Source organism: Leuconostoc rapi (assembly GCF_016908715.1).
In the GTDB taxonomy this organism is placed as follows: domain Bacteria; phylum Bacillota; class Bacilli; order Lactobacillales; family Lactobacillaceae; genus Leuconostoc; species Leuconostoc rapi.
Map to the genome: position 1 here is coordinate 1 of NZ_JAFBEK010000002.1, position 230,686 is coordinate 230,686.

Genomic DNA, 230,686 nt, shown 5'->3' on the forward strand with positions numbered 1-230,686 from the left:
GCTCTATCACGCCGAAAGTAGTTGCCGGATCGCTGGCTGCGAGGATAGGAAGATGCGGTGCCATACATAGGGAGTACTCTGAGAGGGGTACTTTTGAGGGCAAGAAAGAAAGAAGCAGTAGAGGGAACGGAAGAATCGGGAGAGGTGTCCGAGTCTGGCCGAAGGAGCATGGTTGGAAACCATGTAAGCAAGGAATTGCTTCAAGGGTTCGAATCCCTTTCTCTCCATAGGGACGCTTAGCTCAGCTGGGAGAGCACCTGCCTTACAAGCAGGGGGTCACAGGTTCGATCCCTGTAGCGTCCATTGGCGAAAGTCAAGACCGGCACGTCGGGATAAAGCGCTGCCGACTTAGCTCAGTTGGTAGAGCACCGCTCTTGTAAAGCGGGGGTCGAAGGTTCGAGTCCTTTAGTCGGCATGATTCTGCGGAAGTAGTTCAGTGGTAGAACATCACCTTGCCATGGTGGGGGTCGCGGGTTCGAATCCCGTCTTCCGCTTGTATGCCGGCGTGGCGGAATAGGCAGACGCACAGGACTTAAAATCCTGCGATAGAGATATCGTACCGGTTCGATCCCGGTCGCCGGCATATATGCACCTATAGCGCAATTGGATAGAGCGTCTGACTACGAATCAGGAGGTTGCAGGTTCGACTCCTGCTAGGTGCATAGAGGTTGAAGGAATTCAAACTCTTTTTTTAAGTCAAAGGGCAGAGGCTCTGAAAGCACATATCGGGACGTAGCTCAGCTTGGTAGAGCACCTGGTTTGGGACCAGGGGGTCGCAGGTTCGAATCCTGTCGTCCCGATTGGCAGCAGTTTGCCAAAGACGATCGCGGTGTAGCTCAGCTGGCTAGAGCGTCCGGTTCATACCCGGGAGGTCGAGGGTTCGATCCCCCCTGCCGCGATAGGCTCACTAAAGGACCTTTAGCTCAGTTGGTTAGAGCAGACGGCTCATAACCGTCCGGTCGTTGGTTCGAGTCCAACAAGGTCCATGCACGGTAGAGCTGTGTGAGACAGATGATGGAGAATTACCCAAGTCTGGCTGAAGGGAACGGTCTTGAAAACCGTCAGGTCGAGAAATCGGCGCGTGGGTTCGAATCCCACATTCTCCTTAGGTAAGTCTCAAGCAGAGAGTTATCGGAATAATATAATCGCGGGATGGAGCAGTCTGGTAGCTCGTCGGGCCCATAACCCGAAGGTCGTAGGTTCAAATCCTGCTCCCGCAATTGGTCGCATGGTCTAGCTGGTTAGGACGCCTGCCTGTCACGCAGGAGATCGCGGGTTCGAGCCCCGCTGTGACCGTAGTATGAGAGTACTAAGATGGCGCTGTAGCTCAGTTGGTAGAGCATACGATTGAAGCTCGTAGTGTCGGCGGTTCGACTCCGTCCAGCGCCATAGATACAGCGATGTATCGTAGTAGGGGTCGTCTGCGAATGTAGTTCAATGGTAGAATTCCAGCCTTCCAAGCTGGCTATGCGGGTTCGATTCCCGTCATTCGCTTTTTTATATGCAGCGGGTGGTATAGGCAGCGCGATATAAAAGATAGGGGCCTGTAGCTCAGTTGGTTAGAGCACTGTGTTGATAACGCAGGGGTCACAGGTTCGAGTCCTGTCAGGCCCATGAGTTAAGAGGTAAGACGTGTCTAGTGACGTCGTCTTCCCTCTTTTTTTGTCCAGATAAGATTGTTTTTTTATCAAATACCATGATGATATGAAATTAATTATGCAAAACTTGCGTTTTGAGCTACTTTTAGATACAATTAATTTATTAACTTACCATAAGTAGAACATTTAAGAAAATTGTTGGTTGATGTAAAGCAATGGTTCGAAACTCCAGTAAGTCACACGTTAGTGGGTAATGCCACTCGGTTATCACCGTTATCAGACAAAGAGTGTTATGTTGTAATTGGCATAAAAACTGGGTGGTACCACGGAAGCACGATTTCGTCCCTTGTCCTTTTTGGATGGGATTGAATCGTGCTTTTATTTTAAAGAATAATTATATTGAGGAGAAAAGATATGCTAGATATAAAATATTTACGTAAAAATACGGATGAGGCCATTAGACGATTGCAAGATCGCGGCGTAGCTTCTGAAAAATTAACAGAGCTACTTAGTTTGGATGAAGCCCGTCGGGCTGCGATTCGAACTGTTGAAAATTTAAAGGCTGATCGTAACATTGCGTCCGATAAAATTGCATATGCTAAACGCAATAAGGAGGATGCAAGTGAAGCCATCGCGGCAATGCAAGCAGTTAGTTCAGAAATTAAAGCATTGGATAGCAAACAAGTTGAATTAGATGAACAGGTGCAAGATTTGGCGGCTCATCTACCTAATTTAGCGGCACCAGAAGTACCAGTAGGTCCAGATGAGTCAGCAAATATTGAGCAACGTGTATGGGAACCAGCAGAATATCAAAATAGACCACATGCTTTATTAGAAAGTCCAAAATGGTTGAAGGCGCATTTTGATGTGGGGGAGGCTTTAGGAATATTAGATTTTGAACGCGGTGCTAAAGTTTCTGGCGCACGTTTCTTATATTATGTCGGTGATGGCGCACGACTAGAACGTGCGGTATATAACTTTATGTTGGATGAACATCGCCAAGAGGGTTATACAGAAATGATTACACCAATTGTAGTTAATGATTCTGCTATGTTTGGTACGGGACAATATCCTAAATTCCAAGATGATGCTTATCGTGTAGAGGGGTTGGACCAAACTTATATTCCGACGGCAGAAGTACCCTTAACAAATTATTATGCCGGTGAAACAATACCTGCTCAAGATTTACCAATTAAGTTTACAGCATTATCTCCTTCTTTTCGCAAGGAGGCTGGATCAGCGGGTAAAGATACACGCGGCTTAATTCGTTTGCACCAATTTAACAAGGTTGAGATGGTTAAATTTACAAAACCAGAACAATCATATAATGAATTAGAAAAAATGACAGTTAATGCTGAAAATATTTTGCAGAAATTAGGGTTGCCTTATCACGTTATCATGTTGTCAACAGGAGATATGGGATTTTCAGCGGCTAAAACATATGATTTAGAGGTTTGGATGCCACAACAAAATATGTATCGTGAAATTTCTTCGGTATCAAATACTGAAGATTTTCAAGCACGTCGGATGCATATTACTTTCCGTGATGATAGCGGTAAATTACAATTGGTGCATACCTTAAACGGATCTGGTTTAGCGGTTGGGCGTACAGTGGCAGCAATTCTAGAAAATTATCAAAATGAAGATGGGACAGTAACTATTCCAGATGTGCTACGTCCTTATCTAGGCGGGCAAGAAAAGTTAATCGCAACACCACATCATTAATAGCAAAGACCTGTATTTATCAGGTTTTTTTGTTATAATTGAAAGTAGACTATTGTGCGCGATAACACACAAATTTATATTTCAGAGGAGAAGCACACAATAAAATAAGCTTGTGTGTTAAAAACAATGGCAAATCCAATACGTAAATTAGTTGATAACTCAAAAAAACAACTAAAAAAATTAAATCATATTGCTGAGCAAGTAGAAAGCTATGCCGACCAAATGTCTGCAATGTCTGATGAGGCTTTGCAAGCAAAGACGCCACAGTTCAAGCAAACTATTGCTGATGCATTAGCGGATGTTAAAGACAAAGATAAACAAAACAAAATATTAGCAAAGACCTTAGATGATATTTTACCTGAGGCTTTTGCTGTAGCACGTGAAGGCGCGAAAAGAGTTCTTGGTTTATATCCGTTCCATGTACAGATTATGGGATCAGCAGCCTTACATGACGGTAACTTGGCTGAAATGCGTACAGGAGAAGGAAAAACATTAACGGCTACTATGACAGTTTATCTCAATGCACTGTCAGGTCGTGGTGTGCATGTTGTCACTGTTAACGATTATTTATCAGCTCGTGATGCTGAGCAGATGGGTCAGTTATATCATTGGCTTGGTTTATCAGTTGGTGTCAATGTTGGTGATGCACCTGCAGAAGAAAAGCGTGCGGCTTATGATGCAGATATTACCTATTCAACAAATTTCAATATTGGTTTTGATTACTTGCGTGATAACATGGTTCGCCGAGCAGACGAACGTGTCATGCAACGTGGCTTGAATTTTGCCTTGATTGATGAAGCTGACTCTATTTTAATTGATACTGCTCGTACACCATTGATTATTTCTGGTCCAGGATCAGGTGTGTCACAACTTTATGGACGTGCTGATCGATTTGTCAAAACGTTACAGTTTGATGAAGATTATAAAATTGATGAAGAAGCTAAAACAACAATGCTAACAAATGAAGGCATTCATAAAGGTGAAATTTTTTTCAATTTGGATAATTTATATGATGCGGGTGATACAGCGTTAACCCATCACATTGATCAAGCATTACGTGCGAATTTTAACTATATTAATGATAAAGATTATGTTGTGCAAAATGGGGAAGTCAAGTTAATTGATCAAGCCACGGGCCGTATTTCTGAAGGAACACGTTTATCAGATGGTTTACACCAAGCAATTGAAGCCAAAGAAAATGTTGAGATTCAAGAAGAAAATAAATCGATGGCCCAAATTACATATCAGAACTTATTCCGTATGTATAAAAAGCTTTCTGGTATGACAGGGACTGCCAAAACAGAAGAAGAAGAATTACGTGAAATTTACAACATGGAGGTTGTCACGATTCCGACAAATCGCCCAATTAAACGTGTTGACTATGCTGATTTGTTGTATCCATCTGTTCGGGCAAAATATAATGCTGTTGTTAATTTAATAAAGGAGTTGCATTCTAATGGGCAACCAATTTTAATTGGTACTGGATCCGTAGAATCTTCTGAATTATTATCAAAAATTTTAATGGCACAAAATGTCCCTCATAACGTTTTAAATGCTAAAAACAACGCAAAAGAAGCAGAAATTATTGCAAATGCAGGTCAACGTGGTGCAGTTACTGTAGCAACAAATATGGCGGGACGTGGGACTGATATTAAACTTGGTCCAGGCGTTGCTGATTTAGGTGGTTTAGCGGTTATTGCAACTGAACGTCATGAATCACGACGAATAGATAACCAATTACGCGGTCGTGCAGGGCGTCAAGGTGATGCTGGATTTTCTCAGTTCTTCTTGTCACTTGAAGATGATTTGATGATTCGTTTTGGTGCGGATCGTATTCGTGCTGTTTGGGAACGTATGAATCTTGATGAAGAAGAGACTGTTATCAAAAATCGTATGATTACGCGTTCAGTAGAATCCGCTCAAAAACGTGTAGAAGGTAATAACTATGACACACGTAAAAATGTTTTGCAATATGATGATGTTGTTCGTGAACAACGTGAATTAATTTATCATCAGCGTGATATTGTTATCGATGAGGCTGATTCTTTAGAATGGGTTTTGATGCCAATGGTGGAACGCACGATTAACCGTGTGGTTGATGCGCAAACGACCAGTAAAAAGTCTTCAGAATGGCATTTGGAACAAGTGATTACCTTTGCTAATAATGCCTTGGTTCATGAAGGGGATATCACAACTTCACAATTACAAGAGTTATCACGCGATCAAATTAAATCAAAGCTATTTGATCTTGCTAAGATAAACTATAAAGCTAAAAAAGGGCAATTATTTGATCCTGAGCAAATGCTTGAATTTGAAAAAGTTGTCATTTTACGTGCAGTAGATCAACGCTGGACAGACCACATTGATTCATTGGATCGTCTGCGTCAAGGTGTCGGGTTACGTGGTTATGGACAATTAAATCCACTCATAGAATATCAAAATGAAGCATTTGAAAACTTTAATAAGATGATTATTGATGTTGAATATGATGCAACACGTACGTTTATGAAAGCTGAAATTCGTCAGAATTTAAAAGCGTAGATAAATGATATTGACTACTGGTTAGCTTTGTATCTGCAAAGTAGCGAGTAATTGACGACCTGAATCTATCTAATAATCGTTTTTATTTTGAAGGGATACAGTAATAATGGAAATTATCGATGCTAAGCATGCTTTAGCGGAAATTAAAGAAAATATCACGCGCTTTCGTGGCACGCTAGATTTAGAAGCGCTAACAGAAGAGATTGCTGATTTTGAGAATCGTATGACTGAACCTGGTTTTTGGGACGACAATGTAAAGGCGCAAAAAGTAATTGAAGAAAACAACGTGTTAAAAAATCGTCGTGATTCATTTTTGAATTTAACAAACCAGGCTGAAGAGATTGATGTTTTAATTGAAATGCTTTCTGAAGATCCTGATGACGTTGATATGTTGACAGAATTAGAAGAAGATGTTGCTAAAATTCAAAAAGATGTTGAAGCTTATAATTTAGAACAACTGTTAACAGAACCATATGATGCCAACAATGCTATTTTAGAAGTACATCCAGGTTCAGGTGGCACAGAGTCAACGGATTGGGGTGCTAATTTATATCGTATGTACACACGTTGGGCACAACAACATGGTTTTCAAGTGGATGTTTTGGATTACCATGCTGGCGATGAAGCTGGGATTGATAGTGCAACAATTAAAATTGCAGGACACAATGCATTTGGCTTTTTACGGAGTGAAAAAGGTGTGCATCGCTTTGTTCGTATTTCACCTTTCGATTCAGCTGGGCGTCGCCACACAAGTTTTGTGAGTGTGGATGTCATGCCAGAATTAGATGATACTATTGAAGTTGAGGTGCGCGATGATGATATTAAAATGGACGTTTTTCGCTCGGGTGGTGCTGGTGGACAAAACGTCAACAAAGTATCAACAGGGGTGCGATTAACTCATGAGCCCACAGGCATTGTAGTATCATCGACCGTGGAAAGAACACAGTATGGCAACCGCGATTATGCGATGCGCTTGTTAAAGGGCAAGTTATATCAACTTGAACTCGAAAAGCAAGAGGCAGAACGTGCGGCATTAACAGGTGAAAAGTTAGAAAATGGCTGGGGTTCGCAGATTAGATCGTATGTTTTGCATCCTTACCAAATGGTCAAAGATCATCGTACTAATTACGAAACTAACCAACCACAACAAGTATTAGATGGTGATTTAGATCCATTTATCAATGCGTTCTTGCAATGGCAATTAAGCCTTAAAAACCCTAATTAAAAATAAAGGTCGAAACAATTGTTTCGGCTTTTTGAATTGACAAACAAATTAGTTTCTAATGTAGATGTAATGCGTTATAATATAAGTCAACATTAGACATTAACTGCGTAAAAAACGGAGGGCAAAATATGGATACCAATTATACACCTAGTGCACAAAATGTCTTAGTTTTGGCACAAGAACAAGCAAAATATTTTAAACATCAAGCGGTAGGTACAGAGCATTTATTACTTGCATTGGCGATTGAAAAAGAGGGGATTGCTAGTAAGATACTGGGCCAGTTTAACGTTACAGATGATGATATTCGTGAAGAAATTGAACATTTTACAGGATATGGTATGACAACGCGCTATGACAAAAATAGTTACTTGCCTTATTCACCAAAAGCAGCGGATATTCTACGTCAATCTAGTGAAGAGTCGCGTGCACTTGCGCAACCCAAAATTGGGACAGAACACATGCTATTGGCCTTATTACAAGATGAAAGTATTTTGTCATCACGTATTTTGTTGGCGTTAGATGCGAATTTGCAAGAAATGCGTCGTGCCATCTTACGTAAACTTGGTGTGACCGATGTGCGTAAACAAATGAAACAACGTGATAAACAACAAGCCCAAGGCACACCGACCTTAGATGGCCTGGCACGCGATTTGACACAACTTGCCAAAGATGACAAGATGGATCCCATTATAGGACGTTCTAAAGAAGTTCGCCGTGTGGTACAAATTTTATCTCGCCGAACTAAAAATAATCCTGTGCTAATCGGCGAACCAGGTGTCGGAAAGACGGCAATTGCTGAGGGACTAGCGCAACGTATTGTCAAAGATGAAGTGCCCGAAACACTCAAAAATAAAAGATTAATGGCTCTAGATATGGGTTCGCTTGTAGCGGGAACGAAATATCGTGGCGAATTTGAAGACCGTTTAAAAAAAGTGATTGAAGAAATTTATAATGATGGCAACGTTATTTTATTCATCGATGAATTGCATACGTTAATTGGTGCGGGTGGTGCAGAGGGAGCAATTGATGCATCTAATATTTTGAAACCAGCCTTAGCTCGCGGTGAATTACAAACGCTGGGAGCGACAACGTTTGATGAATATCAAAAATATGTGGAAGCAGATGCTGCGTTGGAACGCCGTTTTGCACCAGTAACTGTTAATGAACCGTCTTCAAAAGATGCCGTTGCCATTTTGACAGGCATTCGACCAAAATTTGAAGCACATCACCAGGTTCAAATTGATGATGACGCTGTGGAAGCTGCGGTTAAATTGTCATCACGTTACATCACGGACCGCTTTTTACCAGATAAGGCAATTGATTTAATGGATGAAGCAGGTGCCAAGGTTCGCATTGATGCTGTGGACAAGCTAACACCTTTGAGTAAGAATCAACGCCGATTAGCTGAGGTGATTGAGGCCAAAGATGTTGCTATCACAGATTTGAACTTTGAAACGGCTGCTGAGTTGCGCAAAGAAGAAATGAAGTTGAGAACTAAAGTTAATAAATTGGCTGCTAAAGCCGCTCAGGCACAAGAAAATCAACGACCACAATATGATTTACATGTGACGTCAGAAGACATTGCCGAAGTGATTTCACAGCAAACAGGGGTACCATTGACCCAACTTGAAAAGAATGAACAACACAGGTTAGTCAACTTAGAGTCAGTATTAGGAAAACGCGTTATTGGACAAAAACCAGCAATCTCAGCCGTGGCAAGAGCTATTCGTCGTGCACGTTCTGGTCTGAAAGACCCTAGTAGACCAATTGGCGCGTTCATGTTTTTGGGTCCTACTGGCGTTGGAAAAACAGAACTAGCCAAAGCATTAGCAGAAGCGATGTTTGGTAGTGAAGATAATATGATTCGAATTGATATGTCAGAATATCAAGAGAGGTGGTCATCATCACGTTTAGTTGGTTCAGCACCTGGATATGTTGGTTATGATGAAGGCGGACAGTTAACTGAACAAGTTAGAAACCATCCGTATTCAGTTATTTTATTAGATGAAGCAGAAAAGGCACATCAAGATATATTTAATTTGATGCTACAAGTCTTTGATGACGGCTTTCTGACAGATTCCAAAGGGCGTAAAATTGATTTTCGAAATACAATTATCATCATGACATCTAATCTAGGAGCAACAAGGTTAAGGGATGAAAAATCCATGGGATTTGGTGCAATTGACCTTAAGAATAATAATGAAGCAGTAGCAGAAAAAATTCGTGAAACATTGAAGGATACATTTCGACCAGAATTCATTAATCGCTTAGATGAGACGGTTGTTTTTGATGCATTGACTAAGGAAGAACTACATCAAATCGTGAAATTAATGAGTCGTTCGGTCTTACAACGTGTTGCGGAGCAAGGAATTTCTGTCAAAATCACACCAGCTGCTATTGATGTTGTTGCGAGTGCTGGATTTGATCCCGAATATGGCGCACGTCCAATACGACGAGCATTGCAGACTAAGGTTGAAGACGCACTGAGTGAGGCACTACTCAGCGGGCAAATCACCACAGAGAGTGCTGTTACAATTGGCGCTAAAAATGGTGAGATCAAAATTAATATTAAACCAATCGAAAAAGCACCTACTAAGGCATAAAAACGCTCATAATCAGTAGTTTATGAGCGTTTTTTCAATTAAGGTTGCAACTAACCATCCGATATAAAGAAATGGCACAAAGGGTAACCGTTTTGCCTGCTTAATGCCAAGGTAGACAAGTCCGAATATAGAGGCAATAAGTAAAGATAAGGCAAATAAGTGTGTCGTAGAAATCAAAGTTAGCACGAGTAAGACAGGAATATCCCCTGCTCCCAATGCCTGTCGATAGTACACCAACAATATACTAATCGTGAGTACCATACAAGTCATCAGCAATTTGGGTTCTCCCCAATTCTGGATAAATAAATATAGAAACCAAGGTATTAATATATCTGAGTGAATACGTTCATTGTGCCAATCCTCAAGTGCTAGAAAAAATAACAGATAGGCTGTAATCCAAACGATCGTATTTGAAAATAAACAACTACCAATGAATGCACCTAAAAATTCAAAAATGGCATAGTGTAAACCGAATTTTTTCTGGCAATAACGACAATGACCACGAGTCAATATTGTTGCAAACACAGGTATTAAGTCATACCATTTTAAGCGATGACCACAGTGCCAACAAAATGACTGTTTGATAAAGACATTAATCCCATGATTGATACGGTCTGCCAAACACATGATACTTGATACTAAAACGGCATTTAAAATTAAAATCAGTAAATTTTCCATAAAGCATCATACGGTTAGCGAGAACAAAACTCATAAAAAATATAATCACAGTACAAACTATTGACATTACGGCTCAATCTGTTATTATATTGAACGTGCTTTTAAGTAATCTGTTCTGTGATAACATCACAACGTGCTGAACGGCGCTGCAAAGGCAATTGTCAGCAGATTTCACGTGAGCATTTTTGTTTAATGACGGAAATGACACACCTGGAACTGTGTAGAATAATAAAAATTTTAAGGAGAGCGTAGAATGCCTACAATTAACCAATTAGTTCGTAAGCCTCGTAAGTCACAAGTGACTAAGTCAAAGTCACCTGCGTTGAACTTCGGCTATAACTCAATGAAGAAGAAAGCAACAAACAATGTTGCACCACAAAAGCGTGGGGTTGCTACACGTGTCGGAACAATGACACCAAAGAAGCCTAACTCAGCTTTACGTAAGTATGCTCGTGTACGTCTTTCAAACTTGTATGAAGTGACTGCTTATATTCCAGGTATTGGACATAATTTGCAAGAACACTCAGTTGTTTTGATTCGCGGTGGCCGTGTTAAGGATTTACCTGGTGTACGTTACCATGTTATCCGTGGTGCATTGGATACAGCTGGTGTTGATGGTCGTATGACATCACGTTCAAAGTATGGCACAAAGGCGCCAAAAAAGTAAGAAGGAGACTGACTAATGCCACGTAAAGGTTATACTAAGCGTCAGGAAGTTTTGCCTGACCCAATTTACAATTCAAAGCTCGTTTCACGTTTGATCAACAAGTTGATGCTTGATGGAAAGCGCGGAACTGCTTCAACAATCTTGTATGATGCTTTTGATCATATCAAGGAAGCTACTGGTAATGAGCCATTGGAAGTTTTCGAACAAGCCATGGAAAACATCATGCCCGTATTGGAAGTTAAGGCTCGCCGTGTTGGTGGTTCTAACTACCAGGTGCCAATCGAAGTGCGCCCTGACCGTCGTACAACATTGGGACTACGTTGGTTGGTGAACTACTCACGTTTGCGTAACGAACACACAATGGACGAACGTTTGGCAAAAGAAATTATGGATGCAGCTAACGACACAGGCGCATCTGTTAAGAAGCGCGAAGATACGCACAAGATGGCTGAAGCCAACCGTGCATTCGCTCACTATCGTTGGTAAAACCAAAGGTGCAATTTATATTGCACCGATTGTGATATACGTTAAATAATGTTGCTTAGCATTTAATTACGCTTAGCTTCAGTAAGTAGCGTACAATGACAGTAGACGATAAATACTGCCAGTGTTTACCGTCAAAAAGCGAACACAATTCTGTGTCGCTTTTTGTTGCATACAGAACAAAAACCAGGAGATAACTCACAATGGCAAAACGTGAATACCCACTAGAACGTACACGTAACATTGGTATCATGGCCCACATTGATGCGGGTAAGACAACAACTACGGAACGTATCTTGTACTACACAGGTAAAATTCACAAAATTGGTGAAACACATGATGGTGCTTCACAAATGGATTTCATGGAACAAGAAAAGGAACGTGGAATCACGATTCAATCAGCTGCAACAACAGCTGTTTGGCATGGTTTCTTTGACCAATTCGAAAAAACACCATACCGTGTTAACATCATCGACACACCAGGTCACGTGGACTTCACTATTGAAGTCGAACGTGCACTACGTGTTTTGGATGGTGCCGTAGCGGTTTTGGATGGTGCTGCCGGTGTTGAACCACAGACAGAAACTGTTTGGCGTCAAGCAACCACATATGACGTACCACGTATTGTATTCGTCAATAAAATGGATAAAATGGGTGCTGATTTCCAAATGTCAGTGGATTCAATTCACGAACGTTTGCAAGTCAATGCGGAAGCTATTCAATGGCCAATCGGCGCTGAAGATGATTTTGAAGCTGTTATTGACTTGATTACCCAAGAAGCTTATTATCCAGTTGATGACTTGGGCGAAAAGTGGGAACCACGCGATATTCCAGCAGAATTGAAAGATTTGGCAGAAGAAAAGCGTAATACGTTAATTGAAGCTGTTGCTGATGTTGATGATGATTTGATGGAAAAGTACCTTGAAGGCGAAGATATTTCAATTGAAGAATTGAAAGCTGCTATTCGTCGTGCTACTTTGGCATTGCAATTCTACCCAGTACTTGCGGGTTCAGCTTATAAAGATAAGGGTGTTCAAATGATGTTGGATGCCGTTGTTGATTACTTGCCAGGACCATTGGATGTTAAGCCATATATTGCTAACGATCCGAAAACTGGTGAAGAAATTGATTTGATTGCTGATGACGACAAGTCATTTGCTGCCTTGGCATTCAAAATTATGACAGACCCATTCGTTGGTCGTTTGACATTTATGCGTGTATATACGGGTACTTTGAAGTCTGGATCATACGTACAAAATACTTCTTCAGAAACACGTGAACGTGTCGGTCGTTTGTTGCAGATGCACGCCACATCGCGTACTGAAATTGAAGAAGTGTTCTCAGGTGATATTGCTGCAGCCATTGGTTTGAAGAATACAACTACTGGTGATTCATTAACTTCTGTTGATCATCAATTGATTCTTGAGTCAATGGAATTCCCAGAACCAGTTATTGAACTAGCAATTGAACCTAAGACAAAGGCTGATCAAGACAAGTTGTCTAATGCTATCCAAAAGTTAGCTGAAGAAGACCCATCGTTCCGCGCTACAACAAACCCTGAAACAGGTGACACTTTGATTGCCGGTATGGGCGAATTGCAGTTGGATATCATGGTTGATCGTATGCGTCGTGAATTTAACGTTGAAGCAACTGTTGGTGCACCACAAGTTGCTTACCGTGAAGCATTTACAAAAACAGTTCAAGCTCGTGGATTCTTCAAACGCCAATCAGGTGGTAAAGGTCAATATGGAGATGTTTATATTGAATTTTCACCAAATGAAGAGGGTGCAGGATTCGAATTCGATGATGCTATTGTTGGTGGCGTTGTGCCTCGTGAATATATTCCTTCAGTTGAAGCAGGTTTGAAGGATGCTTTGAATGCAGGTCCTTTGGCTGGATTCCCATTGGTTGATTTGAAGGCCAAGTTGTATGATGGTTCATATCATGATGTCGATTCTTCTGAAGCAGCCTTCAAAATTGCTGCCTCATTAGCCTTGAGAGAAGCTGCTAAAACAGCTGGTGCTGTTATTCTTGAACCAATTATGGCTGTTGATATTGTTGCACCTGAAGATAATCTTGGCGATGTGATGGGACATGTTTCAGCACGTCGTGGTATGATTGAAGGTCAGGAATCTCGTGGACCTGTCTTGGCTGTTAAAGCTAAGGTGCCTTTGTCAGAAATGTTTGGATATGCAACAACTTTGCGTTCTGCAACGCAAGGACGTGGTACATTCCAAATGGTTTTCGACCATTATGAAGCTGTTCCTAAGAACATTCAAGAAGAAATTATTAAAAATAGTGGTAAAGAATCTTAATACTAATGATTATGTATCACTATGATATGTTCTAGAGTATGTTAAGATGTTTTATACCATTAATTATGATTAAAAAACTGACCGATGGTCCAGTAAAAACGGCGTCACTCTAAGGAGTGATGCCGTTTTACTTTTAAAGAGTATAGAGAACGATATGAATAAACAACATAGTAAATTTTTAATACCAGGAATTATTGTGGTTGGCATGGTTTTAAGGTTACCGTTTACATCTATGCCACCCATTCTTGATACCATTGCAAAATCTCAGCATATACCGGTTGGACAACTTGGTATATTAACAACAATTCCATTACTTTCCTTTGCTATATTCTCATCTTTTGCACCTCAAACGGCGAAAAAATTTGGCCTTGAGCGAGCTTTCGCTCTTATGTTAATGTTAGTTGTTATTGGTTCTTTGATGAGAGTTATTAATACGCCATTTTTATACTTAGGTACTTTGTTAATTGGTATTGGTATTGCACATATGAACGTCCTGTTGCCAAGTGTTATTCGGACGTATTTTCCCATGAAAATTGGACCAATGACTTCGCTATTTACATTTAGTATGATGTTAGCAACTGCAGTGGGATCAAGTGTTGCAGCACCTATTACAGCGCTGACAAGTTGGCGTGTATTTGTTTTGATTTTGACAATAATATTGTTTATCGCGCTGATTATTTGGCTACCAAATGATCATTTTGTTATAAATCAGGATAAACTATCTGTTGTTGGATCTCATGTAAAATCAAACGCAACTATTTGGCGAAATAAGTATGCATGGTTATTATTATTTTTTTGTGGGATGCAGTCAGCCATGTTTTATGTTTTGATGGCTTGGGGGCCAACAATGGCTATACAGACAGGATTGTCACCGTCTGTCGCAGGGTTATTTTCCGGCATTAATTCTTTAATTGGATTACCCTTTTCTTTGTTTATTCCCACGTTAATTACAAGAATAACTGGTAAACAACGGCAAATGTTAATGGTTAGTTTATCGATAATTGGTATTATTGGTTACTTATTATTATTACACCCAATAGGTTCTTTTGGTTATTGGTTAACTGTTAATTTGTTAATTGGTATGAGCACTGCCAGTTTGTTTCCATACTTACTGACAACATTTAGTTTAAAGACAAGCACACCTAGTCAAACTGCGCAATTATCCGGTATGGTGCAGAGTGGTGGGTACTTAATCGCTGCTCTTGGGCCGGCATTATTTGGTTACGCGTTTTGGTTTTTTAACAGCTGGAAACCACAAATTATCACGATACTGATTTTATTTATATTTATGATCATAACAATCATTATAGTTGAAAGAAAAGACAAAATATTGTAACAAGAAAAGCATGCAACGAATGAAGTTGTGTGCTTTTCTTGTTACAATATATTTATTGATTAAAAGTGAGGATAGGAAAGTGTCTAACGAGCCAACGCCAATTATTGAATTCAAAAATGTCGGATTGTCTTATGATGATAATTCAGTTTTGAAAAACATTGATTTTGAATTAGAAGCAGGTAAATTTTATACGTTGTTAGGGCCTTCAGGGTCTGGTAAAACAACTATTTTGAACCTGATATCAGGACAACTGACAGTGACATATGGTGATATTTTGTTTGAGGGCCAAGTAATCAATCATGTACCTGTTGAAAAGCGCCATATGAATACTGTTTTTCAAGATTATGGGTTATTTCCAAACATGAATGTGTTTGAAAATGTAGCTTTTGGTCCGAGCATTAAAGGTAAAAGCAAAAAAGAAATTAAAGCTAAAGTAACAGAGATGTTAGAGTTGGTTAAACTGGGGGAATATGCTGATCGTGAAATCACTGAATTGTCAGGTGGACAACGACAGCGTGTGGCTATTGCACGTGCTTTGGCAAATGATCCAGAAGTCTTATTGTTGGATGAACCCTTATCTGCGCTCGATTATAAGTTGCGCAAAGAAATGCAATATGAATTACGTGAAATTCAACAACGTCTCGGAATTACGTTTGTGTTTGTGACACATGATCAAGAAGAAGCGCTGGCAATGTCTGATTGGATATTTGTCATGAATGACGGTGTCATTCAACAAAATGGGTCACCAGAAGACATTTATGATGAACCAATTAATCATTTTGTGGCTGATTTTATTGGTGAATCAAATATTTTGGATGGCATCATGACTGCTGATTATCTTGTGCATTTTACCGGGAAAGATTTTGAAAATGTGGATGCCGGTATGCGACCAAATGAACGCGTAGAAGTTGTGTTACGTCCGGAAGATTTGGATTTGACAACGGTTGAAAATGGTAAATTAGTCGTGACTATTGATGATCAATCTTTTCGTGGTGATTATTATGAAATTACCGCAATTGATGATGATGGGAACGAATGGCAGGTACAGGCGACAAATAAATCCAAAGTAGGCGAGCGTGTCGGGTTGACGTTCGATCCAGAAGATATTCATATCATGCGGTTTAATGAATCCGAAAATGATTTTGATGCGCGTTTGGAAAGTTATGAGGACGATGACGATAATGCCAAAAAGTAAGCAGCAAAGGCAACTATTTTATATCATTCCCTACGGTATATGGCTGGTACTCTTTGTTATTGCACCATTAATACTGTTGTTGTTCCAGTCACTTACCACACAAAACGGTCATTTTACATTGCAAAACTATGCGACTTATTTTGCAAGTGGGACTTATTTATTGATGACATTTAACTCAGTTTGGTATGCGTTTTTAATTACGATAATCACTTTAGTCATTAGTTATCCTATGGCCTACTTATTGAATCGGTTGAAACAAAAGCATTTTTGGTTGCTACTTGTCATTTTACCAACGTGGATTAATTTGCTGCTAAAAACTTATGCATTTATAGGATTGCTTTCAAAAACAGGGACGGTTAATAATTTTATTGGTTTAATGGGCATTGCACCACAACAACTATTGTTTTCGAATTGGAGTTTCCTCTTAGTCGCTGCCTATATTGAAATACCGTTCATGATTTTACCGATTTTCAATTCTTTGGCAGAAATCAACCCACGCTTGGCACAAGCAAGTCGTGATTTGGGCGCGAACCAATGGCAAACTCTCAGACGTGTGATACTACCCTTGTCAATGCCTGGTATTAAGGCAGGCATTCAGGCGGTATTTATTCCAAGTCTGTCGTTATTTATGATTACACGTTTGATTGGTGGTAATCGTGTTATTACATTGGGAACAGCAATTGAGGAGCACTTTTTAGTAACCCAAAATTGGCGACTTGGATCAACAATTGGTGTTATTTTAATTGTTGCTATGGTTATCACGATGGTACTAACAAGAGAACGTGCTCGCAAATCTTCAAGGAATCGAGGTTGAATCATGGTTAAAAAAATTAAATGGGCAAATGGTTACTTGTGGCTTGTTTTTATACTTCTCTATTTGCCTATTTTTTTCTTAATTGTCTATTCGTTTAATGCGGGTGATGTCATGCAAGGATGGGAAGGCTTTTCATTTAAGCACTATACCGAATTATTTGCAGACACGCGTATCATAGAGATTGTTGTGAGTACGCTCCTAATTGCACTACTATCGTCGTTAATTGCCAGTATTATTGGTACGGCTGGCGCCTTGTATATTTATAATTTAAAATACGCGCTTGCAAAAAATATTTTTTTATCATTAAATAATATTTTGCTTGTGTCACCAGATGTTATTATTGGCGCGTCATTCCTGATTTTATTCACTGTCATGGGATTTGCCTTAGGTTTTACTTCGGTATTGTTATCGCATATTGCATTTAGCATTCCAATCGTGGTTTTAATGGTGTTGCCTCGGCTACAAGAAATGAATCAATCACTTGTAGCTGCTGCTAAAGATTTAGGTGCAAATAACTGGCAGATGTTATCACGTGTGATTTTACCGGTGATTTCACCTGGTATTTTGGCAGGATTTTTCATGGCATTTACCTATTCGCTTGATGATTTTGCAGTCACTTTTTTTGTGACTGGTAACGGTTTTACGACACTTTCTGTGGAAATATACTCGCGTGCGCGTCAAGGGGTTAGTCTAGAAATTAATGCGCTATCAGCGATGATGTTTATGGTATCACTATTGCTTGTATTGGCTTATTATATTATTTCTACGCGTTCGGGGAAAAATAAAAAACGCGGTACACGTTTGGTTCTACCGGCATCGGAGGGGCTATAATTATGAAAAAATTAGTCATGGGGATGATAGGTATCTGTACAATTGTTCTGATATTATTTGGGACACAACACTACTTGGCGTCCAAAACAGGTACTAACGTATCGTCTAATAAAGTTCTGAATCTTTACAATTGGGGTGATTACATTGACCCTGAGTTACTTAAAAAATTTACCAAAGAAACTGGGTACAAAGTAAGCTATGAAACGTTTGACTCAAATGAAGCAATGTATACAAAAATTAAACAAGGAGGGACATCATATGATTTAACCGTCCCTTCGGACTATATGATACAGAAGATGAAAAGGGAACACTTGTTACTGCCATTGGATCATAGTAAATTAACCGGCCTTAAAAATTATGATACGCGATTCTTGAATCAATCTTTTGATCATAACAACCAGTATTCGCTACCTTATTTTTGGGGCACACTTGGCATTATTTACAATGATCAGTACATTAATGCTAAAGATATTCAGCATTGGGATGACTTGTGGTCGCCTAAATTTAAAAATCAAATCATGCTTATTGATTCAGCCAGAGACGCATTAGCGATTGCATTAATAACGCAAGATAAATCTGTTAATACGAAATCACGTGCAGACTTAGCCGCGGCACAAGCCAAGCTAACAGCATTGATGCCTAATGTTAAAGCCATTATTGCCGATGAAATAAAGATGTATATGGCGCAAAATGAGGCAGCAATTGCAGTAACATATTCAGGTGAAGCATCAGAAGCGTTAAGTCATAATAAACATCTGCATTATGTTGTGCCAAGCGAGGGCTCTAATTTGTGGTTTGACAATGTTGTTATGCCAAAAACTGCAAAGCATCAAGCAGCAGCATATGCCTTTTTAAATTTTATGAGTGACCCAAAAAATGCGGCACAAAATGCTGAATATATTGGCTATGCAACGCCTAATAAAAAGGCAAAAGTGCTATTACCAAAAGCAATACGACAAGATAAACAATTTTATCCCAACGATCAAACAGTCAAACACCTACAAGTTTACGATGATTTAGGACAATTATGGACAGAAAAATATAACGATGCTTTTTTGGAATTTAAAATGTCGCAAAAATAGTTGTCAGGAAAGTTGTTAACAAATCAGCAGAAAAGTGTTGCGCTTTGTTAATATTTCTGTTAATATAAATAAGTACGCTTTTGGAACCGTAGTCACATAAACCTACTGAAAGCCTGGTGTATCAATATTTAGCAATGATGATTAAGGTTGCGACACGCGCGGCCGCGTTGCCATGGGCGCGCAAAATACAAGCAGTGTTGTCGGTTTTTAGTCGGAGTTAGCTGATTTATAAAATCAACGAGGAGGCACGAAATAATGGCACAAAAGAAAATTCGTATCCGTTTGAAGGCATACGAGCACCGTATCTTGGATCAATCAGCAGAAAAAATTGTTGAGACAGCTAAGCGTACGGGCGCAGAAATTGCTGGTCCTATCCCTTTGCCAACTGAACGTACATTGTATACAGTTCTACGTTCACCACATAAGCATAAGGATAGCCGTGAGCAATTTGAAATGCGCACGCATAAGCGTTTGATTGATATTGTGAACCCTACTGACAAAACAGTTGACGCATTGCGTAAACTTGAATTGCCATCAGGCGTTGCGATTGAAATCAAGTTATAATATTTTTCAAACAAATAATTAAGGAGATTAGTCATGACTAAAGGTATCTTAGGCCGCAAAGTCGGTATGACTCAGGTTTTCACTGAAACTGGTGAATTGATCGCCGTAACTGTTGTTGAAGCTACACCAAACGTCGTTTTGCAAGTTAAAAACGCAGAAACAGACGGTTATAGTGCACTACAACTTGGTTACCAAGACAAGCGCGCAGTTCTATCAAATAAACCTGAACAAGGTCACGCTTCTAAAGCAAATACGACCCCTAAGCGCTACGTTCGTGAAATCCGCAATGCGGAAGGCGAATTTAACGCAGGGGATGAAATCAAAGTTGATACATTCGAATCTGGTGAATACGTCGACGTAACGGGTATCACGAAGGGGCATGGCTTCCAAGGTAACATTAAAAAGGATGGTCAGTCTCGTGGACCAATGTCCCACGGTTCTCGTTATCACCGTCGCCCAGGTTCAATGGGTGCTGTTATCAACCGTGTCTTCAAGGGCAAGCTTTTGCCTGGACGTATGGGAAATAACAAGCGTACAATGCAAAATGTTGCTATCGTCCATGTTGACGTTGAAAACAACTTATTGTTATTGAAGGGCAATGTTCCTGGCGCTAACAAGTCACTATTAACGATTAAATCAACCGTTAAAACTAATGCAAAGCATCCTGAAGTTAAAATGGCTGGTGTTTCAACATCAACCGTGACTGAAGAAGCTTAATATAAACTATTAGAAAGGAGAACAATCAATCATGACTAAAGTTGCTGTATTAAAGCAAGATGGTAGTCAAGCTGCGGAACTTGAATTAAATGACGCAGTCTTCGCCATTGAACCAAACAACACTGTTATCACAGATGCAGTTTTGATGCAACGTGCATCAATGCGTCAAGGAACACATGCAGTCAAGAACCGCTCAGCGGTTTCTGGTGGTGGTCGTAAGCCTTGGAAACAAAAAGGTACTGGTCGTGCACGTGCTGGTTCAATTCGTGAACCACAATTCCGTGGTGGTGGTATTGTTTTCGGACCTTCACCTCGTTCATACGCATACCGTATCAACCGTAAGGCATATCAATTGGCATTGAAGTCAGTTTTGTCACAAAAAGTTGCTGAAGGTAAGTTAGTCGTAGTTGATGCTTTGACGTTTGAAGCACCAAAGACGCAAGACTTTAAAAAGGTTTTGACTAGCTTAGCCGCTGACACGAAAACATTAGTAGTTGTTGATGAAGACAACGAAAACGCAATTTTATCAGCACGTAACTTGGCTAATGTCCAAGTTATGACAACAAAGGGTATCAACGTACTTGACGTTGTTAATGCAGATAAACTGGTGATTGTTCAATCATCAATCGAAGAAATCCAAGGAGGTCTTGCCTAATGGATGCACGCGATATTATCCGTCGCCCTATCATCACAGAAGCTTCTATGGCGCAAACAGAACGTAAGCGTTATGTCTTCGAAGTTGATATTCGCGCAACAAAGCCTCAGATTAAAAAAGCTATTGAAGAAATCTTTGACGTTCAAGTTTCAGGTTTGAACACAGCTAACGTACGTGGTAAGAAGAAGCGCCAAGGCCGTTACGTTGGTTACACACGCAAGTTAAAGAAGGCAACTGTAACGTTGTCGAAAGATTCAAAAGATATTAAAATCTTTAACGAAGGTTAAATCTAAATAGGAGGATAAGACATTGGCTATCAAGAAGTATAAGCCAACCTCTAACGGACGTCGTAACATGACGACTTCAGATTTCGCTGAAATCACGAAGTCAACGCCCGAAAAGAGTTTGTTGGCAAAAAAGTCAAAAACTGGAGCACGTAATAACTCTGGTCGTATGACAGTTCGTCACCATGCTGGTGGACACAAACAAGCCTACCGTTTGGTAGACTTCAAGCGTATCAAAGATAACAAGACAGCTACTGTTAAAGCTATCGAATATGACCCAAATCGTACAGCAAACATTGCTTTGCTCGTATACGAAGATGGTATAAAGTCATATATCTTGGCGCCAAAGGGATTGAAGGTTGGCGATAAAGTTCAATCTGGTCCTGATGCCGATATTAAACCCGGCAATGCCTTGCCATTGAGCAGTATCCCTGAAGGTACTTTGATTCATAATATTGAATTGAAGCCTGGTAAAGGTGGACAGTTGGCACGTTCAGCTGGTACCTCAGCACAAATCTTGGGTAAAGATGGTAAGTATATCATCGTTCGCTTAACATCAGGCGAAGTTCGTTTGGTTCTTGCTACAAACCGTGCAACTATCGGTGAAGTTGGTAATGCTGAACATTCATTGATTAATTGGGGTAAGGCTGGTCGTAATCGTTGGCGTGGTAAGCGTCCGCATGTTCGTGGATCAGTTATGAACCCTAATGATCACCCGCACGGTGGTGGTGAAGGTAAAGCACCCGTTGGTCGTCCAAGTCCTATGTCACCATGGGGTAAGAAGACTGCCGGTAAGAAGACTCGCGATAAGAAGAAGGCTTCAACAAAGTTTATCGTTCGCGGTCGTAAGAGTAAGTAAGGGAAAGGAGACAACCAATGGCTCGTAGTTTAAAAAAGGGACCATTTGCGGACCCACACTTGCTTAAGAAGATTGAAGCGCAATCAAATTCTGAGAAAAAATCAGTAATCAAGACTTGGTCGCGTCGTTCAACAATCTTCCCAAGCTTTATCGGTTTCACAATTGCTGTATATGATGGTCGTAAGCACGTTCCGGTTTTTGTGCAAGAAGACATGGTTGGTCACAAGTTGGGAGAATTTGCCCCAACTCGTACATTCAAAGGCCACAAGGCTGATGATAAGAAGACTAGTAAAAAATAAAGGAGGAAATTGAAAAATGGCTGAACAAATTACTTCAGCTCGTGCGACAGCCAAGATTGTACGTGTTGCCCCTCGTAAGGCACGCCTAGTTCTTGACACTATTCGTCGTAAGAGTGTTAACGAAGCATACGCAATTTTGAAGTTCCTACCTAACACTTCTACTGAAGATATTTACAAGGTTTTGAACTCAGCAGTTGCTAATGCTGAAAACAACTTCTCATTAGACCGAGAAGATCTTATCGTGAAGGAAGCCTTTGCTAACGAAGGACCAACGCTTAAGCGTTTCCGTCCTCGTGCCAAGGGTTCTGCTTCACCTATCAACAAGCGTACAAGCCATATCACTATTGTGGTTGCTGAGAAGGAGGCAAAGTAATGGGTCAAAAGATTAACCCTACTGGATTCCGTGTCGGCGTTATTCGCGACTGGGATGCAAAGTGGTTTGCTGATAAGGCTGATTACGCTAACCAACTTCACGAAGACTTACGTATTCGTAAGTACATCGAAAAGAATTTAGCGGACGCCGCAGTTGATCGCATCGAAATTGAACGCAGCACAAAATCACGTGTTGATGTTTCTGTCCATACCGCCAAGCCAGGAATGGTTATTGGTAAGGGTGGGTCTGAAGTTGAAAAGCTTCGGACACAATTAGCTAAGTTGACTGATACTGATGAAAAAGGCCGTTCAAAGCGTGTCTTTATCAATATTGTTGAAATCAAGAAACCTGATTTGTCTGCACATTTGGTTGGACAACAAATTGCTGGTGACTTGGAACGTCGTGTGGCGTTCCGTCGCGCAATGCGTGGTGCAATTCAACGTACAACACGTTCAGGTGCTAAAGGTATTAAAGTTATGGTTTCTGGCCGTTTGAACGGTGCAGATATTGCTCGTATTGAACAATATACTGAAGGAACTGTTCCTTTGCATACTTTACGCGCTGATATCGATTACTCATGGGACGAAGCTATGACAGCTTATGGTAACTTGGGAATCAAAACTTGGATATATCGTGGTGATATTTTACCACAAAAAAAGAACAGTAAGTAAGGAGGGAAGCAAACATGTTAGTACCAAAGCGTGTTAAATTCCGTCGTGTACACCGTGGCCACATGCGTGGTGAAGCAAAAGGTGGAACGACGGTAACGTTCGGTGATTACGGCTTGCAAGCAACAACATCAAGCTGGATTACAAATCGTCAAATTGAAGCTGCCCGTATTGCAATAACACGTTATATGAAACGTGGTGGCAAGGTTTGGATTAAAATCTTCCCTCATAAGTCATATACATCTAAGGGTGTCGGTGTTCGAATGGGTAACGGTAAAGGTGCACCTGAAGGTTGGGTTGAACCAGTGAAACGTGGTAAGGTTATGTTTGAAGTGGCAGGTGTTTCTGAAGCAACTGCTCGTGAAGCATTGCGTTTAGCACAACACAAGTTGCCTGTACGTACAAAGATTATTGCTCGGGAGGCTGAATAATGGCTAAAGCAAGTGAATTGAAAGAATTGTCACTTGCGGATTTGCAAAAGCGCGAAGCCGAATTCAAGGAAGAATTATTCAACCTACGTTTTCAATTGGCTACAGGTCAACTTGAAAACACGGCGCGTATCGCACAAGTTCGTAAGGACATCGCACGAGTTAAGACAGTTATTCGTGCACAAGAATTGGCTAACGCCAACAAATAAGACGAAAGGAAGAAGCTGAAAAATGAGTGAAGAACGTAATGCTCGTAAGGTTTATCAAGGCCGTGTTGTTTCAGATAAGATGGACAAGACAATTACTGTCGCTGTTGATACTTATGTGACGCATGCAGTATATGGTAAGCGAGTTAAGTACACAAAGAAGTTTAAGGCCCATGACGAGAACAATTCTGCAAAGATAAATGATATTGTTCAAATTATGGAAACACGTCCTTTGTCTGCAACTAAGCACTTCCGTTTGGTTAAAATTGTTGAAGAGGCAGTAGTTCTTTAATATTATTTATACCAAATCGTCGTAATTAATTGCTAACTAAGGAGGAAGAACCATGATTCAACAAGAGAGTCGTTTAAAAGTGGCTGACAACTCTGGCGCGCGTGAAATCTTAACGATTAAAGTGCTCGGTGGTTCAGGTCGTAAGTTTGCGGGTGTGGGTGACATGATTGTTGCTACAGTTAAGCAAGCTATCCCTGGTGGTAACGTAAAGAAGGGTGACGTCGTTAAGGCTGTTATCGTTCGTACTGTATCTGACGTTCGACGTACAGACGGTTCATACATCAACTTTGATGAAAATGCTGCTGTTATCGTTAAGGAAGATAAGTCACCAGTTGGTACGCGTATCTTTGGTCCTGTTGCACGTGAATTACGTGACAGCAACTATATGCGTATCGTTTCATTGGCACCAGAAGTGCTCTAAAACTGACAAGGAGGAGCCAAATCATGTTTGTAAAAACAGGTGATAAGGTTCGCGTCATTGCCGGCAAAGATAAGGGAAAAGAAGGCACAATCTCTAAGACTGTTGCTGGAAAAGATCGCGTTGTTGTCGAAGGCGTGAACATCGTTAAGAAGCATCAAAAGCCTTCTAACGAATACCCACAAGGTGGTGTTATCGATATCGAAGCACCAATTCATGTATCAAACGTGCAACTGCTTGACCCTTCAACTAATGAACCAACTAAAGTTGCGTTCAAAATTGAAGATGGTAAGAAAGTTCGCGTATCTAAAAAGTCTGGTAACGTACTAGGCTAATTTCGAAAGGTGAAATCATTTTCATGGCTAACGCATTAAAAGAAAAATATGTTAATGAAGTTCAACCTGCTTTGATCGAAAAGTTTAACTTCAAGTCATCAATGCAAGCCCCAAAGGTCGATAAAATCGTTCTTAATATGGGTGTTGGTGATGCGGTGTCAAACTCAAAGAACTTGGATGAAGCGGTTGAAGAATTGAAGTTGATTTCTGGACAACAACCAGTTATCACAAAAGCAAAGAAATCAATCGCTGGTTTCCGTTTGCGTGAAGGTATGGCAATCGGAACTAAGGTTACATTACGTGGTGAACGAATGTATGAATTCTTAGATAAGTTGATTAATATTTCATTACCTCGTGTACGTGATTTCCGTGGTGTATCATCAAAGGCCTTTGACGGTCGTGGTAACTATACTTTGGGAATTCGTGAACAATTAATCTTCCCTGAAATCGATTTTGATAAAGTCAACCGCGTTCGTGGTTTGGATATTGTTGTTGTTACAACAGCACAAAACGATGAAGAAGGTCGTGAATTGTTGACACTCTTGGGAATGCCATTTACTAAGTAAATCGTATTTTAAAAACGTTTGTCACTCTTAAAAATAAAGGGTGACACGTTTTTAACTATTATTGACTGAAATAGTCTATAATAGTTAAGAGCGTGTCATTTTGTTATGTACCGTTCAAACATAAAAGGAGGATATCGATAGATGTCTATGACTGATCCGATTGCTGATTTGTTAACTCGTATTCGTAACGCCAATTTGGCTCACCGCGAAATTGTTGAGATTCCAGCATCAAAAATTAAAAAAAACATCGCCGAAATTTTGAAATCAGAAGGTTTCATTCGCGATGTTGAATACATTGAGGATAACAAACAAGGAGTTATCCGCGTTTTCCTTAAGTACGGTGAAGACCGTAACCGTGTCATCACAGGAATTAAGCGTATTTCAAAGCCAGGTTTGCGTAAGTACGCTAAATCAGATTCATTACCAAAAGTTTTGAATGGCTTGGGTATTGCTATCATTTCAACGTCAGTTGGTGTTATTACCGACAAGGAAGCACGTTCAAAGCAAATTGGTGGCGAAGTTCTCGCTTACGTTTGGTAATATATCTAAGAAAGGAGACTTACCATGAGCCGTATTGGAAATAAAGTAATTACATTGCCTGCCGATGTTGAAGTATCTCAAGAAGGAACTGTTGTTACTGTTAAGGGTCCTAAGGGTACCTTATCACGTGAAATCACTTCAGAAATTTCAATGTCTGTTGAAGGAACAGAAGTTAGTTTTTCACGCGAAAGTGATGATAACAAGACAAAAGCTTTACATGGTACAACACGTGCAAACGTTGCGAACATGGTCGAAGGTGTTTCTAATGGATTCACTAAGACGCTAAAGCTTGTCGGAGTTGGATACCGTGCTGCAAAGTCAGGATCAAAGTTGACTTTGGCAGTTGGTTATTCACATCCAGTTATTTTTGAAGATCGTGAAGATTTGACAGTTGAAGTATCAGATGCATTGACTATTAAAATTTCAGGTATTTCAAAGCAAAAAGTTGGCGATTTAGCTGCGGAAATTCGTGCCGTGCGTTCACCTGAACCATATAAGGGTAAAGGTATTCGTTACGAAGGCGAAATCGTACGTCGCAAGGAAGGTAAGACTGGTAAGTAAAATAACCTTTAAGGTGTTTTACGATGTATTACAGTCTTTTACCGTAAATAATAAATTTAAAATGGCATTGGCCATCAGAAAAGGAAAGCACAGCTATGATTTCAAAACCAGATAAAAATAAGCTTCGCGTAAAGCGCCATAAGCGCGTGCGCGGTAAGATTTCTGGTACTGCTGCTCGCCCACGTTTGAACGTATTCCGTTCTAATGCAAACATCTACGCGCAATTAATTGATGACGTAGCGGGTGTAACGCTAGCAAGTGCCTCAAGCCATGATGCAGAAGTATCAGGCTCAAAAACAGAACAAGCTACTAAAGTTGGTGAATTGATCGCTACTCGTGGTAAAGCTGCAGGATTGGAAGATGTTATCTTTGATCGTGGTGGCTATTTGTATCATGGTCGTGTTCAAGCATTAGCAGAATCAGCCCGTGAAAACGGCTTGAAGTTCTAAGGGAAGGAGGAATATAAAAATGGTTGAATTCGTTAACCCTAAATCACTTGGTGAATTAGAAGAAAACGTTGTTGCTATTAACCGTGTCACAAAAGTTGTCAAGGGTGGCCGTCGTTTGCGTTTCGCAGCGTTGGTTGTCGTAGGTGACAAGCAAGGGCATGTTGGTTTTGGTACTGGTAAGGCGCAGGAAGTTCCTGAAGCTATCCGTAAAGCTATCGAAGATGCTAAGCGTAAGTTGATCACTGTTCCTACAGTTTCTACAACTATTCCTCACGACGTCCTTGGCGTATGGGGCGGCGGCAAAATTTTGATTAAGCCAGCCGAAGAAGGTTCTGGTGTTGCTGCCGGTGGTGCTGCGCGTTCTGTTATGGAACTAGCTGGCATTGCTGATGTGACTGCAAAGTCACTTGGTTCAGCTACGCCAGTAAACGTCGTTCGCGCAACTTTTGATGCTTTGACGAGCTTAAAGGATGCCGAACAAGTAGCAGCTTTGCGTGGTGTTTCTTTGGAACACTTAGCTGAATAAGGAGCGATAAAATGGCTGATTTAAAAATCACTTTGATTAAGAGTGCGGCTCATCGCTTACCTAAGCAACGCACGATTGTTAAGTCACTTGGACTTGGTCGTGTGTCTAGCTCAGTGGTGAAGCCTAATAACGAAGCTACTCGTGGCGCAATTTTCCATATTGCACACTTAGTAAGCGTTGAAGAAGTAAAGTAATAACTATTAAAATAAGGAGGTACCGAAAGATGAACTTGAACGAATTACAACCTGCAGAAGGTTCACGCAAGTTACGTAACCGTGTAGGTCGCGGTACGTCATCAGGAAACGGTAAAACATCCGGACGTGGTCAAAAGGGTCAGAAGGCTCGTGGTAAAGTGCGTTTGGGATTTGAAGGTGGTCAAATGCCTTTGTATCGTCGTATTCCAAAGCGTGGATTTACTAATATTTCACGTAAGGAATTTGCTGTTGTTAACTTGGAAAAGTTAAACGTTTTCGCAGATGGCACAGAAATCACACCAGCACTTTTGATTGAAAACCGTATTGTTAAAAATCAAAAGTCAGGTATTAAAGTATTGGCTGTTGGTAAGCTTGAGAAAAAGTTAACTGTTAAAGCACATAAGTTTTCAACTACTGCTAAGGCAGCTATTGAACAAGCCGGTGGATCAGCTGAGGTACTTTAATGCTACGCACGTTATTTAATGCAGTACGTGAAAAAGATATTCGCAAAAAGTTAGGATGGACGCTTTTAATTCTGTTTATTTATAGAATTGGAACGCATATTACTGTGCCAGGTGTCAATCCTTCAGCTATGTCGAATATGGCTAACTCTGGATTGATGAGCATTTTAAACATCTTCTCAGGTGGTGGCTTGATGAACTATTCATTGTTTGCAATGGGTGTTTCACCATACGTGACGGCACAAATTGTTGTGCAACTTTTGCAATTAGATATCGTGCCACGCTTTGTTGAATGGAGTAAGCAGGGTGAGGTTGGCCGGCGAAAGTTGAACAACGCCACGCGATGGTTAACACTTGTGCTTGCTTTTGTTCAATCTGTAGGTATTACAGCGGGATTTAACTCACTTTCTGCTTATGGATTAGTCAACCAAACAAACAATGCGATGTCCTTTGTGGTGATCGGGACGGTCATGACAATTGGAACATTCTTTGCAATGTGGTTGGGTGAAATGATTACTGAAAAAGGTCTAGGAAACGGTGTTTCTATGATTATTTTTGCAGGAATTATTGCACAAGCACCAGAAGGCTTATATGAAATTTTCAAAGAAAATATTTTACAAGCTGGATCAAGTGATTTAGTAAACGGTATTGTGTTCATGATTGTGCTTATAATAGCAATGCTATTAGTAATTGCTATTACGACATGGTTTTACGAAGCAACACGCCGGTTACAAATGCAATATACACGATCTGCAACATCATATGGTAGTGAAGCGTACTTACCATTGAAAGTGAACGTTTCTGGTGTTATTCCAGTTATTTTCGCATCATCATTTATTAGCACACCGCAAACGATTATGATGGCATTTCAAGAAAAATATGCGTCAGCTAATTGGTATCAAATATTACAACAAATATTTAGTATGACCACACTACCAGGTGCAATCCTTTATACTGTTTTGATCATTGTCTTCACTTATTTTTATGCTTTTGTACAAGTTAATCCTGAGAAATTATCGGAGAACTTACAAAAGCAAGGGGCCTACATTGTTGGTGTACGTCCAGGTGATGAAACGAAATCATTTGTTTCACAATTACTATTAAACTTGAGCTTTGTCGGTTCAATTTTCTTAGGATTTGTCGCATTGGTTCCGTTGATTGCTTCAAATATTTGGGGACTAAATGAGAAAATAGGTCTTGGAGGCACAAGTTTGCTAATTGCGATTGGTGTTGCTCTTGATTTAATTCGTCAAATTGATGGCTTAATGCAGAAGCGAAATTATATTGGGTTTATTACAAAAAAGCAGTCAGAAACACGGGAGACAACTAATGACTAAAAATTTGATTTTATTAGGTTTGCCGGGTGCTGGTAAAGGCACTCAAGCAGATTTTATTGTTAAGGATTATCCGAATGTGCATATTTCTACAGGAGATATTTTTCGGGCTAACTTGACTGATAATACTGAATTGGGTCAGAAAGCACGTACGTATATGGACGCTGGCAACTTAGTGCCAGACGAAGTTACGAATGCAATGGTTGCTGAACGTTTAAGTCAAGCGGATGTTAAAACTGCTGGATTCATGTTAGATGGATATCCTCGTAATGAAGCACAAGCGGAATTTCTAGATAATTATCTAAAAGAAAATGGTAGCCAAGTTTCTGCAACACTTTATTTTGAAGTTTCTGACTCATTGTTGCGCGAACGCCTTTTGGGACGTGGACGCGAGGATGATACACCTGAAGTTATTGATAACCGATTGGTTGTTAATAAAGCAGCTAACTTGCCGTTGGTAGATTATTACCAAAAAGCTGGTGTACTGCACACAATTAATGGCGGACGTGAACTTACTGAGGTGTATCGTGATGTCAAAAAGGTTTTGGATACTTTATAAAAGTTTCTAAAATTACATTGAGAAGTACTAGTTTTTCTGGTATAATTTGATAGGTTAAGCACTTATCAGCAATGTTGAACATTATTAGCACAGGAGGGTGAGTGCATGGCCAACGATGTCATTGAAATAGAGGGTAAAGTTAAAGAAACTTTACCTAATGCGATGTTCCAAGTAGAACTCGAAAATGGTGCGGTTATTTTAGCGCATGTTTCAGGTAAAATTCGTAAGAATTTTATTCGAATATTGCCAGGTGATCGTGTCACAGTAGAAATGTCACCATACGACTTAACAAAAGGTCGTATTACTTATCGTTTCCGTTAAGAAGTGATTTGGAATAATCAGTTAACCGAATAGGAGGAATAGATTATGAAAGTACGCCCATCAGTTAAAAAGATGTGTGATGCTTGCCGTGTTATCAAGCGGAATGGTCGCACTATGATTATTTGCTCAGCTAACCCTAAGCACAAGCAACGCGCTGGAAAGTAATTTTCAGTGTGTATTACACAAACATAAAAGTGATTGTAAATAGACATAATTGTCATTTTCAAAATATAAATAGGAGGTAAATTGTTATGGCTCGTATAGCAGGTATTGATTTGCCACGTGACAAGCGTATTGTCATTGGCTTAACTTACATCTACGGAATCGGTAATACTACTGCACAAAAAGTATTGGTTGAAGCTGGCGTCTCTGAAGACGTCCGTGTTCGTGATCTTTCAGCAGATCAAGAAGATGCCATCCGTGCAACAGTTGATAAGTTGAACTTACAACTTGAAGGTGACTTACGTCGTAAGGTATCATTAGATATCAAAGGATTGCAAGAAATCGCATCATACCGTGGCATTCGTCATCGTAAGGGGTTGCCAGTTCGTGGACAAAACACGAAAAACAACGCTCGTACACGTAAAGGCCCAGCTAAAGCAATTGCTGGTAAGAGAAAGTAATTTATTATCTTTCTCTGTTGTATCCTAATCGATATGGCACATGATTATCGCAACCATAGTTGCGTAATGTTGGCTAAGCAATTAGCCCGAGAAATTATACGAAAAGTATTGAAAAGGAGGCAAATATTATGGCAGCACGTACAACGCGTAAGCGTCGTGTAAAAAAGAATATTGAAGCCGGTGTGGCTCACATCCATTCAACATTCAACAACACTATCGTCATGATTACTGATGTTCAAGGCAATGCTGTTGCTTGGTCATCAGCTGGTGCATTGGGCTTCAAGGGAAGTCGTAAGTCAACACCATTCGCTGCTCAAATGGCAGCGGAAGCAGCAGCAAAGAGTGCTAAGGAAATGAACATGAGCACTGTTGCGGTAACTGTTAAGGGGCCAGGTTCTGGTCGTGAATCAGCTATCCGTGCTTTGGCTGCAGCTGGCTTGGAAGTAACATCAATTAAAGATGTTACCCCTGTTCCCCACAACGGATCACGCCCACCAAAGCGTCGTCGTGTTTAATTGATTTTCATTGCTCTTGCTTTGAAAGAAGGGGTAAGAATTACAGATGATTGAATTTGAAAAGCCAAATATTCATAACATCGAAGAGGATGACCGCTATGGCAAGTTTGTCGTAGAGCCTCTTGAGCGCGGATACGGTACAACGCTTGGTAACTCATTGCGTCGTATTTTGTTATCATCGCTTCCAGGCGCAGCCGTTAACACGGTTCAAATCGATGGCGTTGTTCACGAGTTTTCAACTGTGGATGGCGTAGTTGAAGATGTCACACAAATTATTTTAAATCTTAAAAAAGTTGTGTTGGCTATTGATTCAGATGATGAGCGTAGCCTTGAAATTGATGTTCAAGGACCTGCTGATGTTACTGCTGCAGATTTGCAGGCAGGTGCCGATGTTGAGATTTTAAATCCGGATTTGCATCTTGCTACTGTAGCAGCAGGTAAGTCACTGCACATGACTGTTACGGCAGTTAAAGGGCGTGGCTACTCATCTGCAGACGAAAATAAACAATTGCGTGATGAAATGCCTATTGGTGTTTTGGCAGTTGACTCTATTTATACGCCTATCGAACGTGTGAACTACCATGTAGAAAATACGCGTGTAGGTTCACGTGATGATTATGATAAACTCACTTTTGATATTTGGACTAATGGTTCAATTAAACCTAGTGATGCTTTAAGCCTTGGTTCAAAAATCTTGGCAGAACATTTGAATTTGTTCATGGACATTTCTCCAGTCGCAGCTGAAGCCAGCGTTATGGTTGAAGCAGAGCCTGTGGCCACTAATGCTTCAGATTCTGCTCCGATTGAGGACTTGGATTTGTCAGTTCGTTCTTATAATTGTCTCAAACGGGCCGGTATCAACACTATTGTGGAGTTGACAGATCGCACTGAAGCCGACATGATGAAGGTGCGTAATCTCGGTCGGAAATCACTTGATGAGATCCAAGAAAAGCTTACCGAAATGGGTATAGGATTTCGCAAGGAAGATTAACACATGTCTTTAAATTACTAAAAAGGAGGATTCACCAATGCCATATCGTAAATTGGGTCGTACATCTTCACAACGTAAAGCAATGTTGCGTGATTTGACCACAGATCTTTTGATCAATGGCCGTATCACTACTACTGAAGCACGCGCTAAAGAAGTTCGTAAGACTACAGATAAGATGATTACATTAGGTAAGCGTGGTGACTTGGCTGCTCGACGTCAAGCTGCTGCCTTTGTTCGTAACGAAGTTGCGGACGTTATCGAAGACGGCGACAACGTGAAGGTACAATCAGCTTTGCAAAAGTTGTTTGACGATGTTACACCACGTTTTGCTGAACGTAATGGTGGTTATACACGAATTCTCAAGACTGTCCAACGTCGTGGCGATGCTGCTCAATTGGTCATCTTGGAACTTGTTGATTAATTATTATTACATGTTATATTAAAAAAACCGTTGCATTTTTCAATGCAACGGTCTTTTTAATGCAATTAAGCATTACGAGTTAATAGCAGTTGGCTCAAGTGCTCAAGTTGTTCTTGGATTTGAGTATTAGGTAATGAAGTGATTAAATCGTTCAACGAATCGCTATACTCAGTAAGCAGTGTTTTTAATTTAGTCATTGCGTTGCTACTCGTAATGAGGTTATGCAATGTGGTAAGCTCTTCATCGGAAATAGCATCACGTTTAAGTAAGAGCGTTTTAATGTCAGTATTCACGCTAGTATCATCTAGTGCAAATAGAATAGGAGCCGTGTATATACCGTTTCTAATATCTTGGCCAATTGGCTTGCCTAATGATAGATTTTCTGTAATTGATTCAAAATCGAGATAATCATCAAGTAATTGAAAGGTGATACCAAGGTTTTCACCAAGATGGCTTACTATGGATAATAAGTCATCGCTATAGTCTGTGCCACTAACCAATCCAAAAGTAGCGCTTAATTTAAACAAGGCAGCAGTTTTGCCTTTGATCTGAGAAAAATAAGCTGAAAAAGTTGTGTTAATGTTATATCGATTTTGCTTTTGAAGTAATTCTCCGAATAGAATTTCTTGTAAGGCTGTTAAGGCAAGTTTATTTGCAGCTGGTTTATCTGCACGTTCTAATAAAGAAAACATGCCTGTTAAGAGGTAGTCACCTGCATAAACGGCTGTATCTTTACCAAACTGGCTTTGAATGCTTTCATGACCACGTCGCAATTTTGATTCATCAATAATATCATCATGAATCAAGGTCGCCAAATGGAGCAATTCCACACTTGCTCCAAGTGAAATAGCGCTCTGATTATAAGACTCACTTGTTAAACGAGAAAATATTAAGGTTAGCGCTGGACGGACAAGCTTACCAGCGTTCAGTTGAGATCGAATAGCATGGTCGATCTCCTCAAAACCAATATGCCAACTAGAAGACATTTCAGTTAAAATACTTTGAAGTGGTTCTGATAGTTCAGGGAAAGTTTCCCATATTTTAGGTAAATTGCGCGTTGACATGTTTAATTTCTCTACTTCTCCCATGTATAAACGATTGCGTATACATGTAATATGTACAAAGTGCGAGAATAATTGACCCCGCACCATTTTATTATAACTTATTTATCTAATTCATCATATACTGACTTTGCTTTACCATACCAAAGGCCACCGAATAACTTTTGCAAGAGTGGTACAACGTAGAAGTCGAGTCCAAAACCACGCCCAGAACCATTCATAACGGCGATGCTTGATAAGATTAAGAACCAATGTGTCAAGTCAAAGCCGTTTACTGCCCAAGCTGCAATGGTTAATATAATACTAACTGCAGCTAATGGCCAGGTCATAAGTCCTATTAAGATACCTGCACCTGTAATGATTTCAAAGAAGCTCATAAGGCCATGTTGCCAGAAGAGGTCATTTAAGCCACCTAATTGTCCTACTGCAGCAAGAATCCAGAAAAGGCCTAAGAAAACGCGTAGTGGTGTTGACCATAACACATTTCCAAGACGAGAAATTGCACCCTTGAAAGGATTACGACCATTTTCAGTACGGAAGAATTCATCCATTAGATAATTGAAAATGGAATACATTGATCGTATTTGAGAATAAAAGAATAAATTAATCCCATGTTTTGCAATACTAGCGAAGAAGCCAGAAAAGTTTAAGCCCATCAAACTTGCAACAGTATAATGAGAGCCAATTGAAACTGCAAAACCATGGTAACTTACAGATTCAGCAAAAGTTTTGGTTTTGCCAAATCCAAGATCAGCTAAGATATTGTTGGCAGCAGCACGAGCAGCACTTTCGGCGCCTTCAACAGTTTGAGGAACTGGGCCTGTTTTTTCGTCAACATAAGATAGTGTATCGCCAGCAACATAAATATCTTTTGCTGGTTCATCATTTTCTAATGTGGCACGCATATAATCATCAGCTTCAATACGACCACCACGTCCATATTTGAATCCCCAATTCGAGATAAATGATTTTGCTTTGACACCAGCAGTCCATATCAATGATTTTGTAGGCAAGGTGGTGTTATCTTTAAAAATAACACCATCTTCATTGACGCCAGTAACCATAGCACCTAGGCGTATATCAACGCCATTATCTGTCATATATTTGAATGCCTTGTCAGCTAGTTTTCTATCTTTTAGCATGTTTAAAATAGAGGGGGAAGCTTCTAATAGTACCAATTTAATTTCAGATTCATCTAATTTGTATGCTTTAGCAAGTACTTGACGTTGCTCAATGAATTCGCCCATCAATTCAGCGCCGGTAAATCCAGAGCCGACGACAGCAATAGTGAGTAATTGTTCACGTTTGGCAGGATCAAGCTCTGCAGCGCCTTGGCCAATAATATTTTCTATATGATTACGAATTTGTAATGATTCTTCCATTGACCATAATTCAAAACCATATTCTTTGACGCCTGGTGTACCAAAATCATTTGATTGACCACCAACTGCTAAAATTAATTTTTCATAATTAATGTCGCCGTGGGTCGTTTTGACAATTTTGGCATCTTTATCAATGCCATTGACTTCGGCAGTTAGTAGTTTGACATTTTTATTTTGATAGAAGAGGTGCTCCAAGTCTTCTTGTACGTGTTTAGGAGTTACACGTTGTGAAGCGACTTCGTGCAGTTCTGTCATGTATGTGAAGTATGAATGCTTGTCAATTAAAATAACATTGTATTCTTTATGTGATTTTAACTTCTTTGACAACGTTTTTGCTGCAAATACACCACCGAAACCAGCGCCAACGATGACAATATTTTTTTCTGCCATGACTATTTTCTTCCTTTTGTGAATTGTCTAATATTCTTGTGAAATATCTATTTAATTATAGACTAATTATCGTTATTTTAAAAGGGTTTATCATAATATTTCTTTGTGAAATTACTATTGAATATAAAGTGGAGGGCCTAAATTAATTATAGGCTAAATGGGGTAACCTGTGATAAAATAAGGACTAATGACTCAAGCAATTAAAATTGACAATTTAAAATATAATTACAACAATGACCAAGTTTTATTTGATGGCTTTAATTTAACAATCGATTCCGGTCAGTGGGTTGCCTTAGTGGGGCATAATGGTTCTGGTAAATCGACGCTGGCAAAATTGATTTTAGGATTGATTGCGGCAAATTCTGGAAACATTGATGTTTTTGGTGAACGACTTACTGTTGATACAGTGCATCATGTTCGTGAACAAATCGGTATGGTTTTCCAAAATCCCGATAATCAATTTGTTGGGGCAACAGTCGCCGATGATGTCGCATTTGGTTTGGAAAATAAGCAGATACCGAGTGTTGAAATGCCACGTATGATTGACGAGGCGCTGTCAATTGTTGGCATGTTGGATTTTAAAGATCGAGAGCCCCACATGTTATCTGGGGGTCAAAAGCAGCGTGTTGCATTAGCTAGTGTATTGGCGCTACAGCCTAAAATCATTATTTTAGATGAAGCCACGGCGATGCTTGATCCTGATGGCCGTGCAACGATTATGCATACACTACAAGATCTTAAAGCGCGATTTGGTCATGACATAACGTTTGTTACGATTACACACGACATGGACGAGGCGATTTTAGCAGACCGTGTGGTTGTGATTAATGATGGTCAGTTGATACTAGACGGTACACCGGCAAATGTCTTTAGTCAATATGATGTCATACACAACAATGGTTTAGAGTTGCCTTTTGCTGGTGAATTAGCGGAAAAATTAGATGCGAAACCTAAAAGTTATTTAGATGAGAGAGAATTAATACAGTGGCTATCACGTTTGAACAAGTAAATTTTAGTTATGGCGCTGGGACGACTCTGGCGCAACGTGTTTTACATGATATCACGGTTGACATGCCAACTGGTAAAGTGACTGCTATTGTAGGACAAACTGGATCAGGAAAATCAACGTTAATTCAACATATTAACGGACTATTAAAACCGACCAGTGGACAGATTAGAATTGATGATTTTGAATTGACGGCCAGCACCAAAGAAAAAGAATTGGTTAACTTAAGGCAAAAGGTTGGCATTGTGTTCCAATTTCCCGAGAATCAATTATTTGCGAACACTGTTTTAGAAGATGTGATGTATGCACCACTTAATTTTGGGGCAACTAAAGACGCCGCAAAATTGGAAGCAGCGCGTGCATTAAATCGGGTAGGTGTATCAGAAGATCTGTGGGGAAAGTCACCTTTTGAACTATCTGGTGGTCAAATGCGCCGTGTAGCTATGGCGGGCACATTGGCGAGTAATCCAAGTGTTGTTGTTATGGATGAACCAGCTGCTGGTTTAGACCCTAAAGGGCAGACTGAGCTGTTGTCTATTGTTTTAGAGTTAAAAAAGCTTGGGAAAACAATTATCTTTATTTCACATCAAATGGATCATGTTGTGGCGGTGGCAGATCAGGTAGTTGTAATGAATGAAGGCCGTGTCGTTGCTAAAGAAACACCACGCCAACTGTTTAATCGAGAGCTTTCTTGGTTTCAAACGATGAAATTAGATTTGCCAAAAGCTGGGCAATTAGCGGAAAAGCTCAAGGACAAAGGGGTGACATTATCACGTCGGCCTCTAGATCTAGGCGAACTAGCTGAATTAATCAATCAGGAGGTAGGTCATGAATAATATTATGATAGGCCGTTTTGTACCTGGTCATTCGTGGGTCCATCGTTTAGACCCACGAACAAAAATGATGATAACGTTTGTTTATATTCTTGTGATGCTTTGGGCTAATAACTGGCAGACTTATGCGTGGGCAACCCTGTTTGTCATCGGTTTAGTTAGATTAACTGGTCAGCCATTTAAACTTTATTGGGATGGGTTAAAGCCTATTTTTTGGTTGATTTTATTTACGGTAATTCTTCAACTACTATTTACACCCGGAACACCTGTGTTATTCAGCATTGGGCCCCTGCGTGTGACAGTGCCCGGAATTCTAAATGCAGTTTATGTTATGGTACGGTTTGTATTAATCATCTTAATGTCAACCATTTTGACGTTAACAACACCACCAACAAGTATTGCTAACGCGCTAGAATCTTTATTGAGTCCGTTGAAAAAAATTGGCGTGCCTGTGGCCGAATTGTCCTTGATGTTGGCGATTGCTTTACGATTTGTACCATTGTTAATGGATGAAACACAAAAGATTATGAATGCTCAAAAATCGCGTGGTATGAGTTTTTCCACGGGTGGGCCGGTCAAACGTGCAAAAGCAATTATTCCGCTCTTAATTCCACTGTTTGTGGGTGCTCTGCAACGTGCGTTAGATTTAGCTAACGCGATGGAAGTGCGCGGGTTTAAGGATGCCGTACAACGAACAAAGTATCGCATTTTGAGCTACCAAAAAATAGATCAAGTTGCATTTTTGGCACTTGGTGGCTTTGTTGTTATTTTTTTAATCATTAAAACAGTGATACATGGTTAATATTTGGCGTACATACGAAGTAAATAATGAAGGGGAGGCACAATGTTTTGTGCCGTATTTTAAAATAATATGCCAAGATATAGGGCGATAGTATCTTATGATGGGTCGGGCTTTTTTGGCTTTCAGGTTCAGACAAAAAATGGTATTGAACGACAACGCACAGTGCAAGGCGAACTCACGAAGGCAGTAAACCAGATGGCCAAAAATCCAACAGAACCTATTAAGGTAGTTGGTGCTTCTCGGACTGATACGGGTGTGCATGCTTTTGGTCAAGTCGTTCACTTTGATTTGCCATTTGATATTAATGAGAGTGGTGTCCGTAAGGGGCTTAATACTTTATTACCAAGAGATATGCTCATTAAGCAAGTGGAGAAAGTTTCACCTGATTTTCATGCACGTTTTAATACACACGCAAAACGCTACATTTATCGTGTATCTACGCAAGATTTTACTGATCCTTTTAAGCGGCAGTATACTGGCCATTTTCAATGGCATTTGGATATTGAGCGTATTAAATCTGCATTACCTGATTTGTTAGGTGAGCATGATTTTGCAAGTTTCGCCGCATCGGGCAATCAAACGGCAACAACAATTCGCACAATAACACGTGCTGATGTGACAATTAAGCCTGATGATCAGGAATTGGTATTTACTTTTGAAGGCAATGCTTTCTTATATAACCAAATTCGTATCATGGTTGGCGTGTTACTAGAAATTGGTAATGGCCGTCGTGATGTACATGATATTTTACGCTTGATTGCGGTTAAAGATCGAGAACAAGCACGTTTCACGGCACCGGCTAGTGGCCTATATTTAGATCAAATTTATTACAATGACTAATAAATTTGATGGCACAATAACGTGATGGTTATCATTAAAATCAACTGACGTGTCATCAAATGAAATCGTCATCAATAAACAACTAGTTAACAATTAAATTCGGGTAAAACCATTGACAAAACGTCATATTTTAGGTAAGATTGTAAACGGTATTGTTTACCTCACGATAAGCCCCGGAAACTTATTGTATTTGCGTGACAAGGAACGGTCACGCCTGTAAACAACTAATCAAAGGAGCGCAAACATGCGTACAACATTTTTAGCAAAACCAGGTGAAATCGAAAAGAAGTGGTATATTATTGATGCCAAAGACGTCGTATTAGGACGTCTTTCAACAGTAGTTGCTTCAATTTTACGTGGAAAGAATAAGCCAACGTTTACACCAAACGTTGACATGGGCGACCATGTTATCATCATCAATGCTAGCGAAGTTAAATTGACTGGTAAGAAAGCTACTGATAAAGTTTATTACCATCATTCAAACCACCCAGGTGGCTTGAAGGCTCGCACAGCTGGAAACTATCGTGAATTCAATCCTGAAAAGTTACTTGAATTATCAATACACGGTATGTTGCCAAAGAACACTTTGGGTCGTAAGCAAGGCTTGAACTTGCACGTGTTTGCCGGATCAGAACATGGTCATGCAGCACAAAAGCCTGAAGCACTAGACATCAACACGTTGATTTAAGAAAGGAGAATCTAAATTATGGCTACAGCAGTACAATATGCCGGCACAGGCCGTCGTAAGAACTCAGTTGCTCGTGTGCGTTTGGTTCCAGGTAATGGCCAAATCACAATGAACGGCAAGTCAATCGAAGAATACATTCCTTTCGCTAACTTGCGTGAAGTTGTTTTGCAACCATTTAACATTACTGAAACATTGGGTAACTACGATGTATTAGTAAACGTTATTGGTGGTGGTTATTCTGGTCAAGCTGGTGCAACACGTCACGGTATCGCCCGTGCGTTGTTGACAGTTGATCCTGATTTCCGTGCAGCATTGAAGGCAGCAGGTTTGTTGACTCGTGACTCACGTATGAAGGAACGTAAGAAGCCAGGTTTGAAGAAGGCTCGTAAGGCTTCACAATTCTCAAAGCGTTAATAGAAACTGCAAAAATGCAATACTATCAATGCCTTTTGGTTTTGTTCAAATCAATAACCAACTAAAAAGTGTTACTCGTTCAATCGAATGGGTAACACTTTTTTAGTTGATCATAAAAACAAACAATCAACAAGTCATCTTATTTTTGTGAGTGGCTTTGAAGCCGTGTTGCTAACAATAAACCAATAACTGGAACAACGATAAACCAACCGCTTGTTCGTACTAATGATTGACCAATTGAAACGTGTTCATTGAAGTGGGTCATTAAAATCGTAGCAACAACAACACTACCAGCCCCAATAACTTGGCGCATCGTTGTGATGAGAGCAGTACCATGACTAACCAAGTCTTTCGGTAAGGCGTTGTTAGCCGCTGTGACAGCAGGCATCATAATAAATGCATTACCACCCTCTAGTAACATCGCGGCCACTAATCCATATATCCAAGCATGCGTACCAGCTATAGCTAATAGACCATAACCTGATATCATCATTACCATGCCGATATAAACTAATTTTTTTAAACCAATTTGGTTTAATAGCCGTCCTGCTCGAGGATTAAGTTGGCTTAAGAATACAGCTGCGGGAACCATTAATAAACCAGACCACAAAGGTTCTAAATGAAATACACGTTGATAGAAGAGGGGCATAAGGACAGTGGCGATGATTAGTCCGGAATAAGAAATGCCTGTTAACAACAAGCCTGGAAGAAAACCTTGGTATTTAAACACAGTTAAATTCAAAAACGGTTGTGCTAATTTTTGTTGACGAACTGTAAATAGGACTAATAACAAGCAACTGATGATAAATATCAGCCACCAGTTGAGACTAAATCCAGTTCTGGGGATGCTTGCAATATCATATAAAAGGCCACCAAATCCAATAAGTGTCACGGCGGATAACCAGTCGAATGATGAATGCTTCAAGGGATGCGTATTTTTAATAATGTGTTGTGCGCTGACAATGATTATCAATAATATGATGAAAAATAAGGCAAAAAGTGCACGCCATGAAACCCACTGTAACACGATACCAGAAATAATAGGACCAACAGCCAGTGCGGACCCCATAACAAGCCCAACGACGCCCATCGTTAAGCCACGCTGTTCTTTAGATGTATTTTCCATGATAACACTTTGAAAAGTGGGAAACAGCGCACCAACAGCTACACCTTCAAGTAATCGGCCGACAATAATACCCCAAAAATGCGGTGATAGCATGGCTATCGCAGTACCAATTAAAAATACGGCGACAATGGTATTCAGTAAAGGCTTTAATTTAATGTTATCAAGCAACCAAGGGCTTAAAGGCATAACGAGAGTCATGGCTACCATAAATCCTGTTGTAAGCCACTGAACGGTGCTGGCATCGACATTGAAGCTTTTCATTAAAATAGGATATGCGGTGGTCATTGTTGACTGACTAATCGACATCGTAAATGAAACGGACAAAAGCACTAATGAAAATGGTGTGAGTTGTCGTAAATTTTTAAACATGATAGGCCTCTTTAAAAGTTATTTATAATAATTCTAAACTAGTTTTATGAAAAATTCAATCTCATTTAGAAAATGAGCGTTAATGAAACAAATTAAAAATACCTATTGATTATAATCAATAGGTATTTTATGAACCATTTATTAAACAAGGTATGAGGCAAAATTTTCACGTTCCATTTTTGATAATTCTAATGTCAATAACGTGCCCGTGTCATCATAGGATTCCGTTAAGAATGTGTGTTGAGAGGATAATTTCGCCTGTAAGGCACCTTTTTCAAAAGGAATGTGCAGTGTAACAGTTTCAACATCATTAAAAATATGCTGCTTAATTAGTTGAATCAGTGCATCCTGTGAATCGGTATCTATTGCTGAAAGTGTAATTGTGTTCTCGCCAGAAATTTCAGGATAAGATAAGCTTGTGCGATCGGCCTTATTATAGATGGTAATCATGGGAACATCACTGACGCCAACTTCGGCTAATGTTTTCTCAGTCGTTGTCATCATCTCTTTATAGTGTTCATCGGAGATGTCAACAACTTGCAAAAGTAAATCAGCGTGTGCGGCCTCCTGCAAAGTCGATTTAAAAGCGGCTACTAGGTTGTGTGGCAATTTGGATACGAATCCGACCGTATCACTGAGTAAAAATTGTTTTTTATCAGGTAAGGTGAGTTGACGAATAGTTGTATTTAAGGTTGCAAATAGCATATCTTTTTCAAAAACCTGCTTTGAATCGTCATTGTCTGCACCGACTCCGAAACGTTCGAGCAAACGATTCATTAATGTTGATTTTCCGGCGTTAGTATAACCAACTAAGGCGACATTGGGCAACTCATTAGTATGGCGTTTTGAGGCACGTGTGGTTTCGCCCTTGGTGAGGTCGGCTAGGTCTTGACGAATGTGAACCATTTGTGCGGTAATTCGACGGCGTGATTCTTCGAGTTTTGTCTCTCCAGCACCACGCGAGGTGAAACCACCGCCACCTGCACCTGTTTGCTGGTCTAAGCTAACAGACATACTTGTACGTAATCGTGGTAATTGATATTGTAGCCGTGCTAATTGAACTTGTAATTTTGCCTCTTTAGTTTGTGCACGTTGTGCAAAGATATCTAAAATGAGGCCTGTACGATCTAAGACAGTTGCTTGTGTTGCTTTTTCTAAATTGCGTATCTGCGAGGGCGATAGTTCATCATTGGCTACAATCATGTCGACATCGTAGGTCTTAACGGCCTCTGCTAATTCTTCTACCTTTCCTTTACCAAAATAAGTGGCTGGATTAGGGCGCTCCAGTTTTTGTGTAAATGTCTCAACGGGTGTTAAACTATTTGCGCGTGTCAAATTGGCCAATTCAGTCATTTCATAAGTAGAATTAGCATTGTTACTGGTTAGCCCAACCAAAAATACTTGGCGAGGGGCGTCAAGGTTTGAATGTTGTTGTGTCATAAAAAATACCTCCAATGAGTCTACGAGACTGGGGGTATTTTACGCGTTAAAGGCAAAATGACGAACCAATCTCAAGATGTGCATACAAAAAAAGTGACATTATTTGTATATGCGGAATCTTAAAATTTGTTCAACAATGTATTGCACTTCCTTTATTTAATCTATCACTAGTTTATCAGTTTTTGAAGATGATGTCCATCAAAAGACTGTCGTGTCATCGTTAAAGTTTAAAATAGTTGCTGTACTTGGTAAGAGTTCAATACGCATTAGCGCACCATTTTTGACAGAATTACTAGCAAAATCATGCCGACCTAGTTTGTCGGCAATACCACGAATCGTTGTGCCGTGTGACACAATAAGAACATTATCACCATCGTGATGACGCGCGCGAATATCATCGAAACCATGAGATACTCTTGTCCACCACTGTTCATCATCTTCGGCAAATTTAAACGGATCTGCTAGGTATATTGTATCCATTGCCTCAGCCATACCAAATTCTGTGATAAAGTCTGAATAAGTATTGAGCGAATTTGGTTTGTAAGCACCTAAGGTTGTTGTAACTACTTCACTGTCAACACCTTCAAATGATCCAAAAAATTGTTCACGAAAATCAGGTAATTCAGTGGGCTCAATACCGGAATTTGCTTGATTATTTTTTAAAATATAGCGCGCAGTATGAACAGATCGTGTCAAATCAGAAGAATAAGCACCATCAAAATGAATATTAGCTAGGCGAGTACCTGCATCAAGACCATGTTGGATACCTTTTGGTGTGAGCGGTGCATCAGACCAACCTTGGAAACGATGTAAAAAATTAAAGTAGGTTTCCCCGTGTCGAACAATATAAAGATTAATAGCCATAATTATAAATGCTTAATGTTACGCTGAGTAACAACGTAAACACAATCCTTCCTAAAAAATTAATTACACTCATTTTAACATGAAACATATAAAAAAACCGCCTAGGCGGTTTTAATTTGTAGAGGCTTTAGGCGCCTCAGGGTCTTGCTTATTTTCATCTTCATCAAAAATGCCATTATTATTACGATCTTGTCGCGGTGTAGGAGAAACTTTAACAGTAAATTGAGAAATATAAGCATTATCATAGTCTAATGCAGTCAGTTCGAAGTTGGCAACTTTCATGGTGTCGCCAGCTCGGAACTCAGGTTCTTCATTTAAAACGTAACCAGTTAGCGTAACAGCGTCATTTTCTTCGAGTTCTTTAACATTTTGATTAAAGTATCTTTCAAAATCATAAAGCGTCATTTTACCAGAGACTTTATAATGATGGTCGCCTAATTTTTCAATATAATCATCTGAAACATCATCTATCTCGTCGCGGACAGTGCCAAAAAGCTCTTCATAAATATCTTTATCTGTAATTAAGCCACTTGTGCCGCCATATTCGTCAACGACAATGGCAATAGGAGAACGTTTAATAATCATTTCATCCATGACATCGTGTAAATCCATATTTTCAGGGACGGCTGGAATGTCTCGCATAATTTTTGATACAGGGTCAGCGCTATTAATACGTGCTTGACGAACTAAATCGTAGTTAAAGACATAACCTAACACCTTATCCTTATCATTATCTGCAATCACAGGGAAACGTGAATAGCGCTCTTGCAGATACAAATTAAGCGCATCAGAAATCGGTGTCTTAACATCAACTGCAGTCATAGAAGTACGATCAATCATGATATCAACGGCAACCTTGTCATTCATTTCAAAGGCACGTTTCATGAATGTCAAATCTTCAGCATCCAATTCTCCAGCAGCGGCCGCATTTTTAGATAGAGATAAAATTTCAGTTTGTGAATAAATATCTTCTTCACCATCTGTTCTAAAACCTAGCAAGTGTGTGATACCATTCGATAGGTGGTCTAGTGCCCAAATCATTGGAAACAGTGTAATGTGGAAAAAACGCACTGGGCGGACGATAAAGAGTAACACCTTTACCGGTGATTCAATTGCAATGTTTTTTGGTACCAAGTCAGTAAATACAGCATGGACAATTGTAAAAATGATCATTGCTGAAACTGAAGCAACGGCACGAGCATATTCAGGTGGTAGTACACCTGAATTAAGAATAATCTTAGCAACAGTCTCTTCACCAATCCAACCTAAAATAAGGCTGGTTAGCGTAATACCAACTTGTGCAGTTGATAGATATTCAGTTAAATGTGTCACCATATGAATGGCATTTGTGATATTTTTTGAGGGCTTTTCGCGATTTTCTTGTAAATCGCGCAACGCACTCAAACGAACCTTAACCAGAGAATATTCTGTTAGTGTAAACAAAATAGCAAGTAAAAGCACCAAAACGATGATAGCAAAGTTAAGGAGCATAGACGGACCAGAATCCAAATTCGTAAACCTCTTTTCTTAGTGTAACTAACCGCTATTATACCAGAAAATAGCGTAAATGCTAAGTTAATTATCAAAAATATAAGCTTTATAAAAAGCGAACGTTACGTGGCTTAAAAATACTAATTATTGTTAAAAGCGAACATGAATTCGTAAGCTTTGATGTGTCATTTATCATCTGTGAATTATAAACTGCAACAAAATAGGTTTTTGGCGAGTTTTATAAATTTTTATTGCTCAACTTCGTTTATTGATGTATGCTGTAAGTACTGGTACTAGGGGATTTTAATTGTTCGTCTCTTTTTTTGTTAAATTTCAAATCAGATTTCTGTTGTAGTGATTGATTTTACGACATTCTATCGAACAATTGTTTGTAAGGACGTATATTGTCCTTGTTTAAATAAAAAAAGCAGGTAGAATTACAAGTAACGATATTTAGTTTAAATAGCTTAAAAATAAATTTATACCAAGGAGTTTATATGGAAAATGTAACAGTATATACTAAGTACAACTGTGTGCAATGCAAAATGACTAAGAAATTCTTAGAGGCGCAAGGTGTACCGTTTAAAGAAATCAATATTGAAGATGATACAAAGTATGTTGAAGAGTTGAAGGCGGATGGATTCCGTCAAACGCCAGTAGTTTCTGTTGTGGGTATGCCAAAGTTCTCTGGCTTTCGTCCAGACGTATTAAAGAAAATCTCAGCTTAAACTTAAAGCAATCAACATCGCGAGGTAATCAACCGATGTTTTTTTGTTTCTTCAGATTATCATCAATCATAGATTAAAGAGGACGGAATTTATGCCATTAAAAGAATTAAATTTAGATCAGGTTACTTATTTTGACTTGAACAACCAAGTGAATATCCCTAAGGATAATCAAATTCAACTTGAAAAAGACCAAGAGGCACTTGATGCTTTCTTAAGAGAAAACGTTTGGCCAAATGTTATGCAATTTGACTCTCTGTCAGAGCGTTTTGATTGGTTATTCCAAAACAATTTTTTGGAGCGTACTTTTATTGAGAAGTATCGTTTTGACTTTATTGAGTCTCTTTATGCTTATTTAGATGAGCAACATTTTAATTTCAAGTCTTTTATGGCAGCATTTAAATTCTATAATCAATATGCGTTGAAAACAAATGATGGGCAACACTATGTGGAAACATATGTCGATCGTGTAGCCATGAACGCATTATTTTATGCTGATGGTCGTGAAGAATTAGCTTTGAGATTGGCTGATGAAATGATTCATCAACGTTATCAACCAGCAACACCTAGCTTTTTGAATGCTGGGCGCGCACGACGTGGTGAATTAGTTTCTTGTTTCATTATTCAAACCTCTGATGATATGAATTCAGTTGGTCGTACCATTAATTCAGCCCTACAGTTATCAAAAATGGGTGGTGGTGTCGGTATCAATGTTTCAAATATTCGTGAAGCAGGCGCACCAGTGATGGCAATTGCCAATTCTGCTGGGGGTATCGTGCCCGTGATGAAGTTATTAGAGGATTCCTTCACATTTTCTTCTCAGGTTGGTGCCCGTCAAGGTGCTGGTGTGGTTTATTTGTCTGTATTTCATCCAGATATCATGGCATTTTTATCAACAAAGAAGGAAAATGCAGACGAAAAGATACGTGTTAAAACACTTTCTCTTGGCTTAACTGTCCCCGATAAATTTTATGAATTGGTCAAGAAAAATGATGTCATGTATTTATTTAGCCCAGTAGATGTTGAAAAGGTTTACGGTAAGGCCTTTAACTACATTGATATTACGGCTGAATATGATAACATGGTTGCCAATGATCAAATTACTAAATATAAAGTTGATGCACGAACGTTAGAAGAAGAAATATCTAAGCTACAACAGGAATCGGGTTACCCATATATCATCAATATCGATGTTGCTAACCGTAGTAATCCAATTTCTGGTAAAATTGTGTCATCTAACCTGTGTTCAGAAATTTTACAAGTCCAGACACCTTCCGACATTGATAATGGTCAGCAGTATACACGGCTAGGTTCAGATGTCAGTTGTAACTTGGGTTCAATTAACATTGTCAATATGATGGCAACAAATGATTTTGGTGAATCAGTTGATACAATGGTCCGTGCTTTAACTTATGTATCCGACACATCAAATTTAGATGTTGTACCATCTATTGCTAAAGGAAACAATGAAAAACATGCAATTGGTTTAGGTGCAATGGGTCTTGCTGCTTATTTTGCTCAAAATAAAATGTACTATGGCGATGAGGAGGCTTTGGATTTCACAACGACTTTCTTTATGACTTTGAATTATTATTCAATTAAAGCATCTGTAGCTATTGCTAAAGAACGCCACGAAAAATTCTTTGAGTTCGACAAGTCAACTTATGCCAACGGGTCATATTTTGATAAGTATTTAGAAACAGATTGGGCACCTAAAACAAATAAAGTCGTTGATGCATTTGCACAACACCACATACCAACCAAACATGATTGGGCTCAACTTCGTGATGATGTTGCAAAATATGGTATGTATAATGCGTATCGCCATGCCATTGCGCCCACTGGTTCTATTTCTTATGTTAATGATACAACTGCAACATTGTTGCCAATTGTCAATAAAATTGAAGAGCGCCAAGAGGGCATGATTGGGAAAGTTTATTATCCAGCACCCGGTTTAAATAATGAAACAATGCCATATTATGTCTCAGCGTACGATACAGATATGCGCAAGGTAATTGATGTGTATGCAGCTGCACAAGAACATATTGACCAAGGGATGGCGCTGACATTATTTATGCGGTCAACATTACCTGAAGGTTTATACGAATGGAAGAATAATCGCACGAATAAAATGACAACACGTGATTTAACAATTTTGCGTCATTATGCCTTTAATAAGGGAATTAAGTCATTGTATTATATTCGAACATTTACAGATGATAACCAAGAATCTGGCGTAAATGAATGTGAGAGTTGCTCAATTTAGTATTAAAAAGCAATCATGGGTGATATCTGATGATTGCTTTGTACATAACATAAAAGAAAGTTGGGTAAAGGGCAGAACAGTTATGACGAGAATCAATATTTTGTATGCATCAACGGAAGGCAATACACAATCTTTCGTTGATAAATTAAAGACAATCGCTGAAAGCAACGGGGATCAACTTGACGCGCGTATGATAGGTGATGAAACTGAATATGCCAATGAAACAGCGCCTTATGTTGCTATCGTACCGACTTATTTGACGGGTGGCACTGGTACAGGATCAGATGTCGTTGAAAACTTTACCAATGCCTTGGGGGAGTACATTGAGTTTGGTCGTAATAGTTACTATCTAAAAGGTGTTATTGGTTCCGGAAATCGTAATTTTAATGTACAATTCAACTTAACTGCGTTAAGATATGCAGATAAGTTTAAAGTACCAATGTTGTTTGCATATGAATTACGAGGTAGTCGATTTGATGCAGAAAAAGCTTATAATATTATGAAACCTTTATTTGGAGGATAATTGTGGAACATTTAAAAGACAACTCATATACAGCAATTAATTGGAATACGATTGAAGATGAACTTGATAAGGCAACTTGGGAAAAGTTGACGCAACAGTTCTGGCTCGATACGCGAATTCCAATTTCAAACGATTTAAAAACTTGGCGTGGAAATATGTCTGATCAAGAACGTCAAACGATGAACTTGGTGTTCGGTGGTTTAACGACGCTAGATACTTTGCAGTCACAAGATGGTATGGCCCAGCTAAAATTAGATGTGGTTAACCAAAAAGAAGAGGCAGTTTTAAATAATATCCAATTTATGGAGTCTGTTCATGCAAAATCTTATTCATCGATTTTTGAAACCCTAAATGAAAAGTCGGAAATCGAAGCCATTTTTAATTGGGCAGATACTAACGAATTTTTACAGTATAAGGCCAATCGTATTAATGATATTTACCGCACGGGAACACCATTGCAGAAAAAAATTGCTTCGGTATTTTTAGAGACATTCTTATTTTATTCTGGATTTTATACACCCCTATATTTTTTGGGGCACAATAAGATGTTAAATGTTGCCGAAATTATTAAACTGATTATCCGCGATGAATCTGTGCATGGGACATACATTGGTTATAAATTCCAAATTGTTTTTAATAAGTTACCTGTAGCAGAACGTGAACACTTACAGAGTTGGATGTATGATCTGCTCTATGAATTATACGAAAATGAAGAAAAGTATACACACGAATTGTATGATGATCTCGGCTGGTCAGAGCAAGTATTAACATTTTTGAGATATAACGCCAATAAAGCATTGATGAATTTGGGTCAAGAACCGATGTTTCCCGATGGTGCAGAAGATGTTAATCCTGTCGTTATGAATGGTATTTCAACATCAACAGCTAACCATGACTTTTTCTCAGGTGTAGGGAATGGTTATTTACTTGGTGCAGTTGAAGCTATGGAAGAAGACGATTATAATATCGGTAATGATTAATTTATACCAAATTAAAAAGTCTAAAGTTATCATTTAAATGGTAACTTTAGACTTTTTAAATTTCATCATGTTTAAATATTGAAATATGTGTTTGTAAAAAGATTGCTAGTTTGGGATAAAGGGATGCTGACAAAATAACCCAAGCATAAGCGAATAACACTGCAGCGACAGTATCGCTTAGGAACTGTGCATTGAAATAAATACGACTCATAATTGTCATTAAACCGATCAATACGCTAAGCCAATTAATAATGATTTGTGTGTACAAGGAATTAATATTTGGGGTAACAAGAATTGCCAGGATAAAAATAATTACAAACAAGCCAAATACATGTGTACTTGGAAAGGCTGAGGAACTGTCCGCAAGTAAATGTCCAACTGGCCTTGAACGATTGATTAACAATCTGATAATTGTCAAAAAAATATCGCCAAGTAATATCGTTGTTACAGTCCAAATTGCTGGCACATGAAGTTTAGCAATAACAAGAATGCCAGCCAAAATTACTGCATATGTAACGTCGACGACGGGATTGCCCAAAAAAGTAGCGATAGCCATGACGACATCACCAAAATTAGTTTGGATATGAGCAAACCAACTATGAACGGTGTTATCAATGGCAATTGGGAATATGACATTAAATTTAATGAGTACACCTAACAGGATAGCAATAATAAAACTAATAATTGCTTGTCGACGTTGTTTATTTTTAACAGATACAATCATGATATACGACTCCAAATACGGATTTTTACCTTACTCTAGTATAATGAAAGACGGCAACATACACAAGACTATTAAGACAGTAAAATATAATTATTTAGAAATAATTTATGTGACAGGGGTTGTCAACTACGCATAAATTTGATATGATAATATAGTTGTTTGAGATATGGGAGTGTAGCGAAGTCTGGCTAAACGCGACGGACTGTAACTCCGTTCCTTCGGGTTCGTAGGTTCGAATCCTACCGCTCCCATAGCCGATTTAATAGTTAACGGCTAAAAAGATTAACTATTGCCCCTTCGCCAAGTGGTAAGGCAGTGGTTTTTGGTACCGCTATGCGCTGGTTCGAATCCAGCAGGGGCAATGCTAAAGGGATTGAAAGATTCCTTTTTTTGTTTGAAAGTAATTAAAAAAGTTACCAGCATGTGCTGGTAACTTTTTTTTAATTACTTGCTCAATGTCTTTTTAGAAATAACTTCTAATGAGTCGTCTAAATCATATACTAAAGGTTGCCCATTAGCAATTTCTAGATTTAAAATATCATCGTCTGAAATATGCTCAAGATGCTTAGCAAGCGCACGCAATGAATTACCATGTGCGGCAATAACAACGTTTTTACCAGCCTTTAACTGGGGAGCAATGTCTGACTCCCAGAAAGGTAAAACACGTTCCAAAGTAATCTTCAGATTTTCACCTAATGGGAGCTCACCTTCAGGAACATCAGCGTAACGACGGTCGAATGCAGGGTATGACTTGCCTTGTACTTCAACAGCTTCTTCGTAACTATCCAACAAGGGTGGTAAAACATCGTATGAACGACGCCAGATGTGGACTTGTTCGTCTCCCCACTTTTCAGCAGCTTCGGCTTTGTTTTGGCCTTGCAAAGCACCATAGTGACGTTCGTTTAAACGCCATGACTTAGCCTCTGGAATAAATAATTGACCTGCTTCTTCTAGTGCTAGATGAAGTGTTGTGATGGCACGTGTCAGAACAGATGTATAGGCTTGGTCGAATTGGATACCTTCGGTAGCCAAAAGTTCACCAGCTTCTTTTGCTTGTGCAATACCTTTATCTGATAACTTTGTGTCAACCCAACCGTTGAACAAATTTAATGCGTTCCATTCACTTTGACCGTGACGGATTAGTACTAACTTAGCCATGTTTGCTAAACTCCTTAGTTTGTGTTTAATTTAACGATTATATTATACCACGAAAAGCGGACACAAAAAAACTCGCCTAAGCGAGTTTTCAAAGTATCAGAACCTAATCTTACAACTTTGTGATGTTAGCAGCTTGCAATCCGCGGTCTGAAGTTTCAACTTCAAATTCAACAGCTTGACCTTCTTCAAGAGTCTTGAAGCCGTCACCTTGAATAGCTGAGAAGTGTGCAAAAACATCTTCTCCGTTTTCACGAGTTACGAAACCGTAACCCTTTTCGCCGTTAAACCACTTTACTGTGCCTTTTTCCATGATATGTTTCTCCTTTGGTGTGCTCCACCAATGATTTTATTTTGTAACTTAAATAATTGGTACTTGAGCGCCTTCCGAGAAAAACAAATCAAAATCAAAAACTTTTATTACAAACCTAGTGTACCATATTGATAAAAATAAGCAAGGAAAACATTTAACAACTATATCAAAGGGTTGAGGTCAAGCGTTTATAACCGGTCGTGTCTTGACAAGTACCGCTATTAACGATAAAATTATAGAGTTGTTAAAAACTACGCAGCTGTGGCGGAATTGGCAGACGCGCAGGATTAAGGATCCTGTGCCCGTTAAGGGCGTGCGGGTTCGACTCCCGCTAGCTGCATAATCACATGTCATGGCGATACATCAGGTTTCATAAACCTTGATGTATCGCCTTTTCTTAAGAAAAACGTTGCACTGTGTTTCTTAGCATTTCACACAAAAGGATACTTTTTACAACCTAGCGAGTAAGCCGTTTTTTATTTGTACAAATAGCACATAAGTAACAGTGATAAGTTCTTGACCTGGGATGAGTTTATCAAATTGAGACATGAAGCACTGCAAGCGTGGTAATTTTTTTGTTGGCCATAATAAATACTCACTAATATCAAAAATGAGATAATACATAAAAAGGGCAATCATACAGCAAGAATAGCCTGTAATATGGTTGAATTGGAGCGTTAGAAAGTAAATTTATACTATGAATAACTAAAAACGCCTCCCACAGCATTAAATAGACACAACATTTAAAATATCTTAATAAATATGGGGATGAAACACCTGCAAATTGGCGTGTACCCCCCAAAGTTAAGTGATTTTCACGCTAACTTTGGGAGTCTGCCTCAGAAACCTATTATATCAGTAGATAATACCTTGATCATTGTGCTGAAATTTTAGTTTAAAAAGAACACTGAAATTGATAAGTATGTAGCGAACAGCAACCATAATAAGTAGGGCACTAATAATAATTTAACGCGGCGCTTGTCCAAAAGGATAATAGCAATAACTAGTAGAAAATTAGAAAACGAGAAAAATACAACGGTCCAAAATATATTTAATACTAATTGAGCATACATGAAAATATACAAGGCTTGACGGTTGTTTGTTACAAAATTTAGATTAGCGCAATAAATACTCAGTAAAATATAAAGTAATCCCCATGCAGGCCCGAAAAGCCGTTTTGGTGGCGCTAGTGGTGGTAAATTTAACCCATTATATATGGTCTATCGACACACCACGAATCCACGACACACGCAACGATGATAATGTGCCCAGAGCTAGAATAATGGCAATAAATAATATGGCTTTGATTGTGACAGAATTTTTTTCATGTTAAACTGCCTTTATTTTCTATCTTAAAGTTTGTTTTTAGTTTATGACAAATTGCAATGTAACAAACATGCCAAATCAAATGGAGATTATTTATTTTGAAAGTGTTTTATATGTCGCTCGGGATAAGGCATTCACGTAATCAATGCCATCGTCTTGTGTATGGCCGCCGTTTGACAGTATGGCGATTGTATAATTAACGTTATCATTTTTTACATGTCCGATGCTATTAACAATCGCATTTTGGTAGTTATCATTAAGCGGTAACCAGCCGTTTTTAAGTTCTACCACGGTGTCATCGCTAACGCCAGTGGATATACCCCAATTTTGATCTTCATTCACATGATTCATTAAGTTAATAATATAATTGCTGTCTGATTGAGATATTATTTTATGGCGATAAAACAGTTCATTTAATAATTTCAACTGATCTGTTGCTGTTGTTTGAGTCAAGCCCCAAGTTTGATTAATGTTAGAATTTTTCATATCTAGTTTTTGGAATAGTTTAGGAAACTGATAAATACCACCGAGTGACACCGTCATTTCAGTAGTGGCGTCATTGTCTGAGTCTTCAATCATTTGTGTTGCTAATATTTTGTCATCGTCGGTTAGTTCACCTAGAGACATTTTATACGTGAGAATAAATACTTTGATGATACTAGCAGTGGGATACTTGTTTTTAGAACCATGGGTAAATTTATATACTTTACCTGTTTTTTTGTCATAAACTGCAATTTGAGCGTTTTTTATATCATCTGTATCTACTTTGGACCATGTACGTTGCAATTGCCGGTTTAAATTGGTGGCTGTTGTTTTATTGTTATGAGTTGTTTGCTGATCGTAATTTGTAGAGGCACCTAGCACAAGTGTAACAACAATAATGACAGTAGCGATGGCTAATTTTTGTTTGTGAGGCATCAGTATTTTTTTAATTTTTCTAATATTCATGAGGACGGGTCATAGTTTCTTGATTTGAGATTGCTATGTTAATCATTTTCACTAAATCAATTAATAAAGGTACCATTAATGTACCACATTCACCATGTTTACGTCAGCTAAATAGCTCTGTAACACATACAGGTTACTTTGTTCTCTTGTTCATTGTTTTTAACTTATAGTTTTATTAAGATATTAAACGCCACAAAAATAAAGTAGCCTAAATACATTTCTGTGATTAGGCTACTTATGACAATAGTACAATAAATTTGTCACTTTTTTAAAGAAAGCATGCAGTGTCTATGAAAATAGGCTTTGGGGATATGCCTCAGTATGGGCGTTTTTTTAAATTCCTGTTTTATTGAGGTAACTTTATATCTTGCTGAACAGTGTCTTCGTCGTCAATAGACGTGTCAGTTGCTTCCTCTAATGTTGGATACATCTTTAGATCGTATAGCATAACACTAGTGTCAGCGTCTCTGTCTGGGTTTAGATTCAGTGATGAGACTTTGATTTCACCAGCTTTGATTTTCACGTCAGAGTAGTCTGCAGTGAAATATTTCGAGGCCGTATCGTCGTCGTTTTCCTTGCCGTAGTATGTTAGCGCTAATTCCGTATTGCCTGACAACTTACCCAATGTCGCCTTAACCAGCTTGAAATTCTTATATTTGTCGCCCAAATTGTCAATTCTGACACGCTCGTCTATCGTCGACAAATTGGTGATGTCAACCGTTTTTGACAATAAACCACTAATTTTAAATTTCAAATTGCCGACCTTATACTTTTTTCCGGCGACATTAGGTAAATCAATTGACTTAGATTTCACAGTGACGCTATCGCCATTCGAGAGCTTCGTCTTCTTGCTTGAATCGTAGACATCGTTGCCTTTGAACGTCAATGAAAACGTTCCAGAACCGTCAACTCCCTTTGATTTAACCTTGAAATCCTTTTCGGATAACGTCACGTTCGATGCTTTTTTTAAACCTTTGACTTTTTTAGTGACTGAAACGGATTTAAAATACGGCGTTGTTGATGTATCAGAAAGCGTCAACTTAACTTTATCACCGTTCTTTAAGTTTGATGAGTCTCTGTCTGTGTCTATTTTCGTAGCTTCCATATGATCAAAAAATTCGTCATATTTCGCGACAGCAGTGTCGCCGAGCAGATCAAGACGATCAGTACCGTCACCCATCGTATTCATAGCCTGAGTATATGTCTTGTCATCGTCGCGGGGTTTTTGAATTTTAGCGAAATCAACACCGGCCTTTTTAGCTTCGACTTTGGCGACTGCCATAGCCAACTTGACGCCTTTCTTTTCAGTTTCCTTGGTGTCAGAGTCATCTATGTACCCTGAGCCATTATACCCGCTAAATTTAACTGGCATGGCCTTGAAATCACGACTAACGCTAGGTTGAAATGCAGCATTTAACCCAATAGCACCAACGACTACGACAGCAGCAACAACGATAATTTTTTTCTTATGATCAATCAGAATCTTTTTAATTTTTATAATATTCATGAGAATGTTCCATATTTTCCTTATTCTGTGATTAGTTTTTTAACTTGTTTAAATTTAGGGTCGCCTTTATATTGTGTATATAATGAGCTCAAACTTTTGGTACCAACGGTTTCAGCACCAGCGTCTTGTTCTGCACCTGATACGCGTGTGCCTTGATTTTTGTAAGTAATGGTATCATCAGAAATTGTGAAGTAACCTTGCTTATAAGTTGTATTATCAATATTGCTAGGGACGTTATTCAACTTCACGATGTTTTTGACACCATCTAATGAAATTGTGATGCCTGAAAAGGTCACATCCGTAATTTTGCCATTATTGACATCGACGTGTGTTGAATCAAATGCATTACTTGTGACATTTGATTTGCCTGATAAAATCGTGTCGACAGTTAGGTCACCATAATCAGATACAAAACCTGAAGGTAGACCTAAGAGTGCCAAGGCTTGTTTATCGATATTAGATAATGCATTAATTGCGCTTGTATCAGTTGTTGATACTTCCTTTTGAAGGGTATATATATTTTCTTCACCAAATTGTTGACCAGAATAAATTCTGTCTTGCGAACTGTCAGATGAGCCACTAAAAGTCACATTTTTTGGAATAAAGTAAAGTGGGGCTAACATGGATGCACCTTCCGTTGGTAAGTGATCAGCGCCTATCTCTGCTTTTAACATGTTATCTTCGATTTTGGCTTTATCAAGATACACTTTTCCTTTTGGTGCAGTTTGTCCAGAACTTGAACGAGACAGTAAACCTGTTCTGCTAAAAACAAAAGTATCGCCGGCTGGGTTTGACCATGTGCCGCTAACGCTTGAAAAATTATTCGCCTTGATTTGCGTTAAATTCATACCAATGTTATTTTTTGTTGCAGTTGAGGATGATGATTTAATGGTTTCACTTGACGTGCTGGTGCTTTTTGATCGGGTTGCCGGCTTTTTTGCTTGTTGTGCCTTTTTACTGCTGTGCTGTGTCGGCATTTGATTTACTGCTGCATAAACTCCTACAACGCCAAAACTTAAGACAACTGCACCAGAGATTAACCATGTTAGTTTTCTGTTCATAATTTTTTCCTTTGTGACGTACTTGTAAAAAAAGCCAGAGACGCGTTAATAATCGTCTTCTTTGGCCTTTTTTTGCAGTATGAGTGTGTTCTTATTATTTACTAATTGTTACGCAAGCCATCGACGATTGTTTGTGCATTCTCTTGAGAATGTTTTCTAACGTTTCTATCATCATAAAACTTTGCAATTTCTGCTAACACTTGTTCTTCGAACTCGGCAACGTGATTAGCTTCAAAAAATGGTAAATAAACTCGCTTTTCGACACCATTTCTTTCGTAAGCAAAAACTGTGATAATACCACTACCGAAAATGCCTACACCAATAAGTGCAAGAACAATACCTACTAATGGAGAACTTGATAGTGCCATAAGACCACCGATTGCAATTATTAATCCTAAAAATATACGGCCAATTTTAAACTCTTTGTTCGAGGAAACGTTTGAAACATTTCCTAAAGGTGATGAATCTTTTGTCATTCCTGCTGGAATCATTCCGAATAAAATCGTGTTTTGCATCTTTATCTTTAAAAAACCATCTGGTGATACGTACATATTTCCTTTGATCCAAGGGGTAACAAGACTTACAGCAAAGTCTTTGTTATTGGAAGTTTGAATTGATTCAACCATTATAAAATCTCCTAAAAGCTTTTTTCGTGATTCATTAATTGCACGTAATTAATGATGACTTACAATATGACATATTTTTAATTTATTATATAAACAAACAACGTTAATCATATCACATTAACACAATATAATGAATATTTTAAATAAAAAATGTGTAAAATATCTCAACGCCTTGTCAAAATTGAAAATAGAGAAAGGTGGTATGACATGAAAACTACAACTGAAAAAATAGCTGAAAAGCTAAAAATGAAGCGATTACAACATGGTATGACTGTTGAAAAATTGAGTGAAATTGCTGATGTTTCAGTCGGGACAATTTCAACACTTGAAAGAAAATTAAAGGTTAATTTATCAATTACAACCTTGTTGAAATTGATGGATGCTTTGAATGTGGAACCTTATGAACTTTTTGGATCAGCCGATCCAAGTATTGACGAATTACTTGAAGATAATCGCGCACTTGAAGAAAAACTTCAAAATATCGCGGACATTGCTAACCCTAAACATGAATAGAATTCTGTAGACAAAAGACTATAGATTTCCGATGTATTCAGTCAAGTCTAGATAGTCTGGATTAACTTAACTGCGCTTGATTAATGTTGATAAGGGACTGTTATTGAGATGATTTTATTGTGTATAAATATTGTCATCAAATAACCTGTCAGTATGTGACAGTGTTTGATTTTCTAGTTCAGGTACTATCTGTTGTGGTAAAATAAAAGCAATGGAGAATAATATGTTACTCTTTAAACGAACTAAAAAAAATAATGAGTCAAAGCTAGATGAAGATACTGTGTCACGTGCGATTTTTGATACAATGCAACAGGAAAATGACCAATTATTAGATGACCTAGAAACATTAAAATTAGACGTGTCAGAACTAACCGAAAAAAATCGACATTTAACGGAGCAGTTGACCCGTAGTAAATACTATCAGTCATTGGTTAAAACGAGTATGGGGTTGGGTGTCTTAATTGCTAGTTTTGCGGTGCTCCACTTACTGGATGAGGCACCAGAATATACGGCAATTTTACTATTAATTGAAGCAGCATTTATTTTTATGATGCTAAGGAGCAGTGATAAATAATGTCTAAAATGCATAAAGAACAGCGCGTCCCTTTCGTCGTGGCTAATTGGAAGATTAATAAATTACAGGCAGACGTGGTTGACTTCCTTAAAAAAGTTGATGGTAAGGTGCCAGATCAAGCGATCGTTGAGACAGGTATTGCAGCGCAAGATTTATTTCTAGCTGATTTGGTTCGTGCAACTGCAGCGTCACCAATTCATGTTGTTGCGGAAAATGTACATTGGGAAGACAGTGGTGCATACACTGGAGAGACTTCCCCAAAAGCATTGCGAGATATTGGCGCAAAATATGTGTTAATTGGTCATTTCGAACGTCGTAAGTTTTTTAATGAGACGGATTCCACTGTAAACCTAAAAGTCACCGCTGCATTGCGTAACGGATTGCGACCAATTATTGATGTTGATGAGGACATGAGCACTTATGCACAGTTTATGGATGCTGAGCCATCAGTTGCCCAAGTCGCTGCGGCACTAGCAGGCGTTTCTGTTGATCAAATTCGTAATGTGACTATTGCTTATGAGCCAACGTGGGCAATTGGTTCTGGCGAAGCAGCAAGCGCTGATCAAGCACAAAAGGCAGCACATCTCATTCGCCAAACTTTAGCCAAATTATATTCTCCTGTTATTGCAGAACAAGTGCGTATTTTATATGGCGGTTCAGTCACACCAGACAATGCGAGAGAAATTATGGCTCAAAGTGACATAGATGGTGTATTGGTTGGAACGGCAGCATTAGATCCTGACAAATTCCTAAAATTAGTAGCGATTGCACATGATCCAAATGTGCCAGAATTTGACGTAGATCACGTTTAAAATAAACAGACTAAATTAAGATAATAGGCTTGCAAAAATGTGTCAAAAGCGTATAATTATTGATAGTAATACTGTGAATAAATACGGCATTTTGCGAAATATTGTCCGCAATACCTTTATATTGAAGCAAACGTTGTCTGCGGAAACAGCGGCGATTGCTTTTTTTGTGCCTAGGCGGCAGCAAAATCAGTTCAAAAAGTAAATTTGTAATTGAACTGTAACAAACAAAACACAGTGATAAACAAGCGAGGTGATAAATGTGGCAGGACATTTAGTAAAGTATGGTAAGCATCGTACTCGTCGTTCGTATGCTAGTATCAAAGAAGTTCTTGATGTACCAAATTTGATTGAAATTCAAACGGCATCATATCAATGGTTTTTAGACGCTGGTATTAAAGAAATGTTTGGCGACATTATGCCAATTGATGATTTCCAAGACACGCTTTCTTTGGAATACGTTGATTATCAGTTAATGGAACCAAAGTACAATATTGATGAGGCGCGTGAACACGATGCCAACTATTCAGCGCCATTACACGTCACTTTGCGTTTGACTAACCACGAAACTGGTGAAATCAAATCGCAAGACGTGTTCTTTGGCGACTTCCCGTTAATGACAGAACAAGGCACGTTTATCATTAACGGTGCGGAACGTGTTATTGTTTCACAGTTGGTGCGTTCTCCTGGTATTTACTATAATCAAGAAAATGATAAAAATGGCCGTCCACGTTATGGGACAACAGTCATTCCAAACCGTGGTGCATGGTTAGAATATGAGACTGATGCTAAGGGCATTGCTAACGTGCGTATTGATCGCACACGTAAGCTATTGATGACTGAATTGGTTCGTGCACTTGGTTTCGGTTCTGATTCCGACATTCTTGACATCTTCTCTGACCAATATGATGCATTAAATATGACATTGGAAAAAGATGTTCATAAAGATATGTCTGATTCACGTGTTGAAGAAGCTTTGAAAGATGTTTATGAAAGACTACGTCCAGGTGAACCAAAGACTGCAGACTCATCACGTGCACTTTTGGTGGCTCGTTTCTTTGATCCAAAACGTTATGATTTAGCTTCTGTTGGTCGTTATAAGATTAATAAAAAATTGTCATTGAAGACACGTTTGCTTAATCAAACATTAGCCGAAACACTGGCTGACCCTGATTCAGGCGAAGTGATTGCTGAAAAAGGCACAATAGTTGATAAAACAGTCATGTCAAAGTTGAGCCCGTTCTTGGAACGTGACGACTTCAAGACGACAACTTACACACCTTCAGGAGATGCAGTGCTTGAAGAGCCTGTCATGCTCCAAAAAATCAAAATAGAATCACCTGAAAATCCAGAAAAGACGTTATTATTGATTGGGAATGGCCACATTGATGAAAACGATCGTACAGTTCGTCCAGCTGATATTTTGGCAGGTATGAATTACTTCTTGAACTTACAAGAAGGTATTGGTAACGTTGACGATATTGATCACTTGGGAAATCGTCGTATTCGTTCAGTTGGTGAGCTGCTACAAAACCAATTCCGTATTGGTTTGACACGTATGGAACGTGTTGTGCGTGAACGTATGTCAATTCAAGACGCAAATACGGTAACGCCCCAACAGTTAATCAACATTCGTCCTGTTGTTGCAGCTGTGAAGGAATTCTTTGGTTCGTCTCAGCTGTCACAGTTTATGGATCAAACAAATCCATTGGGTGAAATGAACCATAAGCGTCGTTTGTCAGCTCTTGGGCCTGGTGGATTGACGCGTGACCGTGCCGGCGTTGAAGTGCGAGATGTGCATTACACACATTATGGTCGAATTGATCCGATTGAAACACCTGAAGGTCCCAACATTGGTTTGATTAACTCACTAGCAACATATGGTCGAATTAACAAATATGGCTTTATTGAAACACCATATCGTCGTGTTGATTGGACAACACACATGGTTACCGATAAAATTGACTACCTAACAGCCGATGAAGAAGATAACTATATTGTGGCGCAAGCAAACTCACCTTTGAATGAAGATGGTAGTTTTGTCAAAGAAACAGTTATGGCACGTTTTGGTGAAGAAAACATCGAAACACCAATCGACCGCATTGATTATATGGACGTTTCGCCCAAACAAGTTGTTTCGGTTGGAACTGCCGCTATTCCTTTCTTAGAAAATGATGATTCGAACCGTGCCCTTATGGGTGCCAACATGCAACGTCAAGCCGTGCCATTGCTTGACCCACATTCGCCATTAGTTGGAACAGGTATTGAATATAAGGCTGCACATGATTCAGGTGTTGCAATGATTTCTCGTGCAGCAGGTGTCGTTGAGTATGTTGATGGTCATGAAATCCGTGTTCGTCGTGAAGATGGTCAATTAGACAACTATGAATTGATGAAGTTCCGTCGTTCTAACGGTGGTAAAAACTATAACCAAAAGCCTATTGTTCACGAAGGTGAATATGTAGCAGCTGATGAAGTTTTGGCTGATGGCCCCTCAATGGAGCAAGGTGAATTGGCTCTGGGTCAAAACCCATTAATTGCCTTTATGACATGGCAAGGTTATAACTTCGAAGATGCGATTGTATTAAACGAACGTTTGGTACGTGAAGATGTCTATACTTCAATTCATATTGAAGAATATGATTCAGAAGCACGAGATACAAAACTTGGGCCGGAAGAAATGACACGTGAAATTCCTAACACTGGTGAAGACCAGTTAAAGGATTTAGATGCTGATGGTATTATTCGCGTTGGTGCTGAGGTGCATGATGGGGATATCTTGGTTGGTAAGGTAACACCTAAGGGTGTCACAGAATTGTCAGCTGAAGAACGTTTGTTGCATGCTATTTTCGGTGAAAAAGCGCGTGAAGTACGAGATACATCATTGCGTGTCCCTCATGGTGGTGGCGGTGTTGTTCAAAACATCCGTATTTATACACCTGAAAATGGGGATGAACTTGCGCCTGGTGTGAACATGATGGTTCGTGTTTATATTGCACAAAAGCGTAAGATTCAGGTCGGAGATAAGATGGCTGGTCGTCATGGTAACAAGGGAACAGTTTCTGTTGTTGTGCCTGAAGAGGATATGCCATATATGCCAGATGGTACGCCAATTGATATCTTGTTGTCACCCATGGGTGTGCCTTCACGTATGAACATTGGTCAAGTACTTGAATTACATCTTGGATTTGCTGCCAAAAAGTTAGGTATTCATGTCGCTTCACCTGTGTTTGATGGCGCTAGTGATGATGAAATTGAGGCTGCTTTACGTGAAGCTGGATTGCCACAAGACGGTAAGTCTGTTGTATATGATGGTCGTACTGGTGAAGCGTTTGATAAACGTGTTGGTGTTGGTGTTATGCACTATATGAAGTTAGCCCACATGGTTGACGATAAAATTCACGCACGTTCAATCGGACCTTACTCACTTGTTACCCAACAACCTTTGGGTGGTAAAGCACAATTTGGTGGTCAGCGTTTCGGTGAAATGGAAGTTTGGGCACTTGAAGCGTATGGTGCTGCTTATACATTGCAAGAAATTTTGACATATAAGTCAGATGATGTTGCAGGTCGTGTAAAGGTTTACGAATCAATCATTAAGGGTGAACCAATTCCTCGTCCTGGCGTGCCCGAATCATTCCGTGTGCTTGTCAAGGAGTTACAGGCACTTGGATTGGATATGCAAGTGTTGGACGGTGCAGGTAGTGAAGTTGAATTACGTCAAATGGACGAAGATGATTCGATTTTACCAGTTGATGCGCTTGAAAAGCTTGTACGTTCAAATCCTGATTTGTTAAACAAAGAAGATGATGAAGTTGCAGCCGCTTTCTCAAAGGTTGAAGCTCAAAATAATACTGAAGACTAAACTTAATATAAGACAAAACGTGTCATGCAGATGCAACACGTTTGTTGTCAGGTGTTTTTGATTATCTTTAATTGAAAACAGCTTATAGCAAACGTGAAGTTATCTGTTATTGGGCGTTGACGTCATAAATAACGAAAGGGAACAGCAAATAGATGGCAATCGATGTTAATAAGTTCGAAAGCATGCAAATCGGTTTGGCTTCTCCTGATAAGATCCGTTCATGGTCTTATGGTGAAGTAAAGAAGCCGGAAACGATTAACTATCGCACACTCAAACCTGAAAAAGATGGTTTGTTTGATGAACGTATTTTTGGACCCACAAAAGATTATGAGTGCGCTTGTGGTAAGTATAAGCGTATTCGATATAAAGGAATTGTTTGTGATCGCTGTGGTGTTGAAGTAACATCATCAAAAGTTCGTAGAGAACGTATGGGGCACATCGAGTTAGCTGCGCCTGTTACACATATTTGGTATTTTAAGGGTATTCCATCACGAATGGGGCTTGTCCTAGATATGTCACCACGTTCACTTGAAGAAATTATTTATTTTGCTTCGTATGTTGTCATTGAACCTGGTGATGCACCTGTCGAAAAAAAGCAGTTAATGACAGAACGTGAATATCGCGAGTTAAAGCGAGAACACGGTGCTAGTTTTAAGGCAGGCATGGGTGCTGAAGCAATTAAAGATTTGCTAGCCAATGTCGACTTAGAAGCTGAAGCAGATCAACTCAAGCGTGAATTACAAGAAGCAACTGGTCAAAAGCGTGTCCGTGCGGTACGCCGTTTAGATATTATAGAGGCTTTTTTCCAATCTGATAATAAACCACAGTGGATGGTAATGGATGTTATTCCAGTTATTCCACCAGACTTACGTCCAATGGTTCAATTGGAAGGTGGGCGCTTTGCCACATCCGATTTAAATGATTTGTACCGTCGTGTCATTAACCGTAATAACCGTTTGAAACGTTTGCTCGATTTGAATGCACCAGGTATTATTGTTCAGAACGAAAAACGTATGTTACAAGAAGCCGTTGATGCGTTGATTGATAACGGTCGTCGCGGTCGTCCAGTGGCTGGCCCCGGAAATCGTCCTTTGAAGTCTCTTTCTCATATGCTGAAGGGTAAGCAGGGGCGTTTCCGTCAAAACTTGTTGGGTAAGCGTGTTGATTATTCAGGCCGTTCAGTTATTGATGTTGGCCCATTCTTAAAGATGAATCAAATGGGATTGCCACGTCCAATGGCAATTGAATTGTTCCGACCATTTATCATGAAGGAACTGACAACCCGTAAGTTAGCTGGAAATGTTAAATCTGCTAAACGTAAGATTGATAAGGCTGATGAAGATGTGATGGATGTCTTAGAAGATGTGATCAAAGAGCATCCAGTTCTTTTGAACAGAGCACCTACGTTACATCGTTTGGGAATTCAAGCTTTTGAACCTGTTTTGGTTTCAGGTAAAGCTATGCGTTTGCATCCATTGGTTACAGAAGCCTATAATGCTGATTTTGATGGTGATCAGATGGCTATTCACGTGCCTTTGTCTGATGAAGCACAAGCAGAAGCGCGTTTGTTAATGCTTGCTGCTGGTCATATTTTGGCACCTAAAGATGGGAAGCCAATTGTTGCGCCATCACAGGACATGGTTATTGGAAACTATTACTTAACGGCTGAAGAAATTGGTCGTGAAGGTGAGGGCATGATTTTCTCATCTGTGGAAGAAGCAAAAATTGCCTTCGCAAGTAAAGTTGTTCATTATCATACACGTATCGGGATACAAACATCTTCATTCCCAGCTGCAAAACCATTTACAGATGAACAACGTTCAAAAATTATGATTACATCAGTCGGTAAGTTGATTTTTAATGAAATCTTACCTGTTGATTTTCCATATATTAATGAACCATCTGAAGATAACTTTAAAGGTATCAATAATGACTTCTTTATTGAGGCTGGCGAAAATATTCATGATTATTTAGCTGATACAACCATTGTAAGTGCCTTTAAAAAAGGATTCTTATCTGATGTTATCGCTGAAGTTTATAAGCGTTATAAAGTAACGGAAACATCATTATTGTTAGATCGTATGAAGGACCTTGGTTATGAAAAATCAACGGAGTCTGGTTTGACGGTTTCAATGAACGATGTAACAGAACTAACTGAAAAGCCTGCTATTTTGGAAGATGCTCACAAGCAAGTCGCAACTGTTACAAAACAGTTCCGTCGTGGTTTGATCACTGATGATGAGCGTTACCAACGTGTTACTGAAATTTGGACAAAAGCAAAAGATGTTATTCAAGATAAACTGATTGATTTATTTGAACCAACAAACCCCATCTTCATGATGCAAGATTCTGGGGCTCGTGGTAACATTTCGAACTTCGTTCAATTAGCAGGTATGCGTGGCTTGATGGCTGGCCCTGGTGGTAAGATCATTGAGTTGCCTGTTACTGCTAACTTCCGTGAAGGCTTGACAGTGATGGAAATGTTTATTTCTACTCACGGAGCCCGTAAGGGTATGTCAGATACGGCCTTGAAAACGGCTAACTCGGGTTACTTGACACGTCGATTAGTTGATGTTGCGCAAGATGTTATTGTGCGTGAATGGAATAACGACTCTGACCGTGGTGTTGCTGTTAAGGCGATTATGGATGGTAACTCAGTTGTTGAACCATTATACGATCGTATCTTAGGTCGTTATGCTATGAAATCTGTCTTTAACCCAGAAACGGGTGAAAAAATTGTTTCGCGTAACGAAATGATTGATGAAGATGTTGCTAAAGCAATTGTTGCGACAGGTATTGAAGAAGTTACTATTCGTTCTGTCTTTACATCGACAACGGAACACGGTGTTTCTGTTCTGGATTATGGTCGTAACTTAGCTACTGGTGAAGAAGTTGAAGTTGGTGAAGCTGTTGGAACTGTTGCGGCGCAATCAATCGGAGAACCTGGTACACAGCTAACAATGCGTAACTTCCATACGGGTGGTGTTGCTGGTGGTAATGATATCACTCAAGGTTTGCCTCGTGTGCAAGAAATTGTTGAAGCACGTATTCCTAAGGGACGTGCTGAAATTTCAGAAGTTACTGGTGTAGTCGTTGCTATCGAAGAAAACCCAGCTGAACGTACGAAGGCTGTTACAATCGAAGGCGAAACAGATACACGTACCTACACTTTGCCATTATCAGCACGCATGCGCTTTGCTGAAGGTGATGCCATTCAACGTGGTGATGCCATTAATGAAGGCCCTATTGATCCAAAGGAATTGCTAGCTGTTACAGATACATTGACAACAGAGTCATACATGTTAACAGAAATCCAAAAAGTTTATCGTTTGCAAGGTATTGAGGTCTCTGATAAGCATATTGAAGTTATGATTCGTCAAATGTTGCGTAAGATTCGTGTGATGGATCCAGGTGAAACTAATCTGCTACCAGGTATGTTGATGGACATTGCTGACTTTAAGCGTGCTAATGAAACAGCATTGTTTGCTGGACAAGTACCAGCGACTGCTCGACCAGTGTTACTTGGTATTACTAAGGCTGCCTTGGAGACAAATTCATTCTTGTCAGCTGCATCATTCCAAGAAACAACACGTGTCTTAACGGACGCAGCTATTCGTGGTAAAAATGATCCGTTGGTAGGTTTGAAAGAAAACGTTATCATTGGTAAAATTATTCCTGCTGGAACTGGTATGGCAGAATATCGTAAAATTAAGAGCAAGGTTGTTGGCGATGTTATTGCACAACCTGACGTTGATAATGTTGCGACACCTGATATTCCAAAATTGGATGATGTTGCAAAAACGTTTGAAGAATAAGTAGGGTGTTAATACAACTGCTTGCCGTTGATTTGTAAATTTATTATTAAGCGTGAGCCTCTCAAAATTTTGTTTAAAGCAAAATTTTGAGAGGCTTTTTACGTTAAATAACAGACAATCTATCATAAAAATGATACTAAAAAAACAGTTCAATCCTGAACTAAAGATGATAAAATGATCGCTAAATAAATTAATTTAACCAGTTATGACAAAAATGATACCAAGTATGCCAAAACTATAGGTATACTTGGTTTTTTGATTTACACTAAGATAGTTGTTCTGCAGAACGCACAAAACTAATACATGGGATACGAATCTCGCGTATAATAGAAATATGAAGAATTTACAATATGAACAAATGAATGGATTATCGTTAGCTTATATCGGTGATGCAATTTACGAACTTGAAGTGCGCCAGCACTTGCTCTCTTTAGGCTTGACGAAAGTTAATGACCTTCAAAAGCGTAGTAAACAGTATGTTTCAGCTAAAGCACATGCTGCACTGTTTGAGTGTATGATGACGGATGATACCCTAACAGAAAGTGAATTTATTTATTTTAAACGTGGTCGAAATGCCAAGTCACACACCAAGGCAAAAAATACAGATGTTGTTACGTATCGTATTTCAACAGGTATTGAGGCATTATTTGGGTTCTTGTATTTATCAGGGCAAACAAAACGGTTAAGCGAATTAATGGATTGGATCTTTTTACAGGTAGAATCAGGGAGAGCAAGCAAATGAAAAATGAACATCAGTCACCTAGTGAAGCGGAATTTATTTACGGTCATTACGCAAGCGTTGAGGCTTTAAAAGGGACACAAGAGATTAATAAAGTGTGGTTACAAACAGGCCTACAAGATAAGATACGTAATTCAGTGACACAACTAGCTAAGAAAAAAGGGTTGGTCATCCAACAGGCACCGAAGTCCAAACTGGATGAACTGACAGACGGTGGTAATCACCAAGGCGTCGTGTTAAGTGTGGCATCCTTTAATTATGCCACGATTGATGACTTATTTGAGAATGCAAAAAAGCATGAGGCTGAACCATTTTTCCTTATTTTGGACGGTATTGAAGATCCACATAATTTGGGTTCTATTTTACGGACGGCTGATGCTGCGGGTGTTCATGGCATTATTATTCCAAAACGTCGTGCGGTACAGTTAACAGCGACAGTTGCTAAAATATCCACAGGTGCCATTGAACATGTACCTGTAACACGTGTAACCAATTTGGTAAACACAGTTAGTGAGTTAAAGGAACGCGGCGTTTGGGTGTTTGGAACGGACATGGCTGGTGAGGATTATCGTCGTTGGGATGCTAAAGGTGCGACTGCGTTAATTATTGGTAATGAGGGGAAAGGCATTTCGCCATTACTTAAGAAAAAAGTAGATAGTATGATAACGATTCCAATGGTGGGGCATGTCCAAAGCTTAAATGCTAGTGTCGCAGCAAGTTTGTTAATTTATCAAGGGTTTAGCTCGCGAAATCCATTATAATTGGCGATTGAAGTGCGCGTTATTTTTGCACTTTGATCACACTTATGGTGGGAGAATAAAAGTGGTAAAAGATAATTTAGTTGCAGCGGTTCGTGCCGCGCAAAAAGGGCATGACTTTGCTTATGATGTTTTAATTAAACATCTTCGAGGTGCAATTTATGATGTGCATCGTCGAAAAATTAGTAGTCGAATTACGGCTGATGATTGGTATTCAGACGGCTTAGAGATTTTGATTAAGTGCGTTAATAAGTATGATACACAACAGCCACGTGCTAAGTTTTCAACTTACTATATTACAGCATTATCCAATCATGCGACAGATTTAGTCCGGTCCTATTATACTGCTAAAGCGGACTTCGAAAAAACAATTGTTTCGGAAAGTAGTGATGAAGCAGGGACATTATTTAATTTAGGAACAGATACTTATAATCCGGAACATCTATGTTTATTGCGTGATATGTTAAGTACAACAGAAGTCGCTAAAACACCAGAATTTAAACAAGCAGTTTTGCAAATTTTAGGGGTTGGTGATCAGAAAATAGGGGACCAAACGAGACGCTTAGAGCAAATGCAATATCGCTTGAAAAAAGCGTTGCAAGTTGCAATTACAGCGTCTTCGTGAAATAATTGAGATAGAAACCGTGTTTCAATCACCTCTCTGTGATATAATATACATGGTATAGAACCATAAACCAAAGGAGAATTATACACATGTCTTTAATTACTGATATTATCGCACGCGAAGTCCTTGACTCACGTGGAAATCCTACGCTTGAAGCTGAAGTTATTACAGAATTAGGTGGTTTCGGTCGCGGTATGGTACCTTCAGGTGCCTCAACTGGTGAGCACGAAGCTGTTGAATTACGTGATGGTGATAAGTCACGTTTTGGCGGTAAGGGAACAACAAAGGCTGTTGCCAATGTTAACGATGCTATCGCTAAGGCTTTGGTTGGCAAATTTGACGTTACTGACCAACGTGCAATTGATCAGGCTATGATCGCACTTGATGGTACAGAAAACAAGGGTAAGTTGGGTGCAAACGCTATTTTGGCCGTTTCTATCGCTGCTGCCCGTGCTGCTGCTGATGAATTAGGTGTGCCATTGTTCTCATACTTAGGCGGTGCAAACTCTTACGTATTGCCTACACCAATGATGAACGTTATCAATGGTGGTGCGCATTCAGCTAACAAGGTTGATTTCCAAGAATTCATGATTATGCCTGTTGGTGCCCCAACAGTTAAGGAAGCTATCCGTTACGGTGCAGAAACTTTCCATGCTTTAAAGAAGTTATTGGAAGCTGACGGTAAAGCAACTTCAGTTGGTGATGAAGGTGGATTTGCACCTGATTTTGCTGATAATGAAGAACCATTGCAATACTTGATCCGTGCCATTGAATCTGCAGGTTACAAGCCTGGTAAAGATATTGCTATTGCTGTCGATGTTGCCTCATCAGAATTATATGATGCTGCCACAAAGACATATAAGTTACGTTGGTCAACTGGTGAAGAATTCACAACACCTGAATTTATCAAGTACCTTGAAGATTTGGCAGATCGTTACCCAATTATCTCAATCGAAGATCCTATTGATGAAAATGAATGGGAAGATTGGGCAACAATCACGGCTGAATTAGGCAAGAAGGTTCAATTAGTTGGTGATGATTTCTTCGTTACTAATACACAATACCTTGAAAAGGGTATCAACATGGGTGCCGCTAACTCAATCTTGATCAAAGTTAACCAAATTGGTACTTTGACAGAAACTTTCGAAGCTATTGAAATGGCTAAGGAAGCTGGCTACACAGCCATTGTGTCACATCGTTCTGGTGAAACAGAAGATACAACAATTTCTGACTTGGTTGTGGCTACCAATGCTGGACAAATCAAGACAGGTTCATTGTCACGTACTGATCGTATTGCAAAGTATAACCAATTAATCCGTATTGAAGAATTGCTAGACACCACTGCTAAGTATAAGGGAATTCATTCATTCTATAACTTGTCAGCTGCTGCACGTGAAACAATTCAAAGCAAGTAATAAGATTTATTTTAAAGTCATACCTTTTGGGATGACTTTTTTAGTACATAAATTTATAAGTATTGTTGTAAAATGAATCTTTGGTGTGGGATCGGGGCTAAAAATGAATATGACAAATATAAAACGTTGCCAGTGGGTAGCTAAATATCAAGATACAGACATAATGGTGAGTTATCATGATCAAGAATGGGGACATCCTTTGCGCGATGATGATCGTCTTTTATTTGAATTACTGACATTGGAAATTTTTCAAGCTGGATTAAGTTGGGAAATATCGTTGAAAAAGCGACCAGGATTGAAGTTAGCGTTTTATGATTTTGACATTGAAAATGTTAGTCATATGACTGAATCAGACGCGCAAAAATTGAAGGAAAATCCTAATATTATTCGCAATAGCTTGAAAATTGCGGCAACCATTTCCAATGCAAACGCAATCAAAAATGTTAAAGATGATTTTGGAAGTTTTTCTAATTATATGTGGCATTTTACTGATAATCAGGTGATTGATCATCAAGTTGTGGCGTATCAAGATGTTGTTTCTCAAAATGAATTATCTCAAATTATTTCAAAAGATATGAAAAAAAGAGGGTTCAAATTTACAGGACCGGTAACAATTTACTCATATTTGCAAGGTATGGGTGTCATTAATGATCATGAAATGACATGCGACTGGAAGTATCATGATTAGTACAATGCTATATTTACAAAATATATAACCTTTCTATATGTTTATCATTAAAAAAATTAACTTCATATGATAAACTGAATATAAATAGATAGTTGAAGTCAATATGGCGAAATTGAAGGGTATTATATTATTAAGTTCTAGTATGGCAGCATTACAAATTATAGATACCAGAACTGATAAAAAAGTTGAAAATGTTCATCGTGAGTTCAATGAAAGTGATATTAATGCGTCAGTATTTACTAGCGAAATCATGCGTCGCGCATTGGAACAAATACACCGTTTTCAACAATTATTGCGGGATTATGCTGTGATAGATGTGCAATTATTTGGAAGTGAAGCGCTGTCACAGGTTAAAAATGCTGTATACTTTGCTGATCAAATTGAAAGCACAACAGGGCTGAGAATTAACTGGTTGAATGGTAATCAAGAAAGTTATTATCGTCAACTAGCTGTTCGGCAATCAGATAAATTACAACAAAATTTGTCTCTTAAAAATAATACGTTTGTGCTTGGTATGAGTTCGAGTCGGATTGATTTAGGTTATTTTGAAAAAAATCGTTTTGAGTTTTCCCAACATTCCGCTATTGGGCCAGTGAGATTAGCACAATCAATTAATGACATGTCAGTTGAAGTCGCACAAGTAACTGAGTTGGCTGAAGAGTTTATTAATAGTAAATTAGCTGATTTTTGGCATATGTTGCCACCGTTTAAGCCAACTGAAACGCTTGTCCTACTAGGTGGGGATGCTGCGCAAAATATATTTTTATCCGAACAAAAACATTGGGAAAGTATCTCAAAAAAACAGATTAAAAATGTCATTAGTAATTTATCAGGTATGAATGATCAAGCCATTATCGATAAATATGCGATTGATTTAAATGATGTTCCTTTCGCATTAACTGAAATGTTGCTGTTAATGAATGTGATGAATGCCATAGCAGTGGATGAGGTTAACATTAGCGATTTAACGATGCTAGATGGTCTATCGATGAAGGACGTTCATGATGAAGACGACATTATTACGGCTGCCCGTGGCATTGCGGACAGATACATGGTTGAAGAACGGCACCGCGAAGTCGTGTTGACGTACGCGCAACAATTATTTGATCGATTGAAAAAAGTGCATCATTTAGATAAACGTGATCGTTTATTGCTTGGAGTCGTCGCCTTAGTGCATGATGTCGGTAGCTTTATTAATTCGCAAAGGCATTACCAATATTCAGAGGAGATTTTATCAGGTATTGATTTTCATGGATTGTCAACAGTAGAGCAGCGTATGATTGCCTCTATAGCGCGTTATCATAGCGCGGAAACCCCTGATAGTGCTTTACGTACAGTACAAGATTTTTCACCGCAACAGCGTTTAAGAATTGCTAAACTTGCAGCGTTACTAAGACTAGCTGATGCCTTAGATGACAGCCGATTACAAAAAATTGATAAATTAACAGTCTCAGTGACGGATAAAAGCATTAAAATTACTGGTCAGTCGGTTGCTGATCTACAGCTAGAAATTTATACGTTTGATCAAAAAGCTGTTTTTTTTGAAGCTGTGTTTGGGTTACCGATTAGCCTAAAGAGAAAAGGAAGAAGGGTGTAATGATTGATTTTAAGCAGTCAAAATATTATGTCAATCGTGAAATTAGTTGGTTAGCCTTTAATGATCGTGTGTTAGAAGAGGCAAGAGATGTTTATAATCCGTTACTGGAGCGCGCTAATTTTTTAGCCATTACGCAAAAAAACATGGACGAATGGTTCATGGTGCGTGTTGCGAGTTTGCAACAACAGGTAATGATAGGACTTGATAAGGCAGATGCATCGGGATTAACACCAAAAAAACAATTAGATCAAGTATCACTTGTCGCAGGTCAACAGATTAAAAATCAGTATCAAGTGTTAACACGTAGTCTATTGCCTGCTTTAAAACGCGAGGGATTTGAATTGTTACGTGCTGCTGATTTGTCCACCACGCAGTATCATTTTTTGAAACAATTTTTTGAGCAAGAACTGCTTCCTGTATTGACACCAATGGCTATTGATTCAACACGTCCGTTTCCTTTTTTAGCTAACGATACATTAAATATTGGTGTCCGGCTTAAAAAAGAAAACGAAAAGTCGGAAAAATATATTGCTGTATTGCAGGTACCAGAGACATCAGGTCGTGTGATTACTCTGCCAGAAGAAAATCAGTATATCCTAATTGAGGACATTGTCCAGCTTTTTTTGGGATCACTGTTTCCAGGATATACCATTAAAGAATCTATGGTATTCCATGTGCTGAGAGATATGGAATTAGATATCGCTGACGATGAGGATACACCCAATATCTTACAAGATGTTCAGTCTAAGTTGCAGGAACGTGAGCGTGGCCGCATTATTCGCGTCATCTTATCACACACCACTAGCAAAGCTTTGATGACAAAGTTGATTAAATTATTGCATGTTGATGAAGAGCGGACCTATCGTGTGAATGGACCGATTGATTTAACTTTTTTAAGTGCTTGGCTCAAGTTAATAACCGCGCCAGAGTTACAATTTCCGTCTTTTACGGGTTATAATGATACCGATTTAGTACCAGATAAGTTGTTTGCTAGTATTCGGCAAAAAGACTATTTACTACACCACCCCTACGACTCTTTTAAGTCAGTTGTATCGTTTATCCAAACAGCAGCTCAAGATGATCAGGTTTTGGCAATTAAAATGACCTTGTATCGTGTTTCTGGGAAATCGCCAATTATTAAAGCACTTGGGGATGCGGCGCGACGTGGTAAACAGGTGACGGTTTTAGTAGAAATTAAAGCGCGCTTCGATGAAGAAAATAATGTCCATTGGGCGCGTGAACTGGAGCAACAGGGTGTTCACGTAGTCTATGGTTTGCGTGGTTTGAAGACACACGCAAAAGTTGTTTTGGTGGTTCGTCGTGAAGATGATGCAATTAGACGCTATGTACACTTGGGGACAGGAAACTATAATGACGTCACAGCTAATTTTTATACGGATTTGGGTCTTTTGACGAGCGATTCTGAATTAGGGGCGGATGTTGCGTCAATCTTTAATATTTTAACGGGTTATTCAGACCCTGGTTACTTTCATCAGTTGCATATGTCACCCGATGGTATTCGTGAATTCATTTACGAACAAATTGATAATGAAATTACCAATGCTAAAGCCGGTCGGCCGGCAGCAATCAAAATGAAGTTTAATTCATTATCAGACGAACAAATGATTCGTCGCTTGTACCAAGCTAGTTACGCTGGTGTGAAGATACAATTGATTATTCGTGGCATTACAATGTTAAAGGTTGATTTGCCAGAGGTGAGTGACACAATAGAAGTACATTCAATTGTTGGTCGTTTTTTGGAGCATAGTCGTATTTATAGCTTTGAAAACGACGGAAACCCAAAAGTTTATTTGTCGTCAGCAGATTTAATGACACGTAATTTAAATCGACGTGTTGAATTGTTATTTCCACTTAAAAATGAACCCATTAGAGATAAGGTGTTGGCAATTTTTCAAACAATGTGGGACGATAATGTTAAAACACGTGTTCTCCAAGCCGATGGTCGTTTTGTTAAGAAAGATCGTCGGGGTGTGGTAGCTTTAAACTCACAAGAGAAGTTTATTAACGATAGTTTATTACAACAAAAAAAGCAGATCAAACGTGAAAGCTTGGAAACAGCAACCCAACAATTTGAACCGCTAAATAATCCATTCTTAAATGAAAAGCAGGGAAACGAATCATGACAGTGATTGCAGTAATCGATTTAGGATCTAATTCAGTACGAATGACAGTTAGCCGTTATCATAGAGACGGTTCTTACGAAGTATTAGCTAGATTTCAAGAAATGGTACGTTTATCAGAAGGTATGGGACCGAATAAAGTGTTACAGCCAGAAGCTATTTCACGTGCAATGATTGTTTTGAATAAATTTAAGCAAGCGCTTTCGGCCTACCAAGTCAATAAATTAGAAGTCTATGCGGTGGCTACGGCTGCTGTTCGTCAAGCAAGCAATCAAGGAGAATTTTTAGCCGCTTTCAAAGAAACTATGGGATTTGATTTGCGAGTGTTAGCTGGTGAAGAGGAAGCACATTTTGATTATGTTGGTGTGATCAACACCTTACCGATCAATGATGCCTTGATTTTAGATACTGGTGGTGCCTCATCAGAAATTATTTTAGTTAGGAATCAACAGGCAGTACATGCGGTGAGTTTACCAGTAGGGGCTGTTAATATTTCTGAAACTTATTTAGGGACAGATAAGATATTAGCTAGTGAGTTATTTGAAGCTATTGTTGCACTCCGCCAACTTTTTGGTGATATTGCATGGTTACACGAGTCGAAAAATATGCCAGTTATTGCTCTTGGTGGGAGTAATCGTACATTAGCTAAAATAAGCCGTAAAAAAGAAAAAATTCAAGATATGGCCGTGCATGGCTATCATCTAAACATTCAAGAAGTGGCATCAATTTATGGGAATATCTTAAAAAAAGATTTGGATGGCCGTAAAAAAATGCCCGGTCTCGCCAAAGAACGAGGCGACATCATTGTCGGCGGGTTATTACCCTTAGTTGAGTTACTTCTGTTTACCGAAGGACAACAAGTTATTTTTTCACAAAGTGGCTTGCGAGAAGGTGTGCTTTTTGAACAAATCTCATCCAATACAGGTCATGATGTTGTCTCGCCAGAGCCAGCAGCGATGACAATGGATGCAGAGGATTTACCATGATAACAGCGCTAATCGTGTCATTTGACCCGAAATAAAAAAAGACAAGCCTTAACGTTAAAGGTTTGTCTTTTTTTATGATCTACCCGGGAGTCGAACCCGGATTTCAAGAACCGGAATCTTGCGTGCGATCCATTACACTAGCAGATCATAACTATTTAATTATAGCTTATTTTACCGGAATTTCAAAGAAAGTTTCTTCACCAATTTCAAAAGTGACTTGGCCGGCTAATACATTTGTGATGTCAGTCTGAAATTCATCTAATCGATCAGCAGATACGGGAATGATTAGATGTACTGCAGTATCATACGTTGTCGTTGTAATTTGGTAATTATGGTTTGAAAGCCAGTAAGTAATCATGTCGGTATTTTTGTAGTCTACTGTAACTGTTATTTTTTGCTGGGTAACACGTAAAACGAAGCCAGCACTGCTGACGCCTTCTGCTACTGTGCCAGCATAAGCACGTATTAAGCCGCCAGCGCCTAATTTAATACCACCAAAATAGCGCGTTACAACGGCAACGACATCATGTAAATTGTTTTTTTGCAATACTTCTAACATGGGAACACCAGCAGTGCCGCTGGGTTCACCATTATCAGAATAACGTTTAATTTGGCTATTGTCACCTAAAACATAAGCAAATACGTGATGTGCTGCTTTGGGGTGTTTTTTACTGATTTCATCAACAAAAGACTGGGCAGATGCCTCAGAATCAATTCGTGACATATTTAAAATGAACCGTGATTTTTTAATTTCTTGCGTCCAAGAAAAATTATGGGGCGCAATTGTGAGATAGTCTGACATATATCGTATTATACAGTATGAAAGTACATTATGGTCGTCAAATTATTCAGCCTAAAATAGCCACATCATCAGAAAAATTCACTATCTCACCAGCCTTTATTGCACACGTTTGCCAACGCTGTGGTCAAAAAAATAATGAAAAATTACCCAACAATCATTTCTATTGCCAAGCGTGTTTATCTTTAGGACGTGTTAGCTCTCATGACGTGTTGTTATCATATCCTGAACCCAATGATTTTACAGGTGAGGTGATATTATCGTGGCAAGGACGTCTCACTAGGCAACAGCAGGATGTCAGTGATGAACTCATTGAAACACTTGCACGACAACGTGAGCATCTTATTTGGGCTGTTACGGGTGCTGGTAAAACAGAAATGTTGTTTCCGGTCATTTATCAAGCATTGAAACAAAAGTTGCGTGTGGCAATTGTGTCACCACGGATTGATGTGATTGTTGAACTTGCGCCACGCCTGCGACAAGCATTTTCACAGACTGATATGGTTGTGTTACATGGCGCGCAAACAGAAGACTACCGTTATACACAGTTAGTATTAGCCACAACGCACCAAATGTTACGTTTTAAATCGGCATTTGATTTATTAATTGTGGATGAGGTCGATAGCTTTCCTTATGCGGGAGATAAAATGTTAGAACATGCTGTTGAGACCGCTCGCAAAAGTCATAGTGCGCTCATTTATCTTAGCGCTACACCAACAAAAGCACTTCAAAAGCGCGTTAAACATCATGAATTAATGGCCTCGTATTTACCATTGCGATTTCATCAACACTTATTACCGACGTTGAACACCAAAATAGTTAGTGATTGGCGAAAAAAATTACCTGCCAAATTTTTAAAACAAATTCGTCAATTAACACAAAACCATGGTCGATTCTTAATTTTTGTGCCCAAAGTAGCGGACTTAAAACCTGTTTTTCAGATGATTGAAAAACATTTTCCAGACATCAATGGTGCTTATGTTCACGCTGCCGATCCCTATCGACAAGAAAAAGTACAAAAAATGAGAGATGAGGCATATCAATATCTTGTCACAACGACGATTTTGGAACGAGGTGTGACATTTCCTGGGATTGATGTCTTAATTTTAGGTGCAGATGAAGCAATATTTAGTGAGAATGCGCTGGTTCAAATTGCTGGTAGAGTTGGCCGTAGTAAGGATCGACCAACTGGTCTTGTTTTGGCTTACATTCAGCATACCACGCTTAAAATAAGAGCAGCGCAGCATCAAATAAAGCAAATGAATCGGCGCGGGAAGCGTTTGGGAGGACAATGATGACCTGTCGTTTATGCCAAGAATTTCTTGATGATCACGCATCATTATTGCAAACGTTTGGATTTATAAAATGGCAAAAAAGGCAAATATGTCAAGTTTGCGAAGCAACATTTTCATTAATTAAAACAGGGTGTTTAGGTTGTGGTCGTAACCAAGATACGCAACAATTGTGTTATGATTGCCAGCGTTGGCAACAACAAGGCAAACAACTACTAAATCATCAAGCGTTATATCAATACAATGATGCGATGCGTCAATTTATGCAGCAGTATAAATTTAATGGTGACTACGCTTTGCGTGCTATTTTTAATCATGAGTTAATCCAAAAAGTACAGACTATAGCTACGGATATGGTTGTGCCTATTCCAGTGAGCCAGCACACGATGTTTACACGCGGATTTAACCAAACTACAGGTTTAATAGCAGGTATTAAGTACCAATCTATCTTGCAAGTCAGGACAACGCAAAAGTCGCACCAGTCTCAATTTAATCGGCAAGAACGTTTGACACGAGAGCAGATTTTTACTGTTAAAGAAGGTGTATCGTTACAAGGTAAACAAATTTTATTGATTGATGATGTCTATACCACAGGAAATACTTTATTTCATGCCGCCGATTTGTTATATGAATTAGGTGCTGAAAATGTGAAAAGTTTATCCTTAGCACGATAAATATGAAAAAATGAAGATTTTTACAGAAAACGCTTACACATGTGGTATAATTAATATAGTAACTCAATGGAGGAATTAATTATGTTAGATTATAATGTACGTGGCGAAAATATCGCAGTGACTGACGCACTCCGAGAATATGTGGAGAAGCGTTTGACAAAGTTAAACCGTTATATCGAGGAAAAATCTCGTGCGAACGTTAACTTGCGCACCTATAAGTCAGATAATTCTGGTAAAGCTGAAGTAACGATCGTATTACCTTATGTTGTGTTACGCGCAGAAGATACAAACCCAGATCTGTATGCAGCCGTAGATGCTGTATCTGAAAAGTTGGAACGTCAGATTCGTAAGTATAAGACGAAAATTAACCGTAAATCACGTGAAACAGGGTTTAAGGGTATTGATTCTAATGATGAAATCCCAGCTGCGGACGTTGATGATGATGCATTACAAATTGTTCGTACAAAGCAAGTTGACTTGAAACCAATGTCACCAGAAGAAGCAGCATTGCAAATGGACTTACTAGAGCATGACTTTTTCATCTTTCAGGATGCTGAAACAAACACTGACTCAGTGATTTACAAGCGTCAAGATGGTAAATATGGTCTGCTTGAAACTGCAGAACGTTAAATTGAAATGAAAAAGCCAAACCCTCGTTTGGCTTTTTATTATGACAAAAATTTGTGTTAAAAGTCATAAAAATTTATAAAGATGCCCCTAAAATTCTCTTTTATCGTTATGCTAGTAAAGTATATCTAGTAGATTAAAGAGGTTTTTTTATGTCAAGTTGGCTGTATTTATTTAAAAATAAACGACAATTAGTCAAGTGGCTAGTTGCAACTGTGCTTCCAATTTTATTTGTGGTGGGTTTTTTAAGTGTGACGAATCACACGTCACAACAAGTTAATCAACTTCGCGTCGCAGTTGTTAATTTGGATAAGGGTGCGCGTTATCGTGATAAACAACGTGATATTGGCGATGATTTTTCACGTACATTACATCAAAATAGATCGTTTAAAGCGATTAACTATGCCACACAAAATCAGGCAGAATCAGCTTTGCGTCACGGTAATGTTAGTGCTGTTGTTATTATGCCAATTAATTTTACCAGTCAGCTAGCGTCTGCTCAAAAATCTGGTAAAAGTGTTAGCATTAAACAGCTGATTGCTAGTGGGCAGAGTCAATTTGCATCTCAGTATATCCAGCGTGAACTAATCAGTACATTAAATCGCGAAAATACACTATTGTCAGTTGGTATAGCTAATAGTTCAGTACTAAAAAAACTGACTAATCAAAGTCAAAGTTTGTCAAAACAAGCCGATGATTTGCAAGTTAACTTGCAGGCTGTGGGTAATGGCATCGATGAACAGACAACGAGTGACCTTCAAGAAAAAACTAATGATGAAGCGACTAAATTAGCCAGTTATTCCGCGCAACTTAATGATGCTGTGAGTGCAGGAGATACAGCTAAAATTCAAGAGATGGCTGTAGCGATTAATGACGTTTCTTACGCAATGCAAACAACTGTTGTCGGTGGGATTAGTAATATTTCAGCAAACCTCAGTCAGACGAAAGCACTGAGTGACCGCACAGGCGTTATTCAATCAAGTGCTAAAGACATCCAAAATGGGCAATCACAAATTGCCTCCCAACTAAAAGATATGCTTGGTGAGCAGGCAGCTAATCAAAATATGTCACCGCTATCACAAATTGTATCCTTTGATACGACAGATATTCAACCGATTAAACAAGGTGGACAAACGATGTTGCCTAATATTTTGGTCATCGGTGTTACCATCTTAGCTATGTTATTTGGTCTGATGCTCCCCTTGAAATCTGCTAAAAAAGAGGCACTTGCGTTAGAACAATGGTGGGGAACTTTTCAAATTGCTGGCGTATTAAATATGTTGGCAATCATGTTGATGGTGCTTGGTACCAAGCTTTTAAATATATCAATAGGCAATTACTGGTCTGTCACTGGTGTTACGTTGGTGGCGTCATTGGCAATGATGAGCATCGTTTGGTATTTAAAACAATTAATGGGTCAAAGTGGCTGGTGGCTTGCACTATCGGTTATGTTGCTACAAGCCATTTTTACGATAACGACAACACCAGAAGCTATGTCGACAGGTATTTTTAAATTTATCCGTAATATTTTGCCACTGACAGCCTTGAATAATGCGATCACACGATTAGTGTTTGGTGGTTATGTGCAACAGGAAGTTATGATATTAATTTTGTGGTTGTTAGTATTTGTCATATTGCTAGTGACATATTATCGCATTCAGCAACGTCACATTTTGACAAACGAACTGAGTGAATCATGAGCTAGATAGCTGATTGATTTTAGAACATATGAGTGATTTGAATATGGCAATGGAAGTATGGCGAAAGTCATACTTTTTTAAAACTAAAAAGGGTGTAAAATAATTGTATGGGCACAAGAACAACAAGTGAAGCAACACGCGAAAAAATTTTATTAGCGGCAACGACGCTTTTTTTGGCGCGTGGTTATGCGCAAACAACGACACGTGAAATTACTAAGGTACTCAATATGACACAACCAGCTTTATACCATTATTTTGGCGATAAAGAGGCACTATTCGTTGAAGTTATTAAACGTGTGGGTCAACAGGTTGCCACTAATATGCAGTTGGTGTTGGCTAAGACATACGATCAACCTATTGCGCAACTTGTTGATATGACACAGGTCATTGTCACTCGCCATCCGCGAGATGTGTTCACATTAATCCATGGCAGTTTTTCAGACCTATCTTCGGTGAGTCAACGTGAGTTAGGAATTGTATTTGGTCGTGATTACGTTATGCCTATTGCACAATTTTTTGATCAGGAAGCGCTTAAATTACGTCATCACATCGACCCAAAAATTGCGAGTTCGTTTTATATTACCAGCTTGGCACCCTTATTTAGTGACTTTCATGCAATTAATAATGAACAAACGATGACTGAACGAATTCAACAATTACTTGATTTGATACTTTATGGTGTCGCGCAACGTTGAGTTTTAGTGTGCTAAATGTTATGCTAGAAGAAGAATTTAACGGAGAATCAGATATGGCTAGTCAAAGAGTATCACTTGCGTGTACAGTTTGTGGATCACGTAACTACACATTAACATTATCAAAAGATCGTACAGAACGCCTTGCAGTTAAAAAGTTTTGTGCGTTTTGTGGCAAGCACACATTGCACCAACAAACAAAGTAAAGGTTGACGAGTATGTTGAAATATTTTAGAAACGTTGCTACTGAAATGAAAAATGTGACTTGGCTGTCACAAGATCAAGCTTCCAAAGAAACAGTTACAGTTATTACTGTTTCTGTTATTTTTGCACTCTTCTTAGGTGGTGTTGATTGGCTTTTGCAAAGCGGGTTTAGTTTTATCATGAATTGATAGCATAACTATAAAAAATATAGTATACTATTATTAACGACAAACAAGGAACTTCTTTAAACAGGGGTTCTTTTTTATATCAAAAAATGAAGGGACGCTTTGCGCTTAATATAATGTCAGAAAATAACGATTTATCACAAGAAAATAACGAGATACCAGTTAATAATACAGACGATATTGAAAAGTCATGGTTCGTTGTTCATACTTATTCTGGTTATGAACATAAAGTCAAGGCTAATCTAGAATCACGTACGCAAACGATGCGAATGACGGAACAAATTTTCCGAATTTTAGTGCCTGAACAAGAAGTGACAACTATTCAAGATGGTGAAGCAAAAACGTCTGTTGAAAACGATTTTCCTGGCTATGTTTTAGTCGAAATGGCAACACCACAAGATTACAACATGACAGATGAAGCCTGGTATGTGGTTCGTAACACGCCGGGCGTTACTGGTTTCTTGGGATCCCATGGTGCCGGATCAAAGCCAAACTCTTTGATGCCAGAAGAGGTTGATCTTCTGATGAAACGCATGGGGATGGCAACACGTGAAGTTGTGACGTTAGCTGTTGAAGCCGGTCAAATTGTCAAAATAATTGCTGGACCTTTTTCAGGTATGGAAGGTACAGTGACAGCTGTGGATTCTGAAAAGCAAACATTAGAAGCAACCGTTGAAGTCTTTGGTCGTGAAACACCAACAGAATTAGATTTTGCAGATGTTGATACTGTTTTGGATGATAAGTAATCAGGTGTTATGTGATTGATAAAAATGTTGCAAAAACATTTTTATTTTTGTATAATTAACAGGTATGTCATCGACATGCGTGGGAGCAGCACTTAAGCTGCGTCTACCACAACACGAGGAGGAAAAAATCGTGGCTAAAAAAGTTACAACAGTTGTTAAATTACAAATTGCCGCTGCTAAAGCAACGCCAGCACCACCAGTTGGTCCAGCGTTGGGACAGGCCGGTATTAATATCGCGCAATTCACAAAAGAATTTAATGCGCGTACTGCAGACCAAGTAGGTTCAATCGTTCCGGTTGAAATCTCTGTATTCGACGATCGTTCATTCGAATTCGTTACAAAGACACCACCTGCTGCTGATCAATTACGTAAGATCGTAGGAAAGGGTTCTGGAGAACCTAACACTAAGAAGGTCGGAAACGTTACTTTGGATCAAATTCGTGCAATTGCTGAAAACAAGATGGATGATTTAAATGCCAACGATGTCACAGCAGCTATGCGTATGATTGAAGGTACAGCACGTTCAATGGGTGTTACTGTTGAAGGTGTTGACTTGACTGTTGAAGGTACAGCAATCAAGGAGGACGCAGAATAATGACTCAAAAACACGGTAAAAAATATACTGCAGCGTTGGCAAAGGTTGAAGCTGAAAAGAACTATGCTTTGAACGATGCAGTCACATTAGTTAAAGAACTTGATTACGCTAACTATGATGCTTCTGTTGAAATTGTTTTCAACTTGAATGTTGACACACGTCAAGCAGACCAACAATTACGTGGGGCTGTTGTGTTACCAAACGGCACAGGTAAGGATAAGAAAGTTATTGTCTTTGCACAAGGCGACAAGGCTAAAGAAGCTGAAGCTGCTGGTGCTGATGTTGTTGGCGCAGCTGATCTAGTTGCACAAATTCAAAGTGGTTGGATGGACTTTGATACAGCTATCGCAACGCCTGACATGATGGCTCAAGTTGGACGTGTTGCTCGTATCTTGGGACCTAAGGGATTGATGCCTAACCCAAAGACTGGCACAGTTACAATGGATGTTACCAAGGCTGTTTCAGATGCTAAGGGTGGTCAAGTAACATACCGTACAGATCGTGACGGTAACGTTGCTGTTCCTGTTGGACGTGTGTCATTTGATGAAGCTAAGTTGGCTGAAAACATCAAAACAATTGCAACAACTGTTTTGAAGTCACGTCCTGCCGCTGTTAAGGGAACATACGTACAACACGTATCAATCTCATCAACTGTTAGCCCATCTGTTACATTGGATGTTAATTCATTGTAATATTTGACGATATCAATTTCATTTGATATACTCATTAAGTAAATTAAATCATTTTGCCTAAGACTCAGGAGGTACTTGTACCTTAATATCCTGCCGAGGAAGTTTAAAAACTTTTCCTGTGTGTCTTTTGGTGCACAGGATTTCTTTTGCAAAATAATATTATGAAAGGAGAATATATATCATGAGTGAAAAAGCTATTGCAGTTAAAGCACAAAAAGTTGAAGAGATTGCTGATCAATTCAAAAGTGCTGCTTCAGCCGTTGTTGTTGATGCACGTGGACTAACTGTTGCGCAATCAACAGACCTACGTCACCAATTACGTCAAGAAGGTGTTGTTCTTGAAGTGATCAAAAACAAAATTTTGACACGTGCCGCTGAAAAAGCTGGTTATGCTGAATTGAACGACGTTTTTGCCGGTCCTTCAGCTGTTGCATTCTCAGCAGATGATGCTATTGCACCATCACGTATTTTGAAGAAGTTTGCTGATGCTAACGATAAGTTAGAAATCAAGGGTGGTGTTGTCGATGGCAACATTGCTAACTTGGAAGACATTAACAAGTACGCATCTTTGCCATCACGCGAAGGTTTGCTTGGTCAATTGATGGCAGAATTCCAATTCTCAATTCGTTCATTTGCATATGCTGTTAAGGCGGTGCAAGAGAAGCTAGAAGAAGATGGTACTGCTGCACCTGTAGAAGAAGCACCTGCAGCTGAATAAGTTGTTAGGTATGCTTAAAAATTAAAATACACATAAAAAATTGGAGGATTTAATCATGGCTTTTGATAAAGACGCGATTATCGCATCATTGAAAGATGCAACTATCTTGGATTTGGCTGACTTGGTTTCAGCAATCGAAGAAGAATTTAATGTTTCAGCCGCAGCTCCTGTAGCCGCAGCTGGTGGTGCCGAAGGCGGAGCAGCTGAAAAGACAGAATTCGACGTAGAATTAACTTCAGCAGGAACTGCTAAAGTTAAGGTTATCAAGGCAGTTCGTGAAGCAACTGGTCTTGGATTGAAGGAAGCTAAAGACTTAGTTGATAACGCACCTTCAATTGTTAAAGAAGGTCTTGACGAAGCAGCAGCTAACGAATTGAAGGCAGCTTTGGAAGAAACAGGCGCAGCAGTAGCAGTGAAGTAATTTTTTCTGGTACGACTGATGAATCAATTTTTATTGCTTGGGCCATTAAAAGCGCATACAATAAATGGTTCGCCATATTAAAAGAGGTACCTCGGTGCTTCTTTTTTTGTACATAAACGTAAGGAGCCATTATGAGTATATCTAACGAAAAAGTTGCTGGGGAAATGTATTTTACAGCTAATCCCAATTCAGAACATCATTATCAAAATTTTGATTTTGAACTCTTAGGTCATTATTTACATTTTAAGACTGATAGTGGTGTTTTTTCAAAATCAACTGTTGATTTTGGTACACGAACAATGCTGACAGCTCTTACTAAAACAACTATTGAACCAGGTAAAGTTCTCGATTTAGGTACTGGTTATGGTCCAGTTGGTATTGCAATTGCTAAAGCATTGCGAAGACAGGTAGACATGTCTGATGTCAATGAACGTGCGTTAGCTTTAGCGCGTCAAAATGCAGATAGTAATGGTGTTGGTGATCAAGTCAAAATTTTCCAGTCAGACATGTATGCCAATATTTCTGATAAATACGCTTTGATTTTAGTCAACCCACCTATTCGAGCAGGTAAAGTTGTTGTTACGACAATGCTGCAAGAAGGGATCAATCACTTAATACCAGGTGGTAAATTGATTGCAGTGTTACAAAAAAAGCAAGGCGCACCTTCAGCGCAAAAGAATCTGTTATCGACATTTGGGAACGTGACAACTATTCATAAAGATAAAGGTTATTATATTTTGGAGAGCATCTATGACCCAAATTCCAACATTTAGTGTAGAACAAATTGATTATTTTATGCAAGTTGCGTTGAACGAAGCTAAATTAGCTGACGAAGCGGGAGAAGTGCCTGTTGGAGCAGTCATTGTTAGAAATAATGAAATTATCGCTCGTGCACACAATCATCGTGAGTCTCACCAATTAGCAACGGCACATGCTGAATTAATAGCGATTGAGTCTGCTAATCACTTACTAAATTCATGGCGCTTAGAAAATACAGCATTATTTGTGACACTTGAACCTTGCATTATGTGTGCTGGTGCAATTATTAACGCGCGAATTCCGGTTGTTTATTTTGGGGCGATGGATAGTAAAGGTGGTGGCACACGTTCACTATATCATTTGTTGGAAGATGATCGCCTGAACCATCAGGTTGAAGTACACTCTGATATTAGAGCTTCAGAAGGTGGGCGCTTATTGCAAGATTTCTTTGGAAACATTCGAAAAAAACGGCAATCTAAAAAATAATAAGCAAAATTTACACTATTATGGTAATGTCGTATTATAATATAAACAGACTTATAAAAAGGACAAAATACATGCAAAATCCAAATGCTTGGCGCAATGACCAAGACTATTTAAATATTGTCGATGATTTATTGCAACATGATGAGGTACAACAACTCGCACAGTATACACAGCATCACTTTTCTAATCGTTTGCGTCATTCTATTTCGGTATCTTATCAGTCTTATCTTATTGCAAAAAAAATTGGAGCAGATGCTACAGCCACAGCTCGTGCAGGATTGCTCCACGATTTATTTTATTATGATTGGCGTGTGACGAAGTTTGAAGAGGGATCACATGCTTATGTTCATCCTCGTATTGCGCTCAAAAACGCACAAAAAATTACACCTATCAATCCAAAAGAAGCAGATATTATTCTAAAACATATGTTTGGTGCAACGATTGCGTTACCCAAATATCGTGAAAGTTGGATTGTGTCAATCGTCGATGATTTTGCAGCGGTTAATGAATACTTAGTTCCAAAGGCCTATTTGACATACTTCAAATGGCATACAAAATGGGTTAAAAAAGTCGCAGAAGTATTTGCGTAAATCTTGAAAATTAGATATAATAGTAAAGCAGGCAAGCATCGGCTCTCGAACTGGGTCAGGACAGGAATGTAGCAGCTCTAAGGTTGTTCGGTGCTGTGCTTGTGTACATATTTGGCCGCGTAGCGGTCTTTTTTTGTAAGTAACGGGCTGAAGGCAATGCCGCTACTCTAGTTAGCAAACGACATAGCAGTTTAATTATTATTGGAGGTGATAACATTGGCATATCAAGCATTATATCGGGTTTATCGGCCGAGAACATTTGATGATATGGTTGGACAAGACGTTATCACCCAGACACTTAAAAATGCCATTGAAACGCACCAAACTGGACATGCGTATTTGTTTTCAGGGCCACGTGGTACGGGAAAAACTTCCGCCGCTAAAATTTTCGCTCGTGAGATTAATGGCATCACACCTGATACTGCAGACTCACAAATACCAGATATTGTTGAATTTGATGCGGCATCTAATAGCCGAGTTGAAGATATGCGAGATATCTTATCTAACGTGGATTACGCACCAATTGAATCGGAATATAAAGTTTACATCATTGATGAAGTACATATGTTATCAAATAGTGCGTTTAACGCATTATTGAAGACATTAGAAGAACCGCCAGCCAATGTGAAATTTATTTTAGCCACGACTGAACCACAAAAGGTGCCAGTGACAATTTTGTCAAGAACTCAGCGTTTTGAGTTCAAGCGGATTGATAATTTAGTTATTCAAGCACAATTAGCTGATATTTTGCGTCAACAAAACATTGCTTATGAAGATGATGCTTTGCGCATTATTGCAAATGTGGCAGAAGGCGGCATGAGAGATGCGCTGTCAATCTTAGACCAAGTCATTGCTTTTGGTACTGACAAGGTGACGATTAACAATGCGTTACAGGTAACAGGGTCAACTACTGCAACACAACTGGTAGCTTATCTTAAGGCAATCAGTGCGGGTGATACACCAACAAGTTTGCAGACACTACATGATATTTTACGTGAAGGGAAAGATGCCCAACGACTAGTGGTGGACATTCTTGGATTATTGCGTGATGTCATGCTCGTTGATGTTGCACCAGATTTAATCAAGTCAACTGTTCCCCTTGCTGAATTAAAAACTTTAGTAAATTCCTTGGCAATACCACGTATTGAAGCCATGATGGTTATTCTAGATGATATTCAAAAACAGTTAATGCAGACAACGCAGAGTGATATTTATTTAGAGTTATTAACCGTTAAATTGAGTATGGTGGGCTCACCAGCCGTTAAACAAACTGATATAACTCAAAAATCATCTTCAAGTCATCCATCTACGAATGCACAGTCGTCAGCTATTCGTGTGTCTAAGACTGAACCGACACCAAGATTACCAGTCGAAGAAAAACCAGTTGTTAGATTAGATTCTGAAGCTGATCAAGTTGTAATCATGCAAAATGAATCTCCCGCAATGGTGCAAGATTCGTCACAGCACAATGATAGCCACACGGATGAGTTATTATTGGTGCGTACGGGACAAGAAGCAGTATTTGCCATCTTAAAAAAAGCCAAAAGAGAGGCATTAAACCATCTTAAAAATACGTGGTCGACGTTAATTAGTCAATTTGATGTGGCGCAACAAGCATTGCTGACCATTGCTGAACCGGTTGCAGCTAGCGATGAAGGGGTCGTGTTAGCCTTTGATTACCCAGCGTTACTTGAACAGGCTTTGTATGATGAAAATCTTCAAAATGAATTGTCAACTGCGTTTTTAGCGCAACATATACCCGTAGAAATGGTATTTATTTCTCAAGATGATTGGCGACAACAGCGTGCAGCATACGTCCAAGAATTGAAATCTGGTGTGACCAGAAGTATGGCACTAACTGATTTGCCACGAGTAAAGCGTCAACAGACAAGTGAAAAACTTGAAAAAGCGACTGATACTCATGTTGCAACCTCAGAAGCACCTGTTGTTGCTGAAGCTAAAAAAATATTCGGCGATGATATTGTGACAGTCATTGACTGATAAAGAAAGGAACGGCCAGTAACGCCACCCATACTATGGAATATCCGGAACCAATTGCAAAATTAATAGATAGCTATACAAAGTTACCAGGTATTGGATCAAAAACAGCGACACGACTAGCATTCTACACCCTGGGTATGAACGAGGATGATGTGGTAGATTTTTCGAAATCACTGCTTTCTGCTAAAAATGACCTGACATTTTGTTCGATATGTGGGAATATTACAGAAAATTCTATGAACCCGTGTGTGATTTGTCAAGATACGTCACGCGATCAATCCACTGTATTTGTTGTTGAGAACTCTCGGGATGTCATGGCAATGGAGAACACTCGAGATTATCATGGTTTGTATCACATTTTAAATGGTGTTATCTCGCCGCTTGCAGGTACTGGTCCCGAAGATATTAATTTGCCTAGCCTAATCAGACGCTTATCCCAGCATCAGGAGATTGATGAAGTTATCGTAGGGACAAATGTTAATGCTGAGGGGGAAGCCACTGCTATGTATCTGGCAAGGCTACTGAAACCTGCGGGTATTAAAGTGACACGATTAGCGCATGGTTTGGCAGTTGGCTCTGATATTGATTATGCCGATCAATTGACACTTATTAAAGCCGTACAAGGACGAACAGAACTATGATATTTGGTAAAAAAAAGCAAAATTTGCGTCGTGAATATGATGAATCGCTTGTATTTCAAATTGATAAAGCAAAAATTGATTGGGATACAGCAAAAAACTCTGAAGAAGCGTTGTTGGACGGACAAATTAATGTTCGGCTTATCCAATCTCAAACAGCGCTAACTAAGGCTAAATTTAATTATCTTTATCGAGAAGCGAGACGTCGGAAAACAGTTGGTCACATGCAAACACATGTTTTAAAAACAGATCGTAATCAATTTTAGTCATCATATTTGGAAAATGTTACAATCAAGTTAGTCATTAAATGACAAGAAAAGGTGACAACAATAATGACGAAGCCATTATTTATTACATTTGAAGGGCCAGAAGGCGCTGGGAAGACCAGCGTTTTAAAGCAATTAGTTGCTGAATTTCAGCAGATATTGGGTGATGATTTAATTTCGACGCGGGAACCGGGCGGTAACCCAATCTCAGAGGCAATACGTGCTATTCTCCAGCCTGAAGAAGACAACGGAATGGATGATAGAACTGAAGCGTTGTTGTACACAGCAGCACGGCGTCAGCACTTGGTGGAAACTGTTTTACCCGCATTGAGAGCCGGTAAAGTCGTTATATCAGACCGTTATGTTGATAGTTCATTAGCTTATCAAGGCGGTGGTCGTGGGTTGGGTATTGATAATATTTGGCAAATCAATCAATTTGCCATTGACGGCTTGCTACCTGATTTAACAATTTATTTTGATGTGCCACCAGAATTAGGTTTGGCACGTGTTAAAGCTAATCGCCAAGAAAAAATTGATCGTTTAGATAAAGAAAGCCTTGCTTTTCATCAAAAAGTGCGAGAAACATATTTAGAACTACAGGTTAAGTTTTCTGATAGAATTAAAATAGTAGATGCAACGCAGTCACTAGACAGCGTAGTGGATACAACACGGCAACTCTTATTAGAACGCATTAAATATCGAGAGGTATAAAATTTATGAAATTAGTGACAGCTATCGTTCAAGATAAAGATACAACAAAATTAAGCAATGCTTTTGTCAAAGCAGATATACGCGCGACACGATTAACAACATCAGGTGGTTTCTTGCGTTCGGGTAACACGACGTTTTTGATCGCCATTGAGGATGAGCGCGTGCAGTCTGTTTTGGATACGATTCAAACGGTATCACAAAAACGCAAGCAATATATGGTACCACCCGTCGGATTAGATGCTGGTGGCGAGCATGGTGGTATTTATCCTGTTGAGGTTGAAGTTGGTGGTGCGACAGTGTATACGCAAAGCATTGAATCATTTCATCAATTCTGATGGTTTCTAATTTTGTCACAATTGCGGAGCGCGTTTATCCTAAACAAGTCGCACATTTTATGACGTTACTTAAAGGTAAACAACTGAGCCATTTATATTTATTTATCGGACCAAGTCAACCCCAAAAGTTGGCTTTTTCGCAGTATTTAGCATGGCAAATTATTGGGGCTAATGAACGAAATGCGATACGATTAGACGAACATGATCATCCTGACGTTAATATCACACAACCTAGTTTACCGAAAAGTGGCGTGGGAACGAATCGTACTTGGAAAGTTGATCAAATTCGTGCTTTGAAACCAGAATTTGTGACAGTTGCTCAGGAAAGTACGCGGAAAGTTTTTATTTTTGATGCAGTGGAATCGTTGCATGCAGAAGCAGGCAATGCATTGTTAAAGTTCATTGAGGAACCGACTGGCCCACAAGTAATTTTCATGTTAGCCGAAAATATCAATGAAGTATTACCGACTATTCGTTCACGTGCGCAAATTGTAAACTTAGCACCCGAAGTGCAGTTAGATGAGATTGTTGATGATGCCATTAATGACACATGGCAAAAAAATACACAATTAATCTTATTTAAATGGTTTGAACTGATGATGCAACGCCGTATTGAAGCTTTTGTTTATGTACAATTACAGGTGATTAGTCAACTAAAAGAAAGTCAACAACAAGTGTTGTTTTTTAATTGGTTACACGAGTTATCGCGCGATACTATTGTTTTTGGTCAAATACCTGATGACTTGTTAAAGTTTCCGACACTTGTTGGTTTATACAAAACGTTGACCCAACATCATACAAAAGCGCGTCTGTTGGCGGCTAGCGATGCTTTATTAACAGATGACAAACTACGACATACGAACTTATCATTACAAACGCGGTTGGAAAAAATTGTGTTGGATGTGACAATTGCGTTAGGAGAATGACCATGCAACAACAAAAAAGCTTTGATAAACTGACCAAAACAGGCACGTTGTTTTTGGTGCCAACGCCAATAGGTAATTTACAAGATATGACGCCGCGTGCGGTAACTGTTTTAAAGCAAGTTGATCTTATTGCTGCAGAAGATACACGGCATACACAACAATTGCTCAATCATTTTGAGATTGATACCAAACAAACGAGTTTTCATGAACATAATTGGCAGGCCAAAATACCAAGCATTCTCACGGCCTTACTTCAAGGCAAAAATGTTGCCCAAGTTAGTGATGCCGGCATGCCGTCTATTTCTGATCCTGGAAAAGAATTGGTAGCAGCGGCCGTAGATCAAAATGTGACCGTCGTACCGATTCCTGGGGCGACAGCTGGTGTGACGGCTTTAATCGCCAGTGGATTAGTCCCACAGCCCTTTTATTTTTATGGATTTTTAAAGCGTAAAAATAACGAACAATTAGCTGAATTACAGCAATTATCGACCGTACGTGACACGATTATTTTTTATGAATCACCACATCGTATTCGAAAGACACTAGCGAACATACAAGAAGTAATGGGAAGTGATCGCAAGGTTGTTTTGGCGCGTGAGTTAACGAAACGTTATGAAGAATTTTTACGTGGTACGACACAGGAATTATTGGCTTGGGCAACAGAAAACGAGGCTCGCGGTGAATTTGTTGTGCTGATTGACGGGTACCATGGTATTGTCAAGGCAGATAATAGTTTAAATGATGATGAAGACTTGTCCGTCCACGATGCTGTTGAAAACCTTATTGGTAAGGGATTAAAACCCAATGCTGCCATTAAGCAAGTTGCTAAAACACGCGCGTTGGACCGACAGGCAGTTTATTCTGATTATCACGGATTGGCATAGTGTATGGTGTGTTGGTCAAATGATTAACATAATGAGGTAAGGGAATGGATCATGCAGACATTTGAAATTAAGCGACATGTTGAATATTATGAAGCTGATACAACAGGAAAACTCACGCTACCTATGATTTTGAATTGGGCGGTTTTAGCATCAAAAAAACAAAGTGATGCGCTTAAAGTTGGACAAGCAACTTACATGGGCCGTGGTTTAGGTTGGGTTATTTTACAATATGAAGTTGATATTAAGCGTCGACCAAATATCAATGAAGAAATTACAATTCGAACATTTGCTGCGAAATATAATCCTTTTTTTGTGAATCGACATTTTGCTTTTTTTGATACACAGGGGCATGAAATTGTTCATGTGAATTCTATTTGGGCAATGATTGATATTGACAACCGACGCATGGCACGATTACCACAAGATATTGTTGATAAGTACCAACCAGAACGTGTTAAACAGGTGCCAAGAATTGCTAAACCTATGCAAATCACCGATGATGATACTGTAGAAGAAAATGCCTATCATGTGAGATATCTTGATATTGATGCGAATAAACATGTCAATAACTCAAAATATTTTGAATGGATGCAAGACGTTGTATCGCCTGAGTATTTAACAACACATGAAGTAACCTATGTTAATTTAAAGTTTGAAAATGAAATTCGCTTAGGACATATGATTCAATCACAAGTTGTTTTAAAGGACAATCTTAGTAAACATCGTATTATGACTGGAGACACAGTCAGTGCAGAAGCAGAATTTAAGTGGCGGGATGTGTCTAATTAGTGTACACTAAAAGTATCAATTCAGAATAAAGAGGCCTGTTATGTCAGTATTAGTATTAGGTGGCGCCGGGTATATCGGCTCGCACATGGTTAAAACACTTGTTGAATCTGGACGTGACGTTGTTGTTGTGGATGCATTGTTCACTGGACATCGTGAAGCTGTCAACCCAGCAGCTAAGTTTTATGAAGTTGATATTCGTGATAAAGCTGCATTATCAGAGGTTTTTGATAAAGAAGCGATTGAACAAGTCGTTCATTTTGCTGCTTTTTCGATTGTGCCAGAATCGGTAGCTAATCCGTTGAAGTATTTTGATAATAATACAAGTGGTATGATTACATTACTTGAAGTTATGAAGGCACATGATGTCAAGCAAATTGTCTTCTCTTCAACAGCTGCAACTTATGGCAATCCAATCAATATTCCAATTAAAGAAACTGACCCACAAAATCCAATCAATCCTTATGGTGAGTCAAAATTGATGATGGAAAAAATCATGGCATGGTCGGATAAGTCGGATGGTGTGAAGTGGGTTGCTCTGCGATACTTTAATGTTGCTGGTGCCGCCGAAGATGGGACCATTGGTGAAGATCACACACCTGAAACGCATTTGGTACCTATTATTTTGCAAGCTGGTCTAGGTCAAAGAGAATACATCGAAATGTTTGGGGATGATTATCAAACCCCAGATGGTTTTAATGTTCGAGACTATGTTCATGTTTTAGATTTGGCTGATGCGCACATTAGGGCGTTAAAGTATTTAGCCGATGGCCATGATTCTAATCAATTTAATCTCGGATCGGCAACTGGCTTCTCAGTTAAAGAGATGGTCGAAGCAGCACGTGAGGCGACTGGCGTCAATATACCATCAAAAATCGGACCACGTCGTGCAGGTGATCCAGATATTTTAATTGCTAATTCTGATAAGGCACGTGATGTGTTGGGATGGCAACCAAAGTATGATAATGTGCAAGATATTATTAAAACAGCATGGCATTGGCATAAAAACCATCCAACAGGTTACAACGATAAATAAATTTAAGTAAAAAACGTTACGACATCATGTTGTAACGTTTTTTGTTAGAAACTGATAAGTTGAATAATAATAATAGTGGGGCATTTACAACATGAGTACTTAGTACGTGATGAGATTAGGTTATGTGTTACATGATACTTTGTCGGGTGAGTTAATCAACAAATTTAAACAAATGTTGCAAGAAATAAAAATACATGGTATACTACATCTTGTTGTGAAAGTGACAAATGGACAGCTAGCTCAGTTGGTAGAGCAACGGACTCTTAATCCGTGGGTCCAGGGTTCGAGCCCCTGGCTGTCCACTATCTTAAAAACCAATACAATTTGTGTTGGTTTTTTATTTTGGCTTAATATCATGCGTTTATGATGATAGTTAATGATCGCGCATCATGGTAAAATAAAAGGAAAAGAGGTTTATTATGAAAATCGCAGTTATTGGTGCAACAGGAAATGCGGGCAGTGCGATTACGGTTGAGGCAGTCAAGCGTGGTCATGAGGTGACCGCTTTTGTTCGCAAAACGGTTGAAATTAAAGATGTTAATACAGTAGTTAAAGATGTCTTTGATTTAACAGTTGATGATATTAAAGATTTTGATGTTGTTGTTAACACATTTGCAAACCACCAAAAACCAGAATTGATTTTAGATGCTGCCACCCACTTAATTCATCTCTTGCGCAATACAAAGGTACGTGGCGTTTTCATGTTAGGCGCCGCTTCACTTGAAAATGTGACGGGCAACCTACTACTTGAAGACTTAAAAGCTATTCCAGGTAGTGATGAATGGATTAATGAACCACAGCATGGTTTTTATGAACTTACATTTTTACGTTGGACAAAGGACGTGGACTGGGTGGGCTTTTCACCGCAAAGTAATTTTGTCGTTGGTGAAGGCACGAAATATGCATTAACGCATGATAAAATTGTACTAGACAGTGAAGGAAATTCGCATGTAACGACAGGGAACATGGCATTAGCTGTACTTGACGAACTTGAAACACCAACCACACATCAAGGTCGCTTATCGGTGGCAGATGCTGTTTAATAATGATAAATAATCGTTCACTGAAATGTCGTTCTAATGGTACAATTATGGTTAGGATACATGGAGGTTAAGGGTTATTTATGAATAAGGGACAGAAAATTATTGGGGCACTCATTTTAATTGGTGTGGTTGGCGCTGTTATTGGCTATTTGCCAATGAATAAAAATCAGCAAAGAAAGGTACAGCAGCCAGTTAAACAGTCTAAGTTAGGGCAAGCAGGCCATCAGTTACCCAAGGGCGCGGAGGCATCAGACTGGCAGTTACTTTTAGTTAACAAACAGCATATGCATAAAAAGGAAATTAATTTTAAAAAAGTCACAGTTGATACAAAACAATTGGATCAACGCATTGAACGGCCGTTAGCTGACTTTCGTGCTGGTGCAAAAAAAGCCGGTTATGCGACGACCCTCGTTTCAGGCTATCGTTCTATCGCGTATCAAACACAAATTTATGATCAATCAATTTCGCAGCATGAGGCAGATGGATTAGGTCAGTCAGAGGCAACTAAATTAACGCAAAGCGTGATTCAGACGCCGGGCTCCTCGGAGCATCAGACTGGGTTAGCAGTTGATTTAGCAGGAAATGATGCGGTGGCTAAGTATCCTGAATTAATGGCTCAGATGGATGAATTTAAATCACAACAATGGTTAATTCAACATGCACCAGATTATGGTTTTGTGTTACGCTATATGCGCGACCAAAAATCTGTGTCACAAACGGGCATAGATTATGAGTCATGGCATTTTCGTTATGTTGGTATCGAAAATGCTAAGTACATGACGAAGCATCATCTCACGCTAGAAGCATATGTTGATGAATTAAAAAAATCAGGTAAAATTTAGAACTGAAAATCAAGGTAATTTTTGATATACTGAGTATGTATTATAATTAATAGAAATTAGGAGAATTGGCATGATTGTATTATCAGGTACTATTGGCGCTGGCAAAACGAGTTTAACCGAAATGTTGGCGGATCATTTAGATTCAAAGGCATTTTATGAAAGTGTCGAGGATAATCCGATTTTGCCTTTGTTTTATGATAATCCTAAAAAATATGGTTTTTTATTGCAGATTTATTTCTTGAACAAACGTTTGTCACAAATAAAAGTTGCACAAGCATCTGGAAAAAATAATATTTTAGATCGTTCAATTTATGAAGATGCGTTACTATTTCAATTAACAGCTGATCTTGATCGTGCCACACAAACAGAAGTTGATATTTATAAGTCACTTGTGGATAATATGATGGCAGATATCGCTGGTGTGGCAGATATTAAGAATCCTGATTTACTCATTCATGTTCGTGTTAGTTTTGAGACAATGCTTGATCGCATTGAAAAGCGTGGTCGTTCATTTGAACAAATTGCTGGCAATCCCGGCTTGTATGATTATTATAAAGAACTTAATAAACGTTATGATGCTTGGTTTGAAGCGTATGACCGATCACCTAAAGTACAAATTGACGGTGACCAATTTGATTTTGTAATGGATGACAGTGCACGAGATCAAGTTCTAAATATGATTGACGCTAAACTGTTAGAAGTTAATGCTTAATAAAAGACGATGAGTGATTAACTCATCGTCTTTTATTAAAATATACATTGGAGGATAGACATGATAAAGTATGGTTTTATTGGCACAGGGAATATGGCACAGGCCATCATTACAGGGTTACTCAACAAGCATGTGCCAGCAAATAATATTGGCGTCACTTCGCCACGCTCAGCTGCCAAGTTAGCTGAAAAATTGGGCGTCGTTGCTTTGTCGACACAAGCACTTATTGATGAAAGTGATATGATCATCTTGGCTTTTTTGCCGAACCAATTAGAAAATGTAACAGCACAATTAGATTTCAAAGATAAACTTGTTGTGTCTGTTTTGGCAGGTGTGACGGTGGCACAATTGACGGCAACGACAGGTACGACACAAGTCGTTCGTACGTTACCTAATGTTAATGTTGCCATTAATCTTGGTGTGACAGCCTTTTCTCAAACGCAATTAACCTCAGAAAATAGTCAGGCCTTTCAAACATTTTCAACCTATCTGGGTGAAGGTGTTGCCCTAGACGAATCACAGTTTTCAGTTTTCTCAGCCATTGCTGGTTCAGGCCCAGCCTATGTGTTTAAATTTATTGATGCATTAGCAAAGGCTGGCGTTGCCAACGGGTTAGAGGCGACACTGGCAACAAAAATTGCGACACAAACTGTATTAGGCTCTGCCGAAACGTTAGCTGAATCATCACAAACAGCAGAAGAATTACAAGATTTGGTTGCCTCTCCAGGTGGGTCTACACGTGCTGGACTAGACGATTTTAGTGACCAAAATTTTGATGATATTGTATTACACGCTATTAAAGCAACCATCGCACATAAGCATTTATAATATAAATCGTTGTTAAAGCAAGCGTATAATTAATCGCTTGCTTTGACAGTAACTAATCTTGCTGGATTGCCTACTGCTGTGGTATGAATTGGGACATCGTTAATAACAACAGCATTAGCACCAACTTTACTGTAGCTGCCAAGTGTAATCGGTCCTAAAATCTGTGCATGAGCACCAATGAAAGTATGGTGCTCAACGTGGGGATGACGAGGGGCCTTTCTTGAACCTATTATACCGCGGGCGCCCAAAGTAACGCCGTGTAAAATAGTGACATCGTCTTCAATTACAGCAGTTTCTCCGATGACAACGCCAATACCGTGGTCTATAAAAACACGACGACCAATGATGGCACCGGGAGAAATGTTAATCCCTGTCCGTTTTGCGGACAAACGTGCCACAACAGCACTTAGTAAAAAGAAATGATGATTGTGTAACCAATGAGATACGCGGTGATAGGCTAACGCATGCAACCCAGGATACGTTAAAATCACACTTATCAAACTACGAGCGGCAGGATCTCTTTTTAGTATCGATTTAGCAGTACCAAACATATTTTTCTCCGTTATGAGTTGAGGTGTTCGAAACCGTTTTCTAAATCTAAAATAAGATCATCGATGTCTTCAACACCGACGGATAATCGAATCAATTCATCTTGAATGCCATTAGCTAGCCGTATTTCGCGAGGAATTGCACCATGGGTCATTTTTGCTGGGATTTCAATAAGGCTTTCTAAAGCACCTAAACTTTCGGCTAAGGTAATCAAATTTAAACTTTCAACAAATTGTTCTGGGTTAAGTCCGGCGCGCAATTCAAATGAAATCATTGCGCCAAAACCAGTCATTTGTTGTTTAACACGTGCAAAATCTGAACTATTGGGATCACCGGGAAAATAAATACGTGCAACTTGTGGTTTGGCATTGAGATAATCAAATATTGCCTGAGCATTTTGCTGGTGGCGTGTCATTCTCAAGGATAACGTTTTTATACCGCGTTGTAATAGCCAGCTTTCTTGTGGTGCTAAAATCGCACCAATCGCATTTTGTAAATAACCGATTTTATCACTCAATTGCGCGCTCTTGGTGACTACAAGACCAGCAATGAGGTCACTGTGGCCACCCAAATATTTTGAAGCACTGTGAACAACAATATCAACCCCTAAGGCAATAGGCCTTTGAATATAAGGTGTTGCAAAGGTGTTATCAACGATGCTTAATAGATGGTGTTGTTGCGCGATTTTGGCAACAGCTTCAATATCGGTAATTCGTAATAGTGGATTTGTGGGTGTTTCCAGATAAATAGCAGCTGTATTCTCTTGAATTGCTGATGTGATTGCGTTAGGGTCACGCGTGTCAACAATTGTAAATGTCATCCCCATACGTTTTAAAACGTTATCGATTAATCGGAAAGTGCCACCATAGACGTCGTCACCGACAATGATATGGTCACCATTTGAAAATAATGCAAATATGGTGCTGATTGCTGCTGAACCTGACGCAAATGCAAAGCCAGCGTGACCATTTTCAAGGTCTGCTATTAATTTTTCAACCGCTTCACGAGTGGGATTACCAGAACGGGAGTATTCGTATTGAGATGCGCCTATTTTATGTTGTTTGAATGTAGATGCCATGTGGATTGGTATGGACACGGCACCAGTTGTTTCATCGATACTAACACCGCCGTGAATAACTTTTGTATTAAATTTCATTTGTTATACCTCATTTCGAATAGATGTGATCGCTCATATAGCGTTCACTGCTGTCAGGAAAAATAGTGACAATGTTGCTGTTTTCAGGTAATGATTCAGCTAATTTTAAACTAGCAGCTAACGCTGCACCGCTGGAACTGCCAATGAAAAGGCCTAATTGTTTAGCTGCTTCACGTACTTGGTAAAAAGCATCATGATCACTGATTGTCATAATTTTCTGGATTGATAAATGATCAAAAAAAGGTGGCATGAATTCAACACCAATGCCTTCGGTGCGATGTGCGTGTGCAGGACCACCGGCTAAAATAGACCCTTCTGGTTCAACAACAATATTTTGAATCTGCTTGTCACGTGCATTTAAATATTTTGCAACACCAGCAAATGTACCACCACTACCAGCACCAGCTACAAACGCTGTTATTTTTTTACCGTTTAGATCTTGAATAATTTCGGGTGCAAGGGTTTGATAGTAGGTATCAGGATTAGCTGAATTAGCAAATTGCATAGGTAAATAGCTGTTTTCGATCTCTTGAGCTAATGCTTTTGCCTTGGTAATTGCACCAGTTATACCTTCGTTTGAGGGCGTATTAATGATTGTAGCGCCTAGTGCTTGCATTAATTGTTGTTTCTCATAGCTAAATTTTTCAGGTACGACAAGTATTGTTTTTAAATGGTGTTGCTGGGCAGCCAATGCTAAGCCGATACCTGTGTTACCGGCGGTGGGTTCAATAATCGTTGTACTAGCGTTAATAAGATGTCGATTAAAACCATCTGCAATGAGAAATTGACCTAAACGATCTTTGATACTACCGCCAGGATTGAACATCTCAAGCTTTGCAAAAATATGACTGTGATTTGGTATGTCTAGTTGTAAATCAATTAAAGGTGTGTGACCGATAAGTTGAGATATCTGTGTAATATACATCAATACGCCTCCTTTAAGGCAAACAAAAAGCGTGTAAATTCTTGAGAATCTACACGCTTTCGACAGTTTAACGTACTTAAAATGCACTTAACTATTTGGTTCAATGAACCAAAAGGCCATGCTTAACAAGCAGTACAACATCGAAAACGTGTTGTACTGCAGCAAGTCATTTGCATTGTTAAGTGCACTGGTGTCATATCGAACTCCTAAACTTTAATTAATATTAGATTACTATACATTTGTTAGTAAGTCAATTGTTGACTTGTTTCATTTTCATGCCCAATCACCAGAACGAAAAACAGGAACCGTTTTACCATCGTGTGTCACACCATCAATCGTCATGTCAGATGAACCAATCATGAAATCAACATGGACATCTGACACGTTCCAACCGTGTTGCGCCAAGTCTTCTGGTTTATCAGTTTTGCCACCAGTGATATTGGAAGCATAGGCTGCACCGATTGCCAAGTGATCAGAAGCATTTTCGTCAAATAGGGTATTGTAAAATAGCACGCCCCCCTGGGCAATAGGCGAGGGATCTGGTACAAGGGAAACTTCACCAAGTGATTTTGAGCCATCGTCGGTAGCAATTAATTTTTCTAAAACGTCTAGACCCTTTGTGGCTGTTGCTTTTACAATCTTACCATCTTCAAAATCTAATGCGATATTCTCAATTAAGTTTCCTTGATAAGATAGTGGTAAAGTTGCTGCGACATGACCATTGATATTGCGATTATCTGGCGCGGTAAATACCTCTTCTGTTGGCATATTTGGAATAAAAATGTTACCAGCTTTATCATGCGAAAAAGCCGCTTCCCAAATATGACCGGTTGCTAGGCCAATAGTAAAATCTGATTTGTCGTTTTTGTAGTGTAATTCTTTGAAATTCTGCCCATTTAGCCAATCGGCTTTTTCTTTAAGGTGTTCGATATGAGTCGTCCAATTTTCAAGTGCATCTGATTTATCATCTACGCGGACATCCTTTAAAATTTCTGCCCATAAACGTTCAACTGCGTCAGTTCCGTGTAAATCGGGAAATACTTTCTCTGCCCATTTTTGACCAGCAGCAGCGACAACTAGCCATGAAATATCATCTTTCATGGTAGCTTCTCTTATACGGCCTAGGGCTTTTTGTTTGGATTTTGTGAACGTATCAAGCCGTGTAGGATCAACATTTGACAAACCATCTGGATCTTGCGATACAAGAGAAATGCGTGATGCGTAATTATCCATCAGTTCATTTGCCTTTGCGACTTCATAGGCGGGAATGTTTTCTAAACGTTCAGCAGGTGTATATGTTAGAAAATCTTCTGTCATCTTTTGATCAGACCATTCTAACACAACTTCTCGGGCACCAGCTTGATAAGCTGCGTGAACAATTTTACGAGCAAAGTATGCCTCATCAACAGCTGCGTATAAAATAATTGTTTGACCAGGTTGAACGTTTACGCCACGTTTGATGATGAGATCCGCATATTTATCTAATTTTGACTCTAATGACATGTTATCTATTATGTTAGATATATTTATAAATCTAACATATTCCTCCATAAAATTTTAATGATGAGTTAATTATCTCATGAAAAGTTAACGTCTTCAAGTTGTCAATCATGTAAATGATTGATTTGTGATATAAGATTAATATAATAAGCGCGCGAATGAGTTATAAATTTTGTATAATGGATATTATGATGAAAAATTCTGTAATCACACAAAAAAACAACACAAAAAAATCGTTATCATTCCTGACTTGGCTTTTGATTATTGGTGGCATTGTCGCTACTGGTATAATATGGCTTTTTGCTAAACCAATTTTACCAGTGGTTGATACGACACCGCCTGGCTTTTCAGTGCAAGGTGTGGCAATTAACCAAACCTCTGGTTATGTTGATTATCATAATTTGACATCGAATGGTATTGATTTTACATACTTGCGCGCGACAACGGGTGCTTCTTTTGCTGACGACGACTATCAATCGAATTACGATCGCGCATCCACAGCTAAACTAAAAGTCGGTAGTATACAAGTTTATGATTCAAGTACCAATGCCGATACACAAGCGCAATATTTTATTGATAAAGTTGGCGATAAAATAGGACAATTGCCGATTGCTATTTATGTCACACAAGATCAAGTGGTCACGCAAGATAGTAAAGAACGTTTAGCAGTGTTAATACAGACATTGACTGCACATTATGATAAAGCAGTTGTCATATATACCACTTCTGATGTACAGAAACAACTCACCTCAACCATTTCACATACAAAATATTGGTTGATTAGTAGTCACGCCAATGATAAAAAGGCGACCAATCAGTTTATTCAGTACAGTGAAGATCATACGATAGGAACGGGTTTGAAAGCAATTAAGATGCCAACTAGTGTCTTTAATGGCACAGAAAAGGAATTTGAGGAAATAAAATGATTAAATTTGGTGTTATTGGAACCAATTGGATTACAAAAATGTTTATTGAAGCAGCATATAAAACTGGCGAATATGAACTCACAAAAATTTATTCTCGTACGGAAGAACGGGGGGAAGCATTTTTAAATACCTTGGTAGTTGATGATGTGGATATTGTGACAACATTGAGTGACTTATACACAGATATTGATGTCGTTTACATTGCTTCGCCTAATGCATTTCATTTTGAACAATCAAAAGTAGCCATTGCAGCGGGTGTGCATGTAATTGTTGAAAAACCAACAACAAGTAACCCAACAGAATTTAGTGAAATTGAACGGGTCTTAGCTTTACATCCTGAAGTGCGCTATTTTGAAGCTGCGCGTCATATACATCAACCTAATTTTAAGCTCATTCAACAAACAATGGGTGAATTTACACAACTACAAGGTGCAACGCTTGTTTATCAAAAATATTCTTCACGTTATGATGCCTATTTGGCAGGTGAAGAACCTAATGTATTGACCCGTACCTATAGTGGTGGTGCGCTATATGATCTTGGCGTTTATCCAATCTATGCCGCCATTGCGCTGTTTGGGGCACCACGTGCTGTACAATATTTACCAACGTTACTTACTAATGGTGCTGATGGCAAAGGTACGGCCAACCTGTTTTATGATGACTTTAATGTCACGTTATTATTTGGTAAAAGTGCTAACTCTTATTTACCAAGTGAAATTTATGGATTAAAAGAAACCCTGTCAATATCAAACATCGCTGAATTAGAGACAGTGACATATTATGATGGTGATGGGCAACAGGATGATATCGGGCAAAAACCTGATGCTAATCCTATGATTCATGAAGCGCAAGACTTTGCGGACGTGATTAACGATCCTATCGGTAACCACATGAGATATAGTCAATGGTTTCAGCTTGCCAAGCAGGTCAACCAAACATTATTTGACTTACGTTCGTCGGCGAATATTGTATTTCCGGCTGATCAGAAAGATTATTAATTGATGACAATTAAAGAAGAATTACAAGATAAGTTTAAGACAAATTTCGAAAATCCTACGCCAATACAAGATGCTGTATGGGAACGATTTGCAAATGGTGAGAGCATTTTTGGTCTAGCACCAACGGGGACAGGGAAGACGCTTGCGTTTATATTACCCTTATTATCACGCATCGATGCACATGCGAAGCGTACACAAGTATTAATTTTAGCACCGAGTCAAGAACTGGCGATGCAAACAACAGCTGTCGCACGCGAATGGGGTGCACTGGTTGGTGTTTCAGTGGCGAGCCTAATCGGTGGCGCTAATGGTCGACGTCAGGCAGATAAGTTAAAAAAAGAAAAACCACATATCGTTATTGGTACACTTGGACGCGTATTAACAATGGTTGAGGGCGGCGTGTTAAAACTAAATACCATTCAAACAGTTGTTTTTGATGAAGCGGATGAGATGCTGACCGATGAACGTCATGAGAGTTTACAAACGTTAGCTGACCAGCTCCCAACAAGTGTACAACTTGGCCTATTTTCTGCTACTTCGGGTGTTGATTTAAAATATGTTTTCGATACGTTTCATCAAGAAGTGCGGCTAATTTCAGTAGGAACAGATGCACCCGCAACAATTAAACACGAATTCCAATATGTTGATCAAAAGGCCAAGTCAAATATACTGATTCAATTAGCGCGACATAACCAGCAAGCCTTAGTTTTTTTCAATACAATTAGTGCTTTGGTGAGTATGCAGGCAACCTTGCAACATGCACATGTTAGTGTCATGAGTATTGGTAGTAATGACAAGCGTCAAGTGCAGCGTGCTGATGCATTACGCCTTTTCAAAAAAGGTGAGGTTGCTTTGTTATTAGTAACCGATGTTGCTGCACGTGGGCTAGATATCGAAGATTTGCCATTAGTTATTAATGCGCAAATACCACAAAGTAAAAAAACTTACGTTCATCGTACAGGCCGCACGGGCCGTATGGGTAAAGCGGGGCAGGTGTTAAATCTTGGGAATGACCATGACATTAGAAATCTGAAACGCGAGCTAGGAGACGACTTTGAATTAAGCAAGGTAGCTAATTTATATGCTGATGAGGTGAAGCAGCATAACAATGTAGAAAAAAATACGGTAAGTGATAGTAATCACTCTCAAAACAATGAAACCGATGTGGCAACTAAAAAAATAAGTGAACGACGTGTTTCAAAACCGCAGACAACAAAAATAGCATCAACACATGTGGCAGATGTTGTTGATAAACCAAAAAAGAAAAAACGTTTGAAATCATCTAAGGACAAAGGAAAGCCCAAATGGGCGACTAAACGTGAAAATAAGTGAGGCTTATTTTAAAATATAATAGTGTGATTTGCAACGATGGCTTTATCAGAAAAAGCAATAATCCCGTTTATTTTTGTCTAGCGGTATTATTGCTTTTTCATTTTTTATCGTGTCAGAAATATGGGAGGACTTTATATTATAAGTTCAAAAGTAATGTTATTCTTGATTACTATAAATATTATTTCGAAATATAAGTATTATTTTTATTTTTTTTCCAAAGGGATGCTAATACGGAACCTGAAATATTATGCCAAACAGAGAACATGACGGCAGCTATTGCTGATGCTGGGTTGAAAAACGAAATTGCCAATGTGGATGCTAGCGCAGAATCTTGCATACCAACTTCAAATGTGATAGCCTTTTGTTGCGGCAGGTCCATTTTCATTAACTTGGAAAATCCATAACCTAGTGTATAGCCTAATAAGTTATGCAAAATAACAACAGGCACCAGAACTAATGTTGAAACCGCTAGTACTGTTTTAGCGTTTGCTGATAAAACGGCTAGAATAATTACTAAGATAGCTATTTGCGATATCAGCGGCATGATATCAATAATTTTTTGTACATGCTGTTTAAAAATTGTGTGTACAATAACGCCTAATAAGATTGGTACGACAACAATTTGGAATGCTGAAAAAAACATCGATTCGAAAGGTACATTAACCCATTTTCCAGCGAGTAATTTCAGTAGTGTTGGCATCATGATGGGTGCTACTAATGTTGAGAGTAGACCAATTGAAACATCTAAAGCGACATCTCCTCCAGATAAAAAAGACATAACATTCGAAGAAGTTCCAGATGGTGCCGAACCAACCAATATGACCCCTACTGCGGCAGGTCCGCTTAGTCCAAACAAATGTACTAAACCAAATGCAATGAGCGGCATAATAATGTAGTGTGCGACTGTACCCAAAATAACTTGTAGAGGGTTACGGGCAACCCGTTTAAAATCGACAGGAGACAAAGTAATACCCATACCAAATAAAACAATCATTAGTAAGATTGAGACTGATGATAGGTGTCCGATTTTTGTTGTAGCTAGGCTGGTACCGGGTCCTGGGACTAAAATAGCAACTACAGCAACTAAGATAACAAATAGTGTAAAAAATTTGGTTAAAAAGTTGGTAATTTCTTTGATGGTTTTCATAATTATCTTCTCTTTCAAAGTGATTATTATTGTATTATGGCGTTTATTTATTAATAAGAGGACAATTAATTATGTATGCCCAAAGCCATTTTGGCATAACGGGTCATTTTAGCTGTTGTCCATGCAGGTTCCCAGACGAGGTTGATGTTAACACGAGTAATTTCCTCTATGGTAATTAACGCATCGGTAATCATTTTATCTAAGATAGTAGTTAATGGGCACCTCATTGTGGTTAATGTTAATTTAACGGTGGCAGTGCCATCATTATCTATTGCCAAACCGTACACTAAACCAAGATTTATAATGTCACAACGTAACTCAGGATCAACGACTTGGGATAATGCAGTTAGCATACGATCTTCTAGATGTTCTGTGGTATTTTCATATTAAAGTGCACCTTATATGATGATCTAGCTTGGGAAAAGTTCAGCAGCGCCTTTTAGTACAGCGCCAGTATTAGCGGAAGTAACCAAAGCTTGGTAGCGAGCCATCCATCCGTTTCGTATTTTAGGGACAAACGGCTTTAAACATGACCGGCGTATTGTTAATTCATCATCAGGAACATGCAAATTAATTGTACGATTAATTAGGTCAATCGTAATATTGTCACCATCTGTAACTAGAGCGATTGGGCCACCATCAGCAGCTTCTGGACTAATATGTCCAACCGAAATACCACGTGAAGCACCGGAAAATCGACCATCAGTCACTAGAGCAACATCTTTACCTAGTCCCATCCCAGTAATAGCTGAAGTAGGTCCTAACATTTCAGGCATTCCAGGTCCTCCCTTCGGCCCTTCATAGCGAATGACTAGAACGTGACCAGCGTGAATTTTACCAGCATCGATAGCCTCTACAGCATCTGTTTCTGAGTCGAAAACAATAGCTTGTCCAGTAAATGTTGTAATAGAAGAATCAACACCACCTGCTTTGATAACAGAACCTTTTGGTGCTAAATTACCATACAGTATAGATAAACCACCTTGTTTAGAGTAGGGATTGACATCAAATTTGCGAATAATATCATCATTTAATATTTTATGTTCAGCAACATTTTCGCGTATTGTTTTGCCTGTGACAGTCATACGATCAGGATTTAGAACATTTCCCATACGAATAAGCTCGTTCATAATTGCGGGAACACCACCAGCTTCATGAACATCCTCCATTGCCCATTTTGATGAAGGGGCAATTTTTGACAAGTAAGGCACTTTTTCAGCAATTTTGTTAATATCAGATTGGTCATATGAAATACCTGCTTCATGAGCGATGGATAATAGATGTAATACGGTATTTGTTGATCCACCCATTGCCATATCAAGTGCCATTGAATCATCTAGGGCTTCTTTTGTGATCAAATCCCTAGGTTTAACGTTTTCACGTACCATACGCATCAATTGTCTAGCGCCTTCTCGAACTAAATCACGACGTTCTTCAGAAATTGCTAAAGCTGTACCATTGTATGGTAGCGCAATACCCATCATCTCCATTAACGTATTCATAGAGTTGGCTGTAAACATGCCAGCACATGAACCACAGGTGGGACATGCATTTTGTTCTAACTGTAAAAATTCTTCTTCAGACATTGAACCAGACTTAAAAGCACCAACGGCTTCAAACATAGAAGATAAGGTTGTTGCTTTACCATGAGCGTCTAATCCAGCCTTCATTGGACCACCAGAGACAAAGATAGAAGGAACGTTACAACGTAACGAGGCCATGATCATACCGGGTGTAATTTTATCGCAATTGGGCATGAAAAAAACGCCGTCAAACCAGTGAGCGGTAATCATAGTTTCAGCTGAATCTGCGATAATTTCACGAGATGGCAGTGAATAACGCATACCGAGATGGCCCATAGCAATGCCGTCGTCAACACCAATAGTATTAAATTCAAAAGGAATACCACCAGCATCTCGGATAGCTTGTTTTGCGACATCAGCTAGTTCACGTAAATGAACATGTCCTGGAACAATTTCTACATAAGAATTGCAGATTGCAATAAAAGGTTTTTTCATGTCCTCTTGACTTGTTACTTGTCCAGTTGCGTATAATAGGGAACGTGCGGGTGCCTGATGAATTCCTAACTTTATATTATCTGATCTTTTTTTGATATCATCGGTACCAATATTGAAAGAAAAGGTGTTAGCCATATTTGTAATCTCTCCTAATTCTAATTTTTAGATAGCTTAATTATATAAAGACTCAGTTAATCGTCAAGCTATTATTCCAATTCTATATTATTATGAGAAAACATATTGAAATATAATAAAAAAATAAAATGTTTGACATTTAAATATTATAGTAATATAATTAATCAATAAATAGTTTGATTGGAAATACACAAACATGAATAATACTTATCAGCCAAATAATCAAAATAATATTCTCGTCCTACTTGTCATTACAAGGTGAGTAGGCATTTTTAGTGGTTGTCTACTCGTAAAAAACGGTAGGCAGTTGGGAAGTATTGTTGTTAACACCCTAACTGGTATAGCAGTTAGGGTGTTTTTTGTATAAATAATTAAGGAGTGACTGTGAAAATGATAGACATTAAAAAATTTATTGATGCTAGAAAACAATTAAAATTATCACAAGTTACCTTATCTGATGGTATTTGCACACAAGCGACGCTATCAAAACTTGAAAATCATCAGCAAATACCTGCTTTTGATATTATGGTGGCCTTGTGTGAGCGGTTGGGTATTACTTTAAATGATATTTTTCCGATAAAAATTAGTAAACGGCAAAACGAGGATTTATTATGTCATGCGGTGACATCACTTGGTTATCAAAATCTGTCAGATTTTGATAAATACATGTATAATTTGGATGGACAACTTTTAGGTATATTCGAAGTTGGAAAATATCAAATCATGCAATATTTTGCAGCTGTGATTTGGCGAAAAGATGATAGGCAAGCAAAACGATTAATTAAACAAATTGATATTGGGAGCTTATCATTAGCGCAGCAGTATGCTTTTTACGCCGTTACATTACACTATTATTATCATTTGGGTAGATTAGATGCAGCACAAGAAATATTTGAGGATCTCAAAAAATACAAACAGATGATTTTGTCTGGGAAGTATTCAATATTTCACGCAATAACAATGTATTTATTGTCACAATATCAGCTGTTAGTTAAAAATTATAGGTATGCAATGACGCTTGCTGCCGAAGCAATTGACCAAGCTGCCAAGAATAACAGTACATATTTTTTGGATAATTTATTTTGGTTAATGATTGAAGCTAATGATACTTGGGAAAGCCAATCGTTTGTGGTTAATGAAATGATTAAAAATGCGCGTGTGATTGCCAAAATGCATGGTAACGAAGAAATTTTAAATAAAATTGAACAACGACAAGGGGTAAAATAGGGATGACAACGTTGAAAATAGCAGATTTACATGTTTCAGTTGCGGAAAAAGAAATTTTAAAAGGTGTTAACTTGACCGTTAACACCGGGGAAATTCATGCGATTATGGGACCAAATGGCACAGGAAAATCGACACTATCACAAACCATTATGGGGCACCCGGCATATCAAGTAACGTCTGGTCATATTTATCTGGACGATCAAGACTTGTCAGAAATGTCAGTCGATCAACGTGCACGCGCTGGATTGTTTTTAGCCATGCAGTATCCGTCAGAAATCCAAGGTGTGACTAATGCTGAATTTATGCGTGCTGCAATTAACGCACGGCGTGCTGAAGATGATCAAATTAATATTATGACCTTTATTCAACAACTAGATGAAAAACGTGAATTCTTGTCAATGACAGAAGAAATGGCGGAACGTTACTTAAATGAAGGGTTTTCTGGTGGTGAAAAAAAACGAAATGAAATTTTACAAATGATGATGATTGCGCCCAAAATTGCTATTTTAGATGAAATCGACTCAGGTTTAGACATCGATGCGCTAAAAGTTGTTTCTAGAGGCGTTAATCATATGCGATCAAGTGATTTTGGCACACTAATGATCACGCATTATCAACGTCTACTAGATTACATTATTCCCGACTTTGTTCATGTGATGATGGACGGTAAAATTGTGAAAACGGGAGGTGCCGAGCTGGCTAAGAAGCTTGAAGCAGAGGGTTACAAAGGGTTACGAGATGAGCTTGGACTAGATATCACTTTGACGGACGAAGACGCTGATAATGCCATTTTGGGGGCACAATATGATCGATAGTAAGAGCATAAACGCTTTACCAATGCCTATTTTTGCTAAGGTGAGATATGGTGCTTGGTCATTAGATGAGATGACACCGGCTTTAGAGTTTACAAATCGTGGGTATTTTAATCAAGAAGAATTGGGTATTAAAGTTAGTGGACAATCAACAACATACAGCAAGTTAACTGATGATCTGATTAGACAAGGTGTTATTTTGATGAGTATGCAAAATGCACAGCAACAACATCAGCAATTGGTAGAGCAGTTAATTGGTAGTGTGATATCGAATAATTCGGACCGCTTGACGGCTCAGAATTTCAATGCTTTTAACACGGGTATTTTTCTCTATATTCCAGATAACACGCAAATCAAGCAGGTGTTGCATCTGACACTCAATCATCTATCGGTGACTGGAAAAGACTTCATTGCTCGGATTTTTGTTTACGTTGGTCAAAATGTAACGGTCGATATTATGCAAAATATACGTAGTGCTGACTTAGAAAAATCTAAAGCGTCAGTAGTGATTGAAGTTTTAGCAGCAACAGGGGCTAAAATAAACTATGCCAATGTTGACGCTTTTTCACAGAAAACAACTGGTTATATTAACAGACAAGCCAATGTCAGCGACCATGCTACGATTGATTGGTCTAATGTATCATTTAACGATGGGAATGTGATTACAAAGTTAGAGAGTCAATTAAATGGTGAGGGGGCAGTATCACATGTTGGCGTGATTGCACTAACACATGCAAAACAGACACAAGGGTTAGTGACGGCGGTTCGTAATACAGGTCGGCATTCTGTGGGACATATTTTTCAACGTGGGGTTATTTTGAATCGTTCCGCCTTGATTTTCAATGGTATAGGACGCATTATTAAGGGTGCAAAGGGGTCTGATGCCCAACAGGAATCACGCGTATTGATGCTATCTCACCACGCACGTGGCGAAGCAAATCCGTTACTTTTAATTGATGAGAATGATGTGACGGCAGGCCATGCGGCTTCGATTGGTCGTGTTGATGAGCAACAAATGTATTATCTAATGAGCCGTGGATTAACCGAAAAAGTGGCAAGAAAATTGATTATTCGTGGTTTTATGGGAGAAGTTTTGGCAAAAATGCCTACAAAGGCAGCACGGCAAGCTGTAATGGATGAGATCGAGAGGAAATTACAATATGAGGGAAATTAAACATGACTTTCCAGTATTGGATCAAGTTGTTAACCAAAAACCTATGATTTATTTAGATAGTGCAGCGACTTCTCAAAAGCCGCAGCAGGTGATTGATGCCATTGCAAATTATTATGAACAAGATAATGCGAATGTGCATCGTGGTATTTATGAACTATCTCAACGTGCGACTCAGCTATATGAGGCGGCTCGTGACAAGGTACAGTATTTTATTCATGCGCATCAACGTGAGGAAATTTTATTTACTCGAGGGACCACTGAATCAATTAATTGGATAGCCAGCACATATGGTGTTGATAATGTTCATCAAGGGGATGAAATTGTTATTTCCTATATGGAACATCATTCAAATATTGTTCCTTGGCAACAGTTGGCCAAGCGTGTTGGCGCAACTTTAAAATATATTGGATTAAACTCGGATGGCACATTAGATATGGCAGATGCTGCAGTTCAAATTACTGATAAGACTAAAATTGTATCAATTGCGCATGCCTCAAATGTTCTGGGCGTTGTTAATCCGATTAAAGCACTGGCCAATTTAGCGCATCGAAAAAATGCTGTAATTGTTGTGGACGGCGCGCAATCTACACCACATATGGCTATTGATGTACAGGCACTATCGGCTGATTTTTTCGCGTTTTCAGGACATAAGATGATGGGCCCGATGGGTATTGGTGTTTTGTATGGTAAAAAATCAATCTTAGAAAATATGAAACCTGTGCAATTTGGTGGAGAAATGATTGAATTTGTCTCCTTGCACGATGCAACTTTTCAACCATTACCTTGGCGTTTTGAAGCAGGCACACCTAACGTAGCTGGCGCAATTGGATTGGGGGCCGCAATTGATTATTTGACAAAAATTGGTATGTCAGAGATAAATCAACAGGAACATGATTTAGTAGCTTATGCATTACCTAGATTAAAAAATATTACGGGTGTGACGATTTATGGTCCACAAAGTATTTCAGAACATACGGCTGTCATTGCCTTTAATGTTGCCGGTATACATGCTCATGATATGGCTACAGCATTGGATCAAGAAGGTATTGAAGTGAGAGCTGGACATCATTGTGCACAACCACTAATGCGTTATTTAGACCAGACGGCTACTGTACGTGTGAGTTTATATATTTATAATACAACTGCAGAAATTGATCGGTTAGTAGCAACAATAAAAAAAATAAAGGACTATTTTCAAAATGGCTTTACATAACTTAGACAATTTATACCGACAAGCCATTATGAGCTATGCCCAAAATCCACATCATTTTCATCCTGTAACAGCAAAAGATCAATATGCTGTCAAAAAATATAACCCAACTTGTGGGGATGTTATTGAAATAGCCATGACAATGAATGATCAAGTGATCGCGGATATCCATTTTGATGGTGATGGTTGTGCTATTTCTAAGGCATCTGCTTCAATAATGACAGATTTAGTTTTGAACAAAACACTGTCTGAAGCACAAAATATAATATCTGAATTTTCTAAAATGGCAATTGGTGACGTGCATGATCAATTATTATTAGGTGAGGCAGAATTATTAGCTGGTGTGACAAAATTTCCAGCACGTATCAAGTGTGCAACGCTAGCGTGGCATACACTTGACGAACTTATGGTAGGCAAAAAATAATAGGGGGCATGGGTGATGGAAGTTGAACGACAAGCAGCGCTTGAGCGTACGAAAGCAGCAATTAACGTTAACAAAGCCAAGGAGTTAGGGTTTCAAGATGATTATCAAGCCGTATTTTCAACAGGAAAAGGATTAAACGAAACAATTATTCGCCAAATATCAGCTAAGAAGAAAGAACCACAATGGATGTTAGACTACCGCTTGCAAGCCTATCAGACCTATTTAGATATGCCAATGCAAACATGGGGACCAGATCTAAGTGCTATTAATTTTGATGATATTTATTATTATAATAAACCAACGAATGATAAATATCGTGATTGGGATGATGTACCTGCTGAACTCAAGGCGACTTTTGAGCGTCTAGGTGTACCAGAAGCTGAGCGTAAATGGTTAGCAGGGTCGTCAGCGCAATATGAGTCCGAGGTTGTTTACCATAGAATGAAAGCGGAATTTGAAAAAACCGGTATTATCTTCACAGACACGGATACCGCAGTTCAAGAATATCCAGAATTAGTTCAAGCGTACTTTGGGTCTTTAGTAAAGCCAACAAACAATAAAATGGCGGCGCTGAATTCAGCAGCGTGGTCGGGTGGCACTTTTATTTATGTGCCGAAGGGTGTTCGCGTGACAACACCTATTCAATCATATTTTAGAATTAATACCGAAAATGAAGGTCAGTTTGAACGTACATTGATTATTGTTGATGAAGGCGCACATGTTGATTATGTTGAGGGGTGCTCGGCACCAATGTATTCAGGTGACGCACTACATGCAGCGGTTGTTGAAGTGATTGTTAAAAAAGATGCTTATTGCCGTTATACAACGATACAAAACTGGTCGAATAATGTTTATTCATTGGAAACAAAACGTGCAGCAGCACATGAAAATGCCACAATGGAATGGGTTGATGGTAATTTTGGTTCAAAAACAACTATGAAGTACCCGTCGGTTTATTTAGAAGGGGAAGGCGCACGGGGGACAATGCTGTCTATTGCAGTTGCAGGTTCAGGAGTCCATTTGGATTCGGGTGCGCAGATGATTCATCATGCGAAAAACACATCATCATCCATTATTTCAAAATCTATTGCTCATGATGGTGGGGTGACAGATTATCGCGGTACAGTTAAATTTGGGCGGGAATCAGATGGTTCATTTGCCCATGTAGAGTGTGACACAATTCTAGTGGATGATCAGTCTTCTGCAGATACCATACCTTATAACACGATATTAAATGGTAATGTGTCAATGGAACATGAGGCTAAAGTATCGCGTGTATCAGAGGAACAACTTTATTATTTGATGACGCGAGGCATTTCAGCCGAAAAGGCGACTGAAATGATTGTTATGGGCTTTATTGAACCATTTACCAAGGAACTACCAATGGAATATGCAGTAGAATTGAATCGTTTAATGAAGTTTGAAATGGTGGGGTCGGTAGGATAATGATGCAATCGGAATTAGAAGATAAAATAATGGCAACCTTAACAAACGTTATTGACCCGGAGTTACGGATTGATATTGTTAATTTGGGTTTGATTAATCACATTGAGATGGCATCAAATGGGGACTTAACCATAAATATGACACTAACTACGATGGGTTGTCCATTAACAGGCGTTTTAGAAGAAATGATTATAAACGCATTAAAAATCATACCAGAAGTCAAGACAACCAAAATTGAACTCGCATGGGAACCAGCTTGGGGCATCGATAGAATGTCGCGATACGCAAAAATGGCATTAGGATTATAAAAAGACTGAATTATATAAAATTGGCATATATTTTAAAAATTGATTGATGTTGTTTTATGAAAACATTATGATTAAATTATTAAATAAAAAGGAAATAATACACATGAGAAATAAAGTGAAAAAAATGACATCAATTAAAAATACAGTCCTTCTCCTTAACCTGCTCAGAAAACCCTAGCAAGTTAAGCTTTTAAAGCTGGTTGTTAGGTGGTTATCTAACGACTGGTGTGATAAAGGATGTGTATTAAATCCCGAACTAGTCTGACAAGACTGGTCCGGGATTTTTAATTTTAGGAGAGAATTATGACAAATCAAATAACTTTTTATGATACAACAATGCGTGATGGTGAACAAACAATCGGCGTTAACTTTTCAATTGAAGAAAAGATTGAAATCGCAAAAGGGCTAGATAATTATGGTGTTGCAGCAATTGAGGCAGGATTTCCTGCAGCTTCTCAAAAAGATTTTGAAGAAGTGAAAAGAATTGCAGAAGTTGTGGAGAAAGCCAAAGTTGTTGGTTTAGCACGTATGGTCAGAAATGATATTAATGCAGTTATTGAGGCAACCAAGGACGCAAAACAGCCAATGATTCATGTGTTCATTGCCACATCACCAATTCATCGCAAATTTAAATTGCACATGACTAAAAAAGAGATATTAGACAAAATTAAATCAGATGTGACTTTCACGAAGCAATATATCCAAGATATTGTGTTCTCACCTGAAGATGCCACACGAACTGAACCTGGATTTTTGGTAGCCAGCGTGCAAACAGCTATTGACACTGGTGCAACAATGATTAACATACCAGACACAGTTGGTTATGATACGCCAGAAGAATACGGTGAAGTCTTTGAAAACTTGCGTCAAAATATTATTGGCTTTGACACAGTTGGTTGGTCCACACATACGCATAATGATTTGGGTATGGCAACAGCCAATGCTTTGGCAGGCATTGAACATGGTGCAACAGAAATTCAGGGCACAATTAATGGCATTGGTGAACGCGCCGGAAATGTTGACATGATTGAAGCGGCAGCAGCCATTCGTGTGCGTCATGAAAAGTTTAATGCGAAAACAGATATTGTTTTATCTCAGTCAAAAGCTATTTCTGACATTGTGGCACGCGCAACCCACATGCCAGTTGCCGCTAATAAACCAATTATGGGACGAAACGCATTTGCACATGAGTCTGGTATTCATCAAGATGGGTATTTAAAAAATCCAGAAACGTATGAAATATTGAAGCCGGAAATGGTTGGTGTTACAGCATCCTTGCCTCTGGGTAAACTGTCAGGGTCACATGCTGTCATGTCAAAATTAAACCACTTAGGATATGATATAACACGTGATGATATGGCAGTCGTTTTCCCGATTTTTAAGTCAATTGCTGAAGAATCTGATTTGATTACAGATGAGCAATTAAAGCAGATTATGCAAATTGTTGCGGGAAAAGAAATGGTGGGAAATCAATCATGACTGCAGTTAAAAAAATAGTCGTGTTGAAAGGTGATTATATTGGTCCGGAAATCATGACAGCAGGGTTAGCAGTATTAGACGCTGCGACAAAAGATACAACATTTTCTTATGAACTAATAGATGCACCGTTTGGCGGAGATGGTATCGACCGTGCCGGAGACCCACTACCACAAGCCACTATTGATATGTTAAAACAAGCTGATGCAGTCCTACTAAGTGCAATTGGTGGGCCGAAATGGGATAATGCGTCACGCCGTCCAGAACAAGGGTTACTAGAAATGAGATCAAGCCTCAACCTGTTTGCTAACATTAGGCCAACAAAGGTCACGCAAGCACAAATTGACCGTTCACCACTGAAACCAGAGTATGTTGAAAATACGGATTTTGTCATCGTTCGGGAGCTAACATCAGGTGCGTATTTTGGCAGGCCACGTAAACTCGAAGCGCATCAAGCCATTGATACGATGTATTACAGTGAAAAAGAAGTGACTCGTATTATGCATAAAGGCTTCAAGATGGCTCAAAAGCGGCGTCAACATGTCACCATTGTTGATAAGTCAAATGTCTTAGCGACATCAAAGTTTTGGCGAAAGATTGCTAATGAAGTTAGCAAAAGTTATCCGGATGTGACAGTTGACTATTACTATGTGGATGCGATGACAATGGCTATTATGTCAAAACCTGCAACATTTGATGTTGTGATTATACCTAATTTGTTTGGGGACATTTTAAGTGATGAAGCAGCACAAATTACAGGCTCAATCGGTCAAATTCCTTCAATGTCCGTTGGTGAAAGCGGTCCAAATTTGTATGAACCAATTCACGGTTCAGCACCTGATATTGCTGGTCAAGGCATTGCTAATCCCATTTCTATGGTGAATACGGTAGCTATGATGTTAATGGAAAGCTTTGATGAAAAAAGGATTGCCAATAAAATGACACAAGCAGTAGACTACATTATTGAAAACCACTATGTGACACCAGACATGGGTGGCACGATGACGACCGATGAAGTCACACAAAAAATGGTTGATTACATAAAAAATGATGAATCGGCGGATATAAAATGAGCAAAACACTATTTGATAAAATATGGGAAAAACACGTCATTACTGGGGGAATTGGTGAAGCACAACTGATTTATGTGGATTTGCATTTGGTACATGAGGTGACCTCGCCTCAACCTTTTGACGGATTAAGAAATACAAATCGGCGTGTTAGACGGCCCGATTTAACGTTTGCAACCATGGATCATAATGTGCCAACGAAAGATATATTTAATGTACAAGATCAAATGTCTCGATTACAGATGGACACGTTAGTTAAAAACACAAAAGAATTTAATGTGCCATTAGCATCAATTGGTGATGACAAGCAAGGCATTGTGCATGTTGTGGGACCTGAACGTGGTCTCACACAGCCTGCCAAAGTAATTGTCTGTGGGGATTCACATACAGCAACTCATGGTGCGTTTGGCGCAATTGCCTTTGGCATTGGTACTTCCGAAGTCGAGCACGTGTTAGCGACCCAAACGATTTGGCAGGTTAAACCAAAAACCATGGGGATTAAGGTGACTGGGAAGCTGCCTACAAATACATACGCCAAAGATATTATCATGGGCATCATTGCTAAGTATGGCGTGTCATTTGGGGTTGGTTATGCGATTGAATTTTACGGAGAAACTGTTCAAAACCTTTCAATGGAGGCTCGTATGACGATGTGTAATATGTCAATTGAAGCTGGTTCAAGAACTGGTATGGTACAACCAGATCAAACGACCTTTGATTATGTTGAAGGTCGTGAACAAGCACCGAAAGACTTTGGAGCTGCTAAAAGTTACTGGTCACAATTCTACACAGATGATGAAAGTGATTTTGATGAGACGTTGACCTTTGATGTGTCAAATTTGAAACCGATGGTGACATGGGGAACAAATCCAGGCATGGCCACACCTGTTGATCAATTTTTGCCAGAAATCAAGGATGATAATGATGCAAACGCTTATGACTATATTGGTTTGCATCCCAATATGAAGCCTGTTGACATTAATTTGGATTACATTTTCATTGGCTCATGTACGAACAGCCGTTATGAAGATCTTGAAATTGCTGCGAATATGATGAAAGGACATCATTTAGCACCCAATGTCACTGCGTGGATCGTGCCAGGTAGTCGGGCCATTCGAAATCGTGCAATTAAATCGGGCATTGCTAAAATATTTGAGGACGCTGGTTGTGAATGGCGTGAACCAGGATGCTCAGCATGCTTGGCAATGAACCCAGACAAAATTCCGGCAGGGAAACATGTTGCGTCAACATCAAATAGAAACTTCATTGGACGCCAAGGTGTGGGATCAAGAACGCATTTGGCTTCTCCAGCTATGGTTGCTGCAGCAGGGATTGCTGGTCACTTCGTTGATATTACGACAGATGAATTTGTATAGGGGAATAATATGGAAGCTTTTGTAAGAGAAACAGGCAGAGCGGTTGTGATTCCAAATGACAACATTAATACTGATATTATTTTGCCTAAACAATTTTTGAAAAACATTTTAAAGACCGGTTTCGGTAAAGATTTATTTTTTGATTGGCGCTACAATGCCGACGGTTCGTTGAATGCAACGTTTGAATTGAACAAACCAGCACATCAAGGGGCTTCAATTTTAATTACAGGCAATGATTTTGGATCGGGTTCGTCACGAGAACACGCGGTATGGGCGTTAACGGATTATGGATTTAGAGCAGTGATTGGTGGCGGATTTTCAGATATTTTTTACATGAATTCAACCAAGAATGGCTTGCTACCAATTGTGTTACCTGAAGAAAATCGGAAAATATTGCGAGGTATTCAAGCAGATGAAACAATTCAAATTGACTTACCCGAACAAACTGTGATTTATAAAAACGATACTTTCCATTTTGATATCAACTCACAATGGAAAGAAAAGTTTATCAATGGTGAAGATGATATTGATAACACGATGAAATATGAACAATTGATCGCGGCATTCGAAAAGCAACGACCAAATTTTGGATAGGAGGTAGTTTATGGAACAAGCAATAAATTTGCAACAACGGATGGACACGACAAAAGAAACAGCGACATTTTATCGTGTCTTCGCGATGATTGCAGCCGGTATGATTTTAGATGGGGCGGACGTTTATCTTGCTAGTGCAGTAAATAGTGCAATCGTTAGCACACATTTTGCCACGCTTGCACAAGGCTCTGTGTTTCTATCCTCTGGATTTTTGGGGCTTTTCTTCGGGTCCATTTTTGCTGGATTTATCGGTGATTTTCTAGGCAGGAGAAAAGCCTATTCAACTAATTTGTTGGTATTTGGTTTACTAACCCTATGTGCGGCATTTGCACCTAATATTTGGATGTTAATCGGACTACGCTTTTTCGCCGCAATTGGGTTAGGCGCAGAAATTGTGACAGGTTATGCCTTAATTAATGAATTTGCCCCAATTAAAAATCGTGGTCGGTGGAGTGGTATCACTTCTGTGATTGCTAACTTAGCTGCACCATTGACCTTACTTTTGGCAGCAAGCATTATTCCTCGTTATACATGGCGTGCAATGTTTGTTATTGTCGGTGTACTAGCCTTAATTTTATGGGTGATTCGTCGTCATTTTCCAGAATCACCACGTTGGCTCATTTCTCGTGGTGAGTATGACCAAGCCGAACAAATCATTGAGAAATTGGAAGTGAATGGTTCGTACAGCACAAATGAGTCTAGTGGAAAACAACAACCAGTGAAGACTAGGATTGGTATCGGTCTGTTGGTTGCAACGGTTGCTGTCAGTGCAGTTAATCTAACACAGTATACATTTACATCGTGGATGCCAACATTATTGATCAAACAAGGCATCGAAGTGGTTCATTCACTAACATTTTCTGCAGTGATGATGGCTGGAGCGCCAATCGGCGCACTGATAGGTGCATTATTGGTCGACGTGATAGGTCGTAAAAAGGTCATTGTTTCTGCTTTTGTGATGACTGCGGTGTTTGGGATGATTTATTCGCAGCAACATACAACGGTTGGCATTTTAACTGTAGGATTTTTGGTCGTAACTATGATGTATATTTTGATGGCTTCGGTTGTCGGCGTTTATATGTCAGAGTTATTCCCTACTTACTTTAGATTCCGTGGAACGGGTTATGCTAATGGTGTAGCTAAAATATTAACAGTTTTGACACCATATTTTGCAGCGTGGGCGATTACGCAATTCAGCGCCAACTTAATTTTTTATTTTATTGCGGCAGTAGCAATAATCGCAGCTATTGTAGTTGCAGTTTATGGACCAGAAACAAAACAAAAAGCAATATATTAAAAAGGATGGTATTTTATCATGACAGAAGTAACAACAGCAAAGATTCATTGGAATGGTGGCGTTCAAGATGAAGCCATTAACATCTTGAAAGAAGATGGGGGAATGATTGTTAGTCCAACAAAAGTGGGCTACATTATCATGACTTCGGATGACAAAGGATTAGAACGAAAATTCGCTGCTAAGAATCGTAAGCGTAATAAGCCAGGGGTCGTACTATGTGGATCAGTAGAACAAGTGAAAGAACTAGCACAAATGACACCTGAAATTGAACAAATGTATCAACGACATTGGGATGAGGACATTTTGTTGGGCTGTATCTTGCCATGGAAAGCAGAAGCTATCAGTAAGGTACCTAATGACGGCACAAAAGATTTGATGATGGATCAACGTGAAACCAGTTGCTTTGTGATTAAGTTTGGCACACCAAGTGAGAATATTGCCAAAGACATGTGGGGAAAGTATAGTAAGTTTTCATTTGCAAGTTCAGCTAATCCTTCTGGTAAGGGAAACCGTGGTTTGGTGGCTGGTATTGGTGACCAAATTGAAAATGCTGCTGACCTCATTATTGAAGCAGATGATTATGTGGCCTCAATTCAGCCTGATAAGACGCTAGACACACGCTATGAACAAGGTGTAATGGTATCTATGGTTGATGAGACCGGTCAGCTTATTCCAGAACAAAATGGTGTTGTGGGTATCCAACCAGCGCCAATCGTTATTCGCAAAGGGTTAGATGTTGATAAAATTATGAAAATCATGAGCGACATTTTCTCATCATGGGATTATCGTCATGGCTACTATTACTGAGTAGACACCTAAGTGTGTCGTTTATAAAAGGAGAAAAGATATGTTAAATCCACCAAAAAGTACGATGTTAAGAACTGATATAATACGATATGGTAGTTTTATTGTTTTGATTTTGATTGCTGGCATACTACTGTTGATGTCAGGTGTAACACAGTACCCTGAAATCATTGGCATGGCGTATCTATCGTTTACTTTTGGTTTACGTCATGCTTTTGACGTGGATCATATCGCAGCTATTGATAATATGACACGCAAAATGTTAAATGATGGTAAAAATACGCGTGGTGTTGGCTTTAGTTTTTCGTTCGGCCATTCAATGGTCGTCGTATTAATGGCACTTGTCACTGTTTTATTTGTTGAATGGGCTAAGGACTCAATGCCTGTGTTTGAACAAATTGGTGGGGTTTTAGGCACTATGATTGCAGCGATTATGTTGCTCATGTTGACAATAGTCAACACATTTATTTTACGAAGTATTTGGACCGATTTTAAACATATGGGATTTGAATCACAGCAATCAGATAAGCGACATGCCATGGAGCAATCAAAAATTTATGTTTTATTTCTGAAATTATTGAAATTAATTAAACATAATTGGCAAGTTGCAATTGTTGGTTTTTTATTTGGTTTGGGATTTGATACGGCAACTCAAATTGCGGTTCTAGCAACTTCTGCTACTGCAGCAAACGCTGGTATATCTTGGTATACGACGTTAGCATTTCCATTATTATTTACGGCAGGCATGTGTTTAATGGATACCATTGATGGTTTTTTTATGAGTACAACATACACTTGGATCGTCTCATCATCCTATCGTAAAGTTTATTATAATTTGATTTTGACTGGTATTTCAATCATGGCAGCAGGATTCATTAGCTTTGTTGATTTTATTCAGTCGATGAGTGTGCTGTTTCATTGGCATAATGGTTTATCAAGTTGGGCAATCGGGTTAGATTTTAACCAATTGGGACTGATATTAGTTGCAATTTTTGCAGTAACTTGGGCTATTGCATTGACAATGTGGCGCGTTTTGAACTTATCTGAAAGAGAAACAATGATTTGATTTTGAAAAAGTCAGTCATCTTATGAACGAACTGTCAATCGGAACGTAACGATTTGCTTGTTCGTTCTTTTGTGTTTATCAGAGAGATTTAATCTCCTATTAATCATAAAGTATTACACTTAAATCAATAAAACGTTACAATGGAGATATGAAAATGGCTAAAGCAATTAAAATTTTGTTAATTGAAGATGATGTGAACCTTGCAGATAATATTGTGGGTTTTTTACAAGATTTTGCAGATGTTAACGTTGTAGATAACGGCCTGGATGGCGAGTTTGAAGGTCAGGAGTCGCCATATGATCTCATTATTTCCGATTTAATGTTGCCTGGTGAAAATGGATTTGAAGTCATTAAGTATTTGCGTAAAAATGATATTGAAACGCCTGTGCTCATCTTAACGGCTAAAAGCTCACTTGATGATAAAATTGAGGGCTTTAACGTTGGGGCAGATGATTATTTAACGAAGCCTTTTTATCGTGAAGAATTATTGGTACGCGTCAAGGCGTTACTCAGACGTGCGGGTGTCTATTCTGAAGATAATATGATTGCCGTAGGCGATGTCATGATTAATTTAGAAAATCGAGGTGTGCAAGTACATGGGCAACAAGTTAAACTAGTGGGGAAAGAGTTTGATATTTTGACCTATTTGGCTCAAAATAAAAACATCATTGTGACACGCGATCAGATTTTTGACCGTGTTTGGGGAATTGATTCTGATACAACGATTAATGTTGTGAATATTTACTTGAATAATTTACGACGAAAATTAGAGGCAGTTGGGCAAAACGATTTGATTAAAACATTACGGAATATTGGGTTCATTTTAGAGGTTAATGATGCCTAAAGTGATTAACAAACAACAGCAAATCCGAGGGTTCCTTTTGTTGATTGCGAGTTTTTTTGTGATATTTACTGTTCTTGGTGGTGTTATCTACTGGTCATATACGCGCACAATTTTTCGAAATTCTGATACAGCGCTGACACAGCAAATTAAACAGTTTGATTTGGCTGGTGCGTTACAAAATTCTTCAGATTCTAACCGAAAAGCGCCCCTTTTATTGCAATCAAATATGTTAGCTGATGTTTGGGTTTACGATAAGGATAAAAAGTTAGTACTTGACGACCGTATACCCGAATCCATGCAATCGCTTTATAAGAAACAATTTAAATATACCCAACAATTTGTGTCATATAGACCAAAAACCATCGCAATTGGTAATAATTATTATCGCGGCATGCGCGTTGCCTTTGTGGATGGCACACGAAATAACGATGGCAAACCGGTTAAATACGGTATCATTACAGTTAATGTCACAGATACAATGTTTAACTTAAATCAGTTTAAAAAAGTGTTACTGTGGTCATTTGGTACATTTGGGTTACTTGCTTTAATGGTTTCTTATTGGATTAGTTTGAAAAATATGAAACCAATCATTAAAGCATGGCAACAACAACAAGATTTTGTCAACAACGCAGCACATGAACTGCGCACACCAATGGCTGTTATCCAAGGAAAATTAGAGAATATGTTAACGCGTCCCGAATCAACAGTCCGTGAGCAATCAGATGCGATTATCTTGTCACTATCTGAAGTGCGCCGATTAACTTCTCTAACAGATAATATGTTAACGTTAGCAAAATCCGGTTCTAATATGACTCGAGTTGAGAAAGAACCAACCAATATTGCTGATTTTCTAGCAACGATTGTAGCGCCATATCAAGAAATGGCTGAATTTGAGGGGAAAAAGGTACTCTTATCAACACGAGTGACACAACCGGTGATGATTGATCAAAAAAGAATTCATCAATTACTGGTTTTATTAGTTGATAACGCGATGAAATATTCAGATGCGGGTGCTACCGTATCTATTTCGGCGACAATAGAAAAACGAAAATTTATATTAAGTGTTGCGGATACAGGTCGCGGAATTAGTGATGCCGCCAAAAAGCATGTATTTGATCGCTTTTACCGCGAAGATAAAACAGGTAGTCGTGAGACTGGTGGTACTGGTTTGGGCTTGTCTATTGCAGAATGGATCGTACAAGCGCATGGTGGGAAAATTATTATTTTGGATAATCATCCCCAAGGGACGATTTTTAAAACAACATTACCGCTTTAAATTGAAATCGCATTGATTAGGAGGTATAGGTCATATGAAACATTCTTTGGTAACTGTTGCTGTTGTTGCGGCAATTGTAGGTGGCGGTGTTGTTTATTCTGGCGCACAGCCAAATTCGTGGTTCCAACAACAACCTGTTTCGAAAAAAGTAGCCAACATTACGGGTCGCGCAAATATTGCCAACGTTGCTTATGTTAGTGATGATCAGGCAACGACGGCCTACAATAAGGTGAAAAACACTGTTGTGACTGTTCAAAACTTGCAAAAAGATCATAGTCAGGCAAGTGGTGATTTTTCAGCGTTGTTTGGGCGAGCACCACAGGAAGAAGGCAAAACCACAACTGAACAAACAGCATCCGAAGGTTCAGGTGTTATTTACAAAGTTCAAAATGGTGAGATCTACATGATTACTAATAATCATGTTGTTGCGGACTCTGATGCCTTACAAATCATCACTGCCACTGGTGATAAAGTGAAGGCGACAATTGTTGGGACAAATGCTGAGAAAGATATTGCGGTCATTAAAGCAAAAACAAATACGATAAAGACAGCAGCAACTTTTGGTAAAGTGTCTAACCTACAATCTGGTCAACAGGTATTAGCTATCGGATCACCATTGGGATCCGATTATGCGACATCTGTGACGAGTGGGATTATTTCGGCATCACGTCGTCATTTGACACTGCAGGAAAACGGGACCGCAGCGACAGTTATCCAAACTGATGCAGCGATTAATCCAGGTAATTCAGGTGGCCCTTTAATTAATTTGTCAGGCCAAATTATTGGCATTAATTCATCAAAAATTGCTTCATCGGATGATGGAACAAGTGTTGAAGGCATGGGATTTGCTATTCCTTCAGATGTGGTCCAAGATTTTATTCAGACGACTGAAAAATAGTGCCGGCCATCATAAAACAGCGCGTACTCACTTGAGTACGCGCTGTTTTATGATGGCTTAACATTAGATTGTTGCTTGATACCAATCAAGCACTTGATTTGGTGTCAAACGCTCACCATGACCAATGCGAGAAAGTTCTTCACCATCTTGAAATAGAACAAATGACGGGATACCACGCATATTATGATTGGTAGCTACTGCAATGTTCTCATCCCGATCAGCATCAATCCAGCTGGCTGTTTTAGTGACAGTGTCTTTAATGTTTTGAACAAATGGTTTAATAGCACGACAATCACCACACCAGTCAGCTGACAAGAATAAGATATGACGGCCTTTTGATTGTATGTGCGCTTCGATAGTCACGTCGGTATTATGAGTTGGTTGATACATGATTGCACCTCTTTAAATTAATGATTGAATTATAGCACACTATTTTATCAGTTACTGTTTTTATGCTCTCGTAAGTTATAAAAAAGCTAAATAGTCATTTGTTCTAGATTATTATCACCTAAAGTAAGTATGAAATTTACTGCAATTTAAAATAATAACCTATTTTTTGCAGCCAGTGAGCACAATTTTGTTTGTATTTTGTTTTCTAATATGAGAATTGTGACAAAAAAATTTGGAAATGTTGTTGACAATGAGTGGATTAGCAGTTATAGTAAATACAACATAAACATTGAAGAGATAAGTACAACTAGAGTCTTAGCAAGAGAGCTCGTGATTGGTGAAATCGAGTAAGATATTGAGTTGGAAAATGGTCTTGGAGTTTCATAGATACGAGCAAGCGAGTACTCATATGTACGGCGCAGTAAGTTGAAGTCGGTGGTGCTCGTTAACGCACAACGTATAACCTCGAGGTTTTCACAGATGTTCTCGACGATTTCTGACAGGCGTACGTTAAGGTGTGGGCGCGAGAGCCCTGCATGAACACCGGGTGGTAACACGTTATTGGAACGTCCCGTAGTCTATATTAAAGACTACGGGACGTTTTTTGTTTTCATAAAATATTGAACGATAAGATTAAGGAGGGTAAGGGAAAAATGAGCGTCATATTACAAAACGGCCTATTAAAACGTGAACAATTGACATTGGGCGATTTTAAATTATTACAACCAACCCTCAATGTTTTGGTGGTTAATCTCATGCCTAACCGCTTACAGACAGAAAGACAATTTGCACAATTACTCACAAAATTATCGGTCAATGTACGTGTGACGTTTGTTATTCCAGCGACCCACCATATCAAAAATGATGCTGAGATCATTAAAGAAAATTACGATACGTTTGATGATATTTGGCAAAAATCATATGATGGGCTCATTGTTACAGGTGCACCAGTTGATCGTGTGAAATTTGAAGAAATTGATTATTGGCAAGAATTTCAACAATTATTGACATGGCGAAAGACACACGTCAAAGAAAATTTGTTTACTTGCTGGGCAGCTTATGGTGCTGGATATATTGAACGTAACTTTCCTGTGAGGCGCAGTGTCAAAAAAATATATGGTGTTTACCATGTGGATCACATTTTAAACCAACGTAGTCAATTAACCGCAGATTTAACACAAATCACCATGCCACATTCACGTTACTTTACTATCCCAAATGAGGGCGTTGCGCGTCGTTTAAAGGTAGCAGGAAATGATACAGTTGGTGCATTCATTTTACGTGATGAGCGCAACCAATCAACTTATATTACAGGGCATTTGGAATATGATACCACGACATTAGAGGATGAATATCAACGTGATATCAAAAAGGATGCTCATACACAACGGCCAGAAAACTACTATGTTGATGGTCAACCAAATAATTCTTGGCGACAAAGTGCTGAAAAAATATTTCTTAATTGGGGAAAATTATTGATAGCTGGGACGCAACGAACTGAAGTTGTTGATTTATTACCAGCATTAAATCATATTTATGAAGGAGAAAAAACAGTATGACTAACAAAATAGACACGATTCTAGCGCAAGGTGGTAATGGAACGGATGATACAAAAACGGGCGCCGTTGTTAGCCCACTATACTTTTCAACGGCTTATCGTCATCCAGGATTAGGGGAATCGACGGGCTTTGATTATGCACGTTTGAATACGCCCACGCGACAGATTTTAGAAGAACAGTTAGCGGTTCTAGAGCATGGCGTGCAGGCCTTTGCAACCAGCTCAGGCATGTCTGCCATTGATTTAGTTTTCTCCACAGTACTCGAAACAGGAGACCATTTTCTAACAAGTGATGATCTTTATGGTGGCACCTATCGTTATTTTGACGGACTTGTGACACAAAGAGGTGTCAGTTACGATGCCTGTAGTAATTTAGATGATTTCTTAGAGAAAATCCAACCAAAAACAAAATTGGTTTGGTTAGAGACGCCTTCAAATCCTATGATGAAACTATTTGATATTCAACAAATAAGTGAGGTGCTAAAGGCAAAAAGTCCAAATATTATTATCGCTGTTGATAACACGTTTTTGACACCCATTTTTCAACAACCATTGAAATTAGGTGCAGATATTGTCGTACATTCGGCAACCAAGTACCTTGGCGGCCATAATGATATTTTAGCTGGCACAGCGATTGCAGGAGATGATGAATTAGCAGCACGATTAGAAAAAGCCTTAGTAACAAGTGGTCAAGTATTAGATTCGTTTAGTTCATGGCTACTACTACGCAGCTTAAAAACCTTGCATCTACGTATGACACGTCATAATGAAAATGGTCATTATTTAGCAGAAAAATTAGGGGATGTTAGCGGTGTATCACATCTTAACTATGCGGGTGTTGGGGGCATGATTAGCTTTTATTTAGAAGATGATTATGATGTTGATGCTTTCTTGAAAGGCCTACATATTGCATCATTTGCGGAGAGTTTGGGTGGACCAGAAACACTGATAACTATCCCCGCAGTACAAACACACCATGACATGAGTCAAGAGCAACGCCTTGCTTTGGGCATTACAGATCAATTAATTCGTGTCAGCGCTGGTTTAGAAGATAAAGAAGACTTGTTACATGATTTGACACAAGCTATAGGGGGAGCTAAAAAATGAGCGATTGGACAGATATAATTCAAGCAGCGACAACTCATGATCCCTTGTCTGGTGCGGTCAATACACCAATTCAGTTAAGTTCAACGTTTAATCAACCTGATTTTGATAATTTTGGTCACTTCGACTACGCACGTTCTGGTAATCCGACTCGAGAGTCAGGTGAACAGGCTGTTGCAAAGTTAGAGCATGGTCAACATGGCTACTTATTTAGTACGGGGATGGCTGCAATCAGTAGTGTCTTATTTACATTATCTGCTGGAGATCATATTGTGGTTAGCAAACATGTATATGGTGGCACTTTTCGGATATTATCTGACGTATTACCACGATGGGGAATTACACACGACCTCGTTGATTTTAGCAATCCAGATGCCATTCAAGCGGCGATTAAACCAGAGACAAAAGCACTTTACATTGAAACGCCCTCTAATCCAGTATTAAAAATAACCGATATTCGAGCAGTTGTTGCGCTGGCAAAGGCAAATCATTTAATTACAATTGCAGATAACACATTTATGTCACCATTTTTACAAAAACCATTGGACCTAGGTGTTGATATTGTTGTTCACTCAGCTACAAAATTTTTGTCAGGACATTCTGATATTTTAGCGGGTGTTGCTGTAACTAATAATGCTAATTTGGCTGAAAAAATTTATTTTATGCAAAATGCAGTTGGTGCAACGCTAGGCGTGTTTGATACGTGGCTGTTGTTACGAGGTATTAAGACATTGGGTGTACGCATGACGCAATCCAGCCAATCAGCACAAAAGATAGCCAATTACCTGTCAACACATGATAAAGTAGAACGTGTGTTATATCCAGGATTAGCTAGTCACCCAGGGCATGATATTCATGCCAGCCAGTCAAAGTCAGGTGGGGCAGTTTTGAGCTTTGATGTCGGCTCAGAAGACAAGGCTAAAGCAGTAGTCGAGGCGTTAAAAATACCTATTTTCTCAGTGAGTTTAGGCGCAGTAGAAACCATTATTAGTTATCCACCCAAAATGAGCCATGCAGAATTAAATGCAGATGAATTGCATGATACTGGTATTACGCCAGGGTTACTAAGATTTTCCGTTGGTTTAGAAGATGCAGACGACCTCATTGCTGATTTAACACAAGCGTTGGCTTTAATTTAAGAATATACTGTAAGAGGGAAAGGAGAAATGTATGCTGAATCAGATGATCAAGCATACAAAATAATCATGACAGAAACCATTCAGACAAAGTTACATTACCATTTTGATCACGTTGGATCATATTTACGTCCGGAACGTTTAAAATTAGCACGCGAGGCATTCTCAAAAGGAAATATAGATCACGATGCTTTACTAGAAGTGCAACATAGCGAGATTAAAAAAGTTGTTGATGAACAAGTCAAAGCCGGGCTACTTGCGGTGACAGATGGTGAATTCAATCGTTCATGGTGGCATTTAGATTTTCTAGGTCAACTTGGTGGCTTTGAATTTTATGAACAAGAGGATTCGTATCATTTCCAAGGTGCTAAGACACGAACAACAAATGTGCGTTTAAATGGTACCGTACATGCTAATTTGAAACATCCGTTCTTTGATGACTTTACGTACCTGAAGTCAATTGTACCCGACGGTATCGAAGTTAAACAAACCATACCATCACCGTCTTTGATCATTAACCGTGATCATCGTTCTGATTTGTGGTCAAAGTATTATGAACAATGGTCTGACTTTTTAGATGATTTAGCACAAGCCTATCATGAAACGTTACAACATTTTTATGATTTAGGTGCGCGATATATTCAACTAGACGACACGACTTGGGCTTACTTAATTGCACAATTAAATAAAAACAAGGATAATCCAGTTGCGTATGCTGAATATGAAAAAACTGCGGCAGATGATGTTTACGTCATTAATAAAGCATTGGCTGGTTTACCAGATGATTTAAAAATTTCAACTCATATTTGCCGTGGCAATTTTAAATCAACGTATTTGTTTGAGGGTAGCTACGAGCCAGTTGCCAAATATCTGGGACAATTGAATTATGACGGTTTTTTCCTAGAGTATGACGATGCGCGCTCTGGTGATTTTCAACCTTTAGCAGCTATTTGGAATAATCGTCAGAATGTCGAAATTGTACTTGGTTTACTCACATCAAAGTCGGCTGATTTGGAAGATGAAACTGATGTAGCCAATCGTATACATGATGCGGAGCAATACGTGCCAGTCCAAAATTTGGCATTATCAACGCAGTGTGGTTTTTCTTCAACAGAAGAGGGGAATGTATTGACGATACCAGACCAGTGGCAAAAGCTAAGGTTGGTTAAAAAAATTGCTGATAAGTACTTGGCTTAAAGCACAGCAGGACCAAAAATAGTAAGAATTTAGTGATTAAAAAAAGGAGAAAAATCATGACAGAAACAGTTGTTGAAAGTTTTACATTAGACCATACAAAAGTTAAGGCACCTTATGTGCGTGTGATTGAATCTCAAAATGGGCCTCAAGGTGGCAATATTACGAATTACGATTTGCGTTTGACACAACCCAATGAAACAGCAATTGAAACAGGTGGTTTACACACTTTGGAACACTTATTTGCAGGCTTGGTTCGTGATGAAATTGACGGTATTATTGATATTTCACCATTTGGATGTCGTACAGGTTTCCATGTCATTTCATGGGTGAATTACGATGCCGAAACATTGGCCAAGGTATTTAAAAAAGTACTAGAAAAGATCGTGAGTGATGAGGTAACCGAAGTACCTGCTGCTGAGATTGAAAGTTGTGGGAACTTTAAAGATCACAGTCTACATTCTGCTAAAGAATGGGCCAAGATCATTCTAGCCCAAGGTATTTCTAGCGATGCTTTTGAAAGAAAAGTTGTCTAAAAAATAATCAAGTGATCATATTGAACAGGGCGCAGATGTTTTTGCGCCGTACATAATTTTAAAGAAGGAGAACGTTACGATGCAAAAAATAACCCCACAACGTTTTTTTGACATTACACGAGCACTCAGTACGCTTTTAGGTGCAGGGTTAGTTTGGTGTCGAATGTGTTTGTATCCCTTGTAGCCGTGTATTTTAGGAAAAGTAACGCATAGAAAATAGGTTAGAATATGACAAAATTAAATAAACAATACGCTTTTGAAACACGCCAACTGCATGCAGGGCAAGAAGAGCCAGATTCTGCTACTGGTGCACGTGTGACACCAATCTATCAAACAGCTGCTTATGTTTTTTCAGATACCAAACAAGCAGCGGGACGTTTTGCATTAACAGATGCTGGTAACATCTACGGTCGCTTGACCAATCCAACAAATACTGTTTTTGAAACACGTATTGTTGCACTAGAGGGTGGTGCAGCAGCTATTTCTTTGGCATCTGGCGCTGCAGCAGTTACCGCTGCAATTTTAAATGTTGCTGGTAGTGGTGACCATATTGTTGCTGCTTCAACTTTGTATGGTGGGACAGTAGAACTTTTTTCAGAGACACTGAAAAAATTAGGTATTGAAACCACATTTGTTGACCCAGATGAACCAAAAAACTTTGAAGATGCGATTCAAGAAAATACAAAGGTGATTTTCTTTGAAAGTCTAGGCAATCCTAAAATCAATATTATTGATTTTGAAGCTGTGGCTGCGATTGCCAAAAAGCACGGTATTATTTCGATTGTTGATTCAACTTTTGCAACACCATTTCTGACGCAACCATTGGCACACGGTATTGATGTGGTTGTACATTCTGCAACGAAGTTCATTGGTGGGCACGGTACAACATTAGGTGGTGTTGTGATTGAAAAAGGTGACTTCGATTACGTCGCATCTGGTCGTTATCCTGACTTTGTTAACCCAACAGCATCGTATAATGGTTTGGTATGGTCTGATCTTGGTCCTGGTGCGTTTGTAACAAAAATACGAGCAGAGTATTTGCGGGATACTGGTGCAACACTATCACCACAGTCAGCATTCTATCTTTTGCAAGGCTTGGAAACATTATCATTACGTATTGAGAGACACGTTGAAAATGCCCGTAAAATTGTAGCCTTTCTCAATAATCATGAGAAAGTAGCCTGGGTCAGTTATCCAGAATTATCAGATTCACCTTACAAAGTACTGGCTGATAAGTATTTTGAAAAAGGGGTCGGTTCTATTTTCACATTCGGTCTCAAACAAGGTGAAGAAGGTGCCAAGACACTGATTAATCATTTGGATATTTTCTCGTTACTTGCTAATGTTGGGGATGCTAAATCATTGATCATTCATCCAAAATCAACAACCCATGCGCAGCTTAGTGAAGAACAACTTTCTGCTGCGGGTATCTCATCAGATCTTATTCGTGTCTCAATTGGTATTGAGAATGTTGACGATTTGATTGAAGCACTATCATCAGCGCTAGATAAAGTGTAACTAACTGTGATTTTGTGTTATTTTTTAAACCGTGAGAGGAAAAGCGATGATTGTTAATTGTCAAAATGTTTATTATTTACATGCTGATAAACTTGTTACCGCTGTTTTTTTAAAGAGTAGTGGTGCTGTGGATGAAGTTGGTTAACCATGGTTTGGTGCTTTGAAAGCCAGAAATTGTTATTGTAAATGATATATTGCATTTGAAAAAATAGTAATAAGTTAAAAAATTAGGAGAACACGCATGACAACAACACTTAAAAAAATAGGATTCCAACACGTTGGTTCATTCTTGCGTCCAGCTGAATTAAAGCAAGCACGTGCAAATTTTGAATCAGGAAAAATAACACATGATGCACTAGAAGAAGTTGAAAATCAAACCATTTCGCGGCTTGTAGATCAGCAAGTTGCTGCTGGATTAGATGTTGTGACTGATGGTGAATTTCGCCGTTCGTATTGGCATTTAGATAATTTTTGGGGATTTGATGGTGTAGAACAATTCAATTATGGTGAAGGATACCAATTTGCCCATGAAGAAACACGTGATGATTCTGCACGATTAAATGGCCGTTTGGGATTTAATGCATCAACACACCCATTTATCAAACATTTTAAGTTTTTGAAGGCTGTGGCCGATGAAAAAGGTGTCGAAGCCAAAATTACGATTCCGTCACCCTCACAATTTTATGCTGAATTATTCCGAGGTGTGAATGCTGAGAGCATTTCTCGTTTCTATGATTCAGTCGATGATTTATATCAGGACATCAAGCGCGTTTATCACGAAGAAATTTTGGCATTATATGAAGCTGGTGCGCGTATTGTGCAATTAGATGATTGTACTTGGGGGATGTTAGTAGATCCTAACTTCTGGGAAACGATGGCTGGTGCAGGATTTGACGTTAACGAACTTAAAAAGATATATGTTGATTTAAATAACGGGGCGATAGAAAATTTGCCAGAAGACTTAACTATCAATACACACGTTTGCCGTGGTAATTATCATTCAGACTGGGCTGCTGCCGGTGGTTATGATAAAGTTGCTGACGAATTATTTGGACAAGAAAATGTATCAACTTATTTCTTGGAATATGATTCAGAACGTGCTGGTGGTTTTGAGCCATTGGTCAAGGTGTCTGGAGACAAACGCGTTGTACTTGGGTTGATCACTACAAAATCAGGTGTTTTAGAAGATAAACAAGTCATTATTGACCGTATCCACGAAGCTGCCAAGTACTTACCACTTGACCGTTTATGGTTGTCAACGCAGTGTGGTTTTGCTTCGACAGAAGAAGGAAATGTGATCACGGAAGCACAGCAATGGGAGAAGTTAGCCTTGGTTCGTGATATTCAAAAGACAGTATGGGGATAGTAATAGCTTGATTGGTGATCGGTAACCGAGTAATTAACCACCGTTAACAAGTCAGTAACATAAAATTTGTAGATTATAAGTATGTATAATTAATTTGATGTTTGTTCGGGTGATTTGAATCGCTGAGTTGATACGAGTTAGTTACGCAGTGCCACACATCTGATTTGATGTGTGGGCTTTATAATTACAGTAAGCGTAAATAACTTAAACGAGGGGTTCAAAAAATATGAATAAAAAATTAACTATTGGGGCGATTTTAGCAGTTGTTGTACTAGTCGGTGGCTTTAGTATATTAAATAATAAGCCAAAAAATGCTACAGGTAAAACACTAAATGTGACAGTCCAGAACACAATCACAACCTTAGATCCTAATTTCGCAGATGATGTCGGTTCTAATTGGGCCGAGACACAGACACTGCAAGGACTTTATACGATGGACGAAAAGGGTGGTATTGTTGCAGGTGCTGCAGATAAAATTGTCAAGCCAACAAAAAATAATACGGTTTATCGTATCAAATTAAAGGCTAACCAAAAATGGTCTGATGGGACTAAAGTAACGGCTAACGATTTTGTAGCTTCTGCAAAACGACAGGTTGATCCAGCTTCTAAATCAACACGTTCGAATCATTTTAAGGATTTGGCAGGTTATGATGCTATTCGAAAGCAAGGCGCCAATATTAATACGCTAGGCATTAAAGCACCAGATGCTAAAACAGTTGAAATCACGTTGTCACATCCAGTACCATACTTCAACTTCATATTAGCTAATCAGTTGTATCCAATTAACACAGATAAAGTCAAAGAATATGGCAAAAAATATGGGCAAACGGCAGCAACAACTGTTTCCAATGGTGCTTATCAAATTAAGAAATGGAATCAATCTGCAACGACTTGGCAGTTTGAGAAAAACCCCCATTATGCTGATGCGAAAAACGTACACTACCAAACTATCAAAACAACTGTTGTGACAGATGCAACATTGGCAAGTAAACAGTATTTGTCTGGTAAAGTGGATGAAGCGGAAATATCTGGTAGCGTTCTGACTGATCTGAAAAAGACGAATGCAGCTGATATCCAATCTAAACAAAAGGGGCGTGTTGTCTTTATCGTTTGGAATTCTACGGACAAAATAGCTAGTAACACTAACTTTAAGCGGGCTATTAGCTATGCAATTGATCGTGATGTGCTGGCAAAACAAACCTTGTCAGATGGCTCAACAGCTGCTAAATCTATTATTCCAAGTGGTGAAGTCACGGTAGCGGGTAAAGATCTGAATCATGGATTAGATCTGCCTTTTGATAAGAAAAAAGCACAAGATTATTTGAAACAAGCACAAAGTGAAATTGGCGAAAAGAAGCTTAAATTAACTTTGAATATGGCTGATACAGATGCCTACAAATCACTTGGTGTTTATTTGAAACAACGGATTGAGACAGTCCTACCAGATGTGACAATTGAATTAAATAGAATGCCTTTAAATGCTGAAATATCTGCATTTAATAATCGTAATTTCCAAGCAGGGACGTTGAGCTGGTCAACAGATTATAACGATCCCATCGACTTTTTAGATACAGCCTACTCAGGTGGTGCAATTAACTTTACAAAGTGGCAGAATAAGGCGTATGATAGTTTAATTGATCAAATTAATAATCAAGGTGAAGCAAACGATAAACGCTATAGCCTAGAGAAAAAAGCAGCTGAATTAAATAACGATCTTAACGGTGTCACACCGCTATATCAAGTTTCAAATGTTCACTTGTTAAATAAAAAAGTACGCCATCTTAACTATCCAGTTGTTGGTTATCAAAATTATAAATACGCCGAGTAAATAGTAAGATTCAAGGAGTTGACGATGAAAAAAATTGGTGTCGCTGGTAACCATGCCGTACATGCTAATCCTAAGTTTGGTACGAACTATGTTAATTATATTCAAAAAAACTATATTACTGGTATTACGGAAGCAGGCGCCTTACCTATTATTTTACCAATCAGCCAACCAGAATTAGCAGTAGACTATGTAGCGACCATTGATGCTTTAGTATTAGCAGGTGGCCAAGATGTGTCACCGGATTATTATGGTGAAGAACCTATTCCAGAAATTGGTGAAATTGATCGGCACCGTGATGCGTTTGAATTGGCTTTGGTGAAAGAGATGATTCGCGTCGGCAAGCCAATTTTTGGCATCTGCCGTGGCGCACAAGTGATCAATGTCGCCTTGGGTGGCACGTTATATCAAGATTTAGCTAGCCAGTATCAAGGCTTAGCGGTTAAGCATAATCAGTATCCAACAAAATGGTCAACACCAACGCATCAATTACGTTGGCAACGTCGTAATTGGTTGAGTGATGTCATATCGCCAAAGTCACTCGTGAATACGTTTCATCATCAAGCGATCAAAGATTTTGCGTCTGGATTGGTTTTAGATGCAGTGAGTTCCGATGGTGTGATTGAGGCTTTTTCAGACGACAAACGCCAAATTTATGGTGTTCAGTGGCACCCAGAAATGCTTCTAATGGCGGAACCAGAATCACAAAAGATATTTGACCGATTTGTTGCATTAGTTTGAACATGATATTTGTCACAAAGTCGTTATATTGACGGCTTTTTTTACTGATTAAAGTAGCGTACAATGTGATGAGTAATATAGAATATGTTTTTAGAAATGTATGCGAGCACACTTAAAATTGAATGATGTATCAGGTAATTTTAAAAATTAAGCGCTTAATTACTTTGGAGAATAAAATGTTTCAATACATTAAGAAAATATTAATTGGCAAACCACTCAAAACACTAGATGAGGGTGGCCAATCATTGACTAAGACAAAAGCTTTGGCGTTACTATCTTCCGATGCGCTATCATCTGTTGCATATGGAACAGAATCAATTACCACCGCGCTACTAGCTGCGGGCGCTGTCGCATTATGGTTACAGCTGCCAATTGCAATTTTAGTTTTGGTTTTATTAGCTGCCATTGTTTTGAGTTATCGACAAATTATTCATGCCTATCCATCAGGTGGTGGCGCGTATGCCGTAGCAAGTGAAAATTGGGGTTCTAAAGCCGGCCTTGTGGCTGGCGGCTCGTTATTGGTTGACTATATGTTAACGGTTGCGGTATCAGCTTCAGCGGCATCTGATGCGATTACAGCTGCTGCACCGATGCTACAACGATTTGTTGTCCCACTATCCATTATTATTGTCATTTTGTTAACTGGCATGAACTTACGTGGGTTGCGTGAAAGTGCTAATTTTTTGATGTTTCCGGTTTATTTCTTTGTTGTTGTACTAGCAGTTATGATTTTGTGGGGTGTTTTCCAAGCGTTAACGGGTCAATTACCTTATCATGCTGCGGCTAGAGTCGGCACAAGCTTTTCTGGGCTATCTTTTGTCCTATTCATGCGTGCCTTTTCAAGTGGTTCATCGTCACTGACAGGTGTTGAAGCAATTTCTAATGCGGTGCCAAATTTCAAGGTACCCAAAGAAACACATGCAGCTGCAACCTTATCAACAATGGCCATTATTTTGGCGACATTTTTTGGTGGAATTACTTTTTTGAGCTATTGGTACGGTATCACGCCAAATAGTCATTCAACAGTCTTATCCCAAATTGCGGCGATTACTTTTGGCGGTCACGGTGTTGGCTTTTATACAATCCAGCTTGCTACGGCACTTATTTTAGCGGTCGCTGCTAATACTGGTTTCTCTGCTTTTCCAATGCTAGCTTTGAATTTAGCACGGGATAAATATTTACCACATTTATATATGGATAAAGGCGACCGTTTAGGTTATTCTAATGGTATTTTATCATTAGCTTTTGGTGCGATTGTCTTATTACTCATTTTTCATGGGTCAACAGATGCCCTCATTCCTTTGTATGCTGTGGGTGTTTTTGTGCCTTTTACATTATCGCAATCAGGCATGATTATTCATTGGTGGCGCAAGAAGCCTAAGCGATGGTTCGTGAAGGCAGTGATTAATTTTGTGGGTGCTTTTATTTCGGCGGTGTTAGTGATAACTTTATTTGCTACAAGAATTGAGCACGTTTGGCCCTACTTATTAATTATGCCAGTTGTGATGTACATGTTCTTAAAGATTAAGCGCCATTATACAAGCATTGCCCGTCAATTGCGTTTAGCATATGCTAAGAATGATCATGCGGTTCGTCATCATTATGAGGGATCAACCGTCATTGTTTTGGTGTCTAATGTGACAAAAGTTACCACGGAAGCGGTGGATTATGCGTTATCGATAGGCGACTACGTGGTCGCAATGCATGTCAGTTTCGATGTTAATCCTAAAAAAGAGTTGGAAACATCAACCCAATTTAAAATCGATTTTCCAGATGTTAGATATGTCGATATTCATTCATCTTATCGTTCCATTGTAAAACCCGCTCTGAGCTTTGTTGATGCTGTTGTTAAACAAGCTGAGAAACGTAACCATTCGGTTACCGTACTTGTGCCACAGTTTGTACCGAAAAAGCCATGGCAAAATATTTTGCATAACCAAAATTCGTTACGTCTACGTACGGCTTTTGCGGCACGTAAAGATATATCTGTTTCAACGTACTATTATCATTTGTCAGAGTAAAATCTGTGAGAACAGTACGACAATTAATGTAAAGGAGAAAGCGTTGTGTTTGGTCAATCAGCATATGCGTGTTTAAAATGATGTCACAAGATACAAAATTAATGTTATTCTTCATTTGGGTCGTGATTGCCATGCTGATTTCAACAATTGGTCTAGTTGTTATTATCCGTTGGTATCATCGCGAGGTAAATAAAGTTAAACAAGCCAAGCGGAATGAGCAACTAGAAAATCAAAAAAGCAAATAACTATTTTTGCATTTAGACTAGTTAAAATGCACTTTTCTAACAAAATGCCCCAAAAGTTAAAACAACTTTTGGGGCATTTTGTTTATGTGGAATATATTGATGCCAAGCTTGGCTTATTATAAACCCGGCAACTAGGTAACTGAATTGGGTATTGGTAAATTATTCATTTTGTTTATTTCTTGTTGCAACACTGCCGCCTTTTTTCGTACAAATCGGCGTATAGGAACTGGTAATATTTGCTTGCCGTATTAATTGTTCGGTACCTTTAACACCCATTTCATAAAAGGATTGTTGAATACTTGTTAACTGGGGATAAATAATGTCACAGAGTGCTGTGCCATCAATGCCAATAATTGATAAATCGGAAGGAATATGATGATGCAGTTGTCGTGCACGATTAATTACGCCGGCAGCAACTAAATCACTTCCAGCTACGACGGCAGTTAAATGAGGTAGTTTTTCGAGCATATTCATTGCCTGAATACCATCTTCATAAAGCCAATTACCAGGTATGACATAGTCGGCACGGTAGGCAATCTGGTGATCTTTTAAAGCTTGCCGATAGCCGTCAAGTCTTAATTGGCCGACACATGATGGGATATCTGCACCAACAAATGCAATTTCTCTATGACCGTGCATAATTAGATAATTCGTTGCCTGATAGCCAATATCAAAATCATTTGATGCAATGAAAGGTAGATCTGGTTCAGGTTGGGCAACAGATAAAAAAATATAGGGAATATCTGAGGCACGCAAAAATTGCGCATTAGTTGCACTTAGTGTGATGCCCAATAAAAGTATACCTCTGACACTTCTTTCAGATATTGTTTTGAGTGCTTGCATTTGTAAAAGTTCGCTATCTTCACCAGCATAGGCGATAATAACATCTATGTCATGTAAGGAAGCAACTTTTTGAATGCCAGCAATAATTTCTTGTGCGAAATTAGTTGGGCTGGCAGGTAAGATAATACCTAATACTTGGCTTGTTTTGGTGACCAATTCAATTGCTGAACGATTTTTTCGATAATTGAGATCTTTAGCAATTTGATTAATTTTAGAAATTGTTTCAGGCGCATAGCCACTAGATAGTGTTTTCTTATTGGATAAAATACGTGAAACTGTCGATGGAGAAACGCCTGCAATGCGGGCAATATCTTTTATTGTCGTAGCCATAGGTTTACCTGGATTATTTTAGATTCGTTACTTCAACTATAGAGTAAATCTACAAAATAGTAAAACAAAAAAATATCGAGTATTGCAAACGTTTGCATAAAGATGTTATAGTATTTTATGTAAACGTTTACACCAATTGATATGAGAACATGTTCGCTGGTTAAGTAACATTAAATAAGGATTTACCGAATTATACGTTGAGAAAGGTAAAGATCATGAAAAAAGCATTACCCGCAATGCATACAAGCATGATGCGTTATGCGGTGTTATCAATATCTCTAATTATTACAACTGGTCCAGCAGTGTCAGCAGCCTTACCATTAATGGCCAAGAATTTTCCAAATATTTCATTGGCAATGATTGATATGATTGCTACGGTTCAACAATTCACGATCATGTTATTTTTGTTGATTTCGGGTAGCATTGCTAAGAAAATCGGAATTAAACCGACTATTTCTATTGGTCTAATCATTACAGGTGTAGCAGGTATATTCCCTGTATTTAGTCAAAGTTTCGTAGCAATATTTGTATCCAGATTATTATTAGGGGTTGGTATTGGACTATTTAACTCATTAGCAATTACTGTGATTGATCTATTATTTACCGGCAATGACAAGGCACAAATGTTGGGTAATCGTTCTGCAATGGAGCAACTTGGCGTATGTATTTTAAACTTAGTGGTTGGTTTGCTACTATTGATTAATTGGCATATGGCATTTTTGATTTATGCTTTGGCGTTTCCAATTATGATATTTTTTTGGCAATATGTACCAGAACCTAAAGTTGATAAAGAAAGCAAAGAGACACATCAAAAGATTAATAGGTCAGTAATCTTGTTAGCCTTGTTGTTATTCTTCTTGGTCATGTGTTCAACGGCGATTATTGTACAAATACCAAATATTATCGTTCGTGGCGCCTTAGGCTCAGCGACCGCGGCTAGCTTGATTATTTCTTTGAATACATTAGCTGGAATGGCAATGGGATTCCTATTTGGACGCATATATAAATTAGCGAGTGAGATGACTTTACCTATTGGCACGTTTCTGATGGCGATAGGTGCCATACTCATTAGTATGGGTGGTAACTTGTATATTGTATCGTTAGGGACAATATTATGTGGCTTTTCTTATCCATTAGCCGGAACTTATGCATTCAATTTGTTGTCTAAAATAGCACCGCCGGGTTCGGAAACGTTAGGTAATTCGGTTTTGCTAATTGGGTGTAATTTAGGATCGTTTATTAGTCCAATTGGGGTTCGTATACTAGCTAAAATCAGTGGTAATGCTTTTATCGGTATGTTTATTGTGTTATTGGTTGTGACTGGCGGTATTTTAGCTTTTCAATCGGCTAGTAAGCATGTTTCCAAAATGAAGAAAGTGTAGGCATTAAATAATGACAAAGAAAAATTGGTGGCAAGAAGCGGTTGTTTATCAAGTATATCCGATGAGTTTTCAGGATAGTGACGGTGATGGTATTGGTGACATTGGTGGTCTGACGCAGCGACTGCCCTATATTAAACAATTGGGTGCAGATGTTATTTGGTTAAATCCAATTTATTGTTCACCTAACAAAGACAATGGTTATGATATAAGTGATTGTCAAAATATCCAACCAACCTACGGCACCATGGCACAATATGATGAGATGCTAGAAACCGCGCATAAGCTGGGATTAAAAATCATGATGGATCTTGTTGTTAACCATACATCTGATCAGCATCAATGGTTCATTGAAAGTAAAAAATCAAAAGATAACCCATATCGTGATTATTATATTTGGCATGATCCCGTTGATGGACATGAACCTAATAATTGGGGGTCCTTCTTTAGTGGTTCAGCTTGGAAATTTGACGAAGCTACCGGACAATACTTCTTGCATCTTTTTGCCGATGTTCAACCAGATTTAAATTGGGAAAATCCAGTTGTCCGTAATGAGGTATGGGATTTAATGACGTTTTGGCTAGATAAAGGTATTGATGGGTTCCGAATGGATGTGATTAACTTGATATCCAAGACAGCTGGATTACCGGATATACCAAAGCCAGATAATGCTATTTATTCAGACGCGACAGCGGTTGCTAATGGTCCACGTCTGAACGAATTTTTGCAAGAAATGAACAGCAAAGTTTTGTCTCATTATGATGTGATGACTGTGGGCGAAATGCCAGGTGCGACACCTGAAAAGGCACAGGAATATACTAATTTGAAGGGCGATGAACTGAACATGGTGTTCCAGTTTGAACACATTGCCTTAACACCCAATCCAGATGAAAGATTAACAAAATGGAACGATGCAAAGGTTAAACTGACTGATCTGAAGGCATCACTATCTAAATGGCAAATTGGTCTAGATGGCAAGGGATGGAATAGCTTGTACTGGAATAATCATGATCAGCCACGTGCTGTATCACGATTTGCAACAGATGATCCTAAATATCGTGTAAAAGCAGCCAAAATGTTAGGTACGACGCTACATATGTTACAAGGCACACCATATATTTATCAAGGTGAAGAAATTGGTATGACGAATGTCAAACTTGATGATATTTCTCAATATGAAGATATTGAAACGCTAAATGCCTATCAACAATTTGTTGTCGAAGAAAAAATTGTCGATAAAGAGACGATGATGCGTTATTTTGCTACCATGTCGCGCGATCATGCACGCACACCGATGCAATGGGCAAGTGCAGAAAACGCTGGTTTTACAACTGGAAAACCTTGGTTTAATCTCAATCCAAATTATACCGATATCAATGTCGAGGCGGCTTTGGCAGATGACGATTCTGTATTTTATTATTATCAAAAACTCATTCAACTACGTCATGAGCATGAATTGATTGTTTATGGTAATTATGAAGCAATTGACTCTGAAGATAATGATGTATTTGCTTATCGGCGACATTATAATGGTCAAACTTTGTTAGTATTGAGTAATTTTACGAACCAAACTGTTATGCGTGATTATGGTCAAAATGATGCGAATCAGGTATTGATTAGTAATTATACTGATAATAAAAACAATGTGCTCAGACCATACGAAACGCAAGTATATTTATTCGAATAATGATTTGAGCAATGAATAGATTAACGCCTTAGAAATGTAGTATTTAGGACATATACTGCTATAAAAATAACCCTTAAGATAGAAACCTTAAGGGTTATTTTATGTACGAAAATGCCAAATTTTTATTAAGTTTATCTGATCAATACAAAATATAATTTAAATGGTCTAAAAACTGGTCATTGACGGTTTAAACTAGAATGTTTCTGTTTCAATGTGTGTTAACTTTTCATGCCAATCCACGTCAGGATATTTGCGAGATAGTGCAGTTGCTAACACGCGTTTTGCTAGATTACCATTTCGCGTGAAAATGGGACCATGGAAATATGAACCATAAACATTTCGATAAATAACGCCTTCAGTATTATCCATACCGTTGTTGCCGTTGCCAGAAATGACAGTCCCCAAAGCCCGCTCACCTTGACCTAAGAATGTGCGACCTTGATGGTTTTCAAAACCATGGTAGGTTTCGCCAGTGTCATTATTTTTGATCACGATATTACCCGTGAGGCGTTTCCCTTTTAGCACTGTTAAGTCATCTTGATACATGTTCGTGGTGTAATGATCCATCACACCAATGCCATTGACTTTCGTGCCATCAGCCATAATCATATAGTGTCCAAGCAACTGAAAACCGCCACAAATGGCAAGTAAAGGACCACCATTTTCAATATACCGTCGCAATTGTTCAGTTTTTGTGACTAAATCTTGTGCAACAATCGTTTCTTCATAATCTTGACCACCGCCTAGTAAGGCAAAATCAACTGTATCATCAACAAAAGTGTCTCCGAGAGAAACAAGGTGATAATTGACGTTGACGTCAATTTGTTTCGCATAATAGGTCAGCGCAATAATATTGCCATAGTCACCATAGGTATTCATGAGATCACCATAAAGGTGGGCTACAGAAATGTTGTAATCTGCCATTAGAATCCTCCTTTAATATAGCCAGCTGAACCTAACTGCTCACGGAGCTGTAACATTGCTGTATAAGTGGCCGCAATATATACTTTATCCGTTGGAAATGATTTGATTGCCTTTATGACTTGCGTTAAATCTTCGTAAATCGCTTGATCTGAGAACCCTGCCATTTTTAAGCGAACACGAAGGTCTTGATAACGCTCACCACCCGTGGCAATAGCTTTGATGTTTGTGTCATGCAGCTTTTCAAACTCAGCATCCCAAATCCAACTTGTATCGATACCATCAGCATAGTTAGCATTTAATAAAGTTAATAGTGAAAAATCCTTTTTTTCAGTTAACATCATGTCAATGACAGAATTTGTGCCAACAGGATTTTTAATTAAAACAATCGTCACATCTTTGCCGTCAACGTTGATTGTTTCTTGGCGACCAAAAATTTGTGCGTTTGATTCAAAAGCCTTTTTAATTTGTTCTGGGGCAACATTAAATTCACGACCTACAGCAAAAGCTGTGAGCGCATTGTATATATTGTACAGACCGCCAATTTCAATTCTAAAAGGGGTGTTATCGATACTGAAAACTGAGTATTTTGGTGTTAGCTCATCCACACTGGTGACTTGATAGCGCAAAGCCGGGCGGGCAAATGAATCTGTTGTGCTGAAATATTTACCTAGATTACCGTATGTCATAAAATCATAGTTAAGCACTGAGTGATCGGTAGGTGACAAAATGCCATCCGTGTTAATTGGTGCGGCACTAGGTGAATAATCCTCTGGTGAGATATGATTAAACCCGAAAAACTGGCGTTCGTTGCTAAAGTCGCCACGTGTGAAGATAGGTGAATCACCGTTGGCTAAAACAGTTGCTTGAGGTGCATGTTTGATACCAGCGATAATTTTTTCATAAGTGGTGTAAATTTCGCCATAACGATCAAGCTGATCACGGAAAATGTTAGTTAATACAAACATTTTTGGTGCAATTGAGGCAGTAATTTTTTCAACGTTTGCCTCATCGACTTCAAGCACTGCAATTGGTTTTTTACCATTAGGCGACGGCTTGATTTTTGTGGTAACGAGAGTGCCAGTGATGCCTTGTATCATGTTTGAACCGGAGGGGTTTGTAATAACAGTATAGCCGCCGGCTTCCAATACGCGTGTAATTAGAGCGGTTGTTAATGTTTTTCCGTTTGTACCAGTTACAATAACAAGGTCAAAATTTTTCTGGATGCTTTGCAAAATATTTGGATCAATTGCGACTGCGATTTTACCAGGTAGACTTGTGCCACCACGATGTAACACATCATGTAAAAACCAATAAGTGCTTTTGGCCGTGATGCGTGCAAATGTACTTTTAAGTGTCATAATGTCCCCACTTTCATGATTATAATTTTACCACGAGCGAGCCGATGGTGGTATCATTTGGTTAAATATTAAGTTGTTTATGACGAAATCGCTGTTAATATTAAAGTGATTTAGATTAAAAAAGTTTGACAAAAAACTAATTTTTTGTTTTAATAGTCACAACGAAGAAAAGATAAGTAATACTAGGCGTGATTTAAGAGAGTTTGTGTCGGGTGAGAACAAGCAACACAAAGGTATGAAAATGGTCTTGGAGTTACTGTTCTACGAGCAATTATCAATAATGCATGAGCGTTTTGGTAGTTTGCAAGTATTGCACGGGAAAGCCCGTTATAGCGACACGAATTCCTTTAATGATGCTTAGCTTTTCAAAAGTGATCATTAAGACGATTGGTATTGAGATATGAGCTTTTTGATTTGGTTCATGAAAACCGGGTGGTAACACGACTTGTCGTCCCGCAGTCTATGTATTTAGATTGCGGGATTTTTATTGTCAACGGACTTTCAGCCAAGATTAAGTAAACAGGTGAGGTGGATTGGTCTAATAATTGTGCGGAGATTATAACATAATCAGTACGCGTTTGAACAAAATACGTCAAAAATAAACAGAGGAACAAGGTAAAGAAACATGTCAAAATTAAGAACGTATGGTATTACTGGAATGATTGTTATCCTCGTCGCTGTTGGTGGTTATGCGGCGACGGCCCATCATAATAAAGCAGCCGCCGATACACAAGTTAAATTGGTTAAACCAAAGACGTTGACCATTGGATTGGAAGGCACATATGCGCCTTTCTCATACCGACAAGATGGTCAACTCAAAGGATTTGAAGTTGATTTAGGGAAAAAAATTTCTAAAGAACTAGGACTGAAAGCACACTTTGTACCAACTGCCTGGGATGGCTTGATTGCCGGTGTGGGCGCTAAAAAATTTGATATTGTACTAAATGACGTTGCAGTGACACCAGAACGTCAGGTAAAATATCGATTTTCAACACCTTACCTTTATTCATCTGAAGTGCTAGTTGTTAAGAAAACCAATACAGATATTAAAAGTTATCAAGACGTTAGAGGCAGAGTCTTAGCGGAGTCTGTAGGGTCAAATAATGAAGTGATTGCTAAAAAATTTGGTGCTAAAACGATATCTTCCAGTGAATTCACCAATTCTGTAGCTTTAATTAAACAAGGACGCGCTGAAGGTGCCTTTAATGATTCAGGTGCCTTTGCAACTTATATTAAAGATAATCCAAGAGATGCGCAAGTTGTAAAAGCGATTAAAGTGCCAACATCAGCAAGCCCTGCTTCTAAAATAGCACCACTAATTAACAAAAATAATGCGGGTCTTCAAAAGAAAGTAGACGGCGCCATTTCGAATTTGAAAAAAGACGGCACAGTCAAAACACTCGCTGTTAAGTATTTCGGTACTGATTTAACTAAAAAACCATAAGGGGCGCGACAGATGTGGAAAATAATTATTGATTCTTTGCCGGAAATTGTCAAAGCTGGCTTACAGTATACGGTTACTTTATCGATACTATCCTTTGCTTTGGGCTTAGTTATTGCTATTATTGTAGCATTGATTTGCCGTGAAGAACCCCAAGGTAATCCAGTAATCAAAGAGATTTGGCGTGTTGTTTATGTTTTCTTGAGATTTTATGTTTGGCTATTTAGGGCAACACCAATGCTGGTACAACTATTCATTATTTTCTATGGCTTGCCAAGTGCAGGGATCGAAATTCCTGCCTTTCCAGCAGCAGTTATTGCCTTTAGTTTGAATGTTGGTGCGTATGCTTCTGAAACAGTCAGAGCCGCGCTAAATGCAGTGCCAAAAAGTCAATGGGAAACAGCGCAAACAATTGGGTTATCGACTAGACAAACATTATTTGAGATCATCTTTCCACAAGCTGCTCGAATTGCTTTGCCACCACTATCAAATGAATTCATTGGTTTGGTAAAAGATACTTCTTTAGCATCAACCATTACAATTGTAGAGATGTTTGCAATTACGCAACAAATTACAGCTAAAAATTATGAACCATTATTAATGTACACGCTAGTAGCTGCTGTATATGCAGTTTTTTCTACATTATTAACATTGCTGCAGAAGTTTTTGGAGAAACGTGCTAATCGTTATCTTAATCAAACAAATCAATTGGAGACACAAAAATGATCCAAATAGAAAATCTAAACAAGTCTTTCAATGGTAAAAACATATTAAATGACATTAATTTAACGTTTGACGATCACAAAACGACTGTCATTTTAGGGACATCAGGGGCTGGAAAGTCCACACTATTGCGGACGCTCAATGTATTGGAGAAATCAGATCACGGGGCAATTACAATTGATGATGCTTATGTCGATTTTGATAAAAATTATTCAAGTGAACAAATACGAACTTTTCGCTCAAAAACATCGATGGTCTTTCAAACTTGGAATTTATTTCCCCATCTGTCCGTTATTCAAAATATCACTAAGGGACCTGTATCGGTGTTAAAACAAGATAAAAACGTGGCAATAGCAACAGCTGAAACGTTGTTAACGCATGTTGGTCTCGCTGATTATGCCACCTATTACCCAGCACAGCTATCTGGTGGTCAGCAACAACGCGTCGCTATTGCGCGATCTCTTGCTATGAAACCAAGCTTTATACTATTAGACGAACCAACTTCGGCACTAGATCCTGAATCAGAAGCTAACGTTTTACAAGTATTGCAAATGTTATCCAAACAAGGGCAGTCTTTAGTTATTGTGACACACAACATGATTTTTGCACGTCAGATCGCTGATCGTGTTGTTTTTTTAGACGGCGGTAAAATTACCTATAATGGCGACAGTGAGGGATTTTTTGATAGTACAGACGATCGTATTCAAAGATTTTTAAATAAACGTGTCGTGACAGATTAATAGTCATTGGTCACGTTCAAACATCATTTAGTGTTGATATAGGGCCATTGTGATATGCTATGAGTAGCGAACATATTTGGAGAAAAAAATAAATGTCATCTCACAAAAAAAGCAGGCGATTAAGAAAAAAACACCGTAGGTGGCTGGTAATTCCGATTATTGGTAGCTTAGCCGGTATATTAGTCATGACGCATACCCGTCAATTATCGCAATTTATTGAACCAATTCAGGCAATGACCATTACGCCCTCACAAACACTTGTCACAACCACTGGGCAAAAAGCCACGTTAAAGACGATATTCATGAAACGCTACTTAATTGCTAACACAACGCAAAAAAAGTTAGTAGGATTTCAAACAATTGGTACAAAGACTTATTATTTTGCGCCCAAGACAGGTGAAATGGTTTATGGATTACAAAAAATTGCTGGTAATAGTTACTATTTCGATAAAAATGGTGTGAGTGATACAAGATTAGCCTACGAAAAAACGGCTTCATCTGTGATAAGCAATCATAAGGTTGTCGAGAAGGCAATTGCAGGAGGCATGACACTTGTCGGGAAAAGCCCCTACGTTTACGGTGGTGGGCGAACGCCAAAATCGATTGCCAATAATGAATTCGATTGTTCATCTTTTATCGCGTGGTTTTATCGTCAAGCAGGACAACCTTTGGTTGTTCAATCAGCGGCGTCAACGACGTTATTGAATCAAATTGGCACTACTGTCGCATGGTCTGATATGCAACGTGGCGATGTACTAGTGACACCAGATACTTACTCAGAAGAGCGATTACATGCTGCGATCTATTTAGGCAATGGTTTCATATTGCATGATTCTGCGCCGACTAACGGGGTCGCTATTAGCCGCTTAAATGATTTGGTAAATCCTAAAACATCGCAAACATTGACATGGTCAGGATTATTTAAACCAGGAACAGTCCGTCAAGTTGTTGATGATTAAGTTACTGGTCTCATAAAATAGGCATGTTTTTAACGAGGGTACCGCCTGCAAGGCTAATCATTAAAAACGTGTTATTTTTTGTTGTGAATAGTTATAGTTTTTTGTTGTGTTGAAAATTGCTATAATAGTTAGTAGCAGTTTCATTTTTATAGTTAACATAAAGGAGGGCAGGTGTTTGCGAAATAAAGTAGTCATAACAAAAGCTTCTTCTGACTTAAAAGTTATGATGACTTATTAATGTAAATACTTTAAACATATGGCACAATTATTTTTTGAGTATGGCGCAATGAGTTCGGGAAAATCAATCGAAATTTTGAAAGTGGCGCATAATTATGAATCGCAAGGTAGGCAAGTGCTATTGATGACGCCGATTACCGATACACGGGCAGGTGTAGGCATTGTGTCAAGTAGAATTGGTTTGTCACGCGAGGCTTTAGCTGTCAAACCAGAAGATGATTTGTTTGCGTTGATTAAAGGGATGAAGGCTGCCGACCTAGCTGTTGTCTTAGTTGATGAGGCACAATTTTTATCACCCAAACAAGTTGATGAATTAGCCTATGTCGTGGATCACTTGCATATTCCAGTGATGACTTTTGGTTTGAAGCAAGATGCTTTTAATCATTTATTTGATGGCTCAAAACGTCTGATTGAGTTAGCAGATAAATTAGAAGAGATGAAAACAATTTGTTCGTTTTGTGGTAAAAAGGCCACGACACAGTTGCGCATTGTGGATGGTCAACCACAGCGTACGGGGGCACAAGTGTTTATTGGTGGCGATGAGGCTTATATTCCAACATGCCGCCGTCATTGGTATGAACCAGATTTAGATAAAATTACTGCAATGTTTCCAGTCAAAAAGTAATAAGGAACCTCATCTGCAGGTAACACTGAGATGAGGTAATCAGTTGTCTGGTTATTTCGTACATAACAATAGCACGTAAATTATCAGAAACAGTGATCATTTGCAACTTGGAGAATAAAACATGGACCCAATATTTCAATCTTTACAAACAGTAGTTGATCGTTATGATGAGCTCAACGAACAATTGGCCGACCCAGCAGTAGCTGGTGATGGTCAAAAGTATATGGCTTTGTTAAAAGAAGCAGGTGAGATGCGTGAAACAGTCGAATCGTATACACGTTACAAGCAGGTTATTCAAGGTATTGAAGATGCTGAAGACATGTTAGATGATGCTGAAATGGCGCCACTTGCAAAGGAAGATCTTAGCGCATTAAAACCTGAAAAATCTGATTTAGAGGCGCAACTTAAAATTTTGATGCTACCAAAAGATCCTAACGATGATAAAAATATTATTATGGAAATTCGTGGTGCAGCAGGCGGAGACGAATCCTCCTTGTTTGCAGCAGATTTACTTGATATGTATCGCCGTTATGCAGAAAAGCAACGCTGGGCATTAAGTATTATTGATGAAACAACCACAGAAGTTGGTGGGTACAAAGAAGTCGCTATTATGATTACAGGCGATAATGTCTACTCTAAATTAAAATTTGAATCTGGTGCACATCGTGTACAACGTGTGCCTTCAACAGAAACTCAGGGCCGGGTGCACACTTCAACAGCAACGGTTGGTGTGATGCCAGAATTTGAAGAAATTGACTTTGAGTTGGCTGAATCTGATTTGGAAGAAGAATTTTTCCGTTCAGGTGGTGCTGGTGGTCAAAACGTCAATAAGGTTTCCACGGCAGTCCGTTTGGTGCATAAGCCAACTGGAATCATGGTTAAAATGCAGGAAGAACGTACGCAAATTAAAAACCGTGATAAGGCACGTAAATTACTTGCAAGTCGGGTGTATGACTTTTATGCGCAACAAAATGAAGCAGAATATGCGGAAAAACGAAAATCTGCCGTTGGCACTGGTGACCGTTCTGAACGTATTCGAACATATAATTATCCTCAAAACCGTGTGACAGATCATCGAATTGGTTTGACACTGAATAAGTTAGATCGCATTATGAATGGTGATTTGGGCGAAATTGTTGATGCGCTTGTGATTGCAGATCAAACTGCTAAATTGGCTGAACTGAACAAAGCTTAAAAATGACTGAAAAACACTTTGAAACACCAAAACAATTTAAACGCGTTGACTCAAATCGTAGCGTGACACCAGATAAATTAACGGCGCCTAAATGGTACGATTGGGATGATATTAAAAAGCCAACGAAACCAAGTCACGTTAAAATATCTTTACTTGAGGGCCGAAAATGGGCAATTGATGAGCTGACAGGTGTTGGCATGCCAACAACCGATGCTCAAGATAATGTTGACTTTTTATTAAGTGGCGCATTAAACATGAATTATGCTTACCTACGTGCTAACATAACACGAATAATGCCTGCAGAACTAGCCACAGTTTGGCCAAAGTGGATTGCCAAATTAATGGCTAATGAACCCGTGCAATACATTTTAGGGCATGCGCCATTCTATGGCCGTGAGTTCATGGTTGATAAGCGTGTTTTAATTCCGCGCCCTGAGACAGAACAGCTCGTTGAATGGATTTTAAAAGATATTGGGGCACAAACTGGTCAACCTGTTTCAGTGCTAGATATTGGGACTGGTTCAGGAGCTATTATTGAAACATTAATGATAGAAAACGCACGCGTTCGTGGATTTGCAGCAGATATTTCAACCGATGCCTTAGCAGTTGCTGAAATGAATGCACAACGTCTTGGTTTACCCTATCTTCATTTGGTTGAAAGCGATGTGTATAGTGCTGTGGCAGGCCTTAAATTTGATATTATCGTTAGTAATCCGCCGTATATTGCAACAACGGACGAGGATGAAATGGATACCAGTGTATTGAATTTTGAACCACATACAGCACTATTTGCAGAACATGAGGGATTGGCGATTTACGAGTCATTAGCCGAGAAATTGGATGCGCATTTGGCCGAACATGGGCGTGCTTATTTTGAAATTGGTTATAAACAAGGGCCCAAAGTGGTTGAGATGATGCAACAGGCGTTACCTCACGCTAAAATAACATTACGCCAAGACTTTTCAGGTCTAGATCGTATGATTCGAGTAGAAAAATGAAGACAACAATATTTAAAACAGATCAACAAGATTTGGTAAAGGCTAGTACCTTATTAAAAGCAGGTGAAGTCGTCGCCTTTCCAACGGAAACAGTTTACGGACTTGGTGCGGATGCGACGAATGATACGGCTGTTAAAAAAGTCTTTACTGCTAAAGGGCGTCCTGCAGATAATCCGTTGATTATGACGGTGGCAGATGTTTCGCAATTAGAGGCGTATGTCACAATATCAGAAGCTGCTAAAAAATTGATGACACAATTTTGGCCTGGCTCACTGACTATTATCTTACCTATTATTGCTGGACGTGTATCAATGCTTGTGACAGGCGGTTTGCAAACCGTTGCCTTTCGTTTGCCAGCTAATGAGGCAACGCGTCAATTAATACGCACAGCTGGTGTACCAATTGTTGGACCGAGTGCCAACTTATCAGGAAAGCCATCGCCAACAACAGCTCAGCATGTTTGGCATGATATGCAAGGCAAAATTTCAGGCATCGTTGATGATGGGCCAACGATGGTTGGTGTTGAGTCAACTGTGGTTGATATGTCTGCTGCTGTGCCGACAATTTTACGCCCAGGGGCTGTCACGCAAAATCAATTGCAAGAGGCACTTGGTGTAGCTGTGATTGATGCAACAAGCACGACATCAGTTGCCAGTGACGTGACACCTAAAGCACCAGGAATGAAATATCGACACTATGCGCCAGACAAAAATGTCGTCATGTTTGACCGACTAGATGCGTTAGATCTTAGATTGGCATTACAAAAAAATGATGTTGTGATGGCACAAGATACAACAATAGCAGTGATGAAGATCCCCTTGTCGCAAACTTGGTCACTCGGTGAAACGCTTGAAAATGCGACTGAACAGCTATTCGCTGGTTTGCGTTTTTATGATGATGACAATGAAGCTGCAACAATTTATGTTGAAAAGATGCCACCGATAGGTATTGGTAAGGCATTTAATAATCGATTGGCAAAAGCAGCGGGAAATCAAGAATTTAATGGGTAACACATGCGGTCAGTGATGACCGTTTTCATTTGCAGAAAACAACCTGCATTTTATATGTAAACGTTTACATTTAAAATGCCGTCAGATAGGCGTTCCTAGCGTTATTGCTTGATATAGCAAGGATTTGTGTAATGTTTTACTTGATATTTTGTAAGCGCTTTGATAAACTATATTCAGAAGCTGATTAACAGCTAAAAAGGAGAAATTAATTATGGCACAGTCAAAAGAATTTCATATCATAGCAGAAACAGGCATTCATGCGCGTCCAGCAACATTGTTGGTGCAAGCTGCATCAAAGTTTACTTCAGATGTTACTTTGTCATACCAAGGTAAGGATGTTAACTTGAAGTCAATCATGGGTGTCATGTCACTTGGTGTTGGTCAAGGTGCTGATGTTACAATCAAGGCAGAAGGTGAAGATGAAGCAGCAGCGATTGCAGCGATTGTTGAAGCCATGGAAACAGAAGGACTTGCAGAATAAAAATGTCTAATAACTTCAAAGGAATCGCGGCAAGTAATGGTATAGCAATCGCTAAAGCCTACTTGTTAGTCGATCCAGATTTGTCTTTTAGTAAGACAACAATTAAAGATGTGACGGCTGAACAAGCACGTGTCGACGATGCTTTGAAGGCTGCTAGTGCTGATGTTGAAATCATTAAATCTCGAGCAGAAAAAAACTTAGGTGCGGATGAAGCACAAGTTTTTGAAGCGCACTTAATGGTTTTGTCAGACCCAGAAATGTCAGGTGCCTTCAAACAGAAGATTGCTGATGACCAAGTGAACGCAGAACAGGCAGTCAAAGAAGTGACAGACATGTATATTGGCATGTTTGAAGCTATGACTGACAACGCTTATATGCAAGAGCGTGCGGCAGATATTCGTGACGTCACGAAGCGGATTTTGTCTCACCTCTTAAACGTGGCATTACCTAATCCAGCTTTGATTGATGAAGAAGTTGTCTTAGTATCAAAAGACTTAACACCTTCTGATACGTCACAACTTGATCGTCAATTTGTTAAGGGTATTTTAACTGACTTGGGTGGTCGTACAGCACATGCTTCAATTATGGCACGTACACTCGAAATTCCTGCAGTAGTGGGTTCTGAAGTGGCAACACAAGAAGTTGCTGCAGGTGTAACAGTCATTGTGGACGGCTTAACTGGTGATGTGATTGTAGATCCAGATGCTGACACATTAGCTGTTTATCAACAAAAAGCAGCGGACTACTTAGCGCAACGTGCAGAATGGGCTTTGTTAAAAGACCAACAGACTGTGAGTGCAGACGGTAAAAACTTTGTGTTAGGCGCTAATATTGGCTCACCTAAGGATATGGATGCTGTCCTAGAGAATGGTTCAGAAGGTGTTGGATTATATCGTACTGAATTCTTATACATGGAATCAGATCATTTACCAACAGAAGATGAGCAATTTGAAGCGTATAAAGCTGTTGTTGAAAAAATGGCTGGTAAGCCGGTAACTGTTCGTACAATGGACATTGGTGGCGATAAAAATTTGAGCTACTGGAAATTACCTGAAGAAGAAAATCCATTCTTGGGTTATCGTGCGATTCGTATTTCTTTGGATCAAACCGACATTTTCAGAACACAATTACGTGCGTTATTACGTGCATCTGCTTATGGTAATTTATGGATTATGTTCCCAATGATCGCAACGTTGGCTGAATTTCGTAGTGCTAAAAAGGTCTACTCAGAAGAGCGCGCTAAGCTTGAAAAAGCTGGCGTAGCCATGGGTGACATTAAACTAGGTATTATGATTGAAATTCCAGCAGCAGCGGTCTTAGCGGATAAGTTTGCTAAGGAAGTTGACTTTTTCTCAATTGGAACTAACGATTTGATTGGTTATACGATGGCCGCAGACCGTGGTAATGATAAAGTTGCTTATTTGTACCAACCATATAATCCTTCAATTTTACGTTTGATTAATAACGTTATTGCTGCTGCACATAACGAAGGTAAGTTCGTTGCAATGTGTGGCGAAATGGCTGGTGATTCAATTGCTGTACCAATTTTAATGGGTATGGGATTAGATGAGTTTTCAATGAGCGCACCATCTGTTCTACAGACGCGATCATTGATGAAAAAGCTAAATACAGCTGACATGAAATTGTTAGCTGCAAAAGCTTTGGATGCTGAAACCAACGATGATGTGATTGCTTTGGTTAAGGCAGCAATAAAGTAAAGTATTACAATTTTAAAAATAAATTAATATGATTTAAAAAGCTGTAAAAATGACTCAAGCAATGAGGTCATGTTTGCAGCTTTTTATGTGTTTTGTAACCATTTACTATTCTGTTCGTTATATCTATGAAAGGAGGGAGACATGGAAATAAATCGCTATGAAAAAATATTAGTCGATATTGCAAACGAAATTATTGGTTTCTTAATTAACCATGGGGCGAAAAAAATGGATGCACAAGATATTATGCAGGATGTCTTTGTGAAATTACTTCAAGCAGATATTATATTGACACCAGATAAATTACGACCATGGTTGTATCGTGTTGCACTATCACGGTTTTATGATATTTATCGTCGTCGAAAGCGTTATCGTGATATTCTATTAGAAACATATGCGCAATATTCAGAAGTTGAACCGGTACTGACAGATTACAGCAGTTTACAACGCGCATTGGAACAATTAAATGACTACCAACGCGCGTTGATCATTTTGCACTATGATGATCGAAAACGAATTAATGACATTGCGGTGATTTATAACGTCAGTGAATCAAAAATAAAAGTAGATTTGTATCGAACAAGAAAGCAGTTAAAAGACATGATGGTGGGGTATGAAAATGAGTGATAATATTAATTTCGAAAAAATTGTTAAGATAGAAAAACGTAAAAAATTATTAAAAACAGTCGCAATTTCCTGTGTTGCCACATTAGTAGTAGGCAGTGGCGGTTTGTATGCTACTCATAAGTTTGTGGGGCACAAAATGCAAAAGGAAGCTGAAAAACAACAGCGTCAATTTAATATTGAGGATCTTATATATTCACCTAATATGATATCGACATCACAATATTTTTCAGTGACCAGGGCCACGCAAAGCACATTGAAAAGTGATCGTGAAAAAAATATTGATGGGTATCGTGTGTCTTATCCAGAAAAGAGTATCTCATTTAATATGCATGGCATTGAAAGTGCTTCTTCACAAACACCAAATGTTGTTTCTAAAAATGGTTCATCTAAAGAAGTGATTGCCACTAACCGACAATCACAACAAAAGGAACCGCTATTTTTCAATGTGAAATATGAATACGCCTACCAAGCTGCTAAAAATAAAAACGCAATGTTAACACCAAGCAAGGCAACACATGAAGCCCAAACTTTAGATCATTTATCAAATAATTTAAGTGAAGTGGCAATCACATTCGATAAACGTTACAGCTATGATGACATTCGTCAAATGATACCTGATAATGTCATGATCAATTATTATTGGCTGGGCATTAAGAGTGATAAACTAGATGCAACGCATGCTCCTTATATTGGTCTGAATGCTAGTGATGATGGTACAGGAAAATTGACTGAAGGGACTGAAATTAAAGCAGGTCAAAATGAATTTTTCGGTTATCAAGGACTCAAACAAGCATTAAAAGATCAGTCTGGGCGACAGGTTATCGATAATATAGACATTGCAAAGGATGGTCAAAAACTGATTGCAAAAAATCTCAAATCAGCAACATTCGCTGGTGTAATCGTTACTGGGCGAACACAAAATTTAGCTAAACTAGATAATCAGCATTATACGTTTGCGACAAATGTGGGTGTCACAACACCGATTATGCCATACCAAGAACCAATCAAATAACTTCTATCTCAACCACCGTTTGGTGGTTGTTTTTGTGTTAAAATATAAACTATGAAGATTCTAGCATTTGACACAAGTAACCAGCCACTGACAGTGAGTTTGGCGGAAGATAATAACGTTCTACGGGTTTTCTCGACTAACGAGGCACGTAATCATTCGATTCAATTGTTGCCAGCCATTCAAGCCACATTGGCAGCACAACAATGGACATTATCCGATATTGATCGTATCGTCGTAGCACAAGGGCCAGGCTCATTTACTGGGTTAAGAATCGGCGTGACGGTGGCTAAGATGCTAGCTGACACGTTAAATATAGCCTTGGTTGGCGTTTCTAGTTTGGCCATTTTAGCGCAAAATGTGTCGAATGAAGGATTAGTTGTGCCGTTATTTAATGCGCGTAATGATAATGTTTTTTCAGGTGTTTATCAGAACGGTGAAAACATTCTTCCTGATGCGCATCAACCCATCATTAATTTGTTTGCTTGGCTAGCTGAACGTGACGAAACCGTGACGTTTTTGGGTGATACCGATATTTTTGCAGAAAAAATTGCAGAAAAATTTGGCACACAGGCTCATATATTAACGCCAAGTGAAAGTTTACCTGATGGACGAGGTATTGTATTTCTGGGTTCACAGGCTAGTCCAGTTGTGAATATTGCTGATTTTAATCCACAATACTTGCGAAAGACACAAGCGGAGTTGAACTGGATTGCAGCACATCCGGGTGAGGATAACCCTGAAAATTATGTTTTTGAAGTTTAATCGATATCATAAATTACCCGCGACATTACCAAAATTTGAACAGAAAATAATTGACTCTAGAGGTTATTCGTTTATATTAAGACGGGCAACTATTGAAGATATTGATAGTTTAGTACATATTGAAGAAGCTGTGTATGCAGGTACAGCGCCTTGGCTATTGCGCGATTTCTTGAGTGAACTATCTAGGCCGCATTTGCGCCTGTATTTAGTGATTCAACGAAACAATCAGGTTATTGGTTTTGTAGGCGCAGCTTATAATCGTGATAAACAGGATATACATGTAACTAATATTGCGATTGTGCCCATTTGGCAAAAAAATGGGCTGGGTACGCTGATGATTGAGGAACTTGTAACTTTTTCAAAGACCGTTGGTGTGACAACAATGAGTTTAGAGGCACGCGCTTCAAATCATGGTGCAATTGCCTTGTACCAGCGATTAGGTTTTTTAAAAACAGATGTAAAAAAAGGCTACTACCTTGGTGATCATGAAGATGCAATTTCAATGGTAAATCATTTTGAACATAAAATTAGCGACAATTGAAGATAGTCAACAGATATTTGATATTGCCGAAGCTGCTTTTTCACCGTCGCCTTGGCCAAAATCACTATTTGAGCATGAGTTAACAAGCCCAAGAAGTCAATATTTTATTTCCGATGGTGGTTTTGTAGGGGTGACACAAATATTAGATGAGGTCGAAGTGGGGAGCGTTGCGGTTCACCCAAATAATCAACGCCAAGGATTGGCTTATCAACTTTTAACAATGGTTTTGACGTTACCCAATGTGAAACGTTTTTTATTGGAAGTAGACGAATCAAATTTGGCGGCCATCCAATTGTATGAAAAATTGGGATTTAGTGCGTATTATCGCCGAGAAAAATACTATAAAAATGGACATGCGGCCATAATGATGGAAAGGAAAGTGTGAACGTCGAGGGAAATCCTTTGTTCGCATCATGATATCATGACTAAAATTATATCTTTTGAATCAAGTGCAGACGAAACAAGTGTGGCCATTGTTGAAGATGGCCATATTATTTTAAGTAACGCTGTGGCAACACAAATTAACTCACACCAAAGATTTGGCGGTATTGTACCAGAGGTTGCTAGCCGACATCATATTGAATGGATCACGCGTGTATTAGATGATGCCTTGCAAACAGCCGATGTGAAACCAACAGAGTTAGATGCCGTAGCCGTGACATATGGTCCAGGGCTGGTTGGTTCGTTACTTGTAGGTTTAATGGGTGCTAAAACCTTTGCTTTGGCGCATAATTTACCAATTATACCGGTTAATCATTTGGCGGGGCACATTGCTGCAGCTAATTTTAATCAACCGATTATCTACCCTGCACTAGCATTAATGGTGTCTGGTGGGCATACAGAATTGGTGTTAATGCATGAGGAGAATAGCTTTGCAGTACTTGGTGAAACGCGTGATGATGCAGCAGGTGAAAGTTTTGATAAGGTTGGACGATTACTGAAGTTGCCATACCCAGCGGGTAAAACAATTGATGAAATGGCACATCGCGGGCAAGCAACAATCAAGTTCCCAACTGCCATGGCACATGAAGATAACTATGATTTTAGTTTTTCTGGCTTAAAAAGTGCTGTGATTAATTATGTTCATCATGCAGAGCAAAAAGGTGAGATCATTAATCATGATGATTTAGCCACAAGTTTTCAAAATGCAGTTGTTGATGCACTCATAGGTCGTACACGACGTGCATTAAAAGATTTTCCAGTAAAAAGCTTTATTTTAGCAGGTGGCGTGGCAGCTAACACCCAACTGCGTCAAGAATTGGCGACGTTATTGGAAACAATACCAGAGACACAATTTATACCAGTACCACACCAATATACAGGTGATAATGCTGCCATGATTGGTGCAGCGGGATATTGGCATTATAAACAAAAAAAGTTTGCAGGGCTGGATCTCAATACTGATCCTGGATTAGACTTTGACTTATTAAAGGGTTGATAAGATTGTGAATGTATCACTATCTTTTGCGAATGAGCTTGTGTTTGTGGTATAATAGTTATGCAAAAGTTCACAAACTGAACAGAAACAAATATCTTAATAATATATGTATAATGCCGTCAACATGTGTTGATAGGTTTTATCATCACAAACTGGAGAAACTTATGACACAACAACCTAAAATTCCACGCGCTACAGCAAAGCGTTTACCTATTTACTATCGTTACCTCACATTTTTGAATGATGCAGGGACAGATCGTATTTCATCTGCAGAATTAAGTGATGCGATTAAATTTGATGCTGCAACAATTAGACGAGATTTTTCTTATTTTGGCGCTTTGGGTAAGCGTGGCTATGGTTATGATGTTAAAGCATTGCTTGATTTCTTTGCCAATGTTTTGGACCAAGGTAGTCTCATCAACGTGGCGCTAATCGGTGCAGGTAACTTGGGACAGGCTCTGATGAACTTTAACTTTCATCAATCTTCAAATATGCGTATTTCAGCGGCTTTTGATGTTGACGAAGCACGTGCTGGAACAATCATGGCTGGCGTACCTATTTACGCCATGACAGAGCTAAAAGAACAAATGACAGCACAACGTATCAACATTGCTATTTTAACAGTACCGCAAAATGTTGCACAAGATATTACAGACCAATTGGTTGATGCTGGTGTAAAGGGTATTTTGAATTTCACACCATTACGTGTGACAGTGCCAAGTGGTGTGCGTGTGCAAAACGTTGATTTGACAAATGAATTACAAACATTAGTTTATTTTATTGATAACTATGGTTCAATTACGACAGGATTATAAAAAGTATGGCCATTTTAGATTTAAATGATGCAAAAAAAGTTGCTGCCTATCAAAAATTTGTGCGTGAAGACCCACGAGGTCAGGTAACACAGGATCCTTTGTGGGGCGAATTAAAGGCTAATTGGGGACATGTCTACGTTTACCATGAAACAACAGCTGGCAAAATTGATGCGGTGCTAACTGTACTAACAGTTGAAGCTGTTCCTGGTAAACTATTAGGCTATGCCGGGCGTGGGCCTATTGGGGATGTGACCAACATACCGTTAATACAGTCAATGATTCGTGAAGCGTTAGCTGCCTTACCAGACAATGTTTTCTTGATTCGCTTAGATCCGGAAGTGGCTTACAATGACGCACTTAATACTGCGTACCAAGAAGCAGGATTCACGACACGCAATCGATCTGTTAAAAATATGCATGGTAATATTCAGCCACGTAAAAATGTTGTTTTGTACTATGATGGTCGTGGAGATGGTGCAAGCCCCATTACAACTGAAGCTGAACTCATGACGCATTTTAAACGGGACTATCGTAATCAGATTCGCCGTGCCGCCAAAGATGGTGTAACGGTGACGAATGGTGATACCCAAGCAGATATTGAAGCATTCTTTGATACTTATGTCATGATGGCTGCGGCACAAGGTATTACCCATCGACCTATAAGTTATTTCCTGAGAATGCAAGAATTATGGCAAGGTACTGGTTTATTTAAAGTATTTTTGGCGCATTACGAAGGACAGGTCATTGCCAGTGGTATTGGTTTTAGTTACGGAGATGAAATTTGGTATATGTACGCTGGGTCAGACAGAAAGTATGCTAAACATTATGGCCCTTATGCTGTCCAGTGGGAAATGCTGAAATGGGGATTGTCTCTAGGTAAAGTTGAATACGACTTCGGTGGTGTTGGTGATTTTGTACCTGAAGATGGGCTGTATAAATTTAAACATGGTTTTGCTTATCATGATCCACATGCTGAGTACATTGGTGAATTAGATTGGGTTGTTGATGAATCTGGTTATCAAGTATATCTCCAGCAGTTTAATTAAGTATGCCGCCGAGTGGCGGCATTTTTCAGTTGATTATGATATAATTAATAGATTAAATTGGAGTGATTATGTTGAAGTTTAAAACCCTATTTACCAAATACCAAGCGATTTTATTGTATGCTATTTTCGGTGTATTAACGACAATTGTGAATATTATTGTCTTCTTTTTATTTTATAATCAGTTACACACAGGTCATAATATTGCCTATATTGTTGCGTGGTTTTGGGCGGTATTATTTGCTTATTTGACCAATCGTGTCTGGGTATTTCATTCAAAAAACAGCACACCAGCCGCAATTACGAGAGAAATTTGGCAATTTTATTTAGCACGAATTTTAACAGGTATTATTGGATATTTTATCTTGATTGTGGGGGTAGATTTTCTGAAACAAGATGCTAACATTTGGAATATTATACAAAACGTATTTGTCATTGTTTCGAATTTTGTACTCAGTAAATTAATTATTTTTAAGAGGAGCACTGAATAATGACAATTAAAATGATTGCATCTGATATGGATGGTACATTTTTAACAGCTAATGATATTTATAGTCAAGGGAGATTCGAACGCATTTTGGATCATCTGTCAGCTCGCGATATGCATTTTATTGCGGCTTCAGGACGTCAAGTGAAAAACTTGCAAGAACTTTTCGAACCAACAATTTCAAAGGGGTATGAAATTGATTTTGTGGGTTCAAATGGGGCAATGGTTGCAACATCACAAGAGCAACTCTATTCTGTTCATTTATCTGCTGAACAGTTGCATAAAGTGATTGATTGGAATGCGAGAAACCCCGAGTCAGCTGAAAACATTATTATTATGACAGGAGATCAAGCAACATATGTCTCAAACCATGCAACTGGCCCTGTGGCACAAATGGTATTTCAGTTTTATCCAAACGTCAAACAAGTTGAAAAATTAATGGCTGTTGATGATCATATTTTAGAGATCACTTTTGTGTGGCCAAACAATGAAGTACAGCAGCATGTCTCAGAATTACGGGAAATATTTGGGGATGAGTTACATGCAACAGGATCTGGATTTGGTTCAGTCGATGTGCTGGGTAAAGGTGTAGATAAGGCTGCCGGTCTACAGGTTTTGCAAGATTATTATGATGTCTTAGATAGTGAAGTAATGACCTTTGGTGATAATGGTAATGATTTAGAAATGTTACAAAAATATGAACATGGATATGTCATGCCAAATGCTGATAATTTTATGTTAGAAGCAATACAAAAACGTGCGTTAAACACAAACGTTAATGATGGTGTGTTACAGACGATTGAAAATTATTTAGGTATTTAAAAAAGATCGCAATAAGCGATCTTTTTTAAATACCTAATTTTGTGGATCAGGTGAAGCAAACCGATTCACAGCAATGGCCATAATAACACCAATAAACGTGTCTATAATACGGTCAATAACATATAACACCGTTGCACCAGCCGGGATGCTGAGAGAAATCATTAGTAACGCAGCTAATGCGCCAATGACACCACTATTGAAATTAAAACCATCCAAAAAAACAATAGCAATAATAACGAGGAATGGCAAGAAAAACATAGAGACCCATGTTGCATTATGGGTATAAGCGTGTACTAAAAAATAAATTAAAGCTAATATACCACCGACTAGGTTTGACATGAGGCGTATTTTTGCAAAGCTAAGTGTTTTATCCCAACTTTCACGTAACGCAAATACTGATGCAAGAGCCGCAACGAATGGTGGCCTTTTAAAGAAATAAAAAATGATAATGATGAGCATAACGGCCATCGCCGTTTTCATAGTACGTAACCCAATACGGAACCGACCAAACTGCATAACGACCTCCAGTAATATTCTTATTATTTTATCATAAAAAAATGGTAAAATCTATGTAATAACACAAGGAGATATTGCGCAGAAAAAATGAATTAGTCAATAACTATCTGCGCAAATGATAGTCATGTCAAATACAACAATAGAACTACTCAATAACCATAAGTCAATTCGCGCCTTTACAGATCAAAAAGTGTCAGATGAGATTGTTGCTACTATTCTAACTGCTGCTAATGCTGGTCCTAATATTAATAATTTTCAACCAGTAACATTTATTGAGATTACGGATCAAAAGCTGAAGGCCGAGATTACCAAACAAGTTGGGATGACCTATATTGAAACTGCATCTCGTTACTTTGTTGTGACAGTTGATTTTAACAAGGATTTAATCGGGTTGACACCAGAACAACGACAAGTAGCCGAAGAAAAGTTATCAGCTTATAGCATGCTGGAAGGTGGCATCATCTCAGCTGGCGTTGCACTAGGTCGTGCTCAAGTCGCTGCGGAATCGCTCGGATTAGGAAGCGTTACCATGGCAGGCGCGTTACGATCATTTGAACTATACGAAGAACATTTAAATTTGCCTAAATTGGTCAAAGCAGTTATGGGTTTTTCGATTGGATACCCAGCACAAGAACCAGGAATTAAGCCTAAATTACCTTTATCAGGTATTTTGATGACTGATCACTATAGTCAAACGCAAATGACACGCGCTGTCACAACCTATGACAGCACTATGACAGACTATTACGCAAAACGGCATGCGGATAATTCTTGGATCAAAAATAATATCACTTTAATTACGCGTCGTTTTGATACGACATCGCTAGATGAGTATCCAAAAACAAAAGGTTTTAGATTATCATAGACGAGATATGATAATTATACAGTTAAAAAGCAGCATAACCTGTTGATGTTGAACAATTGCCTAAATCATACGATGATATTTTCAAGGTCTACGTTCAGTATTAACATTTATGCTGCTTTTTTATGTTGTTTTTAAAGTTTTCTCTACTAAATGTGTCAATCGGCTTAAACCAAAAGTTTCTATAAATTGAAATCGTCGATCCCAATGATCCTTTTTAGACTGCTCCTCAGAAAAGTAGTAGTCAGCTAAAAGTTTAATACCATATAAATTTGCCTGGTGTTCAGCAGACCCTTTGGAAAGTTGACTATGATTGTAGGTCAATTTTGGGGCATCAGATAGCAGATGAGCTAATTCGTGTGCCATGCGAAAATGATAACTAAAACTTGTACGATAATTAAGATTCATAATAATCACTTTTTTCTTGACGCTGACAACATCTGGCCCATACTGGTCACCAGTTATTTGAATGAGTGTGATGTTATTGGCTTTAATAATATTTTCTAAATAAGTATCAACGTCAGGTTGTATTAACATGAGTCACCGTCCGTTAAGTTTCTTCGTTAGCATCTGGCAAAGTTTTTAAAATTGATAAAATTGCATGCCTGTATTCAGGTGAGAGTTCTTTACCTTCGAATGATAATAGTAAATCAGCATCTTCAAGTTGTTTTCCCAAATCGATTAGCTGGTCTTTTTGACCGACTTTTAATGTTGTGATACCTGCCATACCTAGAATGTCGCTTTCTGTGATGCGTAGCCCTTTGGCTATACGATATAAAGTGTCAACTTTAGGAATATTTTTATTGCCATTTTCTATTTGTGACAGATAAGCAGGAGATAGACTACCTTGTAATGCTGTTTGTCGGACGGTAAAGTGTTTATCTTCCCAGATTTTTTTAATTGCTATACCAAATTGTTCTTTAGTCACCATATACATCGTCTCCAATAATCGAAATGTTTCACTATATACAAATATAAAACAAACATATAACGAATGTAAAACAAATATACAAAAATGTGTTTGACGATGTGATACATAAAATGTATAATAACATCATAATAATATAAAAAGGAAATTGACTATGGCATTAACATTAAAATTTCGTAATTCTGACAAAGTAAAAGAAGACATTGCCATGCATGGAGAAAGTATTGCCGGTTTTTCACGACGTATTGAAGTAAATTATTCATTGATGATTGAATATCTTAATGGCAAGAAATTTCCATCGCCACCAACAGCAAAAAAAATAGCCGATGGTCTTGACGTCAAAATAGTTGATATTTTTTTTGCGTGATTGTTTGCTAAAGTGATACTAGTGCTGCGGATGACTATAAGTTCAATGAATATTGGGCAGACTATAAGAGGTGAAAATGACTTGCATACCGATTGTTATTCCATCATTAAATCCTGATGAAGAATTAATAGCGTTAATCAATCGTTTGATGATACATACAGGTAAAATAGAGCAACCAATTATTCTTGTAAATGATGGGAGTGCAAAAAAATATGATTCAATTTTCTCAAAAATTCAAACACGCTATCAAGTGACTATCTTGCAACACGATGTGAATTTGGGTAAGGGACGAGCAATAAAAACGGCAATTAACTATATCATAAAACATATACCTACGGCAGCAGGCATGATTACAATCGATTCTGATGGTCAGCATACCGTTGATGACATGATGACCTGTACTGATAATTTTTTGAAAAAACCAAAGAATTTGATTTTAGGGACACGCATATTTGATAACAATGTCCCTTTTCGCAGTAAATTTGGCAACATATTAACAGCAAAATGTACACAAATGACAATAGGCGTAAAAGTATCTGATACTCAGACAGGGTTACGAGTCATACCTAAACAATATTTCGATATTTTATTAGGTATGACTGGCGAGCGATTTGAGTTTGAAATGAATATGATCTTGGAGGCGCCCACATATGGTATTGAAATCACCGAAGTACCGATCAAAACAATTTATATCGCCGATAATCAGTCATCGCATTTTAGAATCATACACGATTCGATAAGTATTTATGCGTTATTTATTAAATATATTTTTGGTGCAATCAGTTCCTTTTTGATAGACATATTTGTTTTTGCAATGATGGTGGCTTTCTTATCAAATATCTCAGCACGGGCAGTTTTCATTGCTGCAATCTTATCAAGATTGGTGTCATCAACTGCAAATTATTATATCAATAAAAGTATTGTTTTTAAAAATAATAATCATTTGAGCTTCTTAAGTTATTTTTTACTTGTTCTCATGCAACTGATTGTATCAACGTTACTTGTGATTACTTTACAGCATGAAACGGGTATTAATGTTGTCATGATTAAAGTTGTCGTAGACAGCTTACTATTTATTGTTAGCTATCAAATTCAGAAGCATGTTGTCTTTAAAAGAGGTTAACCATGGGTATGATTAAAAAAATTTGCTACGCCGGGGCGATTATTTGTTCAATAATTTACATTATGTGGCGTGGTTTGTTCACATTACCTTTGGCGCAATCAGTCCCTGAAGTGATATATGGATTGTTTTTGTGGTTAAGTGAAATTTTGTCAATAACAACAGCTTTTGTGTTAATTTGGAACAAAAAAACGTTTAAAGAACCCCTTAAACCTAATATAATTTCAACAGATATATTTCCGGATGTGGATATTTTGATTGCTACACACAATGAAAGTGTTTCGCTACTGTACAAAACGATTAATGCGTGTACTTTTTTAAAATATCCGGACAAGCATAAAGTACATATTTATTTGTGTGATGATAAAAATCGCCCTGAAATGAAAATGTTAGCAGAAAAATTCAAGATTGACTATATTAGTTTAGCAGCAAATAGGCATGCTAAAGCCGGTAATTTTAATCATGCGTTACAGCATAGCAAGTCCCCTTTAATCGCTACATTTGATGCCGATATGATACCTTACTCTGATTTTTTGATGACAACTGTTCCTTACTTTTTTAAGCGTTATGCGGCATTGGCACGAAAAAAAGTTGGTTTTGTACAAACGCCACAAAGTTTTTATAATGAAGATATTTTTCAACACAATTTATATGCCGATCATGTGATTCCCAATGAACAAGATTTTTTTTCTAGAGAAGTCAATGTTTTAAACTCACGTCATAATAGTGCCGTGTATACAGGTTCCAACACGTTATTTTTAAGAACTGCTATTGAAGAAGCTGGTGGCTTTCCTACAAATACGCTAACGGAAGATTTTCAACTTGGTGCACAGATTAATAGTTGTGGTTACGATAGCATTTCTACTACTGAGCCAATGGCAAGTGGTTTGACACCCACTGATGCTGAAAATATATTTAAACAGCGTACGAGATGGGCGCGTGGCATGATTCAAAGTATGAAAAATCTACACTTGTTATCTAATAAAGGTTTATCTTGGCCACAAAAAATAATTTATTTGAATGGTTATTTATATTGGTGGTCATTTCTTGGACGACTACTATTTATTTTTGCGCCTATTTTATTTGCTTTGTTTGATTTTAGAGTTGTTAATACGAACTTTTGGTTGTTATTAATATTTTGGATACCAGGTTATGGTTTACTAACATTTGTTAAGCATGATTTGTCAGGGAACATTACCAATCAACGTTGGGGAGAGATACAAGAACTATTTTTCGCGCCCTATCTTATTTTGCCAGTCATATTGGAAACTATTGGTATTAAAAACAATCAATTCAAAGTAACAAAAAAGAATGGTACTTCTAACAAAAAAGATGTGTTATATGCTATACCGCACATTATTATTTTGTTGCTAACACTCGTGAGCTTGATTAGATTTAATTATGGGAAATTTGGCTCAGAAATACTCTATGGTAGTGTGATTACATTTTGGTTATTAAATAATTTGATTAATGCTTTTTTTGCGGTGTTACTACTTATTGGAAAGCCCAGGCAAACAGCACAAACCTTTTATGTTTCAGGCGTTGTTAAAATTAGTGGCACCGAATTCTATAATGAAACAGAAATCTGTTATCTAACTGAATCAAAAATACGTGTTAAGGTTCCATCTGAAGTCGTTCTGGTACCTGAAGAATGCTATCAGATAGTTATTATGACATCTCGTTACACAGCACATGTTCGTGCGCACTTAGATAAGCAGTATGAGACGAATGACTTGTTAATGGACATTGAGGCAATTGATGAAAAAAATAATCGGCAGTTGTTGCAGATACTGCATGATGGATTTAATAAACAATTACCGTTAGAAAGAAATCAGTGGTTAACAACGTTTGATTTGCTATTTGATAATATAAATCGTCGCTTGCGCATTCTTAATAGAATAGGAAAGGGTCGTGGAAAATAAAATGGCAATCATGAGTATAAAATTGATGTTACTCTTTTTTTCTAACTACGGATATGTTTGCCTTTTAAGAAATAAACTAAAATGTCACCGTTATTTGGCTTGGGTGTTAGAAGCAGCAGCGATTATATTACTTCTGTATATTGCGAGTTTGCTACATGCGTTATCTTTTTTTGGACTTATTTTACCAAGAATAGGGCTTGTTTTAGGCATTTATTTCACAATAGATAATTGGCGAAAAAAGAGATTTGTGTTCAAGAAACTGAGTTTGGTGGCATCGTCTTTCATCGGTTATTTTATTTTATTAGCAGGGACACTATATCATAGCCGGCTGTTACACTATGATAATTTTTCACATTGGGCTTTGATTGTCAAATATTTATTAACACAACAGGCGCTTCCAGATGTGCATAGTCATATCATTGGGTTTTCATCTTATCCAATTGGTACATCATTGTGGTGTTATTATTTCGTTAATTTTATAGGCTTTAATGAAGGTGTCATGCTCATGGCGCAATTTTGTTTAATTATGTCCTGTTTATATGCTATGTTCGCTGTGATTAAAGATAAAAGTAATCTCTTGACAGTTTCTGTTATGTTTCTTGTCATCGTCATATTCAATTACTTCAACATTGCTATCCGTATGAATAATTTACTAGTTGATTTTGTTTTACCACTTCTTGCATTAGCAGCATTAGCAAGTATAGCGAATTATCGGAACAATGTGAATATGATGTCAGTGACGACGATAATCCTAACAAGTGTCTTGGGTATTGTTAAAAATAATGGGACTTTTTCGTAGTTATTGTGTTGTGCTACTATGTGTTGATGGTCATTAAGAATCAAAGTAGTCACTTATCAGCCGTCAAAAAGAGTTTGTTCGTAATTGGCACAATCGTACTGACTATGACACCTTACATTTTGTGGTTATGGCATATTAAATCGACCTTTGGACAACAATTATCAAAGCACGAAGTAAGTGTTACTGCTTATCAAAACATATATGAAGCAAAGACGCCAGAAGTAATTAATCGTATTATTCAAGCGTTTGTATCACATGTACTTTCCCCAATAACAGTTCCGACGCAAGGCATTGTGATGATCAATATAATGTTTATTATAACCATTATAATGATAAACGTCATATTACATCAAAAAAATCGATTGATCAGTGGGTTAATAATAACAAATGTTATTATTATAGGCTATTACGTAGGTATATTAATGATGTTTCTTTATTCTATGCCTAATGAAGAAGCTCTAGCGTTGGCTGGTTTTGATCGCTATGCAGGCAGCATTGTTATATTGGGGCTGGGGTTTTATGGCTTTTTTGCTGTAAATGCGATCGATCGTGCCTTTTATGAACAAAAATTCAATTTAAGGGATTATCGGTCATTTAAAAGTATACGGACAAAATATATATATCAATATGCGAGCATTGCAATGATGTTTGTCAGTACATTACTTGTTTTGTCAGAAAATAATGGCATGCAGTATAATTTACGGCAATATCAAAATAGTGTGCCATATAAAGTCGAACACATTGTAGGCAATCAAATGACACTTAATCATCGAAACTATTTGATTATCAGCGCAGATAAGACACAGGTAGACAATTATTTTACACAATATGTTGGAAAATATTATTTGTACTCTGATCATGTTGATGCGCGAGAAGATATTAGTCAATTAAGTCGCGCTCAATTTATTGATCTCATCGAAAAATACGATGCAGTTGTTGTGATTGACAAGCATTATACGTTTCGAGTGATGGGACGTCAGTATTTGAATAGAAATCTTAAGCAAGGGATATATTCGTCAAAATATTTGTTAAAAGATATTGTACCAGACCATGAGGCGAAATAAGATGAAGCAGTATTTGGGAAAAAATACATTTCGAGGAATAGTAATTATAGCTTGTTTTGTTATGGTTATTTACACGGCTTTTCAAGCTAAAAGTCAGGATTCAAATACGTCTGAAGAAACAGCGATGACTAACACCAACATAAAGCAGAGAAGCAAAAATAATGATAGCAACCGTAGTATTGATAATAAAAAATACATTCAGCAAGTTTATCGTTATTTACACGAAAATTATGGCTTATCGGCTACCAGTATAGCAGGTATTTTAGGGAATTGGACGCAAGAATCCGGAATTGATCCAATAGCGGTACAAGGGGATTGGTCCTACCGATCTTTAAAAAATTCAAAAAATAGTACACACGATATTCATAAAGATATTGGTTTTGCACAATGGTCTTCTCAAAGACGCCAAGAGTTGATTTTATTTTCTGACCAAAAATATCATGGTGAATGGTGGCTGGCTATGACGCAGTTAGAATTTATGACACAACATGATGGTAGTTTTGTAGCAGTTTTAAAAAACTATGCGCTAAACGATCATGGTGATGTTGTTAAAAATGCCGTCGATTTTAATGATCATTGGGAAGTTTCGCCTGATGAAAAAAGCACTGTTGAAAAAACCAGAGGTGCAGAAGCACAACGTGTCTATGCGTATATGAAAAAAAACAATATGACAGGTGAGGCAGACAGATCAAAAATACAACAATTAAGGTATATTGGTGAATCATTACCATATTAATAGGAAATATCGATAGAAAGTGCACTTTCTATCGATATTTTTTTGCTAAAAAAGTCATATTTCTATTATTGGTATATATGTTGTTAGGATGTTATTGATGATAATCAAGGTTATCCTGTCATTAGTTCAACTATGCCTTTTTGTTTGTAATGTGGTAAAATGAAAGCGCATACAAATCGTTTCAGTAAAACGTTTTAAATACCGATGCATAATAAGAATTTAATAATATGATTGTATGTAAGGAGAAACAGAAATGACAGTTTTAGTTTTACAACCAGAACTCCATGATAAAATATGGGGTGGCACGCGTCTGAGTCAATTTAACTATGATTTGACTTCTGATCATGTTGGCGAGGCGTGGGTTGTTGCAGCACATAAAAATGGTGTTTCAACAATTACAAATGGTCGATATCAGGGCCAAACGCTAACGCAACTGTGGCATGACAAACCAGCATTGTTCGGTGGACACGACGTAGAACAATCGTTTCCATTATTAGTTAAAATTCTTGATGCACATGAAAATCTATCAATTCAAGTCCATCCAAATGATAAACAGTCATCTGAAAACTTTGGTAAGACGGAGAGTTGGTATATTTTAGAAGCAACACCAGATGCTAAGTTATACTACGGCCATCATGCACAGACAAAGGCAGAATTAGTACAACAGGTCGAAAAAAAAGCATGGTCTGATTTATTGCGAACAATTCCTGTTAAAAAAGGCGATTTTTTCTATGTTCCTGCGGGGACATTTCATGCGCTGGGTGCGGGCGTCTTGGCTTTAGAAATTCAACAAAGTTCAGATACGACGTATCGTTTTTATGATTTTGATCGGCGTGATGCGATAACAAACAAAAAACGGCCATTACAGATTGAAGAAGCTTTAGCAGTAACGAAAGTGCCACATGTTGACCCCATTTTAAATCAACGGACACGCATTCAAGGTCTGACAATAATTACACGGCTTCTAACATCACCTAAATTTACGATTGATAAGTTATCGGTGCGTGGGCAAAGCCGATTCAATCAACATCACCCCTATGAACTCTTTAATGTTATCTCTGGTAACCTCACATTGACAGATGATCAATCAGTTTATCATCTGAAAAAAGGCGACAATCTAATTATGTTAAAAGATGAAGGCAATTATACATTAGACGGTCAAGGAGAGGTAATGGTGAGCTTTGTTACACCAGAAAGTTATAGCCAGCAGGAGCTTGCTTACCTCGACAATTAAGAGAGATGTAAGTTTTCAGAAAGGACGTTGTAATTTTTTCGATAATATTGTGAAAATCTAAATGAAAGCGTTTACTTAAATGATAAAGTAGCGTATACTACTAAATGAAGACGAGGATAGATAATATTGTCGTGAAAGCGTTTACATATCGAAGATAGTTCGCTATAATCAGTAAGTAAACAATTTATCTAAAAGGAGATTATCAATGGTTAATCTTATTGTTGCTAGTCATGGTGACTTTGCAAAAGGCATTTTAATGTCAGGTTCGATGATTTTTGGAGAGCAGGAAAATGTTGAAGTTGTTACTTTTCAACCAACCGAGGGTCCAGATGATTTAGACAAACATTATCAAGAAGCGTTAGCTAAGTTTGATAATGATGATGACACGCTGTTTTTGGTCGATTTGTGGGGAGGTTCACCGTTTAACCGTGCGAGCTTACTACAAAAACAAGACCCTGAACACAAGGCCATTGTCGCAGGATTGAACTTACCAATGCTAATTGAGGCATATGGTGGTCGGTTGGGGAAGGACAAGGCAGCTGATTTGGCTCAGTACTTAGTACCAGTAGCTAAAGATGGTGTGAAATCCGTACCAGAAACAGAAGAAGCAGCACCTGCGCAGGTAGAAAAGAAGGCAGCACCTGCTAATTTTAAGGCTGGGCACATCAATATTAAATTGGCGCGTTTGGATACACGTTTGCTGCATGGACAAGTTGCCACAGCTTGGACACCGGACTCAAAAGCTAATCGTATTATTGTTGTTTCCGATGCAGTTGCTAGGGATGAATTACGTAAGAGCTTAATTAAACAAGCTGCCCCTAATAATGTTCGCGCCAACATTGTCCCAATTAGTAAAATGGTGGAAGTTGCCAATGATGATCGTTTTGGTGGTGTTGAGGCCTTTCTACTATTTGAGACAGTTGAAGACGTCTTACGCGCAGTAGAGGGCGGTGTGCCAATTAAGTCTTTGAATGTCGGTTCTATGGCACACTCAGAAGGCAAGACAATGGTCAATAAAGTGTTGTCAATGGATAAAACTGATGTTGCAGCATTTGAAAAGCTACGTGACTTAGGTGTTAAGTTTGATGTCCGAAAAGTACCAAGTGATAGTAGTGCAAATTTGTTTGATTTAATTAAAAAAGCTAACGTTAAATAATTTTAAAAACGTTTATTTAGGAAAGGTGTTTAAACTATGTCTATTATATCAATAGTTTTAGTCGTAATTATTGCCTTCTTTGCAGGTATGGAAGGGATTTTGGATGAATTCCAAATTCACCAACCACTTGTTTCGGCAACGTTAATTGGACTAGTTACTGGTCATCTAACAGCAGGAATTATGTTAGGTGGTTCATTACAAATGATCGCATTAGGTTGGGCGAACATTGGCGCTGCCGTGGCACCAGATATTGCTTTGGCATCTGTTGCCTCATCAATTATCATGGTTAAGGGTAATAACTTTACGCCTGCTGGTATTTCAGTTGCCGTGGCATCAGCTATCCCGCTGGCAGTTGCTGGCTTGTTCTTAACAATGATTGTTCGTACCGTGGCTGTTGGATTGACCCACGGTGCTGATGCGGCCGCCAAAGAAGGTAATTATCGTGCTGTTGAACGGTTGCATTTAGTTGGTATCTTACTACAAGGTCTACGTATTGCGATTCCAACTGTATTATTAATTGCGATTCCTGCTTCAGCAGTGCAAAGCGCCTTAGCTTCTATGCCTGACTGGTTAACTGGCGGTATGACCATTGGTGGTGGTATGGTCGTGGCTGTCGGATATGCCATGGTGATTAACATGATGGCAACACGTGAAGTTTGGCCTTTCTTCGCCATTGGTTTCGCATTAGCTGCTGTAAGTCAGTTGACGTTAATTGCGCTTGGTGCAATTGGTGTCGCATTGGCTTTGATTTACCTTAACCTATCAAAGATGGGTGGTAACAGTGGCGGTGGTTCAAATGGTGGCGGCTCGGGAGACCCAGTCGGCGAAATTTTGGACCAATACTAGGAAGGAGCAACATGATGGCTGAAAAAATTGAATTAACTCGTAATGATCGTTTGTCTGTTGCATGGCGCTCGCAATTTTTACAAGGTTCATGGAACTATGAACGTATGCAAAACGTTGGTTGGGCGTATGCGCTAATCCCAGCGATTAAAAAACTCTATAAGACCAAAGAAGATCGTTCAGCAGCACTGAAACGACACTTGGAATTCTTCAATACCCATCCTTATGTTGCTTCACCAATTATTGGTGTAACATTGGCTTTGGAAGAAGAACGTGCCAATGGTGCGCCGATTGATGACACAGCTATTCAAGGTGTTAAAATCGGTATGATGGGTCCTTTGGCTGGTATTGGTGACCCAGTGTTCTGGTTCACTGTCCGTCCAATACTGGGTGCCCTAGGTGCCTCATTGGCAGCTTCTGGTAACATACTTGGTCCTATCTTGTTCTTCGTGTTATGGAACGTTATTCGTATGTCGTTTATCTGGTATACACAAGAATTTGGTTACAAGGCTGGTTCTGCGATTACACAAGATTTGTCAGGTGGCTTGTTGAAAGACATTACAAAGGGTGCTTCAATCCTTGGTATGTTTATACTAGCTGTTTTGGTGGAGCGTTGGGTATCAATTAAATTCGCGGTTGAATTACCAGCAAAGCAATTAGCTAAGGGTGCTTATATTAATTTCCCTAATGGTAATGTGACAGGTGGTAAGTTACAACAAATTTTAGGTGATCAAGCATCTGGTTTGTCACTAACAAAAATGGCGCCTAACACGTTACAAGCTAACTTGGATAGTTTGATCCCAGGTTTGATGGGTCTACTGCTAACATTCTTTGCAATGTGGTTGCTCAAGAAGAAGGTTTCACCAATTGTTATGATTGTCGGTATCTTCATTTTCGGTATCTTGATGCGTGTATTGCATATTATGTAATCAACTTATAATCGAACGACTAAAGGTGCTCGTCAAATTTGGCGAGCACCTTTGTACATAAATACTGTATAGTTAATAATAGTAATAAAACTGAAAAAATACGGGGAGAAATAAGCGTATGGTACAATCACTTAATAGCAGCGTGACGTTGACAACACAAGGCATATCTTTTTTAGGCATTGGTGCACAGTACGGTAAATTTTTACTTGGCGATAAAGCTTTTGAATTTTTCAATGATAACAACGTTGACGACTTTATTCAAATTCCTTGGCAAAATGTAACTGCAGTTTACGCTGATGTGTCTGCTAAAAAAATTGGTCGCCGATTTCGTATTGAAACTGACAAAGGCAGTTTTAATTTTTCATCTTTAGAAACTGGTCGTCTGCTAAAAGTAACGCGTGAACATATTGGTGATGATAAAGTATTAAAAAATCCAACACTACTCAAACGTATTAAAAGTATTTTTAAAAAGAAAGATAAGAAAGGCGTTCAATGAAATTATTAAAGAAATTTCAATTTTTACGTTATGTAACGATTGTGATTGCCTTAGAAATAGTCGCTATTAGCATCAATTTTTTCTATGCACCCGCTAAAGTTGCTGCAGGTGGTGCCACTGGTTTTGCAATTTTGATGAATGAATTGGTTGGTGTTGACAGAGCAATAACAGTTTTAGTTATTAATTTATTAATGATTATTCTTGCAGCTGTGTTTCTAGATCGTGGGACAACTGCTCGCATTACTTTTGGTAGTTTAATATTACCAATATTGTTAAAAATCACCCCTAGTTTTCAGGTGTTATCAGATCGCACGTTTGCGGTTTTAGTCGGTGGGACTATTTTTGCTATTGGCGTTGCTATGTTGTACCGAGTTGATGCATCCAGTGGCGGTACGGCTGTACCACCAATGATTCTTAAAAAGTATTTTCGTATTGCGCCAGCGCTATCGTTATTTGTTATTGATACCGTTGTGTCCATTGGTAACATAATGATAGACGGTCTTGAAGCACTTATTCTAGCCTTATTTTCACTAATGATTACAGCCGCTGTGATGAATTTTATTGAAACAGGTTTGGATCGTCGAAAGATGGTTTACATTACAAGCAATGAACATATTACGGATGTTAAGCAATATCTAACCAAAAATAATACCAGTTTCACTGCCATGGATGTGCGTGGTGGCTATACAGGTGACAATCGGGAAATGCTGATGGTTATATTAGATAATCAAGATTATAATCGCTTAATTCGTGGTGTGCATGTCGTTGATCCTCAAGCCTTTGTCATTGCATATGATATTAGCGAAGCGCATGGTGGCACTTTTATATAGCGACTTAGTGACCTTAAAAAGTACATGAGAATGTACTTTTTTTATTGACAATAGTTGGTAAAGTGATATACTTAAAGTTGTAATTAGCACTCGCACAAAAAGAGTGCTAAAACAAAAAAATCGGAGGTATTATCTCATGTTGAAGCCATTAGGTGATCGCGTGATTATTGAAGTAACAGAAGCTGCAGAACAAACAGTTGGTGGCATTGTGTTGGCAAATAATGCTAAGGATAAGCCAGTCACTGGAACAATCGTTGCTGCCGGTACAGGTTATGTTTTGAACGACGGCGAGATTCGTGACTTGACAGTTAAAGTCGGCGATGAAGTCTTGTTTGATAAGTATGCCGGTCAAGAAGTATCATTTGAGGGTAATGACTATCTTGCCCTTCATGAAAAAGATATTGTTGCAGTTGTCGAATAATTATATGATCTGGCGTTAATTAAATGACGTTGAAATCGATATTAAATCAAAAAATTCTAAAGAGGTATTTAAAACATGGCTAAAGAATTAAAGTTTTCAGAAGATGCACGTGCTAAGATGAAAGCTGGCGTTGATAAGTTAGCTGATACAGTTAAGACAACAATTGGACCAAAAGGCCGTAACGTTGTTCTGGAACAATCATATGGTGCACCAACAATTACAAATGATGGTGTGACCATTGCTAAGGCAATTGAACTAGAAGATCATTTTGAAAATATGGGTGCTAAGTTAGTGGCCGAAGTTGCTTCAAAGACGAATGACATTGCTGGTGATGGTACGACAACAGCGACTGTCTTGACACAAGCTATCGTTGCTGAAGGTTTGAAGAACGTTACCGCTGGTGCTAACCCAGTTGGCATTCGCACTGGAATTGAAAAGGCAACAACTGCGGCTGTTAAAAAGTTGCATGAAATGTCACACACTGTTAGTACAAAGGCAGAGATTGCCCAAATTGCTTCAATTTCTGCTGCCAATGAAGAAGTTGGTGAATTAATTGCCGAGGCGATGGATAAAGTTGGTAATGATGGTGTGATAACGATTGAAGAATCTAAGGGTATTGAAACAACCTTGGATGTTGTCGAAGGGATGCAGTTTGATCGTGGTTACATGTCACAATACATGGTAACTGATAATGACAAAATGGAAGCTAACTTGGACAACCCTTATGTTTTGATTACTGACAAGAAAATTGGTAATATACAAGATGTTTTGCCTGTATTGCAAAGTGTTGTTGAACAAGGTCGTGCTTTGTTAATCATAGCTGATGATATTACAGGTGAAGCCTTACCAACATTAGTTTTGAATAAGATGCGTGGTACATTTAATGTCGTTGCTGTTAAGGCACCTGGATTTGGTGATCGTCGTAAGGCACAATTAGAAGATATCGCTGTTTTGACAGGTGGCACTGTGATTACAGAAGACCTTGGTTTGAATTTGAAGGATGTGACAATTGATCAACTTGGTCAAGCAAGTAAGGTAAATGTTACAAAGGATAATACAACCATCGTCGAAGGTGCTGGTGATAAGGCTGCTGTTGCTACACGTGTAGATACAATCAAGCAACAAATTGCTGAAACAACATCTGACTTTGATCGTGAAAAGTTGCAAGAACGCCTAGCAAAGTTAGCTGGCGGCGTTGCAGTGATTAATGTTGGTGCCGCAACAGAAACAGAGTTAAAGGAACGCAAGTATCGGATTGAAGACGCCTTGAATGCCACACGAGCTGCTGTTGAAGAGGGCTTTGTTTCGGGTGGTGGAACAGCGCTAGTTAATGCTATCTCAGCTGTTGCAGCATTGTCAGAGACAGGTGATGTTCAGACTGGTATTAACACGGTCATTAAGGCCTTAGAAGAGCCAGTACGTCAAATTGTTGAAAATGCTGGTTTGGAAGGATCAGTGATTGTTAACAAGTTGAAGGAACAGACTGAAGGCTTTGGTTACAACGCTGCCACTGATGAGTGGGTAGATATGATTGCTGCTGGTATTGTAGACCCAACAAAGGTTACGCGTTCTGCATTGCAAAATGCCGCCTCAGTATCTGCATTACTGTTAACAACAGAAGCTGTTGTTGCAGAGGTGCCAAAGGATGATACACCTGTTGCCATGCCACAAGGTGGTATGCCAGGAATGATGTAATAATACATCTAAAAGCAACCCATAATTGGGTTGCTTTTTTGTTTACTAAATTACGCTTGACAATTGTATCTAATAGATATAACATAAATATATCTATTAGATACAAGAGGACGTTTTATGTATGAACTATATATTTTAGGTCAATTGCTATTCACGGACCGGTCAGCGTATAAGTTACGTTTTGTCTTGGAAAATATTTTGGGGGCACATCGCAAAGTGAGTTTTGGTGTTTTGTATCCCTTATTGGAAAAAATGAAAGTTGCTGGGACAATTGTGATGACAGATGATCTTGATTGGCGAGGCAAGAAAAAAATACATGTAACGCCAGCTGGAAGAGTTCGTTTTGATGAATTAATGAGAGAACCAGTTCAGCAAAATGCGCACCTAGATGATGTTTATCTATTTAAATTATCTGGATTAAAGTTGGTTGATACGCAGTTAGCACACCAAATCATTGATGATTTTCGCTCGGAAAAATTAGCCCAGCGTGATGGTTATAAGCAACATTTGACGGACTTAGAAGTACGTCATGCAGAAGCCTCTTTTTTACCATCTGCGCGAAGATTAAATCAGTTACAAATTGATTTGGCAAACACCTATTTAGATTATGTCGATAGGATTGAAAGTGAGTTAAAATAATGACAATAAAACAAGAATTAGATTCAAAACGTTGGTTAGCGTTAATCGCGGTTTCTTTAGGCGTTTTTATGGCTTTAATTGATACAACGGTTGTTAATGTCGCTCTACCTAGCATTCAAACAAGTTTAAATGCGTCTTATTCAGATTTACAGTGGGTTATTTCAGCCTATACGATTGTTTTTTCAGTCTTACTATTGATATGGGCAAAATTAGGTGACCTATACGGTCGTAAATTGATGTTTATTATTGGTCTGATTATATTTACAATTGGTTCTGGTTTGGATGCTGTATCAACGTCTATTTGGATGTTACATATTTTTCGAGCTGTTCAAGCTATTGGTGGTTCTGCTATGATGTCGTTATCCTTTGCCATTATTGGCACGACATTCAATGGCAAAGAGCGTGGCATTGCCTTGGGCATATTAAGCTCAATTATAGGACTTTCTACTGCTTCAGGACCATTACTCGGTGGTTGGCTAGTCGACACGTTCGCGTGGCAATCAATATTTACAATTAACTTACCGATTGGCTTAATAACGGTTATTTTGGCTTGGCTCTTCATTTCAAAAGAACAGACACATCATGAGTCCGGAGGTGTTGATTATATTGGCATGTTACTGTCAACTGGGACAATCTTTTCTTTAGTATTTGGTTTAGTGCAAAAAGAAATGCATGCGAGTTGGCACTGGAGTCAACCAGAAGTTGCAGGCTATTTAATTGCTGCAGTTATTTTATTTGTTTTATTTATTTGGCGACAAAAAACGGCAAAAAATCCAATGATGGACTTAAGCATGTTCAAGTCTTCTAGTTTTACAGGTGCTGTGTTGGTGGCATTTTTCTTAGGTGCCGGTTTATATGGTTTCTTTGCCTACTTATCAACATTTATGCAAAACTATGTTGGTTATTCTGCTTGGGATACTGGTTTGAGACAAGCGACAATTTCAGGATTTTCTTTGGTGTTAGGGCCAATTGCTGGTATGCTCACTAATCGGTTGCGCCATGGTTACATGTTAGCGGTATCGGCGATGTTTATTGGCGCTGGGTTATTTACTTTAAGTGCATTAACAACTGATACGGCAACGTTTGCTAATTTTTGGCCAGCTTTTATTTTGATTGGTATTGGTAATGGATCTATTAATCCGCCGATGACAACAGCTGCGATGTCATCTGTTGAACCGCGGCAAATGGGAATGGCGTCTGGTATGATTTCCACATTTATGCAAGTGGGTGTTAGTTTTGGTGTTGTTTTCCAAGGATTACGTTTAGCGGATGGTTATCAAACTGGATTAACACAACAATTGCCCAATGTTATCGGCGCCCCAAAGGCTATGATTTCAGCGTTACATCAAGCATTGGTTGCGGCTGGGCCTTTTTCTGGTCATACCATTGTGACAAGCAAACGCGTTATGGCAACGCCATTTGCGAAGGATTTGGAAATGGCAGTTCGTCGGGCATTTGATAGTGGCTTTAAGGATATCATGCATTTAGATGGTATATTGTTAATTATTGGTGGTATTGTAGCGCTTATTTTGGTTAAAACAGGTGTTCAAGGTCAACAAAAATAAAACACCGGCGACTTAACAAGTCGCTGGTGTTTTATTTTTGTTATGATTTTATGCTAAAGCGCCCATTGGATCCCATGGTGCTAAAAGTTTAGGTGTTGCATTGTCATAAATATCGATTAATTCGTCACTCAAATATGATTTATTAACAACGATTTGATAAGCATATTCGCTCATCCAGTCATCAGACATTGTGAAATAGCCTTTTTTACCCGCTTTTTCACCCCATGAATTTTCAACTTGCCATTTCGTTGGTTGACCAGCCTCATCCAAATCAACGCCGGTTAAAACCATTGCATGTGTCATTAGGCTCTCTCCGTAGTCTAGACGTTGCGCCTTTGTCATTGTCGTGTCCACTTGAAATAGCTCGTCAGTGGCAAATATACCGGTAGCCATGATGCCATTTGTGCGATCAACTTGTGGTCCCATGTCCACACCGAACCAAACTGACTTGCCATCTTTTAGTTGTGCAATTGCCAGTGCTTTCATTTTCTCAATTGTGACATTTAAATGTTTGACCTCCCGGCCACCGACAACGTTTCCTAACATATCAACGTTGTAAGTGGCATTGAAAGGTTTATCAGCAGTTGGGGCATTGATAATAGACACATAATCTGACAATTGCCAACCAACAAATTTGTCAAAGTAACTTTGTGGCGTTAATCCGCGATCAATTTTAAATTGATTATCCGTGTCGCGATATTCAAAGTCAAAATTAACAGGCGGTTCACCAAACGTAATGGATAGGACACGATAAACATGAGCTAACATCTCTTCACGTCTAGCATTGATTATTTCTTCAGTGGCGTGTTGGGCGACTAATTCTCGTAAACTGACAGCATCATGACGTAATAGCGTATTAAATGTTGTGTTAAATTCACGTGAGGCTGATGAAGCAGTTGATTCAGGATAAACTGATTGTGGTACGACCCCATATTTTTCGATGAGAGCAACAATCATATCCCATTGACCACCGTCTTGCTGTGGTGTTGTCATCAGAAAAGAGACTTTGCGTGAATCGAGTGGTTCTACAGCAGTATCTAAAACATTTTGATAAAAATAATTTGCTTTTTCAAATTTGTCCCAAAAAAAAGTATAGCTTTGTGAGAGTTGAAACTCGTCACTAAGATGAAAGAGGGAAGTGATATCATGTCGCATGGTGTTGAGTGCGGCAAACATCCAGCAACGACCTGATTGCTTTTGGTTGGCTACTTTACCAGTGTTGAGGTCAATTGCAAAAATTGGTGTGTTGTTATTGGCGACTGCCTGATTAAAACTGGCATCGTGTATGCCGTTTTTCATCGTAGCACGACGTGCAATATCAGTTAGTGGGGATTGTGAAGATTTTTTAAATGCGGCTATTTGTTGTTGTGTAATTTCTAAAGACATTATATGCTCCTTTTGACATAATTATAATATAACGCTATTGGTTATAAAGGACAAGAATATGATAAAATGAATCACAGGAGTAACGTATGACATTCTATAGTGTGGATTATTTAACTAAACATAATGACTTAGGTGATACTATTGGCATATACTTAATGGTAATCGCTTTTATGTTGATGGCGGCGGGCGCTTTTGCAGCTATCCGTAATCGGATGCAAACAAAATATCGTGATTTGAGTATGATTGCGCTACTTTTGTTTTTATTCTTAGCTGGCGCACGATATACTGATTATGAGCAGGCAAGAACAAATGATTCGCAAATTACGCAGATGGCTTCGTTTGCGAAACAAGTGGCTAAAACACAGCATGTCAAAACAACGGCATTGTATTTTAATCAAAAAACAGTGAGTGATGGCATGCTGGTGCGATTTAATAAACGATTTTATCGCATGACAATTAGTTTGGACCAACAGTCATACACGCTAGACAGAGCTTATCTTATCAATACGAAAGTTAACTATATCAAATGACAATTTATTTACCAATTTTAATTAAATTAGCTATCGGTTTGTTGGCCTTGATTGTTCAAATTAACCTGATGGGCAAGGGTAATTTGGCACCCACATCAGCATTAGATCAAGTTCAGAATTATGTCCTAGGTGGTATTATCGGTGCCGTGATTTATTCTGACACAATCACTATTTTTCAATTTACGATCGTGTTAATTATATGGACCATGCTGGTGATGTCTTTAAAATTCGCTAAACAGCACAACAATTTTGTTAAAAATTTAATTGATGGACAACCGCGTGTTGTTGTTGAACGTGGACAAGTTAAGGTTGAAAACGTATTAAAAGCTGGATTATCAGCGGATGATTTGATGTTCAAACTACGTTCACAAGGTATTTATGTGCTGGGTGACGTTAAACGTGCTGTGCTTGAGCAAAATGGTCAATTATCAGTCATTGAATATGGCGATGAAAGTATCAAGTATCCCATTATTTATGATGGTCAAATCAATTACGACGTTTTGGAACTTATTGATAAAAATGACGAGTGGTTGCTAGAAACAGTGAAATCACGTGGATTTGACCATATTAATCAGATATTTGTTGGTGAATATATTGATGGGGAAGTGAAAGTAGTGCCTTACCCGAGACGTTAGTGACCCCCTTTGTGTCTGCTTTTCTGGTAAAATAGATGATTAGAGGTTTAAAAAATGACACCAAAACAATTTTTAGATTTAGTTGAAATTCGTGTTGTGATTCCAAGTGTGGCGCCATTAATGTTTGGTCTGGCTTATAGCCAATGGCAATACGCGCGGTTAAATTGGTTGAATGCTGTGTTGTTGATTATTGCTACAGTGAGTGTTCATTTGGCAGTGAATACCTTCAATCGTTATGAGGATGCCAAACGCCAAAAAGTTAACGAATTTTTACGAGAAAAGGCACAAGGCGAAGTTGTTACCAATAAACAGGTCTTGCATGTTGCTGAAATGTTAGCTGGCATCGCCGTCTTAGCCGGTGTACTTGTTGCATGGCGTACAGACTATGTGACATGGATTATTGGTATTGTCAGTTTTCTAATTGGTTATCTATACTCAGCGGGTCCCAAACCAATTACAAACACACCTTTTGGTGAAGCTGTTTCTGGTATAACAATGGGGTATTTTATATTTGTTGCGCAAGTCTATGTTAATACACGCATGGTTCCTGTACCAAGTGTCTTATTCCAATGGTTTATTGTTAGTCTACCGCTGACTATATTTATTGCTGAAATCATGTTTGCTAATAACATTGCTGATCATGAAGAAGATGAAGAGAATCAGCGGCATACGCTTGTACATTATATTGGTTTGGCATCGGCTAAGAAATTGTACATCTTTTGGGCAGTAGCTGCATTTATTGAAATTGGTGTTGTAACATTTGTTGGTTGGTTACCGGTTACAAGCTATGCAATGATTGTGCTGCTTGTGGTTGTGCTTCGCAATGCACGGGAATTTGTGAACCGACCAATCAAGCAAGAAACCTTTGTATTGGCTATCAAAAATCTTGTGATTGTGATGCTGGGGATGACATTAGTTGTGTTAGCCGGAATATTATTATAAAAAAAGATCTGACTCTTTTGAGTCAGATCTTTTAGCTAAACCGTTTTAAATCTTCAATACTTGTCACTGTAAAGTGCCTTTTTTCTAAATGTGTCACGAGTTTTTGCAATTGCACACTATCAAAAACGAGGGGTAGTGTAAACATTAATGTAAGTGTGTCGTTTTTGGGTTGTAGGCTCAACACGGATTCGATATTTGAGTAGCGGGCAATGATTTTTGAAATTATCTTTAGGTCGCCCTGCGTGTTATGTGAAGCGACAGAAAGTGCTACGCCACCGGTACCGACAGACCAACTCTGAGATAACAAATCCATGAGTGAATCGTGTGTAAAAATACCAGTAAAATGATGATTTTCATCTAGTACGGCAATAAATGGGAGGTCACGAATAGCGAAGAAGACTTCATAAAACTGACTAGTTGTATAAATAAATTTTGTTGAATTGCGCATGATAGCTGTTACAGGTAAGTTCATATCACCATTTTTAGCAATATGTTCGTAAACGTGCTGTTTATACACATTGCCACGGAAAAGACTGCCAGATTCATCTAGAATTGGCATTGTACGTGTATGCGCTTCTTTTTCAGAATTAAATAATGTATTAACTTGCGCAATTGTTGTATTTTCAGTAACTGTTGTGAGTTCTGATTTTGGAGTAATCATTGATTTATGAAGCATTTGCATATCCTAAAATTAATTTTTTATCATGAAATAGCCATATATCATGATAACACAGAATTCTGTTATACTGGTAATTAAGATTAAGAATTTTGGTAAGGAAGCGCGTATAATTAACATGAAATATATTATTGGATTAGGTAACATTGGCAAGCAGTATGATCAGACACGCCATAACATAGGATTTATGGCTGTTGATGCATTTGCAGTAGCTCATCAAGTATCATTTACACCGAGTAAACAATTTGCTTTGACGGCTAAGGTAGTGGTTGATGGGGAACAGGTGATGTTAGTTAAGCCGACAACCTATATGAACGATTCTGGTAAGGCTGTACGCGCAATTTTGGATTATTATGGTGGCGATATCAATCAAGATGTCATGATTTTGGTGGATGATATGGATTTACCTTTTGGTAAATTGAGATTTCGTGCTAAAGGTTCTGCTGGTGGTCATAACGGTTTGAAATCAATCATAGCATATACCAACTCGCAAACTTTTTTACGGCTAAAATTTGGTTTAGGTCACCCAGATCATGATAAGCAAGTTGTGATTAATTATGTTTTAGGACAATTTACAGCCACTGAATCACAAGATGTGGCACATATGTTAGACAACAGTACAAAAGCAATTACAGCTTGGATTCAAGGTGCAACTATGGCACAATTGAGTAACCAATACAATGGCTAGTCAAAAAATCGATGAAATCATGATCGATTAATAAATAGGGGAATTGATTGGAAGTATGCTAACTGATTTTTTAGCACAAACAGAAACAATGACACAGCTTAATGACCAAGCAACTGAGCACTCTGCTCAGTTGCTTTTAGGCGTCAACGGGAGTGCGCGTGCAGCTAGTATTGCTTCCCTATATGCAGGTATGCCACGACAAATGCTTGTCATGACAGATACGCAGGCGCATGCAGATCAGTTGTTCTCGGATTTATCAGGCCTGATGGACGATGTATTGAATTTTCCAGCAGAAGAGTCCTTGGCAACAGAGATGGCAATTAGTTCACCAGATTTACGTTTGCAACGTATTGAAACGTTATTGGCGCTCAGACGTGGCGAGATGAAAATTGTTGTGACCAGCGTGGCGGGAGCAGAACGTTTATTACCAAAGCCAGTTACCCTTGATGAGGCTTACCTATCATTGACTGTTGGACAAAGTTACGATTTAAATGACATTAAAGCAACACTGATGATGATGGGTTACACACCGGCAAAGTTAGTACAAGGTGCAGGCGAATTTGCACAGCGTGGCTCAATCATAGACATTTATCCACTGACAAGTGATGACCCTATACGATTAGATTTTTTTGATACCGAATTAGATCAATTAAAACAGTTTGATGTAGCCACACAAAAAAGTACGACTGTACTACAAGAAGTTGTGGTGCAACCGGCGACAGACTTTATTGTGTCAGAGGCACAGTATCAAGCTGCTAAAATAGCCATTGAAAAAGATTTTAGTCACCATCGGACGACACTGACAGGTGTTAACAAAAAACATGCAACTGATGGCTTTATGCTGACGCAACATGTTTTAAACGAACGTGAACGTGGTAATCAACTGTTACCGTATGCTGCTCATTTTTTCGGTGGTGTGACAACATTGCGCGACTATTTTACAAAAGACACCTTAATAATTATTGATGAACAAACGAGATTAAAAGAAACACGGCTGCAACAACTGACCTATGATCAAGAATGGGTTGACAAGCAGCTTGAAACTTATCAATTATTACCTAATCAAATTTTACGAGCAGATTTATCAGAAATATTAAGTCAAGAAACTCGTGCGATATTATACCTTGCTAATTTCCAACGTGGATTAAATCAATTACGATTTACGAATTTAGAAGAAGTCATCACACGTCCGGCAAACCAATACTATGGGCAATTAAATGCTTTGAAATCGGATTTACTTTATGCACAAGATGCAGGTACAACGGTTATTTTATTGATTAATGATGCGAAACGCCGGCAAGCTTTTATGACATCGTTAGACGCGTTTAAAACACCAATTATTGAAACGCGTCAGGTTCAACCCAATCAAGTCCAAGTCATGGCTGGTGATTTAGCCAGTGGTTTTGAATGGCCAAAGTTACATCTCACGGTTCTAACAGAACATGAGTTGTTTACCCAAACCAAACGTGTTGCACCGCGGCAACGTAAAATCAATAACGCTGAGCGTTTGAAATCATATAATGAGCTCAACGTGGGTGATTATGTTGTGCACGTGAATCATGGTATCGGACGTTATGAAGGATTGCAAACAATGACTTCTAATGGTGGCAAACAAGATTATCTTTCGATTGCCTACCAGAAGAATGCTAAAATATTTATCCCAGTGACGCAGCTTAATCTTATTCAGAAATATATTGGTGCCTCAGATGCAGCTAAGGCGCCAAAACTCAATCAACTTGGCGACACACAATGGGCCAAGACGAAACGCCAGGTTGCTGCTAAAATTGAAGACATTGCTGATGACTTATTAGCACTTTACGCGCAACGTGAGGCACAGCAAGGCTATGCCTATCCACCTGATGATATAGATCAGTTAAAATTTGATACAGCATTTGGTTATCCTGAAACACCAGACCAGATGAGGTCGATTGAAGAAATTAAAGCAGATATGCAAAAAGCACGCCCAATGGATCGATTATTGGTCGGAGATGTTGGTTTTGGTAAAACCGAAGTCGCATTGCGAGCGGTATTTAAGGCTGTTCATGCTGGTAAACAAGTGGCATTTCTAGCACCGACAACGATCTTAGTTCAACAACACTATGAGACCATTTTGGCCAGATTCGATGATTTTCCACAGATTAAAATTGGGGTTCTCAGCCGTTTTCAAACGGCAGCGCGCAACAAAGAAGTCATCAGGAAATTAAATGCGCATGAAATCGATGTTGTTGTCGGGACGCATCGTCTGCTGAGTAAAGATGTCAATTTTTCAGATCTTGGTTTATTAATCATTGATGAGGAACAACGCTTTGGCGTGAAGCATAAGGAACGTTTGAAACAATTGCGTCATTCTGTTGATGTGTTAACCTTGACGGCTACACCAATACCAAGGACTTTAAATATGGCGATGGTTGGTGCACGAGATTTATCGGTTATTGAAACCCCGCCTGCTAACAGGTACCCGATTCAAACCTATGTTTTAGAAGCTGATTGGGTTATTGTACGCAATGCTATTGAAAAAGAGTTATCCCGTAACGGTCAAGTATTTTACCTTCACAATCGTGTGGCGGATATTGATCGTGTGGCTAGTCAAATTGAAGATCTTGTACCATCGGCACGGGTAGCTGCAATTCATGGGCAAATGTCTGAGACACAACTTGAGAGCGTTCTATATGACTTTTTAAATGGTAATTACGATGTATTAGTTACGACAACGATTATTGAGACAGGCGTTGACATTCCTAATGCTAATACGTTGATTGTTGAAAATGCGGACCATATGGGCTTGTCGCAACTCTATCAATTAAGAGGACGTGTTGGACGATCAACGCGATTAGCTTACGCTTACTTCACCTATCCCTTCTCACGAACACCAAGCGAAGAAGCAGAAAAAAGACTGGAAGCCATCCGAGATTTTACTGAGTTAGGCTCTGGATTCCGTATTGCCATGCGTGATTTAAGCATTCGTGGTGCAGGTGATCTGCTTGGCAAACAACAACATGGCTTCATTGACTCAGTTGGGTATGATATGTATATGGCAATGTTAAAGGAAGCAGTAGCTAACAAACAGGAAAAGCCAGATGCCAAAGTAGTTAAGCAGCAACCAGAAACCGATGCTGAAATGATTTTAGGGGTATTAGCTTACTTACCAGATGATTATGTGCCAGATAGTGCACAGAAAATTGAACTATATACTCGTATCAGGCAGGCACGCACAGATCAGCAGTTTGAAGATGTTGAAGCTGATATGTTGGATAGATTTGGTGAAATGCCAGATGAGGTCGCTAGATTATTGCTTGTCGGTCAAGTGAAACAATTAGCTGATCAGGCGCAAGTGACAAGTATTAGACGACAGAAAAAAATGTTAACCATTACTTTTAGTGCAGACGCAACAGCTAAACTATCTGGTGAAACTATTTTTGAAACACTAGTAAACGTACCGCTTAAAGTAGCAGTTCGAACAGAAAAAAATAAATTACAAGTAATTTTAACCGTTGATGATGTTGCTGAAAGTAGCATTTGGTTGAATATCTTACGTGATTTTTTGTTGGTTGTCCTAACACATGATGTGAAACAAGACTAGACAGTCAGTGTTAATGAATAAATAAAGAGGTAAAAAATATGCGTTTAGATAAATATTTAAAAGTGTCACGCTTAATTAAGCGTCGTACCGTTGCAAAAGAAATTGCAGATCAGGGACGTATTTCAATTAATGGCAAAGTCGCTAAATCATCATCTGATGTATCAACGAATGATGAACTTGAGGTGCGCTTTGGTAATAAAACAGTGACAGTTAAAGTCATTAAAATTATCGAAACGACTAAAAAAGAGGACTCGGCCGATATGTATGAAATTGTTAGCGAAACATTTGCGCAAGATTTTCGGCAAGTCGGGGATGAACCGTCAGCTTAATGTTTAAGTAAGTTTAAATATTGTTGAAAAAAAATTAAGAACGTGCCAAACTAAGAGCAGGTGAAATTCATGTCGACTCAAAACAGAAGACAATTGAATAAACAACATGTTAATCCGGAAATACGTGCTATTATTCGTAATTCTGAACCCGCCAATATGCAGGCTAAGCGGCATTATCAAAGAGCACACGCTAATCGTGAGAAAAAGATTCTCTTTTTTGGCGCAATTTTTGCGACAATTTTTGCAGTACAGTTATTAATTAGTCAAGTTAAGTTGCATACGGCAAATGTCACATTAACCGCAACGCAGGACCGTTTAACGGCTGTTCAAAAGACAAATGCTGACTTAAAAGTTGATGCAAAAAAAATAAACGATCCGACTTATCTACAGCAGATTTTACGGGATAAATACGGTTACACAAAGCAGGGTGAGTTAATTTATAATTTGCCATCGGATAACAACTAAAAAAGCACCCAACAGGTGCTTTTTCTATCATGATTAATAAAATTCAAAAACAATTACAAAATTATAATTGGGGCGATACTGTGATTGTCGCTGTATCAGGTGGTGTCGATTCTGTTGTATTACTGCACACCTTGCGCAAACAGTTACCAACTGCAAAACTGGTTATTGCCCATGTTAATTACCATCTGCGTCAAGAAAGTGATGCAGATGAGCTTTTTGTGCGCCATTTGGCAGAAAAATATCAAGCAATATTTGAATATACCACATGGACTGATATTCCGAATACGGCTGTTGAGGGCAAAGCACGTCAGCTAAGGTACCTTTTTTTTGAAAAATTAGCACACCAGTATCATACGGAAACCATTGTGGTGGCACATCATGCGGATGACCAAGCAGAAACTGTGTTATTGAAGCTAGTGCGAGGCGGACAAATCGCTCAATTAGCAGGAATGGCTCATCAAAATAGTCATATTACACGACCTTTTCTGGGTATAACTAAACAAGAGTTGCTAGATTATGCACAGAATAATCGGCTAACTTGGCGTGATGATAAAACAAATTACGATGCTTCATACACACCTCGAAATTTTTTCAGAAATCAAATTATACCAGAACTCAAAACAATTAATCCCAAAGTAGTTGCACATATTAATGATTTTGCCAAGCAAATACAAGCGCACAACGCTTTAATAACTGCGCAAACAGATATTTACGTGCAACAAATTGAAAACCATTGGCAAAGTATTCCACCAATATGGCTGGAACCGACAATTAAACGTTTTATCCAAAAAAAAGGTGTTTATCAGTTTAAACAGGCGCAAATATCACAAATACGTCATCTTTTGGAAAATAAGCAAAAGCCAATAGGGGCTGTTCAACTGTCTAAAAACATTAAATTTGTGAAGAGTTATCAACAAATTGACCTTAAAAATATGACAAAAGTGACAAATAAGACACAAGTTTTGTCATCAGTTATGTTAAAATTAAACCAATGGCAAAATTTTTCAAAAAACACGGTTCTGTGGACGGATATTCAACCAACTGAAGGCCTTAAAAGTTTCTCATTTGGCCTACGTCAAAATACGTCACCGTTGTACTTGCGCCCAGTAAAAACAAGTGATAAAATTGCACTCATATATGGACATAAAAAAATACGACGGTTGGCAATTGATGAAAAATTAACAGTAGCAGAACGTCAAGAAATGCAAGTCTTAGCGACACGCGACGACGACGTTATTGCGGTTAAGATTCGCCAACAATGGCGTGTGAATGATGATTTTGTCGGCAAACAAGATGCGAAGCCATATTGGTTAGCATGGCGAATTGAGGAAAAGTAGTGAATAACGATATACAAGAAGTATTGTTTGATCAAGACCGCATCCATGATGCTGCAGTGCGTCTAGGCAAGCAAATTACGCAAGATTATGCTGGGAAAAAACCAGTGGTGTTGTCAGTCTTAAAAGGTGCTTACCTATGGACTGCTGATTTATTACGTGAGGTTGACCTGTATTTGGACTTGGAGTTTATCAATGTTTCAAGTTACCATGGTGGCGTCTCTAGTACAAATGAAATCACACTTGTGACAGATATACGTTCTGACATTCAAGGGCGTGATGTCATTATCTTAGAGGATATCGTTGATACAGGTCAGTCATTGCTATTTATGAAGGAATTACTTGCCAAACGTGGCGCCAGCTCGATTAAAGTCGCGACGCTACTTGATAAAAAAGCAGGACGTAAAGTAATAATTGATGCAGATTATGTTGGCTTCGATGTGCGAAACGAATTTGTTGTCGGCTATGGTCTAGATTACAAAGAATTATACCGGAATTTGCCGTATGTTGGTATTTTGAAAAAAGAAGTTTATACTGATTAACTTCTAGAAATTGGGGAAACTTAATGAATAACAATCCAAAAGGTGGTTTTTTAAAAAGTTCGATCTTTTATGTCTTCATTTTTCTTGCTGTTGTAGGTATGATTTATGGTTTGTTTGGAAACGACAAGTCAACATCTAAAGACCTCACGTCAAGTGAATTTATGACTGCGTTGAACGATAAAGACCTCAAATCAATCACAGTGCAGCCAAGTAATGGCGTTTACAATATTACGGGTGAATATCGTAAAGCAAAGACTGTTAAAGCAGATAAAGGCTTTAATATTTTACAACAGTCGCAAAAGGTGACAAAGTTTACGTCAACGGTTTTGCCAAATGATACGTCCTTGAAGTCTGTAACAGAAGCAGCAACAAAAACAAAGACAGGTTTGGTAACAAAGCAACAAGAGTCATCTGGCTTTTGGTTGAACCTACTTGTTTCATTAATTCCTGTTGTCTTAATTGTTGCAGTATTTTATCTTATGATGAGTCAAGCAGGTGGTAAAGGCGGCGGACAAGGCGGTATGATGAGCTTTGGTAAGTCTAAAGCTAAGCCATCTGATCCAAAAGATAATAAAGTACGTTTTTCTGATGTGGCTGGTGCCGAAGAAGAAAAGCAAGAATTAGTCGAAGTTGTTGAATTCTTAAAGTCACCTAAGAAATTCGTTAGTTTAGGTGCTCGTATTCCAAAGGGTGTTTTGCTTGAGGGACCTCCCGGAACAGGTAAAACATTGCTTGCTAAAGCGGTTGCAGGTGAAGCGAACGTCCCATTCTTTTCAATGTCTGGTTCAGACTTTGTGGAGATGTTTGTTGGTGTTGGTGCCTCACGTGTACGTGACTTATTCGAGAATGCTAAAAAATCAGCCCCAGCAATTATATTTATTGATGAAATAGATGCTGTCGGTCGTCGCCGCGGTACTGGTATGGGTGGCGGAAATGATGAACGTGAACAAACATTGAACCAGATTTTAATTGAAATGGATGGCTTCGAAGGGTCAGAAGGTGTGATTATACTTGCATCAACCAACCGTTCAGACGTCTTAGATCCGGCCTTACTTCGTTCAGGTCGATTTGATCGTAAAATTTTGATCGGCGCACCCGATGTTAAGGGACGTGAAGCAATTCTTAATGTTCATGCTAAAAATAAACCTTTAGCTGATAATGTTGACTTGAAAGCTGTCGCACAACAAACACCAGGTTATGTTGGTGCCGATTTGGAAAACTTATTAAACGAAGCTGCTTTGTTAGCTGCTCGTCGTAATAAGAAAAAGGTGGATGCAGCAGATATTGATGAAGCTGAGGACCGAATTTTCCAAGGACCAGCTAAAACTAATCGTGGCATGTCTGAAAAAGAGCGTCGGACAACAGCTTATCATGAAGCTGGTCACGCGTTGGTTGGTTTGGTTCGCTCCGAAGCATCAATTGTTCGTAAGGTAACAATCGTGCCACGTGGTCGTATTGGTGGTTATGCCTTAATGACACCAAAGTCTGATCGTTACAACTTACGTTATTCTGAAGCAAAAGAACAACTAGCTGGCCTTATGGGCGGTCGCGCATCTGAACTGTTCTCATTTAATGAAGCCAGTTCAGGCGCATCAAACGATTTCCAGCAGGCAACAGGCTTGGCACGTCAAATGGTTACAGCCTTTGGTATGTCAGACAAATTAGGGATGGTACAACTAGAAGGTAACGCGAGCGTTGGTTATGCGGAACAAGCTGGTAATCGTAACTATTCCGAAGAAACGGCACGCTTGATTGATGAAGAAGTACGTCGTCTCTCAAAAGAGGCGTTTGATGACGCAACTGCTATTATTTCAGAGCATAAAGATAAGCTTGCAGCTATTGCCGAAGCTTTGCTTGAAGTTGAGACATTGGACGAAAAGCAAATCAAGGATATCTATGAAACGGGTGAATTTACACGTAAAGATATTCAAGACAATGATGAATTGGCAAAAGCAAAATCATTTGAAGAAGCAAAAGCTGCTGCAGATGCTAAAGATTCTCAAGCTGAAGCACGTTTTGAGCATCCTGATGAGTCAGAAAAAGATGATGACACTGATCGTTCAGAAGCTGAACCCTCAGATGAATCAACTCGTGATGACGAAAGTGAAGACAATAAGTAAAATAGAAGTTGACGGTAGCGTCAACTTTTTTATTTTAAACTAGCGTAAAATATAATAACAAGTAGGAAAAGAAAAATGTCAGATCAGTTTATTAAAACAATTACAAAAAATAAAAATTTTCGTGCTTATGCTTTAAATGGCAAAAATCTTGTTCGAGAAGCGGCAGTGGCGCATGAAACAACGCGTATGGCCGCTGTTGTTTTGGGACGGGGCTTGTTGGCAACGACCTTAACGGCCCAATCTGTACTTAAAGGCGAAGAGCGCATGTCGATCCAAATTAACGGACGTGGGCCTGTAGGCAATGTTGTTGTCGAAGCTGATGCAAAAGGGAGTGTTCGAGGTTATGTAACAAACCCGCAACTCGAACCCGTATTTGATGATAAAGGGCAATTGGATGTGTCTCAAGCAGTTGGGACAAATGGTTTTTTGCAAATTACTAAGTTTGCGCCTTATGCAAATCCTTATATTGGACAAAGCCAGCTTGTTTCTGGTGAAATTGGGGATGACTTTACATACTATCTTGCCCAATCAGAGCAAATTCCCTCAGTCGTCGGTGTTTCAGTCTATATGAATCCAGATGATACAGTTGAAGCTGCTGGTGGTTTTTTAGTACAAGCGCTGCCAGATGCAACAGATGAAGCGATTGACGAACTCGAAAATGCATTAAAAAATATGAAACCATTGTCCGAGATGTTAGTAGCAGGATATACACCTTTAGAAATGTTAGAGGCAATTTTTGGTAAAAATGAAGTCGAAATTTTGCAGGTTGCAGGCGTGGGATTAGCTGCGGAACCTGATAAATCGGCTTATCGACAAATGTTGACTACTTTACCAGCTAAAGAAGTTCAGGCAATGATTGATGAAGATAATGGCGCCGAAGTTGTGGGTAAGTTCTCCGGAAAACGATACTTTTTCACAGTTGATGAGTTACGCGATGTTATTTTAGAAATAAATGCTAATAATGCAGAGTAACCTTTGAGGTTAGCCGTAATTTTTGGTATAGTAATTATTAGTGAAAACATTTAAAACCGGTCATTAATTACCGGAATAAACTGGAGGAGATGTACCCAATGCTTGGACAATCTTTGTAATGATATGAAGATAGTTGTTATCTTGTATTGGGTGCGCTAAAAGACATGGCAGAAGAAAAAGCGCTTAATGATCAAATGTTAGCACGTCGTCAAAAGTTAGCGACGATAGTTGATGATTTAAAATTAGATCCATTTGGTAAGCGATTTGAGCGTACAGCTAAGGCGCAAGAATTGCACGATTTATATGATAATAGTACTTTAGAAGAACTTGTGGATACACCACATGCAGTGATTATCGCGGGACGTATGGTTGCTAAACGTGGCGCTGGTAAAGTCATTTTTGCTGATTTCCGAGATGTTTCTGGCAAGATACAAGTTTATGCTAGACGTGATGATTTGGCTGAAAATTATCCAATTATCAAACGCGCTGATTTAGGTGATTTCCTTGGTATCAAGGGCATTATGATGAAGACTGAAGCGGGCGAATTGACAATTTTGGCGACGGAATTAACTCATTTAACAAAAGCTTTGCGTCCAATGCCCGACAAGTTTCATGGTATTGCAGATGTTGAAACGCGTTATCGCAAGCGTTATTTGGATTTGATTGCGAATGAAGAATCATTTAAAAAGTTCCAGTTGCGCTCAAAAATCATCTCAGCAATTCGTGCTTACATGGATTCGCAAGACTTCATGGAAGTTGAGACGCCTATCCTACAGACTGAAGCGGGCGGTGCAGCAGCGCGACCATTTATAACACATCACAATGCGTTGAACATTGACATGTACATGCGTATTGCTACTGAATTGTATTTGAAGCGCTTAGTTGTGGGTGGTTTTGAACGTGTCTATGAAATTGGGCGTATTTTCCGTAATGAGGGCATGGATCCAAAGCACAACCCTGAATTTACTACGATGGAAACGTATGCGGCTTATATGGACTTTACAGACGTGATGAACGAGACTGAGGGGATTTTCAAAGCGGCAGCCTCAGTTGTGTCTGACGACCTTAAGGTGACGTATCAAGGGACAGAAATTGATCTAGGAACACGTTTTGTTCGTAAGCATATGGTTGACTTGATTAAGGAACAAACTGGTGTTGATTTTTGGCAGGATATGACTGTTGAAGCGGCGCAAAAGTTGGCGGATGACAAGCATGTGAAGTACGAGAAGTATTGGGGTGTAGGCCATATTATTAATGCGTTCTTTGAGGAATTTGTCGAAGATACACTAGTACAACCAACATTTGTTTACGGTCATCCGGTTGAAGTATCGCCATTGGCTAAACGTAATGTTGATGACGACCGCTTTACTGATCGATTTGAATTATTCATTATGGGTAGTGAGTATGGTAATGCCTTTACTGAATTAAATGATCCAATTGATCAACGTGCACGTTTTGAAGCACAAGTAGCTGAACGTGAAAATGGTAATGATGAAGCTGAAAGCATTGATGAAGACTTCATAGAAGCGTTGGAATACGGTATGCCACCAACAGGTGGTTTGGGTATTGGTATTGATCGTTTGATTATGTTATTGACCGATTCTGATTCCATTCGCGATGTATTGTTATTCCCAACAATGCGTTAGATTAATTTTGAAAAAATGATTTTAAAAAGCTTGACAGAACCCCTAGTTATTAGATATAATAATTAAGTTGTGTTAAGCAATTATTCCGACTTAGCTCAGTTGGTAGAGCACCTGACTGTTAATCAGGTTGTCGTCGGTTCGAGCCCGACAGTCGGAGTTATATGAGAAGCAAATCTTAAAGGATTTGCTTTTTTTGTGCATGGTTTTAGACCGAAAAGTATTGACAAATAAGAACGAAACTGGCATAATTAAATAGTTGTGTTAAGCAATTATTCCGACTTAGCTCAGTTGGTAGAGCACCTGACTGTTAATCAGGTTGTCGCCGGTTCGAGCCCGGCAGTCGGAGTTATCAGATAACCTCAATGTTATCTACTTGCCGATGTAGCTCAGTTGGTAGAGCACGGGTATCGTAAACCTGGGGTCGGAGGTTCGATTCCTCTCGTCGGCATTTTGTAAGATCTCTAATTATAATTAGAGATCTTTTTTGTCTGTGACATCTGAATGACGTGCGTAGTAGGATAGCGCTTGTAAACCTGTTACGTGTCAGTTGTATGTGATAAATATATTTTTCAATCGTTGTTCTTAATATATGTCTAGTGTATTAATTTTGTGGCAATTATTTTTTAAATCGAACTGTAAACGTCAGCACACTGGCGATTGCTAAAATAATTGCTACAAACATGTAGGGTAAGTTACTGCCAATATCCAATAGGACACCGCCCAGTACCGGACCAATAATATTACCAACACTGGTTAACGACATGTTCAAACCGTTGATTAGACCTTGTCGGTCTTCGTTCACATGTGATAACAACGTGGTGATCGCTGGACGCAAGATATCAAATCCTACAAAGGCGATGAGTGTAGCGACAAAGACTTCCCATTTACTTTGGGAAAATAAGATCCAAATAATAGCTAAGAATCCCGATATAAAACTGATACGAATGACCATTAATTCACCGATATAACGCACCATTTTTTCAAAAAAGACAACCTGAATGATTAGTGATAAAAAGCCATTGACGACTAAGAACCAAGCAATTTCAGTTAAATTAAAACCACGAACATCATGGAAATAAAGGCTAAACATATTTTCAAACGCCGCTAATCCGAATGAAGACACGAGAATCATAAGCAGTAGCATGCTTAGTGCGACAGACCAAAAATGGCCTGTTGGTTTGATTGCGTTATCTTGAATTGTGTGGGAAACAATGCGTAACTTATTTTCATCAGGCATAAAAATAATAAAGACGACAAAAGCAATTAACCCTAAGATAGCAGAGCCAAAAAACGGCAAGGTGTGATTAATGTTAGCTAAGACACCACCAATACCAGGACCTAAAATAATACCACCACTAAATGAGGCAGATAACCAACCAATGACGCGGGCACGATTTTCACTTGTTGTCATGTTAGATGCTAGCGCAGTAATTGAGGGCATTGACAGAGCTGCAGCTAAGCCACCTAAGGCACGGGCAATGTTTAATTGCAAAAGTGAGTGGCCAATACCAAAAGCAAATAACCCTTCTGAAATAGCGAATAGCAGCAGACCAGCAGCAATCAATGGTAAACGTGCGAATTTGTCTGAAAAGCGACCAATAATTGGTGAAGCAATAAATTGGACAGCAGCAAATAACGCTGCCATGATTCCCATGTCAGTTGCAGTAAGCGACATATCCTGTTTAATATAAGGTTCGACTGGAATAATTAAACCAATGCCAAGCATAATTAAGAGTTGTGAACCGACCAATAATACGAGGGCACGTTGTTGAGTTTTTGTCATGAGAAATAATTACGCTTTCTTTCAATTTCGTAAAAAAGGGTATAAAAAAGAGGGCGTCGCATTGACAACGCCCAGTCTACATCCACTATTGCAGGATAACGCAAACGCAATTAAAATTGCGTCAGTATTTATTACTATCTCAAGACAGAATATCATCAAAAAAAGTTGGTGTCAAGTTAGTAAGGTGACATTAATTTTCATCAGTACCTGGTTAAAAAAACGTAAAAAAATGATGTCTTTGCGGCGCGCAAACTGGTATTATAAAAGAGTATGATTAAATGCAGTTAAAGAGGTAAACATGGGGACGAATCAAAATCTTAATCGCACAATGACCTTGCTTCCGGCTATTTCAACAGTGGTCGGGACAGTTATTGGTGCTGGTGTGTTTTATAAAGCATCAAGTGTCGCTGATGCGACAGGGTCAACAAGTATGTCATTATTTGTATGGCTTGTTGGTGGTTTGATCAGTTTAGCAGCTGGTTTAACTGGTGCTGAATTAGCGGCAGCTTTGCCACAAACTGGGGGTATGTTAGTTTATATCGAGCGTGCCTATGGTAAATTGGCTAGTTATTTATTAGGTTGGGCACAAATTATTATTTATTTCCCAGCCAGTTTGGCGGCCAAAGGTATTATTTTCGGCACACAGGTGGCTAACCTGTTTCATTGGGGCTATATCGCCATTATTCCTTCAGGTATCGCAGCATTGGTCTCTGTTGCGGCTATTAATATGCTTGGTTCAAAAATAGCTGGTCAGTTTCAGTCAATCACTTTATTTTTCAAGCTCATTCCATTAGCGTTGATCATTATTTTTGGTTTGTTACAGCCTGGTGGCGTTGACGTGAGCATTTTCCCAGTATCGCCTGGACATGCTGTGGGTGGCTGGGCTTCAGCTATGGGTGCTGGCTTATTAGCAACAATGTATGCTTATGATGGTTGGATTCATGTTGGTAATATTGCTGGTGAGATGAAAAATCCAACGCGTGATTTGCCACGTGCCATTGCTGGTGGTTTAGTAGGCATCATGGTGATTTACTTGCTTGTGAACTACGCGTTCTTGCATGCGTTGCCATTTAGCGCTGTTCAGGGCAATGCGAACACTGCAATGGATGCTGCGCAACAGATTTTTGGCGGTTTCGGTGGTAAATTGATTACGATTGGTATTCTTATTTCCATTTATGGGACATTGAATGGCTATACAATGACGGGGATGCGCTTACCTTACGCGATGGCTTTGGAAAAAGGTTTGCCATTTTCTAACCAGTTGGTTAAATTAAACCGTTTTCAAGTGCCTTATATTGCTGGCATATTTCAACTGGTCTTAGCGATTGGCCTAATGTTCATGGGTGGCTTTGATATGCTCACGGATATGTTGGTTTTCGTGATTTGGTTATTTTACACGTTAGTCTTTGTGGCAGTCATTAAGTTACGTCATACGGAACCAGATCTTAAAAGACCATATCGTGTACCACTATATCCAGTCATGCCAATCATTGCTATTTTAGGTGGCTTATTCATCATTGTCATGACGTTGATGACAGAATGGCAATTAGCTTTGATTGGTGTCGGTGCTACATTGGCAGGGCTACCATTATACTTTGTGATGCAACACCGTCACAAGTAAGAAAATAAAAAATGTGTTATTCTGAATTTAACGCGATGACTAGGATAGTTTGGTATGTCCTAGTTATCGTTTTTTTTACTAATATAAAACCAATAAATATAACTACAAACGAGTGTTCGACAGTGCCTAAAAAACTGTATGAGAATCATGTCAGTTTATTTGCTTTATCTAATTTTTTTGACCTTTCATCAGCAGTAAGTTTTTTTGATATAATTAGGGTAACTTTGAGAAAAGAAGATGAGATAATGGCAGAAAAAAAATTACTTTCTCCGTCAGTCATTTACTTGCTGGGAATCAATTCAATTATCGGTTCGGGTATTTTTTTGTTATCTGGCAAAATTTATCGTGATGCAGGGACATGGAGTTTATTGGCTATCTTATTGGCAGGACTGTCTATTTTTGTCATTGCGTTTTCATATGCTAATATGAGTAAACTGTATCCTGAAAATGGTGGTGCATTTATTTATGCTAAGGCAGTTTTTGGTCGTTTTGTCGGTTTCATTGTTGGCATGGTAACATGGTTACTAGGCACAGTGACAATGGCAACAGAGGTATCTGCACTCTTGACAGCGATCAAAATGATTTCACCAAATATTAATACGCGCATGATTGGTGTTGTATTACTGGTGATATTGGGTATTATATCTTGTTTTGGTTCGGCGATTATTTCTGTGTTAGACAATGTGACTTCTTTAATTAAAGTTTTAATTGTGGTTGTTTTTATTGTAACGACTATTTGGCTTGTTAAGTTAGCAAATTTTAATTTTGCACCCTTAGCAACATCGTCATTTCCAACCACTCTAACTGGCTTTTTATCAGCATATGGGACTGTGTTCTTTTTCTTTACTGGTTTTTCATTTTTACCAGTTAATGCGGAAAAAATGAAGAATCCGGCTAAAAATTTACCGAAAATCATGAGTTTTGTCATGGTTACTTGTATCGCGATTTATTTGATCATTCAAGGTATTACCATTGGTGTGTTAGGTCATCACTTGCCAGATACGATTGTGCCTGCGGCGACAATTTTTTCAGAAGTAGTTGGTGCTATTGGCATACCACTGTTTGTTATTAGTGTTTGTTGGTCAATATTTGGCGTGATTGTGGCGACAACTTTTAATACGCCGACAATTCTTTCTAGCTTAGCTTTAGATCATGAAGATGTGCCTTTATTGGTGGCTCGAAAAAATCGATTTGGAAGTCCAGTGCTAGCCGTTATTTTAACCATAGTTGTCGGTATTTGCCTATTTTTAACTGGTAATTATGTTTTTCTTAGTGGCTTAACAGTGTTTATGAGTTTTGTTCAATATCTATCAACAGGCTTAGCAAATATTAAAGCAAAATATCGTTGGATTGGTTCGGGTACTGTGTTATTCTCGCTCATTCTACTAGCGTCATTTACACCACGTGTCTTGCTATTCGGTGTGAGTTTTATTGTGATATTATCTGTAATTTATTTATTTGTCAAAGTAGATGATGCGCACTTAGAAAAAATTAAGCAACAAAAAAAGCTACTCAAAGAAAGGCACGCTAACCATGGCAAAAATTAAATTTCACATCGCATCACAGACTGAATTAGTATTAGATCAAGCTGCCCAAGTTGGCGATATGATTGATTTAACTGATGAGCAAAATATTGATACCAGTATCATTAATGGTAAAATCGCTGATATGATTGCGGATCGGGTTGCCCAAGCCAAAGAAGAATGGGCAGTGCAACAAGCTAAACAAACAGATATTGAGCTGGCTAATCATTTACAGACGCAAAAACAAACGTTACAAGCAACCATTAATGACAAAGATAATCGCATCGTTGCGCTCGAGACGGAACTTAAAAGCATCGCGCAACAAAATGATGCTGAGTTGAAAGCCCAATTAGTACAACAAGAATTAACAATGCAAGCCACTTTAGCACAAAAGCAGACTGAAATTGCTGAACTAGAGTCAAAAATTCAAACAATTACGCAACAAAGCCAATCTGAACTGGCCACACAATTGCTTAAAAAAGAGGCAGTAGTTCAAAGTGAGTTAGCGCAACGAGATCAAAAAGTGTCTGAATTAACGTCACAGCTCCAGTTAAAAGACCAAGAGAAGCAGTTACAGTTGGCTAACATTCAAAGTCAATATGAAGCGCAACTCAAAACGGCTAATGAACAAGTTGAGTTCTATAAAGACTTTAAAGCACGTCAATCAACTAAAGAGATTGGTGAAAGTTTGGAACAATATGCGATGACAGAATTCAACAAAATTCGGCCATATGCTTTTCCAAATGCTTATTTTGAGAAAGATAATACTTTGTCGGAGACCAATTCGAAAGGGGACTTCATTTTCCGAGATTTCCAAGATGGGTTAGAATTTATTAGTATCATGTTTGATATGAAAAATGAAGCTGACACGACTGCGTCAAAGCATAAAAATGTGGACTTTTTCAAGGAGCTAGACAAAGATCGTCGCGAGAAAAAGACAGAATATGCTGTCTTGGTGTCCATGTTAGAAGCCGATAGCGATTACTATAATACTGGGATTGTGCAAGTCTCAGAGTATGATAAAATGTATGTCATTCGGCCACAATTCTTTATCCAATTCATTGGCGTGTTGCGTAATGCAGCGTTGAATAGTGTGGCTTATAAGCAAGAATTAGAACAGGTACGCGAGCAGAATGTGGATATTACACATTTTGAAAGTGATCTAACAAACTTTAAAACAGCCTTTGGTAAAAATTATCAAAGTGCATCAAAAAACTTTAAAACAGCTATTGATGAGATTGATAAGTCCATTGCACGTATGGAAGCCGTTAAACGTTCGCTGACGACTTCTGAGAACCAGTTGCGCTTAGCTAACAATAAGTTGGAAGATGTGAGCGTTAAGAAGCTGACAAGGGGTAATCCAACGATGAAGGCGAAGTTTGATGAGGTGGGTGAATAAAAAAACCATAACAGTCTGTTATGGCTTGAATTTATAAATTTCAGAACGTTTGCCAACATAAAGTGCGGTAATGATGAATACTTGATTATCAACCTTTGTAATGATACGAAAATCACCCATACGAAAGCGAACAAGACCAGATAACTCACCCGTTAGTGCTTTACCAGGTGATGTTGGGAAATCAACATCATGTAGGTGCGTGATAATCCATTTGGTAATCAGACGTTGTGTTGATTTGTCTAGTTTGCGAAACGTTTTCTTATAAGAGTCTGCGAATGCGACAGTGTATTTAGTCATTGTCAGTTAAATCTGTTAAGTCAAATTCAGTTAAGAAATCATTGAGTGAAGTTGTCTTAAAATTATCTGCTTCCCATGCCTGATAAGCATTCTCGGCAATTTGATAATCCATTAAATCGGTTATTTTTTCAGCAACTGTCTGTTCAATAAATTTTGAAGTTGAAATATGTTGGTTATGAGCGTAGGCTTTGACGTTTTCCATTAAGGTATCATCAAAACGAATTGAAGTCGCATATGTGGTCATTAGAATTCCTCCGTGATATTTGTAGTTATATTATACTACAATTTGTAGTTGGATGTGGGTACAATGATTATTGATAACATGTTGGAATTAGTAATGTATGGTTTAAAAATCAGAAAAAGTACAGGAGTCTACTCTGACGAATGATGCATATTTTCAAGGAGTCAGTTGTTATATAATTAAGCAGTAGACGTTGATTTTGCAGATATTGTAAATATTAAAAAATAATTACATTCAAAAATAGGGTGCGATTTTAATGGAGAACACATCATGAAAGAAATTGATAAAAATGAAAATAGTTTAATTGACATATTAGAAAATAATATTCGTGAAACAATGCCAGAAATTTTGAATATTTTGTTGATTGATCGTACGACATCAACGCCTAAAAAAACCAAAAATATTATTTGGGCAAATGAGAATTATATTAACTACGAAGCTAAGGCTTATGCATCAACGTCTCAAATAAGACCTGAGCTTGTTACAGGACAAATGGGTCAGCTTATCAAACCACGCGCTCTTAAATCTCGTGAGTTACAAAAGAAACGAACAAAAATTAGAGCGGAAGTGTTCACACCGACATGGGTGGTGAAAAAGCAAAATGATGAAGTTGAAAAGGACTATCTTGATGACGATTTGGAAACCTACGTTAATCGTACTTGGCTAGAAATAACTGCTGGCGAAGCGCCATATATGGCAACGCGCTATGACATGGAGGATGGTGAATGTATTCCATTAATTAAACGTGTAGGATTTGTAGACCGTAAATTACGTCGGATTAATGAGGAAATTAATGATAAGGCAGAATGGCAACGTTTAGTTACTGAGGCATATAAAGCAAGTTATGGATTTGAGTGGAGTGGAGATTCTCTGTTATTAGCTCGTGAAAACTTACTATATACCTATCGAGATTATTACTTTGATAAATGGCATGAAGATCCTATGTATGGTTTGTTTAAAGACATTGCTGAAATCATCAGTTATAACATTTTTCAAATGGATGGTTTGAAATACATTATTCCGATGACTGAAAAGCGAGAAAAAAAAATAAAAATTCAAATATCATTGTTTGAGGACGAAACGCCAGAAGAACAATGGATAATTAGACCAGGTAAGCGTACCAAAATTATGAACTGGAAAACTAATAAGATGGAATTTTTTGATAAAGGAGTCAGGTAGAAATGGTTGATAACAAAACAATTAAAACGACGAAAATTATCTTTCCGCAAATTTATGCTTACACACTTCCTGAAAACCAAGGGACACCAGGATATTATGATGTAGGCAATATCAAAATTGGTTATACGCACCGGTATAACGTAAATGATCGAATTGAAGAACAAACAAAAACTGCTGCAGGTCACTTGCATTATGATCTATTATGGTCAAATCCTGCTAAGTTTAATGATTCAGATGATTGGTTTGATGATAAAAAACTACATACTTATCTACGCACTTTTAAACATCGAGAACAACAAAAATTTGAGAATGGTAAATTATCTGAGTGGTTTTTCTATAATGGTACCCCAGAACAAGCCAAGGTAGATTTTTACGATTTTAGTCATAACCAACTTAGTCAGATTAAAGAAAAAGAACAATATATTTTGCGACCAGAACAAGTGGCAGCGGTTGAACAAACTTTAAACTATGAAAAAGATCATCGTGGTCAAAATTTTTTGTGGAATGCTAAACCACGCTTTGGCAAAACGTTAGCTACTTATGATCTGGTACGCCGAATGGATGCCCATAAAGTTTTAATTGTTACTAATCGTCCAGCAGTTGCTAATTCTTGGTTTGATGATTTCGAGAAATTTATTGCTTGGCAAACAAATTTTGCATTTATTTCAACAAGTGATTCTCTTAAAAATCGACCTAGTATGACACGCGATGAGTTTACTCAACAAATGGATGACGGTAAAGATAGCATGTTAGCTTTTATCTCACTTCAAGATTTAAAAGGAGGCATCGCTTTTGGTGGTGGTTACGACAAACTGTCGTGGGTCAAACAGTTGGATTGGGATCTTCTGGTTATTGATGAAAGCCATGAAGGTGTTGATACATTTAAGACAGATATTGCATTTGATAATATCAAACGTAATTTTACTCTCCATTTGTCTGGTACACCGTTTAAAGCTGTTTCTTCTGGTAATTTTTCTGATGATCAAATTTACAATTGGAGTTATGCAGATGAACAAGAAGCTAAAATTGATTGGCCGAAGAATGCAGAAGAAAATAACCCCTACGAAAAGTTACCTCGTTTAAGTTTATTTTCATACCAAATGGGTCAAATGATCACTGACGACGTGAATCAAGGCGCTAAAATTGATGGTGAGAATATCGACTTTGCCTTTGATTTGAATGAGTTCTTTGAAACCAATGATTCAGGTAAGTTTATACATGAAGCAGATATCAAAAAATGGCTTGATTCTTTATCTCATAATGAAAAATATCCGTTTTCTACAAAGAAATTGCGTGATGAATTGAAGCATACTTTTTGGCTACTCAATCGTGTAGCAAGTGCAAAGGCGTTAGAAAAATTATTAAAGGATCACCCAGTATTTGAAAATTATGAAATAGTGTTAGCTGCTGGAAACGGTAGGACTGATGATGACCAAGTAGTCAATCAAAAGTCACTAGAACGTGTTCGTCAAGCTATTCAAAACAACGAAAAAACAATCACACTTTCTGTAGGCCAACTAACAACAGGAATTACTATTCCTGAATGGACTGGTGTTTTAATGTTGTCAAACATGAAATCGCCTAGTTTATATATGCAGGCGGCTTTTCGCTCCCAAAATCCGTGGGAATATGAAGTCAATGGTATTAAACACCAAAAAGAAAATGCTTATGTGTTTGATTTTGCACCAGAGCGTACGCTGACAATTTATGATGAGTTCGCTAATAATTTATCACGTAAGACAACAAATGGTGGTGGGACAACGGATGACCGAAAAGGAAACATTCGAACATTACTAAATTTCTTCCCTGTAATTGCTGAAGATAGTGAAGGAAAAATGGTTGAACTTGATGTGAATCAAGTATTGACAATTCCAAAAGCACTTAAAGCTCAAGAAGTGGTTCGCCGTGGCTTCATGTCCAATTTGTTGTTCCAAAATATTTCAGGTATTTTCGCATCAGCTGGTGCTCGTGAAATACTGGAACAATTAAATCCGGTAGATCAAGGAAAATCTGTTCCACATAAGACAGAGGAACCTATTGATACCAAAGATGTTCAAGTTGATAGTGCAGGAAACGCGACAGTCGAACAGGATATTGTTGTCGCAACAACGGAAGCTAAATTTGGTGCCAAAGTATATGAAGATATACAGTCTGCTGTGGAACAAGCTGTTATCGACGGTGATAGTAATATTTCAAATGTCGTCGCAACGAGTTTCAAACAGAATACGCAAGATAGTGTTAAAGAACTGGCTAAAGAAAATGGTCTGACTGTTAAATCTGCTGAGCAAGTTGTGCAACAAAATGCTAATGCTATTGCCAGAGAAATTGAAGTCGTTCAAAAGCAAACTGAAATTAAACAGAATGAAGCAAATGTCACATATCAAGCAGTGATTACAGAGGCCCATAACGACCCAGTAAAGGTAGCTGAAGCAAAAGCAACTTATGAAGTTAAAAAACACGAGATTGAAGAAAGCTTCAAACAGGAAGTCATAGCAAAAGTTGAGACGAAAACTAAAGAGTTAACCCATCAAGCAACAGAAACAGTACTTCAAAAAATTGAAGAAAAAAAGAAGCTTACTGTCGAAGATGATGTACGTGCGCGTTTACGTGGCTTTGCTCGCACTATACCATCGTTCTTGATGGCCTACGGGGAATATCAAACAGTACTTTCTAATTTTGACATGACTATTGCTGATGCGGTCTTTAAAGAAGTAACAGGGATTACTTTAGATCAATTCCGTATGTTACGTGACACCTATAATTTCTTCGATCCAATAGTTTTTGATGAATCAGTTCAGGAATTTCTGAATAAACGTAAAGAACTGGCTAACTATTTTGACGATACGCAATCAGAAGATATTTTTGACTATATCCCAGCGCAAAAAACAAACCAAATCTATACGCCAAAAAAGGTTGTTAAGATGATGATTGATAAGGTGCAGGAAGAAAGTCCGGAAGACTTTACTGATCCAGATAAAACATTTGTGGATTTGTATATCAAGTCAGGACTTTATATCACTGAAATTGTGAAACGTCTGTATGTTGGGTTAGAGGGAAAAATTACTGATCCAGATCAACGATTGAAGCATATTTTGGAACATCAAGTTTATGGCTTTGCACCTAGTGAAATTATCTATAATATTGCACGTAACTTTATATTTGGGTTTGATGAAAAGGCAAATAATATTGATAGCTCGCATATTGTTTGTCTTGATACCACACCTTTTGCCCGCGGTGAAGGTGATTTTGAGGCAAAGTGTGATGAATTATTTGGAGGTAAAAACTAATGAAATTTGACGTAGTAGTGGGGAATCCACCGTATCAGGAGGAAAATGTAGGTAGTAATAATCAAGCCGCGCCTGTGTATAATTATTTCTATGATTTGGCAGAACTCGTTTCTAGAAAGTACATTTTAATTTCGCCTGCTCGTTTTTTGTCGAATCAAGGAGCGACGCCTAAAGCGTGGAATAAGAAAATGTTAAATGATGAACATTTGAGTATTGAATACTTCTGTGCTAAGAGTAGTAAAGTTTTTCCTAATGTTGACGTTAAAGGTGGGATCGTTATTTTATATAGAGATCAGTCAAAAAGATTTGGAGCCATTGAAACGTTTATTCCATTTGAAGAATTAAGACGTATTTATCATAAGGTTAAAAAAATTACTTTAGCTAACATTAGTGGTGTTGTTTACAGTCCTGATAGTTATAGGTTTACTGATTCTTTATTTAAAGAGCATCACGAACTTATTGGAAGAACTGATGAGTCGCATGCTAAAGCAGTAGCTTCAAGTGTCTTTACACGTTATCCTGAAATTTTTACTCAAGATAAGCCCAATGATGGGGAACGGTATGTCCAAATTTATGGTAGATTGTCTGGGAAGCGTTTATATCGTTGGGTTAAGAAAAATTATATTTATGATCACCCGAACTTAAATAAATGGAAAGTATTTGTTCCTGGGGCGAATGGAACGGGAAAAATAGGAGAAACACTTTCTACGCCTGTTATTGGGAAACCAGGCACGGGACACAACCAAACTTTTGTAAGTTTAGGAGTGTTTGATACTGAATACGAAGCTAAAGCATTATTAAGCTATATTAAGTCTAAATTTGGGCGTCTGATGTTAGGACTTATGAAAACGACGCAAAACAATCAATCTAAAAATACATGGTCCAAAGTACCAATGCAAGACTTTACTCCCAATTCCGATATTGACTGGACGAAATCTATTTCAGAAATTGATCAGCAACTTTATAAAAAATACGGTCTGGATCAAAGCGAAATTAACTTTATCGAAGAAAAGGTGAAAGCGATGGCATAAATCATGGATGAAGTGCCGGAATTTAAATTTCAATCACTGTCTGAGTACAATGCCATTGTCAACAGAATGGCTGAAGCAATGAAAAATGGGAGACTGGTATTCTTTATAGGAGCTGGTATTTCAAGAATCCAAGGATATCCGAGTTGGGATGAATATATTGATAGATTTATTAAATACTGGGAATCTCATATTAATGATGACCCAGCAATTCAAAAATCGAGAGTATATGTTAACGCGTTAGATCAAATTTTAAACTCAAATATTGATAAAAAACGTAAAGTTGACTTAGTTCATCAAATGATTAAACAAGCGTTTGGTCAGGAAATGTTTGAAGAGAGGCAGTTAGACTTTGAAAAATACTATTTTGAAACGTTGCCACCCATAACAGAATATAATCCAGTGTTAACGAAACTAGCAAATCTTGATGCTTTTTATATAACGACCAACTATGATAATCAAATTGAAAAACATCTTGATACCATGAGAACAGTAAGTGCAACAGTTACTGATATTGGGGATTTTGACTATCGAACAGATCAAGTTTCCCTTAACACGGTTATTCACTTGCATGGTATGCCGAATGGTAAACCAGAACATTTCATTAGTTCATCATCTTCGTATAAAAAACATTATTACTCTGACTTTCAACCAATTAGCAAGATACGTAATTGGATTACTGAGAAAAAGCTTTTACTTGTTTTTCTAGGTTCCAGTATGGAAGAAGACGAGATACTGTCTTTACTTTCTGAAACAAACGGGGATAATATTGCATTTCTATCTTCAAATCATGGAGAGAATGAAACAGGAAATTGTATTAGAAAAGTTACTGAAGACTATCACTCTGCTCAAAATCACACACAAGTTTTTTGGTATGATGACGATTACAATATGCTTCCACCATTTGTGGACAGATTAGTTAACGACATACGTGATGTAGCATATCCAGAAAGTAATGATGACTGGTATAAATTTAGAGATGTAAAGGCATCCGATGAAAAAATTATCAATATACTAAATACAACGGAATTTGACATTCTTGGACACTATTTTGATGGCTTACCTCCCGCAATTATTGCAAAACGAGTGCCACAAATTTTAAATAGTAATATTTTTGAAGATCCAGATAGAAACATTCCTGTTGCAATTTGGGAGGCACTAGATAAAAATGATAAAAACCTAAGTACTTCCAAAATTGATAGCATCATTAACTATGTTAACGGGAAAAATTGGACATATCGTATAGAAATTGCTATTTCTTTTCTTAGGAGTTTAGAACTATCTAAACAACAGACTCTTAATTTGGAGAAATCATTGGGGTCTAAGCCGGAAATTGAGTATTTGGATTTCTATGATTGGCCAAATGTTATGGGATGGTTTTTGGTTAAAGAAATTAAAAAACATAGCTATCAAGGTGGGTATTATAATGTGGGAAAACCATTAATTTATAATTTGGTCCCTCAAGCTCAAGAAGAACTTATTAATATATTAAATAGCGATGATTTTAAAGTTATAGTATGGGAATCTGCTGAAGATATTATCAATTGTGGTGGCTTTTTTCAGCTGTTTCATGCTATTTTAGATGATATTTTTACAATCGACAATGAAAACTGGGAAAGTAGCATAGATGAACGTTTATTGTGCCATCCCATATTTATTAAAGTATTAATGAAGGTTAATGAGGAAACAAAGCTCTCTGATCGCCTTGTTAGTCAAATCATCAGCAATGTTGATTTTTCCGATAGAAATTTAGGCGCTTTGTTCAATGATTTCTTTGATGAAAATGATTTAGAAATAAAACAATCACGTGGAAACATTGAAAAAGTTGAGTATCAGGATGGTATGACTTTTAGTGGTGAAGCAAAGGAGGTTCAACAAACTTCTTTTGTGACGGAGAAAGATCTGGCTTCGGATGATGATTCTACTCTAATTAATAAATTAATAAGCCCTGCTCATAAAGGTCTTCAATTTGGGATAGAAGATGACCTTTGTGAGCAGTCTGTTAATGGTACTACCAATTTTTTAAAAAAAATACTGCTTAACCCTGAAACTACAGTTGCAAATAGAGTTGTAAAATTGTTTGCTGATAATATTCAACGACTTTATAATGACTATAAGGACTTGTATTATTGGTATTTATTTGAAGTAGGTAATGAAGTCAAGTCTGATGATGGTATGATTCATGCCATTATAAAAATGTACAAAGACAATAAAATTTCTAGGTTTGATCATGATGACGCTAAGATGTTTAAGTTTTTATTGAATACTGATTATTTCGTTGATGCAACCAGCATGGCTTTTTGGCAAATAGATACAGTCAATTTTGATTTGCCATACCCTAACCAAAATGAGCAAGAGGAGTTCGCATATATTCATTTTATCAATTCAAGTTTAGGAATTTATCTTGACCTGTTTAAACTTGTCATCGAAAAAAACCCAAATAATAAAGATGCTGCAAAGCAATATATTGAAACTATTAAAGATGATAATATTCGTCATTTCATGATGGGGAGACATTACGATATGTATACAGATAGCCTCCCAAAGACGATTTATGATCTTAAGGGAATTTCATCGGCATATCGATTAAAAAATAAAGGCACATCCGCATTTAAAAATGCTACACTGATTGCTCTAAATGAAGGTTATAGTGATTCGTTGATAGAACACAATGTAGCTATCGTTTCGCTACATGAAATCAATCCATCAAAAGATGCTATTGCGTGGGGCAAAATTAATGTGTTTATGATTTTTATGTATATTTTTAACACGAATTATGATTTTCCGTATCAACAAGAATGGCTGACAGAAATTATGACTCGGCACGCTAGTAAATATTTTAATACGATTTTTAGAATGTTTAGAAAAGACAACAGCAGTATTAACTCAAAAATTAATAAATTATTGTTGAATCCAAAGGAAATTTTGAAGTTAAGTGATGAGAAAATCAATATAGCACTAGTAACATCAAAAATTGATGATATCAAGAATGATTTGCAACCACTATTCCTTAAAATACTTACGACAATCATTAGTTTTGGTAGAGTGCAAATTAATGGTATGTCAATACAAACTATTGAAATGGCGTTAGAACAGTCAGATACCGAGAAACGGAAGCAAATGTTCAATGGTTTAAGAGGTTCAATGAATTTAGGTGATTTTAATCGATTGGAAACAAAATATTCAACGATTTAAAAAATAAACAAAGTAGTTTATTTTGATGACGTTAAGATATGCAGAGCCATAGTCCCTTTAATTTGTTTTAAAATAATAAATCGCCAACCATGATAACTTCCATATTAAGCCTCAATTTCAGGGATAAAATTCAATAAATATAGCCCCTTATCAGTAAAATGATAGGCAATTTGTGGTGGATTGGTTGGTAGATGTTCCCTTGTAATAATACCGTTTGCTTCGAGATCTTTTATTCGAGTTGATAGAATTCTAGGAGTACGACTTTTCATCAGGCAATAGCAAGTAGAATACTAAATTTTTAATCACAACATAAAAAGCCGCAACTGAAGTTGCGACTTGATATAGCTCGTGAGAGAATCGAACTCTCGATTCCGCCGTGAAAGGGCAGCGTCTTAGCCACTTGACCAACGATCCATGGTCAGTGATGTCTGATATTTATCAGAAAAATATACTATAGTATCAAGTTTTTGGTCACTCGTTAATACGTTTGACATGACTTTTAAAATAATAACCAACTAGTATAACAAAACTGCGTTTTGACACATATTTTACTTGGTGACAATATCCAAAATATCTTGGTAATTCTGTGCAATGTATGTCGGTTTTATAGTCAATTGTGGCTGATCATTGTTGGGATTGAACCAAATACTTTTCATATTAACCGCTGAAGCGCCTTTTATATCAGCAGATAATTTATCACCAACCATAACTGTGTTGTCAATTGTTAATCGGGGATCAACATCTAGGATATGTGAGAAAAATTGTGGCTGAGGCTTGTTAAAGCCGATTTCCTCTGAAATGAATACCTTATCAAAATACTTTTGAATATTGGCACCAGCTAATCTAGCATACTGTGTTTTAGCTAAGCCGTTAGTCCCGACAATCAGTTTATAATCACGTTTTTTTAAATTGTCCAAAAGCGTTGTTGCACCTGAAATGACATGATAATTATGATCGAGTTTCGTGCGATACATCGCTTCTAATTGTTGACCATCACTTTGAATGTCAAAATGTGCCAATGTATCCGAGAATCTAGTATTCAATAGGGGCTGACTATCATAACCCTGTTCAATTTTTTGCCAAATAGTCGCGTTCAATGCAAGGTAGTATTCAAATGCGACCTCTAAATCTGGCACACGTTGCGATGTTAAAATGTCGCGTACGCCTTCGTATTCGCCACGTTTGAAGTCTAAAAGCGTGTCATCTAAATCAAATATGATGTTTTTAATCATTAGTTGGTTACTTCCATTCAATAGTTTATAATAGTTATCTGATATAGATAAGTATACTGGATATGCTAAAATTAACATATGCTATATCACACATTATTGGTGGGACAATGATTGATCAAATGACTATTGACAACGCTAACTTAAATTTTCTACCAGATGACGTATTTGCTGGCAGTTATTTAGCCTATTTTAAAAATGATGACGTTATCACGACTTCTGAGCCGACAGGTGAGGCTGCTAAATTATATTACTTAATAGCCGGTCGTGCTAAAGTTATCGCATTGTCTGATGAGGGGGAAACTAATTTAGTTCAACTTTTATACCCCAATGATTGGATAGGAGAACTTGAATTTACGGCACAACAAACAACTGCAAAACAAGTTACTGCAATCGGTGACAGCGTATGTATTTGTATTCCCAATCAGATCGTCAGAGAGTATTTATTAAACCATGTCGGCTACTTACAGCATATTAATCAGTATCTAGTAAAAAAATTATTGGCGCGCACAAATATGATGATTACGAGCCGTACTTATGAATTTAAATATCGCTTAGCAACGTTTATCTTGGATGATTCGTATGACAATTTTTATAGTGAACCCCATACTTTAGTGATGGCGTACTTAGGGGTAAGCTACAGACATCTTTTATACACATACAAAGTATTTGAAACAGAGCAACTATTATTTAAAGTAGGCCGAAATCAATACCGACTTAACGCTGATAAACTGAGAGAATTCTATCTTAAGCCCTAGGATACTTAAATAAAAATTGAGTTAGGCCAGGTTTATGCGTCAATATTAAACTAGAAGTGACGTGTCAACATAACCTTGAAAACTAACCGCTTATCACAAAAGCGGTTTTTTTAGTGTCTTAAATTGCTAAGATAAAAGCATAAACGAGACAAAGGAGAGATGACATGCATCGTGTTCAGAAAATCGTATTTTTGGTAAAATAGTAGCATTGTAGTTAGGAGAAGAAATGTGGAAATAAAAATCACAGTTGACGAGGCAATGGCTGGTGTTGAAGTTGCTATAACAGGTAATGATATTGAACAGATGACTGCGATTGCCAAGCAGATACAAAATAAAAAAGTCGAAACAAATAAATTAGTGGTTAAAACAGGTGATGGTATTCAGGTGGTGACACAATCAGATGTATTGTTTGTTGAAAGTTTTGGTAACGAGTTATCAATGACCTGCAATAATAAACAAACATTAGTGACGCGGAAAACGTTGAAACAGTTTTTAGCTGGTGATACGGCGCAATTATTTGTTCAAATATCGAAATCGATGGCAATAAACATGAATGCTTTAATACGTATGGAAGCCGCATTTTCTGGTAATTATTATGCTTTTTTGACAGATGAGACACGAGTGACGGTGTCAAGGCGGTTTATTAAAGGTATTTTAAAGCGGTTAGAAGGGGGTACGGAAGATGAAATATTTTAAAGCAGGCATGATCTATTTACTTGTTGGTGTTGGTATTGGATCCTTTATTTCATTACTATCATTTACGCTATATCAAGGGACACCTTCGATCAAACAGTTTCTTTTATTAATGACGATGAGCGCGGTAATGGGGCTATTGTCTTTGATATATGAGCTTGATAACATGACGTTTGTGACACAATTGATCAGTCATCTGATTCTAGAAATGCTGACCTATGGGTTCTTCATATGGCTAACTTTTGGGAGTGTTATGATTGCATTGACAAATATACCAACATTTATTATCAGTTATGTGATTATTTTCGTTGTTTTTAGAAAACAAGGACAAGCTAATGCAAGACGCATTAATCAGCAGTTGGCAGATAAAAGACAAGGGTAGCTTATGATAAAAAAGCATTGCAATGGGTCTGTTGCAATGCTTTTTTTAATAATACTAAAATGTCATATCCGTTAATTTATATTTTTTGAGTATACTGTTCAATTTTTTTCAAAAATTTTTGTCTCTGTGTTAAATTACTGCTACGAATATTTGGTGAAATAAGATATTGTCTTACCTTTATGCCACACATACTTTCTAAAACTTGTGTTTTTAAAACTTTACCATAATCTTGCTGAACAAACTTAACCATAAGTTTAGGTGTATCATGGGTTACGATAATGCTGGCCGATTTCCCTTTCAGTAGTTTATTAGGTAAGATTTTTTTAGTAGAATAGGAGTAAGCAAAGTTTTGAACCAAGACACGGTCAATAAAGCCCTTTAAAATAGCAGGCATGCCACTCCACCAGATAGGAAAAATAAAAATGATATGGTCACTCCATGAAATAGCTTCCCTGTAAGCTTTTGTTTCTTGATCATATTGTAAATGCCTTCTTTTATGTATTTTATCAAAATAAAGAACGGGATCAAATTTTTCTTTATACAGATCAATGACACGCGTTTGATGACTATGATTAATGTTTTTAATCACAGTATTTAAAATGTCACCATTGAGACTTTCATGATGTGGGTAGGTATATATAATTAATATTTTCATAGGACTAGTATACATTATCATATTGTGATGTCACTGAACAAAAATAGGAAAAATGGTGATTTATGAAAAAAGAAACGACAAAAAAGCTCATTGTTGCTTTGAAAATATTGACTGAGAAAAAATTATTAGATGAAATATCCGTCAGTGAATTGACAAATAAAGCAAAAATAAACAGAGGTACTTTTTATTTATCTTATGATGACTTTAATGATTTCATTCTTTCTATAGAGCAAGAACTGTTGGTTGGTTTTAAGAAGAAACTCATTTATGATTTTGTAGCCTGTGGTTTGGGTGAAGGAATGGTAAATATATTCAAATATATTGATGAAAATATGATAATTTTTAAAATAGTCATGTTAGATGGCTTATTTTTGAAGCAATTTGACGAGGCAATCACAGCGTTTATTAGAAAATATAATTGCTTTAATCCCTCACTTCCTAACGAATATAGTCAAGCACTACTATTAAACTCAACAGTTGCTATTATAAAAATATGGGTTTTTGAGAAAAAACCAAGAAGTGTTAAAGAGATAACAAATATTTTTTATAAAACCAGAACCCTCTCTCCCATAAATCTAGTGACATCAAAATGATTTGTGCTATGATGAAACTACCGATATTAATCACCTACAATAAGGAAACTAGTCATGAAAAAGAAGACCATTGGCCGTACTGATTTGGATAACACCCTAAATGAGATCACATCTCATCCAGAACGTGGATTGGGGTTGCTTGGCGTTAAGGGGATCATTGGATTAATGATACTTGTCGTATTGGCATTGATTGTGTATATTCTGGCGCAATAAGATATCTTGGGTTATGAAGCTTAAGACAAGCATGCAAGACCTCCCTGCAATCTGTTAAAATTAAAAAAGATAATTCAAGAAAGATATGAAACCATAACTTATGCCTAACTACCTTATTTTAACTGAAAAGCCATCAGCTGCAGCCAATTTTGGCAAAGCATTGGGTGGCAAAACAGGAGCATTTAACAATTTCACCTACAAAATTACCAATCTTCGTGGACACGTCATGACGTTAAAAGATCCCGAAGAAATGGTCTCTGAAGACTTGAAAAAGCAATATAAATCTTGGTTAGTCAAGCATTTACCATGGGATTTAAATGATTTTTCCTGGGAACGAACATATATTCGTCAGCGTAATATGCGTACTGGTAAAGTTGAATCGACTAAAAAATTAATTGATGATCTTAAAAAAGAAATTAAGATGGGTTATGATGCCATTGTGATTGCAACCGATACGGATCCGTCAGGTGAAGGAGAATTATTGGCTTGGGAGGCATTAGACGCGATTAAATGGCGTGGGCAAGTGCTACGAGTTAACTTCATGGATGAATCTGCAACAGGCATTAAAACAGCCATGGCGAATTTGCGTGATGTCTCAGATAAGCAACAAGACGGTGAGTATATTAAAGGCGAGAGTCGTAATCGCTGGGATTTTGCATCAATGCAACTCACGCGAATCGCGACAACTGCTGCCAAAAAACAGGGATTTAAAGTTGTTGCGCGTGAAGGCCGTTTAAAATCAGTCATTGTTTGGCAGATTTATGCCCAATTACTAGCGATTAAAAATTACGTGAAAAAGCCTTACTTTGAAGTTAAATTTAAGGACCCAGCTGGGCATATTTTTGGTCGTGTGACACCGGATGGTGATGTCATACCTTGGCGTTTTTCAACAAAAAATGATGCGCAAAAGGATATGGCGCAATATCATGAGAGTGCGGTTGCCAATGAAAAGCATCAAACACGTACGCAGGCACCAGGAAAATTACTTGATTTGGCAGGATTAGCTGCTATTTTAGCACCTCGTGGTTTCTCGTCAAAAGAAGTTTTGAGCACCTACCAAAAAATGTACGAAGCACAAGTGGTGTCTTATCCACGGACAGAAGATAAAACTGTCACGCCAGAACAATTTAATGAGTTATTACCTAAAATTGACCAAATTGCAGCACTTGTCAATGTTGATACTGTGTTACTTACGCATCGCCAACCACGTCCAACACACGTCAAAAATAAAGGCGCTCATGGCGCCAACCGACCAGGTGAAAATGTACCAACAAGTTTGGCAGGTTTAACTAAATTTGGGCCAAGCGCACAAGCAATTTATGATATTTTAGCTAAAAACTATCTAGCCATGCTTGCTGAAGATTATGTCTATGATCATGTGACAGCTGATTTACAAGATTATCCATTATTTAAAACAGCTTTTAATATACCAATCGAAATGAATTTTAAAGCAGTTTACGATTCTCAGCGGGCGATTAAGGTTGAAGAAGATATCGAAGATGATAACACTGGGCAGTTAGGACCAATTGCGCAACCGTATTTGTATGAGGGTGCGAATAAAAAGCCACAAACACCGACAACTAAATGGATCATGGCGTTTTTAGAAAAGCATCATGTCGGGACAGGTGCCACACGAGTATCAACCTTATCTGACATGAGTCGCGGTACAAAAGCTATGATCAAAGAAACACGCGGCAAATTAACGTTAACTGAAACAGGGAACGTCTCAGCGGTGATGGTCAAAGATACATGGATTGCGTCACCAAAAATTACCAAACGACTATTTGAAATGATGGACCAAGTCGGTCAATTTGAAATAACAATGCCTAAATTACTTGATTCGATCACACAGGTTGTTGAACATGATATGCCAATTATGTTGTCAAACGCTGACGACCTTGAATCCTTATTAGGAAAGCCGAAACCCGCACCAAAAAGACAAGTTACTGAAAAAATAACGGGCATATTTAAAGGTGAGGAAATTACCTTTGCCAAATCGTGGAGTGGACATACTTTTACAGATGATGAGCTGGCTAAGCTATTAAATGGGGATGAAATCAGTTTTGATGCGAAGTCAAAACGTGGTAAAGCATATACTGCGAGTGGTAAAATGGCAAAACAAACATTTAAAGGCAGTACTTTTTACGGTTTTAAGTTGAATCCAAAGTGATGAACTGTTATGGTATTTATAAGGGGGGAAGTAAGACATGGCATTTTTAAAAAAGCAACAGGATCTACTATCATATTTAGAAACAATTCATTTAGACGCTGGTGTGGAGCAAGCGTTGGTTGACCGTGCAATTGTACAATTAAAAAAGAAGACCTATGAGCGTAGGGTGATTGTTGATCTTGCATCTGGGTTCCGGCAGTTAGCGTTAGAACAAAAAATTTCTAAAGCAGGTTTGGCGCTATATACTAAGTTACAAAAGCCACATATTGGGGATGATGTTGGTTTAACTGCGGGATTGTGGTTTTAAAAAAACGATGTAAGTCATAAAATATTTGAACGCCTTCTGTCTCATCACAGAAGGTGTTTTATTTTGTAGTACTAGCCAGATAATAAGCTATTTGGACCAACTAGAAGCAAATATAACCCATGTAGTTGATTAAGCTATTATGATTAAGCGCCTAGTATGATAATGATTATAGTCAAAAAGAAAGGGAAACTGTTGTGCTAATGTTATGGATATACAAATTGTGATTGATAAGAGCATAGGCGAAGATTCTATTATGTTCAAAGTAAAAGAAATGACACCAGAGTACACAAAATTAATTGAGCAACTACAACATTTACCTTATAGACTCATTGGGTCAAAAGGAAATAAAAAATATCAAATTGATTATGTGTCGCTTCTAAAGATAAATGTTATTGATAAAAAAATATATGCAACAACTGATGACAATCAAAATTTTATATTATCAGAGACGCTTAAAGAACTTTCAAACAAATTGCCAAATGAATTTCTGAGAATTTCAAACTCTGAAATTGTCAACGCAAATAAAATTGCATCACTGGAATTAACATTTGGTGGAAAGATAAAGATATTTTTAAAGTCAAATCAAGTGACGTATTCTAGTAGAGGCTATTTGAAAGAAATAAAGGGGTATTTTGGACTATGAAAAAATTTAAACAAATATTGACAGTTGCGATGATGAGCATTGGTATATGTACGACGTTAAGTGTGTTTCTCTATTTAACGCTTGGACGGGGTAGTTTTAATTTTATACAACCATTTACAATGATGCTTTCTGATCCAATATACAATGCAACACTTTCTATTCTTATCTATGCTATTTTTGGTGTATCTGTTTTTACAGCAATCAATTTATTTAAAGATCAAAATACGAGTACACAAAGGCAGCATAAAAATATTATCAGGCACTTTTTAATCAGTACGATGACATTTGCGTTACTTGGTTTTTTAACGAGTTTTCCGGTTGGTACACCGTTAAATCATGTGTGGGCATATTATTATGCCAGTGGTTTGACAATAACTAATACGATTGTTAATATTTTGTTGATACCTGTTGTTGAATCACTCGTGATTTATTTATTAGTTTATCTTGGACTGTGGTTATTCTATCGTCATCAAATAAAACAATTAAATCAAATAATTAAATCAAATAATTAAATCAAATAATTAAGTCTGAAAAATAGTTTTAAACAACAAAAAATAGGTTAGTGTGCTTAGAAAGATGATCTGCACATTAACCTATTTTTTTACATGATTTTTAAAAGTCAAACTGCCATTGTGTTTGTTTCCAAGCAGCTTCCCAGAAACGCCATTCCATTTCTAAACTTTTCAAAAATGTTTGGGCGACATGTTCTTTCTGGCTGTCGTTAAGATTAGCAACGGCACGTTCTAATGCATCAAAACGCCAAGCATTATAATCAATGTCATCATTTGCTTTTGGTGCATAGATTTCAATCCATTCTTTGAGTGGGTTGGCATCGTTATTCGCACCTCGTGCAACCAGTTCGCAGCCAATCACGCCATAACTCCAAGCGCAAGGTAACAAAACAGCAATCGCATCAGCGTAGGTACCATGATAAGCTGATGTATACATGTGATCTGTATAGAGTTGTGTCTCTGGGCTACGCCGCCAATTTTCTATATGATGACCCGTAACATTTAACATGACTTCATGCGCTTTTGATTCATCACTGACAAATTGCGCTGTTTCTAAAAGCCGCGCAATATCGTCTGCATCAGTTGTTTTTGTGACTGTGAGTGCAGTGACCTGTAAATAGTCTTTAAGATAATGTTCATCTTGTTCAACGTAATAGTTTAATATATCGTCAGGAACGTTTCCGTCAGCAATACTTTGAACAAATGGGTGTGACATAATCGCGTCCATGATAGGTTGCGCTCGTGTTAATACGTCTTGTGAAAAAGTCATAAATGATCTCCTCAGTACCAACGTGGTACTAGTAATAATTGAAAAGCAATTAAAATAATGATGAGCCAAAGCCAGTCTTGCTTTTTAATTGTCACAACATTGAGGTGTGTGCGTACGGCACCTTCTGTGAAACCATGGCTAACCATACCTTCAGCTAGATTTTGCGACCAACGGATGGCCGACAAAATTGCTTTAAAATAGAGCTGTGGTTGCCAAATGTGCAGTGTTTGACCGCGCATCTGAGAAGCAACACGAATTGTCTTAATCTGTTGGCTGACAGCGGGCATAAAGTTTAAGACACCAACCAAAGCATAAACGAAGGTCGCACTAAGCTTAGCTTTTTGTTCAAGTGTTGCTAAGAAAATATCACGTTCATCGTTGATTTTAAGCGTAAATAGACCACCTAACCAAAGATATGCAAAGACACGCGATAGCATCACCCAAGCCATGTGTACATGATCACCCGTGCCAAAGTACATCAGCGAAAACCAAGAACCAAAACCAGGTAGCAATGGTAATATGAACAGCCATAACCATTGTCGCCAGCTGAGTTTAAGAAATAGGTATAAAAAGGCGCTAACACCAATAACAATAATATTAATCGTGACACTTTTTATAAAGGTAAGTTCTAATGCAATAATCATAACTGTTGTAAATTTTATAAGTGGATTCATGAGACACCGCCTATATAACTTAATTGCTGGTTTTCAAATTGCAAATGATAATCAAACCAGTCTGTTACAGCATGTAATTGATGACTAATCATAATGATCGTTTGATGCTGTCGTGTTGCAAATTCAGCAATAACATTAAGCATGTTTTGCTGTGAGATATTATCAAGACCAGCCAGGGGTTCATCAAATAACAATGTTGGCGTACCGATGATTAACATGAGTAATACCTGTAATTTTTTTTGTTGACCACCAGATAGTTGGTAAACAATATGGTCACGAAGTGCGTCCATATTAAGTTGTGATAAAACCTGGTTAATCGTATCATCTGACCAAAGGTCAGGTGATTGACTGAGTGTTTGAGCTTGTGTTAATTCTTCCTCTACGGTCATGGCGACAAATTGCTGTTCAGCATTTTGAAATACGAGAGCAACATCTTTAACATGTTTTGCTATTTTTCGCTTAGCAATATTTTGTTGCTGGTAAGTAATGTCACCACTGTATGGATGCAATTTAACAAGAGCGGATAATAATGTTGATTTACCGACACCGTTTGGACCAGTAATCAGAATACGTTTTCCTTTTGGAAATGGGAGTGTTGCTGACGACAAAAGTGTACGATCGCCGCTACTGAGTGAGACAGATTCAAGCGTGATAATACCTTTTTTTTCTGAAGGAAGATCCGCATGAATAGCTGGTTGACTTGGTACTTTTTCTAAAATCTGTTGCCGTTCATCAACTAGTGCGTTATGCAGGTGACCATCTGTCATCACAAAGATGTCATCAATGGCGTCTGTATAGCCACTCCAGTCGTGGTCTGTTATGACAATTGTTTTACCTTTTTTTTGATATGCTTTGACAACATCAATGAGTTGTAATCTGGCAACTGGATCGACATTGGCAAATGGCTCATCTAATAACAAATAATCACTATCTGCTGCTAGAACAGCTGCTAGCGCAACTTTTTGTTTTTCACCACCTGATAAATTCAACAAATCATGATGCATAAATGCCGTCATGCCAACTTTTTCTAAAGCTGTCAGAATGCGTGCTTCAATTTCATCAGGATTAATTTGTAAATTTTCAAGGCTAAATCGCAATTCTTCAAAGGGCGTTTTCATGACAAATTGGCGTGTTGGATTTTGAAATAGATAGCCAATGTGAGCCACACGTTGGTAAGGTACAATGTCATGAATGTCGTAGCCATCGAGTGTTAACTTGCCAGTCAGTGTACCATCACTAAACGTTGGATATAAACCAGATAGTAATTTTAACAGCGTAGATTTACCACTACCACTTGGGCCCACTAGTAAGTTAAAACTGTTGGGTTGTAATTTGAGTGAAATATCGGTTAACACTGGTGTTTCGCGATAGGCAAAATTCACATGGTCAACCACTAAATCAGTCACGGCGCAAAACACCAGCCTTCTCAATTAGCTTTTGGATAGCGACAACTAGGACACCGCCAAAGAACAAAAGTGATACAAAACGTGTTAAGAATAAAGCAATTAGCATACCAATATGGTAAGAACCATAACCATCACGGACAGCAGACCATATAAACGTTATGATTGTTCCTGTGATTGCTGAGGCAAAGATACCACCCCATCCCCAATTTTTATAACCCAAAACCGCGAAACCTGCTTCGTTTCCGATACCTTGAACAAGGCCAGATAACAAAGTTGCGACACCCCATTGACCGCCGAGTAACATTTCAACAGCAGCAGCAAAGAATTCGCCCAAAACACCAGCACCAGCTTGACGAATTAAGATACTAGCAAGTGGTGCAGCCATCATCCAACCACCGAGAAGTATTTCGTTGGCAAATGGTGCCAAACCGAGTGGTGTGAGAGCAGCTGATAGTAAATTATAAATTGGACCTAAGACCCAAAAAATAAAACCGATAAAAACAGCGACGAATGCCAGTAACAACACATCACGAAGTGCCCAACGTGTTGACTTTGACTTTGAAATAGTTTGCATAAAATTATGCCTCCAGAATTTTTTTGTAGTTGTTATTTTATGTCTGGCATACGAAATGGTTTAAAATTGAAATCTTTCTTTGTATTGGTTTGTTTTATGGCAAATAAAAAACGCCTGGTTCACTTATGAGCCAAGAGTTTGCCTAGTACAACACCAAAAAGAGCAATTCTCCCTTCGCTGGTGTTAACCAGATCAGGTTCAATGGGTGTTTCTCAGCCAAAGGCACCCCAGATTGTTAATATTAAACTACAAGTTAAATTTAACATATTTTTCCCGTTAATGCAAAGATATTTATCAATTTATATTGTTATAACAATGAAGTTAATCGTCAATATGTTATAGTAATTTTAGTATATCGAATTTGTTATATTCGAAAGCAATCGAAATAACATGATTTGGATGTTTGAGGACGTGTAGTAATCTATTTTTTAACAAATAGATTGTAAAGAAAGTGGTGGTATATCGATGCGTAAAATTGTTTTTTATGGTGCAATTAGTTTGGATGGTTTTCTGGCTGATGAAGAGGATGACTTACAATGGTTGCTCGATACTAATTTAGGTGGCAAATCAACCTATGAAGCTTTTGAAGAACAAATCAGCACATTTGTTATGGGGCGTAAAACATTTGAAATTGCCCAGCAACTCATGGGGCAGCAAGCGCTTTATGCTGGTAAAGAGAAAGTTGTGTTTTCAAGACACAACCTAATTGATCAAAAAGACATAACCTATGTATCAGGGGATGTGGTGTCAATCATCAAAAAGTATCAACAACAATCTGGTGATAATATTTGGATTATTGGCGGTGGCAGTATTTTAAAACCGTTGCTTGAAGCTAATATGATTGATGAATTTTGGATACAAATTGTGCCGATATTACTAGGTCAGGGCAAGCGATTGTTTGAACCTGGAAATTATCGATACCGTTTGCAGACAGTTGATACAACGCAACTTGGTGAAATGACTGAAATTCATCTTAAAAAGGTGGACTAAAACGTTATTAAACCCATGTACATGATAAATTTTAGGTAAACTCAGTGCGCAAAATACCATACTTGACGGAATCATAATAAGTATCTTGCCAGTAGCGTACTTGTCGAATCGTTCCTTCATGTAAAAGACCAATTTTTTCACTAACACGCATCATACCGGCATTGCCAGACCATGTTGTTAGACCGATATGCGGTAGTGCTGCATGTTGTGAAAACAATTCTGCAATCCAAAGTTTGACAGAGGTGGTGGCAATACCTTTACCCCAGTCACTTTTTTGATAGATGACGATACCAATTTCCAACCAGTGTTGAAGGGAACCATCAGCCCAATGGGCAGAAACCTCGCCAACAATTCGATGATTATAATAAATTAAACGGTGATGTACACTATCGATTAGCTTATACGCTTTTTGTTGAAATGCCTCCCATGTTGGGATAGGGTCGCGAAAATAAGGCCCATTAAAGGCCATCCAAGTGCGATCGGCCAACGTGCCATATTCGATGTCATAAACGTGTCGCATTATTTCCTGTGAAAACGGTTCAAGTGTGATGTCCATAAGCGCTCCTAGTCATTTGTATTGTTGTTGAAACGTACGTAGACGTTTAAATCTTTGTAAGTATCACGATAACGAATTTGATCTTTGAGTGTCGCTTCAAACGTGAAGTTTAGTCGCTCAGCGACTGCTATGCTTTTATTATTTTCACTATCTGCTTCTAGTATGATCTTATGTATTGCTAATTCACTAAATGCAATCGATATAAGGTGTGATACAGCAGTGGTTATGATGCCTTGTCCTTGTACTGTTGAGGATAACCAATAGCCAATTTTGGCAGTGCGGTTGATGTGATGTATGTCATGAAGATCAAGCATGCCAACAGGTAGACCATCAACAAGAATTGTGAGTAGGAGTAGATCAGACTTTGCATTTTGTGTGCGTGAATAACGAATAAATTGACGTTCATCAGAAACATTAAGGGTTGTATCAGCCCAAGGCATCCAACGAGACAATGCCGTTCGATCATGTGTAATCAATGCAAATAGTGCTTCTGCATGACGTTCTTCTGGAAAATCGAGCGTAACATCATGTGTGCCAACTGTAAATTTTGAAAAAGTGAACATAAATAGGCCCTTCTAGTAAAGCTTATTATACGCGTATGTCACTAGAAAAAGGCAATAAAAAAAGCGATCCATTGATCGCTTTTTTTATTGCCCCTGCTGGATTCGAACCAACGATAGTGGCACCAGAAGCCACCGCCTTACCGCTTGGCCAAGGGGCAATTACTCTAACTATTTTACAGAAGTTTTGTCATTTTTGCAAGTCTAAAAATGACCTTTGTTAAATATTCTTTTTTTGTATATACTAGATAAAACAGTAGGGGGAAAAAATATGCAATATGCAACTTATGAAAATACAGTCGAAAAGTTAAAGCGTCACAATATTAGCTTGCATGACATCGCAATTATTGGATATGATAGCGAGCAGTCCTATTTACCAGGACTAACCATTGAGCAGGTTGAAGAGGCAGTCATTAGTATCTTACACAAGCGTGTGGTGCAACATCAGATATGGGTTGCTTTGGAATTAGATCGTTTAGCAGAAGCACACTTGTTAGAGTCACCATTACAAGATTTGGTGGAAAATGATGATACGTTATTTGGCGTTGATGAAACATTAGGGACAGCTATTGCAATGTCTTTTGACACAATTGGCGTGACGAATTATGGCTACATTGATAAGATAAAGGTTGGTTTAGTTGGTGAATTAGATCGTAAAGGAAAAACGACGGAAGCAGTGACAACCTTTGCAGATGATATTGTTGGTGCATTAGCAGCTGCAGCTGCCTCTAAAGTGGCTCATAAATATGCTGCCGGTACAGGAAAAGAAAATTAAATTTGCAAAATCGGTCTATACCAATTATAATGAGGTTAAGAATAAATAGGAGGAAAAGCAGACGGGCGCTATTGCGTACAGATAAGCTCGCTTGCTATCATCTATATCATGGCTAAATTATTGCAGCATATTGATCTTTACACAGGTTCAAAACATATGGTAGACGCGTATATACGCTTTACAGATGTGATTCATGATGTTGGTTATATGGTTGATTTTACGCCAAAAGATGATGATGAATTGATTGTAGAAGCAATAGGGAAACTTGTCGTGCCTGGTTTTATTGATGTTCATAAACATGGTGGGTATGGGTTAGATACTATGGATGGTGATGCTGAAAAGCTCAATGACATGGTTAACAAAATGGTCACCGAAGGTATTACCTCACTATTTCCAACAACGATTACGCAATCACCTGAAAACATCGAACGTGCGTTGGTAACAATTAATGACGTTGCTAAAACCAACCCAGTTATTCAAGGGATTCACTTAGAGGGTCCCTTTATCAATAAAGTCTTTATGGGTGCACAACCGGAAGAATACATTATTGATCCTAATACGGCATTGCTTAAAAAATGGTATGCTTTATCTGGTGAGCGTATTAGACTGGTAACTTATGCACCAGAAAATGGTGGTATGCCAGACTTTGAAGCCTTTATGTTGGCACATCATATTATACCTTCAATTGGTCACTCCAATGCCACACGTGCACAATTATTGCATTCACGGGCGACACATATAACACATTTGTACAATGCACAAAGACCATTACACCATCGCGAACCAGGAGTAACTGGGCATGGTATGATAGAAGAATCAATAACAGGTGAGTTGATCGCCGATAGCTTTCATATTGTTCCCGACATGTTGGAAATTGCTTTTCGTTTGAAGGGTGCACATCATTTAGAACTCGTAACAGATTCGATGCGTGCTGAAGGATTAGGAAACGGCGTGTCAGAACTTGGTGGCCAAAAAGTGGTGGTTCAGGATAAACAAGCGCGTCTTGAAAATGGTCATTTAGCTGGCTCAGTACTAGCCTATGATGATGCGTTCCGTAATATACAGGCATTTACATCTGCGGATATTAACGATGCTGTACAAATGAGTTCAGTTAACCAAGCACGTGAGTTTGGCTTAACGCAAAAAGGCGACCTATCTTTTGGAAAGGACGCAGATTTTAATATTTTTAACAAGGAAGATATGCAATTACAGGCAACCTATTCATTGGGCCGCCGATTTGCTCGGGAAAATTTATGACAAAACCTGTCACACCACGTTATATTCAAATTCATAATCAAATTAAAGCACGTATTGAGGCGGGTGAATGGGTTGCACAAAAACGGTTACCTGCTGAACGCGAATTATCAGAAACTTTTAATGTATCGCGGATGACTTTGCGACAAGCCATTCAAACATTGGTGGATGAAGGCTTATTAGAACGAAAAGTTGGTTCTGGTACGTACGTTGCAGAAAAAAAAGTATCTGAACGTGCATTAGGTATGACGAGCTTCACGGAACTAATGGCGGCTACGGGACGTGTCGCAAAAACAAAAACGATGAGTTATAAATTAACATCACCCTCGGCTTCTGAAACTATGCGGTTACAGTTGGCGGATGGGGAAGAAGTGTTAGTTATGGAGCGCTTGCGCATGGGTGATAATGAGCCTATTTTATTGGAGCGGACAACGTTGCCGGCGTCACTAATTGCTACCTTTTCACGTCGCGATTTAACAGAATCTCTTTATGTAACGTTAGAAAAAGCGGGGATTCAACCTGGGCGTGCAGAACAAACGATTTCAGCCACTTTGGCGAATGAACGTTTGTCAGAACTGTTACAAATCAAGCGTGGCGATGCTATTTTGAATGTACGACAAGTATCATTTGATCAAAATGAGCGTCCATTTGAATATGTGCGTTCATATTATGTTGGCGAACGTTTTGAGTTTACATTAGCACGGTGAATAGTTTTGTTGAAATATATGGAAAATAAAGTTTTTTGGATAGGAATAATTATCATTTTTTTAGGTCAATGTTTTGCTATACCTAAAGTGTTAGAGTTATGCTTGAT

237 protein-coding genes, 24 tRNA genes, 1 other RNA gene, 1 riboswitch and 1 other annotated feature are annotated in these 230,686 nt (G+C 38.4%); of the genes, 216 read left to right on the forward strand and 46 right to left on the reverse strand.

Annotation, left to right across the window (positions count from 1 at the left end; all coding sequences use genetic code 11):
* The first annotated feature begins 138 nt into the window (after window positions 1–138).
* The 19 genes from JOD28_RS02190 to JOD28_RS02280 all read left to right on the forward strand — a co-directional run bounded on the left by JOD28_RS02190 (window position 139) and on the right by JOD28_RS02280 (window position 9,692).
* Window positions 139–227, forward strand: a tRNA-Ser gene (locus tag JOD28_RS02190).
* A 3-nt stretch (window positions 228–230) separates the two neighbouring features.
* Window positions 231–303: transfer RNA gene (locus tag JOD28_RS02195), tRNA-Val, on the forward strand.
* A gap of 39 nt (window positions 304–342) precedes the next feature.
* Window positions 343–415: transfer RNA gene (locus JOD28_RS02200), tRNA-Thr, on the forward strand.
* 7 nt (window positions 416–422) lie between these two features.
* Window positions 423–494: transfer RNA gene (locus JOD28_RS02205), tRNA-Gly, on the forward strand.
* A gap of 5 nt (window positions 495–499) precedes the next feature.
* A tRNA-Leu gene (locus JOD28_RS02210) sits at window positions 500–583 on the forward strand.
* 5 nt (window positions 584–588) lie between these two features.
* Window positions 589–662, forward strand: a tRNA-Arg gene (locus JOD28_RS02215).
* 64 nt (window positions 663–726) lie between these two features.
* Window positions 727–800 (forward strand) — tRNA-Pro (locus JOD28_RS02220).
* Between the two features lie 25 nt (window positions 801–825).
* A tRNA-Met gene (locus JOD28_RS02225) sits at window positions 826–899 on the forward strand.
* Window positions 900–912: 13 nt separating this feature from the next.
* Window positions 913–986 (forward strand) — tRNA-Ile (locus JOD28_RS02230).
* 30 nt (window positions 987–1,016) lie between these two features.
* Window positions 1,017–1,106 (forward strand) — tRNA-Ser (locus JOD28_RS02235).
* 40 nt (window positions 1,107–1,146) lie between these two features.
* Window positions 1,147–1,220, forward strand: a tRNA-Met gene (locus JOD28_RS02240).
* A 2-nt stretch (window positions 1,221–1,222) separates the two neighbouring features.
* Window positions 1,223–1,296, forward strand: a tRNA-Asp gene (locus JOD28_RS02245).
* Between the two features lie 20 nt (window positions 1,297–1,316).
* Window positions 1,317–1,389: transfer RNA gene (locus tag JOD28_RS02250), tRNA-Phe, on the forward strand.
* Between the two features lie 34 nt (window positions 1,390–1,423).
* Window positions 1,424–1,494 (forward strand) — tRNA-Gly (locus tag JOD28_RS02255).
* A 46-nt stretch (window positions 1,495–1,540) separates the two neighbouring features.
* Window positions 1,541–1,614, forward strand: a tRNA-Ile gene (locus JOD28_RS02260).
* 398 nt (window positions 1,615–2,012) lie between these two features.
* Window positions 2,013–3,323 carry a serine--tRNA ligase gene (serS, locus tag JOD28_RS02265; RefSeq protein WP_204769297.1) on the forward strand — a complete coding sequence of 437 codons (1,311 nt, stop codon included), beginning with the start codon at window positions 2,013–2,015 and terminating at the stop codon, window positions 3,321–3,323.
* 126 nt (window positions 3,324–3,449) lie between these two features.
* Window positions 3,450–5,864: a preprotein translocase subunit SecA gene (secA, locus tag JOD28_RS02270; protein ID WP_204769298.1), complete on the forward strand. Its 2,415-nt coding sequence runs from the start codon at window positions 3,450–3,452 to the stop codon at window positions 5,862–5,864.
* A gap of 106 nt (window positions 5,865–5,970) precedes the next feature.
* Window positions 5,971–7,089, forward strand: a complete 1,119-nt coding sequence (gene prfB, locus JOD28_RS02275) for a peptide chain release factor 2 (RefSeq protein ID WP_204769299.1) — start codon at window positions 5,971–5,973, stop codon at window positions 7,087–7,089.
* A 128-nt stretch (window positions 7,090–7,217) separates the two neighbouring features.
* Window positions 7,218–9,692, forward strand: coding sequence for an ATP-dependent Clp protease ATP-binding subunit (locus tag JOD28_RS02280; protein WP_204769300.1), 2,475 nt, complete (start codon window positions 7,218–7,220; stop codon window positions 9,690–9,692).
* Window positions 9,693–9,704: 12 nt separating this feature from the next.
* On the opposite strand, the gene JOD28_RS02285 is transcribed toward JOD28_RS02280, so the two are convergent.
* A complete protein-coding gene (locus tag JOD28_RS02285) occupies window positions 9,705–10,370 on the reverse strand; it encodes a prepilin peptidase (RefSeq protein ID WP_204769301.1) in 666 nt (221 codons plus the stop codon).
* A 253-nt stretch (window positions 10,371–10,623) separates the two neighbouring features.
* On the opposite strand from JOD28_RS02285, the gene rpsL reads away from it, so the two are divergent.
* The 36 genes from rpsL to rplQ all read left to right on the forward strand — a co-directional run bounded on the left by rpsL (window position 10,624) and on the right by rplQ (window position 33,252).
* A complete protein-coding gene (rpsL, locus tag JOD28_RS02290) occupies window positions 10,624–11,037 on the forward strand; it encodes a 30S ribosomal protein S12 (RefSeq protein ID WP_010383887.1) in 414 nt (137 codons plus the stop codon).
* Window positions 11,038–11,052: 15 nt separating this feature from the next.
* Entirely contained in the window at window positions 11,053–11,523 is a 471-nt protein-coding gene (rpsG, locus tag JOD28_RS02295; protein ID WP_013103428.1) for a 30S ribosomal protein S7, read from the forward strand.
* A gap of 200 nt (window positions 11,524–11,723) precedes the next feature.
* Window positions 11,724–13,835, forward strand: a complete 2,112-nt coding sequence (gene fusA / locus JOD28_RS02300) for an elongation factor G (protein WP_204769302.1) — start codon at window positions 11,724–11,726, stop codon at window positions 13,833–13,835.
* A gap of 154 nt (window positions 13,836–13,989) precedes the next feature.
* Complete coding sequence (locus tag JOD28_RS02305; RefSeq protein WP_204769303.1) at window positions 13,990–15,171, forward strand: MFS transporter; 1,182 nt, start codon at window positions 13,990–13,992, stop codon at window positions 15,169–15,171.
* A 79-nt stretch (window positions 15,172–15,250) separates the two neighbouring features.
* Window positions 15,251–16,366 (forward strand): ABC transporter ATP-binding protein, encoded by a 1,116-nt coding sequence (locus JOD28_RS02310; protein WP_204769304.1) that lies wholly within the window; start codon window positions 15,251–15,253, stop codon window positions 16,364–16,366.
* Window positions 16,353–17,180 (forward strand): ABC transporter permease, encoded by an 828-nt coding sequence (locus JOD28_RS02315; RefSeq protein ID WP_204769305.1) that lies wholly within the window; start codon window positions 16,353–16,355, stop codon window positions 17,178–17,180. The genes JOD28_RS02310 and JOD28_RS02315 overlap by 14 nt, the downstream gene beginning before the upstream one ends.
* A 3-nt stretch (window positions 17,181–17,183) precedes the next feature.
* Window positions 17,184–18,011, forward strand: a complete 828-nt coding sequence (locus tag JOD28_RS02320; RefSeq protein WP_204769306.1) for an ABC transporter permease — start codon at window positions 17,184–17,186, stop codon at window positions 18,009–18,011.
* A 2-nt stretch (window positions 18,012–18,013) separates the two neighbouring features.
* Window positions 18,014–19,093, forward strand: coding sequence for an ABC transporter substrate-binding protein (locus JOD28_RS02325; protein WP_204769307.1), 1,080 nt, complete (start codon window positions 18,014–18,016; stop codon window positions 19,091–19,093).
* Window positions 19,094–19,348: 255 nt separating this feature from the next.
* Entirely contained in the window at window positions 19,349–19,657 is a 309-nt protein-coding gene (gene rpsJ, locus JOD28_RS02330; protein WP_013103435.1) for a 30S ribosomal protein S10, read from the forward strand.
* 33 nt (window positions 19,658–19,690) lie between these two features.
* Window positions 19,691–20,374 (forward strand): 50S ribosomal protein L3, encoded by a 684-nt coding sequence (rplC, locus tag JOD28_RS02335; protein WP_204769308.1) that lies wholly within the window; start codon window positions 19,691–19,693, stop codon window positions 20,372–20,374.
* A 31-nt stretch (window positions 20,375–20,405) separates the two neighbouring features.
* Complete coding sequence (rplD, locus tag JOD28_RS02340) at window positions 20,406–21,029, forward strand: 50S ribosomal protein L4 (protein WP_204769309.1); 624 nt, start codon at window positions 20,406–20,408, stop codon at window positions 21,027–21,029.
* The gene (gene rplW / locus JOD28_RS02345) at window positions 21,029–21,316 is read left to right on the forward strand and encodes a 50S ribosomal protein L23 (RefSeq protein ID WP_204769310.1); all 288 of its coding nucleotides are present in this window, start codon (window positions 21,029–21,031) and stop codon (window positions 21,314–21,316) included. The genes rplD and rplW overlap by 1 nt, the downstream gene beginning before the upstream one ends.
* 22 nt (window positions 21,317–21,338) lie before the next feature.
* Window positions 21,339–22,172, forward strand: coding sequence for a 50S ribosomal protein L2 (gene rplB, locus JOD28_RS02350; RefSeq protein ID WP_204769311.1), 834 nt, complete (start codon window positions 21,339–21,341; stop codon window positions 22,170–22,172).
* 17 nt (window positions 22,173–22,189) lie between these two features.
* Window positions 22,190–22,471 (forward strand): 30S ribosomal protein S19, encoded by a 282-nt coding sequence (rpsS, locus tag JOD28_RS02355; protein WP_013103440.1) that lies wholly within the window; start codon window positions 22,190–22,192, stop codon window positions 22,469–22,471.
* A gap of 16 nt (window positions 22,472–22,487) precedes the next feature.
* Entirely contained in the window at window positions 22,488–22,844 is a 357-nt protein-coding gene (gene rplV, locus JOD28_RS02360) for a 50S ribosomal protein L22 (protein WP_004899456.1), read from the forward strand.
* Window positions 22,844–23,515, forward strand: a complete 672-nt coding sequence (gene rpsC / locus JOD28_RS02365; RefSeq protein WP_013103441.1) for a 30S ribosomal protein S3 — start codon at window positions 22,844–22,846, stop codon at window positions 23,513–23,515. Before rplV ends, rpsC begins: the two co-directional genes overlap by 1 nt.
* 14 nt (window positions 23,516–23,529) lie before the next feature.
* Complete coding sequence (rplP, locus tag JOD28_RS02370) at window positions 23,530–23,943, forward strand: 50S ribosomal protein L16 (protein WP_013103442.1); 414 nt, start codon at window positions 23,530–23,532, stop codon at window positions 23,941–23,943.
* The gene (gene rpmC, locus JOD28_RS02375; protein ID WP_002816028.1) at window positions 23,943–24,149 is read left to right on the forward strand and encodes a 50S ribosomal protein L29; all 207 of its coding nucleotides are present in this window, start codon (window positions 23,943–23,945) and stop codon (window positions 24,147–24,149) included. The genes rplP and rpmC overlap by 1 nt, the downstream gene beginning before the upstream one ends.
* A 22-nt stretch (window positions 24,150–24,171) precedes the next feature.
* The gene (rpsQ, locus tag JOD28_RS02380; protein ID WP_013103443.1) at window positions 24,172–24,438 is read left to right on the forward strand and encodes a 30S ribosomal protein S17; all 267 of its coding nucleotides are present in this window, start codon (window positions 24,172–24,174) and stop codon (window positions 24,436–24,438) included.
* A 52-nt stretch (window positions 24,439–24,490) separates the two neighbouring features.
* A complete protein-coding gene (gene rplN / locus JOD28_RS02385) occupies window positions 24,491–24,859 on the forward strand; it encodes a 50S ribosomal protein L14 (protein WP_204769312.1) in 369 nt (122 codons plus the stop codon).
* A 23-nt stretch (window positions 24,860–24,882) separates the two neighbouring features.
* A complete protein-coding gene (rplX, locus tag JOD28_RS02390) occupies window positions 24,883–25,191 on the forward strand; it encodes a 50S ribosomal protein L24 (RefSeq protein WP_013103445.1) in 309 nt (102 codons plus the stop codon).
* Window positions 25,192–25,214: 23 nt separating this feature from the next.
* Window positions 25,215–25,757, forward strand: coding sequence for a 50S ribosomal protein L5 (gene rplE, locus JOD28_RS02395; RefSeq protein ID WP_013103446.1), 543 nt, complete (start codon window positions 25,215–25,217; stop codon window positions 25,755–25,757).
* Between the two features lie 141 nt (window positions 25,758–25,898).
* Entirely contained in the window at window positions 25,899–26,297 is a 399-nt protein-coding gene (gene rpsH, locus JOD28_RS02400) for a 30S ribosomal protein S8 (protein WP_204769313.1), read from the forward strand.
* Between the two features lie 24 nt (window positions 26,298–26,321).
* Entirely contained in the window at window positions 26,322–26,858 is a 537-nt protein-coding gene (rplF, locus tag JOD28_RS02405) for a 50S ribosomal protein L6 (RefSeq protein WP_204769314.1), read from the forward strand.
* Between the two features lie 95 nt (window positions 26,859–26,953).
* Window positions 26,954–27,307, forward strand: coding sequence for a 50S ribosomal protein L18 (rplR, locus tag JOD28_RS02410; protein ID WP_013975191.1), 354 nt, complete (start codon window positions 26,954–26,956; stop codon window positions 27,305–27,307).
* Between the two features lie 19 nt (window positions 27,308–27,326).
* Entirely contained in the window at window positions 27,327–27,833 is a 507-nt protein-coding gene (rpsE, locus tag JOD28_RS02415) for a 30S ribosomal protein S5 (RefSeq protein WP_004899439.1), read from the forward strand.
* An 11-nt stretch (window positions 27,834–27,844) separates the two neighbouring features.
* Window positions 27,845–28,027, forward strand: coding sequence for a 50S ribosomal protein L30 (gene rpmD / locus JOD28_RS02420; protein WP_013103451.1), 183 nt, complete (start codon window positions 27,845–27,847; stop codon window positions 28,025–28,027).
* Window positions 28,028–28,056: 29 nt separating this feature from the next.
* Window positions 28,057–28,491 carry a 50S ribosomal protein L15 gene (rplO, locus tag JOD28_RS02425; protein WP_204769315.1) on the forward strand — a complete coding sequence of 145 codons (435 nt, stop codon included), beginning with the start codon at window positions 28,057–28,059 and terminating at the stop codon, window positions 28,489–28,491.
* Window positions 28,491–29,825 (forward strand): preprotein translocase subunit SecY, encoded by a 1,335-nt coding sequence (gene secY / locus JOD28_RS02430; protein WP_204769316.1) that lies wholly within the window; start codon window positions 28,491–28,493, stop codon window positions 29,823–29,825. Before rplO ends, secY begins: the two co-directional genes overlap by 1 nt.
* Window positions 29,818–30,381, forward strand: a complete 564-nt coding sequence (locus JOD28_RS02435; RefSeq protein WP_204769317.1) for an adenylate kinase — start codon at window positions 29,818–29,820, stop codon at window positions 30,379–30,381. Before secY ends, JOD28_RS02435 begins: the two co-directional genes overlap by 8 nt.
* A 105-nt stretch (window positions 30,382–30,486) precedes the next feature.
* Complete coding sequence (infA, locus tag JOD28_RS02440) at window positions 30,487–30,702, forward strand: translation initiation factor IF-1 (protein WP_002816015.1); 216 nt, start codon at window positions 30,487–30,489, stop codon at window positions 30,700–30,702.
* A gap of 45 nt (window positions 30,703–30,747) precedes the next feature.
* Entirely contained in the window at window positions 30,748–30,867 is a 120-nt protein-coding gene (gene rpmJ / locus JOD28_RS02445; protein WP_002816013.1) for a 50S ribosomal protein L36, read from the forward strand.
* Window positions 30,868–30,953: 86 nt separating this feature from the next.
* On the forward strand, window positions 30,954–31,325 hold the full coding sequence (gene rpsM / locus JOD28_RS02450; RefSeq protein WP_013103455.1) for a 30S ribosomal protein S13: 372 nt from the start codon (window positions 30,954–30,956) through the stop codon (window positions 31,323–31,325).
* Window positions 31,326–31,453: 128 nt separating this feature from the next.
* Entirely contained in the window at window positions 31,454–31,840 is a 387-nt protein-coding gene (gene rpsK / locus JOD28_RS02455; RefSeq protein WP_013103456.1) for a 30S ribosomal protein S11, read from the forward strand.
* 46 nt (window positions 31,841–31,886) lie between these two features.
* On the forward strand, window positions 31,887–32,831 hold the full coding sequence (locus JOD28_RS02460) for a DNA-directed RNA polymerase subunit alpha (protein WP_013103457.1): 945 nt from the start codon (window positions 31,887–31,889) through the stop codon (window positions 32,829–32,831).
* Window positions 32,832–32,868: 37 nt separating this feature from the next.
* Window positions 32,869–33,252: a 50S ribosomal protein L17 gene (gene rplQ, locus JOD28_RS02465; RefSeq protein ID WP_013103458.1), complete on the forward strand. Its 384-nt coding sequence runs from the start codon at window positions 32,869–32,871 to the stop codon at window positions 33,250–33,252.
* Between the two features lie 65 nt (window positions 33,253–33,317).
* Here rplQ and JOD28_RS02470 read toward each other — a convergent pair whose 3' ends face one another.
* Together JOD28_RS02470 and JOD28_RS02475 are read right to left on the reverse strand one after the other, a co-directional pair.
* Entirely contained in the window at window positions 33,318–34,316 is a 999-nt protein-coding gene (locus tag JOD28_RS02470; protein ID WP_204769553.1) for a polyprenyl synthetase family protein, read from the reverse strand.
* A 98-nt stretch (window positions 34,317–34,414) separates the two neighbouring features.
* Entirely contained in the window at window positions 34,415–36,085 is a 1,671-nt protein-coding gene (locus tag JOD28_RS02475; protein WP_204769318.1) for an FAD-dependent oxidoreductase, read from the reverse strand.
* Window positions 36,086–36,272: 187 nt separating this feature from the next.
* Here JOD28_RS02475 and JOD28_RS02480 point away from each other — a divergent pair, with 187 nt between their 5' ends.
* The 6 genes from JOD28_RS02480 (at window position 36,273) to rpsI (ending at window position 40,668) form a co-directional block, all read left to right on the forward strand.
* Window positions 36,273–37,094 carry an energy-coupling factor transporter ATPase gene (locus JOD28_RS02480; RefSeq protein ID WP_204769319.1) on the forward strand — a complete coding sequence of 274 codons (822 nt, stop codon included), beginning with the start codon at window positions 36,273–36,275 and terminating at the stop codon, window positions 37,092–37,094.
* Window positions 37,070–37,927 carry an energy-coupling factor transporter ATPase gene (locus JOD28_RS02485; protein WP_204769320.1) on the forward strand — a complete coding sequence of 286 codons (858 nt, stop codon included), beginning with the start codon at window positions 37,070–37,072 and terminating at the stop codon, window positions 37,925–37,927. The genes JOD28_RS02480 and JOD28_RS02485 overlap by 25 nt, the downstream gene beginning before the upstream one ends.
* Window positions 37,920–38,726 carry an energy-coupling factor transporter transmembrane component T family protein gene (locus JOD28_RS02490; RefSeq protein WP_204769321.1) on the forward strand — a complete coding sequence of 269 codons (807 nt, stop codon included), beginning with the start codon at window positions 37,920–37,922 and terminating at the stop codon, window positions 38,724–38,726. Before JOD28_RS02485 ends, JOD28_RS02490 begins: the two co-directional genes overlap by 8 nt.
* A gap of 69 nt (window positions 38,727–38,795) precedes the next feature.
* Window positions 38,796–39,566: a tRNA pseudouridine(38-40) synthase TruA gene (truA, locus tag JOD28_RS02495; RefSeq protein ID WP_204769322.1), complete on the forward strand. Its 771-nt coding sequence runs from the start codon at window positions 38,796–38,798 to the stop codon at window positions 39,564–39,566.
* A 244-nt stretch (window positions 39,567–39,810) separates the two neighbouring features.
* Window positions 39,811–40,254: a 50S ribosomal protein L13 gene (gene rplM / locus JOD28_RS02500; RefSeq protein WP_013975182.1), complete on the forward strand. Its 444-nt coding sequence runs from the start codon at window positions 39,811–39,813 to the stop codon at window positions 40,252–40,254.
* 18 nt (window positions 40,255–40,272) lie between these two features.
* Entirely contained in the window at window positions 40,273–40,668 is a 396-nt protein-coding gene (rpsI, locus tag JOD28_RS02505) for a 30S ribosomal protein S9 (RefSeq protein ID WP_013103467.1), read from the forward strand.
* Window positions 40,669–40,807: 139 nt separating this feature from the next.
* Here rpsI and JOD28_RS02510 read toward each other — a convergent pair whose 3' ends face one another.
* From JOD28_RS02510 to JOD28_RS02525, 4 genes are all read right to left on the reverse strand, one after another.
* Window positions 40,808–42,163, reverse strand: a complete 1,356-nt coding sequence (locus JOD28_RS02510; RefSeq protein ID WP_204769323.1) for an MFS transporter — start codon at window positions 42,161–42,163, stop codon at window positions 40,808–40,810.
* A 141-nt stretch (window positions 42,164–42,304) separates the two neighbouring features.
* Window positions 42,305–43,603: a GTPase HflX gene (gene hflX / locus JOD28_RS02515; RefSeq protein ID WP_204769324.1), complete on the reverse strand. Its 1,299-nt coding sequence runs from the start codon at window positions 43,601–43,603 to the stop codon at window positions 42,305–42,307.
* A gap of 198 nt (window positions 43,604–43,801) precedes the next feature.
* Complete coding sequence (locus JOD28_RS02520; protein ID WP_204769325.1) at window positions 43,802–44,467, reverse strand: histidine phosphatase family protein; 666 nt, start codon at window positions 44,465–44,467, stop codon at window positions 43,802–43,804.
* A gap of 111 nt (window positions 44,468–44,578) precedes the next feature.
* Window positions 44,579–45,976 (reverse strand): hemolysin family protein, encoded by a 1,398-nt coding sequence (locus JOD28_RS02525; protein WP_204769326.1) that lies wholly within the window; start codon window positions 45,974–45,976, stop codon window positions 44,579–44,581.
* Window positions 45,977–46,455: 479 nt separating this feature from the next.
* On the opposite strand from JOD28_RS02525, the gene nrdH reads away from it, so the two are divergent.
* The 4 genes from nrdH to nrdF all read left to right on the forward strand — a co-directional run bounded on the left by nrdH (window position 46,456) and on the right by nrdF (window position 50,452).
* On the forward strand, window positions 46,456–46,686 hold the full coding sequence (nrdH, locus tag JOD28_RS02530; RefSeq protein WP_204769327.1) for a glutaredoxin-like protein NrdH: 231 nt from the start codon (window positions 46,456–46,458) through the stop codon (window positions 46,684–46,686).
* 91 nt (window positions 46,687–46,777) lie between these two features.
* A complete protein-coding gene (nrdE, locus tag JOD28_RS02535; RefSeq protein WP_204769328.1) occupies window positions 46,778–48,949 on the forward strand; it encodes a class 1b ribonucleoside-diphosphate reductase subunit alpha in 2,172 nt (723 codons plus the stop codon).
* An 82-nt stretch (window positions 48,950–49,031) separates the two neighbouring features.
* Window positions 49,032–49,472, forward strand: coding sequence for a class Ib ribonucleoside-diphosphate reductase assembly flavoprotein NrdI (locus tag JOD28_RS02540; RefSeq protein ID WP_204769329.1), 441 nt, complete (start codon window positions 49,032–49,034; stop codon window positions 49,470–49,472).
* Between the two features lie 2 nt (window positions 49,473–49,474).
* A complete protein-coding gene (gene nrdF, locus JOD28_RS02545) occupies window positions 49,475–50,452 on the forward strand; it encodes a class 1b ribonucleoside-diphosphate reductase subunit beta (protein WP_204769330.1) in 978 nt (325 codons plus the stop codon).
* Between the two features lie 55 nt (window positions 50,453–50,507).
* Here nrdF and JOD28_RS02550 read toward each other — a convergent pair whose 3' ends face one another.
* Window positions 50,508–51,176, reverse strand: coding sequence for a phosphatase PAP2 family protein (locus JOD28_RS02550; RefSeq protein ID WP_204769331.1), 669 nt, complete (start codon window positions 51,174–51,176; stop codon window positions 50,508–50,510).
* A gap of 168 nt (window positions 51,177–51,344) precedes the next feature.
* Here JOD28_RS02550 and JOD28_RS02555 point away from each other — a divergent pair.
* Both JOD28_RS02555 and JOD28_RS02560 read left to right on the forward strand, forming a co-directional pair.
* Window positions 51,345–51,427, forward strand: a tRNA-Tyr gene (locus tag JOD28_RS02555).
* Between the two features lie 39 nt (window positions 51,428–51,466).
* Window positions 51,467–51,538, forward strand: a tRNA-Gln gene (locus tag JOD28_RS02560).
* Window positions 51,539–51,620: 82 nt separating this feature from the next.
* On the opposite strand, the gene gpmA is transcribed toward JOD28_RS02560, so the two are convergent.
* Entirely contained in the window at window positions 51,621–52,334 is a 714-nt protein-coding gene (gene gpmA / locus JOD28_RS02565) for a 2,3-diphosphoglycerate-dependent phosphoglycerate mutase (protein ID WP_204769332.1), read from the reverse strand.
* A 109-nt stretch (window positions 52,335–52,443) separates the two neighbouring features.
* On the reverse strand, window positions 52,444–52,644 hold the full coding sequence (locus tag JOD28_RS02570; protein WP_013103483.1) for a cold-shock protein: 201 nt from the start codon (window positions 52,642–52,644) through the stop codon (window positions 52,444–52,446).
* Window positions 52,645–52,899: 255 nt separating this feature from the next.
* Here JOD28_RS02570 and JOD28_RS02575 point away from each other — a divergent pair.
* Window positions 52,900–52,984 (forward strand) — tRNA-Leu (locus JOD28_RS02575).
* Between the two features lie 550 nt (window positions 52,985–53,534).
* On the opposite strand, the gene JOD28_RS09735 is transcribed toward JOD28_RS02575, so the two are convergent.
* From JOD28_RS09735 to JOD28_RS02600, 5 genes are all read right to left on the reverse strand, one after another.
* A complete protein-coding gene (locus tag JOD28_RS09735) occupies window positions 53,535–53,861 on the reverse strand; it encodes a TspO/MBR family protein (RefSeq protein WP_259650381.1) in 327 nt (108 codons plus the stop codon).
* Between the two features lie 202 nt (window positions 53,862–54,063).
* Window positions 54,064–54,918 carry a serine hydrolase gene (locus JOD28_RS02585; RefSeq protein ID WP_204769333.1) on the reverse strand — a complete coding sequence of 285 codons (855 nt, stop codon included), beginning with the start codon at window positions 54,916–54,918 and terminating at the stop codon, window positions 54,064–54,066.
* A 346-nt stretch (window positions 54,919–55,264) separates the two neighbouring features.
* Window positions 55,265–56,425 (reverse strand): hypothetical protein, encoded by a 1,161-nt coding sequence (locus tag JOD28_RS02590; RefSeq protein ID WP_204769334.1) that lies wholly within the window; start codon window positions 56,423–56,425, stop codon window positions 55,265–55,267.
* A 20-nt stretch (window positions 56,426–56,445) separates the two neighbouring features.
* Window positions 56,446–57,486, reverse strand: a complete 1,041-nt coding sequence (locus tag JOD28_RS02595; RefSeq protein ID WP_204769335.1) for a DUF6287 domain-containing protein — start codon at window positions 57,484–57,486, stop codon at window positions 56,446–56,448.
* A 101-nt stretch (window positions 57,487–57,587) separates the two neighbouring features.
* Window positions 57,588–58,112, reverse strand: coding sequence for a DUF2892 domain-containing protein (locus JOD28_RS02600; RefSeq protein ID WP_204769336.1), 525 nt, complete (start codon window positions 58,110–58,112; stop codon window positions 57,588–57,590).
* 207 nt (window positions 58,113–58,319) lie between these two features.
* On the opposite strand from JOD28_RS02600, the gene JOD28_RS02605 reads away from it, so the two are divergent.
* The 13 genes from JOD28_RS02605 to JOD28_RS02665 all read left to right on the forward strand — a co-directional run bounded on the left by JOD28_RS02605 (window position 58,320) and on the right by JOD28_RS02665 (window position 76,637).
* Window positions 58,320–58,625, forward strand: a complete 306-nt coding sequence (locus JOD28_RS02605; protein WP_204769337.1) for a helix-turn-helix domain-containing protein — start codon at window positions 58,320–58,322, stop codon at window positions 58,623–58,625.
* Between the two features lie 223 nt (window positions 58,626–58,848).
* Complete coding sequence (locus JOD28_RS02610; protein WP_204769338.1) at window positions 58,849–59,199, forward strand: hypothetical protein; 351 nt, start codon at window positions 58,849–58,851, stop codon at window positions 59,197–59,199.
* Complete coding sequence (tpiA, locus tag JOD28_RS02615) at window positions 59,199–60,011, forward strand: triose-phosphate isomerase (RefSeq protein WP_204769339.1); 813 nt, start codon at window positions 59,199–59,201, stop codon at window positions 60,009–60,011. The genes JOD28_RS02610 and tpiA overlap by 1 nt, the downstream gene beginning before the upstream one ends.
* A 259-nt stretch (window positions 60,012–60,270) precedes the next feature.
* Window positions 60,271–63,873, forward strand: a complete 3,603-nt coding sequence (rpoB, locus tag JOD28_RS02620) for a DNA-directed RNA polymerase subunit beta (protein WP_204769340.1) — start codon at window positions 60,271–60,273, stop codon at window positions 63,871–63,873.
* Window positions 63,874–64,025: 152 nt separating this feature from the next.
* Window positions 64,026–67,688 carry a DNA-directed RNA polymerase subunit beta' gene (gene rpoC / locus JOD28_RS02625; RefSeq protein ID WP_204769341.1) on the forward strand — a complete coding sequence of 1,221 codons (3,663 nt, stop codon included), beginning with the start codon at window positions 64,026–64,028 and terminating at the stop codon, window positions 67,686–67,688.
* Window positions 67,689–68,022: 334 nt separating this feature from the next.
* Window positions 68,023–68,430: a Mini-ribonuclease 3 gene (locus tag JOD28_RS02630; protein WP_204769342.1), complete on the forward strand. Its 408-nt coding sequence runs from the start codon at window positions 68,023–68,025 to the stop codon at window positions 68,428–68,430.
* Complete coding sequence (rlmB, locus tag JOD28_RS02635) at window positions 68,427–69,188, forward strand: 23S rRNA (guanosine(2251)-2'-O)-methyltransferase RlmB (RefSeq protein WP_204769343.1); 762 nt, start codon at window positions 68,427–68,429, stop codon at window positions 69,186–69,188. Before JOD28_RS02630 ends, rlmB begins: the two co-directional genes overlap by 4 nt.
* 61 nt (window positions 69,189–69,249) lie before the next feature.
* Window positions 69,250–69,810 (forward strand): sigma factor, encoded by a 561-nt coding sequence (locus tag JOD28_RS02640; RefSeq protein ID WP_204769344.1) that lies wholly within the window; start codon window positions 69,250–69,252, stop codon window positions 69,808–69,810.
* A gap of 89 nt (window positions 69,811–69,899) precedes the next feature.
* Complete coding sequence (gene eno, locus JOD28_RS02645) at window positions 69,900–71,225, forward strand: phosphopyruvate hydratase (protein WP_013103492.1); 1,326 nt, start codon at window positions 69,900–69,902, stop codon at window positions 71,223–71,225.
* Between the two features lie 103 nt (window positions 71,226–71,328).
* Window positions 71,329–71,913: a DNA-3-methyladenine glycosylase I gene (locus tag JOD28_RS02650; RefSeq protein ID WP_204769345.1), complete on the forward strand. Its 585-nt coding sequence runs from the start codon at window positions 71,329–71,331 to the stop codon at window positions 71,911–71,913.
* Between the two features lie 103 nt (window positions 71,914–72,016).
* Window positions 72,017–73,510 (forward strand): Ppx/GppA phosphatase family protein, encoded by a 1,494-nt coding sequence (locus JOD28_RS02655; protein ID WP_204769346.1) that lies wholly within the window; start codon window positions 72,017–72,019, stop codon window positions 73,508–73,510.
* Window positions 73,510–75,654 (forward strand): RNA degradosome polyphosphate kinase, encoded by a 2,145-nt coding sequence (locus JOD28_RS02660; RefSeq protein WP_204769347.1) that lies wholly within the window; start codon window positions 73,510–73,512, stop codon window positions 75,652–75,654. The genes JOD28_RS02655 and JOD28_RS02660 overlap by 1 nt, the downstream gene beginning before the upstream one ends.
* Window positions 75,651–76,637 carry a Ppx/GppA family phosphatase gene (locus JOD28_RS02665; RefSeq protein WP_204769348.1) on the forward strand — a complete coding sequence of 329 codons (987 nt, stop codon included), beginning with the start codon at window positions 75,651–75,653 and terminating at the stop codon, window positions 76,635–76,637. Before JOD28_RS02660 ends, JOD28_RS02665 begins: the two co-directional genes overlap by 4 nt.
* Before the next feature lie 166 nt (window positions 76,638–76,803).
* On the opposite strand, the gene JOD28_RS02670 is transcribed toward JOD28_RS02665, so the two are convergent.
* Complete coding sequence (locus JOD28_RS02670; protein WP_204769349.1) at window positions 76,804–77,439, reverse strand: YigZ family protein; 636 nt, start codon at window positions 77,437–77,439, stop codon at window positions 76,804–76,806.
* A gap of 17 nt (window positions 77,440–77,456) precedes the next feature.
* Between JOD28_RS02670 and JOD28_RS02675 the strand changes: the two genes are divergently transcribed.
* The 30 genes from JOD28_RS02675 to proC all read left to right on the forward strand — a co-directional run bounded on the left by JOD28_RS02675 (window position 77,457) and on the right by proC (window position 98,825).
* Window positions 77,457–78,731: an ATP-dependent helicase ComFA gene (locus tag JOD28_RS02675; protein ID WP_204769350.1), complete on the forward strand. Its 1,275-nt coding sequence runs from the start codon at window positions 77,457–77,459 to the stop codon at window positions 78,729–78,731.
* On the forward strand, window positions 78,731–79,402 hold the full coding sequence (locus tag JOD28_RS02680) for a ComF family protein (protein WP_204769554.1): 672 nt from the start codon (window positions 78,731–78,733) through the stop codon (window positions 79,400–79,402). Before JOD28_RS02675 ends, JOD28_RS02680 begins: the two co-directional genes overlap by 1 nt.
* 81 nt (window positions 79,403–79,483) lie before the next feature.
* Window positions 79,484–80,032 carry a ribosome hibernation-promoting factor, HPF/YfiA family gene (gene hpf, locus JOD28_RS02685; RefSeq protein ID WP_204769351.1) on the forward strand — a complete coding sequence of 183 codons (549 nt, stop codon included), beginning with the start codon at window positions 79,484–79,486 and terminating at the stop codon, window positions 80,030–80,032.
* Window positions 80,033–80,181: 149 nt separating this feature from the next.
* Entirely contained in the window at window positions 80,182–81,729 is a 1,548-nt protein-coding gene (locus JOD28_RS02690) for an ABC transporter permease (protein ID WP_204769352.1), read from the forward strand.
* A 107-nt stretch (window positions 81,730–81,836) separates the two neighbouring features.
* Complete coding sequence (locus JOD28_RS02695) at window positions 81,837–82,424, forward strand: TetR/AcrR family transcriptional regulator (protein ID WP_204769353.1); 588 nt, start codon at window positions 81,837–81,839, stop codon at window positions 82,422–82,424.
* A 53-nt stretch (window positions 82,425–82,477) separates the two neighbouring features.
* Complete coding sequence (rpmG, locus tag JOD28_RS02700; protein WP_204769555.1) at window positions 82,478–82,627, forward strand: 50S ribosomal protein L33; 150 nt, start codon at window positions 82,478–82,480, stop codon at window positions 82,625–82,627.
* Window positions 82,628–82,639: 12 nt separating this feature from the next.
* Window positions 82,640–82,813, forward strand: a complete 174-nt coding sequence (secE, locus tag JOD28_RS02705) for a preprotein translocase subunit SecE (protein ID WP_013103504.1) — start codon at window positions 82,640–82,642, stop codon at window positions 82,811–82,813.
* 113 nt (window positions 82,814–82,926) lie between these two features.
* The gene (nusG, locus tag JOD28_RS02710; protein WP_204769354.1) at window positions 82,927–83,556 is read left to right on the forward strand and encodes a transcription termination/antitermination protein NusG; all 630 of its coding nucleotides are present in this window, start codon (window positions 82,927–82,929) and stop codon (window positions 83,554–83,556) included.
* A gap of 130 nt (window positions 83,557–83,686) precedes the next feature.
* On the forward strand, window positions 83,687–84,151 hold the full coding sequence (rplK, locus tag JOD28_RS02715) for a 50S ribosomal protein L11 (protein ID WP_204769355.1): 465 nt from the start codon (window positions 83,687–83,689) through the stop codon (window positions 84,149–84,151).
* Entirely contained in the window at window positions 84,151–84,843 is a 693-nt protein-coding gene (gene rplA, locus JOD28_RS02720; RefSeq protein ID WP_204769356.1) for a 50S ribosomal protein L1, read from the forward strand. Before rplK ends, rplA begins: the two co-directional genes overlap by 1 nt.
* 38 nt (window positions 84,844–84,881) lie before the next feature.
* Window positions 84,882–84,997: a sequence feature (ribosomal protein L10 leader region), on the forward strand.
* Between the two features lie 27 nt (window positions 84,998–85,024).
* Entirely contained in the window at window positions 85,025–85,561 is a 537-nt protein-coding gene (gene rplJ, locus JOD28_RS02725) for a 50S ribosomal protein L10 (RefSeq protein WP_204769357.1), read from the forward strand.
* 55 nt (window positions 85,562–85,616) lie between these two features.
* Window positions 85,617–85,982 (forward strand): 50S ribosomal protein L7/L12, encoded by a 366-nt coding sequence (gene rplL, locus JOD28_RS02730; protein WP_204769358.1) that lies wholly within the window; start codon window positions 85,617–85,619, stop codon window positions 85,980–85,982.
* A 131-nt stretch (window positions 85,983–86,113) separates the two neighbouring features.
* Window positions 86,114–86,755, forward strand: a complete 642-nt coding sequence (locus JOD28_RS02735; RefSeq protein WP_204769359.1) for a class I SAM-dependent methyltransferase — start codon at window positions 86,114–86,116, stop codon at window positions 86,753–86,755.
* Window positions 86,733–87,227: a tRNA adenosine(34) deaminase TadA gene (gene tadA, locus JOD28_RS02740; protein WP_204769360.1), complete on the forward strand. Its 495-nt coding sequence runs from the start codon at window positions 86,733–86,735 to the stop codon at window positions 87,225–87,227. Before JOD28_RS02735 ends, tadA begins: the two co-directional genes overlap by 23 nt.
* A 71-nt stretch (window positions 87,228–87,298) precedes the next feature.
* A complete protein-coding gene (locus JOD28_RS02745; protein WP_204769361.1) occupies window positions 87,299–87,817 on the forward strand; it encodes an HD domain-containing protein in 519 nt (172 codons plus the stop codon).
* Window positions 87,818–87,836: 19 nt separating this feature from the next.
* Window positions 87,837–87,930, forward strand: an RNA gene (gene ffs, locus JOD28_RS02750) — signal recognition particle sRNA small type.
* A gap of 103 nt (window positions 87,931–88,033) precedes the next feature.
* Entirely contained in the window at window positions 88,034–89,818 is a 1,785-nt protein-coding gene (gene dnaX / locus JOD28_RS02755; protein WP_204769362.1) for a DNA polymerase III subunit gamma/tau, read from the forward strand.
* A 35-nt stretch (window positions 89,819–89,853) separates the two neighbouring features.
* Entirely contained in the window at window positions 89,854–90,459 is a 606-nt protein-coding gene (recR, locus tag JOD28_RS02760) for a recombination mediator RecR (RefSeq protein ID WP_204769363.1), read from the forward strand.
* A complete protein-coding gene (locus tag JOD28_RS02765) occupies window positions 90,456–90,722 on the forward strand; it encodes a YaaL family protein (RefSeq protein WP_204769364.1) in 267 nt (88 codons plus the stop codon). Before recR ends, JOD28_RS02765 begins: the two co-directional genes overlap by 4 nt.
* Before the next feature lie 66 nt (window positions 90,723–90,788).
* Entirely contained in the window at window positions 90,789–91,433 is a 645-nt protein-coding gene (tmk, locus tag JOD28_RS02770; RefSeq protein ID WP_204769365.1) for a dTMP kinase, read from the forward strand.
* Between the two features lie 5 nt (window positions 91,434–91,438).
* Window positions 91,439–91,768 carry a cyclic-di-AMP receptor gene (locus tag JOD28_RS02775; RefSeq protein WP_204769366.1) on the forward strand — a complete coding sequence of 110 codons (330 nt, stop codon included), beginning with the start codon at window positions 91,439–91,441 and terminating at the stop codon, window positions 91,766–91,768.
* On the forward strand, window positions 91,768–92,694 hold the full coding sequence (locus tag JOD28_RS02780) for a DNA polymerase III subunit delta (protein WP_204769367.1): 927 nt from the start codon (window positions 91,768–91,770) through the stop codon (window positions 92,692–92,694). The genes JOD28_RS02775 and JOD28_RS02780 overlap by 1 nt, the downstream gene beginning before the upstream one ends.
* A gap of 2 nt (window positions 92,695–92,696) precedes the next feature.
* Window positions 92,697–93,578: a 16S rRNA (cytidine(1402)-2'-O)-methyltransferase gene (gene rsmI / locus JOD28_RS02785; RefSeq protein WP_204769368.1), complete on the forward strand. Its 882-nt coding sequence runs from the start codon at window positions 92,697–92,699 to the stop codon at window positions 93,576–93,578.
* 51 nt (window positions 93,579–93,629) lie between these two features.
* Window positions 93,630–94,367, forward strand: a complete 738-nt coding sequence (locus JOD28_RS02790) for an acyl-[acyl-carrier-protein] thioesterase (protein WP_204769369.1) — start codon at window positions 93,630–93,632, stop codon at window positions 94,365–94,367.
* A 40-nt stretch (window positions 94,368–94,407) separates the two neighbouring features.
* Window positions 94,408–95,400, forward strand: coding sequence for a UDP-glucose 4-epimerase GalE (gene galE, locus JOD28_RS02795; RefSeq protein WP_204769370.1), 993 nt, complete (start codon window positions 94,408–94,410; stop codon window positions 95,398–95,400).
* 229 nt (window positions 95,401–95,629) lie between these two features.
* Window positions 95,630–95,702, forward strand: a tRNA-Lys gene (locus JOD28_RS02800).
* A 117-nt stretch (window positions 95,703–95,819) separates the two neighbouring features.
* Window positions 95,820–96,443 (forward strand): NAD(P)-dependent oxidoreductase, encoded by a 624-nt coding sequence (locus JOD28_RS02805; RefSeq protein ID WP_204769371.1) that lies wholly within the window; start codon window positions 95,820–95,822, stop codon window positions 96,441–96,443.
* An 80-nt stretch (window positions 96,444–96,523) separates the two neighbouring features.
* Window positions 96,524–97,285 carry a M15 family metallopeptidase gene (locus tag JOD28_RS02810; protein WP_204769372.1) on the forward strand — a complete coding sequence of 254 codons (762 nt, stop codon included), beginning with the start codon at window positions 96,524–96,526 and terminating at the stop codon, window positions 97,283–97,285.
* Window positions 97,286–97,355: 70 nt separating this feature from the next.
* The gene (locus tag JOD28_RS02815) at window positions 97,356–97,997 is read left to right on the forward strand and encodes a deoxynucleoside kinase (RefSeq protein WP_204769373.1); all 642 of its coding nucleotides are present in this window, start codon (window positions 97,356–97,358) and stop codon (window positions 97,995–97,997) included.
* Between the two features lie 60 nt (window positions 97,998–98,057).
* The gene (gene proC, locus JOD28_RS02820; RefSeq protein WP_204769374.1) at window positions 98,058–98,825 is read left to right on the forward strand and encodes a pyrroline-5-carboxylate reductase; all 768 of its coding nucleotides are present in this window, start codon (window positions 98,058–98,060) and stop codon (window positions 98,823–98,825) included.
* Between the two features lie 29 nt (window positions 98,826–98,854).
* Here proC and epsC read toward each other — a convergent pair whose 3' ends face one another.
* The 4 genes from epsC to JOD28_RS02840 form a co-directional block, all read right to left on the reverse strand.
* Window positions 98,855–99,376: a serine O-acetyltransferase EpsC gene (epsC, locus tag JOD28_RS02825; RefSeq protein ID WP_204769375.1), complete on the reverse strand. Its 522-nt coding sequence runs from the start codon at window positions 99,374–99,376 to the stop codon at window positions 98,855–98,857.
* An 11-nt stretch (window positions 99,377–99,387) separates the two neighbouring features.
* Complete coding sequence (locus JOD28_RS02830; protein WP_204769376.1) at window positions 99,388–100,530, reverse strand: trans-sulfuration enzyme family protein; 1,143 nt, start codon at window positions 100,528–100,530, stop codon at window positions 99,388–99,390.
* 10 nt (window positions 100,531–100,540) lie between these two features.
* Complete coding sequence (locus tag JOD28_RS02835) at window positions 100,541–101,455, reverse strand: PLP-dependent cysteine synthase family protein (RefSeq protein WP_204769377.1); 915 nt, start codon at window positions 101,453–101,455, stop codon at window positions 100,541–100,543.
* A gap of 273 nt (window positions 101,456–101,728) precedes the next feature.
* Window positions 101,729–102,958 carry an aminopeptidase gene (locus JOD28_RS02840; protein ID WP_204769378.1) on the reverse strand — a complete coding sequence of 410 codons (1,230 nt, stop codon included), beginning with the start codon at window positions 102,956–102,958 and terminating at the stop codon, window positions 101,729–101,731.
* Between the two features lie 176 nt (window positions 102,959–103,134).
* Here JOD28_RS02840 and JOD28_RS02845 point away from each other — a divergent pair, with 176 nt between their 5' ends.
* Genes JOD28_RS02845 through JOD28_RS02855 form a run of 3 tightly spaced genes read left to right on the forward strand, consistent with a single transcriptional unit; the run spans window position 103,135 to window position 106,211 of the window.
* On the forward strand, window positions 103,135–103,881 hold the full coding sequence (locus JOD28_RS02845; protein WP_204769379.1) for a GH25 family lysozyme: 747 nt from the start codon (window positions 103,135–103,137) through the stop codon (window positions 103,879–103,881).
* Window positions 103,878–104,879: a Gfo/Idh/MocA family protein gene (locus JOD28_RS02850; protein ID WP_204769380.1), complete on the forward strand. Its 1,002-nt coding sequence runs from the start codon at window positions 103,878–103,880 to the stop codon at window positions 104,877–104,879. Before JOD28_RS02845 ends, JOD28_RS02850 begins: the two co-directional genes overlap by 4 nt.
* A 3-nt stretch (window positions 104,880–104,882) precedes the next feature.
* Window positions 104,883–106,211, forward strand: coding sequence for a DEAD/DEAH box helicase (locus JOD28_RS02855; RefSeq protein ID WP_204769381.1), 1,329 nt, complete (start codon window positions 104,883–104,885; stop codon window positions 106,209–106,211).
* A gap of 178 nt (window positions 106,212–106,389) precedes the next feature.
* Here JOD28_RS02855 and JOD28_RS02860 read toward each other — a convergent pair whose 3' ends face one another.
* The 3 genes from JOD28_RS02860 to ilvD form a co-directional block, all read right to left on the reverse strand.
* A complete protein-coding gene (locus JOD28_RS02860; RefSeq protein ID WP_204769382.1) occupies window positions 106,390–107,358 on the reverse strand; it encodes a bile acid:sodium symporter family protein in 969 nt (322 codons plus the stop codon).
* A 65-nt stretch (window positions 107,359–107,423) separates the two neighbouring features.
* The gene (locus JOD28_RS02865) at window positions 107,424–107,711 is read right to left on the reverse strand and encodes a metal-sulfur cluster assembly factor (RefSeq protein WP_204769383.1); all 288 of its coding nucleotides are present in this window, start codon (window positions 107,709–107,711) and stop codon (window positions 107,424–107,426) included.
* Window positions 107,712–107,768: 57 nt separating this feature from the next.
* Entirely contained in the window at window positions 107,769–109,511 is a 1,743-nt protein-coding gene (gene ilvD, locus JOD28_RS02870) for a dihydroxy-acid dehydratase (protein WP_204769384.1), read from the reverse strand.
* Between the two features lie 390 nt (window positions 109,512–109,901).
* Here ilvD and JOD28_RS02875 point away from each other — a divergent pair, with 390 nt between their 5' ends.
* The 17 genes from JOD28_RS02875 (at window position 109,902) to JOD28_RS02955 (ending at window position 126,813) form a co-directional block, all read left to right on the forward strand.
* On the forward strand, window positions 109,902–110,738 hold the full coding sequence (locus tag JOD28_RS02875; RefSeq protein WP_204769385.1) for a helix-turn-helix domain-containing protein: 837 nt from the start codon (window positions 109,902–109,904) through the stop codon (window positions 110,736–110,738).
* Between the two features lie 2 nt (window positions 110,739–110,740).
* The gene (gene sufC / locus JOD28_RS02880; RefSeq protein ID WP_204769386.1) at window positions 110,741–111,553 is read left to right on the forward strand and encodes a Fe-S cluster assembly ATPase SufC; all 813 of its coding nucleotides are present in this window, start codon (window positions 110,741–110,743) and stop codon (window positions 111,551–111,553) included.
* Window positions 111,543–112,724 (forward strand): Fe-S cluster assembly protein SufD, encoded by a 1,182-nt coding sequence (gene sufD, locus JOD28_RS02885; protein WP_204769387.1) that lies wholly within the window; start codon window positions 111,543–111,545, stop codon window positions 112,722–112,724. The genes sufC and sufD overlap by 11 nt, the downstream gene beginning before the upstream one ends.
* Entirely contained in the window at window positions 112,711–113,937 is a 1,227-nt protein-coding gene (locus JOD28_RS02890; RefSeq protein ID WP_204769388.1) for a cysteine desulfurase, read from the forward strand. Before sufD ends, JOD28_RS02890 begins: the two co-directional genes overlap by 14 nt.
* Window positions 113,924–114,358 (forward strand): Fe-S cluster assembly sulfur transfer protein SufU, encoded by a 435-nt coding sequence (sufU, locus tag JOD28_RS02895; RefSeq protein WP_204769389.1) that lies wholly within the window; start codon window positions 113,924–113,926, stop codon window positions 114,356–114,358. The genes JOD28_RS02890 and sufU overlap by 14 nt, the downstream gene beginning before the upstream one ends.
* Before the next feature lie 15 nt (window positions 114,359–114,373).
* The gene (sufB, locus tag JOD28_RS02900) at window positions 114,374–115,804 is read left to right on the forward strand and encodes a Fe-S cluster assembly protein SufB (protein ID WP_239531055.1); all 1,431 of its coding nucleotides are present in this window, start codon (window positions 114,374–114,376) and stop codon (window positions 115,802–115,804) included.
* A gap of 2 nt (window positions 115,805–115,806) precedes the next feature.
* Complete coding sequence (locus tag JOD28_RS02905) at window positions 115,807–116,112, forward strand: metal-sulfur cluster assembly factor (protein ID WP_204769557.1); 306 nt, start codon at window positions 115,807–115,809, stop codon at window positions 116,110–116,112.
* 303 nt (window positions 116,113–116,415) lie between these two features.
* Complete coding sequence (locus tag JOD28_RS02910; protein WP_204769390.1) at window positions 116,416–117,591, forward strand: 2-isopropylmalate synthase; 1,176 nt, start codon at window positions 116,416–116,418, stop codon at window positions 117,589–117,591.
* On the forward strand, window positions 117,588–118,661 hold the full coding sequence (gene leuB, locus JOD28_RS02915; protein WP_204769391.1) for a 3-isopropylmalate dehydrogenase: 1,074 nt from the start codon (window positions 117,588–117,590) through the stop codon (window positions 118,659–118,661). The genes JOD28_RS02910 and leuB overlap by 4 nt, the downstream gene beginning before the upstream one ends.
* Window positions 118,658–120,034 (forward strand): 3-isopropylmalate dehydratase large subunit, encoded by a 1,377-nt coding sequence (gene leuC, locus JOD28_RS02920; protein ID WP_204769392.1) that lies wholly within the window; start codon window positions 118,658–118,660, stop codon window positions 120,032–120,034. Before leuB ends, leuC begins: the two co-directional genes overlap by 4 nt.
* A 9-nt stretch (window positions 120,035–120,043) precedes the next feature.
* The gene (leuD, locus tag JOD28_RS02925) at window positions 120,044–120,628 is read left to right on the forward strand and encodes a 3-isopropylmalate dehydratase small subunit (RefSeq protein WP_204769393.1); all 585 of its coding nucleotides are present in this window, start codon (window positions 120,044–120,046) and stop codon (window positions 120,626–120,628) included.
* Window positions 120,629–120,638: 10 nt separating this feature from the next.
* The gene (locus JOD28_RS02930) at window positions 120,639–121,925 is read left to right on the forward strand and encodes an MFS transporter (RefSeq protein WP_204769394.1); all 1,287 of its coding nucleotides are present in this window, start codon (window positions 120,639–120,641) and stop codon (window positions 121,923–121,925) included.
* A gap of 18 nt (window positions 121,926–121,943) precedes the next feature.
* Window positions 121,944–122,732 (forward strand): L-threonylcarbamoyladenylate synthase, encoded by a 789-nt coding sequence (locus tag JOD28_RS02935; RefSeq protein ID WP_204769395.1) that lies wholly within the window; start codon window positions 121,944–121,946, stop codon window positions 122,730–122,732.
* 40 nt (window positions 122,733–122,772) lie between these two features.
* Window positions 122,773–123,795, forward strand: coding sequence for a HoxN/HupN/NixA family nickel/cobalt transporter (locus JOD28_RS02940; RefSeq protein WP_204769396.1), 1,023 nt, complete (start codon window positions 122,773–122,775; stop codon window positions 123,793–123,795).
* Between the two features lie 154 nt (window positions 123,796–123,949).
* Window positions 123,950–124,639, forward strand: coding sequence for a response regulator transcription factor (locus tag JOD28_RS02945; protein WP_013103544.1), 690 nt, complete (start codon window positions 123,950–123,952; stop codon window positions 124,637–124,639).
* Entirely contained in the window at window positions 124,632–125,915 is a 1,284-nt protein-coding gene (locus tag JOD28_RS02950; protein ID WP_204769397.1) for a sensor histidine kinase, read from the forward strand. The genes JOD28_RS02945 and JOD28_RS02950 overlap by 8 nt, the downstream gene beginning before the upstream one ends.
* A gap of 34 nt (window positions 125,916–125,949) precedes the next feature.
* A complete protein-coding gene (locus JOD28_RS02955; protein WP_204769398.1) occupies window positions 125,950–126,813 on the forward strand; it encodes a S1C family serine protease in 864 nt (287 codons plus the stop codon).
* A gap of 63 nt (window positions 126,814–126,876) precedes the next feature.
* Here the strand turns inward: JOD28_RS02955 and JOD28_RS02960 are convergent, their stop codons facing one another.
* The gene (locus JOD28_RS02960) at window positions 126,877–127,203 is read right to left on the reverse strand and encodes a thioredoxin family protein (protein ID WP_204769399.1); all 327 of its coding nucleotides are present in this window, start codon (window positions 127,201–127,203) and stop codon (window positions 126,877–126,879) included.
* 653 nt (window positions 127,204–127,856) lie between these two features.
* Between JOD28_RS02960 and JOD28_RS02965 the strand changes: the two genes are divergently transcribed.
* The 11 genes from JOD28_RS02965 to JOD28_RS03015 all read left to right on the forward strand — a co-directional run bounded on the left by JOD28_RS02965 (window position 127,857) and on the right by JOD28_RS03015 (window position 140,447).
* Complete coding sequence (locus JOD28_RS02965) at window positions 127,857–128,762, forward strand: homoserine O-acetyltransferase/O-succinyltransferase family protein (RefSeq protein ID WP_204769400.1); 906 nt, start codon at window positions 127,857–127,859, stop codon at window positions 128,760–128,762.
* The gene (locus JOD28_RS02970; RefSeq protein ID WP_204769401.1) at window positions 128,759–129,868 is read left to right on the forward strand and encodes a trans-sulfuration enzyme family protein; all 1,110 of its coding nucleotides are present in this window, start codon (window positions 128,759–128,761) and stop codon (window positions 129,866–129,868) included. Before JOD28_RS02965 ends, JOD28_RS02970 begins: the two co-directional genes overlap by 4 nt.
* Window positions 129,865–131,004 carry a trans-sulfuration enzyme family protein gene (locus JOD28_RS02975; RefSeq protein ID WP_204769402.1) on the forward strand — a complete coding sequence of 380 codons (1,140 nt, stop codon included), beginning with the start codon at window positions 129,865–129,867 and terminating at the stop codon, window positions 131,002–131,004. Before JOD28_RS02970 ends, JOD28_RS02975 begins: the two co-directional genes overlap by 4 nt.
* A 66-nt stretch (window positions 131,005–131,070) precedes the next feature.
* Window positions 131,071–132,198, forward strand: a complete 1,128-nt coding sequence (locus tag JOD28_RS02980; protein ID WP_204769558.1) for a vitamin B12 independent methionine synthase — start codon at window positions 131,071–131,073, stop codon at window positions 132,196–132,198.
* Window positions 132,199–132,254: 56 nt separating this feature from the next.
* On the forward strand, window positions 132,255–132,731 hold the full coding sequence (locus JOD28_RS02985) for an S-ribosylhomocysteine lyase (RefSeq protein ID WP_204769403.1): 477 nt from the start codon (window positions 132,255–132,257) through the stop codon (window positions 132,729–132,731).
* Between the two features lie 228 nt (window positions 132,732–132,959).
* The gene (locus tag JOD28_RS02990) at window positions 132,960–134,249 is read left to right on the forward strand and encodes an O-acetylhomoserine aminocarboxypropyltransferase/cysteine synthase family protein (RefSeq protein WP_204769404.1); all 1,290 of its coding nucleotides are present in this window, start codon (window positions 132,960–132,962) and stop codon (window positions 134,247–134,249) included.
* Between the two features lie 241 nt (window positions 134,250–134,490).
* Complete coding sequence (locus JOD28_RS02995; protein ID WP_204769405.1) at window positions 134,491–135,615, forward strand: 5-methyltetrahydropteroyltriglutamate--homocysteine S-methyltransferase; 1,125 nt, start codon at window positions 134,491–134,493, stop codon at window positions 135,613–135,615.
* Between the two features lie 226 nt (window positions 135,616–135,841).
* Window positions 135,842–137,443 (forward strand): peptide ABC transporter substrate-binding protein, encoded by a 1,602-nt coding sequence (locus JOD28_RS03000; RefSeq protein ID WP_204769406.1) that lies wholly within the window; start codon window positions 135,842–135,844, stop codon window positions 137,441–137,443.
* A gap of 24 nt (window positions 137,444–137,467) precedes the next feature.
* Window positions 137,468–138,181, forward strand: coding sequence for a gamma-glutamyl-gamma-aminobutyrate hydrolase family protein (locus tag JOD28_RS03005; RefSeq protein WP_204769407.1), 714 nt, complete (start codon window positions 137,468–137,470; stop codon window positions 138,179–138,181).
* A 176-nt stretch (window positions 138,182–138,357) separates the two neighbouring features.
* Window positions 138,358–140,202: an APC family permease gene (locus JOD28_RS03010; protein ID WP_204769559.1), complete on the forward strand. Its 1,845-nt coding sequence runs from the start codon at window positions 138,358–138,360 to the stop codon at window positions 140,200–140,202.
* A 77-nt stretch (window positions 140,203–140,279) separates the two neighbouring features.
* Complete coding sequence (locus JOD28_RS03015; RefSeq protein WP_204769564.1) at window positions 140,280–140,447, forward strand: hypothetical protein; 168 nt, start codon at window positions 140,280–140,282, stop codon at window positions 140,445–140,447.
* A 159-nt stretch (window positions 140,448–140,606) separates the two neighbouring features.
* Here the strand turns inward: JOD28_RS03015 and JOD28_RS03020 are convergent, their stop codons facing one another.
* Complete coding sequence (locus JOD28_RS03020; RefSeq protein WP_204769408.1) at window positions 140,607–141,620, reverse strand: LacI family DNA-binding transcriptional regulator; 1,014 nt, start codon at window positions 141,618–141,620, stop codon at window positions 140,607–140,609.
* 215 nt (window positions 141,621–141,835) lie between these two features.
* Here JOD28_RS03020 and JOD28_RS03025 point away from each other — a divergent pair, with 215 nt between their 5' ends.
* A complete protein-coding gene (locus tag JOD28_RS03025; protein ID WP_204769409.1) occupies window positions 141,836–143,002 on the forward strand; it encodes an MFS transporter in 1,167 nt (388 codons plus the stop codon).
* 10 nt (window positions 143,003–143,012) lie between these two features.
* On the forward strand, window positions 143,013–144,686 hold the full coding sequence (locus tag JOD28_RS03030; RefSeq protein WP_204769410.1) for a glycoside hydrolase family 13 protein: 1,674 nt from the start codon (window positions 143,013–143,015) through the stop codon (window positions 144,684–144,686).
* 192 nt (window positions 144,687–144,878) lie between these two features.
* On the opposite strand, the gene JOD28_RS03035 is transcribed toward JOD28_RS03030, so the two are convergent.
* On the reverse strand, window positions 144,879–145,610 hold the full coding sequence (locus JOD28_RS03035; protein WP_204769411.1) for a type 1 glutamine amidotransferase: 732 nt from the start codon (window positions 145,608–145,610) through the stop codon (window positions 144,879–144,881).
* Window positions 145,610–146,968 carry a Mur ligase family protein gene (locus JOD28_RS03040; protein WP_204769412.1) on the reverse strand — a complete coding sequence of 453 codons (1,359 nt, stop codon included), beginning with the start codon at window positions 146,966–146,968 and terminating at the stop codon, window positions 145,610–145,612. The genes JOD28_RS03035 and JOD28_RS03040 overlap by 1 nt, the downstream gene beginning before the upstream one ends.
* 625 nt (window positions 146,969–147,593) lie before the next feature.
* On the opposite strand from JOD28_RS03040, the gene JOD28_RS03045 reads away from it, so the two are divergent.
* The 20 genes from JOD28_RS03045 (at window position 147,594) to JOD28_RS03140 (ending at window position 164,639) form a co-directional block, all read left to right on the forward strand.
* On the forward strand, window positions 147,594–148,412 hold the full coding sequence (locus JOD28_RS03045) for a transporter substrate-binding domain-containing protein (RefSeq protein WP_204769413.1): 819 nt from the start codon (window positions 147,594–147,596) through the stop codon (window positions 148,410–148,412).
* A 12-nt stretch (window positions 148,413–148,424) separates the two neighbouring features.
* A complete protein-coding gene (locus JOD28_RS03050; protein WP_204769414.1) occupies window positions 148,425–149,135 on the forward strand; it encodes an amino acid ABC transporter permease in 711 nt (236 codons plus the stop codon).
* On the forward strand, window positions 149,132–149,872 hold the full coding sequence (locus tag JOD28_RS03055) for an amino acid ABC transporter ATP-binding protein (protein ID WP_204769415.1): 741 nt from the start codon (window positions 149,132–149,134) through the stop codon (window positions 149,870–149,872). Before JOD28_RS03050 ends, JOD28_RS03055 begins: the two co-directional genes overlap by 4 nt.
* Window positions 149,873–149,964: 92 nt before the next feature.
* A complete protein-coding gene (locus JOD28_RS03060; RefSeq protein ID WP_204769416.1) occupies window positions 149,965–150,831 on the forward strand; it encodes a C40 family peptidase in 867 nt (288 codons plus the stop codon).
* A gap of 256 nt (window positions 150,832–151,087) precedes the next feature.
* A complete protein-coding gene (locus tag JOD28_RS03065) occupies window positions 151,088–151,693 on the forward strand; it encodes a thymidine kinase (protein WP_204769417.1) in 606 nt (201 codons plus the stop codon).
* 121 nt (window positions 151,694–151,814) lie between these two features.
* Window positions 151,815–152,888, forward strand: a complete 1,074-nt coding sequence (prfA, locus tag JOD28_RS03070; protein WP_204769418.1) for a peptide chain release factor 1 — start codon at window positions 151,815–151,817, stop codon at window positions 152,886–152,888.
* A gap of 2 nt (window positions 152,889–152,890) precedes the next feature.
* Window positions 152,891–153,886, forward strand: coding sequence for a peptide chain release factor N(5)-glutamine methyltransferase (gene prmC / locus JOD28_RS03075; protein ID WP_204769419.1), 996 nt, complete (start codon window positions 152,891–152,893; stop codon window positions 153,884–153,886).
* Window positions 153,883–154,896, forward strand: coding sequence for an L-threonylcarbamoyladenylate synthase (locus tag JOD28_RS03080; protein ID WP_204769420.1), 1,014 nt, complete (start codon window positions 153,883–153,885; stop codon window positions 154,894–154,896). The genes prmC and JOD28_RS03080 overlap by 4 nt, the downstream gene beginning before the upstream one ends.
* Window positions 154,897–155,107: 211 nt before the next feature.
* Window positions 155,108–155,377: a phosphocarrier protein HPr gene (locus JOD28_RS03085; protein WP_204769421.1), complete on the forward strand. Its 270-nt coding sequence runs from the start codon at window positions 155,108–155,110 to the stop codon at window positions 155,375–155,377.
* A 2-nt stretch (window positions 155,378–155,379) separates the two neighbouring features.
* Window positions 155,380–157,095, forward strand: coding sequence for a phosphoenolpyruvate--protein phosphotransferase (ptsP, locus tag JOD28_RS03090; protein ID WP_204769422.1), 1,716 nt, complete (start codon window positions 155,380–155,382; stop codon window positions 157,093–157,095).
* Window positions 157,096–157,236: 141 nt separating this feature from the next.
* Window positions 157,237–157,719, forward strand: a complete 483-nt coding sequence (locus JOD28_RS03095; RefSeq protein ID WP_204769423.1) for an RNA polymerase sigma factor — start codon at window positions 157,237–157,239, stop codon at window positions 157,717–157,719.
* Window positions 157,712–158,731: an anti sigma factor C-terminal domain-containing protein gene (locus JOD28_RS03100; RefSeq protein ID WP_204769424.1), complete on the forward strand. Its 1,020-nt coding sequence runs from the start codon at window positions 157,712–157,714 to the stop codon at window positions 158,729–158,731. Before JOD28_RS03095 ends, JOD28_RS03100 begins: the two co-directional genes overlap by 8 nt.
* A gap of 51 nt (window positions 158,732–158,782) precedes the next feature.
* On the forward strand, window positions 158,783–159,493 hold the full coding sequence (gene tsaB, locus JOD28_RS03105) for a tRNA (adenosine(37)-N6)-threonylcarbamoyltransferase complex dimerization subunit type 1 TsaB (RefSeq protein WP_204769425.1): 711 nt from the start codon (window positions 158,783–158,785) through the stop codon (window positions 159,491–159,493).
* The gene (gene rimI, locus JOD28_RS03110; RefSeq protein WP_204769426.1) at window positions 159,477–160,034 is read left to right on the forward strand and encodes a ribosomal protein S18-alanine N-acetyltransferase; all 558 of its coding nucleotides are present in this window, start codon (window positions 159,477–159,479) and stop codon (window positions 160,032–160,034) included. The genes tsaB and rimI (JOD28_RS03110) overlap by 17 nt, the downstream gene beginning before the upstream one ends.
* Window positions 160,009–160,419, forward strand: coding sequence for a ribosomal protein S18-alanine N-acetyltransferase (gene rimI, locus JOD28_RS03115; RefSeq protein WP_204769427.1), 411 nt, complete (start codon window positions 160,009–160,011; stop codon window positions 160,417–160,419). The genes rimI (JOD28_RS03110) and rimI (JOD28_RS03115) overlap by 26 nt, the downstream gene beginning before the upstream one ends.
* Before the next feature lie 36 nt (window positions 160,420–160,455).
* Window positions 160,456–161,472, forward strand: coding sequence for a tRNA (adenosine(37)-N6)-threonylcarbamoyltransferase complex transferase subunit TsaD (gene tsaD, locus JOD28_RS03120; protein WP_204769428.1), 1,017 nt, complete (start codon window positions 160,456–160,458; stop codon window positions 161,470–161,472).
* A 164-nt stretch (window positions 161,473–161,636) separates the two neighbouring features.
* Window positions 161,637–162,287, forward strand: a complete 651-nt coding sequence (locus JOD28_RS03125) for a redox-sensing transcriptional repressor Rex (protein WP_204769429.1) — start codon at window positions 161,637–161,639, stop codon at window positions 162,285–162,287.
* Between the two features lie 5 nt (window positions 162,288–162,292).
* Window positions 162,293–163,333, forward strand: a complete 1,041-nt coding sequence (locus tag JOD28_RS03130) for a lipid II:glycine glycyltransferase FemX (protein ID WP_204769430.1) — start codon at window positions 162,293–162,295, stop codon at window positions 163,331–163,333.
* 68 nt (window positions 163,334–163,401) lie between these two features.
* Entirely contained in the window at window positions 163,402–163,821 is a 420-nt protein-coding gene (locus JOD28_RS03135; protein ID WP_204769431.1) for a GtrA family protein, read from the forward strand.
* A complete protein-coding gene (locus JOD28_RS03140) occupies window positions 163,821–164,639 on the forward strand; it encodes an HAD-IIB family hydrolase (protein WP_204769432.1) in 819 nt (272 codons plus the stop codon). The genes JOD28_RS03135 and JOD28_RS03140 overlap by 1 nt, the downstream gene beginning before the upstream one ends.
* 33 nt (window positions 164,640–164,672) lie before the next feature.
* On the opposite strand, the gene JOD28_RS03145 is transcribed toward JOD28_RS03140, so the two are convergent.
* Window positions 164,673–165,155, reverse strand: a complete 483-nt coding sequence (locus JOD28_RS03145; protein WP_204769433.1) for an FUSC family protein — start codon at window positions 165,153–165,155, stop codon at window positions 164,673–164,675.
* A 124-nt stretch (window positions 165,156–165,279) separates the two neighbouring features.
* Between JOD28_RS03145 and JOD28_RS03150 the strand changes: the two genes are divergently transcribed.
* Window positions 165,280–166,020, forward strand: coding sequence for a nitroreductase family protein (locus JOD28_RS03150; protein WP_204769434.1), 741 nt, complete (start codon window positions 165,280–165,282; stop codon window positions 166,018–166,020).
* A gap of 120 nt (window positions 166,021–166,140) precedes the next feature.
* Here JOD28_RS03150 and JOD28_RS03155 read toward each other — a convergent pair whose 3' ends face one another.
* Both JOD28_RS03155 and JOD28_RS03160 read right to left on the reverse strand, forming a co-directional pair.
* Window positions 166,141–166,554, reverse strand: a complete 414-nt coding sequence (locus JOD28_RS03155; RefSeq protein WP_204769435.1) for an ImmA/IrrE family metallo-endopeptidase — start codon at window positions 166,552–166,554, stop codon at window positions 166,141–166,143.
* A gap of 13 nt (window positions 166,555–166,567) precedes the next feature.
* Window positions 166,568–166,948, reverse strand: coding sequence for a helix-turn-helix domain-containing protein (locus JOD28_RS03160; RefSeq protein ID WP_204769436.1), 381 nt, complete (start codon window positions 166,946–166,948; stop codon window positions 166,568–166,570).
* Window positions 166,949–167,099: 151 nt separating this feature from the next.
* Here JOD28_RS03160 and JOD28_RS03165 point away from each other — a divergent pair, with 151 nt between their 5' ends.
* The 16 genes from JOD28_RS03165 (at window position 167,100) to JOD28_RS03240 (ending at window position 182,761) form a co-directional block, all read left to right on the forward strand.
* A complete protein-coding gene (locus JOD28_RS03165) occupies window positions 167,100–167,312 on the forward strand; it encodes a helix-turn-helix transcriptional regulator (RefSeq protein ID WP_204769437.1) in 213 nt (70 codons plus the stop codon).
* A gap of 76 nt (window positions 167,313–167,388) precedes the next feature.
* The gene (locus JOD28_RS03170; RefSeq protein WP_204769438.1) at window positions 167,389–168,435 is read left to right on the forward strand and encodes a bifunctional glycosyltransferase family 2/GtrA family protein; all 1,047 of its coding nucleotides are present in this window, start codon (window positions 167,389–167,391) and stop codon (window positions 168,433–168,435) included.
* Between the two features lie 2 nt (window positions 168,436–168,437).
* Window positions 168,438–170,354 (forward strand): glycosyltransferase family 2 protein, encoded by a 1,917-nt coding sequence (locus JOD28_RS03175; protein ID WP_204769439.1) that lies wholly within the window; start codon window positions 168,438–168,440, stop codon window positions 170,352–170,354.
* Between the two features lie 94 nt (window positions 170,355–170,448).
* Entirely contained in the window at window positions 170,449–171,153 is a 705-nt protein-coding gene (locus JOD28_RS03180) for a hypothetical protein (RefSeq protein WP_204769440.1), read from the forward strand.
* 26 nt (window positions 171,154–171,179) lie between these two features.
* Window positions 171,180–172,217, forward strand: coding sequence for a hypothetical protein (locus JOD28_RS09740; RefSeq protein WP_239531057.1), 1,038 nt, complete (start codon window positions 171,180–171,182; stop codon window positions 172,215–172,217).
* Between the two features lie 61 nt (window positions 172,218–172,278).
* Window positions 172,279–172,953, forward strand: coding sequence for a phage tail tip lysozyme (locus tag JOD28_RS03190; protein ID WP_239531059.1), 675 nt, complete (start codon window positions 172,279–172,281; stop codon window positions 172,951–172,953).
* 253 nt (window positions 172,954–173,206) lie between these two features.
* Entirely contained in the window at window positions 173,207–174,187 is a 981-nt protein-coding gene (locus JOD28_RS03195; RefSeq protein WP_204769442.1) for a type I phosphomannose isomerase catalytic subunit, read from the forward strand.
* A 205-nt stretch (window positions 174,188–174,392) separates the two neighbouring features.
* Complete coding sequence (locus JOD28_RS03200; RefSeq protein ID WP_204769443.1) at window positions 174,393–175,343, forward strand: mannose/fructose/sorbose PTS transporter subunit IIA; 951 nt, start codon at window positions 174,393–174,395, stop codon at window positions 175,341–175,343.
* A 36-nt stretch (window positions 175,344–175,379) separates the two neighbouring features.
* Window positions 175,380–176,189: a PTS mannose/fructose/sorbose transporter subunit IIC gene (locus JOD28_RS03205; protein WP_204769444.1), complete on the forward strand. Its 810-nt coding sequence runs from the start codon at window positions 175,380–175,382 to the stop codon at window positions 176,187–176,189.
* A gap of 14 nt (window positions 176,190–176,203) precedes the next feature.
* Window positions 176,204–177,115 carry a PTS system mannose/fructose/sorbose family transporter subunit IID gene (locus JOD28_RS03210; protein WP_013975168.1) on the forward strand — a complete coding sequence of 304 codons (912 nt, stop codon included), beginning with the start codon at window positions 176,204–176,206 and terminating at the stop codon, window positions 177,113–177,115.
* Between the two features lie 118 nt (window positions 177,116–177,233).
* Entirely contained in the window at window positions 177,234–177,611 is a 378-nt protein-coding gene (locus JOD28_RS03215; protein ID WP_204769445.1) for a DUF956 family protein, read from the forward strand.
* Window positions 177,608–178,441, forward strand: a complete 834-nt coding sequence (locus JOD28_RS03220; protein ID WP_204769446.1) for a YitT family protein — start codon at window positions 177,608–177,610, stop codon at window positions 178,439–178,441. The genes JOD28_RS03215 and JOD28_RS03220 overlap by 4 nt, the downstream gene beginning before the upstream one ends.
* A gap of 136 nt (window positions 178,442–178,577) precedes the next feature.
* On the forward strand, window positions 178,578–178,862 hold the full coding sequence (gene groES / locus JOD28_RS03225) for a co-chaperone GroES (protein WP_204769447.1): 285 nt from the start codon (window positions 178,578–178,580) through the stop codon (window positions 178,860–178,862).
* A 75-nt stretch (window positions 178,863–178,937) separates the two neighbouring features.
* A complete protein-coding gene (groL, locus tag JOD28_RS03230; RefSeq protein ID WP_204769448.1) occupies window positions 178,938–180,557 on the forward strand; it encodes a chaperonin GroEL in 1,620 nt (539 codons plus the stop codon).
* A gap of 117 nt (window positions 180,558–180,674) precedes the next feature.
* Window positions 180,675–181,196, forward strand: coding sequence for a PadR family transcriptional regulator (locus tag JOD28_RS03235; RefSeq protein WP_204769449.1), 522 nt, complete (start codon window positions 180,675–180,677; stop codon window positions 181,194–181,196).
* Window positions 181,196–182,761, forward strand: a complete 1,566-nt coding sequence (locus JOD28_RS03240; protein WP_204769450.1) for an MFS transporter — start codon at window positions 181,196–181,198, stop codon at window positions 182,759–182,761. Before JOD28_RS03235 ends, JOD28_RS03240 begins: the two co-directional genes overlap by 1 nt.
* A 48-nt stretch (window positions 182,762–182,809) precedes the next feature.
* Here the strand turns inward: JOD28_RS03240 and JOD28_RS03245 are convergent, their stop codons facing one another.
* Complete coding sequence (locus tag JOD28_RS03245; RefSeq protein WP_204769451.1) at window positions 182,810–184,147, reverse strand: C1 family peptidase; 1,338 nt, start codon at window positions 184,145–184,147, stop codon at window positions 182,810–182,812.
* Window positions 184,148–184,233: 86 nt separating this feature from the next.
* Between JOD28_RS03245 and JOD28_RS03250 the strand changes: the two genes are divergently transcribed.
* Genes JOD28_RS03250 through JOD28_RS03260 form a run of 3 tightly spaced genes read left to right on the forward strand, consistent with a single transcriptional unit; the run spans window position 184,234 to window position 186,254 of the window.
* Window positions 184,234–184,677 (forward strand): DUF3290 domain-containing protein, encoded by a 444-nt coding sequence (locus JOD28_RS03250; protein ID WP_204769452.1) that lies wholly within the window; start codon window positions 184,234–184,236, stop codon window positions 184,675–184,677.
* Window positions 184,674–185,312: a DUF421 domain-containing protein gene (locus tag JOD28_RS03255; RefSeq protein ID WP_204769453.1), complete on the forward strand. Its 639-nt coding sequence runs from the start codon at window positions 184,674–184,676 to the stop codon at window positions 185,310–185,312. Before JOD28_RS03250 ends, JOD28_RS03255 begins: the two co-directional genes overlap by 4 nt.
* Window positions 185,313–185,366: 54 nt before the next feature.
* Entirely contained in the window at window positions 185,367–186,254 is an 888-nt protein-coding gene (locus tag JOD28_RS03260; RefSeq protein WP_204769454.1) for a prenyltransferase, read from the forward strand.
* A gap of 31 nt (window positions 186,255–186,285) precedes the next feature.
* On the opposite strand, the gene cbpA is transcribed toward JOD28_RS03260, so the two are convergent.
* On the reverse strand, window positions 186,286–186,930 hold the full coding sequence (cbpA, locus tag JOD28_RS03265) for a cyclic di-AMP binding protein CbpA (RefSeq protein ID WP_204769455.1): 645 nt from the start codon (window positions 186,928–186,930) through the stop codon (window positions 186,286–186,288).
* 118 nt (window positions 186,931–187,048) lie between these two features.
* Here cbpA and pth point away from each other — a divergent pair, with 118 nt between their 5' ends.
* The 12 genes from pth to JOD28_RS03325 all read left to right on the forward strand — a co-directional run bounded on the left by pth (window position 187,049) and on the right by JOD28_RS03325 (window position 199,054).
* Complete coding sequence (pth, locus tag JOD28_RS03270; RefSeq protein ID WP_204769456.1) at window positions 187,049–187,618, forward strand: aminoacyl-tRNA hydrolase; 570 nt, start codon at window positions 187,049–187,051, stop codon at window positions 187,616–187,618.
* A gap of 55 nt (window positions 187,619–187,673) precedes the next feature.
* Entirely contained in the window at window positions 187,674–191,198 is a 3,525-nt protein-coding gene (mfd, locus tag JOD28_RS03275; protein WP_204769457.1) for a transcription-repair coupling factor, read from the forward strand.
* A 38-nt stretch (window positions 191,199–191,236) separates the two neighbouring features.
* Window positions 191,237–191,527, forward strand: a complete 291-nt coding sequence (locus JOD28_RS03280) for an RNA-binding S4 domain-containing protein (RefSeq protein WP_204769458.1) — start codon at window positions 191,237–191,239, stop codon at window positions 191,525–191,527.
* A 69-nt stretch (window positions 191,528–191,596) separates the two neighbouring features.
* On the forward strand, window positions 191,597–191,992 hold the full coding sequence (locus JOD28_RS03285) for an FtsB family cell division protein (RefSeq protein ID WP_204769459.1): 396 nt from the start codon (window positions 191,597–191,599) through the stop codon (window positions 191,990–191,992).
* A 29-nt stretch (window positions 191,993–192,021) separates the two neighbouring features.
* Window positions 192,022–193,329, forward strand: coding sequence for a tRNA lysidine(34) synthetase TilS (gene tilS, locus JOD28_RS03290; protein WP_204769460.1), 1,308 nt, complete (start codon window positions 192,022–192,024; stop codon window positions 193,327–193,329).
* Window positions 193,329–193,868, forward strand: coding sequence for a hypoxanthine phosphoribosyltransferase (gene hpt, locus JOD28_RS03295; protein ID WP_204769461.1), 540 nt, complete (start codon window positions 193,329–193,331; stop codon window positions 193,866–193,868). The genes tilS and hpt overlap by 1 nt, the downstream gene beginning before the upstream one ends.
* A 23-nt stretch (window positions 193,869–193,891) precedes the next feature.
* On the forward strand, window positions 193,892–195,988 hold the full coding sequence (gene ftsH, locus JOD28_RS03300; protein ID WP_204769462.1) for an ATP-dependent zinc metalloprotease FtsH: 2,097 nt from the start codon (window positions 193,892–193,894) through the stop codon (window positions 195,986–195,988).
* 75 nt (window positions 195,989–196,063) lie between these two features.
* Entirely contained in the window at window positions 196,064–196,960 is an 897-nt protein-coding gene (gene hslO, locus JOD28_RS03305; RefSeq protein ID WP_204769463.1) for an Hsp33 family molecular chaperone HslO, read from the forward strand.
* A 164-nt stretch (window positions 196,961–197,124) separates the two neighbouring features.
* The gene (gene lysS, locus JOD28_RS03310) at window positions 197,125–198,606 is read left to right on the forward strand and encodes a lysine--tRNA ligase (RefSeq protein WP_204769464.1); all 1,482 of its coding nucleotides are present in this window, start codon (window positions 197,125–197,127) and stop codon (window positions 198,604–198,606) included.
* 84 nt (window positions 198,607–198,690) lie between these two features.
* A tRNA-Asn gene (locus tag JOD28_RS03315) sits at window positions 198,691–198,763 on the forward strand.
* A gap of 116 nt (window positions 198,764–198,879) precedes the next feature.
* Window positions 198,880–198,952 (forward strand) — tRNA-Asn (locus JOD28_RS03320).
* A gap of 29 nt (window positions 198,953–198,981) precedes the next feature.
* Window positions 198,982–199,054: transfer RNA gene (locus JOD28_RS03325), tRNA-Thr, on the forward strand.
* A 168-nt stretch (window positions 199,055–199,222) separates the two neighbouring features.
* On the opposite strand, the gene JOD28_RS03330 is transcribed toward JOD28_RS03325, so the two are convergent.
* On the reverse strand, window positions 199,223–200,389 hold the full coding sequence (locus JOD28_RS03330) for an MFS transporter (RefSeq protein WP_204769465.1): 1,167 nt from the start codon (window positions 200,387–200,389) through the stop codon (window positions 199,223–199,225).
* Between the two features lie 298 nt (window positions 200,390–200,687).
* Between JOD28_RS03330 and JOD28_RS03335 the strand changes: the two genes are divergently transcribed.
* The 3 genes from JOD28_RS03335 (at window position 200,688) to JOD28_RS03345 (ending at window position 204,932) form a co-directional block, all read left to right on the forward strand.
* Entirely contained in the window at window positions 200,688–202,010 is a 1,323-nt protein-coding gene (locus JOD28_RS03335; protein WP_204769466.1) for an APC family permease, read from the forward strand.
* Window positions 202,011–202,255: 245 nt separating this feature from the next.
* Entirely contained in the window at window positions 202,256–203,557 is a 1,302-nt protein-coding gene (locus JOD28_RS03340; RefSeq protein ID WP_204769467.1) for an APC family permease, read from the forward strand.
* On the forward strand, window positions 203,544–204,932 hold the full coding sequence (locus JOD28_RS03345; RefSeq protein WP_204769468.1) for a DUF2130 domain-containing protein: 1,389 nt from the start codon (window positions 203,544–203,546) through the stop codon (window positions 204,930–204,932). The genes JOD28_RS03340 and JOD28_RS03345 overlap by 14 nt, the downstream gene beginning before the upstream one ends.
* Before the next feature lie 18 nt (window positions 204,933–204,950).
* Here JOD28_RS03345 and JOD28_RS03350 read toward each other — a convergent pair whose 3' ends face one another.
* On the reverse strand, window positions 204,951–205,229 hold the full coding sequence (locus tag JOD28_RS03350) for a type II toxin-antitoxin system RelE family toxin (protein WP_204769469.1): 279 nt from the start codon (window positions 205,227–205,229) through the stop codon (window positions 204,951–204,953).
* The gene (locus JOD28_RS03355) at window positions 205,222–205,473 is read right to left on the reverse strand and encodes a DUF6290 family protein (protein WP_204769470.1); all 252 of its coding nucleotides are present in this window, start codon (window positions 205,471–205,473) and stop codon (window positions 205,222–205,224) included. Before JOD28_RS03355 ends, JOD28_RS03350 begins: the two co-directional genes overlap by 8 nt.
* Before the next feature lie 267 nt (window positions 205,474–205,740).
* Here JOD28_RS03355 and JOD28_RS03360 point away from each other — a divergent pair, with 267 nt between their 5' ends.
* Genes JOD28_RS03360 through JOD28_RS03375 form a run of 4 tightly spaced genes read left to right on the forward strand, consistent with a single transcriptional unit; the run spans window position 205,741 to window position 214,159 of the window.
* Window positions 205,741–206,649, forward strand: a complete 909-nt coding sequence (locus tag JOD28_RS03360) for a restriction endonuclease (protein ID WP_204769471.1) — start codon at window positions 205,741–205,743, stop codon at window positions 206,647–206,649.
* A 2-nt stretch (window positions 206,650–206,651) separates the two neighbouring features.
* A complete protein-coding gene (locus JOD28_RS03365; RefSeq protein WP_204769472.1) occupies window positions 206,652–209,936 on the forward strand; it encodes a DEAD/DEAH box helicase in 3,285 nt (1,094 codons plus the stop codon).
* Window positions 209,936–210,967 (forward strand): Eco57I restriction-modification methylase domain-containing protein, encoded by a 1,032-nt coding sequence (locus JOD28_RS03370; RefSeq protein WP_204769473.1) that lies wholly within the window; start codon window positions 209,936–209,938, stop codon window positions 210,965–210,967. Before JOD28_RS03365 ends, JOD28_RS03370 begins: the two co-directional genes overlap by 1 nt.
* Before the next feature lie 3 nt (window positions 210,968–210,970).
* Window positions 210,971–214,159: an SIR2 family protein gene (locus JOD28_RS03375; protein WP_239531060.1), complete on the forward strand. Its 3,189-nt coding sequence runs from the start codon at window positions 210,971–210,973 to the stop codon at window positions 214,157–214,159.
* 104 nt (window positions 214,160–214,263) lie between these two features.
* On the opposite strand, the gene JOD28_RS03380 is transcribed toward JOD28_RS03375, so the two are convergent.
* The 3 genes from JOD28_RS03380 to JOD28_RS03390 form a co-directional block, all read right to left on the reverse strand.
* Complete coding sequence (locus tag JOD28_RS03380; protein ID WP_204769474.1) at window positions 214,264–214,428, reverse strand: winged helix-turn-helix transcriptional regulator; 165 nt, start codon at window positions 214,426–214,428, stop codon at window positions 214,264–214,266.
* Window positions 214,429–214,501: 73 nt separating this feature from the next.
* Window positions 214,502–214,573, reverse strand: a tRNA-Glu gene (locus JOD28_RS03385).
* Between the two features lie 134 nt (window positions 214,574–214,707).
* On the reverse strand, window positions 214,708–215,391 hold the full coding sequence (locus JOD28_RS03390; protein WP_204769475.1) for a YjjG family noncanonical pyrimidine nucleotidase: 684 nt from the start codon (window positions 215,389–215,391) through the stop codon (window positions 214,708–214,710).
* Between the two features lie 62 nt (window positions 215,392–215,453).
* Here JOD28_RS03390 and JOD28_RS03395 point away from each other — a divergent pair, with 62 nt between their 5' ends.
* The 3 genes from JOD28_RS03395 to JOD28_RS03405 all read left to right on the forward strand — a co-directional run bounded on the left by JOD28_RS03395 (window position 215,454) and on the right by JOD28_RS03405 (window position 217,221).
* Window positions 215,454–216,146 carry a cyclic nucleotide-binding domain-containing protein gene (locus JOD28_RS03395; protein WP_204769476.1) on the forward strand — a complete coding sequence of 231 codons (693 nt, stop codon included), beginning with the start codon at window positions 215,454–215,456 and terminating at the stop codon, window positions 216,144–216,146.
* Window positions 216,147–216,374: 228 nt separating this feature from the next.
* Entirely contained in the window at window positions 216,375–216,842 is a 468-nt protein-coding gene (locus JOD28_RS03400) for a LytTR family DNA-binding domain-containing protein (protein WP_204769477.1), read from the forward strand.
* Window positions 216,829–217,221 (forward strand): DUF3021 family protein, encoded by a 393-nt coding sequence (locus JOD28_RS03405; RefSeq protein WP_204769478.1) that lies wholly within the window; start codon window positions 216,829–216,831, stop codon window positions 217,219–217,221. Before JOD28_RS03400 ends, JOD28_RS03405 begins: the two co-directional genes overlap by 14 nt.
* 76 nt (window positions 217,222–217,297) lie before the next feature.
* On the opposite strand, the gene JOD28_RS03410 is transcribed toward JOD28_RS03405, so the two are convergent.
* Entirely contained in the window at window positions 217,298–217,876 is a 579-nt protein-coding gene (locus JOD28_RS03410; protein WP_204769479.1) for an NAD(P)H-dependent oxidoreductase, read from the reverse strand.
* Between the two features lie 62 nt (window positions 217,877–217,938).
* Between JOD28_RS03410 and JOD28_RS03415 the strand changes: the two genes are divergently transcribed.
* The 6 genes from JOD28_RS03415 (at window position 217,939) to JOD28_RS03440 (ending at window position 222,314) form a co-directional block, all read left to right on the forward strand.
* A complete protein-coding gene (locus JOD28_RS03415) occupies window positions 217,939–218,469 on the forward strand; it encodes a TetR/AcrR family transcriptional regulator (RefSeq protein WP_204769480.1) in 531 nt (176 codons plus the stop codon).
* Between the two features lie 54 nt (window positions 218,470–218,523).
* Window positions 218,524–218,682: a hypothetical protein gene (locus tag JOD28_RS03420; RefSeq protein ID WP_204769481.1), complete on the forward strand. Its 159-nt coding sequence runs from the start codon at window positions 218,524–218,526 to the stop codon at window positions 218,680–218,682.
* Window positions 218,683–218,782: 100 nt separating this feature from the next.
* Window positions 218,783–220,852 carry a DNA topoisomerase gene (locus tag JOD28_RS03425; RefSeq protein ID WP_204769482.1) on the forward strand — a complete coding sequence of 690 codons (2,070 nt, stop codon included), beginning with the start codon at window positions 218,783–218,785 and terminating at the stop codon, window positions 220,850–220,852.
* A 37-nt stretch (window positions 220,853–220,889) separates the two neighbouring features.
* Window positions 220,890–221,159, forward strand: coding sequence for a hypothetical protein (locus JOD28_RS03430; RefSeq protein WP_204769483.1), 270 nt, complete (start codon window positions 220,890–220,892; stop codon window positions 221,157–221,159).
* Between the two features lie 205 nt (window positions 221,160–221,364).
* The gene (locus tag JOD28_RS03435) at window positions 221,365–221,802 is read left to right on the forward strand and encodes a LytTR family DNA-binding domain-containing protein (RefSeq protein ID WP_204769484.1); all 438 of its coding nucleotides are present in this window, start codon (window positions 221,365–221,367) and stop codon (window positions 221,800–221,802) included.
* Entirely contained in the window at window positions 221,799–222,314 is a 516-nt protein-coding gene (locus tag JOD28_RS03440) for a DUF3021 family protein (RefSeq protein WP_204769485.1), read from the forward strand. The genes JOD28_RS03435 and JOD28_RS03440 overlap by 4 nt, the downstream gene beginning before the upstream one ends.
* A gap of 100 nt (window positions 222,315–222,414) precedes the next feature.
* Here the strand turns inward: JOD28_RS03440 and tenA are convergent, their stop codons facing one another.
* Genes tenA through JOD28_RS03460 form a run of 4 tightly spaced genes read right to left on the reverse strand, consistent with a single transcriptional unit; the run spans window position 222,415 to window position 225,737 of the window.
* Window positions 222,415–223,083, reverse strand: coding sequence for a thiaminase II (gene tenA / locus JOD28_RS03445; protein WP_204769486.1), 669 nt, complete (start codon window positions 223,081–223,083; stop codon window positions 222,415–222,417).
* 11 nt (window positions 223,084–223,094) lie between these two features.
* Window positions 223,095–223,757 carry an energy-coupling factor transporter transmembrane component T family protein gene (locus tag JOD28_RS03450; protein WP_204769487.1) on the reverse strand — a complete coding sequence of 221 codons (663 nt, stop codon included), beginning with the start codon at window positions 223,755–223,757 and terminating at the stop codon, window positions 223,095–223,097.
* Entirely contained in the window at window positions 223,754–225,163 is a 1,410-nt protein-coding gene (locus JOD28_RS03455; protein ID WP_204769488.1) for an ABC transporter ATP-binding protein, read from the reverse strand. Before JOD28_RS03455 ends, JOD28_RS03450 begins: the two co-directional genes overlap by 4 nt.
* On the reverse strand, window positions 225,156–225,737 hold the full coding sequence (locus tag JOD28_RS03460; protein ID WP_204769489.1) for an ECF transporter S component: 582 nt from the start codon (window positions 225,735–225,737) through the stop codon (window positions 225,156–225,158). The genes JOD28_RS03455 and JOD28_RS03460 overlap by 8 nt, the downstream gene beginning before the upstream one ends.
* Window positions 225,738–225,888: 151 nt before the next feature.
* A riboswitch (TPP riboswitch) is annotated at window positions 225,889–225,977 on the reverse strand.
* A gap of 225 nt (window positions 225,978–226,202) precedes the next feature.
* Here JOD28_RS03460 and JOD28_RS03465 point away from each other — a divergent pair.
* Window positions 226,203–226,727: a dihydrofolate reductase family protein gene (locus JOD28_RS03465; RefSeq protein WP_204769490.1), complete on the forward strand. Its 525-nt coding sequence runs from the start codon at window positions 226,203–226,205 to the stop codon at window positions 226,725–226,727.
* A 31-nt stretch (window positions 226,728–226,758) separates the two neighbouring features.
* Here JOD28_RS03465 and JOD28_RS03470 read toward each other — a convergent pair whose 3' ends face one another.
* The 3 genes from JOD28_RS03470 to JOD28_RS03480 form a co-directional block, all read right to left on the reverse strand.
* Window positions 226,759–227,283, reverse strand: coding sequence for a GNAT family N-acetyltransferase (locus tag JOD28_RS03470; protein ID WP_204769491.1), 525 nt, complete (start codon window positions 227,281–227,283; stop codon window positions 226,759–226,761).
* Between the two features lie 8 nt (window positions 227,284–227,291).
* Window positions 227,292–227,846, reverse strand: coding sequence for a GNAT family N-acetyltransferase (locus JOD28_RS03475; protein ID WP_204769492.1), 555 nt, complete (start codon window positions 227,844–227,846; stop codon window positions 227,292–227,294).
* A gap of 87 nt (window positions 227,847–227,933) precedes the next feature.
* Window positions 227,934–228,004: transfer RNA gene (locus tag JOD28_RS03480), tRNA-Gln, on the reverse strand.
* A gap of 110 nt (window positions 228,005–228,114) precedes the next feature.
* Here JOD28_RS03480 and JOD28_RS03485 point away from each other — a divergent pair.
* The 3 genes from JOD28_RS03485 to JOD28_RS03495 all read left to right on the forward strand — a co-directional run bounded on the left by JOD28_RS03485 (window position 228,115) and on the right by JOD28_RS03495 (window position 230,579).
* Window positions 228,115–228,618: a phosphatidylglycerophosphatase A family protein gene (locus JOD28_RS03485; RefSeq protein ID WP_204769493.1), complete on the forward strand. Its 504-nt coding sequence runs from the start codon at window positions 228,115–228,117 to the stop codon at window positions 228,616–228,618.
* Between the two features lie 108 nt (window positions 228,619–228,726).
* Window positions 228,727–229,875 carry an N-acetylglucosamine-6-phosphate deacetylase gene (gene nagA / locus JOD28_RS03490; RefSeq protein WP_204769494.1) on the forward strand — a complete coding sequence of 383 codons (1,149 nt, stop codon included), beginning with the start codon at window positions 228,727–228,729 and terminating at the stop codon, window positions 229,873–229,875.
* Entirely contained in the window at window positions 229,872–230,579 is a 708-nt protein-coding gene (locus tag JOD28_RS03495) for a GntR family transcriptional regulator (protein WP_204769495.1), read from the forward strand. Before nagA ends, JOD28_RS03495 begins: the two co-directional genes overlap by 4 nt.
* The last annotated feature ends 107 nt before the right edge of the window (window positions 230,580–230,686 follow it).

What these genes read in the sequence shown, in the direction of transcription:
- JOD28_RS03355 (WP_204769470.1), bottom strand. Translation starts at nt 205,473, where the DNA reads ATGACCACATATGCGACTTCAATTCGTTTTGATGATACCTTAATGGAA.
- nrdE (WP_204769328.1), top strand. Translation starts at nt 46,778, where the DNA reads ATGCCATTAAAAGAATTAAATTTAGATCAGGTTACTTATTTTGACTTG.
- JOD28_RS03085 (WP_204769421.1), top strand. Translation starts at nt 155,108, where the DNA reads ATGGCACAGTCAAAAGAATTTCATATCATAGCAGAAACAGGCATTCAT.
- JOD28_RS02965 (WP_204769400.1), top strand. Translation starts at nt 127,857, where the DNA reads ATGAGCGTCATATTACAAAACGGCCTATTAAAACGTGAACAATTGACA.
- JOD28_RS02855 (WP_204769381.1), top strand. Translation starts at nt 104,883, where the DNA reads ATGACAATTAAAGAAGAATTACAAGATAAGTTTAAGACAAATTTCGAA.
- JOD28_RS02490 (WP_204769321.1), top strand. Translation starts at nt 37,920, where the DNA reads ATGAATAATATTATGATAGGCCGTTTTGTACCTGGTCATTCGTGGGTC.
- JOD28_RS03065 (WP_204769417.1), top strand. Translation starts at nt 151,088, where the DNA reads ATGGCACAATTATTTTTTGAGTATGGCGCAATGAGTTCGGGAAAATCA.
- JOD28_RS03165 (WP_204769437.1), top strand. Translation starts at nt 167,100, where the DNA reads ATGGCATTAACATTAAAATTTCGTAATTCTGACAAAGTAAAAGAAGAC.
- secA (WP_204769298.1), top strand. Translation starts at nt 3,450, where the DNA reads ATGGCAAATCCAATACGTAAATTAGTTGATAACTCAAAAAAACAACTA.
- lysS (WP_204769464.1), top strand. Translation starts at nt 197,125, where the DNA reads ATGGCAGAAGAAAAAGCGCTTAATGATCAAATGTTAGCACGTCGTCAA.
- JOD28_RS02960 (WP_204769399.1), bottom strand. Translation starts at nt 127,203, where the DNA reads ATGTATCAACCAACTCATAATACCGACGTGACTATCGAAGCGCACATA.
- JOD28_RS03000 (WP_204769406.1), top strand. Translation starts at nt 135,842, where the DNA reads ATGAATAAAAAATTAACTATTGGGGCGATTTTAGCAGTTGTTGTACTA.
- tsaB (WP_204769425.1), top strand. Translation starts at nt 158,783, where the DNA reads ATGAAGATTCTAGCATTTGACACAAGTAACCAGCCACTGACAGTGAGT.
- JOD28_RS02690 (WP_204769352.1), top strand. Translation starts at nt 80,182, where the DNA reads ATGTCAAGTTGGCTGTATTTATTTAAAAATAAACGACAATTAGTCAAG.
- rplM (WP_013975182.1), top strand. Translation starts at nt 39,811, where the DNA reads ATGCGTACAACATTTTTAGCAAAACCAGGTGAAATCGAAAAGAAGTGG.
- rpsJ (WP_013103435.1), top strand. Translation starts at nt 19,349, where the DNA reads ATGGCACAAAAGAAAATTCGTATCCGTTTGAAGGCATACGAGCACCGT.
- JOD28_RS03370 (WP_204769473.1), top strand. Translation starts at nt 209,936, where the DNA reads ATGAAATTTGACGTAGTAGTGGGGAATCCACCGTATCAGGAGGAAAAT.
- rpmJ (WP_002816013.1), top strand. Translation starts at nt 30,748, where the DNA reads ATGAAAGTACGCCCATCAGTTAAAAAGATGTGTGATGCTTGCCGTGTT.
- JOD28_RS03380 (WP_204769474.1), bottom strand. Translation starts at nt 214,428, where the DNA reads ATGAAAAGTCGTACTCCTAGAATTCTATCAACTCGAATAAAAGATCTC.
- leuC (WP_204769392.1), top strand. Translation starts at nt 118,658, where the DNA reads ATGAGCAAAACACTATTTGATAAAATATGGGAAAAACACGTCATTACT.
- JOD28_RS03005 (WP_204769407.1), top strand. Translation starts at nt 137,468, where the DNA reads ATGAAAAAAATTGGTGTCGCTGGTAACCATGCCGTACATGCTAATCCT.
- tsaD (WP_204769428.1), top strand. Translation starts at nt 160,456, where the DNA reads ATGACTAAAATTATATCTTTTGAATCAAGTGCAGACGAAACAAGTGTG.
- JOD28_RS02475 (WP_204769318.1), bottom strand. Translation starts at nt 36,085, where the DNA reads ATGGCAGAAAAAAATATTGTCATCGTTGGCGCTGGTTTCGGTGGTGTA.
- hslO (WP_204769463.1), top strand. Translation starts at nt 196,064, where the DNA reads ATGTCAGATCAGTTTATTAAAACAATTACAAAAAATAAAAATTTTCGT.
- rpmC (WP_002816028.1), top strand. Translation starts at nt 23,943, where the DNA reads ATGGCTAAAGCAAGTGAATTGAAAGAATTGTCACTTGCGGATTTGCAA.
- sufB (WP_239531055.1), top strand. Translation starts at nt 114,374, where the DNA reads ATGGAAGTTGAACGACAAGCAGCGCTTGAGCGTACGAAAGCAGCAATT.
- nrdH (WP_204769327.1), top strand. Translation starts at nt 46,456, where the DNA reads ATGGAAAATGTAACAGTATATACTAAGTACAACTGTGTGCAATGCAAA.
- JOD28_RS02435 (WP_204769317.1), top strand. Translation starts at nt 29,818, where the DNA reads ATGACTAAAAATTTGATTTTATTAGGTTTGCCGGGTGCTGGTAAAGGC.
- JOD28_RS02805 (WP_204769371.1), top strand. Translation starts at nt 95,820, where the DNA reads ATGAAAATCGCAGTTATTGGTGCAACAGGAAATGCGGGCAGTGCGATT.
- JOD28_RS02945 (WP_013103544.1), top strand. Translation starts at nt 123,950, where the DNA reads ATGGCTAAAGCAATTAAAATTTTGTTAATTGAAGATGATGTGAACCTT.
- ftsH (WP_204769462.1), top strand. Translation starts at nt 193,892, where the DNA reads ATGAATAACAATCCAAAAGGTGGTTTTTTAAAAAGTTCGATCTTTTAT.
- JOD28_RS02695 (WP_204769353.1), top strand. Translation starts at nt 81,837, where the DNA reads ATGGGCACAAGAACAACAAGTGAAGCAACACGCGAAAAAATTTTATTA.
- JOD28_RS02780 (WP_204769367.1), top strand. Translation starts at nt 91,768, where the DNA reads ATGGTTTCTAATTTTGTCACAATTGCGGAGCGCGTTTATCCTAAACAA.
- sufU (WP_204769389.1), top strand. Translation starts at nt 113,924, where the DNA reads ATGGCTTTACATAACTTAGACAATTTATACCGACAAGCCATTATGAGC.
- JOD28_RS03240 (WP_204769450.1), top strand. Translation starts at nt 181,196, where the DNA reads ATGACAATAAAACAAGAATTAGATTCAAAACGTTGGTTAGCGTTAATC.
- JOD28_RS03010 (WP_204769559.1), top strand. Translation starts at nt 138,358, where the DNA reads ATGTTTCAATACATTAAGAAAATATTAATTGGCAAACCACTCAAAACA.
- JOD28_RS03055 (WP_204769415.1), top strand. Translation starts at nt 149,132, where the DNA reads ATGATCCAAATAGAAAATCTAAACAAGTCTTTCAATGGTAAAAACATA.
- JOD28_RS02585 (WP_204769333.1), bottom strand. Translation starts at nt 54,918, where the DNA reads ATGAATATTAGAAAAATTAAAAAAATACTGATGCCTCACAAACAAAAA.
- JOD28_RS03440 (WP_204769485.1), top strand. Translation starts at nt 221,799, where the DNA reads ATGAAAAAATTTAAACAAATATTGACAGTTGCGATGATGAGCATTGGT.
- rpsM (WP_013103455.1), top strand. Translation starts at nt 30,954, where the DNA reads ATGGCTCGTATAGCAGGTATTGATTTGCCACGTGACAAGCGTATTGTC.
- JOD28_RS03130 (WP_204769430.1), top strand. Translation starts at nt 162,293, where the DNA reads ATGGCCATTTTAGATTTAAATGATGCAAAAAAAGTTGCTGCCTATCAA.
- JOD28_RS02605 (WP_204769337.1), top strand. Translation starts at nt 58,320, where the DNA reads ATGAAAACTACAACTGAAAAAATAGCTGAAAAGCTAAAAATGAAGCGA.
- JOD28_RS03215 (WP_204769445.1), top strand. Translation starts at nt 177,234, where the DNA reads ATGGTACAATCACTTAATAGCAGCGTGACGTTGACAACACAAGGCATA.
- fusA (WP_204769302.1), top strand. Translation starts at nt 11,724, where the DNA reads ATGGCAAAACGTGAATACCCACTAGAACGTACACGTAACATTGGTATC.
- JOD28_RS02845 (WP_204769379.1), top strand. Translation starts at nt 103,135, where the DNA reads ATGGATATTATGATGAAAAATTCTGTAATCACACAAAAAAACAACACA.
- rpsQ (WP_013103443.1), top strand. Translation starts at nt 24,172, where the DNA reads ATGAGTGAAGAACGTAATGCTCGTAAGGTTTATCAAGGCCGTGTTGTT.
- JOD28_RS03250 (WP_204769452.1), top strand. Translation starts at nt 184,234, where the DNA reads ATGACATTCTATAGTGTGGATTATTTAACTAAACATAATGACTTAGGT.
- sufD (WP_204769387.1), top strand. Translation starts at nt 111,543, where the DNA reads ATGATCGATAGTAAGAGCATAAACGCTTTACCAATGCCTATTTTTGCT.
- JOD28_RS02995 (WP_204769405.1), top strand. Translation starts at nt 134,491, where the DNA reads ATGACAACAACACTTAAAAAAATAGGATTCCAACACGTTGGTTCATTC.
- rpsG (WP_013103428.1), top strand. Translation starts at nt 11,053, where the DNA reads ATGCCACGTAAAGGTTATACTAAGCGTCAGGAAGTTTTGCCTGACCCA.
- JOD28_RS03125 (WP_204769429.1), top strand. Translation starts at nt 161,637, where the DNA reads ATGACACAACAACCTAAAATTCCACGCGCTACAGCAAAGCGTTTACCT.
- JOD28_RS02930 (WP_204769394.1), top strand. Translation starts at nt 120,639, where the DNA reads ATGGAACAAGCAATAAATTTGCAACAACGGATGGACACGACAAAAGAA.
- rplD (WP_204769309.1), top strand. Translation starts at nt 20,406, where the DNA reads ATGACTAAAGTTGCTGTATTAAAGCAAGATGGTAGTCAAGCTGCGGAA.
- mfd (WP_204769457.1), top strand. Translation starts at nt 187,674, where the DNA reads ATGCTAACTGATTTTTTAGCACAAACAGAAACAATGACACAGCTTAAT.
- gpmA (WP_204769332.1), bottom strand. Translation starts at nt 52,334, where the DNA reads ATGGCTAAGTTAGTACTAATCCGTCACGGTCAAAGTGAATGGAACGCA.
- nusG (WP_204769354.1), top strand. Translation starts at nt 82,927, where the DNA reads ATGTCAGAAAATAACGATTTATCACAAGAAAATAACGAGATACCAGTT.
- JOD28_RS03470 (WP_204769491.1), bottom strand. Translation starts at nt 227,283, where the DNA reads ATGGACATCACACTTGAACCGTTTTCACAGGAAATAATGCGACACGTT.
- JOD28_RS02840 (WP_204769378.1), bottom strand. Translation starts at nt 102,958, where the DNA reads ATGTCATTAGAGTCAAAATTAGATAAATATGCGGATCTCATCATCAAA.
- secE (WP_013103504.1), top strand. Translation starts at nt 82,640, where the DNA reads ATGTTGAAATATTTTAGAAACGTTGCTACTGAAATGAAAAATGTGACT.
- nagA (WP_204769494.1), top strand. Translation starts at nt 228,727, where the DNA reads ATGGCTAAATTATTGCAGCATATTGATCTTTACACAGGTTCAAAACAT.
- epsC (WP_204769375.1), bottom strand. Translation starts at nt 99,376, where the DNA reads ATGTTTGGTACTGCTAAATCGATACTAAAAAGAGATCCTGCCGCTCGT.
- serS (WP_204769297.1), top strand. Translation starts at nt 2,013, where the DNA reads ATGCTAGATATAAAATATTTACGTAAAAATACGGATGAGGCCATTAGA.
- JOD28_RS02675 (WP_204769350.1), top strand. Translation starts at nt 77,457, where the DNA reads ATGAAAGTACATTATGGTCGTCAAATTATTCAGCCTAAAATAGCCACA.
- JOD28_RS03345 (WP_204769468.1), top strand. Translation starts at nt 203,544, where the DNA reads ATGGCAAAAATTAAATTTCACATCGCATCACAGACTGAATTAGTATTA.
- JOD28_RS02970 (WP_204769401.1), top strand. Translation starts at nt 128,759, where the DNA reads ATGACTAACAAAATAGACACGATTCTAGCGCAAGGTGGTAATGGAACG.
- JOD28_RS03390 (WP_204769475.1), bottom strand. Translation starts at nt 215,391, where the DNA reads ATGATTAAAAACATCATATTTGATTTAGATGACACGCTTTTAGACTTC.
- JOD28_RS02280 (WP_204769300.1), top strand. Translation starts at nt 7,218, where the DNA reads ATGGATACCAATTATACACCTAGTGCACAAAATGTCTTAGTTTTGGCA.
- JOD28_RS03415 (WP_204769480.1), top strand. Translation starts at nt 217,939, where the DNA reads ATGAAAAAAGAAACGACAAAAAAGCTCATTGTTGCTTTGAAAATATTG.
- JOD28_RS03145 (WP_204769433.1), bottom strand. Translation starts at nt 165,155, where the DNA reads ATGCAGTTTGGTCGGTTCCGTATTGGGTTACGTACTATGAAAACGGCG.
- eno (WP_013103492.1), top strand. Translation starts at nt 69,900, where the DNA reads ATGTCTTTAATTACTGATATTATCGCACGCGAAGTCCTTGACTCACGT.
- JOD28_RS03340 (WP_204769467.1), top strand. Translation starts at nt 202,256, where the DNA reads ATGGCAGAAAAAAAATTACTTTCTCCGTCAGTCATTTACTTGCTGGGA.
- rplV (WP_004899456.1), top strand. Translation starts at nt 22,488, where the DNA reads ATGGCTGAACAAATTACTTCAGCTCGTGCGACAGCCAAGATTGTACGT.
- JOD28_RS03330 (WP_204769465.1), bottom strand. Translation starts at nt 200,389, where the DNA reads ATGACAAAAACTCAACAACGTGCCCTCGTATTATTGGTCGGTTCACAA.
- rplO (WP_204769315.1), top strand. Translation starts at nt 28,057, where the DNA reads ATGAACTTGAACGAATTACAACCTGCAGAAGGTTCACGCAAGTTACGT.
- JOD28_RS02590 (WP_204769334.1), bottom strand. Translation starts at nt 56,425, where the DNA reads ATGAATATTATAAAAATTAAAAAGATTCTGATTGATCATAAGAAAAAA.
- JOD28_RS02315 (WP_204769305.1), top strand. Translation starts at nt 16,353, where the DNA reads ATGCCAAAAAGTAAGCAGCAAAGGCAACTATTTTATATCATTCCCTAC.
- JOD28_RS03485 (WP_204769493.1), top strand. Translation starts at nt 228,115, where the DNA reads ATGCAATATGCAACTTATGAAAATACAGTCGAAAAGTTAAAGCGTCAC.
- JOD28_RS03260 (WP_204769454.1), top strand. Translation starts at nt 185,367, where the DNA reads ATGACACCAAAACAATTTTTAGATTTAGTTGAAATTCGTGTTGTGATT.
- JOD28_RS02570 (WP_013103483.1), bottom strand. Translation starts at nt 52,644, where the DNA reads ATGGAAAAAGGCACAGTAAAGTGGTTTAACGGCGAAAAGGGTTACGGT.
- tpiA (WP_204769339.1), top strand. Translation starts at nt 59,199, where the DNA reads ATGTCTAAAATGCATAAAGAACAGCGCGTCCCTTTCGTCGTGGCTAAT.
- JOD28_RS03100 (WP_204769424.1), top strand. Translation starts at nt 157,712, where the DNA reads ATGAGTGATAATATTAATTTCGAAAAAATTGTTAAGATAGAAAAACGT.
- rimI (WP_204769426.1), top strand. Translation starts at nt 159,477, where the DNA reads ATGTTTTTGAAGTTTAATCGATATCATAAATTACCCGCGACATTACCA.
- JOD28_RS02610 (WP_204769338.1), top strand. Translation starts at nt 58,849, where the DNA reads ATGTTACTCTTTAAACGAACTAAAAAAAATAATGAGTCAAAGCTAGAT.
- rplR (WP_013975191.1), top strand. Translation starts at nt 26,954, where the DNA reads ATGATTTCAAAACCAGATAAAAATAAGCTTCGCGTAAAGCGCCATAAG.
- JOD28_RS03285 (WP_204769459.1), top strand. Translation starts at nt 191,597, where the DNA reads ATGTCGACTCAAAACAGAAGACAATTGAATAAACAACATGTTAATCCG.
- rplF (WP_204769314.1), top strand. Translation starts at nt 26,322, where the DNA reads ATGAGCCGTATTGGAAATAAAGTAATTACATTGCCTGCCGATGTTGAA.
- rpmD (WP_013103451.1), top strand. Translation starts at nt 27,845, where the DNA reads ATGGCTGATTTAAAAATCACTTTGATTAAGAGTGCGGCTCATCGCTTA.
- JOD28_RS03430 (WP_204769483.1), top strand. Translation starts at nt 220,890, where the DNA reads ATGGCATTTTTAAAAAAGCAACAGGATCTACTATCATATTTAGAAACA.
- JOD28_RS02595 (WP_204769335.1), bottom strand. Translation starts at nt 57,486, where the DNA reads ATGAACAGAAAACTAACATGGTTAATCTCTGGTGCAGTTGTCTTAAGT.
- JOD28_RS03200 (WP_204769443.1), top strand. Translation starts at nt 174,393, where the DNA reads ATGGTTAATCTTATTGTTGCTAGTCATGGTGACTTTGCAAAAGGCATT.
- prfA (WP_204769418.1), top strand. Translation starts at nt 151,815, where the DNA reads ATGGACCCAATATTTCAATCTTTACAAACAGTAGTTGATCGTTATGAT.
- hflX (WP_204769324.1), bottom strand. Translation starts at nt 43,603, where the DNA reads ATGACACAACAACATTCAAACCTTGACGCCCCTCGCCAAGTATTTTTG.
- JOD28_RS03475 (WP_204769492.1), bottom strand. Translation starts at nt 227,846, where the DNA reads ATGTTCACTTTTTCAAAATTTACAGTTGGCACACATGATGTTACGCTC.
- JOD28_RS03175 (WP_204769439.1), top strand. Translation starts at nt 168,438, where the DNA reads ATGGGTATGATTAAAAAAATTTGCTACGCCGGGGCGATTATTTGTTCA.
- JOD28_RS02905 (WP_204769557.1), top strand. Translation starts at nt 115,807, where the DNA reads ATGCAATCGGAATTAGAAGATAAAATAATGGCAACCTTAACAAACGTT.
- JOD28_RS03060 (WP_204769416.1), top strand. Translation starts at nt 149,965, where the DNA reads ATGTCATCTCACAAAAAAAGCAGGCGATTAAGAAAAAAACACCGTAGG.
- rplL (WP_204769358.1), top strand. Translation starts at nt 85,617, where the DNA reads ATGGCTTTTGATAAAGACGCGATTATCGCATCATTGAAAGATGCAACT.
- tadA (WP_204769360.1), top strand. Translation starts at nt 86,733, where the DNA reads ATGACCCAAATTCCAACATTTAGTGTAGAACAAATTGATTATTTTATG.
- JOD28_RS03040 (WP_204769412.1), bottom strand. Translation starts at nt 146,968, where the DNA reads ATGACACTTAAAAGTACATTTGCACGCATCACGGCCAAAAGCACTTAT.
- JOD28_RS03335 (WP_204769466.1), top strand. Translation starts at nt 200,688, where the DNA reads ATGGGGACGAATCAAAATCTTAATCGCACAATGACCTTGCTTCCGGCT.
- rplW (WP_204769310.1), top strand. Translation starts at nt 21,029, where the DNA reads ATGGATGCACGCGATATTATCCGTCGCCCTATCATCACAGAAGCTTCT.
- JOD28_RS03255 (WP_204769453.1), top strand. Translation starts at nt 184,674, where the DNA reads ATGACAATTTATTTACCAATTTTAATTAAATTAGCTATCGGTTTGTTG.
- JOD28_RS03375 (WP_239531060.1), top strand. Translation starts at nt 210,971, where the DNA reads ATGGATGAAGTGCCGGAATTTAAATTTCAATCACTGTCTGAGTACAAT.
- JOD28_RS02325 (WP_204769307.1), top strand. Translation starts at nt 18,014, where the DNA reads ATGAAAAAATTAGTCATGGGGATGATAGGTATCTGTACAATTGTTCTG.
- JOD28_RS03460 (WP_204769489.1), bottom strand. Translation starts at nt 225,737, where the DNA reads ATGCAAACTATTTCAAAGTCAAAGTCAACACGTTGGGCACTTCGTGAT.
- JOD28_RS03210 (WP_013975168.1), top strand. Translation starts at nt 176,204, where the DNA reads ATGGCTGAAAAAATTGAATTAACTCGTAATGATCGTTTGTCTGTTGCA.
- JOD28_RS03050 (WP_204769414.1), top strand. Translation starts at nt 148,425, where the DNA reads ATGTGGAAAATAATTATTGATTCTTTGCCGGAAATTGTCAAAGCTGGC.
- JOD28_RS03080 (WP_204769420.1), top strand. Translation starts at nt 153,883, where the DNA reads ATGAAGACAACAATATTTAAAACAGATCAACAAGATTTGGTAAAGGCT.
- JOD28_RS02460 (WP_013103457.1), top strand. Translation starts at nt 31,887, where the DNA reads ATGATTGAATTTGAAAAGCCAAATATTCATAACATCGAAGAGGATGAC.
- galE (WP_204769370.1), top strand. Translation starts at nt 94,408, where the DNA reads ATGTCAGTATTAGTATTAGGTGGCGCCGGGTATATCGGCTCGCACATG.
- JOD28_RS02680 (WP_204769554.1), top strand. Translation starts at nt 78,731, where the DNA reads ATGACCTGTCGTTTATGCCAAGAATTTCTTGATGATCACGCATCATTA.
- rpsH (WP_204769313.1), top strand. Translation starts at nt 25,899, where the DNA reads ATGTCTATGACTGATCCGATTGCTGATTTGTTAACTCGTATTCGTAAC.
- JOD28_RS02850 (WP_204769380.1), top strand. Translation starts at nt 103,878, where the DNA reads ATGATTAAATTTGGTGTTATTGGAACCAATTGGATTACAAAAATGTTT.
- JOD28_RS02990 (WP_204769404.1), top strand. Translation starts at nt 132,960, where the DNA reads ATGACAAAATTAAATAAACAATACGCTTTTGAAACACGCCAACTGCAT.
- JOD28_RS02775 (WP_204769366.1), top strand. Translation starts at nt 91,439, where the DNA reads ATGAAATTAGTGACAGCTATCGTTCAAGATAAAGATACAACAAAATTA.
- JOD28_RS02815 (WP_204769373.1), top strand. Translation starts at nt 97,356, where the DNA reads ATGATTGTATTATCAGGTACTATTGGCGCTGGCAAAACGAGTTTAACC.
- JOD28_RS03220 (WP_204769446.1), top strand. Translation starts at nt 177,608, where the DNA reads ATGAAATTATTAAAGAAATTTCAATTTTTACGTTATGTAACGATTGTG.
- JOD28_RS03030 (WP_204769410.1), top strand. Translation starts at nt 143,013, where the DNA reads ATGACAAAGAAAAATTGGTGGCAAGAAGCGGTTGTTTATCAAGTATAT.
- sufC (WP_204769386.1), top strand. Translation starts at nt 110,741, where the DNA reads ATGACAACGTTGAAAATAGCAGATTTACATGTTTCAGTTGCGGAAAAA.
- JOD28_RS03020 (WP_204769408.1), bottom strand. Translation starts at nt 141,620, where the DNA reads ATGGCTACGACAATAAAAGATATTGCCCGCATTGCAGGCGTTTCTCCA.
- rpsE (WP_004899439.1), top strand. Translation starts at nt 27,327, where the DNA reads ATGGTTGAATTCGTTAACCCTAAATCACTTGGTGAATTAGAAGAAAAC.
- JOD28_RS02510 (WP_204769323.1), bottom strand. Translation starts at nt 42,163, where the DNA reads ATGTTTAAAAATTTACGACAACTCACACCATTTTCATTAGTGCTTTTG.
- JOD28_RS02860 (WP_204769382.1), bottom strand. Translation starts at nt 107,358, where the DNA reads ATGAAAACCATCAAAGAAATTACCAACTTTTTAACCAAATTTTTTACA.
- leuB (WP_204769391.1), top strand. Translation starts at nt 117,588, where the DNA reads ATGACTGCAGTTAAAAAAATAGTCGTGTTGAAAGGTGATTATATTGGT.
- JOD28_RS02600 (WP_204769336.1), bottom strand. Translation starts at nt 58,112, where the DNA reads ATGGTTGAATCAATTCAAACTTCCAATAACAAAGACTTTGCTGTAAGT.
- JOD28_RS02985 (WP_204769403.1), top strand. Translation starts at nt 132,255, where the DNA reads ATGACAGAAACAGTTGTTGAAAGTTTTACATTAGACCATACAAAAGTT.
- JOD28_RS02980 (WP_204769558.1), top strand. Translation starts at nt 131,071, where the DNA reads ATGACAGAAACCATTCAGACAAAGTTACATTACCATTTTGATCACGTT.
- JOD28_RS03420 (WP_204769481.1), top strand. Translation starts at nt 218,524, where the DNA reads ATGAAAAAGAAGACCATTGGCCGTACTGATTTGGATAACACCCTAAAT.
- JOD28_RS02470 (WP_204769553.1), bottom strand. Translation starts at nt 34,316, where the DNA reads ATGTCAACGCGCAATTTACCTAAAATATGGGAAACTTTCCCTGAACTA.
- JOD28_RS03365 (WP_204769472.1), top strand. Translation starts at nt 206,652, where the DNA reads ATGGTTGATAACAAAACAATTAAAACGACGAAAATTATCTTTCCGCAA.
- JOD28_RS03410 (WP_204769479.1), bottom strand. Translation starts at nt 217,876, where the DNA reads ATGAAAATATTAATTATATATACCTACCCACATCATGAAAGTCTCAAT.
- JOD28_RS02910 (WP_204769390.1), top strand. Translation starts at nt 116,416, where the DNA reads ATGACAAATCAAATAACTTTTTATGATACAACAATGCGTGATGGTGAA.
- JOD28_RS02665 (WP_204769348.1), top strand. Translation starts at nt 75,651, where the DNA reads ATGACAGTGATTGCAGTAATCGATTTAGGATCTAATTCAGTACGAATG.
- groES (WP_204769447.1), top strand. Translation starts at nt 178,578, where the DNA reads ATGTTGAAGCCATTAGGTGATCGCGTGATTATTGAAGTAACAGAAGCT.
- ptsP (WP_204769422.1), top strand. Translation starts at nt 155,380, where the DNA reads ATGTCTAATAACTTCAAAGGAATCGCGGCAAGTAATGGTATAGCAATC.
- JOD28_RS02540 (WP_204769329.1), top strand. Translation starts at nt 49,032, where the DNA reads ATGACGAGAATCAATATTTTGTATGCATCAACGGAAGGCAATACACAA.
- leuD (WP_204769393.1), top strand. Translation starts at nt 120,044, where the DNA reads ATGGAAGCTTTTGTAAGAGAAACAGGCAGAGCGGTTGTGATTCCAAAT.
- JOD28_RS02650 (WP_204769345.1), top strand. Translation starts at nt 71,329, where the DNA reads ATGAATATGACAAATATAAAACGTTGCCAGTGGGTAGCTAAATATCAA.
- JOD28_RS03465 (WP_204769490.1), top strand. Translation starts at nt 226,203, where the DNA reads ATGCGTAAAATTGTTTTTTATGGTGCAATTAGTTTGGATGGTTTTCTG.
- JOD28_RS02940 (WP_204769396.1), top strand. Translation starts at nt 122,773, where the DNA reads ATGTTAAATCCACCAAAAAGTACGATGTTAAGAACTGATATAATACGA.
- JOD28_RS03140 (WP_204769432.1), top strand. Translation starts at nt 163,821, where the DNA reads ATGACAATTAAAATGATTGCATCTGATATGGATGGTACATTTTTAACA.
- JOD28_RS02950 (WP_204769397.1), top strand. Translation starts at nt 124,632, where the DNA reads ATGCCTAAAGTGATTAACAAACAACAGCAAATCCGAGGGTTCCTTTTG.
- JOD28_RS02285 (WP_204769301.1), bottom strand. Translation starts at nt 10,370, where the DNA reads ATGGAAAATTTACTGATTTTAATTTTAAATGCCGTTTTAGTATCAAGT.
- JOD28_RS03015 (WP_204769564.1), top strand. Translation starts at nt 140,280, where the DNA reads ATGATGTCACAAGATACAAAATTAATGTTATTCTTCATTTGGGTCGTG.
- JOD28_RS03035 (WP_204769411.1), bottom strand. Translation starts at nt 145,610, where the DNA reads ATGGCAGATTACAACATTTCTGTAGCCCACCTTTATGGTGATCTCATG.
- JOD28_RS02830 (WP_204769376.1), bottom strand. Translation starts at nt 100,530, where the DNA reads ATGAAATTTAATACAAAAGTTATTCACGGCGGTGTTAGTATCGATGAA.
- secY (WP_204769316.1), top strand. Translation starts at nt 28,491, where the DNA reads ATGCTACGCACGTTATTTAATGCAGTACGTGAAAAAGATATTCGCAAA.
- cbpA (WP_204769455.1), bottom strand. Translation starts at nt 186,930, where the DNA reads ATGCTTCATAAATCAATGATTACTCCAAAATCAGAACTCACAACAGTT.
- rpsK (WP_013103456.1), top strand. Translation starts at nt 31,454, where the DNA reads ATGGCAGCACGTACAACGCGTAAGCGTCGTGTAAAAAAGAATATTGAA.
- rplX (WP_013103445.1), top strand. Translation starts at nt 24,883, where the DNA reads ATGTTTGTAAAAACAGGTGATAAGGTTCGCGTCATTGCCGGCAAAGAT.
- JOD28_RS03360 (WP_204769471.1), top strand. Translation starts at nt 205,741, where the DNA reads ATGAAAGAAATTGATAAAAATGAAAATAGTTTAATTGACATATTAGAA.
- rlmB (WP_204769343.1), top strand. Translation starts at nt 68,427, where the DNA reads ATGAAAAATGAACATCAGTCACCTAGTGAAGCGGAATTTATTTACGGT.
- JOD28_RS03450 (WP_204769487.1), bottom strand. Translation starts at nt 223,757, where the DNA reads ATGAATCCACTTATAAAATTTACAACAGTTATGATTATTGCATTAGAA.
- pth (WP_204769456.1), top strand. Translation starts at nt 187,049, where the DNA reads ATGAAATATATTATTGGATTAGGTAACATTGGCAAGCAGTATGATCAG.
- tilS (WP_204769460.1), top strand. Translation starts at nt 192,022, where the DNA reads ATGATTAATAAAATTCAAAAACAATTACAAAATTATAATTGGGGCGAT.
- tenA (WP_204769486.1), bottom strand. Translation starts at nt 223,083, where the DNA reads ATGACTTTTTCACAAGACGTATTAACACGAGCGCAACCTATCATGGAC.
- JOD28_RS03280 (WP_204769458.1), top strand. Translation starts at nt 191,237, where the DNA reads ATGCGTTTAGATAAATATTTAAAAGTGTCACGCTTAATTAAGCGTCGT.
- rplE (WP_013103446.1), top strand. Translation starts at nt 25,215, where the DNA reads ATGGCTAACGCATTAAAAGAAAAATATGTTAATGAAGTTCAACCTGCT.
- rplQ (WP_013103458.1), top strand. Translation starts at nt 32,869, where the DNA reads ATGCCATATCGTAAATTGGGTCGTACATCTTCACAACGTAAAGCAATG.
- tmk (WP_204769365.1), top strand. Translation starts at nt 90,789, where the DNA reads ATGACGAAGCCATTATTTATTACATTTGAAGGGCCAGAAGGCGCTGGG.
- truA (WP_204769322.1), top strand. Translation starts at nt 38,796, where the DNA reads ATGCCAAGATATAGGGCGATAGTATCTTATGATGGGTCGGGCTTTTTT.
- prfB (WP_204769299.1), top strand. Translation starts at nt 5,971, where the DNA reads ATGGAAATTATCGATGCTAAGCATGCTTTAGCGGAAATTAAAGAAAAT.
- JOD28_RS03245 (WP_204769451.1), bottom strand. Translation starts at nt 184,147, where the DNA reads ATGTCTTTAGAAATTACACAACAACAAATAGCCGCATTTAAAAAATCT.
- JOD28_RS02810 (WP_204769372.1), top strand. Translation starts at nt 96,524, where the DNA reads ATGAATAAGGGACAGAAAATTATTGGGGCACTCATTTTAATTGGTGTG.
- JOD28_RS03350 (WP_204769469.1), bottom strand. Translation starts at nt 205,229, where the DNA reads ATGACTAAATACACTGTCGCATTCGCAGACTCTTATAAGAAAACGTTT.
- JOD28_RS03155 (WP_204769435.1), bottom strand. Translation starts at nt 166,554, where the DNA reads ATGTTAATACAACCTGACGTTGATACTTATTTAGAAAATATTATTAAA.
- rpmG (WP_204769555.1), top strand. Translation starts at nt 82,478, where the DNA reads ATGGCTAGTCAAAGAGTATCACTTGCGTGTACAGTTTGTGGATCACGT.
- rpsI (WP_013103467.1), top strand. Translation starts at nt 40,273, where the DNA reads ATGGCTACAGCAGTACAATATGCCGGCACAGGCCGTCGTAAGAACTCA.
- rplA (WP_204769356.1), top strand. Translation starts at nt 84,151, where the DNA reads ATGACTCAAAAACACGGTAAAAAATATACTGCAGCGTTGGCAAAGGTT.
- JOD28_RS02935 (WP_204769395.1), top strand. Translation starts at nt 121,944, where the DNA reads ATGACAGAAGTAACAACAGCAAAGATTCATTGGAATGGTGGCGTTCAA.
- JOD28_RS03405 (WP_204769478.1), top strand. Translation starts at nt 216,829, where the DNA reads ATGAAATATTTTAAAGCAGGCATGATCTATTTACTTGTTGGTGTTGGT.
- JOD28_RS02320 (WP_204769306.1), top strand. Translation starts at nt 17,184, where the DNA reads ATGGTTAAAAAAATTAAATGGGCAAATGGTTACTTGTGGCTTGTTTTT.
- JOD28_RS02865 (WP_204769383.1), bottom strand. Translation starts at nt 107,711, where the DNA reads ATGCTAACTGCATTATCCCAAGTCGTTGATCCTGAGTTACGTTGTGAC.
- rplC (WP_204769308.1), top strand. Translation starts at nt 19,691, where the DNA reads ATGACTAAAGGTATCTTAGGCCGCAAAGTCGGTATGACTCAGGTTTTC.
- prmC (WP_204769419.1), top strand. Translation starts at nt 152,891, where the DNA reads ATGACTGAAAAACACTTTGAAACACCAAAACAATTTAAACGCGTTGAC.
- rpsS (WP_013103440.1), top strand. Translation starts at nt 22,190, where the DNA reads ATGGCTCGTAGTTTAAAAAAGGGACCATTTGCGGACCCACACTTGCTT.
- JOD28_RS03045 (WP_204769413.1), top strand. Translation starts at nt 147,594, where the DNA reads ATGTCAAAATTAAGAACGTATGGTATTACTGGAATGATTGTTATCCTC.
- JOD28_RS03095 (WP_204769423.1), top strand. Translation starts at nt 157,237, where the DNA reads ATGGAAATAAATCGCTATGAAAAAATATTAGTCGATATTGCAAACGAA.
- JOD28_RS02630 (WP_204769342.1), top strand. Translation starts at nt 68,023, where the DNA reads ATGAAGAATTTACAATATGAACAAATGAATGGATTATCGTTAGCTTAT.
- JOD28_RS03160 (WP_204769436.1), bottom strand. Translation starts at nt 166,948, where the DNA reads ATGGTGACTAAAGAACAATTTGGTATAGCAATTAAAAAAATCTGGGAA.
- rplN (WP_204769312.1), top strand. Translation starts at nt 24,491, where the DNA reads ATGATTCAACAAGAGAGTCGTTTAAAAGTGGCTGACAACTCTGGCGCG.
- rsmI (WP_204769368.1), top strand. Translation starts at nt 92,697, where the DNA reads ATGCAACAACAAAAAAGCTTTGATAAACTGACCAAAACAGGCACGTTG.
- JOD28_RS02765 (WP_204769364.1), top strand. Translation starts at nt 90,456, where the DNA reads ATGATATTTGGTAAAAAAAAGCAAAATTTGCGTCGTGAATATGATGAA.
- rpsL (WP_010383887.1), top strand. Translation starts at nt 10,624, where the DNA reads ATGCCTACAATTAACCAATTAGTTCGTAAGCCTCGTAAGTCACAAGTG.
- JOD28_RS02305 (WP_204769303.1), top strand. Translation starts at nt 13,990, where the DNA reads ATGAATAAACAACATAGTAAATTTTTAATACCAGGAATTATTGTGGTT.
- JOD28_RS02655 (WP_204769346.1), top strand. Translation starts at nt 72,017, where the DNA reads ATGGCGAAATTGAAGGGTATTATATTATTAAGTTCTAGTATGGCAGCA.
- JOD28_RS02735 (WP_204769359.1), top strand. Translation starts at nt 86,114, where the DNA reads ATGAGTATATCTAACGAAAAAGTTGCTGGGGAAATGTATTTTACAGCT.
- rplP (WP_013103442.1), top strand. Translation starts at nt 23,530, where the DNA reads ATGTTAGTACCAAAGCGTGTTAAATTCCGTCGTGTACACCGTGGCCAC.
- hpf (WP_204769351.1), top strand. Translation starts at nt 79,484, where the DNA reads ATGTTAGATTATAATGTACGTGGCGAAAATATCGCAGTGACTGACGCA.
- JOD28_RS02745 (WP_204769361.1), top strand. Translation starts at nt 87,299, where the DNA reads ATGCAAAATCCAAATGCTTGGCGCAATGACCAAGACTATTTAAATATT.
- JOD28_RS03495 (WP_204769495.1), top strand. Translation starts at nt 229,872, where the DNA reads ATGACAAAACCTGTCACACCACGTTATATTCAAATTCATAATCAAATT.
- JOD28_RS03435 (WP_204769484.1), top strand. Translation starts at nt 221,365, where the DNA reads ATGGATATACAAATTGTGATTGATAAGAGCATAGGCGAAGATTCTATT.
- JOD28_RS02520 (WP_204769325.1), bottom strand. Translation starts at nt 44,467, where the DNA reads ATGGCTATTAATCTTTATATTGTTCGACACGGGGAAACCTACTTTAAT.
- JOD28_RS03195 (WP_204769442.1), top strand. Translation starts at nt 173,207, where the DNA reads ATGACAGTTTTAGTTTTACAACCAGAACTCCATGATAAAATATGGGGT.
- JOD28_RS02550 (WP_204769331.1), bottom strand. Translation starts at nt 51,176, where the DNA reads ATGATTGTATCTGTTAAAAATAAACAACGTCGACAAGCAATTATTAGT.
- JOD28_RS03395 (WP_204769476.1), top strand. Translation starts at nt 215,454, where the DNA reads ATGCTAAAATTAACATATGCTATATCACACATTATTGGTGGGACAATG.
- JOD28_RS02480 (WP_204769319.1), top strand. Translation starts at nt 36,273, where the DNA reads ATGACTCAAGCAATTAAAATTGACAATTTAAAATATAATTACAACAAT.
- rplJ (WP_204769357.1), top strand. Translation starts at nt 85,025, where the DNA reads ATGAGTGAAAAAGCTATTGCAGTTAAAGCACAAAAAGTTGAAGAGATT.
- recR (WP_204769363.1), top strand. Translation starts at nt 89,854, where the DNA reads ATGGAATATCCGGAACCAATTGCAAAATTAATAGATAGCTATACAAAG.
- rpoC (WP_204769341.1), top strand. Translation starts at nt 64,026, where the DNA reads ATGGCAATCGATGTTAATAAGTTCGAAAGCATGCAAATCGGTTTGGCT.
- JOD28_RS03235 (WP_204769449.1), top strand. Translation starts at nt 180,675, where the DNA reads ATGTATGAACTATATATTTTAGGTCAATTGCTATTCACGGACCGGTCA.
- JOD28_RS02975 (WP_204769402.1), top strand. Translation starts at nt 129,865, where the DNA reads ATGAGCGATTGGACAGATATAATTCAAGCAGCGACAACTCATGATCCC.
- JOD28_RS03205 (WP_204769444.1), top strand. Translation starts at nt 175,380, where the DNA reads ATGTCTATTATATCAATAGTTTTAGTCGTAATTATTGCCTTCTTTGCA.
- proC (WP_204769374.1), top strand. Translation starts at nt 98,058, where the DNA reads ATGATAAAGTATGGTTTTATTGGCACAGGGAATATGGCACAGGCCATC.
- JOD28_RS02955 (WP_204769398.1), top strand. Translation starts at nt 125,950, where the DNA reads ATGAAACATTCTTTGGTAACTGTTGCTGTTGTTGCGGCAATTGTAGGT.
- JOD28_RS02875 (WP_204769385.1), top strand. Translation starts at nt 109,902, where the DNA reads ATGATAGACATTAAAAAATTTATTGATGCTAGAAAACAATTAAAATTA.
- JOD28_RS02670 (WP_204769349.1), bottom strand. Translation starts at nt 77,439, where the DNA reads ATGTCAGACTATCTCACAATTGCGCCCCATAATTTTTCTTGGACGCAA.
- JOD28_RS03190 (WP_239531059.1), top strand. Translation starts at nt 172,279, where the DNA reads ATGGTTATTTACACGGCTTTTCAAGCTAAAAGTCAGGATTCAAATACG.
- JOD28_RS03135 (WP_204769431.1), top strand. Translation starts at nt 163,402, where the DNA reads ATGTTGAAGTTTAAAACCCTATTTACCAAATACCAAGCGATTTTATTG.
- JOD28_RS02835 (WP_204769377.1), bottom strand. Translation starts at nt 101,455, where the DNA reads ATGTATATTACACAGATATCTCAACTTATCGGTCACACACCTTTAATT.
- JOD28_RS02660 (WP_204769347.1), top strand. Translation starts at nt 73,510, where the DNA reads ATGATTGATTTTAAGCAGTCAAAATATTATGTCAATCGTGAAATTAGT.
- JOD28_RS02890 (WP_204769388.1), top strand. Translation starts at nt 112,711, where the DNA reads ATGAGGGAAATTAAACATGACTTTCCAGTATTGGATCAAGTTGTTAAC.
- rpsC (WP_013103441.1), top strand. Translation starts at nt 22,844, where the DNA reads ATGGGTCAAAAGATTAACCCTACTGGATTCCGTGTCGGCGTTATTCGC.
- JOD28_RS02790 (WP_204769369.1), top strand. Translation starts at nt 93,630, where the DNA reads ATGCAGACATTTGAAATTAAGCGACATGTTGAATATTATGAAGCTGAT.
- ilvD (WP_204769384.1), bottom strand. Translation starts at nt 109,511, where the DNA reads ATGGCTAACACCTTTTCTTTCAATATTGGTACCGATGATATCAAAAAA.
- JOD28_RS03025 (WP_204769409.1), top strand. Translation starts at nt 141,836, where the DNA reads ATGAAAAAAGCATTACCCGCAATGCATACAAGCATGATGCGTTATGCG.
- JOD28_RS03170 (WP_204769438.1), top strand. Translation starts at nt 167,389, where the DNA reads ATGACTTGCATACCGATTGTTATTCCATCATTAAATCCTGATGAAGAA.
- JOD28_RS03150 (WP_204769434.1), top strand. Translation starts at nt 165,280, where the DNA reads ATGTCAAATACAACAATAGAACTACTCAATAACCATAAGTCAATTCGC.
- groL (WP_204769448.1), top strand. Translation starts at nt 178,938, where the DNA reads ATGGCTAAAGAATTAAAGTTTTCAGAAGATGCACGTGCTAAGATGAAA.
- JOD28_RS09740 (WP_239531057.1), top strand. Translation starts at nt 171,180, where the DNA reads ATGGTCATTAAGAATCAAAGTAGTCACTTATCAGCCGTCAAAAAGAGT.
- infA (WP_002816015.1), top strand. Translation starts at nt 30,487, where the DNA reads ATGGCCAACGATGTCATTGAAATAGAGGGTAAAGTTAAAGAAACTTTA.
- JOD28_RS03425 (WP_204769482.1), top strand. Translation starts at nt 218,783, where the DNA reads ATGCCTAACTACCTTATTTTAACTGAAAAGCCATCAGCTGCAGCCAAT.